Origin of the sequence: Ruegeria sp. HKCCA4008 (assembly GCF_013033125.1) — a bacterium.
GTDB lineage: Bacteria > Pseudomonadota > Alphaproteobacteria > Rhodobacterales > Rhodobacteraceae > Ruegeria.
Genome location: NZ_WQDM01000003.1, coordinates 113,445 through 336,252 on the forward strand (window position 1 = coordinate 113,445; position 222,808 = coordinate 336,252).

Sequence of the window (222,808 nt, forward strand, 5' to 3'; positions counted from 1 at the left end):
AATGCGTCACGCTGGAACAACTTGATCCCCGCACCGATCAAATACAGAAGATCACGTTGTCGCCCGAGCAGGTGCGGGATCTGGCGGCCGCGCTGGATCTGCCCGAAGGTGTTTATCAAATTCGCGAAACCGGACCTCAGGGGTCATAGGAAAAAAGCTTGATCCGTGCGGCTTGCCCCTGCTTCAGCGTCAGGGTCGAGGGCGCGACGCCAAGACATTCTGCAAGCAGCAACTGCACGGCCCTGTTGGCCTTACCGTTTTCCGGCGGGGCCGTAACGGATACCTTGATCTGCCCGTCTTCGACGCTCACCCGATCGCGGGCCGCCTTGGGCGTCACCTTCAGCTTGAACACGGCCCCGGCCTGCGCCATCGCGCTGAGATCCGGCAGATCGCGCAGTTTGGGTTTCGCCATTGTCTCCTCTTTTTTCTCAAAGTCTTGCACGAAGCACGTCGTAATGAAATTGATCCACGCAATCCATTGGCGTGCCCTTGAAACGGGCAGAATACCGACCAAGATACAGAGTCCCGATGTAAAGGAAGTTAACATATGTCCCTGAAAAACCCCGCCGCTTTGGAGTTTTTGCAGTCGCGCCGGTCCCGGCCGGCCAAGACACTGGTTGCTCCGGCCCCAACCCGGGAAGAGTTGCTGCCGTTGCTGACGGCCGCAGCCCGCAGCCCCGATCACGGCAAACTGGAGCCCTGGCGATTTATCGTTCTGGAAAAGGGCGCCATGCCACGCCTGGCGACCCTGACCGAGGCCTGCGGACAAAGGCTGAACAAAAGCCCGGAAGACATCGCCAAGGCGCGCAGCCAGTTCGATATGGGGCATCTGACCGTCGCGGTCATCGAGGTTCGCAAACAATCCGAAAAGATTCCGGCCATCGAACAATCCTACTCTGCTGGCGCGGTCTGTCTGGCGCTGCTGAATGCCGCGCTGGCTGCGGGCTGGGGCGCCAATTGGCTGTCGGGTTGGCAAACACATGATCGCGAATTCTGTGTCGATGCTTTCGGGCTTGCCGAAAACGAACGCGTGGCCGGTTTGATTCATATCGCCACCGAGGGAGCGACCCCGCCGGAACGCCCGCGGCCCGACGTGGCCGCGTTGACAGAGTGGGTTTCGGAATGATCATCCTGAACGCCTTTTTCAGCGCACTTGGCCAGACCGGAGACCCCAGGTTTCGCGCCGTATTGCTGCGCGGCGTGGGTCTGACCATTCTGCTGCTGGTTCTGGCCTGTGCAGGTGCGATCTGGTTGATCAACTGGCTGTCAGGCAGCGAAATCTCACTGCCGTTTGTGGGAGCTGTGCCGTGGCTGAACGACGTTCTGAACTATTCCGGTATCGTGCTCGTCCTGATCCTGCCCGTTTTTCTGATGGTGCCGGTCGCGTCGGCCATCACCTCGATCTTTCTGGACGAGGTGGCACAGGCGGTTGAGGACAAGCATTTTCCGGCGTTGCCGCCCGCACGGCGCATCCCGGCCTCAGAGGCGCTTAAGGACGGTCTCAGCTTCCTTGGCGTTCTGATTGTGGCAAACCTGCTGGCGCTGATCCTCTATGCGATTTTCACCCCGCTTGCGCCTTTCATCTTCTGGGCGATGAACGGATTTTTGCTGGGGCGTGAATACTTTACCCTTGCCGCGATGCGAAGGATCGGGCGCGATGGCGCGCGCAAGCTGCGGGCCAAACATTCAACGACGATCTGGGTGGCGGGCACATTGATCGCCATTCCGCTTTCAGTGCCGCTGGTGAACCTGGTGATCCCGATCATCGGGGCCGCCACGTTCACCCATATCTATCATGCCTTGTCAGGCCAAAAGGCCTGACGGGGATTACCTTGGCTCCAACTGGTTCAGCCAGTCGAAATCCCGCACCGAGATCACGCCCGACAGGATGATTCCGGCGATGATCGCCCACAGAATCACAGAGATACCGGTGGTGATCCACATCTTTCTTTTCATGTGATGCACTTCCGGCGCGCCCGCATGCGTGCCGGGAACGATGTCACCCAGATCGCCCTGGGTTTTGATGCGAATGGGCAGCACCACCAACAACGTCATGAACCAGATGACGGCAAACAACACCAGCGCGGCAGTAATGGTCATTTCAGGCCCTCCGGGGCTGGGGGTTATACCTGCTCCAGCTCGACCAGGCAGCCGTTGAAATCCTTGGGGTGCAGAAACAGAACCGGTTTACCATGCGCACCGATCTTGGGCTCACCTGATCCCAAAACACGGGCTCCGGTCGCTTTCAGATGATCACGGGCCGCGATGATATCCTCGACCTCGTAACATACATGGTGGATGCCGCCGGCCGGGTTCTTTTCCAAAAAACCGTTGATCGGGCTGTCGTCACCCAGCGGATACAGAAGTTCGATCTTGGTGTTGGGCAGTTCGATGAACACGACCGTGACACCATGATCCAGCTCGTCCTGCGGCGCGCCGACTTTGGCGCCCAGCGCGTTACGGTATTGCTCGGACGCCGCCTCAAGATCCGGTACGGCGATGGCGACGTGGTTCAGACGTCCAATCATGTCTCACTCCTGCTGTCCTGCGTTGCATGGGTTATGGGGGCTGATCCGCCAAAGGACAAGTGCGCCAAATCGCGCGTTAACGTCGTGTTAGCCAGAAGTTCCTAGCGTGAAGCATCTGCTGCATAGGAGAGCTGCCATGGACGATTCGGGCCTACTTGCCACCACCACCGCCGCGCCCACCGCGACTCGACCCTTGCTGGGTCAGACCATATTGGTTGTCGAAGACAGCCGGTACGCTTGCGATGCCATCCGCCTGATGTGCCTACACAGCGGCGCGCGCATTCGCCGTGCGGATTGCCTGAAATCGGCCCGAAGGCATCTACAGATCTATCGGCCTTCGGTCATCCTGGTCGATATGGGCCTGCCGGACGGTTCCGGCGCCGACCTGATCGCCGAATTGGCCGAGGCCACGCCCCGTATCAGTGTCATCATGGGCCTTTCGGGCGATGACGGCAGCGAAGACATGGCTCTGGCGGCCGGCGCGGATGGGTTTTTGTCCAAGCCGCTAAAATCAATGTCACATTTTCAAAAATCCATTCTGGAACGCCTGCCAGAGGACCGGCGGCCCAGCGGGCTTCATGCCGTGCGCGATGAAATCATTCGCCCGGACCCTTTGGCTTATCAGGACGACATGGCCCATATCGCCGATGTGCTCGCAGGTCCCAACGATCACAGTACATTGGACTACGCCGCACAGTTCCTGCACGGCGTCGCGCGCGAGGCAAATGACAGGCCCTTGGCGGAAGCAGCGCGAAAGCTGGCATTGTCACGCGCGAACGGGACGCCGATCATGGCGCAGGCGGCGCAGGTTGCCGGGATGGTGCAGAACCGACTGGAACAGCGAGAGGCGATTTGAAATGGTGACAGCGTATTTCATCACTGCAACCCTTTTGTGCATCTGGCTGTACCGCCAAACACGGCAGGCCGCGCGTTCCATCCGCGTCAACCGAAACAATCTGAAAGACCCGCTGGACTGACACAGGCTGCCTGCGTGAAAAATCCGCCCGCGATACGCGGGCGGTTTTTTTACTGGTCCTGAGGGATAATGCGAAGACCCAGCTCCATCAACTGATCCGAGGTCGGGTCCGAAGGTGCGTCCATCATCAGATCTTCGGCACGCTGGTTCATCGGGAACATCATGACTTCGCGGATATTGGCCTCATCTGCCAACAGCATCACGATCCGGTCGATACCAGCCGCGCATCCACCGTGTGGCGGGGCGCCGTAGTGGAAGGCATTGAACAGGGCACCAAAGCGGGATTTCACTTCATCCTCGCCATAGCCCGCCAGTTCAAAGGCCTTCAGCATGATTTCCGGCTTGTGGTTCCGGATCGCGCCTGAAACCAGCTCGTACCCGTTGCACGCCAGATCATACTGGTAGCCGCGCACATCCAGCGGGTTGCCCTGCAACGCCTCCATACCGCCCTGCGGCATCGAGAACGGGTTGTGCTCAAAGTCGATCGCGCCGGTTTCTTCGTCTTGCTCATAGATCGGGAAATCCACGATCCAGGCAAAGGCAAAACGGTCTTTTTCGGTCAGGTTCAATTCCTCACCGATCACGTCACGCGCCTTACCGGCAACCTTTTCAAAGGCTTTTGGCTTGCCGCCCAGGAAGAAGGCTGCATCGCCGACACCCAGACCCAGTTGCTGACGGATTGCCTCGGTGCGCTCGGGGCCGATGTTCTTGGCCAGCGGTCCCGCAGCCTCCATCCCTTCACCCTGATCGCGCCAGAAGATATAGCCCATGCCTGGCAGACCCTCTTTCTGGGCAAAGGCGTTCATGCGGTCGCAGAACTTGCGGCTGCCGCCGCCCGGCGCGGGGATCGCGCGGATCTCGGTGCCTTCCTGTTCAAGCAGCTTGGCGAAGATCGCGAAACCGGAACCGCGGAAATGCTCGGATACCACCTGCATCTTGATGGGGTTCCGCAGGTCCGGCTTGTCGGTGCCGTACCACAGCGCCGCGTCCTTGTAGGAAATTTGCGGCCAGTCCTGATCAACCTTGCGACCGCCGCCAAATTCTTCGAACACGCCGGTCAGAACAGGTTGAATGACGTCGAACACGTCCTGCTGCTCTACAAAGGACATCTCGAGATCCAGCTGGTAGAAGTCGGTGGGCGACCTGTCTGCCCGTGGATCTTCGTCCCGGAAACAGGGTGCAATCTGGAAATACTTGTCGAAGCCCGACACCATGATCAGCTGCTTGAACTGCTGCGGGGCTTGCGGCAACGCATAGAATTTGCCCGGATGCAGGCGCGAAGGCACCAGAAAGTCGCGCGCGCCTTCGGGTGACGAGGCGGTGATGATCGGCGTCTGATACTCGCGAAAGCCCTGATCCCACATCCGTTTGCGCATGGACGCAACCACGTCCGAGCGCAGGGTCATGTTCCGTTGCATCGCCTCGCGGCGCAGGTCCAGATAGCGATAGCGCAGGCGGGTTTCCTCGGGGTATTCCTGATCGCCGAAGACCATCAGCGGCAATTCGTCGGCGGCCCCCAGAACTTCCAGTTCGCGTACGTAAACCTCGATCTCGCCGGTGGGCAGTTTCGGGTTCACCAGGTCCGGGTCACGGGCTTTGACGGTGCCGTCGATACGGATGCACCATTCGGACCGCACCTTTTCCAGCTCGGCAAAGGCGGCGCTGTCGCCGTCGCACAGGATCTGGGTTACGCCGAAATGGTCGCGAAGATCGATGAACAGCACGCCCCCATGATCTCGAACCCGATGCACCCAACCGGACAGGCGAACGGTTTCTCCAACATTGGCGGCGGTCAAGGCGGCGCAGGTGTGGCTGCGATAGGCGTGCATGGAATATCCCTTCGGGCGCAGAATTCGTCGCGCCGATACACCCTGTCAGCCCCGGAAAGTCAAGGCGGGTTGCCCCTTCAAAACGGCCTTTGCACATTGCCCGAGTAGAAATATACGCCCAGCCCCACCGCAAAAATGATATTGCCCGCAATCGCGTGCAGCAACACCGCATAGAAGAATGACCCACGCTGTCGGTAGGCCCATGTGAACAGCAGGCCGCCGGCGAATGTCATCAGCGCGACGATCCAGCTCCAGTACATCAGGTGCGCGAACGAGAATATGGCCGCGTTCAGCAGATAGGCCGCACGTCCATCCGGCAGAATCGCGTGATAGCGGCGAAAGAATAGAGGGCGGAACAGCAGCTCTTGCGGCAGCGCTGACAAAAGTGGGTAGCCGACCCAGATGAAGGCCAGCATTTCGGGGCGGTGCACAAGCAGGAAGAACGCGGCCTCCGGGCGCGTGATCTGAATCAGACCAACACAAAAGGCAGCCACGATGGCAGAGAACAAAGCCACCTCGCGCAGGGTCCAGTTGGCCCAGTCGTAACGAAGCTCGGCCCATTGAAACCCGGGCGTCCGGTGTAGCAGCACGATACCAAGCCCGGTCAGCGCAAACAGCGCCGGAAACATCCAGTTCGGAGGGAAAAGAACAGCGATCAGCAGCGGCAAGCCAATATAGAACAGGCCAAATTCCAGCCGCAGCCGTCGCAATGCAACCGGCGGTCCGATCATCATGCTGTTTTTTGTCACCCGTCTATCAGCTCCACCTCGATCAGTCCGCGCAGTGAATTTCCGATCCGCACAGTTTGCGCATTTTTCAGGTCGGTCAAGGTCAGCACGGCTTCGGTGACCGCTTTGTTTTCCAGCAGTTCTTCGCGCAGTATCCCCGGCAAGAGCCCACAGGACAAAGCGGGCGTCAGAACCCGGCCATCAGGCATTTCCAGAAACAGGTTCGTGATGGTGCCTTCACAAAGCTCATCCAGTTCATTCAGAAACAACAGTTCGTCCAATCCCTCGGGCAGCGTTGCGCGCGCGGAATCATAGAGCGCACGGCGCGTGGTCTTGTGACGCAACCACAGGTCATTCGAAGCCAGACGCTGATCCGACAGAGCGACGCGCCAGGTTCTGGGATTGTCCACCAGTTCGCCGGTCGACAGATCGAACGAGCCCGACACATCCAGCGTAAGGCGGCAACGCAGCGTGGTGTCACAAGCAGCGCTTTTCAGTCTGGTGGTCGCTTCATCGGGGTTGAAAGGAATCTCGAACACCCGCGCAGTACGGGCCATTCGCGCAAGATGGCGGTCCAGCCTGACAAAGCCCTGATCCGGGCGGAAGGCCAGTGTTTCAATCAGGCTGAAATCAGGTTCAGCTGGCGGGCGAAGCGGGCTTTCCATAACGCCTCCTCATACTCTGACGGGGCGGTACTGTCCCAAACGACACCGCCGCCTACGTTCAGAGTGGCCTGATCATCCTCAAGCATCAAGGTGCGGATGGCCACGTTGAACTCGGACCGACCATCAGGCGCGGCCCAGCCAATCGTCCCGCAATAGATGTCGCGCGCCCATGGCTCCAGTTCCGCCAGAATTTCCATCGCGCGGATCTTGGGGGCTCCGGTGATCGACCCGCAGGGAAACAGTGCTGTCAGTATTTCACCCAACCCCACGCATTTGTGCAGCTGCGCCCGCACCAGCGAGACCATCTGATGTACGGTGGCATAGGTTTCCACCCGGAACAGGTCGGGCACATGAACGGATCCGGGCAGCGCGACGCGGCTGATGTCGTTGCGCAGCAAATCAACAATCATCAGGTTCTCGGCCTGATTCTTTTCGTCCGCGCGCAGAAAAGCCCGGCGGCGCGCATCCTCATCCGGGTCTTCACTGCGCGGTTGCGTGCCCTTCATCGGCCGGGTTTCGATCCGCCCACCCTCATCCGTGCGGAAAAACAACTCCGGCGAGCGGCTGAGCAGATCAGGCAGCCCATCCTGCTGCACCAGTGCTCCGTGGCCCACCGGTTGCCCCCCCGCCAGCGCGGCATAGAGCGTTTCGCTGTTGCCCGAGACGGTCAGATCAATCGGAAAGGTCAGGTTGGCCTGATAGATGTCGCCGGCACCGATGGCGTCATGCACGGCCCTGAAGGCCTTGCCGTATCGCTTTTCATCCCATCGCGGCCGGAATGCGCCCACTTCACCCGCAGGCGACGGAAGGGCGACCCGATCTGGTGCATCATAGACCCCAAAGCACAACAAAGGCAGGCGTCGTTCTTCCGGCAAAAGCCCATTGAGCCGGGGTTCAAGCGCATAGCCCAGCTCGTAACTGGCATACCCTGCCAGCCAGGCACCAGCTGCGCGCGCCTCGTCCAATGCCGCCAGAGCCTGGGGCACGTCCTCCGCCACATCCGCGCGGATCACCTGAGACGGACGCTGAAACCGGGTTCCTCGCCCGGCCGGTCCCTGATCGAAACGAATACGCACTTGCATCCTCATTTGCCGTGAGGGGCCATATAGAGAATACTCTGCCAAGTGAAAGAGGGGAAAGCGGCAATTTCGCCCCTGTTTCCGATACCTCTTGCACCTTTTTGCGCGGTCCCTATAACGCAGGACAATTTGGGCGCTGGGGCGGTGCCCTGACTCGCGGACAATCGAAGGAACAAGGCCATGCCGAGAAGAACCGACATCCAGTCGATCATGATCATTGGGGCGGGTCCCATTGTTATCGGTCAGGCCTGTGAATTCGACTACTCCGGTGCTCAGGCCTGCAAGGCCCTGCGCGAGGAAGGTTACCGGGTCATTCTGGTGAACTCGAACCCGGCGACGATCATGACGGACCCCGGTCTGGCCGACGCCACCTATATCGAGCCGATCACACCCGAAGTGGTCGCCAAGATCATCGAAAAAGAACGCCCCGACGCCCTGTTGCCCACCATGGGCGGACAGACCGGCCTGAACACCTCGCTGGCACTGGAAGAAATGGGCGTGCTGGAGAAATTCGGCGTCGAGATGATCGGCGCCAAGCGCGAGGCCATCGAAATGGCCGAAGACCGCGCCCTGTTCCGCGAGGCGATGGACCGGCTGGGCATCGAAAACCCCAAGGCCGAGATCGTTACCGCCCCCAAGGACGAGAGCGGCAAGAAAGACCTGGACGCCGGTGTGGCGCTGGCCCTTGAAACCCTTGAAACCGTGGGGCTTCCTGCCATCATCCGCCCGGCCTTTACACTGGGCGGCACCGGTGGCGGCGTGGCGTATAACCGCGAGGATTACATCCATATTTGCCGCTCGGGTATGGATGCCTCGCCCGTGGGTCAAATCTTGATCGACGAAAGCCTACTGGGCTGGAAAGAATACGAAATGGAGGTGGTGCGCGACACTGCCGACAACGCCATAATCGTGTGTTCCATCGAAAACGTCGATCCGATGGGCGTGCATACGGGTGACTCGATCACCGTGGCCCCTGCCCTCACGCTAACCGACAAAGAATACCAGATCATGCGCAATCACTCGATTGCAGTGCTGCGTGAAATCGGTGTCGAAACCGGCGGCTCAAACGTGCAATGGGCGATCAACCCGGTCGATGGCCGCATGGTCGTAATCGAGATGAACCCGCGCGTGTCGCGCTCGTCGGCGCTGGCGTCGAAGGCCACCGGTTTCCCGATCGCGAAGATCGCGGCAAAGCTGGCCGTGGGTTACACGCTTGACGAACTGGACAACGACATCACCAAGGTCACCCCGGCCTCGTTCGAGCCGACCATCGACTATGTCGTGACAAAAATTCCGAAATTCGCCTTCGAGAAATTCCCCGGTTCCGAACCCTATCTGACCACCGCGATGAAGTCGGTGGGCGAGGCGATGTCGATTGGCCGTACGATCCACGAATCGATGCAAAAGGCACTGGCCTCGATGGAATCGGGCCTGACCGGCTTTGATGAGGTCGAAATCCCCGGACTGAACGTGGGCCTCTGGGACGAGGCCGACGACAAAGCCGCCGTGATCAAGGCGATCAGCCAGCAGACACCTGACCGCCTGCGCACCATTGCGCAAGCGATGCGCCATGGCCTGAGCGATGACGAGATTTTCGGCGTCACCAAGTTCGACCCTTGGTTCCTGGCCCGTATCCGCGAGATCGTCGAGGCCGAGCGTCAACTCCGCAAGGACGGCCTGCCGGTCACCGAGGACGGTATCCGCAAGCTGAAAATGCTGGGATTCACCGATGCGCGTCTGGGCAAGCTGACGGGCCGTGACGAAGACAACGTCCGCCGCGCGCGCCGCAATCTGGGCGTGTCAGCGGTGTTCAAACGCATCGACACCTGCGCGGCCGAGTTCGAGGCGCAGACGCCTTACATGTACTCAACCTACGAAGCTCCGATGATGGGCGAGGTCGAATGCGAAGCGCGCCCGAGCGACAGGAAGAAGGTCGTCATTCTTGGCGGCGGCCCAAACCGCATCGGTCAGGGCATCGAGTTCGACTATTGCTGCTGCCACGCCTGCTTCGCGCTGACCGAAGCGGGCTATGAAACCATCATGATCAACTGCAACCCCGAGACGGTTTCGACCGATTATGACACTTCGGATCGCTTGTATTTCGAGCCGCTGACCTTTGAACACGTCATGGAAATCCTGACGAAGGAACAGGAAAACGGCACGCTGCATGGCGTCATTGTTCAGTTCGGTGGACAGACACCGCTGAAACTGGCCAACGCGCTCGAGGCCGAGGGCATCCCGATCCTGGGCACCACGCCCGACGCGATCGACCTGGCCGAAGACCGCGAGCGTTTTCAGGCGCTGGTCAACGAGCTGGGGCTGAAACAGCCCAAGAACGGCATCGCCTCGACCGACGCGCAGGCGTTGGAAATCGCCGAGGAAATCGGCTTTCCGCTGGTGATCCGCCCATCCTACGTTCTGGGCGGCCGCGCGATGGAGATCGTGCGCGACATGGACCAGCTGAAACGCTACATAAACGAGGCCGTGGTGGTCTCGGGCGACAGCCCCGTTCTGCTGGACAGCTATCTGGCTGGCGCGGTCGAGCTGGACGTGGACGCGCTGTGCGACGGCACCGATGTGCATGTGGCAGGCATCATGCAGCATATCGAAGAGGCCGGCGTGCACTCGGGCGATAGCGCCTGTTCGCTGCCGCCCTATTCGCTGTCGAAAGAGATCATCGCGCAGATCAAGGATCAGGCGTTCAAACTGGCCAAGGCGCTGAACGTTGTCGGCCTGATGAATGTTCAGTTCGCGATCAAGGATGACGAGATCTATCTCATCGAGGTCAACCCGCGCGCCTCGCGCACCGTGCCGTTCGTGGCAAAGGCCACCGACAGTGCGATTGCGTCCATCGCCGCGCGTGTCATGGCAGGCGAAAAGCTGGCGAGCTTCCCGCAGCGTCCGCCCTACAAGACCGTGGACGACACCAAGATCGCAGATCAGATGACGCTGGCCGACCCGGACATGCCATGGTTCTCGGTGAAAGAGGCGGTCCTGCCCTTCGCCCGTTTTCCGGGCGTCGACACCATCCTGGGTCCGGAAATGCGCTCGACCGGCGAGGTCATGGGCTGGGACCGCGATTTCCCGCGCGCCTTCCTCAAGGCGCAGATGGGCGCAGGCATGGTGCTGCCGACCTCGGGCCGGGCCTTCATTTCGATCAAGGATGCCGACAAGGGCGCGGCGATGCTCGAGGCCGCACAAGTTCTGGTCGAACAAGGCTTCACGCTGGTCGCCACCCGCGGCACGCAAAGCTGGCTGGCGGAACAGGGTGTTCCATGCGACGTGGTCAACAAGGTCTATGAAGGCCGCCCGGACGTGGTCGACATGCTGAAAGACGGTCAGGTTCAACTGCTGATGAACACCACCGAAGGCGCGCAGGCGGTCGAGGACAGCAAGGCCATCCGGTCCATCGCGCTTTATGACAAGATCCCGTATTACACCACTGCCGCCGCAAGCCATGCTGCCGCTCTGGCCATCAAGGCGCAGGCCGAAGGGGATGTCGAGGTGAAGTCGTTACAGGGCTAACCGGCCTGAGCCACAATTGGCTCATCAATGAACGAAAAGATGCGCGCCCGTTGACCTGAACTCAACGGGCGCGCATTTCGTTCAGGCATAAGGAGAATGAAACAATGCGCTCATTTCTGGTTCTCGTAATCTTCACTGCACTGGCTGCCTGTGACGTGCCGTTTGTTCCTTTGATCTAACCTGATTGGGCCCAGCTATTCAGCTGGACCCAAATGAGGCCCGTGCTCAGGCTGCCTGCGCCTCGCGTTTTTCATCCCGCGCAAAAAAGAGCAGATAGAAAACCGGCGCGGCGACCATTGTCAGGACGGTCGCAAAAGCCAGCCCGCCCATGATCGTCACCGCCATCGAGACGAAGAACGCATCGGTCAGCAGCGGCGCCATGCCCAGAATGGTCGTGATCGCAGCCAGCATCACCGGGCGCAAACGCGAGACCGAGGCTTCGACGATGGATTCGCGCAGGGGCTTGCCCGTGGCGCGAACCAGGTCGATCTCTTCCACCAGCACGATGCCGTTCTTGATCAGCATGCCCGACAGGCTGAGCAGCCCCAGAAGGGCTGTAAAGGTAAAGGGCAACCCAGTTCCCAACAGGCCGATGACCACGCCGTTGACCGACATCGGAACCAGCAGCCAGATGATGATCGGCTGACGGATCGCGTTGAACAGCAGGACCGAGATCAGAACCATGATCAGCAGGCTCAGCGGCAATTGTTTGCCCAGGCTTTCCTGCGCGTCGCGCGAGTTTTCGAATTCACCGCCCCACTCCATCTTGTAGCCCGGTGGCAGTTCGATGGCCTCGATGGCGTCGCGCACTTCGGCGTGTACCTGAGCCGCCGTCAGGTCGGGCGGGATGTCCGCGCCGACAGTGATGGTCAGTACACGATCGCGGCGATGAACCAGCGTATTGAGGGATTTGTACTCGAATCCATCGACCATCTGTTCGATTGGTACAAATTTCCCGGATTGGTCCGAATACACCACCTGATCGACGATGGAATAATCTCCGTCCGCCGGACGACGCAGAATGATGGGGATCAGGCGGTCACGTTCCCGCAGCACACCGCCCGTGATACCATCGGTCGAAAATTGCAGCGTGGCCGCAATGTCTTCGCGCGTAACACCCGCGGTCTGGGCCCGTTCCGTGGCATAGATCGGCTGCACCGCCAGTTCCTGTTCGCGCCAGTCATGATGAACGAGCAGCGCGTTGGGCGACGCCGCCGCCATGCGCTGCACGGCCTCGTCCGCAAGTTGACGCAGAACCACCGGATCACTGCCCGAGAACCGGGCCTGAATCGGATCGCCGCCGCCGGGGCCAAACACCAGGCGCTTGGTTCCGAACTCGCCTTCGGGGAACTGGACCGACCCGAACGCTTCCAGATCCGCTTGCAAGGCCGGGATGTCATCCAGACTTTCCGTGCGGATGATCATGTGACCATAGCTCGGGTTCGGTTTCTCTGCCGAATAGGTCAGCATGAACCGGGTTGCCCCCTGACCGACGAATGTCGTGACCGAAACCACGTCTTCGCGTTGGGTCAGCCAATCTTCGAAAACCGCCATGTCCTGTGCCGTGCGGGCAATCGGCGTGCCCTGAGGCAGCTTGTAATGCACAAAGAACAAAGGCGTGTTCGAGTTGGGGAAGAATTGTTGTTTCATCAACCCGAACCCGGCATAGCACGCAACGGTTACGCCGATGAGACCCGCAACAACCAGCCACCGGAAACGGAGCGCAAACCGCAGGATCGCGCCATATGTGCGGAACAGGATGCCCCCGTAGGCGTCGATCTCACCCTCCTTGCCCTGCTTGAAGAAATAGTGCCCAAGCAAAGGCGTGACCGTGATGGCAAGTATCCAGCTGAGCAGCAGCGAAATGCCGATCACCGCAAACAGGGAAAACAGAAACTCGCCCGTTGCGTCGGGGCTAAGACCGATGCCTGCAAAGGCCATGATACCGATTACGGTGGCCCCCAGCAGCGGGATCTGGGTTTTCGATGCCACATCTTCAGCGGCATCGCGCGAGGACTTGCCGCGCAACATCGCGATCTGCATCCCTTCGGCAACCACGATGGCGTTGTCCACCAACATCCCCATGGCAATAATCAGGGCCCCGAGTGAAATTCGCTCCATCTCGATCGAAAACAGCGACATGAACAGAAGCGTGCCGACTACGGTCAGCAACAGGGTCGAACCGACGACGATGGCCGCGCGCCAGCCCATGAAGATTCCCAGTACGGCGACCACGATGGCCACTGACATGGCCAGATTCACCAGAAAGTCGTTCGAGGCCTGCTCGACCACCACATGTTGCTGGTAGATCGGCAGAATATCGACACCGAAGGGGATATTCGCATCCAGCTCGGCAAATTTGGCGTCAGCCCGCTTGCCGACCTCGACGATGTTTTCCGTCGCCAGACCGGCGATGCCGAGGGTAAAGGCTTCGGTTCCGTTGTAGCGGATCATGATGTCCGGATCGTTCTGACGGGCGCGATAGACATCGGACATGTCGAACAGGTTTATCACCTGCCCTTGCGAGCCGACAGACAGGCCCGCAATGGCCGAGACACTGTCCGAACCCTCGGCCGTCAGAATGGTGGTGCGGGCATCTTCAGACCGCAAAGACCCCGAGGAATTCACCGAATCCGCATTGGCGATGGCTTCGTTGATCGCTTGGAGCGGGACGTTCTGGTTCACCGAGATCGCCAGGTCGGGCTCTACAAAAATCGCCTCGTCCGGCAAGCCCTGAACCTCGACATCGGCGACGCCGTCCACGGTCAGCAGTTCGCGACGCAGAAACGTTGCCAGTTCATGCTTTTCGGCGTCAGAAAACCCTTCGGCAGTCACCGCATAAAACAGCCCGAACACATCACCGAACCCGTCATTCACGTAGGGTTGGCTGACACCCGACGGAAGCCCGCGGGCGGCATCGCGCACCTTGGCCCGCAGGCGGGTCCAGATATCGGGCAGTTCGGTGCCGTCGTAGGTCGACTTGATCTCTACTTCGATCAGCGATTGTCCGGGTTGGTTGACCGAGGTGATGACATCCACCTCGCCCATCTGCTGGATCGCGGATTCAAGGGGTTCGGACACTTCAAGCGCCACCTGTTCCGCCGTGGCACCGGGATATTGCGTGGCGATGACCGCGTTCTTGATGGTGAAAGCCGGGTCTTCCAAACGACCAAGCGACGTGAATCCCCAGATGCCACCGAAGAGGGCAATGAGGATGATCAGCCATGTGTAAAGCGGTCGATCAATCGAGGCGCGCGCGATGTTCATCTGTCTGCCCTCAGTTCGCGAAGCCGGTGAACCGGCGCACGGGCTGGCCGTCTGTCAGCACAGCACCGCCAGCCACAACAACTTCGTCACCGTCGGACAAGCCCTTCAACACCCGAACATCGCCCGACTGCGTGGGTTCGATTGTCACCGGAACGCGGCGGACCGTGCCTTCATCCGCGCCAGCCGGAGAGAACACCATGACGCTCAGCTCACCTGTTGCATCCGCGATGACGGCCGTCGCCGGCACGATGATGCCTGTGCGCTCGTCCTGGACCTTTACGTTGACGGTAACGGACGAGCCGGGAAGAATTTGCAGCCCCTCGGGCGGGGTCAGGCCGAACTGAATGCGGAAGGTCTGCCCGACGCTGGAAGTTTCAGCGTCGAATTCACGGATTTCCAGCGGGAAGACTTCATCGCTTACGGGGAATTTGGCGGTGATGGTGATGTCGTCGTTCTGGCCCGAGCGTTGAAACAGGATCTCGGGCACATCCACCTCGATGCGTAGTTCGGACATGTCGTGGATGCGGACGATCGGCGTGCCGGCCGATACGGTGGTAAAAGCCTCGACCGCGCGGCTGGAGACCAGCGCGTCAAATGGTGCGGTCAAAGTCGCGTGTTCCAGTTCGTATTCGGCATCGCGCAGTGCGATCGCGGCCAGTTGCGCTTCGGTCTCTGCGTCATCGACCGCCACCTGGCTGGCCGTAGTGCCCCGCAAACGCGACAGGCGTGCGACGGTGCGGTCGGCCTGTTCCTTTTGCAGCTGCGCCCGTTCGAGCCGCAGTTCGAACGGCTCCTGATCCAGTCGTGCAATCAGGCCGCCTTTGGGGATGACAAACCCTTCGTTGACCGGCATTTCGACGATCTGACCGGCGACCTGAAAGGCAAGATCGACCGTCTGTCGCGCGGCAACACGACCGAAGAACTGGCGGGTGAAGCCGGGCGTCGTTTCGTGCACCTGCATCAGCTTGACCGGTTTCGGAGTATCTTGAGCGGCAATCGGAGTTGCCAGAACGGCCAGAGCAAGGCCCAGAGAGGTCAGGAGTTTCATTTCTTCAGTCCCTCGGGAATTCCCGTTTTCAAAACGTTGTCACGGATTTTGCGCGCCAGTCGCGCGAATTCGGCTGTTTCTTCGTCGTTCAGGCCCGAGGCCCTGTGAAACAGGTCTCCGGCCTCGGCCACCAGCATGTTGCGGGCTTCTTCGCCACGCTCGGTCAGCACCAGCAACCAGGCCCGGCGGTCTTCGGGGTCCCGCTCGCGCGTGAGATAGCCGGCTTTTTCCAGCGAATCCGCGGTGGCGGTGATTGTGGACGGTACGCTCAGCATATCCGCAGCCAGAACCCCCATGCGTTTCGGCTGATCCAGCTTGATCAGCATATGGCATTCGGGGTGGCTCAGGTCGGTTTCGATGCTGTCGAATGTCTCTTCCAGTTTCCAGTACAGGGCATACACCCCCATGATCGCCTGAATCTCGGGGCTGAGGCGGCCAAGTCTGGTGCTGATATCGTCGGGCATCGGGGATCTCCGCGCGTTTGGAGGGGTCATATACTTCAGTTTCTGAACTATTCAAGATATGAAGTTGCGGCTTTGCGCGCATTCCCTTGGGTCAACATACCTTGATCAAATCACACCGTGACTGCATTTTGGGCAAATCCGAAACATTCAGGGCCCGCCATGTATACCCCCGCCATCACCGGTACCGGTGTCTTCACGCCTCAGAACGTCATCACCAATGCCGAGCTTGTCGAGGCATTCAACGCTTATGCCGACAAACAGAACGCCAAGAATGCCGAAGCCATCGCCGCCGGACAGATGGAGCCGATGCAGCATTCATCGGAAGAGTTCATCGTCAAGGCATCGGGGATCGAAAACCGCTACGTGATGGACAAGAGCGGCGTGCTGGACCCGGACGTGATGCATCCACTGCTGCGGCAGCGCAGCGATGATGAACCCGGCATCATGACCGAAATGGCGGTGGATGCCTGCAACAAGGCGCTGGCACAGGCGGGGCGCACGGCGGCGGATGTTGATCTGGTAATCTGCGCGGCTTCGAACCACGAGCGCGCCTATCCGGCGATTGCGATCGAAATTCAGCAGGAACTGGGGATCAACGGGTTCGGCTTTGACATGAACGTCGCCTGTTCGTCAGCCACGTTCGGCATTCAGGCCGCGGCGGATATGGTGCGGTCGGGATCGGTGCGGGCGGCGTTGGTGGTGAACCCCGAAATCTGCTCGGGCCATTTGGAGTGGCGCGACCGCGATTGCCATTTCATCTTCGGCGATGTGGCGACGGCAACGCTGGTCGAACGGATCGAAGACGCACAAGGGCCGCATTTCGAAATCCTGTCGACGCGCTGCGCCACTGCGTTTTCCAACAATATCCGCAACAACAACGGCTTTCTGCGCCGCTCGCGCCCTGACGGGCTGACCGACCGGCGTGACATGCAGTTCATGCAGAACGGTCGGAAAGTATTCAAGGAAGTACTGCCGATGGTCAGCAAGCATATCAGCGACCACATGGAGGCCGAAGGGGTCGGAAACTCTGATCTGAAACGCCTGTGGCTGCATCAGGCCAACAAGACGATGAACGACTTCATCGGCAAGAAGGTTCTGGGCCGCGAACCCGAGCCGGGCGAGCAACCCAACATCCTTCAGGATTATGCCAACACGTCATCTGCGGGGTCGATCATCGCGTTTTCCAAGTATTCCGACGACTTGCAGGAGGGTGATCTGGGCCTGATCTGTTCCTTCGGCGCCGGGTATTCCGTCGGTTCGGTGATCGTGAAGCGCCACGCCTGACGGTTGATCTTGTCTGGCCTAGCCTGCCCCAGTCACTTGAAAGACCTGAAAGGCTGCACCTACCGTACCTTCTATCTGCCTGAGATAGGCCGGGATCTCACCCGCAATCAATCGCGACTGCAAACCACGGCCCTGTGACGCCCAGGACCAGAATTCGGCGCGCGGTGCGGACGTGCAGAGCATGATGTAATCCACGTCCAGCTCGGTCAGACGTGATCCGATCTGGTCGGCGTCCGATCGGAACAGTTCGATCTGCGCCAGAATTCCAGCCTGATTCCGGTGATAATTGCCCGCCAGAACGGAATGGTCGGTATGGCGCAGCACGTTTGCGGCAAAGTCGAAATCAACAAGGACCCTGCCGGCTGGAAGATCACGCAGGGCCGCATAGGCTTCGGGCGTTTTGCAGGATGCCCCCGAATTCTGCTGTGACTGTCGGGCCGGCATCGCGGAAGCGGCAAGGGACGGCCCGGCAAAACGCCCCAGCTGCTCATCGATGCTGGCGCCGGTTTTCGGCGAGATGCAGAGGATGAAAGCAACCATCGCAAACCCTGACAACGCGCGGCGACGGCTTGCATAAGAGCCGTACAGGACACGCAGGATCTGCGCCTGGACAGCAACCAGCGAAACACCCAGGAATGTCATCATTCTGGACTGATACAGGAACACCACCAGGCCGGTCACGATCAGGGCCAGAAACAGGGCGTATTCCAGTCTGAAAGGCGATTTGACTGCAAAAATCAGGGCGGCTGCCATGCAGAGGATCGACATCGCGATCAAGGCCAGCGCTTCGCCCCGGTGCAGTTGCAGAATGACGTTGATCTTCTGGGCTTCCGCCACCTGGCTCAGCCAAAAGTCGCGCATGTCCTGAGGCAGGGCTTCGATCGGGTTGCTGAGACAATGCGGGGCGAAGCCGTAAGCGCAGCCCAATGTCACCACGCCAATTGCAACGCATGCGCCGATGCGGCCCCACAGTGACCAGCCAGAGCCGATCCAGGCCGCAATGCAAAGCCCTGCCGCGGCAACGCTCGCCGGCAATGCCACGCTGAGAGTCAGGGCGTCACAACTTGGGAACAGAAAGGCCTCGTGTCCCGTTGTTGCAAGGCTGGTCAGCACAAGCGTCAGGACCAGCCCTATACCAAACGCCATGGTCCGGCGACGGGTCGGTTCGCCGTTTAAGATCCAGTCAATGGCAAAAAACTCGGCAACAAGTGCGATCTGCAATATCGATTCGGTGCCTATCGACACCGAAAGCGCCAGGCAGGCACCCAGCAGCCATCCGGCATATGGTTTGTCCCTGCGCAAAGCAAACAGCATGAGGGCCGTGACGAACAGAAGAATCTGAGCATTGTGGTGATCAAACGAAAAATAGTCGAACTTTCTGGAGTGTTCGAGCGCAAGCACCCCCACAACCAGCGCCGAAACAGCGCCTTCCCGCGCACCCAAAACGCTGCCCGTCACCGCAAAGGCCCACAGGGTCAGACCCACCAAAAGTGAGGGCCAGACAAATGCCGTCACCTGAAGGGCCATATCGGGCGGCAAAACCAACCCGAATGCTCCGAAAAGCAAGGCAATCGGCGCGTCGATCAATCGGGACCAATGCATCAACGTCCCGCCCTCGGGGCCCAGCCGGTACTGATGGCTGTCAAACCAGCCCTGCCCCTGCAACAGATCCTGCACGACCACCCAGCGCATCACGTCGTCAGAGCCTTCCTGATGGCCGCTCAGGGCCATCAGAACCATAAGGGCCGCATAGGCGCATACAAAAAATCGCAGCACCACCCGGTCTGCGAAAATGCTGTATGTTCCCTGCGATTTCTGCATGGTCCACTGCCCTTGACGTTCTTGCACGCGACGGACCTTACAGGACAGACGTGACTGAATTGAGGCAACAGGCACGGTCAGCGTTTGTATCTTTTCGAGCATGAAAAGAGATAGGCCGCACCGGCGAAAACTGGCCAGTCACGGGTGCAACGGTTCCCGACCTTGGCTAGCTGACGCTTTCTTCTTCCAGATGCAGCTTCATCTCGATCAGAACCTGTTGCAGCAAACTGGTTTCTTTCAGCAACCGTTTGGCTTCGTTGACGGTGATGATTCCGTCTTCGATTGCGGCCTGATACTCGGTCATCAACATCGCAAACCGCTGGCTTAGCGCAATGACATCCGAATTGACACCACCGGTGCGGGGGGTAGAGGTGTTGCGGTCGCTATAGGACAAGGTGATGTTCTTCAGATCCGCCAAAGCCGACGTCACATGCGGATAGGTCGCCGCGTTTTCAAGGCGGGCCACCGCGTCCACTGGCATGAACCTGTCCTCGTGTTCAGCATTGTCTGAATAGTATCGTCCTAAAGTGGCCTTGGATTTCCCTGTAATTTCACACGCGGCTTCGATTCCAACATCCTTGACCAGCGCTTCTGTGTGTTTTTTCAGATAGGCCCCGATATCTGCCATTGTTTTACCTTTGTTACCTGCAAACGCCTGCCCGATGTCCAAACGGGGGAAAGCGTGGGTAAATTTCCCATAACTAAGTCATAATTGAAATGTCATACATTGGCTATCCCTCAGATATGCGGGGGATTTTGTGAGTGAGTGGCGGCAGTTCAAGCCGGTAACGAGTGATTGCAGGGTGATATTGTTAAACCTTGCTGCGTTTTGGCCACATGTTGGCCGACGGCGTCGCTGTTGCAGATGTGGGGGTTCCATCCCCTAGAGCGTAGCTCGGCCTCTGCGAACGCAACGGCGACGTCGCTCCATCAAAACGATTGATATCTTGTTCCTTTTCCCCAAGCGTTTTAGACCCGCGTCATGGCAAAGCTGTATTTCAACTATTCAACCATGAACGCGGGGAAATCGACTGTGTTGCTGCAAGCCTCGCACAACTACCGCGAGCGTGGGATGCAGACATACCTGATGACCGCGGCCATTGACGGAAGGGCGGGTGCCGGACGGATCGCATCGCGCATCGGCATCTCGGAGGAGGCCGATACCTTCACGCCCGGCGACGACGTATTCGCAATGATCCGAAACCGCCTGGACGACGGCCCGGTAACCTGCGTGTTCATCGATGAGGCCCAGTTCCTCTCCGAAGCTCAGGTCTGGCAGCTGGCCCGGGCCGTCGACGATCTGGACGTACCGGTGCTGGCCTACGGGCTGCGGGTGGATTTTCAGGGCAAGCTGTTTCCCGGATCAGCCGCGCTGCTGGCCCTGGCCGACGAGATGCGCGAGGTCCGCACCATATGCAAATGCGGACGCAAGGCCACGATGGTGATACGTCAGGACGAAAACGGCAACGCCATCACCGAAGGCGCCCAGGTGCAGATCGGTGGCAACGAGACCTATGTTTCGCTTTGCCGAAAACACTGGCGCGAGGCGGTGGGCGACTAGACCGGGTTGGGCAACGCCTCGCCCGCCACAAAGGCCGCCACGTTGTCCAGCGCCATGTGCCCCATGCTGCTGCGCACTTCTTCGGTGGCCGTGCCCAGATGGGGCAGCAGGGTGACGTTTTCCATTTCACAAAGGGCCCGGGGCACTTTGGGTTCGAACTCGTAGACATCCAGCCCGGCCCCGGCAATCTGACCCGATTGCAGCGCCGCGATCAGGGCCGCTTCGTCCACGACCTCGCCCCGCGCGATATTGACCAGAATGGCCGAAGGATTCATCGCCTGAAGAACCTGCGCGTCGATCAGGTGTCGTGTTTCGGCACCGCCGGGAACGGCGAGCACAAGGAAATCGACCGAGGCGGCAAGGGCTTCAAGGTCAGGTGTGAACTCGGCCGGAAAGTCCAGTTGCTTGGCGTTGCGGGATTGATAGGCAACCTGCATTTCGAAACCGAAATGGCACCGGCGCGCGATGGCCTGCCCGATACGGCCCATACCAACGATACCGACGCGTTTGCCCGTTACATGATGGCCCAGCATCTGCGTGGGATGCCAGCCTTGCCATTGGCCCGCGCGGACCAGCCGTTCGCCTTCGCCCGCGCGTCGGGCCGTGCTCAACAGCAGGGTCATGGCGATATCCGCCGTGGCGTCGGTGACTGCGCCGGGCGTGTTGGTCACCTCGACCGAGGCTGCGCGCGCGGCATGGACATCGATGTGATTGTAGCCGACGCCGAAATTGGCCAGAAGCTTGCACCGAGGCGCGCCTGCATCCGCAAATATCCGAGCCGAAAACTGATCACCCAGCGTGGGCACGACCACGTCGAAATCCGTCAGCGCCGACAGCATTTCCTGCCGCGACATGGGCGCCGTATTGTCTCGAATCTTTACGTCAAACGCGGCGCGGGCGCGGGCCTCGACTGCCGGCGTCATCGGGCGTGTGATCAGCAGTTTCATCAATGCATCCGCCCGCCTGTCGGAACTCGGCCGTCGGGGCCGATCAGAACAATCTCGCCGTTTTCATCGGGCAGACCCAGCACCAGAACTTCGGACATGAACCTGCCGATCTGACGAGGGGGGAAATTGACCACGGCCATGACCTGTTTGCCCACCAAGGTCGACGGGTCATAATGCGCGGTGATCTGGGCCGACGTCTTGCGCTCGCCGATCTCATCACCAAAGTCGATCCACATCTTGATCGCGGGTTTGCGGGCTTCGGGATAGGGTTCAGCGCGGATCACCTCGCCCACGCGGATATCAACCTTGAGAAAATCGTCGAAAGAAATCTCACTCACGTGACAGCTCCTTGGATCGGTCGGTTGCGGCCTTGACGGCACGGTGCAGCAAGTCAGGAAAGCCGCGTTCTTCATGCATCAGCACCTCAAGCGCGGCCTGGGTCGTGCCGTTCGGCGACGTTACATTGATCCGCAGTTGAGACGGATCCTCATCAGCGGCCATCGCCAGTGCGCCGGCTCCGGCCACCGTCGATTTGGCCAGTTTCATCGCAAGGTCATGCGGCAGGCCCTGCGCCTCGCCGGCTTTGGCAAGCGTTTCAATCAGATGGAACACATAGGCAGGACCGGATCCGCTGAGGCCGGTGACCGCATCCATCTGCGCCTCATCTTCAAGACGAACCGTCTCACCCACCGCCGACAGCAGGATTTCGGCCAGAGCCAAATCCTCGGCCGAGACGTGGCTGTTGCCGATCAACGCGGTGATGCCCCGACGGATGGCGGCGGGCGTATTGGGCATGGCGCGAATGATCGGCGTATCGCTGCCCAGAACGGATTCGAACGTGGCAATCGAGGTGCCCGCCGCGACCGAAACAAACAGCGTGCTGCCACCGCCCAGCGCCTGAATGGCGGGCAAGGCCTCGCCCATCATCTGCGGCTTGACCGCGACCAAAACCACGGCAGGGGCTTCGGGCAAGGGTGTGTTGATGTTGACGCCCTGCGCCTTCAGCCAGTCGGACGGGTGCGGATCGATCACCCAAACGGACGCTGGCGGGAGGCCGTGTTCCAACCATCCCGCCAGCATTGCGGACCCCATCTTTCCGCACCCCAGAAGCACAAGCCCCTGTTCGGCCACACGCGTCATGTCCATTTGCCCCTCCCGCGTTACATGTCGGTTCGGGGCAAAGCTTTACGCCCGGCCGTAGGCCTCTGCAATGGCCACTTGCATGGCTTCTTCTGGCTCTCGATTGCCCCAGGTGACCAGTTGAATCGCCGGATAGTACCGTTCCGCGCTCATGACGGCGGCGGTGATCATCGTGTCGATCTGTTCCGCGCTGGCTGTCTGCCCCCCGGCAAGGACCAACCCGTACCGGTACACCATCAGCTTCTGGTTCGCCCAATAGGTAAAGGCACCTGCCCAGCACTGATCATTCATCTTGTTGAGCAGCTTATAGAGCTGCATTTCCCGCTCGGCCGGTGGTTCCATTTCGAACGAACAAACCATCCGCAGCGTTTCGTCATAGTTGGACCAGGCGAGGGTGATCGAATACGTCCGCCACTGGCCCTCGACAGCCATGGCGATCTGATCATCCCCAATGCGGTCAAAATCCCAGTCGTGATGTTCGGCCAGATGTTCAACAATGTCGATCGGATGAATGTCTTCTTCGAGATACTGCTCGGAAAGGGCCATAATGCCACCTCACTAATCTCTAGCATTTTGGGGCTGGCAGCGCCCCAGCGCTAGTTGCCTGCTCTACAAACCGGGCTTCCCCCATAGGCCTGTACTAAATATGGTGCGATGTGGCGTAGGTTCTGGCAACCCTATTTGTTGGGGATAACAGCAATAAGTTGTGGACAGAAGGCAACGGGGATCAAAATATTGGCTGCCGGGTCAGCTTTGTCTTGATTAAATCCCGCAATGCGTCAGAATGCACGACACCGCACAATCCCGGTCGGATTGCGCGGCGTCAGAGTTTGTCCACAACTGTGAAATCAGGGAACGCCCGCGGCGTTACTTGTCCAGTTTCGCCTCGAGCGCGGCAATGCGGGCTTCGAGTGCGGCGTTTTCTTCGCGCGCTTTCTGGGCCATGGCGCGGACGGCGTCGAATTCTTCGCGGGTGACGAAATCACGGTCGGCCAGCCAGCGGTCGATCATCGACTTCATCGCGTTCTCGGCCTCTTCCCGCGCGCCCTGCGCGACACCCATGGCGTTGGTCATCAGCTGGGACATGTCGTCCAGTATCTTGTTGCGGGTTTGCATATCTTTTCTCCGGTATCGCGGTTGATCTCTATATGGGGAAAGAATGCCGCAGGCTCAAGGTTGACTTGCCCTGCAAACCCCGGGCAATGAGACGCACATGCAGGCTGTTCTGAATTTCCCCGATCTGTCGCCCGAATTGTTCTCGATCTCGCTGTTCGGGATGGAGTTCGCGTTGAGGTGGTATGCGCTGGCCTATATCGCGGGCATCCTGATTGCGTGGCGGCTGGCAGTCGTGGCGTTGCGCCGCCCTGCCCTGTGGCCTGCGGACGGCCCGCCGATGAAACCGAACCAACTGGAGGATCTGGTCACCTGGATCATTCTGGGCGTGATCCTGGGCGGGCGGCTTGGCTTTGTGCTGTTTTACCAACCCGCCTATTACCTGTCGCATCCGCTTGAGATCGTAAAGGTCTGGCAAGGCGGTATGGCGTTTCATGGGGGACTGCTGGGCGTGATCCTGGCCTCGTACCTGTTTGCCCGCCGCCATCGGATTCCGGCCCTGTCGCTGGGTGATCTGGTCGCCTACACCGTGCCACCCGGCCTGCTGTTGGGGCGGCTTGCCAATTTCGTCAATGCCGAGCTGTGGGGCCGCCCGAGCGAGCTGCCCTGGGCCGTCATCTTTCCCGGTTTTGCCGCGCAAGACTGCCCCGGCGTGGTTGCGGGAATGTGCGCCCGGCACCCCTCGCAGCTGTATGAAGCGGCGCTGGAAGGCGTGTTGCTGGGCGCGTTGTTGCTGTGGCTGGTCTATCGCCGGGGGGCCTTTCGGAAACCCGGCCTGATCATGGGCACGTTTCTGACCGGTTACGGCGCATCGCGCTTTTTTGTTGAATTCTTCCGCCAACCTGATGCTCAATTCGTCTCGCCCGGCAATCCGCTGGGATTGGCCTGGCATGTGGGCGGATATGGCCTGACCATGGGCCAGATCCTGTCATTGCCCATGATCGCGTTTGGCCTGTGGCTTGTCTTGCGCGCAGGGCGGGCAAAATGAGCCTGACCGATCACCTGATCGCCCGCATCCGACAGGATGGACCGATGAGCGTGGCCGACTACATGGCCGAATGCCTTCTGCATCCGACGCTGGGCTATTACACGACGCGTGATCCGTTGGGGGCTGCCGGGGATTTCACCACGGCACCGGAAATCAGCCAGATGTTTGGCGAACTGATCGGGCTGTGCCTTGCGCAATGCTGGGTGGATCAGGGCCGTCCCGCGCCATTCACCCTGTGCGAATTGGGGCCCGGGCGCGGCACTCTGATGAGTGACATATTGCGTGCCACCCGGGCCGTGCAGGGATTTCACGATGCTGCCCGAATCGTGCTGGTCGAGGCCTCGCCTGCCCTGAAGCAGGTGCAGGCGGACACCCTGAAGGACTACACACCGAACTGGGCCGACAGTGTCGCAGAGTTGCCGGACCAGCCACTGCTGCTGGTGGCGAACGAGTTCTTCGACGCGCTGCCTGTCCGGCAGTTCCTGCGCGACGGTGACGGCTGGAGTGAACGCCTGGTCGGCGAGCGCGACGGCGAATTGCAGTTTGGGCGAGGGCCCAACGGGCCGCAGGTGGCGCTGGCAGACAGGCTTTCGGACACCAAGGATGGTGATCTGGTCGAGCTGTGTGCGGCAGCGATCCCCATTCTGACCGTGATTGCCGGTCGGATCGCCAGCCACGGAGGTGCCGCGCTGATTGTCGATTATGGCGACTGGCATTCGTTGGGTGATACGCTGCAAGCCCTGCAAAACCACGAGCCCGCCGATCCGCTGGCGTCACCGGGTCAGGCCGACCTGACGGCACATGTGGATTTTGAGCCTCTGGCCATCGTGACCCGCGCGTGCGGAGCCGGGCACACACGCCTGACACCGCAGGGCGTGTTTCTGGAACGGCTTGGCATAACCGCCCGGGCGCAGGCTTTGTCCCGGTCGCTGAGCGGTTCCGAGCTGGACGCCCTGGCTGCCGCGCATCGCCGGTTGACGCATCCGGCCGAAATGGGAAATCTGTTCAAGGTGATGGGCCTCTATCCGGCCTATGCTGCACCACCGCCGGGATTAGAGCCATGACACTGGAAATTCTGACTTCGGACTTGCTTTCCCCATTTCGGCACGGGTTCTTCACCCGTCGCGGCGGGGCGTCCTCTGGTATCTTCGGCGGGTTGAATTGCGGTTATGGATCGTCAGATCAAACCGAAATTGTCGCGCTGAACCGCCGGCGGGTTGCCGATGCGATGGGCGTCGCGCCCGAGGCGATGATCGGCGTGCATCAAGTTCATTCCCCAACAGTTCTGACGGTTGAACAGCCCCTGGAAGGTGAAAAACCGCGCGCGGACGCGGTCGTGACGGCGACACCCGGTCTGGCGCTGACGATTCTGACGGCAGATTGTCAGCCAGTTCTGTTTGCCGATCCCGCGGCCAATGTGATCGGAGCAGCCCATGCGGGCTGGCGCGGCGCGCTTGACGGTGTGCTGGAGGCGACGCTGGACGCCATGGAAGCGCTTGGCGCAACACGCCGGAATATCAACGCCGTCATCGGCCCCAGCATTTCGCAACGCGCCTACGAAGTGGGCCCCGAGTTTCTGGACGCATTTATCGCCGATTCTCCAGACAACACCCGGTTCTTTGCAAACGGACAGGATGACCGGCTGCAATTCGACCTGCCCGCCTTTGGCTTGCACCGATTGCGGCAGGCCGGTGTCGGGCAGGCGGAATGGACCCGGCACTGCACATATTCCGACCCGGACCGGTTCTATTCCTACCGCCGCACAACACATGCAAACGAGGCCGATTACGGGCGGTTGATCTCGGTCATAAGATTGTGATTTTGGCCCAGATTTAGGCGTCGCGCCACTTTTCCGCCACATTTGTTGTGTTTACCGGACTCAGAATCGTAACGAGTTTTGCCAGCTATCAGATGGTCTTCTGACGTCCTTGTTTCGGACGCTGGCGTGTTGAGTGGAAGGATGGACCGACTATAAATTTCTTGTCTGCAAAACATCCCGGATAAGCCTTATCCATGCCGCAAACATGCGTCACAAAAGGTTCATAACGGATGCGGGAAACAAACCCGTTCAGAGCAGGACCAGAAAATGAAAACCAAATCTCGCTTTCTCAAAGCCATGGTTGCCGCCACGCGGAGCCAGAAGCTGGAAATGCCGTGGAAGCGGGTATCAAGCCATTCTGTCAGGGTCGCCAGCCGCATCGCGGCACGACGCTGAGACAGAAACACCCTGAGGCCAAGCTGCCGGTCTCGATTGGGTGAACGCGCTTCGGGCTTGCTCCTGCCCGATGTGTGGTGCGTCGCGATCTGAGGGGGTCGAGACGGATTCAGGAGTTGTGTGTGTGCGGGCAATTTTCGCCCGTGAAGTACGAGTTTGTCTGGGGGGTCAATGTGTTGACCATTGGAAAGCGAGATTTTGTCGCAATGCGGGGTCCGACCGACCGCCGCCCAAGGGTCACCCATTTGTTTCAAGACAAAGAACCAGTTCGCCAGGTTGGCCTGTACGGGGATACGCCGCGCCTGACCGGACAATTTGAGGGGAAGGAATATTTATGACTATTCCTAGTTCACTGGCCCGTGCGGCCAGAAATGCGATCGAAACGACAGCCATGCTGCGGGAAGCACCGCGGCCGGTTGCGAAACCAAAGGCTCAGCTGCGCCGGTATGAAGTCAGCAGCCTGTTGAAAAACGGAAACGTGGTTCAGACCAGACACATCGCGCCCGCTCTGCCAATGTTCGAAGACGCCTTTTGTGCCTTCACGCGCGGATCGCTGGTTGAAACGGAACATGGGCCCATGGCCATCGAAGACCTGATGCCGGGGGATACAGTCCTGACTCAGGATGGCGCGTCGGAAACCGTGCTGTGGAAGGGATCTGTCACTCTGATCCCCGGACGCCCGGATTCGCGGGGCCGCACGCGGCCGCTTACGCGCGTCACGGCAGATACATTCGGGATGCAAAAGCCGATGTCGGGTGTAATCGCCGGGCCTGCAGCACGGATCGTGGGCACACCGACGCATTTACGGCATTTGTATGGAAATGACCCGATTCTGACACCTGTGTCCGAATTTCAGGATGGAACGGGCGTGATTGAAACAATGCCGCCGACGCCAGTTGAACTGTTTCACATTTGTCTGAAACGGCATTCCGTTATTCGGGTAGATGGTTTACAGTTCGAAACGTATCACCCAGGTGTGAACGCGGTCCGGATGATCAGCCACTCGTTGCGGTCGGTTTATCTGAACCTGTTTGCGCATATCGAGTCGCTCAACGATTTTGGTCCGCTGCTGATGCCGCGTGCCGGGGACGGAGAAATCGACGCGATGACAGCCTGAGTACGATAGCGATTACTGCATTATGGGGGGCATCATGCAGCTGTTACTAAGTTGGATTCTATCCTTGGCGGTGGCTGCCATGCTGCCACCGAACACCGCACCTGCAAAACGTCTGGGGGTTACGCCGTCCGGTTCATTCGTTCTTCCAGAACGTCGAACGGCACGCCTGGTTCGTCTTTTGCGCCGCGGATAACAAGCGAAGTCTTGACGCTGGCCACGTTTGGCGTGGTCAGCAGTTCACCGGTCAGAAACTGCTGAAAACTGCTGAGATCGGGTGCGACGCATTTCAGGATGAAGTCCACCTCGCCGTTCAGCATGTGGCATTCACGGACAAGCGGCCATTCGCGGCAGCGTTCTTCGAACGCGCGCAGCTCGGTTTCGGCCTGACTGTCAAGACCGACCATGGCGAACACCTGCACTTCGAATCCCAACTCACGGGAATTCACCTCGGCGTGGTAACCGGTGATATAGCCGGATTCTTCCAGTGTGCGCACGCGGCGCAGACAGGGCGGCGCCGAAATTCCGACCCGTTTGGCAAGTTCCACATTGGTCATACGACCGTCTGCCTGTAGTTCCGCCAGAATCTTGCGGTCGATATCATCCAGCCGAGTCGTGACCATCAAATGCTCCTGATTATTGCGGTTCTTATATCAGCCCCCCACGCGCGCGCAATAATGTTTCGTACATGCGCAATTTTCTTTGTTTTCAATTCTCTCATTTCGCCCTCACACTGCGCACGGCGGCTTGAACGGCCTTGAACAGTAAGGGGCTTTAAGCCGGGTCTGTCGGTCGCTATATCGGGGCGACGGGCAAAAAGCCCAATTCAGGCAATTCGAGCGGAGTTACCATGGCCGACACACGACACACCAAGGTTCTGATCATCGGATCGGGGCCGGCAGGATACACTGCGGGCGTTTACGCAAGCCGCGCCATGCTGGAACCCATCCTGGTGCAGGGTATCGAGCCCGGCGGCCAGCTGACGACAACGACCGAGGTCGAGAACTGGCCCGGCGACACCGAGGTACAGGGCCCAGACCTGATGGTCCGGATGCAGGATCATGCCAAGGCCATGGGTTGCGAAGTGATCGGCGACATCATCAACGATCTGGACCTCAGCCAGCGCCCCTTCACCGCCAAGGGCGACAGCGGTACTATCTACACGGCGGACGCCGTCATTCTGGCGACTGGCGCGCGCGCCAAATGGCTGGGCTTGCCGTCGGAAGAAAAGTTCAAGGGCTTTGGCGTTTCAGCCTGCGCCACCTGCGACGGGTTCTTCTATCGCGGACAAGAAATCGTGGTGATCGGCGGCGGCAACACGGCCGTGGAAGAGGCCCTGTTCCTGACTAATTTCGCCAGCAAGGTGACTCTGATCCATCGCCGCGATGAGCTGCGCGCGGAAAAGATCCTGCAAGACCGGCTGATGAAGAACGACAAAATCGAGCCTCTGTGGTTCCACGAGTTGGACGAAGTGATCGGCACCGACGCGCCGCTGGGCGTCGAGGGCGTTCGCGTCAAGCATGTCAAAACCGGAGAGATCACTGAAATCCCCTGTAAAGGCGTGTTTGTTGCCATCGGCCACGCGCCCGCGAACGAGCTGGTCAAGGACACGCTTGAAACGCATATGGGTGGCTATGTCGTTACCAAGCCGGGCAGCACGGAAACCTCGGTTCCGGGCGTGTTCGCAGCGGGCGATCTGACCGATCACGTCTATCGTCAGGCGGTCACAAGCGCCGGTATGGGCTGCATGGCGGCACTGGATGCCGAACGGTTCCTGGCGGAAAACGAATAACGCGCGTTCTGAATGTTGCGGGGCTGCCCCGGTGAGTTCAGCTCCGAAGGCCGTCAGCCTTTTCCGTACAGTGCCCCCGGGGTTTAAGGGGGCACTGCACAGCATACGCAGCGCTGCAATCACTGAACGGCAGCCGATGCCGACCGCCAATCCCTTGACCCCCAGCCGGCGGCGTATCAGGATTGCCGAGGGAAAAGCGAAAAACAGGTGAACATTTGAACAACGCTCTTTGGCGCGGCGGGTGGTCAACCCGACTCAGGATCGTCAGTGGTCTTGTGTTGTTTGTGTTCGCGTTCTTTCACTTCATAAATATTGGCTTGGGCCTGTTTCACACGGATTACCTGCACGGGATGCAGGACGGTCGAAAGGCCGTCACCCGCCACGATGTCATGAGCGTGCTTTTCTATACTGCCCTGTTCACGCATGCAGGTCTGGCCCTGACATCGATCGCGCAACGCAGAACCCTGCGCATGCCCTTCAGCACGGCGTTGCAGGTCGTTCTGGGCTTGCTGATTCCGCTGCAACTGATCTCGCACATCGTGCAGACGCGGGTCGCGCACGAGATCTATGACGTCAATGACGAGATGGGATATATCATCATTTTGATGTGGCCCAGTATCGCCGTATGGATGCAAAGCGCCTTGTTGCTGATCGTTTGGATACACGGCTGCATCGGTTTGCATATGTGGTTGCGGCTGACCCGGTGGTGGTCGCGGGTCGTGCCCTATCTGATCGGCGTTGCGGTTTTCGTGCCATTATTCGCGTTGGCCGGATTGCTGACCGAAGGTCGACGCATATGGGCCGACTTTGCTGATGAATTCCTGCGCGAGCAATATATCGAGCACTACAATTGGCCATCGCCCGAAGCCTTCCAGACCCTGTTCAGTGTAAAAGATTATGGCCTTTTGATCTTCTGGCTGGCTCTGGGGGCGACGGGTCTGGTTTACATCGGGCGCAAACTGTGGCGGCGCAGGCATTCGGTGCGCGTGAATTACGCCAAAGGGCCCGAGGTGGTCGCGGAAAAAGGCATGACGTTGCTTGAGATTTCGCAGGTGAACGGCGTGCCGCACGCCGCCTTGTGCGGTGGAAAGGGGCGCTGCACCACATGCCGTGTCATCGTAGAGGATGGCAGCGACGCCCTGCCGCCGCCCGGCGACGTCGAAGCACGCAGCCTTGCCGCTGTGGGCGCCTCGCCGCAGACGCGACTGGCCTGCCAGATACGCCCAACGGAACCCACCACCGTTTTTCGGGTTTTCAGGCCAGATGGCGGGCGCATACGCGGACATGCCAGCCAGGGTCAGGAACGTCAGTTGGCTGTATTGTTCCTGGACATGCGCAGCTTTACCGCGCGCACGACCGGCCAATTGCCTTATGACATCGTGTTCCTGCTGAACCGGTTTTTCGATGCGGTCGTGCCAGCCATCACCAAGGAAGGCGGTGTCGTGGACAAATATATGGGAGACGGGCTGCTGGCCGTTTTTGAAAAGCCGAATGCGGCAGCGTCGGCCCGTGCCGGATTGCAAGCCGCCATCGACATCAGTCACGCCCTTGATGAATTCAACGCACAGCTCGAGGCCGAAGGCAGCCCCGGCATTCGAATCGGGATGGGTCTGCATCTTGGGGATCTGGTGGTGGGTGAGATCGGCGCCGCGGGCCACGCATCGAAAACCATAATCGGCGACGCCGTCAATGTCGCCAGTCGTCTGGAAAGCGAAACCAAGGCGCTGAAGGTCGAACTGCTGGTCTCGCAAGAGTTGCTGAAGGCCGCAGGTGTCGTCGTGCCCCAGAACGATATCAGATTGTTCCAGCTGCGCGGCGTATCTGAACCGATTCCCGCCCTGCCCGTCACCCGTGCGTCCACACTTGAGCAGAACGCCACAAAACAGGAACAGAAATTCTCTGCATGAACCAATAACCTCTGATCGCAAGGATCAGATCATCGATTTGACCCGTGAATTAGAAATTCCTTCCAATTCAAAAATATTCGGCGCATATCCTCCTTTGTTACATTCACGCCTGTGGACTTCGCCTGTCAGTCGGTGCAAACGCCTCGAAACCGCCTGATATCCACTGGCAAATCAACACTGCGACAAGAGAATTCCAATGACGATGTTAAGCAATCTGGCCCCGATCCCCGAACTGTATGTGTCATACGATTCGGCGCAGAAGCTGAAAGTGGAAGCGGCCGACCTGACCAGCTGGGATCTGAGCCCGCGTCAGATCTGCGACCTGGAACTGCTGATGAATGGCGGGTTCAACCCGCTCAAGGGATTTCTGAGCGAAGCGGATTACGACAATGTGGTCGAGAATATGCGCCTGGCCGATGGAACGCTTTGGCCAATGCCCATCACATTGGATGTCAGCGAAGACTTCGCGGATCAGATCGAACTTGGGCAGGATATCGCTCTGCGTGATCAGGAAGGCGTGATGTTGGGCACCATGACCGTGACCGACCGCTGGACTCCGGACAAGTCGCGCGAGGCCGAGAAGGTCTTTGGCGCCGATGACGATGCCCACCCGGCAGTGAACTATCTGCACAACGTGGCCGGCAAGGTCTATCTGGGCGGACCGGTGGTCGGAATCCAACAACCGGTGCATTACGATTTTCGTGGGCGCCGCGACACCCCGAATGAATTGCGCGCCTATTTCCGCAAGCTGGGCTGGCGCCGCATCGTGGCCTTCCAGACCCGCAACCCGCTGCACCGCGCGCATCAGGAGCTGACCTTCCGCGCCGCCAAAGAGGCACAGGCCAACCTGCTGATCCACCCGGTCGTGGGCATGACCAAACCGGGCGACGTCGATCATTTTACCCGCGTGCGCTGTTACGAGGCGGTGCTGGATAAATACCCCGCTTCGACCACCTCTATGAGCTTGTTGAACCTGGCCATGCGCATGGCTGGCCCTCGCGAGGCCGTCTGGCACGGCCTGATCCGCGCCAACCACGGCTGCACCCACTTCATCGTTGGCCGCGACCACGCGGGCCCCGGCAAGAACAGCAAAGGTGAGGATTTCTACGGCCCCTATGACGCGCAGGATCTGTTCCGACAGTTTCAGGACGAAATCGGCGTTGAAATGGTGGACTTCAAGCACATGGTCTATGTGCAGGAACGCGCCCAGTACGAACCGAATGACGAGATTCTCGACAAGGACAACGTCACGATCCTGAACATCTCGGGCACCGAACTGCGCCGCCGCCTGCGTGAAGGGCTGGAAATCCCCGAGTGGTTCTCGTTTCCCGAGGTGGTTGAGGAACTGCGCCGCCGCTTCCCGCCGCGCTCCAAGCAGGGTTTCACCGTCTTCTTCACTGGCTTTTCGGGCTCGGGCAAGTCGACCATCGCAAACGCGCTGATGGTCAAGCTGATGGAGATGGGCGACCGCCCGGTGACGCTGCTGGATGGCGACATCGTTCGCAAGAATCTCAGCTCGGAACTGGGCTTCTCGAAGGAACACCGCGACCTGAACATCCGTCGCATCGGATATGTGGCGTCCGAGATCACCAAGAACGGCGGCATCGCCATCTGCGCCCCGATTGCGCCCTATGCCACCACACGCCGTGCCGTGCGGGAAGAGATCGAACAGTTCGGAGCCTTCTGCGAGGTGCATGTGGCCACCAGCATCGAGGAATGCGAACGCCGCGATCGCAAGGGTCTGTACAAGCTTGCGCGCGAGGGCAAGATCAAGGAGTTCACGGGCATCTCGGACCCTTACGATGTTCCGGAAAACCCCGAGCTGCGCGTCGAAACCGAAAATGTCGAGGTCGACAACTGCGCCCATCAGGTGCTGCTGAAACTGGAAAGCATGGGCCTGATCGCAGCAAACGGATAACGGTCTCATCAGACTTTGTTTGGCGGCCTCCGGTCATTCCGGGGGCCGTTCCTTTTTTTGGTCTTCGATTGACAATTGCCGCTGGTCCTGATGGTTTTCAGGACCTCAAGGCGGGTGTGAAACTGAGATGACGAACAGGTCTCCGACCATTGCCAGTTTCTGGTTTGGATCCGATCTGAGTTGGTTGGAGCAACTCTGCCTTCAGTCCTTTCTGGATCATGGCCACCGCTTCGTCCTGTATGTCGCGCACGAGGTAAAAGGCATTCCGGCAGGCGTCGAAACCCGCCCTGCCAGCGACGTTTTCTGGCCCCCGCCTTTTGTGGTCAAGGCCGAAGACAGACAGGGCGTTGCCGTCTTCTCGGATATTTTCCGGCTGCACCTGATGCGGCAAGGCGAGATGATCTGGGTCGATCTGGATGCCTATTGCGTACGGGCGTTTGAATTTTCGACGGATTTCGTGTTCGGTCGCTCCAGGCGGGGTGACTTCCCAACTGGTGTGCTGCGCCTGCCCACAAGATCGGCGACCCTGGAACAGATGCTGAAATTTGTCATGTCGTCTAACCCGTCCCAACCCTGGCGTGGACGCAGATTGCAGCGCCACAATCGGGAACGAACCGCCAGAGGGGAACGCTGGGGCATCGAAGCCCTGCCCTGGGCCAGTTCGGGGCCCAAAGCCTTTGGCCATTTCCTGCGCCAGACGGCAGAAGACCACCATGCCATGGCTGCCGAAACCTTTTATCCGCTGGCCCAGGAGGAATTGTGGAAGCTCCATGATCCGCGCATCGCGACGAACGAAATCGAAACCGAAGCCGTGCATTCGGTACACATCTACGGCCATCAGAAGAAACTGATGGCCAACCGGATGGCCGGGCTGCCGGTTTCAGGGTCATATCTGGACAGGTTGTGTAAACGACACGGGATCGAACCAAGTACGGCCCCGATTCTGCGGTTGGCCTGGATGTAGCCCGTGGCATCCGGCCAGGGTTTCGCGGGTCAGCCCTTGGTCGGCTCCCGCCTAGTTTATCGGCATTTCCGGAAGGTCGACCTGCCCGCGCATAAGGATATGCCCCTGACCAGAAACCTTGATGCCCGTCATCGCATCAGACGGGCCGACACGCGTGACGATGGCTTTCCCGGGGCGGCCCATATCGTGACCCTGCTGGGCGATGAAGCTTTCCTTTTGCATCAAGCCATGTTTCCACAAATAGGCGGCCATCGCACCGGTGGCAGACCCGGTAAACGGATCTTCGGGCGGGCTGGGCGGTGCTAAGAGAAGGCGTGAAAACGTATCCCCCTCATCGGTTGCCCCTTGCAGCGTGACAAGAAACGGCTCGGCCATGTCCGAGCCGGAATACCCCGCAGTTTCAGCCACTTTGCGCAACGGGCCTTCAACCAGTTGAGCGGCCCGCAAGGCCGCATGATCCCGCAGAACGGTGATGCAGAACGGTAAGCCGGTTGAAACCATTTGAGGCGGAGAAATGATGGCCTCCGGTGGCAGGCTGACCGCTTCCGCCACCAGTTCCGCTGGGACGCGCGTACCGAATTGCGGTGCGACCTGAGTCATTTCGATCTGATCCCCCTGCAAACGGATCGACACCAGGCCGGCACCGGTTTCCAGCGTCAGACGATCGCGCGAGATCATTCCGCGGGATCGCATCGCCGCGACGGTGGCGATAGTCGGATGCCCCGCAAAGGGAATTTCGCGGCTGGCCAGAAAGTAGCGGACGCGGATGTCGGCCACGTCGGACGGCCCGGTAAAGGTGCATTCGACCAGAGAGGTTTCGCGCACATAGGCCATGCAGACCTCTTGCGTCAGGCGCGCACCTTCATGGACGACGGCACATCCGTTGCCACCAAAGGCGCGATCACTGAAGGCGTCCACCCAGTCAAAGTCAAACCAGCCCATAATGCCACTCCTGCTTTAGCATTTGTGGCACGATCACTGCATAGGCAGAAAATGTCACGTCTTTTCAGCAGAGTTTCAGGCCGCCTAGTGAACGGCCACCGGAGACAGGTCATGTTCGCGCGCCAGCACGAAGGCCAGCTTGCGGTCGGCGACCAGCGCCAGTTGCTGCCCGTCGGAATCGTGGACGGCGTAAAGCTGATCCAGATCGCCGGCCTGTTCACGAACTTCCCGAGGCAATTCAGATACTTCAACCGTTTTGACATAGACAATACGGTTGCCTTGGGCGTTGATTTCAATCGGTGTATTCATTGCTCTTACCCCTTCCGTATGTTGATCGTCTGAACCACAGTTTCCGGCACGGCGCGGGTCAGATCCACATGCAGCAGACCGTTTTCCATGATCGCCTCGCCCACTTCGACGCCATCGGCCAGCACGAACATGCGCTGGAACTGACGCGCCGCAATGCCGCGATGCAGGAAGATGCGCCCCTCGCTGTCGTCGCGCTGACGGCCCCGGATCACCAACTGGCGATCCTCGATCGTGATTGACAGATCCTCTTCGGCAAACCCGGCCACCGCAAGAGTGATGCGATAGGAAAAATCCGAGGTCTGTTCGATGTTATAGGGCGGGTATCCCTCATTTCCGGCCTTTGCAGACCGTTCCAGAAGGCGTTCCAACTGCTCGAACCCCAAAAGATGCGGGTATGAGCCAAGAGTAAGTTTCGACACGTATTTTCGTCCTTCTTTGTAAAAGCGACGTGGTGTGCGGCCCCGTTCTGGCAACCGCCTGCAATAGAATATGGGAAGAAACCAGGATGTCCACAAGGTCTGGCGCGATAACGTCTGACACACTATCTTGTTGGCCAAGCACCACAACCAACTCGAGTCGCCAATGAACGCGCCTACCGATCTTTCGATGAAAACAGATGAAGTATTGCGTGTTGAGCTTGAGGTCTTCCGCCGACAGCACCGCGATCTGGATGAGGCGATTCAGGCATTGCATGACAAGGGAACGGCCGATCAACTGACCTTGCGGCGCCTGAAAAAAGAGAAACTGCGCCTGAAAGACATCATCCGCCTGATCGAAGACCGCCTGACGCCCGATATCATCGCCTGAACGCCCTGTACCGCATTGCCAGCCAACCGGATTTGGCTATAGTGCGCGCTCTTTCTGAGCGCGGGGACGTATGCGGATGAGCGATGTGAAAGTGGGGATCATCATGGGCAGCCAGTCGGACTGGCCCACGATGAAGGAAGCCGCGGATATTCTGGACGAACTGGGCGTAGCCTACGAAGCGCGCATCGTATCCGCGCACCGCACGCCGGACCGGCTGTGGGACTATGGCAAAACCGCTGTTTCGCGTGGGTTGCAGGTGATCATAGCAGGTGCAGGTGGGGCTGCGCATCTTCCGGGCATGATGGCGTCGAAAACGCGGGTGCCTGTGATTGGCGTCCCGGTGCAGACCCGTGCCTTGTCGGGCGTGGATTCGCTGTATTCCATCGTACAGATGCCCAAGGGATTTCCGGTGGCGACCATGGCGATCGGGTCCGCCGGCGGGGCCAATGCCGGCCTGATGGCGGCGGGCATTCTTGCATTGCAGGATGATGCTTTGGCCGAGCGGCTGGACAACTGGCGTGACGCGTTGTCAGCCTCGATCCCCCAGGAACCGCAGGGATGAGCCGGATCGGCTTTATCGGAACCGGCCATATCGCCGCGCCGATTGCGCGGCTGATGGCCGCCAAGGGGCACCAGATCAGCGTGACCGAGCGCAACGCCAAGGTTTCAGCCGCATTGAAGGCGGAACTGGGCGTAACCGTCGCTGCGCCTCAGGCCGTGATCGACAGCTCGGACATCGTGTTCCTGTGCCTGCGCCCGCATATCGCGGCCGACGTTCTGGACCCGCTGACGTTCCGCGCCGATCAGCAGATCGTGTCGGTCATGGCGGCGGTTTCGGCCGAGCATCTGGCCGCGCTTTGCGCCCCGGCGTCGCATTTCGTGCAGACCATCCCGCTGGGCTTTCTGGAAACCGGCGGCTGCCCGATGGCGGCTTTTGGCAATGATCGCCTGCTGGCGGACCTGTTTGAACCGGAAAACCCCGTGGTCAAGGTTGCGGATGAAGCCGCGCTGAACGCGCATTTCGCCATTTGTGCCATGGTTCCCGGCATTCTGGACCTGATGGCCACGGGTGCCGAATGGCTGGGTGACGCAACCGGTGATGCGGACGGGGCCGAGTTCTATACAACGCAGTTGATGGCGGGTTTTCTGGCCTCGATGGAAAAAGGCGCCGCCGGACGGTTGGCGCAGGAGCGTGACGCCCTGGCGACAGAGGGCACGCTGAGCCTGCAAATGACGGACGCCCTGAAAGACGGGGGCGCGCACGAGGCGCTGCGGTCCGCGCTTGGGGCAATTGGGAAACGTTTGGAGAGTTGAAGATGGCGGAAATGCTCGGCCAAGGTGCAGTGATCGGGATTCTGGGGGGCGGTCAGCTGGGCCGGATGCTGTCCGTGGCAGCCGCCAGGCTGGGTTTTGTCAGCCATATCTATGAGCCGGGTGCGAACCCACCGGCGGGGCAGGTTGCGGATCGCGTCACCACTGCGGCCTATGACGATGCAGATGCGCTGAAAGCCTTTGCCGATGCGGTGGATGTCATCACCTATGAGTTCGAGAACATCCCGACCGAAGCGCTGGACATTCTGGAAGCGCACCGCCCGATCCGCCCCGGGCGCGAGGCCTTGCGGGTCAGCCAGGACAGGTTGACCGAGAAGACGTTTCTGCAAGAGCTGGGCCTGAAGACAGCCCCGTTTGCGGATATCACCGACCTGAACAGCCTGAATGCGGCGATCGAACAGATCGGGACACCCGCCATCCTGAAAACCCGCCGCTTCGGCTATGACGGCAAGGGGCAGGCCCGGCTGCGCAAGCCCGAGGATGCCGAGGCTGCTCTGGCCGATATGGCCGGGGCACCAGCCATTCTGGAAGGGTTCGTGGATTTCTCGCACGAGGTGTCGATCATCGCGGCCCGTGGTCTGGACGGTCAGGTCGCCTGTTTCGATCCGGGTGAGAATGTGCACCGCGATGGCATCCTGCGCACCACCACCATCCCTGCCCGCCTGTCCCCGGCCCAGCGCACAGACGCAATCCTGCTGGCGGCGAACATCCTGAACGCTCTCGAATATGTCGGCGTGATGGGTGTTGAGCTGTTCGTGACGCCCGGTGGCCTGATCGTGAATGAAATCGCTCCGCGGGTTCACAATTCGGGGCACTGGACGCAGAATGGCTGTGCCGTGGATCAGTTCGAACAGCATATCCGCGCCGTGGCGGGCTGGCCTTTGGGGGACGGGCAACGCCATTCCGACGTCGTGATGGAGAACCTGATCGGCGACGACATGGACCGTGTACCCGAGTTGGCCCGCGAGCGGGATGTGGCGCTGCATCTCTATGGCAAGGCCGAGGTAAAGGCCGGGCGCAAGATGGGGCATTTCAACCGCATCAAACGTTGAGGGTGTCGCGCCTGCGCGCGACGCCTTCGGCGAGAGAATTTGGGAAAAGATTAAGGTTTTGCGGGGCCTAACCCAGAAACCGGGCGGCGATGTCGCCTGACATGTAACTGACGCGCCCACCGGCCAAGGTGGCTGCAACGCGATGGGTGCCCGCGTCCAGGATGACCAGATCCGCGCGTTTTCCCGGCGCGAGCGTGCCCCTGTCCTGCATGTCCAGCACCCGCGCGGGGCCGGACGAGACCAGCGCCCAGGCACCGGCCAGATCCAGCAGACCGGTTTTGGCCAGCATCAACGCCGCGCGGCGCGGGCTGGGATAGTGATAATCCGAGGCCAACGCATCACAGAGCCCCATGGCGATCAGTTCGACGGCGCTTGCGTTCCCCTTGTGTGATCCGCCCCGCACGACGTTGGGAGAGCCGAGGATAACGTAATCCCCGGCAGAACGCGCGGCTTCGGCGGCTTCAAGCGTTTCGGGGAATTCGGCAATGCGCACGCCCCGGTCGCGCCACCATGCCCTTGTCTCGGCGGTCGCGTCATCATGGCTACCCAAACGCACCCCCATTGAGACAAGTTCGGCGCTGAGTACTTCGACGGCAGCGGGAACCTCGTTCCTGCGGACATGCATATTGAGCAGCATCTCAAAATGCGCATCCGGATTGCGTCCGGCCTTCAACGCCTGCCCGGTCAGGCGCGGTGGCTTTTTGCCCTGCGCCAAACGATCATGCGGCAGGTGATCATTGAACACCACATAGGGCACCTGCCATTCGGCGATGCGATGGGCCAGACCCTCGTAATCCTCCAGCATGTTGGTCTCGAACCGCAATTGCGGGATCAGATCCGTGACGGTGCTGTTCTTGACCGCAGCGATGGCCTGAAACACCTGCGCGGCAAACTCGGGGCCGCGCACGCCACCTTCCCAGCTGTAGAACTGGGCCAGAACGGCGGTGGTGATGCCATTGGCGGCCAGTTCGGCTTCGGCTGCCAGAATGCCTTCGTTCATTTGCTTCATTGCGCCCCGACGCGGGGCGATGTGGCGTTCGAACCCGTCCCCGTGCAGATCGACGATACCGGGCAGGACAAGATAACCGGTCAAGTCAACCCTGCGCCCGGTCCGATCTTGCTGAATGACACCCTCTGCTATCGAGAGATCGCAGCGCGACAGACCATCCTCCGGCAACAGAACCTCTGCGCCGGTCAAAGTCAGATCCAGAGAGGTCATCGTGTGGGCTCCGAGTCAGGTTCCGAGCAATCCTGCCCGATGCAGATCTCGTCGATTATCTCCATCACGCCGTCCAGCCAGGTGATCTGCCGATCGAATTGGCCGAATTCGATGAAATGCAGCGCCTGTGCCATAACGCGCGGGTTGTTCATCATGAAGGTGTGGGTCACCGGCAGAACAAGATGATCCTTCATCCCTTCGACCTTGGTGGTTTCAACCGAAACCTTGCCGTCATCCGGCCCGTCGATCAGCGATGAAAACAGCGGGTTGAGCGAATTCTCACCCGCGATCACCCCCAGTTCAAAATCCACCGGCGGCAGGCGGCGCGGAATGCCTTCGGGGCCTGTGCCCAATTGCAGGCCCGCCGGGCCGTTCAGATACCCGAACACTTCCCATGCGCTCAGCTCATCGACCAACTGGCTGCCCTGATTGGGCGGGCCGAGCATGACGACACGACCCAGGTTTTCGGGCCGATGGTCCTTGAGCCAATAGCGCAACAGGATACCGCCCATGGAATGCGCAACGACATTGGCTTTGTCATCACCACACGCCGCAAGCGCGTCCGGTATGGTTTGCCTTGCCAGTTCCGGAATACCGATTTCGGTCGATGGATACCCGTGGCGCACAACGGTATAGTCATGAGCCTTGAACAGCTGCTCCATCACGGTGAACGAGGCCTCGGTGCGCGCGAGACCGTGCAGAAGGATCACGCATTTCGCACTGGCTGCGGCGGGAACGAGGCAGAAGAGCAAGGCAATCAAAAGTTTCATAACCGCCAGATAAAGCCTATCAGCCTTTGATAAAAGCCCTAGCCCCGGTGACGTCGCAGCACGGCCAGCGCGATACCGCCCAAAACAAGCGTGGCCCCGATGATCAGCCGTACTCCGTCAATCTCGCCCAGAAAGACGACACCGCCGAGAATTGCGATTACCGGCACGCTGAGTTGAACGACAGCCGCCACCGACGGGGCCAGTTGAGGCAAAACACGGTACCACAAAGCATAACCAAGCCCGGATGTTACCGCGCCGGACAGGACGGCCAGCAGATACCCCGCCCCGCTCATCTGCCAGGCGCTGCCGCCGGCAAGCATCGCCAGGGCAGTCACCGGCAAAGCGACGATGAAATTGGCGGCCGTTCCCTCCAGCGGGTTTGTTTCTGATCGGCCCGCTATCGAGTAAAGGGCCCAACCAATACCGGCGGCGGCCATCAGAGCCGCGCCAGCCAAGTCGACTTGAACGGCGCCAGTCGGCCACAGCACATAGGCAAGACCTGCAAGCGCAACCCCTGCCCCCGCCACCTGCCGGGCGGTCGGAGTCGCGCCCGTCAATGCGCCCACAGAAAACATCGTAATTTGCACCACGCCGAACAGAATCAATGCACCCAAGCCTGCATCCAGCGTCAGGTAGGCGATTGAAAATCCGATCATGTAGAGCGTCAACGACCCCGCGCCAATGATCCGCCTTCGATTGCGCAGCGGAAGGCGCCCTCCGCGTGCCAGCACAAGAGCGGCCAGGACCACGGCCCCCGCCAAAACCCGAACGATGGCAAATCCGGTTGGATCGCTGGCTCCGCTGTCGATGGCCAGCCGGTTCAGAATGGAGTTCGCCGCAAAGGCACACATGGTCAGGGCGGTGAGCAAAAACAATCTCATGCCATCCGCATAGCCGTTCGGGCGGGATTTGCACACTCACTTTCGCGAAGGTTGTGGGAACAGACATCCGGCGCCGGACAAAGCAGCGTCTAAACACGCCTTGAAAACAGAACTGTCAACACAAAACGGGGCCGCCCGAAGGCGACCCCTTTCTCAAGCTCCAAGGCTCCCCCCTCGGCAGCTTGGCGATACCGCCAAGCGCCTGTCGGGTCGCCAGAATTCGCCAGAGGCGAATTCGGCGTGCTTACATCATGCCGCCCATGCCGCCCATGTCGGGCATGCCGCCGGCAGGTGCCGCGCCTTCCTTGGCAGGCTTGTCGGCAACCATTGCTTCGGTGGTAACCAGCAGGCCAGCAACCGATGCAGCGTCTTCCAGAGCAGTCCGAACCACTTTGGCCGGGTCAATCACACCGAACGAGAACATGTCGCCATATTCTTCGGTCTGCGCGTTGAAGCCGAATGCTGCGTCCGACGATTCACGGACCTTGCCGGCCACAACCGCGCCGTCGACACCCGCGTTCTCGGCGATCTGGCGCAGCGGCGCTTCGATTGCCTTGCGAACGATGTTGATACCTGCGTCCTGATCGGCGTTTGCACCTTTCAGAGCTTCCAGTGCTTTACCGGCCTGGACCAGAGCAACACCACCGCCCACAACAACGCCTTCCTGAACGGCAGCGCGTGTTGCGTTCAGAGCATCGTCCACACGGTCCTTACGCTCTTTCACTTCGACTTCGGTCATGCCGCCGACGCGGATAACGGCAACACCGCCTGCCAGTTTGGCAACGCGCTCTTGCAGCTTCTCGCGGTCGTAGTCGCTGGTGGTTTCTTCGATCTGGGTGCGGATCTGAGCAACACGTGCTTCGATCTCGGCTTTCTCGCCAGCACCGTCGACGATGGTGGTTTCGTCTTTGGTGATTTCGATTTTTTTGGCGGTGCCCAGCATGTCCATGGTGACGGACTCGAGCTTCATGCCCAGATCTTCGCTGATGACCTGACCGCCGGTCAGGATTGCGATGTCCTGCAACATCGCCTTACGGCGATCGCCGAAGCCAGGTGCTTTGACAGCAGCAATTTTCAGGCCGCCGCGCAGTTTGTTGACAACCAGAGTTGCCAGCGCTTCGCCTTCAACGTCTTCCGCGATGATCAGCAGCGGCTTCTGCGACTGGATCACTTGTTCCAGCAGCGGAACCATCGGCTGCAGCGACGAGAGTTTCTTCTCGTGCAGCAGGATCATGCAGTCGTCGAGTTCTGCAATCATCTTGTCTGCGTTGGTGACGAAGTAAGGCGACAGGTAGCCGCGGTCGAACTGCATACCTTCGACAACGTCGGTCTCGGTTTCCAGACCTTTGTTTTCTTCGACGGTGATGACACCTTCGTTGCCAACCTTCTGCATCGCGTCTGCGATCTGTTGACCGATTTCGGCTTCGCCGTTGGCCGAGATGGTGCCAACCTGGGCAACTTCTGCCGAGTCTTTGACTTCGCGCGAGGCTTCTTTGATGCCTTCAACAACCTTGGCGGTTGCCAGGTCGATGCCGCGCTTCAGGTCCATCGGGTTCAGGCCAGCTGCAACCTGCTTCAGGCCTTCTTTTACGATCGCCTGTGCCAGAACGGTTGCGGTGGTGGTGCCGTCGCCGGCTTCGTCATTGGTGCGGCTGGCGACTTCTTTCACCATCTGCGCGCCCATGTTTTCGAACTTGTCTTCCAGTTCGATTTCCTTGGCAACCGAAACACCGTCCTTGGTGATGCGCGGTGCGCCGAAAGATTTGTCCAGAACCACGTTGCGGCCTTTGGGGCCCAGGGTCACTTTAACCGCGTCGGCCAGGATGTTCACACCCTTCAGCATACGATTGCGGGCATCGGTGTCGAATTTGACGTCCTTTGCAGCCATGTCGTTTCTCCTTGAGAAATAAGTTTGAAATGAAGATCAGAGAAAGCGCGCGCTTACTCGATGATCCCCATGATGTCGCTTTCTTTCATCATCAGCAGCTCTTCGCCGTTGACGTTGACCTCGGTGCCCGACCATTTGCCGAACAGGATCTTGTCCCCAGCTTTGACAGCCATTGCGATCAGTTCGCCGCTGTCCTTGCGCGCACCTTCGCCGGTTGCGACGACTTCGCCTTCGCTCGGCTTTTCTTTTGCGCTGTCAGGGATGATCAGGCCGCCTGCGGTTTTCTCTTCGCTCTCTACGCGGCGAACCAGCACACGGTCATGAAGCGGTTTCAATGCCATCTTTGTAGCTCCTTGGGCTCAAAGTTTATCTATCCTCCCCCCGCCTTCCGACGAGGCGTTAGCACTCGGGGTGTGTGAGTGATAACGACGCATAGCTAGGGAGTCTAAAAGTCCGAGTCAACAATTTGTGAGAGATTTTTTTGCAAAATGGATCAGTCAGCCTGTTCCCAGCTATAGGCCCAATGCTTCAACCCTTCTGCGCCCTCTGACGTAAGCCCATAGATGCCTTTTTCAACCTTCTCGAACCACCCGTAGTGGTTTTCCCGCATAAGCCGGGTGGCGACCGGGACCGCGACCGATCTGGCGACGTCCGCCCCCTTGGACGGGCCATTCTCGGCCAGATAGGCCGCACATTTCAGCGCATCCTGCCGATACGCCGTCACGATACCATGGCGCGTCGCGCCCCCGGCGTTCGGGTCGCCTTGCAGCCGGTCGAATTCGCGCAGCAACCGTACGGCCCCGGCTTTGTTCTTACGGGGCGCGTAGGGGCCGGGATCGCACTGAACCTCGACCGTGCCATCAGCCCGCACGGTGATAAGGCCCAGGCCAAGCCTACGACACAGTGCCAGATTATCCTTGAGCGCCCGCCGGGCCGTTCGGCCCGTGGGTTTGCAGACGGCAACATAAACCAGATCAGTGAGTTTCAGCCGAGTGATCGCCTGATGAAACAGGGCCAGCGTGAACCGCAGTTTCAGTTCGACAATCACCGGCGCATCCCCATCGCGCACCGCAACGATGTCGGCTACGCCGACTTCACCTTTGACGGTGTATCCCTGACGCTCCAGCAGCGCCTTGACCGGGGGATAGAGATCCTGCTCGCGGTTCATGCGGCCATGCTACGCAGATTGCCGGAGAATACCAGACGGGCGGCTTGAACATCGGCAGGTGGCGTGGCTAAGTCTGGGTTCAACTTCTTGACACCATTCAGGCTGGCCCCATGCGTTTGCTCACTTTTCTTGCGTTCCTTCTGTTTCCGATCTCGGCTCAGGCCGCGTGCGAGGGGGTGGACCTGCGCCCGCAACTGCCCGAGGAAACCCGGACCAAATTGCAAAGTGCAGTGGCCCAGATCGCTTATCCCGAAGGCAATCACTGGATTGCACGCAAGGGCGACACGGTTTTGCACATCATCGGCACGTTGCATAGTTACGACCCGCGCATGGAAGACGTGATTGACCGCCTGTCGCCCGAACTCAGCAAAGCGGACGCCTTTTATTTCGAAGTCACTCAAGACGACATGGACGCTTTCGAAAAGACCATGGCCAACGACCTGAGTGCGGTGATGATTACCTCGGGCCCTACGTTGATCGATCTGATGGCGGAAGACGACTGGGATGCGCTGTCAGCAGCCCTGGCCCAGCGCGGCGTCCCCGGCTGGATGGCTGCGAAAATGCGTCCGTGGTTCCTGACCATGATGCTGAGCATTCCGCCCTGCATGATCGAGGACCCGAATTCAACTTATGGAATGGACGCCCGCCTGAACGATCTGGCCGTTGAAAAAGGTATTCCGCAGCACTCGCTGGAACGAATCGAAGACCTGATGGCCATGTTCGACAGTTATCCGCTCGAGAAACAGGTCGAGTCGCTTGTGCGCCTGTCCGGGGCGATGCAGGGCAATGCAGACCAATTGGCCACCATGGCCAACGCGTATCTGGAAGAAAAGCACGCCGAGATCATACAGCTTGCCCGCCTACAGGGGCTTGAGCAGTCGGGCTTGAGCCCCGAAGCCTTTGATGCGGAATGGCAAAATTTCGAGCAGCAGTTGCTGGTGCAGCGAAATGCCAACTGGATGGCGCAGATTCTGGACATCAGGGATCAGACAGTTGTAATTGCGGTCGGCGCGGGACACCTGAGCGATGATTACGGCCTGCTGAACCAACTGGAAGAAGCCGGATACGTTCTGACACGCGCCGAATTCTGAACGGACCCAGCGGTTTTCAGACCAAGCGTCGCAGACAGTGCTCAGCGGCGTGACAACGGCTTTTAGCCGCCCTATAAGGCGCGCAAATTTCCATTCCGCAGGACACTGACATGACGACGCTAGTATTTGGCCACAAATCCCCCGACACAGATTCCACAGGTTCGCCGATCCTGTGGTCGTGGTACCTGAACGAGGTCAAGGGTGAGCAGACCGAACCCGTGCTGCTGGGTGAACCCAACACCGAAGCAACATTCATGCTGGAAAACTGGGACCTGCCCAAGCCGCGGATCCTTGAGGACCTGCCTGCGGAAACTCCGGTGGTCATCGTCGACACCAACAACCCCGCCGAACTGCCGGCCAACATCAACGACGCGGACATCCGCGCCATCATCGACCATCACAAGCTGGTCGGTGGCCTGGAAACCAAAGGCCCGATCGACATCACCGTTCGCCCACTGGCGTGCACCGCCACCATCATGGTTGATCTGATGGGCGAAGATGCGGCCAAGATGCCCGACGCCATCAAGGGCGCTGCGCTTACCTGCATTCTGTCGGATACTCTGGAGTTCCGCTCTCCCACCACCACGGCGCATGACCGCGAGGTTGCAGAACGTCTGGCGGCCGAGCTCGAGCTGGACATTTCGGCATATGCGGCAGACATGTTCGCGGCGAAATCGGATGTCTCGTCCTTCTCGGACGCCGAGTTGATCCGCATGGACAGCAAAGAATACGAGGTCGACGGCACCAAATTCCGGGTCTCGGTTCTGGAAACCACCGCCCCCGGCGTCGTTCTGGACCGCAAGGCCAGCCTGGCGGACTCGATGGTGGATGTTGCCAAGGAAGACGGCGTCGATCAGGTGCTGCTGTTCGTGGTTGATATCCTGAACGAAGAGGCCACGCTGCTGGTCCCCAATGATCTGGTCAAAACCGTGGCCGAGAAAAGCTTTGGCGCAACCGTGGACGGCGACGCCGTTGTTCTGCCCGGTATCATGAGCCGCAAAAAGCAGATCATTCCGAACCTGAAGGTCTGATCCTCAAACGACCCAAATCTGAAGGCGTCCAATTCGGGCGCCTTTTTTCTTTGCTGACAGCCATTTGCGGACGCGTTGTCGGTTGTTAGTCTGACCGGGGGTCAAAAGCCCATCCCAGGTCAGGTAAATGCAATGGTCGTACGAAAACTGAGCACCACCCGCAGCATTCTTCTTTTTGAAGGTGCCGACAAGGCGGCGTATTGGCGACGCTTTGCAATGCTGCTGACGCTGTCGGTCGTGATTGCCACCATGGGGTTGCTGCGCAACTCCGGCGCTGTCGTGATCGCGGCCATGCTTGTGGCGCCGCTGATGACCCCGATCCTCGGGGTGGCCGCCGCGATGGTCATGGGATGGCTGAAACGCGCGGTGACGCTGGCGTTTACGGTGTGCCTGGCTGCCATTGTCTGCGTGATGATGGCATGGTTTCTGGTCTATGTCGCCGATGTTCCCCGTGGCATTTTGATCCCCGACCAGGTCCTGGCGCGCACCGATCCCGGCACCGAAGACCTGATCGTCGCGCTCGCTGCCGGTGTGGCCGGGGCCTATGTTCAGATCAACAAATCCGAATTGAGCCTTCTACCCGGCGCGGCCATCGGCGTTTCGCTTGTTCCCCCGCTGTCGGCTTCGGGCATTCTTTTGTATTTTGACGAACCCGCCGAAGCCTATGAGGCAGGGCTGCTTTTCGCAACGAACCTTGGCGCGATCATTCTGTCAGCCTGCGCGGTATATCTTGTCTATGCCGCCCGGTCCGTGGTTTTCAGCAAGGGAAAGCGCAAGCTGAACTTTACCGCCAGCGTCTTCGTCGCGATCGCGTTTCTGATCGTCGTCGTCCTGCAACTTGGGAAGTCCACCTACAACCGTTATCTGGAGACGCGCACCGAGGCGCAACTGGCCGATGCCATTCGCGCATGGGCCGATCCGGTTTCCGTGGAAATCATCCGCATCGACGTCAACGCTCAGCGCAAGCGGGCCGAGGTTTGGCTGGTCGTCGATCTGCCGGCCGAGGCGCAGTTCAAAGTTTCTTCCATTGCCGGTTTGCTGCCACCCAAGCTGCGTGAGACCCCTCTGGTCGGGGTGCTGGAGGAGGAGCTTGGACCCGGATACCTGGCCATTATCCGGTATCAGCCGCGTATCGGGGCCCAGATCATCCTGGGAACGGAAAACGTTCAGCAGGCCCCGGACGTCACTGAAATTACCGAAGACGAGTAGCAGTTTCACCCATTCCTTCGCGCAAACGGGAATGCGGGATGGTGTTCGGGCCCAAGCTTTGCCATAGCTGTCGCCAGCGCGACATCAGACCCAGAGGCCCCCATGACCCAGATCGTTTCCTCGCTTTCCGATATCTCGGACCGTTACAAAGCATTGTTCGTCGACCTTTGGGGCTGTGTTCACAACGGCATCACGGCCTACCCCGAGGCCGTCCAAGCGCTGAAGGCCTATCGCGCCAAGGGTGGACTGGTGGTCTTGGTCACGAACTCTCCCAAACCCCGCGCCGGGGTGGCAGAGCAACTCGTGCAATTCAACGTCCCCGCCGACGCGTATGACACCATCGCCACCAGCGGGGATTCCGCGCGATCTGCGATGTTCCGCGGTGCTGTCGGGCATAAGGTTTATTTCATGGGCGAGTGGCAGCGCGATGCGGGCTTTTTCGAACCGCTGAAATTGCTGGATCACCCCATCCATATCGAGCGTGTGCCGCTGAAGGAAGCCGAGGGTATTGTCTGCTGCGGCCCGTTCGACCCGATGGCCGACCCGGATGTGAACCGGCCGGATTTCCTTTACGCCAAGCAGATGGGGATGAAACTGCTTTGTGCTAACCCTGACATTGTCGTGGACCGCGGCGAGGTGCGCGAATGGTGTGCCGGTGCTTTGGCCAGGCTGTACACCGAAATGGGCGGCGAGAGCCTGTTTTTCGGCAAACCGCATCCCCCGATCTATGATCTGGCCCGTCGCAGGTTGCAGGAACTGGGGCACGATATCCCCGACAGTGACATTCTGGTGATCGGCGATGGCCCCCACACGGACATTCTGGGCGGCATGGGAGAGGGCATTGATTCTCTGTTCATCTCGGGCGGATTGGCCGCGGCAGAAACAAAAACGTCGCATCATCCGCACCACGAATCCCTAACCGCCTATATTGAAAGGGAAAAGATCAATCCAACCTACACGATCGGGCGCTTGAGGTAGCAAGAAAAGACTTGATTTTCTGCAACTGCGAAGTAATAAAGTTGCCAACCTTGGCCAAATGATGGTTTTTTCTTTCACGGCCGACTTCGAGTGAGGGCAACATGTTGGACAATCTTCCGCGCGGAACGATCTGTATCGAAGACATCGAAATGGGCATGTCCCGCCACCTGCGCAAAGTGGTGACGGATGAAGATATCGAAATGTTCGCGCAGGTCTCGACCGACCGGAATCCGGTGCATCTGGACGACGACTATGCCCGCGATACGATCTTCGAAGGCCGTATTGCCCACGGAATGCTGACGGCGGGTCTGATCTCGGCCGTGATTGGTGAACAACTGCCGGGTCATGGCACCGTTTACATGGGTCAGTCACTGAAGTTCCTGGCGCCTGTGCGTCCGGGTGACATGGTTTATGCCGAGGTGAAGGTGATTGACATCGATTTTGCCAAGCGCCGCGTCAAGCTGGACTGCCATTGTTCGGTCGAGGGCAAGAAGGTCCTGATCGGCGAAGCCATGGTGCTTGCCCCGTCGCGCAAGTTCGACTGACTGGCAAACACAGTCTTGCAAAAGGCGCCGGACCGGCGCCTTTTTTGTTTGGGCATTCAACTGCACACAAAGTCGTCAGGAAGAACGGGTTCGTTTTCGCCCTTTCAGCGCACCTGATTCCAGAATGATTTCCGACACAACGTGTTCACGCCTGTAGGCCATCACGTGAACCCCGGAAACACCGGCGATGTCCCGGATCTGCTGGATCAGTTCGATACAGATCTTCTTGCCCTCTTCCGCGGGCTTTTCGGCCTTTTCCATCCGCTCGATGACATGATCCGGGATGTGAATTCCGGGCACATTGCTGCGCATCCAGCGTGCCGCGCGCGCCGAAGCGATGGGGCCCACACCGGCAATGATGAATACTTTTTCGTCCAGACCGGCATCCCGAACCCGATCCATGAACCTTTCAAAGAGCGGAATGTCGTAGATATAGTTGGTCTGAATAAACTCGGCCCCCGCCTCGACCTTCTTTGCAAGACGTTCCGGGCGCCAATCATAAGGTGGAATACAGGGGTTTTCCGCCGCACCCAAAAACAGTTGAGGGGGGCGCGTGATCTTGCGGCCGGAAAGAAACTTTCCCTGATCGCGCATCGTTCGGATCGTCCGCAGCAAGGTCAGGGAATCGAAGTCGAACACCGGTTTTGCCCCCGGTTGATCCCCAACTCCGACACCGTCGCCCGTCAGGCACAGCACGTTGCTGACGCCCAGCGCCGCAGCCCCCAGAACATCCCCCTGAATGGCGATCCGGTTCCGGTCTCGGCAGGAAATCTGATAGACCGGAGAATACCCCGCGCGGGTCAACAACGCACAGATCCCTATCGAAGACATGTGGCAGTTGGCACCGGACGCATCGGTTGCATTGATCGCATCCGCCACTTCACCCAGCGGCTGCGCCGCCTGAAACACATCCTCGGGGTCAGCACTGTCCGGTGGGTTCAGTTCAGCGGTCACCGCAAAACGACCCGAACGCAGAACTCTTTCCAATCGACTGTGCGAGACATAGCCTTCGGGAACAGGCACGTAGCCGATCGGCTCGACCTCGCTGCGATGGGCATCATTCATTTCTTCAGCTCCCGGTTCACCGCGTTGGGGGGTTCAGCAGCCAGAGGTGCCGCAGAGGGTTCGTTTTCGCGCGCCTCCGGGAACGCCTGCGCAAGCGTTTCGCGGGCAGCGTCCCGGGCCTCGCGTTCCTGTGCGGCGATCTCGCGGCTGACCCGCAGCCAGGATGATGATCCCTTCAACGTGTGTTCCAAAGGCGGAAGAACCTCTTTTATCTTGTCGCCCCCGTGTTGCATGCGGCTGGCCCCGTCCCAGGCCAAAGCCCAGACGCATTTCATATCGGGCTTCACCTCGCAGAACTCACCGGGACGCACGCCGCCGCATGGGCCGTTGCGCAGTTGCTTGGGGCAGTTCATTGGGCAAGACATACCCGTCGAAGACAAAACGCATTGCCCGCACATCTTGCAATCAAACAAAAGGCTTTTGACGCCTTTTTCGACCAGCGCGATGGGGCGTTCAACGCGGTTGTAGCCGATCTTTGCAAAAACCGGATCCATCGCGACCATGCCCCGCTCGACACGTTTGTAAATCCACTCGAACGCACGGGCGTTGCGAATCGCGAACAGTCGCAATCGATACATGGTCTGCCTCCTGTGCTGGGTTCATTTGAACCTGGCCGGGCCATCGCCCGCCCCCCAGCGTGGTCCGAGGGCCGGAAACCCAGTCTACACCCAGTATTTTTTTTGGATCAAGCAGTTGGTCGAATGTTGCATGGCATTCCGGGGATGCCCCGGTGTGCAATCAGGTCTGACGAATGGTTTTGGTGTGTTTCGCCAGGACGCGTGCCTTGAATTCAAACTGCCGCTTGAACAAATCGCAACGCAACGCTACGCAATCGCCTATGCACATCATCCGGGATTTCCAGTTTGTCGAGCCAGAAGACCGCGGCGCCAGCGTTGCGATCGGGAATTTTGATGGCGTCCATTTGGGGCATCAGTCGGTCATCGAACTGGCCCGCGACGCGGCCCCGGATGCGCCACTGGGTGTCATGACCTTCGAGCCGCATCCACGTGAGTACTTTGCGCCGGACTCTCCTCCGTTCCGCCTGATGCGCGGCAATGCGCGGGCGCATCGGCTTGAGAAGCTGGGTGTGAAGAAACTGTACGAGCTGCCGTTCAACGCGGCGCTGGCCGGGCTTTCCCCTGATGAATTCGCGCGCAACGTGATTTGTGACGGGCTGGGCCTGTCCCATGTCGTGGTCGGGGCCGATTTCTGTTTTGGCAAGGGCCGCAGTGGGACGGCTGACGATCTGGTTCGCTTCGGGCAAGAGATGGGATTTGGCGTGACGATTGCCCCTTTGATGCAGCGGTCGGAAAACGTGGTCTCGTCAACCGCCATCCGCACCGCATTGAGCGAGGGTCGCCCAAGGGATGCCGCTGCGATGCTGGGCCATTGGCACAGGATCGAAGGCGAGGTGATCGGGGGCGAGCAGCGCGGACGGGAACTGGGTTTCCCAACCGCGAACATGTCCATCGAAGGGCTCCACCCGCCGAAATTCGGTGTCTACGCGGTATTGGTCGACGTGCTGGATGGCCCGCATCAGGGCAGCTATCACGGCGCGGCCTCGGTTGGGGTGCGCCCGATGTTCCATGGCGAAGTGCCAAATATCGAAACTTTCCTGTTCGACTTTTCCGGCGACCTGTACGGGGCGACCTTGTCGGTGGGGCTGATCGAATTCCTGCGCCCTGAAATGACATTTGACGGGCTGGATGGTCTGATCGCGCAGATGAATGCCGATTGTGAACAGGCCCGGGGCATTCTGGCCGCCCTATGAGCGCTGATCCGATTGAACGCACCGGCCTGCCCGCCCGGTTCTGGGAACGCAAACCCCTGCGCAAGATGAACCAGCGCGAGTGGGAGGCCCTGTGTGACGGCTGCGGCAAGTGCTGCCTCAACAAGTTGGAAGATGAAGACTCGGGCGAAGTTGCCCTGACCTGCGTCGCCTGCCGCCTGCTGGACGATGAAAGCTGCCGCTGCACGCAATACGACATCCGGCATCAATTCGTCCCGGAATGTATCGTCATGACACCCGACAATATTGACGAACACGCCTATTGGTTGCCGCAAACCTGCGCCTATCGGCTGCTGTGGGAAGGCAAACCGCTTTACGACTGGCATCCATTGTTGTCTGGTACGCCGGAAACCGTGCACGCCGCAGGCGTGTCGGTCCGAGGGCGCACGGTGTCCGAGTTCGAAACCCCCATGGAAGAGTGGGAAGACTACATTATCGAGGAGCCTAGCTGATGTATTTCGCATCTGACAATTCCGGGCCGGTTCACCCGCAGGTCATGGCCAAACTGGCCGAGGCCAATCAGGGTTATCAGATGGCCTATGGCGCCGACACGATGATGAACGAGGTGCGTGACCGCATTCGCAGCATCTTTGAAGCTCCGGGGGCGGCCGTCTATCTGGTGGCGACGGGGACAGCGGCAAATTCGCTGGCCCTTGCCACATTGTCCAACCCCTGGGAAACGATCTTCTGCTCTCCGGTTGCCCATATTCACGAAGACGAGTGCAACGCGCCCGAGTTTTACACCGGGGCCAAGCTGACCCTTGTTCCCGGCGGCGATAAGATGACGCCGGACGCGCTGCGCGGGTCCATCCTGGGCGAAGAAACCCGTGGGGTTCACGGGCCGCAGCGCGGGCCGGTGTCGATCACCCAGGTTACCGAGCGCGGATCGGTCTATTCGCTCGAGGAGTTGCAGGCGCTGTGCGGGGTCGCAAAGGAATATGGCTTGCCGGTCCATCTGGATGGGGCCCGGTTCAGCAATGCCCTGGTGGCCCTGAATTGTTCTCCGGCTGACATGACATGGAAAGCCGGGGTGGATGCAGTCAGCTTCGGCGGCACCAAAAACGGCCTGATGGGCGTCGAGGCCGTGGTGTTCTTTGACGAGAGCAAGGCCTGGGAATTCGAGCTGCGGCGCAAACGCGGGGCGCATCTGTTTTCCAAGCATCGCTACCTGTCCGCTCAGATGGCGGCCTATCTTGAGGATGATCTGTGGCTGCAATTGGCGCGTCAGGCCAATGCAAACTGTGCCCGGCTGGCCGATGGCTTGCGCGCAAAAGGTGCCGAGTTCCTGCACGAACCACAGGCCAACATGATCTTTGCCTCTTTCTCGCGCGCGAAGCACAAACAGCTGCATGAGGCCGGGGCGATCTACCACCTCTGGGGGGCAGAGCTGGAAGGTGATGATGACGATGAAAGCCTTGCATGCAGACTGGTCTGCGACTGGTCGATCGGAACAGCCGAGATCGATCAGTTTCTCAGCCTGTTGTAACACCCGTCTCTTGGCCAGCTTTCCAGAGCTTTCGAAGCAGCACGCTGGTTTCAAGGGGGTGCGAAATGGGCAGCATGTGCCCCGCACCTTGTACGACCTCATGGCGTGCGTTCGGCAGACGGCGCTGTAACCCTTCACAGATTGCGGAGATCGTCGGGTGGGTCTTTGATCCGCTCAGCAACAGGGTTGGCATCGATACGCGTTTGCATCCGTCGGGGTCAAGCAACCCGGCGCGGTCATCGTACAGAACGGGATAAGACGCAGGAACAACATGAATTCCACGCACCATGCCGGCGCGCGTCCGCTCTGGCAGGTCAGGCCATTTGGGGCTGATGTCAGTGCTCCACATCCGGTTGAACAACCGCGCGGCCAGCGCTTCGTCGCCTGCTTGGAACGCTGCTTCAATCGGCTGGGACTCTCGCAGGTGCTGATCGAACAAATCGGGCGCGTCCTGTTTTGCCACGGCAAAGAACACAGGCTCGATAAGGGTCAAACTTCGTATACGGTCCGGGTGCTCGATGGCCAGTCTGAGCGCAACGATCGCCCCAAAGGAATGGCCGACAAGATCCGTGGGCTCGGTCAATTCGACCGCCGCCAGCCCTATCACAGCGTCAAAGAAATCGCTTTGACCGTCCCAGTCCGGACTGCGCCCATGAGACAGCATATCCGGCGCAACAAGACACACGCTGCCATCCAATGCCTTGGCCAGGCCGGACCACGCGCCGGAATGCGCAATGGTGCAATGAAGGGCAAGCAATTTGCGCCCACCATCGCCCAATCGTCTCACGAAACCGGATTGCATCTCCGTCGGGGCTGTCATCCATTCATCTCGGACAGATGCCGATCCAGATCGTCCAGGCGATCCTGCCCCCAGAACCTTTGACCATCCGGCGTGATGTAGAACGGCGCGCCGAACACGCCGCGATCCACGGCTTCTTCCAGATTGGCGGCATAGGTTTCGGCCCCGACCAGCAGACCGCTGTTGGCCAGTTCCGGGTCAAACCCGGCATTTGCCAGGCAGTCCCGGATCACATCATCCTGAGCGACGTCCTTTTCTTCGGCCCAGCAGGCGCGCAGGATCAACTGGCACAACTTGCCCACGTCGCCCGAACCATCCTTGATCGCGGCGATGATCGCATAGGAAGACGGCGCCATGTTGGTCGGCCAGTGCGCCGGTTGCAGGTTGAACTCCATCCCCAGTTTCTTCGATTGGCGCAGCAATTCCTGAGCGCGGTATTCGATGCGCGAGATATGACGGTCTTTTGGCGGCGTACCCCCGGTGCGTGCGAACAGGGCCATGATGTCCAGCGGCTTGTAGTTGATCGTTGCGTCGTGTTTCGCCGCAATCTCTTCCAGCCGGTTCCCCGCAAGATAGCTGTAGGGCGAAATTGTCGCAAAAAAGTAGTCAATCCGGGTCATGTTCACTTTCTCCGCTGCGTTACCTTTGCGGGACGGTAAGGCCATGCTAAGCGGTGTCAACATCACGAATCTGTCACATTGCCATTGCTGCCCGGGGACCTCAGCCGATGCCGACACTTCACGAACCCAAGCTTATCGCTGGGAACGCCAACCTTCCACTTGCCGAAACCATCGCCCGCCGCATGAGCCTGTATCGCGGTGTCGACCAGGGATTGGTCGATGCGCGCGTCGAGCGGTTCAATGACGGCGAGATCTTCGTCGAGGTTTTCGAAAACGTTCGCGGCGAGGATATGTTCATCATCCAGCCGACCTCGAACCCGGCCAACGACAACCTGATGGAGCTGCTGATCATTGCCGACGCACTGCGCCGCTCGTCGGCGCAACGGATCACGGCCGTGATCCCGTATTTCGGCTATGCCCGCCAGGATCGCCGCACCAAGGCCCGCACGCCCATCAGTGCCAAGCTGGTGGCCAATATGCTGACCGGTGCAGGGATCGAGCGGATTCTGACGATGGATCTTCATGCCGCGCAGATTCAGGGCTTTTTCGATATGCCCGTCGACAATCTGTACGCTTCGCCGATCTTTGCGCTGGATGTCAAAAACCAGTTCAAGGACAATCTGGATGAGATCATGGTGGTTTCACCCGACGTGGGCGGCGTGGCGCGCGCCCGTGAACTGGCCAAGCGCATCAACGCCCCCTTGTCGATTGTTGACAAGCGGCGCGAGAAAGCAGGCGAAGTCGCGGAAATGACCGTTATCGGGGATGTGAAGGACAAGATCTGCCTGATCGTCGACGACATGTGTGACACCGCCGGAACGCTTTGCAAGGCCGCGCAGGTCCTGTTGGACAATGGCGCCAAGGAAGTTCATTCGTACATCACGCATGGCGTCATGAGCGGCCCTGCGGTCGAGCGAGTGACGAACTCGGTCATGAAGTCGCTGGTGCTGACCGACACGATCCAGCCGACCAAAGAGATTTTGAAGGCAAAGAATATCCGCATCGTTCCGACTGCGCCGATCTTCACCCAGGCGATCCTGAACATCTGGAACGGAACCAGTGTGTCTTCGCTGTTCGAAGACAAGACACTGACCCCGATCTACGAATCCATGTATCAGATGGATTGAGCTACAGGGGCGGCCGAACATGTCGCCCCCTGATATCTGAAATACCGATTGCGCGGATATCTGACCATGGGGCGCGATCGGCGACACAAGTGGAATCACCTCCATGACTGCCAACAAACGTATTGTTCTTTCCAGCGATCACGCGGCGATCGAGCTGCGCCAGTCCGTGGCCAACCACATCGCGCAGCAAGGTTGGGACGTGGTTGATATCGGCCCGACAACCCCCGAAAGCACCCATTACCCCAAGCATGGAAAGGCCGCGGCGCAGGCCGTTGCCTCGGGCGATTGCAGCTTGGGTATCGTCCTCTGCGGCACTGGGCAGGGTATCATGATGGCTGCGAACAAAGTGCCCGGCATTCGCTGTGGCGTTTGTTCAGACGCATTCTCGGCCCGCATGATCCGCCAGCACAACAACGCCAACATGCTGTCGATTGGTGCGCGGGTTGTCGGCGAAGGTCTGGCGCTGGACATCGTTGACGCGTTTCTGGGTGCCGAATTCGAAGGCGGCCGCCACGCCACGCGCGTGGACATGATCGAAGCGCAGGACGACTGAGCCCAATCAATCGTTCAAACGCCTGAAAACATGGCGAACCCGGATCAGGAAATATTCCAATCGTCCGGGTGTGCCACCTCTCCTATCGCGGTCCAGCTTGCCCGGATGCGGGCAATCCGAGTGTCGGACCAGGTCCGGAATACTGCGTCAAAACCCTCGGCGGTGATATGTTCGGCCTGAACCTCTGCGCGCAGCGCCGAGGACGTGTCGACATCCCACAGCGAGATCCCGATCTGCACCACGGGCGGGGTCCGAAATGCTTCTTTGAATCGAATGTGTGTGCGGCGTTCACGCGGCCCCTGCCCGGTCCACATATCGCCGCCTTCAGCAAACTCCGAGAACAGGACATCTTCACCCTGCTCAATTCCAATGGGATGGGTTAGAAACTTTTTCATCTTATCATCATTATTCTTGAATTCCCGCAACTTACCCCGGCATTTCGGCAAAAGCACGACAAAAAAACGGCCCCGCAATTGCGAGGCCGCTCAAATTTTTCACCAGTGGGCCCGTTACAGGCTCATATGCGTTCCAAGCGCTTCCATGTCGGCCAGCAGCTTGGCTGCATCGTCGACAATGGTCTGTTCGCCGTTTTCCTTCGCCACCTCGTGCGAGGCGCGCGCCTCGGCGATCAGCTCATCCAGATGCGCGCGGGTTACTTCCGCCACCGGGATGGCCTTTTCGGCCAGAACCGACAGGCTGTCGCCGTTGATCTGGGCAAACCCGCCGGTGACCAGGTATTCGCTGGACCCTTCGGGTGCCTCGACCTTGAGCAGACCGGGGCGCAGCGTGGTGATGGTGGGGGCATGATCGGGCATTGCCGTCATGTCCCCGTCCGCGCCGGGAATCTGGACCGCGCTCGCCTGAAGCGAAGCAAGGCTCCGCTCGGGGCTGACGAGGTCGAATTGCATCGTGTTTGCCATCAGGGATACTCCTTAGGCGGCTTCTGCGGCCATCTTCTCCGCTTTGGCGATCACTTCGTCGATGCCGCCAACCATCAGGAAGGCCGCTTCGGGCAGGTGATCGTATTCGCCGGCCACAACGGCCTTGAACGACGCGATGGTCACATCCAGAGGAACCTGAACGCCCGGCGAACCGGTAAAGACTTCGGCCACGTCGAACGGCTGCGACAGGAAGCGCTCGATCTTACGGGCACGTGCCACGGTCAGTTTGTCCTCTTCCGACAGTTCGTCCATGCCGAGGATGGCGATGATGTCCTGCAGCGACTTGTAGCGCTGGAGGATCTGCTGAACGTCGGTCGCAACCTTGTAGTGCTCTTCACCAACGATGGCCGGGTCGAGCAGACGCGAGGTCGAGTCGAGCGGGTCAACCGCAGGGTAGATACCCTTTTCCGAGATCGCACGGTTAAGAACGGTGGTCGCGTCCAAGTGAGCGAACGAGGTTGCCGGCGCGGGGTCGGTAAGGTCGTCCGCAGGCACGTAGATCGCCTGAACCGAGGTGATCGATCCCGACTTGGTCGAGGTGATGCGTTCCTGCAAGGCGCCCATGTCGGTGGCCAGCGTCGGCTGGTAGCCCACCGCCGAAGGAATACGACCCAGCAGAGCCGACACCTCGGAACCCGCCTGCGTGAAGCGGAAGATGTTGTCGACGAAGAACAGAACGTCGGTACCGGACTGGTCGCGGAACTGTTCCGCCAGGGTCAGACCGGTCAGAGCGACACGTGCACGCGCACCCGGAGGCTCGTTCATCTGACCATAAACCAGGGCCACTTGGCTTTCCGACAGGTTGTCGGGTTTGATGACGTTCGATTCGATCATCTCGTGGTACAGGTCGTTGCCTTCACGGGTCCGTTCACCAACACCCGCGAACACCGAGAAGCCCGAGTGCACTTTTGCGATGTTGTTGATCAGTTCCATGATCAGAACGGTTTTACCAACGCCGGCACCGCCGAACAGGCCGATCTTGCCGCCTTTGGCGTAAGGGGCCAGCAGGTCAACGACCTTGATGCCGGTCACCAGGATTTCCGACTCGGTCGACTGTTCGTCGAACTCGGGCGCGGGCTGGTGGATGGCGCGGGTTTCGGTGGCTTCGACCGGGCCCTTTTCGTCGATCGGTTCGCCAACCACGTTCAGGATGCGGCCCAGGGTGGCGTTGCCGACCGGAACCGAGATCGGTGCGCCGGTGTCGGTCACGGCCTCACCGCGGACCAGACCTTCGGTCGCGTCCATCGCGATGGTGCGGACAGTGTTTTCACCCAGGTGCTGAGCAACTTCCAACACTAGGCGCTTGCCGTTGTTGGTGGTTTCCAGCGCGTTCAGAATTTCAGGCAGCTGATCTTCGAAGTGCACGTCGACGACGGCCCCGATGATCTGTGTGACTTTGCCTTTTGCATTCGCCATGTTTCGTCTCCGGTTTTCTTACAGCGCTTCGGCGCCGGAAATAATTTCAATCAGCTCGTTGGTGATCACGGCCTGACGCGAGCGGTTGAACTGGATCGTCAGCTTGTCGATCATCTCACCCGCGTTGCGTGTCGCGTTGTCCATTGCGGACATCCGTGCACCCTGTTCAGACGCCCCGTTTTCGAGCAGAGCCGAGAAGATCGCGGTCGCAACCCCCTTGGGCAGCAGATCGGCCAGAATGGCTTCTTCGCTGGGCTCGTAGTCGAAGATGGCACCGCTGTCGTCACCCGCCGCTTCGTCCTCGAACGAGGCAGGGATGATTTGCTGTGCCGTCGGGATCTGGGTCACGACGTTGACGAACTTCGAGTAGAAGATCGTAGCAACGTCGAACTCTCCCCCATCGAAACGAGACAGGATGTCTTTCGCGATGTCCTGCGCGTTGGCATAGCCAAGACGCTTGACCTCGCTTAGGTCGATATGTCCAACGAACAGATCGCCAAAATCACGCTTCAGCGCGTCGCGGCCCTTCTTGCCGACAGTCAGAACCTTGACCGTCTTGCCTTTCAGGCGCAGCTCTTCCGCCTTTTGGCGGGCCAGCTTGGCGATGTTCGAGTTGAAGCCGCCACAAAGGCCGCGTTCAGCTGTCATGACAACCAGCAGATGGACATCATCGCTGCCCGTACCACGGAGCAGCTTGGGGGCGCTGTCGCTGCCCCCGACCGAAGCCGCCAGCCCTGCCATCACGGCGTTAAACCGTTCGGCATATGGACGCGAGGCTTCGGCAGATTCCTGGGCGCGGCGCAGTTTTGCAGCCGCGACCATCTGCATGGCCTTGGTGATCTTGCGGGTCGATTTGACCGACTCGATCCTGTTTTTAAGGTCCTTAAGATTTGGCATATGCCCGCCTCTCCCTTAAGCGAAGGTTGCGGCGTATTCGTCCAGCGCAGCCTTGATCTTGTCGGAAGCGTCACCCTTGATCTTGGGATCTTCGTCCGTGATCCACTGAAGCAGATCCGCGTGCTTGCCACGCAGGTGCGCCAGCAGGCCAGCTTCGTAACGGCCAACATCGGACACGTCGATCTTGTCGAGGTAACCATTGGTACCGGCGAAGATGACGCAGACGATTTCAGCGTTGGTCAGCGGCGAGTACTGCGGCTGTTTCATCAGCTCGGTCAGACGCGCACCACGGTTCAGCAGCTGCTGGGTTGCGGCGTCGAGGTCGGAACCGAACTGCGCAAAGGCCGCCATTTCGCGGTACTGAGCCAGCTCCAGCTTAACCGGACCGGCAACCGACTTCATCGAGTTGGTCTGAGCTGACGAGCCCACACGCGAAACCGACAGACCGGTGTTCACGGCAGGACGGATGCCCTGGTAGAAAAGTTCGGTTTCCAGGAAGATCTGGCCATCGGTGATCGAGATCACGTTGGTCGGAATAAACGCCGAAACGTCACCACCCTGAGTTTCGATAACCGGCAGAGCGGTCAGCGAACCCGCGCCGAAGTCTTCGTTCAGCTTCGCCGAACGTTCCAGCAGACGGGAGTGGAGGTAGAAAACGTCGCCAGGATAGGCTTCACGTCCGGGCGGACGGCGCAGCAGCAGCGACATTTGACGATAGGACACAGCCTGTTTCGACAGGTCATCATAGATGATCAGCGCGTGGCGGCCGTTGTCGCGGAAGTATTCAGCCATCGCAGTTGCGGCGTAGGGTGCCAGGAACTGCATCGGAGCCGGGTCCGAAGCGGTCGCAGCAACAACGATCGAATATTCAATCGCACCGGATTCTTCCAGTTTCTTCACCAGCTGCGCAACGGTCGAACGCTTTTGACCGATCGCTACGTAAACGCAGTACAGTTTCTTCGACTCGTCGTCGCCTGCTGCGTCGTTGTAGGTTTTCTGGTTCAGGATTGCGTCCAGAGCAACGGCGGTTTTGCCGGTCTGACGGTCACCAATGATCAGCTCACGCTGGCCACGGCCGATCGGGATCATCGCGTCAACCGATTTCAGGCCGGTTGCCATCGGCTCGTGAACCGATTTACGCGGGATGATGCCGGGCGCTTTTACGTCTGCAACGCCACGCTTGGTTGCGTTGATCGGGCCTTTGCCGTCCAGCGGGTTGCCCAAACCGTCCACAACGCGGCCCAGCAGCTCGTCACCGATCGGAACGTCCACGATCGAGTTGGTGCGCTTGACGGTGTCACCTTCTTTGATGTCACGGTCGGAACCGAAGATAACGACACCGACGTTGTCGCTTTCCAGGTTCAGCGCCATGCCCATGATGCCGCCGGGGAATTCGACCATCTCACCGGCTTGCACATTGTCCAGACCGTATACACGGGCAATCCCGTCACCGACGCTCAGCACGCGACCGATCTCGGCCACTTCGGCTTCCTGACCAAAATTCTTGATCTGGTCCTTCAGGATTGCAGAAATCTCTGCAGCTTGGATTCCCATTTATCCGACCTCTTTCATTGCATTCTGTAGGGAGTTCAGCTTCGAACGGATCGAACTGTCGATCATTTTCGAGCCCACTTTAACGACAAGACCGCCGATGAGGCTTTCATCCACGGTCGCATTGATTGTCACCGTCTTGCCCACACGCTCGGACAGTGTCTTGGACAGTTTTTCCATCTGGGTCTTAGTCAGTGCCTTGGCTGAGGCAACCTCGGCGGTCACTTCGCCGCGCTCTTCGGCCAGCATGTCGCGCAGAACCTTCAGCAGTTGCGGCACGACGAACAGGCGGCGCTTCTGCGCCATCAGACCCAGCGTGTTGCGCAGGATGGGGTTCAGACCCATCTTGTCTGCGATCGCAGTGATCGCGCCTTCCTGTTCAGCGCGGGAAACCAGCGGCGATGCGATCAGGTCGCGCAGCTCTGCACTGTCGTCCAGCGCGGCTGCCAGATCATTGATGCCGGATTCCAGACCTGCAAGGTCGTTGTTCTCTTTTGCGATCTCGAAGATCGCGGTGGCATAGCGCTCGGCGATGCCAGTGGAAATCGAAGCTGGTTCGGACACGTCCACCCTTCCGATATTTTGGGCCCCGAATTCGCGTGCGGCAGCTACCCCGGGGGCGTGAAGAAACCCCGGCCAGACGGTCGGGGATCAAAATCACCGGGGATGTAGCAGAGCCGAACCAACCAAGCAATACGCTATAGCGGTAACAGATTTATCCACAAATTGTTATTTTTCATTAACTTACGGCAAGTGCGACGGTTTGAACACATTGGCCCAGTTGAAAAATGTTACGAATATGCAGGTTTTTGCGATTCCTGTGACTTTTTTTCCTCAATTTTTCGCGTGGAATTGCCCGGGGTCTCAGGCGGGCTTCAGCAAGCCGTCCAGCGCCTTGATCGGTTTTTTGACCGCGTCCTTGGTCACGCTGCCGCTTGGCGGGCGGATATGTTTGCTGACTTCGACCATCAGCACCCCACCGGCCATGACCGTCGGAATCCGCTGGCCGGCCTTTTCGATCAGGTTGCCGGATTTCAACCAGAATCGCCGGAACGACGGAGGCATATACAAGGCCGAGCAATGCACCTCGGGCAGGAAGTGATGCGCCTTGAGCTGGTTCTCCAGCTGAGTTGCCGAGTACGGGCGCCCGAACCCGAACGGGGTCTTGTCCGACCGTGACCACAGACCCGCCCGGTTGGGTACTATGAAGACGGCCCGGCCACCGGGGCCCAGCACGCGCCAGCATTCGTCAAGCAACTGGTTTGGCCGTTCCGACGTTTCCAGCCCATGCATCACCACAAGCTTGTCCACGTGGCCGGTCTCGATCGGCCAGAGGGTTTCTTCGGTCAGGACCGAAACGTTGGGCATGCCTGCCGGCCAGGGCATCACGCCCTGCGGTCCCGGCATCAACCCGATGACCCGGCGCGCATCCGACAGGTAAGGGCGCAGCAAAGGCACCGCGAAACCGAATCCCGCCACTGTCTGGCCTTTTGCTTCGGGCCAAAGCTCGATCAGACGCCCGCGAATGGCCGCCTGCGCCGCACGCCCCAATGTGCTGCGGTAATAGAAGTTCCTCAGATCCTGTACATCAAGATGCATTGCGGACATCCGGTCAATCGGCTTAGCTGGGCGTAGTCTAGCAATGAAAGGGCAAAAGGCCATGCCTCTTGAAATCGTTACAATCCCGTGCCTGAGCGACAATTACGCCTTTCTGGCGCATGACGCCGTCACTGGCCAGACCGCGCTGATCGACGCGCCCGAGGCCGCACCGGTCCTGAAGGCGCTGGATGACCGGGGGTGGACACTGTCACATGTGCTGTTGACCCATCATCACTGGGATCACGTGGACGGGCTGGCGGGAATTTTGGCCAAACAGCCGGCAAAGGTTATCGGGGCCGCCGCTGACGCAAATCGCCTGCCGCCGCTGGATCAGCAAGTTACCGAGGGGGACGGTTTCGAGATCGGCGGCGAACCGGTTCAGGTTCTGGACGTTTCCGGGCATACGGATGGCCATATTGCATTTTACATGCCGCAGAGTTCTGCCGTGTTCACCGCCGACAGCCTGATGGCGCTGGGTTGTGGGCGCCTGTTCGAGGGCACACCCGCGCAAATGTGGGTCTCTTTGAACAAGCTGGCCGCCCTGCCGGACGACACTTTGGTCTGTTCAGGGCACGAATATACACAATCCAACGCCAAATTCGCGATTACAGTCGATCCCGAAAACCAAGCCTTGAAAGATCGCATTGCGGATATTGACCGCGCGCGAGCGGCCGGAAAAGCCACTGTTCCTTCGACTCTGGCCCTTGAAAAGGCCACAAATCCGTTCCTGAGGGCCGCCGATCCGGCGATTCAGGCGAAATTAGGTATGGTGGGCGCTGACCCCGAGGCCGTTTTTGCCGAAATTCGGGCTAGAAAAGACCGGTTCTGATGCCTATTTGCTCCTCTTCAGGGCCACGGTCACAACAAATGTGACTGTCAAGTGAAAGAAAACCCTTGAAGCCGGGCCACGATCAACCAAACTCTAATAGTATGAGGACATGGTTGGGATGGGGTTCCGGCCAAGAAACCGCCCCCTTCTGACCCAAGACAGAGGAGCACCCGCGTGCCTTCATTCTCGAGCACATTGGAACAAGCCATCCACGCGGCCCTGGCGGCTGCGAATGAACGGCGCCATGAATTCGCAACGCTGGAGCATTTGCTGCTGGCCCTTCTGGAAGAACCCGATGCCGTGCGCGTCATGAAAGCGTGCAGTGTCGATCTGGACGAGTTGCGCAGCACTTTGGTGGAGTTCATCGACGAGGATCTTTCGAATCTGGTCACGGATATCGACGGATCCGAAGCCGTACCCACCGCGGCGTTCCAGCGCGTCATCCAACGCGCGGCGATCCACGTTCAAAGCTCGGGCCGGACCGAAGTGACCGGCGCCAACGTACTGGTCGCCATTTTCGCCGAACGCGAAAGCAATGCCGCCTATTTCCTGCAAGAGCAGGACATGACCCGTTACGACGCGGTCAATTTCATCGCGCATGGCGTCGCCAAGGATCCTGCCTATGGCGAAAGCCGCTCGGTATCCGGTGCGGATCAGGTGGAAGAAGACGCCCAGACCACATCCGGCGAAGCCGAACAGAAAGAAAGCGCGCTGGGAAAATACTGCGTGGATCTGAACGCCAAGGCTCGAGCTGGTGATGTCGATCCGCTGATCGGACGCTCGGATGAGGTGGAACGCTGCATCCAGGTGCTGTGCCGCCGCCGCAAGAACAACCCGCTGCTGGTGGGGGATCCGGGTGTGGGCAAGACCGCCATCGCAGAAGGCCTTGCGCACAAGATCGTCGGTGGCGAGGCCCCCGATGTGCTGGCCAATACCACGATCTATTCGTTGGACATGGGCGCGCTGCTGGCCGGAACCCGCTATCGCGGTGATTTCGAAGAACGTCTGAAAGCGGTTGTGACCGAACTGGAGGATCACCCCGACGCGGTGTTGTTCATCGACGAGATTCATACCGTGATCGGTGCCGGGGCGACCTCGGGCGGGGCGATGGATGCGTCGAACCTGCTGAAGCCTGCGCTTCAGGGCGGCAAACTGCGCACCATGGGCTCGACCACCTACAAAGAGTTCCGTCAGCACTTCGAAAAGGACCGTGCGCTGAGCCGCCGGTTCCAGAAGATCGACGTGAACGAGCCTTCGGTGGAGGACAGCGTAAAGATTTTGCGCGGGCTGAAGCCTTATTTCGAAGAGCATCATGACATCAAATATACCGCCGATGCGATCAAGACGGCGGTTGAGCTGTCGGCGCGCTACATCAACGATCGCAAGCTGCCCGACAAGGCCATCGATGTGATCGACGAGGCCGGCGCGGCGCAGCATCTGGTCGCGGAAAGCAAGCGGCGCAAGACCATTGGCGTCAAAGAGATCGAGGCGGTTGTCGCCAAGATCGCGCGTATTCCACCCAAGAACGTCACCAAGGATGATGCGTTGGTGCTGAAAGACCTGGAAGCATCGCTGAAACGGGTGGTGTTTGGTCAGGATCTGGCCATCGAGGCGCTGTCCAGTGCGATCAAACTGGCTCGTGCCGGGCTGCGCGAACCTGAAAAACCCATCGGCAACTATCTGTTTGCCGGTCCGACGGGGGTTGGCAAAACCGAGGTGGCGAAACAGCTGGCGGATACCCTGGGGGTTGAACTTCTGCGTTTCGACATGTCGGAATACATGGAGAAACATGCGGTTTCCCGCCTGATCGGTGCCCCTCCGGGCTATGTCGGGTTTGATCAGGGTGGTCTGCTGACCGACGGTGTTGACCAGCATCCGCATTGCGTGTTGCTGCTGGATGAGATCGAAAAGGCCCACCCGGACGTGTTCAACATCCTGTTGCAGGTGATGGACCATGGCGAGCTGACCGATCACAACGGGCGCACGGTGAATTTCCGCAACGTGGTGCTGATCATGACCTCGAACGCGGGCGCGCAGGAACAGGCCAAGGCCGCCATCGGCTTCGGTCGCGATCGGCGCGAAGGCGAAGACACGGCCGCGATCGAGCGTATGTTCACACCGGAATTCCGCAACCGTCTGGATGCCGTGATCTCCTTCGCACCGCTGCCGAAAGAGGTCATTTTGCAGGTGGTCGAGAAATTCGTCCTACAGCTTGAGGCACAACTGCTGGATCGTGGCGTGAGTATCGACCTGACCCCGAAAGCTGCCGAATGGCTGGCCGACAAGGGATATGACGACAAGATGGGTGCACGCCCGCTGGGTCGTGTCATTCAGGAGCACATCAAGAAACCCCTGGCCGAAGAACTGTTGTTCGGCAAGCTGGCCAAGGGCGGTGTGGTTCGTGTCTCGGTCAAGAAGGGCGAACTGGATCTTGAAATCCTTGGCCCGGACCAACGGCGCATTTCAGGAGACAAACCACCTCTGTTGACGGCAGACTGACCGGAAATCAGACAATTCCTTCAAAGCCCGGCGATCCCCCTCGCCGGGCTTTTTCAGTGCTGGCAGCATAAAATGCGACGGAAAAAGACGTCTGCTGCGTGTCATCTGCAATGATGAACGCAAGACAGGGATCGGCACGTGAGCAAAATTTCAATCCTCTGGGGCGCCGCCTTTGCCCTATCCGCCGTTGCCGCGGTGGCAACTGCACAGCACCGGTTTCGCTATCACGACGAAACGACCGCAGAACCGCTGAGGTTGGTGCCCGCAACCGAAAACCCCGGGAAAAGCAGCGCCTCGGTGAAAGAAAAAGGCGGAAAAATCAAAGTGGCGGGCAATGGCATTCCTGATCATCTGGTTGGCCGGTTTCCAAACCAAGGCAATCCGCACCAGATCGAACAGCAGAAGGTCAGGTTGAAATTGCCTGCAAATCCAACGGCCAAAGGTGAAATCACGCCGCTGCAAATGGGTTGGAACTTTGGCGTGTCACTCAACGGGGTTGTGTTCGACCCGCTGGCGGCCGAGTTCTGGCATGGCGACCCCAGGTCCGGGTGGTCCTACAATGCCTTGGGTGGCGCTGTTTCCTTGGGATTGGACGCCAATTATGCCCATGTACAGCCGAATGGAAAATATCACTATCACGGTGTACCGACAGGGTTGGTCAAGCTGCTGGGATGGTCACCGTCCGAGCATTCACCCTTGATCGGCTATGCCGCAGATGGTTTCCCGATATATGCCGTCACTGGCGTCGTAGGGGGCAAAGTGACCGAAATGACGTCGTCCTATCGTCTGAAACCCGGCAACCGGCCGGGTGGCGCTGCGCCGGGCGGGCGGCATGACGGCACCTTCAACGAAGACTATGTTTTTGTTCAGGGTCACGGCAACTTGGACCAATGCAACGGCGCCTTCACCGTTTCAGAAGAATACCCTTCAGGAACCTATGCGTGTTTTCTGACCGAAGATTACCCGGTGGTGCCCCGGTGCTTCATTGGCACTCCGGATCAAAGCTTTCGCTTTGGCAGACGGTAATCGGTTTGAACCCGTCACGCGGATTATCCAAGCAAGAGGCAAGAGTTTGCTATCTTTCCGTGAGTTTCAGTTCGATCCGGCGGTTCTGTGCCCGCGCCTCGGGCGTGTCAGCCGGATTGACCGGCTGGAATTCACCAAACCCGTTTGCCGCCAGACGATTGGGCGGGATGCCCAGCGCGTCGACCATATAGCGCACAACAGACAACGCGCGGCCCTGGCTGAGTTCCCAGTTGTCCCGGTATCGGCCCGAACCGGCCAGCGGAACGTTGTCGGTATGGCCGTCAACCCGGATCACCCAGTTCAGACCGGGCGGAATTTCAGCGGCGACACTGCGCAGGATGTTGGCAACTTTCGCAACCTCCTGCTGCCCTTCCGCGGACAGCACGGCTGATCCTGTCGGGAACAAAACCTCGGACGAAAAGACAAAGCGGTCGCCTTCAATCCGCACGCCTTCCTGATCGCCAAGGACATCCCGAAGACGTCCGAAAAATTCCGAACGATAGCGTTGCAGATCTTCCGCCTGCGCTGCCAGTTCCTCATTCTGACCGGCCAGTGCTTCGGCCTCGGCTTCGAGACGCAGGCGTTCGGCTTCTTCCAGCAGGCGGCGGCGGCGTTCTTCCGAAGCGGCACGGGCCAGCGCGGCATTCAGGTCCTGACCCAAAGTCTGGATTTGGATTTCGGCGGCCTCGTTGCGCTCTTCGAAATCATCCAACAGGGCCTGCAATGACCCCAACTGCCCGCGCAGGGCGGCAATCTGCTGGTTGAGAAGTGCCGCCTCACGCTGGGCCTCGGCTGAGATTTCTTTCTCTTCCGACAATGTCGATTCGGCCAGAGCCAGCAAAGCCTGCCTTTGTTCGGCCAGGGTGCGTTGCTCATCAGCATCCACCTGCGCTTGCGTTTGCGCCTCCAGGGCAGCTTCAAGCTGGGCGCGCAATTCATCAGGGTTCACGTCACCGAATTGTCGCTCAAGCTCGGCCCGCGCGGCTTGCGCAGCGGCCAGAAGGGTCAGCGTGTCTTCGGCCTCTTTGCGTTGTGCCTCCAGCGCCAGCGTCATGGCCGTCAGCTCGGCGTCCGCATCCTGAAGGCGGTTTCGCAATGCCTCGGCGGCAGCGGCTTCGACCAGGCGGGCGGCCTCTTCATCGCTCAGTTGCTGTTCAAGGGCGGCAATTTCCGCCGCGCGTTCCTTGCCACTTTGCTCCAGATCCGCAACCAATGCTTCCAGTGCCTCGCGGCGAGCGGCTGCCAATCGGGCAGCTTCCGTCTGTGCATCGATTTCCTCGCGACTTTGTGCAAGGGCAAGGTTCAGCGCCTCTTGTTCCGTCAGCAATTGCTCGCGCTCAGTCTCAAGCGCTGCGATGTCGCCCAAAGCCTGTTCCTGCTCGGCAAGCAGCGCCGCAACCTGTGCTTCGAAATTCGTGATACGGGTCTGCGCCTGATCCAGCGCGGCGGCCTGACGGTCGCGTTCGGTGGTCAGAGAGGCGATCAGCGACTGCGCTTGCGCCAGATCGTCTTCGGCCTGCGACAGCGTCGTGTTCAACGCACCCAACCTTGCCTGCAAGCGGCTGTTTTCACGCTCTTCCAAACCCAGTGCGCCCGCAAGCGCAGCAACTTCGTCTGCCAGTGTCGTCAGTTCGTCTTCCTGCCCCGAAATGGTCTCGCGCAGAACAAACTGAATCACCATGAAAATGGTCAGAACGAATGTCAGCACCATCAGCAGCCCGGTCATCGCGTCCACGAATCCGGGCCAGACCGAGCCCTGGAAGCGTTGACCGGTGCGGCGGGACAGCGCCATGGGTTACTCTCCTTCCGGCGTGGTGCGCACCGCGCCCCGCGGCAGGGTCAGGGCCTTGACCAGCAGTTCGATATCCTTGCGGAATTCGTTCAAGCTTTCCTGACGACCCGCCGAAATCTCTTCGAGAATGCGCAGCAACTGCACGTCCATCGAGCGCAGGCGCATCCGGCTTTCGGAATCGATGCCATCGCCTGCACCGTGTTCGCGCATGTGGTCAAGCAACGCATCCTGCCCCAGCGCGACACGCTCCAGAGCCGAAGTGACGCTTTCGGTATTGGCCTGGCGATTGTTCATCTCGGCAATCACATCGACCAGTTGCCCCAGCTTGGCCGAAACCTCAGCCCGCTCGCTTTCCTGAGCGGCAAACAGATCCTGCAACGCATCCATCTGTTCGGACATGGCATCCAGCACAGGTGTCAGTACGGCGATCTCTGCCCCGCCTTCTTCACCACCGGCAAATCCGACGCGGGTGATCGAGGACAGCCATTCTTCGAGCTCGCGATAAAAGCGGTTCTGCCCGTGCCCGGCAAACACTTCGAGCAGACCAACAATCAGCGATCCCGCCAAACCCAGCAGAGAGGACCCGAACGCAACACCCATCCCCTGCAACTGCGCCTCGAGCCCTGTCATCAGGCGATTGAAGACGGCCAGCCCCTCTTCGCCTTCCTGCGGGTTCAGGCTGCGGATGGTGTCGACAATGGCTGGAACGGTTGTCGCCAGGCCAAAGAATGTACCCAGCAGACCCAAATAGATAAGAACATTGGTTATATAGCGCGTGATTTCCCGTTCTTCTTCGACACGCTCGGCCACGGAGTCCAGAATGGACCGGGTTGAGGTGGAACTGATCTGTGAGCGCGCGCCTCGTTCGCGCAGCAACGAAGCCAAAGGCGCCAGCAATTGCGGTGTGCGCGCATCTTCGCGAACGACGCCCCCGACAAAGGCCTCGATCCAGCGCACGGACCCGATCAGTTGCGTAACCTGATAAAAACAAGCGAGGACGCCGATAAGAAATACGATCAGAATGAAACCATTCAGATACGGATTGGCATAGAAAACCGGCAATACGTAAGGCAGTGCCAGAAACACGCCCAGCCCGGACAAGCCGATCGCCATCAACATCAACAGAATTTGTCGAATGGGATGCGAGAAATGGGGTCTCGCGCCCTGATGTGCCTGCGCCATGCGCGTGGTTCCCGGTATTTGCCTGCTTTGTGTCGAATCTAGCGGGATTCCGCGCGTGACGCCAAGAGTTTATGCGGTGATGTCGCGCACCCGTTGCGCCAACCACTCAAGATCATGGTCACGCAGCCCGATCTCGGCCAGATGTTCAACGGTGTTGTAAAGATATTCGTCATTCGGACCGCGCCCGCCAACCGCATGGGCGATGATCCGGGCCTGTTCCTCCAACGGCATCCCGCCGCAATACTGGACGTGGTCGGCATCGATCACATAGGTAACGGCATTGACGATTTCGCCATTTTCCAGGTGCACATCCAGCATACGTTCAACATAGGCCGAGGAAATCAGCTCGCGCTCGCGCAGCTCGTGCAGCGTACGGTCTTCGTGACCCGCCTCGACCGCAAGGGCCAAACCGGTGCAACTGGCGTTCGCCTGTTCGTCCAGTGCCAGCACCAGGCCGGGTTTTTCTTCGGTCCCACGATGGTGGATCGAGCTCATGCAGAAGGACCGGGAATAACCATGAAGTGTCGCGCGTTCGCTGCGTGCCACCGGAAAGCCCGGATTCCACAGCAGCGATCCATATCCGAATACCCACATCGTCATTGCACTGGTCCTTGCCTGTTTCGGCCTATAAACATCAATTCCAAGGCGGGAAAAAGGGCCTTTCGAATGCGTCTGATACGAGTGTTGATTTTTGTTTCCCTGGCATGGAGCGCCTATTGGTTCGTGGCCGGATATGGCCTGCGCTCTGCGATCACTGGCTGGTTCGAACAGCAGGAGGCGCGCGGCTGGCAAGCGGATTTCTCGAATGTCGCGACAGCGGGCTATCCGACCCACCACATGACCCGTCTGAACAATCCGGCGCTGGCGGATCCGGTGAACGGCACGGCATGGAGCGCGGATTGGATCGAATTCAAAAGCCCCGCCATCTGGCCCGGTCGTCAGGTATTGCGGTTCGCGGACACACCGCAACGCCTGTCATATTTCGACCAGACATCAACAATTGTGGCCGACGAATTGCTTGCCGAGCTGCAATTGCAGCCCGGCGTCTCGCTCGTGCTGGAGAAAATGGCTTTGACAGCCGGAGCCTGGTCGGTGACGGAAAACTCCACCAAGCTGGCCTCGGGCGACACGCTGAGCCTGATCATGGAACAAACGCCAATTTCAGAAGCCTATTCCATCACCGCCCGCGCGGATGGGTTTACACCGGGGGAAAAACTGCGGGCCCTGATGCATTCCGCAAGTTCATTACCGCAGAGCTTTGAGACGCTGGAACTGGATATGGTCACCACTTTCGACAAGGTTTGGAGCCGGTCCGCCCTCGAAGACAGCCGTCCGCAGCCCGTGGCCATCGATCTGCGTCTGGCCGAGATCAAATGGGGTGAGCTGCGCCTGTTCGCGACAGGCGATCTGGATGTGGACGCCCAAGGTATCCCGACCGGAGAGATTGCCGTCAAAGCCGAAAACTGGCGGGATATGATCGCAATGGCAAACGCGGCAGGAGCCCTTCCTGATCAGGCCGTAGATCCCGTCACCCGAGGGCTGAACTTTCTGGCAGGGCTGGGCGGAAACCCCAACGCGCTGGATCTGCAACTGAATTTCCGCGATGGTTTCGTGGCGCTCGGGCCGCTGCCTTTGGGCCCTGCCCCGCGCCTGATCCTGCGTTAACGGCAGTAGGGTCCGCTGCGATAGCGGGCCGTATCAAGGTGGAAATGATCCTTGTGATAGCGATCGGAATTCGGCCCCAGCACGGTACCAAAGGGGCCGCACGCTCCGCGCCAGATCTTCTTGAGCTGTTTCTGAGACGGGTTCTTGCGCCACCCGTTCAGGACGGTCACCACCTCACCGTCGGCCATTTTGAAACCTGAGATATCGATCGCACGACCCTTGCCATGTTCGGATATCCGCGCGCCTTTGCGGTTGTTGCGGGTTCGGCAGGCATAATGGGCGGCGATTTGCAGCTCGACCACGGGCCCGCGGCGTTTGAAGGTGGGTTTGACGGTCTTGTCGACCCACTTGTTCAACGCAATGGCGGTGCCACAATCCATCGTCGAGGGGCGGCTGAGCATCACTCCCGAAACCGAGGTGATCTGTACCGCATCCTTGACACCACAGGCTGAATTCTTGCTGCCCACCCGGCCAACAAGTTTGCCCTGAATGGCAATATCCCCGCAAACAGACCCTTTGCGCAGCTTGCGCCTTTTGAACAACACCTGCTGCTCGACGGACTCGGGCCGCAAATAAGGCATCAAGGACGTATCCGGCCCCAGGAGTGGCAGCTCCGACGGGCGCGCCGCCGCAGCTGTGACTTGCGGCGAAACCGGACGCGAAACCGGACGCAGGTTGGCAATATCAGAAGGGGCAGGCGCGCTGACAGCCTGCTGAACAGTCAAAGGGCGCATGAGGGGCACCAAAGACTGATCAAGGGGCGCGGCCTGAACCGGCGCGGCGCTCAAAGCCACGACCCCGATCAGAATATGCCCCCAGCGCAGTCTCATGAACTTGCCTTTCCCCGCCCAAAGTCCGGCGCATCCGTATCCTGCCCGGCATCGATGATGCCGCGACGAATAGCACGGGTGCGGGTGAAGTAGTCAAACAAATGATCGCCGTCGCCGGTGCGTATGGCGCGTTGCAGGGCAAAAAGCTCTTCGGTGAACCGGCCCAGGATTTCCAGCGTCGCATCCTTGTTGGACAGGAACACATCCCGCCACATGGTCGGGTCGGACGCGGCAATCCGGGTGAAGTCGCGGAAGCCGGCGGCCGAATATTTGATGACTTCGCTGTCGGTTACCCGTCGCAGATCGTCGGCCACGCCAACCATCGTGTAGGCAATCAGGTGCGGCGCATGGGACGTTACGGCGAGAACCAGATCGTGGTGATCCGCATCCATCTCATCGACATTCGACCCCATACCCTCCCAAAGCGCGCGCAGGCGGGCAATGGCATCCGGGTCCGAACCCTCGACCGGGACCAACAGGCACCAGCGATTGTCAAACAGTTCGGCAAACCCGGATTCAGGGCCGGAATGCTCGGTCCCTGCCAAAGGATGCGCGGGAACGAAATGCACACCGTCGGGGATATGCGGTTGCACCGCCCGAATGACGCCCCGCTTGACCGAACCCACATCCGAAACGGTGGCACCGGGTTTCAGAACGGGTGCAATTTCTTCTGCAACCGCGCCCATAGCCCCCACAGGCACGCAGAGTACGACAAGATCGGCGCCTTCGACCGCCTCGCGTGCCGTGTCGCAAACACGGTCACACAATCCGATCCTGCGCGCGGCTTCACGGGACTTTTCAGACCGGGCATAACCCGTCACTTCCCCGGCCAGCCCTGCACGTTTCATCGCCCAGAACATGGACGAAGCAATCAGGCCCAGCCCAATCAGCGCAACGCGGTCGTAAATCTGGCTCATGCTGCGCCCTCTTTGAATGCAGTGATCGCCGCAACCACACGGCGGCAGGCTTCTTCGTCGCCCACGGTGATCCGCAAGGCGTTCGGCAGGTTGTAGCCTGCAACCCGGCGGACAATCAAACCCTGCGTTTTCAGGTAGTCATCGCAGGCCTCGGCCTCGGCCTGATCGGCGAAACGCGCTAGGATGAAGTTGGTGCAGGACGGGTCCGACGGCACGCCTGTCTTGGCCAATTGATCGGCCAGCCACACACGAAGGCGCGCGTTTTCGGCCTGACAGAAGGTCAGGAATTCCACATCGTTTACCGCAGCTTCAGCCGCCGCCAATGCGGTCATTGACAGGTTGAAGGGCTGGCGCACCCGGTTCAGCACGTCGATGATCGGGCGGTGCGCATAGCCCCATCCGACACGCATTCCGCCCAGCCCGTACACCTTTGAGAAGGTGCGCGTCATGATTACATTCTCATGGGCGTCAACCAGCGACGCCCCGCCATCGAACCCATCGACAAACTCCGCATAAGCGCCATCAAGAACCATCAGGCAGGCGTCGGGCAGACCCAACGCCAGACGTTCCAGTTCGTCGTTCGGGATCATGGTCGAAGTTGGATTCCCGGGGTTGGTGACAAACACGATCCGCGTCTGCCCCGTCACCGCGGCGAGAATGGCATCCACATCCACCTTGCGGTCACGTTCGGCCACCATGACCGGCGTCGCGCCGGCCATGCGGGCGATGATCGGGTACATGGAAAACCCGTGCTCGGTATAGATCACCTCGTCCCCCGGCCCCGCGTAAGCCTGGGCGACGAATTGCAATACCTCGTCGCTGCCGACACCGCAGATGATGCGCGCCGGGTCCAGCCCATGGCGTGCGCCGATGGCCGCGCGCAGGCTCGCGTGGTCGGTGCTGGGATAACGATGCAGACTGGCCGCGCTGTCGCGCACCGCCTCTATGGCCTTGGGGCTGGGTCCAAACGGGTTCTCGTTCGAGCTCAGCTTGATCACATGCTCCACTCCCGCCACGTGCGACTGACCGCCCTGATACAGCGCGATGTCCATAATGCCGGGTTGTGGGGTGATCTTGGTCATGAGAGGCTCCGTTGAATGGGCCTCTCATACCTGTCTCAAAGGGTTGAGAAAAGCGGCAATTCCCTCATGCGGCCTTGAAGCGCGCTGTTGCCGGGTCAGCGTTGTAGTAAGGCGTGAATTCTTCGGTCCGGTGCGACAGGTCATTGACGCTGTCGATGATGAACTGAACCGTCTCTTCGCTCATCAGATATGAGAAATTCAGACGCACCCAGCCGGGTTTTTTCATTTCTTCCCCGGCGGACAAAGCAGCGTGCAGCGCCTCTGACGTTGCCTGATCGATCCCCAGCAAGCGGTGGGCGTAGGGTCCGGCACAGGCACAGCCGCCCCGCGCCTGAATGCCGTATATATCGCTGAGCATCCGCGTGAATAGCTGCTGATGCACGGGCTGGCCCGCAGTGTCGCGCACCAGGAAGGAAAAGATCGGCAGACGGTGCGCTTTCTCGACCCCAAGCAGGGTCAGGTTCGGGTTGTTCTTCCAGCCGTCCAGCGCCATTTGATTGTACTGCGCCTCACGCTGGGCGATTTCGTCCGTTCCGACGACATCCTTGACGATGAAGGCCAGCGCCGCACGAATGTCTCCGATCACGTTGGGCGTCCCGGCCTCTTCCCGGGTGGACAGATCGATGCTGTAGTCGTGCCGCCACGGTGACACGAAACTGACGGTTCCACCGCCGGGCCAGCTGGGGCAGGTCCGTTTCACGGCCGATTGGCTCACAACCAAAACGCCTGACGCGCCCGGGCCACCGGGAAACTTGTGCGGCGAAACCACAATCGCATCCTTTCGGGCCCCTTCCGGCCCCATGTCCATCGGCAGGTAGGGCCCACCACCGGCATAGTCCCAAACGGCCAAGGCACCATACGCCTTGAGCATCCGTGTGACCGGATCAGGATCGGTGACAATGCCCGTTACGTTGGACGCGGCAGAAAAGGATCCGACCACCAAATCGGCATCCACATGGGCCTCCAGTGCGGCTTTAAGCGCATGCAGGTCCACACCACCGCCCTCGGCCTCGGGGATTTCGATGACACGTGCCTTGCTTTCGCGCCACGGCAGAATGTTTGAGTGATGCTCGTACGGGCCGATCAAGACAATCGGCTGGTCAGCCTCTGCCACCCCTAGCAGGCTGACCAACCGATTGAGCCCCGCAGTGGCGCCGGACCCGGTAAAGATCACCGCGTCCTCTTCCCGAGCACCAACAATGCGGGCTATTTCCGCCCGCGCTTCGCGGCGCAGACGTGTCATGTAGGACCCACAGTAGGAGGCCTCGGTGTGACTGTTTGCGTAAAACGGCAATACATCTTGCGCCACAAAATCCTCGACCTGACGCAACGCGCGGCCCGAAGCGACGTAATCCGCATAGACAAGCGGCACGTCTCCAAGCAGACCCGGGATCAGAACGTTCTCGCCGATCAGCCCATCGCGCAGATTTGAATTGTGAGCGGTGGAACAGAGTTCCGCACGAAATTTGGACAGGGTCATGACATTGGCTCCTTACTGCTATACCAATGTGATATTTCTGGCCCGAGGAAACTTCACATATCTTTGCGTGGATTTTAAAAAATTTGTGTCATATGATCAGTTATGACATCAAAAATAGATCAAATTGATACACGCATTCTGAAAGAGCTGCAAAAGGACGCCACCCTGTCACAGCGGGAATTGGCGGATCGGGTTGGCCTGTCCCAGAATGCCTGCTGGCGGCGCTTGAAGGCCCTGAACGAAAACGGTGTGCTGATCGGATCCACGGCCCGCATCGCACGAGAAGAACTGGGGTTGAGCCTTGTGGTCTTCGTCATGCTCCGCACCCGACACCACTCTGCCCAGTGGCTTCAGGCGTTTCGGAGCCATGTTCTGACAATCCCGGAAGTGGTGGATTTTCATCGGATCGGAGGGGATTACGACTATCAGCTGAAAGTCGTAACGCAGGACATGTCGTCATATGACAAGGTCTATCAACGATTGATCGAAAAGGTCGAACTGGACAGCGTGACCTCGTATTTCGCGATGGAAGCGATCGCCGAAGGCAGGCCCCTGCCGATCTGACCGGCACTTCATTTGCCCAAAAACACCAGTGGAAGCGCGGGAAACGTCGCGATGACGGCAGCGCCATGGTCAAACCATAAAAAAGACCGCGCAAAAGCGCGGCCTTTCAGAATACGATTGCGGCGAAGATCAGTTCTTCGCGTAGAATTCGACGACCAGGTTCGGTTCCATGACGACCGGGTAAGGCACATCGCTGAGGCCCGGCGCGCGCACGAACGTCGCGGTCATTTTCGAGTGGTCGGCGTCGATGTAGTCAGGAACGTCACGCTCGGCCAGCGCAACGGCTTCCAAGACAACAGCCAGTTGTTTGGATTTGTCACGTACCTCAATCACGTCACCTTCTTTGACGCGGTAGGACGGGATGTTGACACGCTTGCCGTTCACTTTGACGTGGCCGTGGTTCACGAACTGGCGTGCAGCAAAAACAGTTGCGACAAACTTGGCACGGTAGACCACAGCGTCCAAACGGCGCTCCAGCAGGCCGATCAGGTTTTCACCAGTGTCGCCCTTCACACGCTCGGCTTCGGCGTAGATGCGGCGGAACTGCTTCTCGGTCAGGTCGCCGTAGTAGCCTTTCAGCTTCTGCTTGGCCCGCAGCTGCAGACCGAAGTCCGACAGTTTGCCCTTGCGGCGCTGGCCATGCTGGCCGGGGCCGTATTCGCGACGGTTGACCGGGGATTTCGGACGACCCCAGATGTTTTCGCCCATCCGGCGGTCGATTTTGTACTTGGCAGACGTGCGTTTGGTCACGGCTGATCTCCTTCGTTAGGTCGAAGCCCCGACGGGCCACTATGAAGGGCGTTGTCCTCTTGAGGTCTCCCCCATGACAGGCATCCCCTTGCGGGGGCCACCAACACCAATGAAGCCGCGCTTATATCCGCAATGCTGGCGGAGTCAACACAGCATTCCGCAAAGTTCAGAAAAACGATCAGGGCAGACAGCCACCGGACCCGGCAGCGCGCCGAAACCGTCTGGCGGCGCCTTGAAATCCTAGTTTGAGACCGGGAAAGAAACTACCGTCGCGCCGCTTTTCGCGGCGGGGTTTGGAATCATCGCAAGCTCGGTCACTTCGACAATCCAGAACTCTTCGTCCCGTGGGGGGCAAACGCCTTCGAACACGAGAGCCCTCGACGTATCGTTGCCATCGGCAACAAGCTTGGCAGAGAACTTCTGCGCACCGTTGGTAAGGGTAAGGGTTCCGGCCACGTGGCCTGGAATGTCACGGACAATTGGAAAGTGGCTGTTCACCTGGCTGGCAGCGCCCCCGACATTTCCTATTCTTCCGATTCTTTGCTCGGCAGCCTCGCTCATGACGATTGCTTGACCACGCCATGACCATGCCGATCCGATCGCCAAACAGGAAAGAGGAGCGTCTTCAAGCCCGTCAATTTCCGTCTGACACCAGGAAATAGCTATTTGACCGTTTGTTCCGGCTCTCATCTGCCCACTCGCACTTACAACACCCCAACACTTAATTTTATCCTTATCAGCACAAATTCCGGCGGAAAAGAGACAGAACTGCAGCAATCACAAGATTGTTGTTAATGTGACTCAATATTTGGCGCCATCCGTCAGGGGTGACGGCCCGTCGATGACGGTTGTGGTCAGCGATGGCTGAAACCGATGCCAGATATCAATTCCAATTCATCGGAGAACGTGTGGAACGCTGTCCCGACAACTGCGGGTACAACGCTCAGAGCAACGGGGGCAGTGTTCCGGATTTCCGTCAGCCGCGCGCCCAAGAACGGTTTCCTGAGATAAGGCTCTCATCAAATCAGGCCGCAAAAGCACGCGGGTCCTGAGCGTCAACGGGCTGAAGGGCCTTTGTTTGAGTCAATTTTCAAATGGCGCAGGAAATTCATCCATGTCACCCTCGGGTTGCCGGGATCACCGGTACGCTATTGCCAACGGAAGCCTGACTCCGACAGTTGTCTTTGAACCCGCCCGGGATAGTCGGATACGATTGCGTCCACGCCCAGATCGATCATCCTGCCGATATCTTCGTGTTCGTTGACTGTCCACACGACGACGCACAGGCCCAGCTCTTTTGCGCGCGTGACGTTTTCGGGTGTTACATCCGCAAAGTACGGGCACCACAGCGAACCGCCAGCCTGCTTTACCAAGTTTGGAATTTCGTCGCGATGGCCACGAAAGTCCGGGCAAACGGATTTTGAGGAATCCTCGCCAACATCGTCGGCATTGTCCGGAAGTTGCGTCAGGTAGGATGAAGGCATATCCGGAGCTTGCCTCTGACACTCCGCCAACAGGTTCCAATCAAAACTGTGAAGCACCGCGCGCGAAGATAAACCCTTGCCGCGAACATCCCGAAGTACTCGGCGGACAAAGTTCTCTCGGTACAGCGCATCATGGGCCAGGTCGGGGTCCGACTTCAGCTCGAGCATCAGATGGGCATCACGGTATTTCGGGTCATCGACCAAATCCAGCAGATCCAACAGCCTTGGAACACGAACATCGTCTATTTGCGCCTGATCCGGGAAACGTTGGCCATAGGCGGAATGCCCGTCCAGACGCCCGATATCGAATTGTCGGATCTGTTCGTAAGTCAGCGAGGATACTTTCGGCTCTTCCCCGGCCAGAAACAGGCCATTGCCATCGCGGAAACTGGCCGAATGCAGGCGATGATTGTGCGTAATGACCGGCACTTCGTCGGCTGTCAGGACAACGTCAAACTCAAGAAGCGGGACGCCGATGGAAAGTGAAAAGTCAAAGCCGATCATGCTGTTTTCAGGCAACACGCCCCGTGCCCCACGATGCCCCACGACCCGAATCAGGTTCTCCCCACCGCGAAAGGCCTCAACCTGTTGAAACGCCATCAGCCTTCCAGCCTTTTGCCTGTCGCGTGGTCAAACAAATGCATGTTCTCCGGTGCCACCGAGAACCGCATAATCGGATGGCGACCTTCGATCGGGTGAACACCGGGAAGGCTTGCCGTGATCGCGCTTTCAGAGCCCGACAGGTGACCGTGCAGCAACGTGTTGGCCCCAAGCGGTTCAGCCATCTGAATCGCGGCTTCAAGCGGGCCATTGTCATCCAACAACAGGTGCTCTGGTCTTATTCCAAGCTTCACGGCGCAGTCCGAACCCCCAGAGGGGCCGACTTCGACTTCTCCGATCTTGACCGCCCCGTTTTCGCGCCGTGCTGCGAATATGTTCATTGCCGGGCTGCCGATGAACTGCGCGGCGAACAGCGTCTGCGGAGATTCATAGACCTCGAGCGGCGTGCCGATCTGTTCGGCGATGCCGCCGTTCATCACGATCATCCTGTCCGCCATCGTCATTGCTTCGACCTGGTCATGCGTGACGTAAAGTGACGTGATCCCAAGTTTTTCCTGAAGTTCGCGTATTTCCAGACGCATCTGAACACGAAGCTTGGCATCGAGGTTCGAGAGCGGCTCGTCAAACAGGAAAACAGCGGGCTCGCGGACAATAGCCCGGCCCATCGCGACCCTCTGGCGCTGACCGCCGGACAACTGCCTGGGCTTGCGATCCAGCAAAGGTTCAAGCTGCAACAGCTTAGCCGCCTGGGTCACCTTTTGATCGATCTGAGCCTTGGGCAGCCCCGCGATCTTGAGGCCATACCCCATGTTCTGACGCACGGACATATGTGGGTAGAGCGCGTAGTTCTGGAACACCATGGCGATGTCGCGATCCATGGGCTCTTTGTCATTGGCGCGTTCACCGCCGATCCGGATTTCCCCGGACGTGACCGTTTCCAGCCCCGCCACCATCCGCAGCAATGTGGACTTGCCGCAGCCTGACGGGCCGACGATCACGATGAACTCTCCATCGGCGATATCGACATCAACGCCGTGGATCACATCCGTCGGGCCAAAGCTCTTTTTGACATTCTCTAGAGTAACTGTTGCCATTTCTTACTTCTCGCTATCGACAAGGCCACGGACAAAGAGCTTTTGCATCGACACCACCACGATGACCGGCGGGATCATCGCCAGAATGGACGTCGCCATGATCGTCGGCCAATGCGCAAAGTCGTCACCGGACGGGAACATCTGCTTGATACCCATCACGATGGTATTCATTTCGGGATCGGTCGTGATCAGCAGCGGCCAAAGGTACTGGTTCCACCCATAGATGAACAGGATCACGAACAGTGCGGCGATGTTGGTCCGGCTCATGGGGACGACGATATCGATGAAGAACCGCATCGGTCGCGCGCCGTCGACCCGGGCTGCCTCGGCAAGCTCATCCGGGATGGTCAGAAAGAACTGGCGGAACAGGAAGGTTGCCGTGGCCGAGGCGATCAGGGGAAAGATCAACCCGTAATAGCTGTTGAGCATGCCGAACCCGGCGACAACTTCGAACGTCGGAACGATGCGGACTTCGACCGGCAGCATCAGGGTCAGGAAGATCAGCCAGAAGAACGCCGTTCGTCCGGGAAAGCGGAAATAGACGATCGCGAAAGCCGACAGCAAAGAGATGATGATTTTGCCGACTGCAATTCCGATTGCCATCACCAGGCTGTTGAACAGCATCGTGGCAACGGGCACATTTACCCCCGAGAACAGCGCCGCCTTGTAGTTCACCCAGAACTGATCGCCGGGCACGACAGGCATCGGTGGCGAAACGATCTCGGCCTGGGTCACGGTCGAAGCCACGAAGGCAAGCCATATCGGGAAAAATATGATCAGGACACCGAGGATCATGAGGGCATGGGACAACCAGATGCCCGCGCCGCGTTTTTCGACCATTCCGTGCTGTTGGGCCGCCATCAGTAATGCACCCTCTTTTCCACGTATTTGAACTGGATGACCGTCAACAGACCCACGACGATCAGCAAGATGACCGATTGCGCCGAAGACGAGCCGAGGTCCTGCCCCACAAACCCGTCCGAGAATACCTTGTAGACAAGGATTGTCGTCGACTGTTGCGGCCCGCCGCCGGTGATCGTGTGGATCACGCCAAAGGTTTCGAAAAAGGCATAAACGACGTTCACCACCAGCAAGAAGAACGCCGTCGGCGACAGCAGCGGCAGCACGATCGTGAAGAACCGGCGCCAGAAATGCGCGCCGTCAATCGCCGCCGCCTCGATCACGGATCTTGGAACGGATTGCAGGGCAGCGAAAAAGAACAGGAAGTTATAGCTTATGCGCCCCCAGGCCGAAGCAACGACCACCAGCCCCATGGCTTCGGTGCCGTTCAGAACGTGGTTCCAGTCATATCCAAGTTGGCCAAGATACCATGACACGACGCCGACGCGCGTGTTGAACATGAAAAGCCACAGAACGCCCGCGACCGCAGGGGCAACAGCGTAGGGCCAGATCAGCAACGTCCGATAGACCCCGGACCCTTTGATCAATCGATCCGCAATGACTGCAAGAAACAAGGCCGGGATCATCGAGCACAACGTGACCAACGTGGAAAACACCGCCGTTGTTACGAAAGAGGCGCGATAAAACTTGTCACTCAGCAGAAATTCAAAGTTGCCGAGCCCCACGAACTGGGACGACAGCCCGAACGGGTCAGGTATGAACAGCGACTGCCAGATGGCCTGACCGGCGGGGTAGAAAAAGAAAACAGCGGAAATGATGACCTGAGGGGCGATCAACGCCAATGGCAACAGCCAGCCGCGAAAGGTGACGCGTTTTTCCATCCTGAAAACCCACCGAAGAAAGAAAATGCGGGCCCTGAAAAGGCCCGCATGACGTTACGACTTATTGATTGGCGGATTCGAACCGGCGCAGCAACGCATCACCGCGTTCCTTCGCGCTGTCCATCGCTTCCTGAGCGGTCTTCTCTCCGGACCAGATCGCCTCAAGCTCTTCGTCGATGATGCCCCGGATCTGGTCGAACGATCCCAACCGCAAGCCTTTCGAATTTGCGGTCGGCTCTTTCGCGGTCATCTGGATCACTGCGACGTCGGTGCCCGGGTTTTCGTCATAAAAACCAGCGGCACGCGTAACCTCACCCGCTTCTGTGGTGATCGGAAGATAACCGGTGTTCTGGTGCCAGGCCGCTTGTACGTCAGGTGATGACAGGAAGCTCAGGAACTCTCCGACGCCTTTGTACTCTTCGGGCTCGTGACCCTCCATTACCCAAAGAGACGCGCCACCGATGATGGTGTTTTGCGGTTCACTGGTGACGGATTCCCAATAGGGCAGCGGACGCACGTCAAAATCGAACTCGGCCTCGGCCTTGATGCCGGCGTATCCGGCCGAACTTTCGGTGAACAATGCGCACTCGCCTGACCGGAAGTTCGCACCGCCTTCGTTTCTGCGACCGGTATAGATGAACTTGCCGTCCTTGGCCCAGTCACCCATTGCGGTCAGATGTGCAACCTGCACCGGACCGTTCAGCATCAGCTCGGTATCCAGACCGGCAAATCCGTTGTCACGTGAGGCAAAGGGAACGTCGTGATAGGCTGAAAGGTTTTCAAGGTGAATCCAGCTTTGCCATGCCGTCACCAGCGGGCAATCCTCGCCACCCGCCTTCAGCTGTTCAAGGACTTCGCCGACTTTTTCCCAAGTGGACAGATCCGTGTCCGGATCAACGCCCGCCGCTTGCATGGCATCGCGGTTGACCCACAGGACCGGCGTCGAGGAGTTGAAGGGAAGCGACAGCATCTCTCCGTCAGTGGTTGTGTAGTAGCCTTTGACGGCGCCAATATACGCGTCGGGATAAAAAGACGCGCCGCTTTCGGCCATCACTTCATAGACCGGCTTGATTGCCCCTTTGGCTGACATCATTGTCGCCGTGCCGACTTCGAACACCATCAGGATATGCGGCTGCTCACCGGCCCGGAATGCAGCAATCCCGGCATTCAGGGTTTCCGAGTAGTTGCCTTTGTGGCTTTCGACCACGACGAACTCATCCTGACTGGCGTTGAATTCTTCAACCTGTCCTTTGACAAGTTCCCCAAGGCGACCGGTGAAGGCATGCCAGAACTGGACTTCGGTTTGCGCCATTGCCGCCAAGGGGGACAAGGCCGTGGTGATGGCAAGAGCGCCAAGCAAATTCTTTTTCATGATTCCTCCCATGCATCAGGGTTGATGCTTCGTTGAATACCGACCGCAACGCGTAAACGGCACACATGACGATTTCACGACGTTAACGTCACAAAAATATAATTCAAGGCCTATCTACTTGGTGAAAAAATAACATAGTGTTATGAAATGGCGCAGCAGATCGGGATCAGCAATGAGTCAAATTCTGAGAGTTCGGCAGTTGGAGGCCCTGATGGCCGTGACCACCAACGGGTCTGTCACGGCCGCGGCGGCTGATCTGGGCGTGACCCAGCCAGCTGTCAGCAGATTGCTGTCCGATCTGGAAAAGTCGCTTGGGTTTCAGCTTTTTGACCGCCGGGAAGGCCGATTGGTGCCAACGCAGGAGGTTCGCTATCTCTTGCCAAGTGTCGAGCGCGTTCTCGAATTGATGAGACAAATTTCGGATGTCAGTCAGGATATCACACAACGCAAAGCAGGGCACATCCGTGTCGCTTGCCTGCCGGGATTTGCCACCAGCCATTTGCCCAAAGTCGTCGCCGGTTTCCTGAAAGATCGGCCCGGTGTCACCCTGACGATCGAACCAGACAGACCTGAACGCATTCTGGAATGGATGATCGGCGAGCAGTATGATTTCGGAATCACCGACAGCTTTCACGGTCATCCGGCGGTAGAAAGCAGGGACATCGACGTTCGCACGGTGTGCGTGTTCCCCACCGGGCACGAGTTGGAAGGCCTGTCCGAAATTACTCCGGCGGATCTTGCACACAGCAAAATCATCCACACTCGACGCGACAGCGATTTTTTCGGGCGGCTTTCGAAAGTGTTTCAACATGCCAATGTCGAATTGAACTCGCATATCGAGGTCAGGCAGTTCACGGCAGCATGTGAATTGGCGCTGGAAGGTGTCGGTGTCTCGGTCGTTAGCGAGCTGGATGCTGTCCAATACACGTCGAGGGGATTGAGTTATCGGCCATTTAAGCCATTTTTGACGCATACCCTTTCGTTGGTGCGTCCAATTCTGAAGCAACCGTCATTGGTAACGCTGGAATTCATTGAGCAGTTTCAGGAAAGCCTGAGCCCTTTCAAGGTCGGGTAGCCCCGCCTTCAACGATATTCCTGTGACAAAGCAGGAATTGGTCCGACAACAAGACCGGTGTCCCGACGGGAAGTCGCATGTGATCTGCTCATTCTCGGCGGGATCTACAGCGAAACTCCCTGCCCTGCCCCGGGGTCCGACTGAGGTTGGCACGGCGCCGCAGGAACCTGCTGCAACGCCGTCCAACGTGGTGGTTCTTCAGATCGCGGCCTTTCGGCTTTCATCCAGGTAAATTTCACGAAGGCGTTTGGCAATCGGACCGGGTGTACCATCACCCAGCGTGACTCCGTCAATTTCCACCACCGGCATCACGAAAGCACTGGCCGAGGTCGTGAACGCCTCGTCAGCCTCTTTGGCTTCGTCGATGGTAAACAGCCGCTCTTCAACTTCCATCTGTGCTTCGGCTGCCATGCGCAGCACGGCCTTGCGAGTGATCCCGTGCAGGATGTCGTTGGACAGCGGGCGGGTCACGATCTTGCCGTTCTTGACGAAATATGCGTTGTTGCTGGTGCCCTCGGTCACAAAGCCGTCCTCGACCAGCCATGCATCGTCGCAGCCCGCTTTCTTGGCCATCATCTTGCCCATCGAAGGGTAAAGCAGTTGCACGGTCTTTATGTCGCGGCGACCCCAACGGATGTCCTCGATCGAGATGATCTTGGCACCTTTCCGTGCCGCCGGGCTGTCAGCCAGCCCGGGCTTGTTCTGGGTGAACAGAACCAGGCTTGGCTTGGTATCGGCCGAAGGGAAGACAAAATCCCGGTCACCGTCACTGCCGCGCGAAACCTGAAGGTAGACCAGCCCCTCTTCGATGCCATTCAGATCAACCAGCTTGCGGTGGATTTCCAGCAGCTCTTCGTTGGTGCAGGGCTCGGCCATCTCCAGCTCGTCCAGAGACCGCTTCAGGCGCACCGCATGGCCCTCGAAATCGATCAGCTTGCCATCCAGTACACTGGTCACTTCGTAAACCGCGTCTGCAAACAGGAAGCCACGGTCAAAGATGGATACCTTGGCCTCGGTCTCGGGCAGGTATTCGCCATTTACATAAACGGTTCGGGTCATGTTTGTCTCCTCAGCCCCAGAACACCGCTTCGGGCGGGTGAACTCCGGCGTCGTCAAAAATCAGCGGGGTGTCGCGGTCTTCGGCCAACAGAAGCGGTCCGTCAAGGTCCGTCACCATCGCACCCTGCGCCAACAGTGTCGCGGGCGCCATGGCAAGCGAACTGCCGACCATGCAGCCAACCATGATGCCATACCCTTCCGCGATTGCGGCTTTGCGCAGTTCAAGCGCCTCGGTCAGGCCACCGGTCTTGTCGAGTTTGATGTTGATGACATCGTATTTCCCCTTCAGCCCGGGCAGGCTGGCGCGATCATGGCAGGACTCGTCGGCGCAGACGGGCACCGGGCGATCCATTCCGATCAAAGCGTCGTCGTCACCAGCCGGCAACGGCTGCTCGACCAGTGTTACGCCCAAACGCACCAGATGCGGGGCGAGGTCGGCGTAAACCTCGGCCGACCAGCCTTCGTTCGCATCCACGATGATCCTGGCGTTCGGCGCACCGGCGCGCACGGCCTCGAGCCGGGGCATGTCATCTGGCGTGCCCAGCTTGATCTTCAGAAGCGGGCGGTGCGCGTTTTCGGCCGCCTGAGCCTGCATTGCCTCCGGAGTATCCAGCGACAGAGTATAGGCCGTGATCTCGGGTCCGGGCACCGGCAGGCCCGCCAAATCCCAGGCGCGCTTACCCGCGCGCTTGCTTTCCAGATCCCACAAAGCACAATCCACGGCGTTTCGGGCGGCACCGGCAGGCAGCAGATCCATCAGCGACCGGCGGCTGAACTCAGCAGGCAGACCGGCGATCTCGGCCTCGACCGACTCGAGCGTTTCGTCATACCGCGCATAAGGAACGCATTCGCCCCAGCCCTGATGCGTTCCGTCCGACACCCGCACCGTCAGCACCTTTGCTTCGGTCCGTGACCCGCGCGAAATGGTAAACACCTGCGCCAACTGAAACACATCGCGAGAGACTTCTATCTGCACGCACCTGCTCCTTCATCTTTTCCCAAATACTCCCGCCAGAGGCGGAACCGGCCCGCCACCGGCGGGCCGGTTGGATCACATCGCGGCCAACGCGTCCACCAACTTGCCCGAGCCGAACCGGAACGGATCGGTCGCCGGCAGCCCCATATCTGCTTCGATCTTGGCCAGATATACTGTCGCGTCCTCTTCGGACATGTGCTGCGTGTTGACCGAAACGCCGACGACCTGACAATCCGGGTTCGCCACTTTGGCCAGCGCCAGCGCAGTGTCGCGCAGGGTTTCGAGCGTCGGCAGCTGATAGGTCGGCAGACCACGCATATGCGCGCGGGTCGGTTCATGGCTCAGGATCAGCGCGTCCGGCTGGCCGCCGTGGATCAGCGCCATAGTCACGCCGGAATAGGACACATGGAACAGCGATCCCTGACCTTCGATCAGATCCCAGTGGTCGTCATCGTTGTCCGGTGTCAGCCATTCGATCGAGCCAGCCATGAAATCCGCAACAACGGCGTCCAGTGGCACGCCATCGCCGGTGATCAGAATGCCCGTCTGGCCGGTCGCGCGGAAGGTCGACTTCATACCACGCTTGCGCATTTCGGCATCCATCGCCATTGCAGTGTACATCTTGCCCACAGAGCAGTCGGTGCCGACGGCCAGACAACGTTTGCCCCTGCGCTTGATCCCGTTGGCGATCGGGTAATCAACCTCGGGTACACGCACGTCGTGCAGCTTTCGCCCCGTTGCTTCGGCCACCGCCACCAGATCGGGCTCGTCGCGCAACAGGTTGTGCAGCCCAGAGGCTAGGTCAAACCCTTCCTCAAGCGCCATGACCAGAACCTTTTTCCATTCCTGACTGATGACGCCGCCACGGTTGGCGACACCGATAACCAGCGTTTTGGCGCCGGCCGCTTTGGCCTCGGTCAGAGTCATATCCTTCAGACCCAGATCAGCCTTGCAGCCGTCCATACGATATTGGCCGACGGCGTTTTCCGGGCGCCAATCCTTGATGCCCACAGCCACTTTGGCCGCCAATTGGTCGGGCGCATCGCCCAAAAACAGCAGGTACGGTGTCTCGATCATTGCGGTCACTCCTTTGATTCCGGCCCAAGCTAGAGAAGCGTTTAAACGAGCGTTTCGCGTTTTGATCCGCCCAACACGGCGGGTACGCGAGTTTCTTGCACCATTGACACAAAAGGCGCAAAATTATTCGAAGTTTCCAAAGTGATTAAACTTTAATCACCACTTCCCAGCCGCTGGCACGCGGCATTCTGCAACCGCATTGCCGCAGATGCACAATCTCCCTTGCGCCAGGTTGCGCAATTTAATACCTCATTGGGCGAGAAAATCGCAATTTCATTACCCACACGAGGTCCAGATGAGCTTTCGCATCCAACCCGCCGCGCCTGCACGACCCAATCGCTGCCAACTGTTTGGTCCGGGATCGAATACCAAACTGTTCCCGAAAATGGCAGCTTCTGCTGCGGATGTGATCAACCTTGACCTCGAGGATTCGGTTGCGCCTTCGGACAAGAACATCGCCCGCGCCAACGTCATCGAAGCCCTGAACACTGTTGATTGGGGCAACAAATACATGTCCGTTCGCATCAACGGATTGGATACCCCCTATTGGTATCGTGACGTTGTCGACGTGTTGGAGCAGGCAGGCGACCGTCTGGACCAGATCATGATTCCCAAAGTCGGCTGCGCATCGGATGTCTATGCCGTGGATGCCCTTGTCACCGCCATTGAACGCGCCAAGGGCCGAACCAAACCCATCAGCTTCGAGGTCATTATCGAATCCGCTGCCGGTATCGCGCATGTGGAAGAGATCGCAGCCTCCTCTCCCCGTTTGCAGGCCATGAGCCTTGGAGCCGCAGATTTTGCTGCCTCGATGGGAATGCAGACCACGGGCATCGGCGGCACACAGGAAAACTACTACATGCTGCGCGAGGGTGAAAAACACTGGTCCGATCCGTGGCACTGGGCCCAAGCCGCCATCGTTGCCGCCTGCCGCACCCATGGGGTGCTGCCAGTGGATGGGCCATTCGGGGATTTCAGCGATGATGAAGGGTACATCGCTCAGGCGAAACGCTCGGCGACGCTGGGCATGGTCGGCAAATGGGCGATCCATCCCAAGCAGATTGCACTGGCCAATCAGGTCTTTACCCCGTCGGATGAGGCCGTTTCCGAGGCCCGCGAAATCCTGGCCGCAATGGAACAGGCCAAAGCAAACGGTGAGGGCGCAACCGTCTATAAAGGCCGTCTTGTCGACATCGCCTCAATCAAGCAGGCCGAAGTCATCGTGGCGCAGGCCGAACTGATTGCGGCGGGCAGCTAAGCCATAAAAAAGGGCGCTCCTTCGAGCGCCCTTTCATGAATTCTTCAACGGCCAAAAACGTCATTGGGCGTCCATGTGAAGCGTTCCCCCTTCTTTCCTGACTTCATCATCAGGCAAGAGGTTCCCAGTTTCTGGAAATAGACGATCTTCAATGGATACCAGCCCGCCTTGGGCACTTCCACTTCGGTGCGTTGATTGGCTTCACAGCCCTGAATGCCATTTACCCGGCCAATCTGCTGACCGCCAACCCAAGCCTCTATCCCGTCATTCGACCACGTTTCCAGCTCGTAAACGCCCGGCGAGTCAAACCGCATATACCCTGTGACCTCGGCGGCAACGTTGTAGGCCTGGTCGAAGGTCAAGACATCCTCACCCTTGCTGGTGTCCCGGTAATCCAACCCGCGCAACGGCTTTCCGGGCTTCGCCTTAGACAGCATGCTTTTTGCCTGACTCAGATCCCGGATCTTCTTGTGTTGATTGCCTGTACCGAAGTATTTGACATTCAAACCCGCCTTCGGAGACGGCTGTGGATTGGCGGGTTGCAGTTTCAGCGGGGCAGACAAAGCGGCCCCGGCAATGACCGACATGGCAACTGCGGTCGCCACTGTTCGAACGAGTTTCATCGTAATCTCCCTGTTTGCGTGCCGTTTTGGCTGGGCGTATCCTCTGGCAACGTCATTGCAATGACACTAGGCCCTGAAAATTTGCGCTGCAAGAGAGTGTGGCTTCACATTTCCAGTGGCTACGCACGCAGATCCTTGGGTGACCCCATGACCACATAGGATGTGATCGACGTGACATGAGGCAGCGTTCCCAGCACCTCGGTATGGAAGGTCTTGTAGGACGGCAGATCAGCGCATTCGACGCGCAGCAGGTATTCGATCGTACCGGTGATGTTGTGGCATTCGACCACTTCGGGGGCTTGTTGCAGGGCCCGCTCAAACCCCTCTTGCGCCGCTTTCGTGTGTTCACCAAGACCGACCCCGATATAGGCGACAAAGCCGACACCCATCGCGGCCGGGTTCAGAACCGCTCGATAGCCGGTGATCACGCCGGCCTTTTCCAACTCTTGAACGCGACGCAGGCAGGCGGACGGAGACAGCCCGACCCGTTCGGCCAATTCCAGATTGCTGATGCGCCCATCATGCGTCAGTTCCTGCAATATCTGGCGATTTATCCGATCATTCTTCATCATAAGTTGCAGAAATAGCGGAAACGCGCACGAAAAAGCAATTTCATTTGCTGCCGGTCAGACGATACTTCGCAGCATGACTTACGACATCCTTCTGGCCCTCATCGCTTTTGCCTTCGTGACATCCATTACGCCCGGGCCGAACAATCTGATGCTGATGGCATCGGGTGCGAATTTCGGCTTTCGGCGTTCGATCCCGCATATGCTGGGCATTGGCCTTGGCTTCACGCTCATGGTGCTGCTGGTCGGTGCCGGGCTGGTTCAGGTCTTTGACCGGTACCCGGTCAGCTATTCCGTGCTGAAGGTCGTGTCGGTGATCTATCTGCTTTATCTGGCATGGAAGATCGCGCATGCCGCGCCAGCCGCAGGCGATTTGGCAGCGGGGACACCCATGACGTTTCTGCAAGCCGCTGCCTTTCAGTGGGTGAATCCCAAAGCCTGGGCCATGGCCCTGACCGCCACAACCGCTTACACGCCCAGTCAGACCCTGCATGCGATTGCGCTTGTGGCGTTGGTTTTCGGGGCGGTCAATCTGCCATCGGTGAGCACATGGACCTTTCTGGGGCAGCAGATGTCGCGGGTGCTGACGAACCCGCGCAGGCTGGTTGCGTTTAACTGGACAATGGCGGTGCTGCTTGTGGCCTCGCTCTATCCCGTTCTCTGGCCCAGTTGACCCAGACAGGTTTCGGCCAACACATCCTCGGGCGCGGTGTCGGGTGGGTACAGGGTCAGACGCCGCGTTAGATTGTCGTGGGTGCAGGCCAGAACGCGCAGCGCGGGGTCTTTCTTGGCGGCGGCCATCAGTATCCGTTTTTTTTAATTCGCCCATCTGAAATCGAACATCTTCACCACTCGGATCTTGCCGAGTTGCATCCGGAGCACCGTCAGGCCATATAGCAGGGAACTTTCGCGTTGAGAGGCGTCATGACCCAGTATCTGGATTTCGAAAAACCGCTGGCTGAAATTGAAGGCAAGGCTGAAGAGCTGCGTGCGTTGGCCCGAACCAACGAAGAGATGGACGTAACCGAAGAAGCCGCCGCGTTGGACGCCAAAGCCGCCAAGCTTCTGGATGAGCTTTATGCCGACCTGACCCCATGGCGGAAATGCCAGGTCGCCCGCCATCCGGAACGCCCGCATTGCAGCGATTACGTCGATGCCCTGTTCACCGAATTCACCCCTTTGGCCGGAGATCGCAATTTTGCCGATGATCTGGCCGTGATCGGCGGGCTTGCACGTTTCAACGATCAACCCGTTATGGTGATCGGCCATGAAAAAGGCAGCGACACCAAATCGCGGATCGAACGCAATTTCGGCATGGCCCGCCCCGAAGGCTATCGCAAGGCGGTCCGCCTGATGGAGATGGCCGGTCGGTTCGGCCTGCCGGTGATCACCCTGATCGATACCGCCGGCGCCTATCCCGGCAAAGGCGCCGAGGAACGCGGTCAGTCCGAAGCGATTGCCCGATCGACCCAGATGTGTCTGAAGATCGGCGTGCCCCTGGTGTCGGTCATCATCGGCGAAGGCGGCTCGGGCGGGGCCGTGGCCTTTGCTACCGCCAACCGCGTGGCAATGCTGGAACACTCGGTCTATTCGGTGATCTCGCCGGAAGGTTGCGCATCGATCCTTTGGAAAGATGCAGAAAAGATGCGTGAAGCGGCCGAGGCGCTGCGTCTGACCGCTCAGGATCTTCACAAGCTTGGCGTTTGCGACCGGATCATCCCTGAACCCAAGGGCGGCGCGCATCGCGATCGTCCGGCCGCTGTCGAGGCTGTACGCGCGGCTCTCACCGATATGCTGGCGGAACTGGACGGCAAAGACGCGGCGACCCTGATACAGGACCGCCGTCAAAAATTCCTCGACATCGGCTCTAAAGGGTTGGCGGCGTAACCGTCAGCCGCCCAACCTGCGCAACAATGCAACCGAAGGCTCTCCGGTGACCGCCATGCCGTTGGCGCTTTGATACGCGCTGATGGCAGACGTCGTGTTTTTGCCGATCACCCCGTCCGCGCCTTTCGTATCATACCCTTGGGATGTCAGCCGACGTTGCAATTCCTTGCGGTCGTCCAGTGTCAGACCGTTTGCATCTGGCCCGAACGAGGCCTGAAACGGCGCGCCACCGGCGATTCTGTCCGCCAGATGACCGACCCCGATCGCGTAACTGTCCGAATTGTTATAGCGCTTGATGACCTGAAAATTGCGGAAGACGGCAATGCGCGGCCCGGGTTTCTGTGGTTGCAGCACGGCGACCGGTGTACCGGAAACGGTTCCGACCTCGCCCCCCCAGGGCTGCCCCCGCACCCAGCCTGAGCGTGACAGGTAAGCAGCGGTCGAAGCCAGAGAATCCGTCGGATCGTCCGACCAGATATCGCGCCGCCCGTCGCCGGTGAAATCCACGGCATAGGCCAGGTAAGAGGTTGGAATGAACTGCGTGTGCCCCATCGCACCGGCCCAGCTGCCGGTCATCTTGTCAGGCGTGGTGTCACCATTCTGAAGAATCTTGAGCGCCGCGATCAACTGGCTTTCAAAGAACTGACCACGCCGCCCGTCATAGGCCAGCGTCGACAGAGCTGATACAACGGGCACATCGCCCCGACGCGCGCCATAGCGACTTTCCAGCCCCCACACTGCAACGACGATTTCCTTGTCCACCCCGTACTGCGCCTCGATCTGCGACAGCGTCCCGTTGTGTTGCCGCAGCATCTTCTGGCCGGTGCTGATCCGCTCGTCCGAGGCGGCAATGGCCAGGTAGTCTTCGAGCGAACGCTTGAACTCTACCTGATTGCGGTCGCGCTCGATCACATCGGGCAGATACCCTGCACCCTGAAAGGCGCGGTCAATCGTGGATTGTGAAATTCCCTGCGATGCCGCCCTGCCCTTGAACCCGGCAACCCAGGCGTCCCAACCCGCGTTGGGAACAGCTCGCATACGCGATGCAGGCGCGCTGGATGGCGCACCGCTACCCGTGCAGGCGGCCAACAATGTTGATCCAAGGCAAATGGAAAAAGTCCGTCGAGTGATCATGGCTGTGGTCTGCTCTTGTTTGTGATTTGCCACAAGAGTAACCCAGTCGGGCTGAACAGGCCAGAACGGTGAAACCTTGCGCAGTGGGCGCGGGAATGTCGGCAGGATGCCGCTTAGCTCACCAGCAAGCGCAATCCCTGCGTCACGTCCGAACGGACCGCCAGGCGCAAGCCCGGTTCGTCCCCGGCCTTGAGGGCAGCAATGATCAGCTTGTGATAATGCGGTGGCTCAGTGCGCCTGAGACGCCCGTAAAGCGCCCTCATCGTCGGCCCGAGTTGCAGCCAGACCGTTTCGGCAATGGCCAGCATCGCGGGCGCCTGAGCCCGCAGGTAAAGTGTGCGATGAAATTCCAGATTTGAACGGATGTACCCAACCGCGTCCCGCTTGGTCACCATCTCGGCAACGGTCATGTTGATGGTCTGCAACCGGTCGATAAGCGCAATATGCGCCCGGGGCAAAGCCCGGCTGGCCAGCTCGACTTCCAGCAACGCGCGCAACGCCGCCAATTCCTCAATCCGGTCGTTGGTCAATTCAGGTGTCGAGACCCGGCCGGAATTGGAAAGGAACAATGCCCCCTCGGCGGCCAGACGGCGCACGGCCTCTCGCGCCGGGGTCATCGAGACGCCGAATTCCTTGCCGATGCCACGCAAGGTCAGCGCCTGTCCCGGCGCCATCTCACCATGCATGATTCGAGACCTCAGGGCCCGATAAACCCGGTCATGAGTGGCAGTTTGGGTGTCAGACGGGCGTGTGCTCAACATCCGCTTATGTGATCACAAAACAGCGCAAGGTCAACTCGGCTTTGCGTCAAACCTGTAACGATGCAACTCAGCCCCATTGTCTCGCAACCAGCGGCGGGGTTGCTGACAGGGGCCGAAAATGCGTTCCACCTGTTCCCAGAACGCGGGCGAGTGGTTCATCTCGACAAGATGCGCCACTTCATGCGCGGCCACATAGTGCAGCACCTCGGACGGCGCGAGAATGAGCCGCCACGAGAACATCAATCCACCCTGCGAACTGCATGATCCCCAGCGTGACCGCGTGTCGCGCAGGCTGAGCGTGCTGTACGACCGCCCCAGCATTGCCGCGTAATCATCACACGCGCCAATCAATCGGTCTCGCGCCAATTCCTTCAGAAATCGGGCCAATCTGCGCGCCTCGGCCCCTTCTGGCACTGCGACCTCGTCCGCCATCAACTGAACGCGCCGACCCTTGGCGGGCACGATTCGCCGGACAACGCCTTCAATCGGTATCTTCTGTCCGAACTGCACCACGGCCGTTTCCGGCCTGTCCTGCAAATGCTGACGAATCCACTCTTCCTTGGTACGTGCGAAACTCAGCGCCTCGGATTCAGGCACACCGACCGGATAGGTCAGCGTAACCCGGCCGTCCAGCTGAGAAATTCGCAAACTTATGCGCCGCGCCTGGGCGGATTTGCGCAGCCTCAGTGGCACCGGCGGTGTCCCTGGCAATGCGTGCTCTCCCATATCGCGACCTCTCTTGCGCAAAGACTTTGACAGTGCCCTCTGCCTGTGGCAGGTGAGCTGAATCATTTAGACGACTCACCTGATATCAAGGGGATTTGACATGCCCAAGGAAGAATGGGGCGTAAAGCGCGTTTGCCCGACCACCGGTAAGCGATTCTACGACCTGAACAAGGACCCGATCATCAGCCCCTACACTGGCGAGATCGTGGAGCTTGAAACATCCAAAAGCCGCATGATCGCGGCGGATGCAGAAGATGCCGCCTCGGTCAAAGCGCGTGAAAACGCGTCGGATGAGGAGCTGGTACTGGATGACGACGACTCTGTCGACGTTGAACTGGACGATGATCTGCTGGATGACGATGATGACACCAGTGATGACGTTTCGCTGGATGATATCACCGACATGTCTTCGGAAGACGAAAACTGATCATGTCAAAGGCGACCACAGGGTCGCCTTTTTCGTTCCACGGACAGCTTAGTGCGGAAATTCGCGTTCGATTCCATTTTTGGACTTGCACTCGTCGTCACTGTCTCCTAAACGTCCGTCCACCGCATCAGCGGTACCTAGATGGGGCCTTAGCTCAGTTGGGAGAGCGCTTGCATGGCATGCAAGAGGTCAGGGGTTCGACTCCCCTAGGCTCCACCAAAACCTAACAGAACAACTAGATAGCAAGCATTAGAGCGGTGTGACACACAGGTGTGACACAAAATGAAGCTGTATGCGTATCTCTCACTGTCCAGACATGGCATCTACTACTTCCGTTGGCCACTGCCCGACACAAGACCAAAACCCCACACTAGACCAAGCACCACACGTCGGACCCTTCGGGTGTCTTTGCGTACAAGATGCCCTAAAGAGGCTGGTACACTGGCACGGCGTCTTGCAGTGTGCGGCGACACAATAACAAAGCACATAGAAGCATCGGGCATGAACCACGGCGAACTGCGCACAAAGGTGCATGAGCACTTCACAGAAGTACTAAAGAAGGCAAAGGCGCGTAGAGATGAACTCGGTCCCTATACCGAACTAGAGAAAGAACGCATCGCTGACACCATCCGACTTCATAAGGCGGACAACGAAGACTTCTGGGACATAATGAAGAAGGGCTATGCCACTCAGCAGTACCAGGCCTTTTGTAACGCATCTGGCATTCCCCAGAAGCAACCAATCCAAACCAAATGGGCGATTCTTGATGAAATTCGGAAGGCTTGGATTTGCTTTCACGAAGCAATGCTTGAACACGATAAGGCCTTCGAGACATACGATTTCAGCACGTCGCCCTGCGCGCCTGAGAGCGCCACAGAGAGCCCAAAACCTACTTTCGGCAGCAGTTCCACCAAAGTCTCAAAGAAGCCCTCAGAGACGCCTTCTAGCCCGCTCCTGTCCGCCCTATTTTCCGAGAGAAAAGCCGAGGCGGAACAGACAGGTCAATGGTCGGCCAAGCTGCTGAACGATTATCAGGCTTGGACAGACCTCTTCATAGAATTGCAAGGCGACCGTCCGGTTCTAGACTACAAAAAACCGGACGCACGCGACTTTAAAAATGTCCTGATTGAGCTTCCAAGCAACAGGAATAAACTACCGCAAACGATAGGCCTGACGCCTAGAGAAGCCGTACAAGCAGCTAAAGACCACGGTCTACCAACGCTATCTGTAAGTACAGTCAACAAGGCCTTGGGAAGGCTGCAAGGGATATGGAAGTGGGCAGACAAACAGTTGGACGAAGAGGTTACCGACATCTTTGGGCCGATGAAGATTGCTGATAACAACAACGCCAGAAACCAACACAACCCTTTCAGCAAAGAGCAACTGCAGACCATTTTCAACAGCCCCCTGTACACAGGGTGCAAATCAAGGCGGTTCCGCACAGTGTCGGGAGATACAGACTTGAGCAATACCAGTTGGTATTGGCTTCCACTGCTCGGCCTATGGACTGGCGCACGTCTAAACGAGTTGTGCCAGTTGAACGTTGAAGACATCGACCATGAAGAGGGTATACCCCTAATTCGGGTCCAAGAGAGCGACAAAGGCCAGCGCGTCAAGTTCGGCAAAAGCAGACTTGTTCCCATACACCCAGAGTTAGTCCGGCTTGGCTTTCTCCACTTCGTACAGGCTCAGCGACAGGCAGGCCACAAGCGAGTATTCCCTGAACTAAAGCTGGGAGCGACAGGGTACCACTCAGATCAGGCCAGCAAAGACTTCAACCGCTACATCGACAGAATTGGTGTAAAGACGGTTAAGACCTCGTTCCACTCTTTCCGCCATAACTTCAAAGATGCTTGCCGTCACGCCGGGGTTCCGCCTGACATCAATGACATCTTACTGGGTCATTCTTTGCCCGGTATGGCCGGACGCTATGGTGACGGAAACGTGCCATTGCCAGTGCTATATGAGGCAATCTGCAAGGTCATGTACAAGAGAACGTCCTTTAAACACGTCAAAGGCTATCCGTAGAATGAGGTCACAAACTGGCCTGCAGTCCGAAAACTAATTTATGTAGCCTGGCTGCTTATCGAAATGGAAGACAAGCTACTCGTCGCCTCCCGTGATGTCTTCTAGAAGCAATGTCTCGGCCTTTATCAACCTTATCTCGGAGACCAATTCTCGCAACTCGTTTACGAGCAAGTCCTGATGTTCCTGTGGCTCGCCATCTTGGTCATCTTCTTGCAATTCCGGTTCGGGTGGCTGCAAGTAGTCCATCTCACCACCTTTCTTACTAAAGGCGAGGTATTTTTTGACAGCCGTTTCAAGGTGCGCATCGTGTTCTGGCTTATAGGCGTCTCCAGCGCGCTCCTTTAGGCCCTCAATAATTTCCGCTACCAGATCGCCCTCCCGTTTCTTTAGATCGTCCCTCATAGATTTCTCAATCGTCTCGTTCGAGAGGCGCTTATGCCTTAAATCTTCGATCGCGTTTTGAACCCGCAGGACATCTAGAACGATCCCAGAAACCTTTTTCGACATAAATGCGAACGCAGAAATGAGCATCAAGCTGCCCGTCACGCAAACAACTATTGAACCATTTGTTGCACCCACGACTTTCAAGTCATGCGGTGTCTGCCCAACCAAGTGACCAACGCCTCTTGCGATGTCGTTCCAGTCGCTGGACCACTTCTTCATATCCGCGATATCTCGGATTGAAGCATCCTGCTTAAACTGGATGCGCGCCGAGGCCATGTCGCCGTTCGGATCATCCGGTACAGCATCTGGCTCGAAGCCATTGTTTTTCAACTCCGTAACGAGCGAATTGAGTGTTTGGACAGCGTTTCTAACGCTTGTCAATGCTTGACTGATTTCAGATGCTGAAGTTGCAGGATCATAGCTCGACCGGGTTACAACACGCTCAACGAACTCAGCACCTCTGTTCCCGAGATACGGCGCAACACCCATATCGTCGAGATGTGCAACCTGCTGGAAGTTAAGCTCCGTCATTGGCATCGACTTTAGGACCAAAATCAGGTCCTCCAACGGTTCTCGGACTGGTTGCTTCTGGTTCGGTGACGCATTGTGGTTGAGGACGGTTTGGAGCTTTTGGTATTGGTCGCCCAGACTTGGACCCACCTCATCATACCAACGAGCCAGTTCGAACACTTCTGCTACTTCCATTCTCTAAATATCCCCTTTTGATGCAAATGCATTTATTGAATGATCCGGCTCATCTTTCGGGAATTCTTCGGTGATATTCAACTCTTGTCTCGCAAAGATGTAACCGCAAAATTTTCCGACAGAATTTTTCGGCATATTTTTTCGCGCCCTTATCTATAGGTATCTGAGGACGTGCTTCCCCCATACCCCCTAAAACCCCGAGACCATCGCTGGATAGCAGAAGTCAAAAGGCAAAGGTTACACGCAAATGGTGGGTTAAATCCCTGACTGCATGATCGCGCAGGTTACAGATATTGTGCCACCAAAGAACGATACCAACGACGTCGCTGCCATGATTATTGCCAACCAATGCACGACGTTTCTAATCTTCTGTCGCCTGTCTGCTTCTTTCTTACGTACAACGTACGGATGCTCCCATATCAACGTCACCAAAGAAGCGATACCGTGGTCCATCAGATTGACTAAGTAAGCTAGAACGGCGGTAAAGGCTCCTGAACCCACTCCGAGCGCAAACCATAGTATTGGCCATACGAGGTATGTGGATTTGAACGCGGCTGCACCGGCACTTGCTTCAACTGCTCCCAAAAAAGCCAGTAGAGAGATAACGGCTGCGCCGTTTACAAGAATTAGGGATCGTATTGCCAGCGCAGAGGTGTCTAACGCCGCCTTTAAATAGTCGTTTTGTTCCGTCGCATTTCGATCATGTGCTCGAAGGGCGTGATCTCGGTTAATCTCTTCAAAGTACTTTGCACGCTCAAAGTCGTTATTGTCATCTGTCATACCTTATCATGTAGAAAGCCTGCACCCAGAACGCAAGATGCTGAGACTGCAGCACCTTAGGACATCAGCCTGTAATTGGGCGCGTGCTATGGCTGGTTGCCGGTACAGCGTTAAAAGAGATTGACGCTAAAGTCTCTCGCATTAACTGGGTTCGACCGGGTATTTGTTGAGGTCCCCAAAGCCGCTTTTTGTGCTCGGTGTTTCACTAGACCCTGCCCCAGCGACACAACAGGCTCACACGCAAATTGCGTCTCACAGATATTGACTTTGCCTTTTGGGACAGTATGTATCTCAATATCATAGACTTTGAGAGACGGAACAGATCATGCTTGTTGGCTATGCTAGGACTTCCACTTTGGATCAAACGGCTGGGCTTGATGCTCAACTACGGGAACTAGAAAAGGCCGGGTGCGAGAAGGTATTCACCGAACAGGTATCCTCAGTGGATGTGAAAGCGCGTGAGAAGCTCACAGAGGCGCTCAACTTCATCCGAGAGGGTGATCACCTAGTAGTCACCAAACTGGACCGTCTGGCGCGCTCAATGGCCCACCTGATGGAAATCCGCAGCCAGCTTGACGCCGTTGGGGCCCACCTAACGATCTTGGGATTAAGTCTCGACACTTCCACTGCCCAAGGCAAGCTGATGTTGAACCTACTGGGAAGCGTGGCCGAGTTTGAGCGTGAGATCATGCTTGAGCGGCAACGAGAGGGCATCGCCAAGGCTAAAGCTGCCGGTAAGTACAAAGGACGCAAGCCAACTGCATTGGCAAAGTCGGACGAAGTGCTTTCTCTGGCAGGTAAAGGCGTCGGCGCTACCAAGATCGCTAAAGACCTCGAAATCAGCCGCGCATCGGTATACCGGATACTCAATTCAGGTCAAAGCTGACCGCTGCTACCCCATTTGTTGGCGGACTGGAGAGGTGAAATCTGTACCTGAACAGATGTACGCTCCTACCGGATCATCTATCTTCTTTGCAATTCGTGCTCATATCTTCTGGTATCTGCTTAGCCCTCCCTCACTTGAGCAAAACAAACGCGGACAGATGTATTTAGCTGAATATGAATTGTGGCGGCTACTTCATCTGTCTGCCGCTGCACGGTTATGTATTGGATTGAATACCAGTATGTACCAATGCGGTATGATATAACTGATATGAACATTTAGTATGTGACCATAGATCACTATAATAGATAACAAAAATAGTATGCCTACCGGATGTTTATACTGATACTATTCACCCTGGATAATAACTTGATAGTATACTATATATATGAAAAAATGTATATACATAGTATATCCATATTGTATGATACGCAGTGTATGAACACTGGTTGTATATACCTAGTACAGTAGATCAATACCTGTACATAGCACCATGGTGCAAATCACCTGTATAGTTAGCCATGGTGACCCACCTAATTGACATACGTAGCACATACATTAGATGTGCAAACAGCTTAAGCTCCATTTAGTTAGATTTTTTTACGAAAGCAGCGGCTGGCCAAACTATTGTGTGTGATAGGTTACTCCGAAAATGAGCTGACTATGTTTCCATTCCAATTCTTAGAGTCGAACCTGCCATTGTCTTCGATTGCGATAAGCGCTTTCATCAAATCACCTGATGCCCACTCCTTTGGATCGCTAACGTCTAACTTTTGTCGATTAACATCGTTAGTAAGTATTATGCTGGGACCGGTATAACTGGACGCAATATTGAATCCTATTTTGGCAAAGCTCTGGATTGGATAGCCGTCGGATGTTTTAACCTCCTGAAACTCATTTGACTCAACAATGTCTGCATAGGCAGCTATGGCCTCATCCATTCGGCCGTCTATCCAGTACATTTCGGCAGCCTTGAATTTAGCTTCAGCGCGGACGTTAGCTGGCAGCCCTTCAACGCTCCCAACAAAACGCCAATTGTCTGCTGTCGGGTTCTTTGCAGCAAAGTTGCGAACGTCCCAAACGGTGTCAAATGACCCCTTGAGAGTTTCTTGGAAGGCGCTGGGCTTTGTGCCCATACTTAAGGAGGCTTCTTCGTGATCCAACAGTTTTCCAAAAAAAACTTCCGATGAACTCTTGTATTCCACTACTTTAAAGAGTCCGTCTTCAGTAATCCAATCTGTCAAAAGAGGAAGCTCATCTTGGGTCGAAGTGCCTCCGTCCACTGCCAACGCCATATCAATTCGATCGACTTCGTCCGGCAAGTTACCTGGTCTTGGAAGAACGCGGATATCGGTTGACGAGTTCCAGGAAAACTCGAAGTTAGATGCTTGATCGACGACCTGATGCAGTTCTAAGGATGTCAGGACACCTAAATGATCTGAGTTCGCGCGTCGGGTTCTATTCACTACACGGTTAAACTTGTCTGAATCAGATAAATTGGTCGCTATATCGAATGGAACAGTTTCGTCGCCGTCTTGAATGATCTCATAGAGATACAAGGGGTAACCCGAAACTGGATCTTGGAACTCTAGCTTGACGCGTCGGCGTCTGTCTTCGACGTTGGTGAGCCAGATTTCTGAAACAGTCGTTTCCAGGCCAACTGAGCGTTTGTCAACAATTCTACCTGCAAGGTAAATTACACGGTCATTGAGCTCCTCCGGCAACCTAAATCTTGCCATGCTGCATGCAATTTTTTCAGCAGATTTTAGTTTCCTTTCAAGGTACTCTCTAGGGTTGCCAATTTCTTCAGGGAAATCCTCGGCTAGGTTCTCTATTTTTTCCAGTATTCCAAGAGACTCCATAAACGTAATGCTAAAGGGATCCATGGCGTCGGGTTCTGAGGCGGTTCCTTTTAAGTAATAAATTCTCAAACGCTTCGGGCCGCTCTCCATTTCTTCTTTAGTATAACAGTATCCTTCTTCATCTTGCGCTGTTCCAAAGGGCAGCAACTCATAAATGCTGTCGAAGGTATAGCCGTACTTATTCACAGCATACATAGCCACTCGATCGATGGCCTCAATTCCGAATAGATCAGTCCCGTCCATCAGTGAAATCAGAGATTTAGGTGAGCCGGTATGAGGCGTTGCGACAAAAACAATTGCACCGATTTCAACGCGTTTTCCATTTTTACATGTCTTGTCAAATTCATTCATTATCCAATGTTTGACTACGAGACCACCCATGCTATGAGCGATAAGAATAATTGGACGCTTGGAGTCATTCGAAACATTGCAAAGGAAATTTCCAAGCTTTCTTGAGCTTACAACGTTGGAAGACCTCCAATCGTAACTGAAAGGAAAGAAATACTCTCTGGAACCTGGATCACTTGCTTGTTCAGAGAAGAATGGCCCGTATGCAACTTCCATAATTTCTCTATCAAATGCGTTGAGTGATGTTAGCACACTGGTTTTGACGTTTTGGTCAGGTGAGAAAAAAAAGTCTTTAGCCAGAACATTGGCGCTGACCCAAATATCCTTATCATCCACCGCCAAACGCGAACCCAATATCCCGGGAACGAAAACAATCTTGTTTTTACTTCCGGGTAAGTTGAAACCACCGCCCCTCGCGGCATCAATCCCTTGAGCTCTTGTTGGATTGCTGGAAAGGCTTGTCGCTATTGAAATAGCGACGACAAAAACCAATTTATGGAACATGATGACCTCAAGTCGTTTCTGTTTGAAGCAAATTTGACGGTTGTGAAAAAATATTCCTTTCCCCCAAGCCTAGCACAAAATGCGCTCAAACCGTGCAAAAACAACAAAGACAACAGGTTCATTGAACCTTGATTTGCTTAAACTAAACTATGCCCATGGTGGATTCAGTGACGATCGGTCTCGCATAGCCCGCTACGGAGTATGGCTCTCATGCCTGAACACCTGACAGATGCAGGTGAACTAGGGCATAGGTTTGGCCAAGCTGCTACGTTGGTTGTACCGACTTTAATCGTGGCAGGTCTCTGGATGGCTTGGTTGCTTGTTGGCAATCTCCAAGGGCTCTTGCTCACTGGCTACGGGCAGGCATTGTTGTTCAAGGTGTTCCTTGTGGCGCTGATGTTAATCCTCGCCTCTGCGAACAAGCTCCGATTTGTTCCTGCCATGCAGGGTAGAGTGGCTAAGGCTGCGCAGCACCTAGCCCGATCTATAGAGGTTGAAGCAATAGCCGTATTGGTGGTGCTTTCGACAACGGCGACACTCACGAGCGTACTAACGCTTCCGAGTTAAGGTAGTTAGAGATGAACAAACACCTTTGTGTACTGGCTGTATGCAGTATTGGTACAAGCGTCGCTGCAGAGCATGAGCTTATAGACAGAGACTTAGCAAATGGGCAGGAACTCTACGTAGTGCACTGTGCCTCATGCCATGGAGCTAATCTGGAAGACCAACCCAACTGGCAAACACCCGATGATGACGGAGTGTTACCTGCACCACCACACGACGTGAAAGGGCACACATGGCACCATGATAACCAGCTACTGTTCGAGTACACCAAACTAGGTGGTGCAAACGCATTGGCAGCACGCGCTATTGAAGACTTCAACAGTGGCATGCCGGGCTTTGAGGACACTCTGACTAATGAAGACATATGGGACGTGCTGGCCTACATACGCTCCAGTTGGCCCGACGATGTTCAGCAAATGCAGGCCAGTCGCAACCTTCCGCACCAGTAGAAAATAGTAGTCTGCTGTAGGTTTGGATATACACAGTTCAACGTAGCAGGTTGTGCACTTCTAAGTGTGGCACTATGGTGAGACACACTGCAAACCAACACACTACAATAGTGTTTACTATCAGTGCATTAGGCGTTCGGCGGCGTTTCCCCTAGGCTCCACCAAAACCTAACAATACAACTAGATAGCAAGCATTAGAGCGGTGTGACACACAGGTGTGACACAAAATTAAGCTGCATGCGTATCTCTCACTGTCCCGACACGGCATCTACTACTTCCGTTGGCCACTGCCCGAGACAACTCCAAAACCCCGCACTAGACCAAGCACCACACGTGGGACCCTTCGTATGTCTTTACGTACACGACGCCCTAAAGAGGCTGGTACTCTGGCAAGGCGTCTTGCAGTGTGCGGCGACACAATAATAAAGCACAAATAACAGTCGGGCATGAACTACGCACTAAGATGCCCGGGGTCTCAAGAGTGCTTTGGCAAGGACAAAGGCGCACGGGATAAACTCAGCCCTTTCAGTGAGTCTCATAGGGAGCGCACGATTGATACCATCCGATACTGCGAATTGGGCCACGAAGACTATGGTGAGAATGCAGCGCACAAAACCGCATCGCAGTCACGGTTTGCTTTTTTTGCATCGCAGACCACAATTGAGCGACCCTGTTTCGGGGCGATGAATTGTGTGGCGTTGTATCGTGCGCTTGCGTGCAGTAACGTCCGGCACCATGGTCATCCGGCGATATTCACTTGTTCTATTGGTTGGCGTTCTGGTCATCCTGACCGGCATTGGCGGTGTTGCGCACGCGCTGTCGAAGGGCTGCGTGGGCCTTCACTGTGAGCACCATACGCAACCTTCCGAACACTCAGCATTGGCAACCAGCGGTGACGTCTCGGCTTCAGGTCATCATCATGACCCGGAGAGTTCCGAAACCGGAAAGTGCAATCCCTTTATCTGCCAAGCCGTTGCATTGCCGTTCCAAGTCAGTGAAGTTGCCAAGGGTCGGCGTGATACTGACCCGGAGCTCCATGTTGGAACCCAAGTCAAGCTGAGTGAACCAGACGTCCTTTACAGGCCCCCTGACCTTTGAAGCAGCACGAATCCCTGCGGATGTAAGCGACCAGCACGTGCGGCTGTTCGCGATGTGCCGCAGCGTTGCCAGCTTCCAAAATGTCAGGACCAATCCATGAAAAAAAGTCACTTGCTAATCGGCGCATGCGCTGTCGCTGCCGTCGCCGCCTTCGTAACTCTTCGCCCCGGCGCAATTGAAGAGACCACATCGCATGAAACACGCAAAGGCGACGCCATGGTCGCAATTCGGATGCCGGCCATCGCAGGCAATGCCGCAATCGGCCAGCGTGTCTTTGAGGTCTCGTGCGCGTCATGCCACGGCGCCAACGCGGTCGGCGTAGAGGGCGCCGGGCCGCCTTTGATCCACAAAATATATGAACCCAGCCACCACGCTGATGAAGCCTTTCACAGGGCGGTTTCACAAGGTGTAAGAAGCCACCATTGGCAGTTTGGCGACATGCCCCCCGTGGAGGGCCTGACACGAGGTGACGTTGCCATGGTGATCGCCTACATTCGCGAAATCCAGCGCGCCAACGGAATAAACTGAGGGTAACCCAATGAAGAAGATCATGACATTCGCGCTTATGGTTGCGCTTGCCAACGGCGCACTGGCGCATTCCAAAATTGAAGAAACAACCCCTGCCAACGGCGCCACGATAACCACTGTGCCCGCTGAAATTGGTCTCAACTTCTCAAAAAACATCCGGCTGACACGGATAGAGATGGCCCATGAAGAACACTCGGCGGTAAGCTTGGATTTGGGCGACCAGACAAGTTTCGGTCAGGCGTTCACGATCCCGCTGCCGAGCAATGGAACGGGCACCTATGTCATCGAATGGCGGGGTTTGGGTGAAGACGGCCATGCGATGCAGGGCGCGTTTTCCTTTACCGTGGAATGAGCATGCCAGACATCTGGGCGATTGCTGCGATCCTCGCAAAGCTGGTGCTCTACATCGGCTTTGCGGGCTCTGCCGGGCTTGTGATTGTTGGATGCCTCTATTCCGGCCTTGTCGCACCGGTGAACCTTGCAATGGCGCGTCAGGCAAGGGCCTTGGCATGGCTTGCTCTTGTCGCGACAGCAGTTGGCTTCTTACTTCGTGGGGCCGCCTTGACAGGCGGGGTTGACGGCATGGTCGATCCGCAGATGCTTGGCCTGCTGTGGCAGACATCCGTGGGCGACGCACTTGTTTACCGCCTTGCAGGCGCAGCGTTGATCCTTGTGGGGCTGTCCGTTCCTCGCTTTGGTCAGTGGATCGCGCTGTTGGGTGGCTCGATCGCTCTGTGGTCGTTTGCGCAGATCGGGCACGTGCCGGAACTGGAGAGCTTTGGTATCCAGCTCCTGCTCCTGCTGCACCTGTTATGTGTAGCTTTCTGGGTGGGCATCTTCAGCCCGCTGCGGAATATGGCCCTTGCTCCTGAACACCTGAAGGATGCTGCTGAGCTCGGTCATGTCTTTGGGCAAGCTGCCACTTGGCTTGTGCCGGCGTTGATCGTGGCGGGCCTTTGGATGGCCTGGTTGCTTGTCGGCAATCTCCAAGGGCTGCTGTTCACTGGCTACGGGCAGGCGTTGTTGCTCAAAGTGCTTTTTGTGGCTCTGCTGTTGTTTCTTGCCGCCGCAAACAAGCTCCGATTTGTTCCGGCCATGCAAGGTGGAGAGGTCAAGGCAGCGCGACGCCTCGCCCGCTCCATCGAGGTTGAGGCATTGATGGTATTGATGGTGCTGGCGACAACAGCGACGCTCACGAGCGTTCTGACGCTTCCGAATTCGGGCCATTAGAGATGGGTCAGACACCGGTGCGCGCGCAGTGTGCAGCAATGGCAGCGGCGGTGCACGATCCGATGCGAACAAGGAAGACAATCCCGCTCAGGGCCCGCCGACCCTTGCCGCGGGGCCCAGCCATTGGGCTTTGGCAAACAGGGTTCAAACAGTGCCACCTGCGCGCCGGTCAACCGTAAGAAATCAAGCTTGTTCACCGCCTGTCTTTCGAACCATCAACACGCGACCTGCCGAATTCACTGGGGTCTGAACCCGGCAGCTGCCCCTCAGAACCTTAATGAAAGACAGGACATGCCACCATCAAGCTTTGCACAATCGGTATTGTCAATTTCAATGACCTCATAGCCTTCGCGGTCCAGCATCTCTGCGGTGCGCGGGAAACCAGCGGCCATCAGCACCAGATTGTTGAACCGGATCGCGTTTGCCGCCGCCTCCTCTCCGTCAGCAACATGCAGCACCCGGTAGCCTTCGAAGCAGCCCGAAGCGTCCAATCGCCGGGTCGCAAGGATTGTCTCGGCGTCCATCAGCGAACAATCCGTTTTGAAGTGCAAAACGCCCTCGGGCGTGAACACTTCCCGCAGTTTGTGGCCCCATTCCGAGGTGATTTTCGCCAGTTCCTCAACGCCTTCCGCGTCAGTGCGGTCTGACCGGCCCACAAGAATTTCGCGGCCGGTTACAAGGATGTCTCCACCCTCGATATGGCCGGGACCATTGATCTGTGTGACCGTTTCATAGCAGGCCCGCAGTGCTGGGGCGATCTCGGCCACTTCCCCCATTCGCGAAGGCGCGCCCGGCCGCATCAGCACAGCACCCTGCGGCAGGCACAGGGCGGTATCTTCCACGAACTGCGCGTCAGGGAACGCATCCAGGGGATCAAGCTCGATCACCTCGGCCCCGGTGCTTTTCAGTGCTGCCACGTAAGCCCCATGCGCGGCCGTCATCCCATTGAAATCCGGGTTTCCGAAGTCTTCTGCGCGCAATCCGTCAGCGATGGTCGGTGCCGGGCGGCGGGTGATGGCGCGGGAAAACTCAAAAGTCGGGTCTGACATGTTTCAATCTCTCTGAGGTTCGAATTTTCGGGCGGTGACTTCGATCATCGCGGGCCCGCCCATGGACGCGGTTTCGCGTAACGCGTGCGCGATGGCCTGCGGCTTGTCGGGAACCCTGGTGTGCGGAATGCCAAAGGATCTGGCCGTTGCTGCAAAATCGGGGGGTGTCGGGTCACATCCAATGACCGTCACGCCTGCATCCTGCATCGATGTGGCGATTTCCCGGTACCCGTGATTGTTCCAGATCACGAACGTGACCGGCAGGTTTTCGTCTACCGCGGCCATTGCTTCCGGCATTGAAAACTGCGCCCCGCCATCGCCGGTGATGCATATTACCCGCGCCGTTGGATCGGCAATCGACGCACCGATGGCTGCGGGTATGCCATAGCCAAGCGCACCATACCCCGTTGCCGCATTGAACCAGCCACCAGCCCGGTCGTGGTCATAGTAAAGATTGCCGGCATAAATGGGCTGGGTGGAATCCCCGACCATCAGAGCATCCGGAGACGCCGAGCGCATCGCATTCAGTATCTCCACCTGTTGGCGATAATCCGGACCAATCTCCTGCCAGGCCGCATCGCGCGTTTTTCTGGCACGGTCCGCACCGTCGCTTTGCCGTGCCCTCTGCGGCAGGGCCTGACACAGCGCTGGCAAAATCAACCCAACGTCACCTTTAATGGCAATCGCTGCGTCATGCCGCGAAAGCTGATCGCGGCACCGATCAACCCGTATCAGGTTTGGCAGTTTCGCAAACTGACCGGTGGCATACATGTCATAATCGGTTGGCCCCAGCTCGGTTCCCAAGGCCAGTACGCAATCGGCGCTTTCCAACAATGCGCGCACCGCGTTCAGGCTGGGGCTGGCCGGAACGGTCAGGGCATGTCCGTGCATCAGGCCGCGCGCGTTGACGGTTTGCACAACCGGAGCATCCAGAGCTTCGGCCAGTGCCTGCAATCCCGCCTCGGTACGTTTCGCGCCGCCGCCCGCCAGAATGACGACTTTCTTTGCCTCAGCCAGTTGCCCTGCGGCCCGCCTGATCAATGCCGGGCTGACCAGAGGATCAGGTTCAGGCGTCTCTACTGCTGTTTCCTGATAGTCCGCCGCTGCGACATCCAACGGAACCTCGATATGCGCCGGCCCGCAGCGACCATTGCTGAGGCCGTGAAAAACGCGATCCAAAACCGGGGCCAGAGCGCTGGGGCCGGTGACCTGTTCGGACACCAACGCAACCGTTTTCGCCAACCCGATTTGGTCTGGCAATTCGTGCAGATGCCCCAAACCCCTGCCAAGCGATCCGGTTTTGTTGACGCCGGACACCACCAGCATCGGTATTGAATCGGCCCGCGCCTGCGCCATCGGCGTCAGCGTGTTGGTTAATCCGGGGCCGGTGATCACAAAGGCAACACCCGGTTTACCCGACACACGGGCATAACCATCGGCCATGAAACCCGCCCCCTGTTCGTGTCTGGGCGTCACATGTCGTATGCCCGAAGCGGCAAGCCCTCGGTACAGTTCCACCGTGTGAACGCCCGGAATTCCGAAGACGCAGGTCACATCCCGCTGGCGCAGCCCGGCAACCAGAGCTTCGCCAATTGTCATACCGCTCATGCAACCTCGCGTGATTTGCTGTTGGCGTGTTCGATGATACGGGAAACCGCGGTACCAAAGTCCGTGTCATTGATCGTCAAAGCGACCCGCACCCAGTCCTTCAGGCTGTCACCAAAGGCGGATCCCGGCATGACGGCCACCCCGGCCTGTAGCAGATCCCAGGCATAGGCTTCGCCATCCAGCCCGGTGGCAGAGACATTGATGAGTGCGAACATTCCCGCCTCGGGCCGGTGAACTTTCAGATCCGTTTCGGCTTCAAGACGATCGGCCAACAGGGTCGCGCGGCCAGCAAAGCGGGCGGCCATCCCGGGCGCAACCTCGGACCCGTCACGGATCGCCTTTTCGGTCATGTCCGCGATGAACGGTTGATTGCCAAAAAGCATGGTCTCGGAATAGGGCAGCAGCGCTTCGCAAAACGCGGCGGGCCCGACACACCAGCCACTGCGGAACCCCGGAGCGGCATGAGATTTCGAGATGGATGATACGCCAATGACACGATCCGCCAGTTCCGGATCTGCCAATGGTGAAACAAATCGGGCACCGTCAAAGATCAATTCTTCATAGACCTCATCCGAGATGATCCACAAATCACGCGCAATCGCCAGCTGCCCGATCTCGGCAATGTCCGCGGCGGTCAGGATCGCGCCCGTTGGGTTGTGCGGCGTTGTCAGAAGAATGGCGCGGCTGCGCCGCGTGATGCGCGCCGCGATATCTGCGGCCTGCATGCGAAACCCTTTCTCGGGCCGCAGCGGTACGGGCACCATCTCGGCCCCGGATGCACGAATGACACCTTCATAGGTCGCGTACATCGGATCGCCGACCAGAACTTCGTCGCCCGCCTCGGCAACCCCGGCCATGGCTGCGAAAAGGGCAGTTTGCGTGCCGGGAAAGCACAGAAAATTCCCGGGCTCGAAAGCCCGCCCGCGAGAAGCAGAATAGCGCGCAGCCAGCGCGTCAAGCAGCCCTGCTTCACCGCGCCCGTTGGAGTACCCTGTCCGCTGCGCCCGCAATGATGCAACGGTGGCTTCGACCAGCGCGTCCGGCACCGGCACGTCCGGTTCTCCTATCGTCATTTCGACGATGTCCGCTCCGGCCTTGATCAGGTCGCGGGCTTTCAGATGTACGCCCCATTTGGCGCCACCCAAGCCCGCCAACCGTTCTGTCACCGATGTGGTCTTCATGGCTGCTCCACCTCTTTGGTCAATGGAATCCCGACGATGGCGCTGACGGAATCCAAACCGATCCGCGCCAGTTGGCCTTCGGAAAACGCATCCGGAAGCGCGCCCCCTTCAAGCCACAGGCCGTCGATCACCGCGTTGCAGGCGATGGCCAGTTGCATTGCCTCTGACGCGTCAACCGAACGCCCGGTTTCCCGCAAAGCGGCGACGATCAGCTTTTCGAGGTGATCCCGGAAATAGTCATAGGTTCGCTGGTGAATGCGCTGCATTTTCGGGTCATGCTGCACTTTGTTCAGGAAACCCGCCCACAACGCCACGGCGCTTGGATCGACGATCGGCGGTCGCAGTGACGCGTCCACGAAGTTGGTCAACTGAGAAACCGCGCTTCCGGTTCCTGACGACGCCGCTGTCTGGTCCGTCAGCGTATTCATGTGGTGCTCATAGGCCGCCTGAACCAGTTCGTCCTTGGATGAGAAATAGTGCCGGATCAAACCTTGGGTCACATTCGCGCGGGCTGCGATCTCGCGCACCGTGGCACCCCGAACGCCCATCTCGGCGATCAGGTCCAAAGTCGCCAGAATCAGCGCCTCGCGGCGAAACTCGGCAGACTCACGTTTGAATTTGCGGCTGTCGTCCTGCACGTCAGTGTCATCCATGGCACGAATTTATTATACACTTGCATAATTGCGAGATTCGGGGCTTACTGCAAGCTGAAATCAGAAGATTCTTGGATATGGACACAGCCAAAGCAGTTTCACCCGCACCCGAAACAACCACGTCTGACGAGGCGATCAAGGTTGAGGATCTGCACAAATCCTTTGGCACGCTGGAGGTTTTGAAAGGCGTATCCCTGACCGCAAACAAGGGTGATGTTGTCGCCATTATCGGGGGGTCAGGCTCGGGCAAATCCACCATGCTGCGCTGCATCAACTTTCTGGAAACGCCGAGTTCCGGAAAGATAACCATCGGCGGGGAACCGGTTGAAATGCACGCCGATGGCAGCCCGTCCAACCGCCGCCAGATCGAACGTATCCGCACGCGTCTGGCCATGGTTTTCCAGCAGTTCAATCTGTGGACACACCGCACGCTTCTTGAGAATGTGATCGAAGTGCCGGTGCATGTGCTCAAGGTGCCAAAAGCCCAGGCGATCGCACGCGCGCATGAGCTGCTGACGCGGGTGGGCCTTGGCGACAAGGCCGACACCTATCCGGCCTATCTTTCGGGTGGTCAGCAACAGCGCGCCGCCATTGCCCGGGCGCTTGCGGTCGATCCTTCGGTGATGCTTTTCGATGAACCCACGTCAGCGCTTGATCCCGAGCTTGTTGGCGAAGTTCTGACCGTGATCCGCGATCTTGCCGCCGAAGGGCGCACAATGCTGCTTGTCACCCATGAAATGAAATTCGCACGCGAAGTCGCAGACCACGTTGTCTATCTCTTCGAGGGCCGCATCGAAGAGCAGGGCCCACCTGCCGAGGTCTTCGGAAACTCGAAATCAGAGCGCCTGAAGCAGTTCCTCAGCTCGGTCGCCTGAACCAAAAAAGCAAAACAAAATGAACCAAAAGGGAGTATCAAAATGAACGTCAAGAAACTGCTCGCGTCCGGCCTTGCCGCCGCTGTCCTTTCGGCTGGTATCGCCAGTGCAGAAGAGGTCAAGATCGGCATCGCGGCCGAACCGTATCCGCCATTCGCGTCTCTGGACAGTTCAGGCAATTGGGTCGGCTGGGAAGTCGATGTCATCAATGCGGTCTGCGCCGCAGCGGAACTTGACTGTATCATCACGCCGGTCGCCTGGGATGGTATCATCCCGTCGCTGACAGGACAGCAGATCGACGCCATCATGGCGTCTATGTCGATCACCGAAGAGCGGCTGAAAACCATTGATTTCAGCGATCCTTACTACAACACACCTGCCGTCATCGTCGCGGACAAATCGATGGATATCGAAGCGACCCCCGAGTCGCTGGCCGGTAAGGTTGTCGGCGTTCAGGCGTCGACCATCCACCAGGCTTATGCGCAGGAATATTTCAAGGATTCCGAACTGAAGGTTTATCAAACTCAGGATGAGGCCAACCAGGACCTGTTCGCAGGTCGTATTGACGCCACTCAGGCCGACAGTATCGCCATGGCGGACTTTGTGAATTCGGATGCCGGGGCATGCTGTGAAATCAAAGGCGCCGTCGCAGATGATCCGGCCATCCTGGGCCGGGGCGTTGGTGCGGGTGTTCGCAAGGGCGACGATGACCTGCTTGCAGCGCTGAACAAAGGCATCGCGGCAATTCTTGCCGATGGAACGCACGAGAAGATCACTTCGAACTATTTCTCGGCCAGCATCTACTAAGCGACTGCCGTGACCGGACTGTTGGAATCGCTTGGATTGGCGCAGAGCGCAGAGCTTCTGTCGCTGTCGCCACCGGGTTGGGGGGGCAATCTGCTGCGCGGATTGTCCCACTCATTGCAGATCGCTTTTGGTGCATATGCGCTCGGCCTCGTGATCGGATTGTTCGGAGCCTATGGCAAGCTTTACGGCGGGAAGGTCACGCGCGATCTTCTTGCCATCTACACGACCGTGATCCGGGCCGTGCCGGAACTGGTCCTGATCCTGATCCTCTATTATGTGGGATCTGACATCATCAACAAAATCTCTGCTGCAATGGGCGGAGGACGGGTCGAGGTCAATGGCGTCGCCGCGGGCATCTGGGTTCTGGGCGTCGTTCAGGGCGCATATGCAACCGAGATTCTACGCGGAGCCATACAGGCGGTTCCACCCGGACAGATCGAGGCCGCCAAATCCTACGGGATGCCCGCCTTCATGACCATGCGCCGCGTGACGATCCCCGCCATGATGAGCTTTGCCGTACCCGGTCTGGCCAACTTGTGGCTGATCGCCACCAAGGACACCGCCCTGCTCGCGGTCGTGGGATTCAACGAACTGACACTGGAAACCCGGCAGGCCGCCAGCAGCACACGCGCCTATTTCACCTTCTTTCTGGCGGCGGGTTTTCTCTATCTCATGGTCACCCTGTTTTCGGGCGCCATCTTCGCGCGGATCGAAAAATGGGCGCGTCGCGGTCAACCTTCTCTGAAAGGAGGCGGCAGATGATCGATCTCAGGTCCTTGATGCAACCCCATCGCATCGTGATGATGCTGATCTTTGCCGGGATCGTGATCTGGTGTGCCATGTCTTTGCGATGGGATTGGTTGCCAAAATACGCACCGCTTGCGTTGCAGGGAATCTGGACCACGCTCTGGCTGCTTGTTGTCACCGTCGTTCTCGGGTTTCTGCTGGCCGTACCACTCGGGTTGGCCCAGGCCGTTGGGCCCTGGTTCCTTGCGGCCCCCGCCAAGGCGTTTTGCACCATCATTCGGGGCACACCCCTGCTTTTGCAGCTTTGGTTGCTGTATTATGGCCTCGGCTCATTGTTCCCTCAATTCCCATGGATACGATCGTCCGAGCTTTGGCCGTATCTGCGTCAGGCCTGGCCTTATGCGGTGCTGGCTTTGACGCTTTCTTATGCCGGCTATGAAGGTGAGGTCATGCGCGGAGCCTTCAAAGGCGTCGCCAAGGGCCAGCTGGAGGCCGCCAAATCGTTCGGCATGCCTAGGCTGACGATGTTCCGCCGCATCTGGCTGCCACAGGCAATCCGCAACGTTCTGCCCACCCTGGGCGGTGAAACCATCCTCCAGTTGAAGGCGACGCCCTTGGTCGCCACGATTACGGTGGTGGATATCTATGCCGTGTCATCCCGGGTGCGGTCTGACACGTTCATCATCTACGAGCCGCTCATCCTGCTGGCCGTATTCTACATTCTCGTTGCCGGTATTATTGCCCTGATGTTCCACTGGCTGGAAGTGAAGGTGCTGGGAACCGGACGCAGAAATGGGCCAGCCGAATAGTACAAGCCGGAAGTAAAGCGAGATCCACGGCCCCACTCCGGGCACAGGTTTCGTCGGCGCGTTTTCAGGCCGATTGAAACCATGGGCACACGATCAAGACGGTTGCCCGAAATGATTTAGGGAAGGTTCGGCTTGCAGGCCCCTGCGGCGAAGGCACTGGCAGCCCAGGGCCAGAGCCTGACTTTCTTATCCATTGCACAACGACCTGGAACACCGCGGCGCAATCGTCTGGTTGGCGCAGTGGCGGATGTCACGAAGCATTGCAAACTTGCCCCCCTCGTCCTTTGGGGCCCGTTGCACAAGACGTGCATTCGGCACAGCCCCGACAGAACCTAATGTCGCAAACCCGTATTCAGATTTGAACCGACGACCATCATTTTTTGGGGTGAAACACCTTTGATCGCGCGAATGGGCAGTATCTGCACTGAACGCAGGTCGTGGTGAGCCACGAACTGGTCATACCCATCGGGTCTGTTTGCCAATCAGAATAACGCTCAGATCGCCAGATACTCCTCACGAAGACCGGTGTCCTCAAGCACTTCTTTTGCCGTTCCGTCGAACACGATGGTACCGGTGTCAAGAATGATCGCGCGATCCGCCAGTTCCAAAGCGCGCACAGCGTTCTGTTCAACGATGATCGTGGTCATGCCCTGCTGCTTGACATGTATGAGGGTTTTTTCGATTTCGTCGACGATAACAGGCGCCAAACCTTCATACGGCTCATCCAAAAGCAGCACCTTGATGTCCCTGGCAAGCGCTCTGGCGATTGACAGCATCTGCTGTTCGCCACCTGACAATGTAATCCCCTCCTGCTTCCTGCGCTCACCGAGACGCGGAAACAGCTCGTAAAGCCGTTCAAGGGACCATCCGATCGGAGGCGCAATCTGTGCAAGTTGCAGGTTTTCTTCGACTGTCAGGCCGGGAATAATGCGCCTGTCTTCCGGTACAAGACCAAGGCCAGCCGCTGCTGCTTCATAGCTTGTCATGTTGTGCAGCGGTTTGTGGTCCAACCAGATTTCGCCATGTCTTACTTCGGGTTCTCCAACCCTTGCAATCGAGCGCAGTGTCGAGGTTTTGCCCGCACCGTTGCGCCCAAGAAGAGCAAGGATCTCGCCTTCATGCACATTGAAGCTGACACCCTGCACGATATAGCTTTCTCCATAATAGGAGTGCATATCCCAAACGGAAAGAAACGCAGGGGCGGTGCTGGCCATATTGGCGTTTTTCGAAAAGTCAGGTTTCTCGTTCATAGCTTTTCCTTACGCAGCCTCGCCCAGATAGGCTTCGCGAACCTTTGGGTTTCCGCGGATGTTTTCAGGAGTATCTTCAACCAGGGGTGTCCCCTGGGCCAGAACAGTGATGCGTTCGGCAAGGCTGAAGACAACATGCATGTCATGCTCGATGATCGCGATGGTGATGTCGCGTTCTTCCTTGATCTGTTTCAGCAGGTCGATCGTGTTGTTGGTATCCGCCCGCGCCATCCCCGCCGTCGGTTCGTCCAGCAGCAACAGCCTCGGATTCTGGCTGAGGCACATGCCGATCTCGAGCCGGCGCTTGTCGCCGCGCGACAGCGAGGCCGCGTGCATCTCGCGCTTGTCGGCCATGTTCATCTCTTCCAGCATGGCTTCGGCCTGTTCAACAACAGCCTTTTCGTTGGCGATGGTCTCATAAGCGTGCATCCGGAACGCCCCATCCCGCATGGCGAAGATCGGAATCAACATGTTCTCCATCACCGTCAATTCACCAAAAATCTCGGGTGTCTGAAACACGCGGCTTATGCCCATCTGGTTGATCTGGAAGGGTTCAAGCCCCAAGACCGATGCGTTGTCGAACAATACGGACCCGGTATCTGGCATGAGCTTGCCGACCAGACAATTCAGCAAGGTCGACTTGCCCGCACCGTTGGGCCCGATGATTGCGTGAACCGAATTCTCCTCGACGCTGAGATTCACGTCCGTGAGCGCCTTGAGACCGCCGAAACGCTTGCTGACGTCTTTGACTCTTAGAATTGCCATGGCTCGCCCCTTATTCCGCCGGTTCCGTTTTGCCCGACGTCGCGTCGTCGGATTTTGATTTCTTGCGCTTGAGCCGGTTCAGCAAACGCTGACCACCTTCGACAAGACCACCCGGCAAGTAGATAACGACAAGCATGAAAAGAATGCCCAGCGTCAGATGCCAGCCCTTGCCGATGAACGGATGGATCAAGAAAACCACCGCGTCCTCCAGCCCGTCAGGCAGGAATGCAAACCAGCTGTGCAACACGTTGTCGTTGATCTTCGAGAAGATATTTTCGAAGTACTTGATGAAGCCCGCACCCAGCACCGGCCCGATCAGTGTGCCGGTGCCGCCCAGGATCGTCATCAGAACGACCTCGCCCGATGCGGTCCACTGCATACGTTCGGCACCTGCCAGCGGGTCCATTGCGGCCATCAGCCCACCAGCCAGGCCGGCATACATGCCAGAGATGACAAATGCCGCCAGCGTGTAGGGTTTCGAGTTCAGGCCGGTATAGTTCATCCGCTGCTGGTTTGATTTGACGGCCCGCAGCATCATCCCGAAAGGTGAACGGAAAATTCGGATGGACAGATAGAACACCACCATCATGATCACTGCACACAGATAGTATCCCGCGTTGAAATCAAAACTCCACGCACCCACGTCTAATGTGTAGGTTGCGCGCATCGGCAACCCGAACAAATGCGGCAGGTCCGGCGAATTCGCCCCTTGCAGAATCTGTGGATCATCCGCGTAAACCTGCAATCCCGTTTCCCCGTTCGTCAGGTTGAATTTGGGGTTGGACAACACCGAATAAGCCAACGCAAAGCTCATCTGGGCGAAAGCCAGCGTGAGGATCGAAAAATAGATGCCCGACCGGCGCAGGCTGACGAACCCGATCAGCAATGAGAACACCCCGGCGACCACAACGCTGAGTGCGATGGCCGGGATGATGTTGTAACTCAGCAGCTTGAACATCCATACGGCGGAATAGGATCCAACGCCCAGAAAGGCCGCGTGTCCGAATGACAGGTATCCGGTAAGGCCGAACAGGATGTTGAAGCCGATGGCAAAGATGCCAAAGATGACAAAGCGCTGCATCAGATCCGGATAGCCCGCGTTGAACTGCGCCATGGCGCTGCCTTCCGGGAACGGATTCAGGATGAAGGGTGCCAGCATCGTAAGGATGCCGACGATGATCAGCAGGCTGGTATCTTTTTTGTTCAGTCCCAACATCGATTATTCCTCCATCACGCCTTTGCGTCCCATCAAACCGCGCGGGCGTGTGAGCAGCACAATAATGGCAACAAGGTAGATGATGATTTGGTTGATGCCCGGGATCGTCGTCGTGGCCCAGGTCGTAGAGGCGAAGCTTTCGAGAATGCCCAGCAGAAAGCCAGCCAGCACCGCGCCGGGAAGAGACCCCATGCCACCAACAACAACCACAACGAAGCTGAGGACCAGAAAATCCATCCCCATGTGATAGTTTGGTGGGTTGAGCGGCCCGTACATGACGCCCGCCAAACCGGCCACCGCGGCAGCGATCCCGAACATGATCGTAAAGCGCCGGTCGATGTTGATCCCCAGCAAGCCCACAGTTTCGCGATCCGCCATGCCGGCGCGCACAACCATGCCGAAGGTGGTGAATTGCAGGAATGAGAAGACGGCACCGATAATGGCAACTGCAAAGCCAAAATAGACGAGGCGCCAGATCGGGTAGATGATCGCGTTGGGATCAAACCCGATCATGGTGCCAAGATCGATAGAGCCACTCAGCGCGTCGGGCGGCGGGGTCTGGATGGGGTTGGCACCAAAGAAATACTTTACGATTTCCTGCAACACGATCGCCAGGCCGAACGTGACAAGGATCTGGTCCGCGTGGGGGCGTTTGTAGAAATGCTTGATAAGCCCGCGTTCCATCACATAGCCAACCGCCAGCATGATCGGGATCGCAAACAGGATTGCCAATGGAACGGACCAGTCGATGATCGTCGCCCCGAACTCCGGGCCGAACCATGCCTCGACATAAGGTGTTTCCACCTTCAGCGGGTTGCCAAGAAAGTCGGTTTGGCTCTCGTCGATGGTTACAAAGCTCAGGTTCATGAGCTTTTGCAAAGTGACGGCACAGAACGCACCGATCATGAACAGGGCCCCGTGGGCAAAGTTCACAACGCCGAGCGTCCCAAAAATAAGCGTCAGCCCCAGCGCAATCAGCGCATAAGCCGACCCTTTGTCCAGACCGTTCAGAATTTGCAATAGGATGGCGTCCATTGGCCCACCTCAGGGTTGGTCAGTGTGAATTGAGTGGCACAACAGGATCACCCCTGCTGTAAGTGTCTGGCCACCATTTTGGCAGCCAGACTTTGATACGCGGTCTTATGCGCCCGGGTTACACTCACCCAGTGCGCCACCGGCGAACATCGGATGCTCCGGATCGTATTCAACCTGCGCGCGTGGGGTGATCTCGACGATCTCCAGCGTGTCATAGGCGTTGGTCGGGTTCATGTTGCCACGCACGACCAGTACGTCCTTGAAGCACTGGTGATCCGCGCCGCGATACCAGGTCGGGCCGTTGCCCAGGCCGTCGAACTCGAAGTCTTCCAGCGCTTCAACAACACCGCATGGGTTGAACGTACCGGCACGCTCGCAAGCATCAGCATATAGCAGAACCTGGGCATAGCAGGTTTGCGCCGAATTGGACGGCGGCTTGCCGTATTTTTCGCCGAAGGATTTCACGAAGGCTTTGGTGCCTTCATCCTGCAACTGCCAGTTCCAGTTCATCGAACCCAGCACGCCCTTGATGTTCTCGCCAGCACCGGCGGCCATCAGTTCCGAGTACAGCGGCACGACGATCTTGAAGTCCTTGCCGTTGGCGACTTTGTCGAGCAGGCCGAACTGAATCGCGTTGGTCAGCGAGTTCACCATGTTGCCGCCATAGTGGTTCAGAACCAAAACGTCCGCGCCCGAGTTCAGAACCGGAGTGATGTAGGACGAGAAGTCTGTTGACGCGAGTGGCGTTTTGACGGTGTTGACCGTTTCCCATCCCAGGGCTTCGGTCGAGGCGACGATCGACTCTTCCTGGGTCCAGCCCCAGTTGTAGTCCGCTGTCAGGTGATAGGCGCGGCGGTCATTGCCCATCTCGGCAGCCAGCACCGGCGCAAGCGCAGCGCCCGACATGTAGGCGTTGAAGAAATGGCGGAAACCATTGGCTTTCTTGTCCTTGCCGGTCGTGTCGTTGGCGTGGGTCAGACCCGCCATAAAGATCACACCCGCTTCCTGACACAGGCCCTGAACCGCAACGGCCACGCCCGAGGACGACCCGCCGTTGATCATGATCGCACCGTCTTTTTCGATCATCGACTTTGCAGACGCACGTGCGGCGTCTGACTTGGTCTGGGTGTCACCTGTGACGAACTCGACCTTCTTGCCGAGAATGCCATTGCCCTTCAGCGCCTTGGACGTGAAGGTGTTCAGGCAACCGCCGTCACCCTCTCCGTTCAGGTGTTCCACCGCCAGCTGTTGCGCCAGCAGCTCGTCATTGCCCTCTTCCGCATACGGACCGGTCTGGGGAACATTGAAGCCCAGGGTCACGGACCCTCCGGTTGGTTCGTTGGTGTAAGCGGCCGCCGACGAAGCCGTGAAGATCGTAGGCAGGGCCAGACCGGTGCCTGCAACGGCACCAGACTTCAACACGCCGCGGCGTGTGACAGATTTGTTGGTCATTAATTCCTCCCATTTCCCTTTCTCTCGTCGTCTGGCTCCTCTTCCAGCAGACGAAAGCGCACTTATGTGCATTTCAATAATGGAAAGGCGGTGGAAAATTTCACAACAAATTACTGGATTTGAAACAAAATTTTGTAAACGTCTTGACGAAAATGAAGATCGTTTGAAAAGCTTTTTCGTTTTCTTACGTTTAAACATATATTTTTCATATATTTAAATGTAAATATCGGTGACACATTTGTCGGGCATGACACCAATATTCGTTGTCTGCGGCACCAAAAGCCGATTTGCAATACAAAGCCAGCATTTTCAGCACGCTGAATGGAAACAAGCTCTTCGCTCATCTGACGGTCCAGTTTGATTGTTGGCGCATGATCGTCCACGGGTTTGCCGGTATGATCGTGCCCGGCACGGGTGGGCGGCATCCCAGTGCGCCGAGCGGTCTTTCGTGCTCCGGTGTTCCGTCCGTTCCTCGATCAGGATCCGTTTGCCTAAGCCACCACCCTAATTTCGGATGCTGACGTCCGCTGTGACTTGTCAAGCCGGTGCGGGGCGCGACAGACCATTGGTCAGGGAACCAAAACCGCTGCACCTTGCAATCGTCCGGCGCCCAGATCCGCGAGGGCTGTGTTGGCGTCTTTCAGTGAATATCTTTGGGTCCGTGTCTGGATGCCTGCGGCTTGAGCCATTGCAAAAAACTCCTCACCATCCTGACGCGTCAGGTTTGCGACAGACAGGATTTGACGTTCCCCCCAAAGATCTCTGTAGGGAAAGGAAGGAATATCGCTCATGTGAATTCCGCCGCAAACCACGCGGCCGCCCTTGCGGACAGCTTGCAGCGCTTTGGGCACAAGGGCTCCGACAGGTGCGAATATGATTGCAGCATCCAGTTCCGCCGGTGGTCGTTCGTCGGATCCACCAGACCATACCGCGCCAAGCTCACGCGCAAACTCCTGCGCCTCAATATCGCCGGGCCGGGTCAGTGCATATACTTTCCGGTCCTGCCAGACGGCCAGTTGTGCAAGGATATGCGCGGCAGCTCCGAAGCCATAAAAGCCGATTTCCTTGGCATCCTGGGCCATTCGCAGACAGCGAAACCCGATAAGCCCGGCACATAACAACGGCGCCAGTGCAACCGGATCGGCAATCTCTGGCAAGGCAAAGACATACCGTGCATCCGCAAGGCAGGCTTCGGCAAATCCACCGTTTCGCGTGTATCCCGTGAACACCGGCGCGTCACACAGGTTTTCCTGTGCGCGGCGGCAATACGGACATTTACCACAAGTGGACCCAAGCCAAGGCACGCCCACGCTCTGACCGGCATCCAGCCCTGTTACGGCATCCCCCTTTCGAACGATCCGCCCAACGATTTCGTGGCCCGGAATCAGTGGAAGTTCAGGATGTTTGAGGTCACCGTCGACGATGTGCAGATCCGTTCGGCAGACACCACAAGCCTCGATCTGGATCTCGATGTCATGAGGGCCCGGCGCCGGAAGTTCGATGTCTTCCAGTCTCAGCGCGCGGCCGGGCTCGTTCAAAACCATTGCACGTGTCATGGTCCAACTCTCCAGATACATCCGCCCGAAATCATCTGTGTATTGCCTCTTTTCGTTGCAAATTGCGGGCTCAGCCTTCGACAAAACCGCAAATGTGGCGCTGGGTTCCGACGACCTGAACGATAACACACGTGCGCCGCGGCAAGGCTTGATCCATCGCAAAGTCCCAGATCTGACCGAGCGACCAAAATCTCAACTGCACCAGAAGGGCTTGCGCAGGATGTCCAAAAAAGATCGACCGGGCACTGACGGGTCTGACCCTCGCCACCGGTTTCAGGTCTGATGAATGTAGCTGCCCGGCGCTTTGGGCAGGTTTTCAGCCCCCCTTCGTTTTCCGCCCATCGGCGGCGGCGCAGTTTCGCCCGATGAACGGTCTTTGATCCAATCCACCATCGCTGGCCACCAGGAACCTTGCTTTTCTTCGGCCGACTCGAACCACTCATCCGGCGAGGTATACAGCGCGTCGGCCGGCCTGTGGCCCAACCGATAGTGGCGGTGCTTGTGCCCCGGCTCGCTCAGGATGCCGCCATTGTGACCACCGTTGGTCAGCACGAATGTAAGATCTCCGTCGGTAAACAGCCGAATTTTGTACACTGATCGCCACGGGGCAATGTGGTCGGATTCCGTTCCGACCACAAACATGGGTACGCGTATATCCTTGAGCGCAACAACCCGACCTTCGACTGAAAAGCGCCCAGCGCTCAGCCGGTTTTCCAGGAACAGACCGCGCAAATACTCGGAATGCATTCGCGCCGGCATCCGGGTCGTGTCATTGTTCCAGACGGTCAGATCCGTAGGCAGGTCGTCTTCACCCAGAAAATAGCGACGGACAGCCCGGGCATAGATCAGATCCTCGGCGCGGATTGTCGTGAAAGTTCGCGTCATCTGCGGGCGGTCCAGATAGCCCTGCAACCACATCAGGTCTTCGACAAAAGCGACCTGGCTGTCATCGATAAACAGCAAAAGCTCACCGGCTTCGGCGAAATCAACCTGCGCCGCCATCAGCGTAACGCTTGCAAGCCGGTCATCGCCATCGCGTTGCATAACCGCAGCTGCAATCGCCAGAAGTGTGCCGCCAAGGCAATACCCATTGGCGTGAATCTTTTGACCTGGAACGATTTTCTCGATGGCCTCGATCGCGGCCATGACACCGTTCAGGCGATAATCCTCGAGGCTGAGATCAGCCTGATCAGCCATGGGATTGACCCAGGAGATCATGAAAACGGTAAAGCCCTGCTCGACCAGATAACGCACCATGGAGTTTTCCGGAGAAAGGTCGAGCACATAGTATTTCATGATCCATGCAGGCACGAAAAGGACCGGTTCGGCCTGTACGCGCTTGGTGCGCGGTGTGTATTGAATCAGCTCGAACAGCGCGTTGCGATAAACGACCCCGCCGGGGGTTGCGGCAATGTCTCTACCGATTTCATACCCCTGAGGGGCAGGTTCATGCTGTTGCGTTATGGTATGGGCAACATCCTCAAGAAAGTGGGCGGCGCCCTCTATCAAATTGCGACCGCCGGTCTGAAAGGTGCGATTGATGATTTCCGGGTTTGACCACAGGAAGTTCGAAGGAGAGACAAGATCAAGTGCCTGGCGAATCTGAAATTGCGCGCGTTCGGCGTCGCGGGGGGCGATGCCCGGCATTTCGTCCGTTGCGGCCTGCCACCAATCCTGTGCGCTCAGAAAAGCCTGCTGCCAAACGGAAAATGGCGCCTTCTGCCAGCCGGGCGCATTGAAACGGTGATCCTGCTTGCGTGGCTGAAAAGGCGGAGTGGCCTTCGCGCCGGTCGCCATCTCGCTGGCATAGACCCAAAGTTTGGCCGCATCGCGTGCCGCGCGTTCTGTCAGTTCAAGCTGGCGTCCGGGTGAACGACCCAGGTGCAGGGCCCAATCCATCCAGGTGGCCATTATCGAATGCGGGGAAACACCGGCGGTGGCACGGGCAAGGGCCGCGCGCGTTGCGCGATCAAGTTTCTCATAGGGGTGTGGCGGGCCATTCTTGCCGGTATCTGCCGCACAAACCCCGGCCTCGGCAGACAGCTTGTCAGGTGAGAGTTCGGTCATCTGGGTTCTCCGATCCGGGCAGAATGCTTAAATGCTGCAAGCCTAAATCCATCTGTCCACCAAGCCCCGGACCGACCAGTCAACCGCCCATTTTGACTGGACGTACTTGATGCAGCGCCGGACCTGGCGAGGCTTCCTGAAATGGACGCAAGCGCTTGGGAACCCGTGTTGCCGGGCGCCGTTCGCTATTTTGGCAACATAAAGAACTCTTCGAGTACAATCTTGCCATCCTCAACGGAATAAATGGCAATCTCGCTAAGGTTCATTCTTTGTCCGGTGTCTTTCTGCACGACCTCGGCATTGAAACGCACGCCAAAGCGATTGGGCGGATGAACAAAAGGACCATCTGCCGTAAGCGTTTGGATTTCATGCGTTTTCAGCCAGTCTTCCCGCTTTGCTTTGATGGCGTCGCGACCCTTTGTAATCCGAAATTGCCGCACCGGAGGCACAACCGCCTCTATGGATTGAGCGTTTTCCGCGTACATCTCGTCAACACTTGCCAAGCCATTGCGATCACGCATCGCCTGAACAAATGTCCGCCCAATTTCGACCAGTCTTTCCATGCAAGACCTCCTGATACATTGGTGACTGTATCTCGTCGGGCCGCATCCAACTTTGACAAAGATCAAAATGAGACGGTTCTGCAAAGATTGGCCACCGGGCTTGCTTCGGAACAGGTAGAACTGCACCTTATAAATTTGGACGCAACAAGTAGCCGCCATTCGTTGGGCAAGATGTGATCCTACGGGTCTTGGCGCATCTCAACTCTGTACCGGACGACACCATACTGCTCGAAACTGGCAACAACACTCCTGCCGATATGCGCTTGACGCCAGCTCAGGGCAGGAAGGTGCTGGCCCCTGCCCCTGATACTTCCGGGTGCTGAAGAGCGGAATTGGTATGGGAAACCTATTTCTGCACGCCCCTTGTTTCAGACGGCAGCTCTCGGAAAAACAGCCTGTAGTCGCGCGCGAACTGGCCCATATGCCAAAATCCGAGCCGGTTTGCAGCATCGGTTATTCTTCCGCTGAAAGACCCTGAAAGAAGGTCCTCGCGAACACGGTTCAACCTGAGACGCATATAATACGACTTGGGGCTTTGTCCGAACTGTTCCTTGAACGCGCGATCCAGAGTTCGCCAAGACGCCCCGCTTTCTTTACAAATCTCTTCAATTGAAATCGGATCTTCCAGATTGGCAACCATAAGATCGGTTGCGCGTTCCAGGGCACGCCGCCTGGTGCCCGCCTGACTCCTGTCAAAATGCGCTTCGTTGTCGGTCAGAATAATCAGGGCTTCCAGCATCAGGGCTTGCTCAGCCGCCTCAGACCACTGCGCATCACCATTGTTGAGAAGCCCGGCTACGCGACCCTCCAGTTTCGCCATGCTGGCCAAGCCCGCTTTGGACCTCAGCCTGTGGGCGTCCGGGGTGTCGCGCGCCAGGTGAAATCCGCAGGACTCTGCAAAATTCTCCAATCTGCGCGTCTGGAAGGAAATGACATTTCCCGAGAAACCGGCCGTCGAAACACCGTCAAACCCATCACTGTCACCGAAGGACAGGAATGCGTTATCGGTTACGTCCTTTGCCTGCCATTTGTCGACCGCACCATTTGACGGAATCCCGAACGTCATCCAGTCCTTGGGCGAAACACCACGTTGATGAACGCGTTGGTTCATCGCGATGCTGAGAGCGGAGACCGAACGCCCTGAGCGCACCCTGATGGACGTCGACAATCGACCGGGATCGAGCTGGCGGAAGTCTATCTCCCACGGCGTGATTTCCCCGATTTTGTTGGGATGTTCGAATTTCAGAACGGCTGCGGGCGTCACCCCGCCCGATACGGAAGGGACACCCTTTTGCGAATTTGGCGAATTCTTGATGCGGTCCATTCCCAGAGCCTGACACTTTACCGGTAATGTAGCGAATTCGAACGGCAGGGAGTCAAGTGTCAGCAAAAACTCCAAACCTCGCCACCATGGGCCGACCACGGCTTCCTGAGGCCGATGCCCGATCAGAGCGCGTGGTGACGTTTCTAACGCCACCAGAACACCAGCGGTTATCTGAGCTGGCGCATCAGTCAAACCAATCTCTTTCAGCAAAATGTCGCGACCTGATTGTTCAGGCGATGAACTTCAGGAGCACCAAAGGGGGAACGAAGAATGACTAATGTTGTCCAAAGGACTGGCATCGCAGCCTGTTTGCTAGCAGCGTTGAGCACCACACAATCGGCCGCACAACAAGACGCGATTGTGCATGACGGTGAATTTGCGTTCCTGCGCGCCCAATTTGGCGAGCAATGGGATGCGCAGGACGTCGAGATTGATGCGAGGCTGGCTGAACTTCGGGAAGCCAACGGCGGCAAACCCCCAAATTTCCTGTACATCCTCATCGATGACATCAGCTTTGGCCAGATGGGCGAACGCAAACTCAACTATGTGATGGGCATTGAAACCCCGAATATCAATGACTTTGCCAGCGAAGGCATGTCGTTGATGCGGATGTACACCGAGCCCTCATGTACACCCACTCGTACGGCCATGCTGACCGGGCGCCACCCGATCCGGGCCGGCGTGGAAGAGGTGAAAGTGGCTTTGGTGGGGGAAGGGCTTCCTGCCAGCGAAGTGACGCTGCCGGAAATCCTGAAACAGGCGGGCTACAACACCTCGCATGTCGGCAAATGGCATCAAGGCGATATCGAAGAGGCCTATCCGCACAATCAGGGCTTTGACTGGGCGGCCTTCCCGCTGCATCAGCAGGTTCAGCTGAGCCTGATGACCCGCGAGGCGATGCAGGCGAACAACATGTTGGGGTACCACGCGTCGGGACAGAACAATGCCCTTCTGCTGGATGAGCGTTTCAAGCCCTATGGTTTGGTGACAGGTGTCGAAGCCGAGGCCGGAGGGCAAGCCCGCGAAGTCGAAATGGCCGCAGGTGAAGAATGGACCCAAGCCAAATACGAAGAGATGAACGAGCGCTACCAGACGCAGGCAATTGAACAGCTCGAGCGTGTCGCAGCCTTGGATGAGCCGTTTTTCCTGCAATACTGGCCGCTTTATCCGCTGAACTTTGTCTATCCCGATCAGGCACTGTCACGTAACGGCGGCTTCCACGCGGACAAGTTGCAGCTTCTGGACGGTTGGATCGGCGAAATTCTCGACGCGCTGGAGAAGACCGGCGAGGCGGACAACACCATCGTCATGATCATGGCCGACAACGGGTTGATGTACCATTACGAAGGAACATCCGGGCTGAACCAACTGATCTATCGCGGCGGCAAGACCCAACATCTCGAAGGGGGTGTGCGCACTGATGCATTCATTCGCTGGCCCGGTGTGATCGAGGCTGACAGCGCCGCCGGTGACATTTTTCATGTATCGGATATCTACACGACGATGGCGCGTATCGCTGGCGCCACTGACTATATCCCGCGTGATCGGGTGATCGATGGGATCGATCAGACGGCGCTGCTGCTGGAAGGCGAAGGCAATGGGCGACGCGACTACGTCTACGTGTACGAGGGCCCGGTTCTGCGCTCGGTCGTGAAACAGGAGTTCAAGATGCACCTGCCTGCTCCGGGCGCGCCCGGAGCCGCCGCGCCAACGTACAACATCTATCGCGACCCGCGCGAACTGCATCCGCTGGTCGGGTACTCCCTCTGGGCCGGCGCATCGTTCCAGGACATGATCAAGCGACATCAGAAGATGATCGCCAAGTATCCGAACTCGGAAATCGGTAAAGACGTCCCCTATGGCGGCATCGAGAACCTGCGCCCCGAAAGCGAAAAGGCGCGGCAGGTTTTCATGAGCTGGCAAGAGTGAAGCCTTGTTGGCGCGCGGAACCTGCCCGCGCGCCAACGACAACCTATGCAGTCAAGACAACACTGGGCCACTCCCCTAGGCTTGGACAAGATTCCGCGTGGCCCAAGCCAATGGAATGCCGAGGAAGGTAATGTTCTAAGGCAATCTTTGAACGCATCGGCGCCAGTGTTTGCCCTGATATTGTTCAATCTGGTAGCAACTGGCTTTTTAGGCTTTCACCGGGTGTGTTATTTTTGCGGATCGTTTGACCGATGTGCCAACCGTATTCCAACCCAGCTGGACAAATCACCGTGCCCCAAAAAACCTCTGCTTTGAATACTGACCAACTCAGCCGCCGAAGCTTTTTGAAAGCCTCCATGAGCGTGGCCGCATCGCCTGCGATGCTGGGCGCTGCCGGGAACAACGTCACAACCAAGGTTGAGGCCCGACAGTCCGAACCGGGGCTTGAATGAACTTTGATCGGGTACTCCTCACGGTTCTGCTGCCGCCGAGGAGACGGGATCGAAATCAAGGTCAGCGCTTTCAACAAAGATATTGATCCGAACGCGGCCCGTATCACATCGCCAGCATCGGTGCCACGGTGGCCGAGCAATACATCGTATCGCGCTAGGACACGGTTTCGCAAACAGGTTGGGCGCAGCTGATCGAAGGCCAGGGCGAGGTCTTCTGCGCGGGCACCATCTATTGGTTCCTGGGTCTCAAGTGGAAGGACCGCACCACTCAGCAAATCACGCATAACATTCTCAGCCGTTTTACAGCCTGAACCTAAGCAATTGCAGATAGGCTGGCTTGGCTGATCCTTCCCAGCCGGAAAGAGCCCGCCGACGCCATCTTGGCAAAGCTACAGCCTGTACGACATTCCATTCAACACTCTGACCTGCGCAGAGACCCTGCCATTGTTTCGAATCCTGCTTTTCCGCGTTGCAGGCCTCTGACAATTTCGCCGCAGAGCCATCGTACCGAATATCTGCCACGAAGAGCTGCCCTGCCGCATACCGGAGGGTGGCTCAACGGCGGTCACGAGAAGACCAACACCTGATTGCAACACCCGTTCCACGCAACTTGCAGTTTGCAAATCTGTTCATCCTCTCTGCAATCGGACCGTGATTTCGGACAGCCGGGACCAGGATTGGAACGTGATCGGCAAAGCAAGTGCGGCTTCAGCAAATTCCCATGAGTAGCTGACAATCGAAAAGATCATTCCGGGTGTCGCATCCAGATTTTGCGTCGCGAACCACAGGTTGAACAGGATCAGACCTATCAGCAGAACGAAGATCACACCGTACAGGTAGGCTTCGGTATCCGAGAGCTTCACTTCGAAACGACGCAGTTTCATCAGGTGGACAAGCACCGGGCGGACGCGGCGTTGCTCCAGAATGCTGACCTGATGTTCCATCTGCTCATTCAGGGCCCGGTTCCATTGCCAGAACGTCGAATGAAACAGGGCGTAGATGCATATCATTCCCACAAGCACCCCGCAGGCTGACAGAGCCAGCACCGGCGAGAAGTAAAACAGCAATATTGCTGAGACGACGAACTGCATGATTCCTGAAATGGCCGAAGGCAGGATCTCTTCCAGAAAGTCGGCCAGTTCGCGCCCCATTCCGATCCGGGCGTTCAACAAAGAAATCGGCAGGTTTGAAAAACGCGCAGCAAGCGCCTTGCCCAGTTCGACGCGGATCGTTCCGTAGACACGCGTATCGTATATCCGCCGGATCACGCCGATCAGCGTGAGGGCGACCATAAGAGCGCCCAAATGCACAAAGGGCTGAAACTGTCCGCTCAGCAATCCATCTATGGCAAAGCCGATAAACAGCGGGATCAACACGGTTAATGCAGTTTCCGACAGTATCAGAAACCATGTGATCCCGACACGCCACCGAAACACGCTCAGCAACGTACCGATAGTCAGTTTTCTGTCCCTCAGCATGCGGCATCACTGATCATAGTGGACACGAACGCGGACATCGCCCGGCCAGACCGAGGCGGCCTCGAAATCAGGCATGTCCTGAGGGTTCGGGGCGCCGGTTGAACCCAGCCCCTCCAAAAGCTTCGTCTCGGTCATGTTCAGGTCTTCGTCCTTGTTTTCGTCGTGAAACAGCAGCACCGCATAGGGGCCGGCCGTCAGGTCGGGAAACTCATGGCTGACACTGCCTTTGCGGGACGGAACCTGGGCGTAGTCAATCGCGCTCTGGACATCCAAACCGTCAAAGGCGCGCGCGTCGTCGAAAACAAGGATCACAATGTTTCCCTTGGCGTTGCGGATACCCTCCACAATCACGTTCAGACCATCAGATGCGGCAGGCGTTGCAAGCGCCATCAGGGCGAATGCGGGGGCCAGAATGCTACGTGTCATAAATATGTCCTTTCTCCGGAAGGGTGCGGCGGGGCTGGCTTGAAGACGACAAGGACATCTTCGGCAATGGCGATCAGCACGGGCACCAGCAGCAGCATGAGGGCGGTGCCGAACAGTTCGCCAAAAGCCAGAGAAATGGCGGCAGGGATCAGATACTGCGCCTGTTCCGAGGTTTCCGTCAGCAAGGGCAGCAAGCCGATCACCGTCGTTGCGGTGGTCAGAAAGATCGCCTTGAAACGTCCGATGCCGGCGCTTTTCAGCGCCAGGTTCACGGGCTGACCTTCCTGGCGCGCCTGATTGTATCGGGTGATCATGACCAGACTGTCGTTCACGATCACGCCGGTCAGCGCCAGCATGCCGAAGAACGAAAACAGCGACAGCGACACATCCATGATCAGGTGCCCGACCGCAGCCGCGATAAAACCAAAGGGCACGATGGCCAGAATGACGAAAGGTTGCCAATAGCTTTTCAACGGCACGGCCATCAACACATAGATCAGAACCGCCGCCAGCAGCAGCGCACGTTTCAAGCCACCGCTGATATCGGCCATCTCTTCCAGTTCACCGGCGGGCAAAACTGTGACGCTCGGGTACTTTTCGCGGAGTTTCGGGACCAGCTGATCGAACACTGCCTGACCAACCTCTTCGGGGGCAACACGGTCACGGTCGATGGACGCGGCCACGATGTTCATGCGCTTGCCATCGCGGCGATCGACGGTGCCAGAGGTGTAGGTGCCTTCGATTTCGGCAACCGTCTCAAGCGGCACCCAGGCACCGGATGCACTGCGCAACTGGGTCTGCATCAGATCGGCCAGCGTATCGCGGTTTTCCCGCGCGTTCTGCACGACCACGCGAATTTCGGACCCGTCGCGCCGAACCTTGGTCACCTCGGCCCCGCCAAACCCATAGCCAATCTGTCTGGCCAAAGCCTCGGCATTGAAGCCAAGGTGCCGCGCGTCCGGACGCAGGCGGAGCTTCAGTTCGGGCTGGCCGCCCGCCAGCCCATCCCGAACATTCGCCACGCCCTCGATGTTCGATAGGAAGTCTTTCATCTCGGTGCTCGCCTGTCGCAGCAGGTCTTCGTCTCTTGACGCCAACCAGATGCGGAATCCTCCGGCGAGCGTTTCCGATCCGGTGAACTCCAGTTCGGTTGCGCCTTCGACCGCTCCGACCCGGTCGCGCCATACGCGAACCACGGAAAGGATCGGAACATCCGGTCGTTCGGCCACCGGGATCATCTCGGCGTATATTTGTGCGCTGCCCGCGCTGTTGATGATGCTGAACACGGTCTGAACGGGCGGCGCGGCCATACTTGCGTCTTCGGCAAGCTCGGCGTTCAGATCGCTCAACACAGTTTCGATCCGATCCACGTTCGCGCGGGTCAGTGCAAAGGGCGCGCGGGCGTCCATTTCCAGGTTCATCGTGATGATCTGACCGGGCACTTCGGGAAAGAACACCATTCTGACCTTGCCCTTGTACATCAGGCCAAGCCCCAGCGTCGCGGCGGCGACGAACAGGATCAGCACGGCATAGCGCTGCCGCACTGCCGCAACGAGCAGCGGCTGATAGATGCGATCCCGCCCCCAGTCCAGGCCGCCCTGCGCGGTATCCTGTACGCGGCCCCAGAGGCGGGACAGCAGGTACCTTCGCTCTTGCCTCATCGAAACCTGCGCCAGATGGGCGGGCAGGATGAACTTGCTTTCGATGAGCGAAAAGACCAGCGTCAGGATCACGATCCCCGCGAACCCGGCCAGCACCTTGCCCAACGGGTTGTCGATCAGCAGCATCGGGAAGAACGCCGCGATTGTCGTCAGCACGCCGAAGACTGTTGCGACCGCCACGCGGTGCACGCCGCGTTCAGTGTCCTGTATCGGGTCCGTGCCCTTTCGACGTTCATCGTAAACGCTTTCTCCGACCACAACGGCATCATCGACCAGAATGCCCAGGGCGATGATCAGACCAAAGGTGGTGACATCGTTGAGCGAATAGTCCACCCATTTTGAACCCGAAACGGCTATGGCCCCCATGACCGAAACCGGAATGCCCATGGCGACCCAGAAGGCCAGGCGCACGTTCAGAAACACCGACAGCATCAAAGTCACAAGGATCAGCCCCTGCACCCCGTTGGACCGCAACAGCGCCAGCCGGTCCGAGATATAGCCGGCGCTGTCGCCCCAGACATCGACCTGAACCTGCGACGGCAACTGGCGGCTGAACTCATCCACCGTGCGGCGCACAACGTCACTGATCGTCAGCAGGTTCTCTTTCTGCCCGACCAGAACCTCCATCCCGACGGTTGGTTTGCCGTTCAGCCGAAACAGGTACTCGCCGTCCTGAAACCCGTCTTCGATCTTGGCGATATCACCCAAGGGCACAAAAGACCCGTCGTCACGTTCGATGATCGGCAGGGCCGCGTACTCAGGAGCGTATTTTGCGCGATCATCGGCCCGCAGATAGATCGTGCCGCCCTCGGTCCGCAAACGGCCTGCCTGAAATGTCACCGAGTTTTCCTCGATTGCGCGGGTCACATCCGCCACGGTCAGGCCATAGTGGCGCAACAGCGCAGGGTCGATTTCGATGCGTAGTTCCCGCGGGATCAGACCCCAGATTTGCAGCCGGGACAATTCCGGTTGCGCCAGTAGCTCTTCCTTCAGGCGCTGCGCCAGGCTCTGCAATGTGGCCGGGTCTGTTTCGCCGTAGAGGTTCAGATAGAGCGCTGGAAAATCGAAACCCGACGCTTCGATCACAGGGCGGCGCGCGGTATCGGGCAGATCGGTCAACCCATCGATGCGAATGCGGACACGATCCAGAACGGCTTGCAGTTTCTGGCCACCCGCGCGGCGGACGGTCACGACACTCAGATCGTTTTGGGATCGCGAAGTCACACTGCGCACGCCCTCCAACCCTTCCAGCGCCTGCTCAACTTTCCGGGTCACCAATTCATCGACCTGTTCGGAAGTGGCGTCCGGGAACTCGATCGAAATCGTAACGCTTTCCGCAGGTATGCGAGGGAAGCCCTCGATCCGAATATTCAGCAGCGTCTGCACCCCAAGAAAGAGGATCAGCGCCATCATCAGATTGGCGGCGACAGGGTTGCGGATAAACCAGGATGTCAGTGCGTGCATGGCTCAACCCCCATCCGACAGCGACGTGACGCGTTGACCCGGCAGAAACGAGGCCAAAGGTGTCTTGGCCACGCGCCATGGGCCGTTCCCGTCGGGGGCCTGTATCGTGACAGCACCTTCGCTGCGGAACAGGATGTTCGGGCTGAATCTCTGAAGGTGGTCGTTTTCATCCACTATCCAAATGTACCCCGCGCGCGTCAGGGCGCTTTCCGGCAGGGTCACGGTGTCAGCAATTCGCCGTCCGGGAATGTGCACTTTCAGAAAGTCTCCGGCGAGTATGCCGTCACCGGGGTTTGCGACATCCAAAAAGACGCGCACCTGTCGTGTGTCCTGATCCAGAAAACCGCCTCCACGCCGGACGCGTGCCTGACCCAGGTTTTCGCCCGAACGGTGCGTCAGGTCAGCAGCAACGCCAGAGATCGGATGATCGAACAACGCCCAATCCGCTTGGCTGAACCCGGCAACCAGTTCGAATTGCCGGTTGTCCGACAGGTGTATCAGGGGATCGCCCGGGTTGACCGTCTGGCCAAGGCTGGCAAAACGACGGGTGACAAAGCCTGAAAACGGGGCAACAATTTCTGCTTCCTTCAGGTCATTTCTCGCCGCATTCAGGCGTGCCTGCGCCGCTGCAACGGTTTTTTCGGCGACGCGCAATTGCGGCAGGTTCACGGCCAGTTCGTTTGGAGGTTCCACCCCATCCCGTTCGAACTGCCGTTTCGCGACGGTTACGTTGTTGTGCGCGCGCAACAGCGCAAGCTCCGCTCGCTCAAGCTCCATCTCGGCGGCTGCAACGGCGCTTTGATAGGGGGCATTTTCGATTGAAAACAAGGGGTCGCCCCCTTCCACCTGTGTCCCGGCCAAAGCACCGGCATGGACTGCGGTGATGCGCCCGGACACAGCAGATCGCAGCTCGGCATCCCAACGAGGCCGAACTTCGGCAAATGCAGAAACTCGCGCCTGCACGGTTTCCGGAACAACAGTTACGACAGAGACGGTCGGTGGCGGAGGTGAGATGTTTGTTGCCTGAACATCAACCGTATCTTCCGCGTCAAATAACAAGATGACGATCGCCACAAACAGCATCAGCGACAATCCAATCCAGAGCCATCGTCGGGCTGGTCTTCGCTGAGCTTCTGAGGTTTTGTCTGTCATTGTCCTGTTTTTCCTGAGCCGCCTGAACCATTGCGCCTTGTGGTGCACGATTGGATGTCATATACTATGAACGATCGTTCGTTCAATATGAAAAAGCAAAAATGTCTGAAGACACCAAAAAACCAGGGTCAACCCGGGAAAAGGCTACAGCCAAGCGCCGCAACCAGATTTTGGAAGCCGCCGTCATGTGTTTTCTCGAGCGCGGCTATCATCAGACCGGCGTCCGCGATATCGCAGCGCGGGCGGGCGTCAGCCTTGGAAACCTCTACAACCATTTTCGCGGCAAGCATGATGTGCTTGTGGAAATCGCAATGCTCGAACGCCGCGAACTGGAGCCGTTTCTGAAAGTCCTGAATTCAAATGCACCCGCACCCAAAGTGTTGAAAAAGTTCATCCGGGCCTACGCCAACTATCTGGCTGCGCCGGAAAACGTCATCCTCACCTTGGAGATTTCGAGCGAAGCCGTTCGTCAACAGGATATCGCGCGACTGTTCGTCGAAAACCGAGCCAGACTGACGGAGGCGCTTGAAGAAGTAGTGAGACGCGGCGTGGAGGCAGGAGATCTGCGCGCTGTTCCGGATCCTCTACAGGCGTCGCAATTGGTGATAGAGGTTCTGGAAGGAAGCGCGTATCGCAGCGTTCTGTCGGAAACGCCCATGAGCAAAATCGCTGGAAGCATGGAGGATTTCATTCTGAGCTCTCTGCTGGCGCGTCGATGAAGCCTGTGTCACTTGTCTATTCGAGGCTGATGAAAGCCTGCGAACGGGAAGACGCACTGTGGCAATCGTGCGGATAGCTGAGTTCAGCTTTCCGCCCATCCTTCAGGAAAACGAAGCCTCCCCAAGTTACCTTTAACCCAATTTGGGAAATCGGCGAGATGCGCATATTTTTTCATCCAAGCCAATGGTTGCTGTCTAAAATTTAATCACATGATGTGAAATTAAGCAGATTCCGACGCTGCAGGTTAGTGTTCCGATACTTCAACAGAGAAACAGGTGGCAGCAAAACGAAGCGCTGTAGGTGCCCTATTACACAAGTTGCAACCATATTACCCGCGCACAGCGCAGTACCACCGCGCGCAGCAGGCACCGTCAGCTTAAGCACCAAGCAATTGGGCAACAGGACCGTGCTGAACAAGTTTCGCCAATCTGGGTCTTTCAAATGCCTATTCCCCAGAACCACGACACCTGAACTTGATGCGGTTCTGCTAAACTCGGCTGGCGGAGTGACCGGAGGAGATTCATTTCGGTTTTCTTGCAAGGCAGCAAAAGGCACGGCGCTGACCTTGACTACGCAAGCTTGCGAGCGCGCTTACAAGGCCCAGCCCAAAGAATGGGGCCAGGTTACAAATCATTTGACGGTAGAGGCTGGAGCCCGGCTGAACTGGTTGCCGCAAGAGACTATTCTGTACAATGGCAGTGCGTTGGACCGGCGCCTCAGGATCGACCTGTCACCGGATGCCGAAATGCTGATGGTGGAACCGCTTGTTTTTGGACGCGTCGCCATGGGTGAAACGTTGACTGAAATCCGCTTGCGCGATCAGATCGAGATTTGGCGCGAAGGAACGCCGGTGTTTCTCGATGCGATTAGGTTCGCTGGTGATTGGCACACTCACTTGGCTAAGCGGCATATTGCAAACGGCGCAGGGGCGATGGCCCTGATCGTCTTAATGTCGAGTTCCGCCGAAGGTCATCTGGAACCTGTCAGGGAATTGCTACCGGACGCCGCCGGGGCAACTCTGATCCGGAAAGACCTACTGGTCATTCGCATTCTGGCCGGCGACAGCTTTGCACTGCGCCGCACAATGATGCCGGTTCTGCGCCGGCTGAACAAAGACACATTACCCCGATGCTGGATGCTCTGACATGAACCTGACCCCTCGTGAAAAAGACAAACTGCTGGTCGCTATGGCCGCCGAGGTCGCTCGCAAACGGCTGGCGCGTGGCGTCAAGCTGAATCACCCCGAGGCCATTGCGTTGATTACCGATGCCGTGGTCGAAGGCGCGCGCGATGGCCGTTCGGTCGCCGACATGATGCAAGCTGGGGCTGAAGTGATCTCTCGGGAACACTGCATGGAGGGCGTGCCCGAGATGATCCACGAGGTGCAGGTCGAAGCCACTTTCCCGGATGGCACAAAACTTGTGACTGTCCACAACCCCATTCGCTAATTTCCAAAGGAGCCACCCATGATCCGCATGCTGTTTCCCGCTCTCATTCTGGCTGGCCCGGCCACGGCCCATTCGGATACCCATATTCACGCCCATGGCAGCGATTACGCCGCGCTTGCAGCTGGGTTGGCTTTGATCGGGGTCATCGCCATAACCGTGATTTTGAAGCTGCCGAAATGATTCCGGGTGAGATCATTCCTGCCGAAGGCTCACTGACGCTGAACGCGGGACGCAGCAGCCGTCTTGTTATTGTCGCCAATACAGGCGATCGACCCATACAGGTCGGCAGCCACTACCATTTTTCCGAAGCAAACTCGGCCCTGGATTTTGATCGGTATGCAGCTTTGGGTATGCGGCTGGACATCCCGGCGGGTACCGCGGTGCGATTTGAGCCAGGCCAAACTCGCGAAGTTATACTGGTGCCATTTGAAGGGCGCCGGCACATTTACGGTTTCAATATGCATATCATGGGGGCTCTGAAAGATGCCGGGCAAGATCAGTCGGAGTGACTATGCCTCCATGTTCGGCCCCACGGTCGGCGACAAAGTACGATTGGCAGATACCGATCTGATCATCGAGGTAGAAAAAGACCTTATCGTGGAGCGCGCAACAACTGCGCGTTTTAGTGAAACCGGCCACCGCGAAGATGTCTATGGTGAAGAGGTCAAGTTCGGTGGCGGCAAAGTCATTCGAGATGGGATGGGGCAGTCTCAGGCCACGCGTGCCGAAGGTGCCGTGGACACTGTGATCACCAATGCTCTGATCGTGGATCACTCGGGTATCTACAAGGCGGATGTCGGTCTGAAGAACGGGCGCATCGGCAAGATCGGCAAAGCCGGAAATCCAGATACGCAACCCGGAGTAGACATCATCATCGGTCCCGGCACAGAAGCCATCGCGGGCGAAGGTCGCATCCTGACGGCTGGCGGGTTCGACAGCCATATTCACTTCATCTGCCCGCAACAGATCGAGGACGCGCTGCATTCTGGCCTGACGACCATGCTTGGCGGTGGCACCGGCCCGGCACATGGAACTCTGGCGACCACATGTACCCCGGGCCCGTGGCATATTGGCCGGATGTTGCAGGCGGCGGATGCTTTTCCCATGAATCTTGCTTTTGCAGGCAAGGGAAATGCTTCGCTTCCAGCTGCTTTGGAGGAGCAGGTCAAAGCCGGGGCTTGTGCCCTGAAACTGCACGAGGATTGGGGTACGACCCCGGCGGCCATTGATTGCTGCCTTTCGGTCGCTGACGCGATGGACGTTCAGGTGATGATCCACACTGACACGCTCAACGAATCCGGGTTTGTTGAAAACACGGTTGCCGCGATAAAGGGTCGTACTATCCACGCTTTCCACACTGAAGGCGCGGGCGGCGGCCACGCACCAGATATCATCAAAATCTGCGGAGAGGACCATGTCCTGCCCTCCTCTACCAACCCCACGCGGCCTTTTACGGTAAACACGGTCGAGGAACATCTGGACATGCTGATGGTCTGCCATCACCTCGACAAATCCATCCCCGAGGACGTGGCTTTTGCTGAAAGCCGCATCCGGCGTGAGACCATCGCGGCTGAAGATATCCTGCACGACATGGGCGCGTTCAGCATCATTGCGTCCGACAGTCAGGCTATGGGCCGCGTGGGCGAAGTGTTGATCCGGACGTGGCAAACCGCTGACAAAATGAAGAAACAGCGCGGGCGCCTTCCCGAGGAAACAGGCGAAAACGACAACCTGCGCGTCAGACGCTATATCGCCAAATACACGATCAACCCGGCCATTGCCCATGGCCTGAGCCACGAGATTGGCAGTATCGAAGAAGGCAAACGTGCCGATCTCGTTTTATGGAACCCTGCCTTTTTTGGTGTGAAACCCGAGATGGTTTTGCTGGGCGGTACGATTGCCTGTGCCCAGATGGGTGACCCCAACGCCTCGATCCCGACACCGCAACCAGTCTATAGCCGCCCGATGTTCGGGGCCTATGGCCGCTCGGTCGAGCATTCGGCAATCACATTTGTCTCTGAGGCCGCACAGGCCGACAGGATTGGCGATACACTGGGCTTGGCGAAGCAGACCGTCGCTGTCCAAAACACACGAGAGATTGGCAAACAGGATCTTTTGCTCAACAACGCGACGCCGCATGTCGAGGTTGATCCGGAAACCTATGAGGTCCGGGCAGACGGTGAATTGCTGACCTGCCAACCGGCCGAAGTGCTGCCTATGGCACAGCGATACTTTATGTTCTGACTAAAAATTATGCTGCATTGCACCGTACGCAAGGCAGAAATGACCAAACACCCACTTCAACGTGAGGCCGATATGACAGATATTAATGCTCAAGGGAGGACCAACGTTTACGAGGGTCCAAATGGCACACTCAGCAACACAATCACACGCAGGCTTTTCGCTGCCCGGTCTGATCGCGTCCATCGGATCATCAATTTACGGGGCTCTGATCAGTGTGGCCGAAGCTCAATCGCGCGTGCGGCAAGTCGAATTCCTGCAATCGCTCAGCGACGAAGAGTTGAAAAAACGCGGCCTATCACGCGAACGGATCGTGCATCGGGTGTTTTCGGATTCGATCTGGCTCTGACCATTTCTGCTCCAGAGGAGGCGACGGTATGACCGCCCTGCTCTGCACCGCCCGCCGTTACTCGGATCACATGCACGACGACACTGCCGATTGCCTGTCGTTGACCTATGACGATCGGTTTTTGCGTCGAAAGGTTTTAACATGCGAAAGCGGCGAACAGATTCTGGTCGACCTGGCTCAGACAACCTCACTGGATCACGGTGGCGCGCTGATCCTGGACGATGGGCGCGCGGTTGAAATCCAAGCCGCGCCCGAAGCCTTGCTGGAAGTCTCGGCTCCGGATCTGACACGTATCGCATGGCATATCGGCAATCGCCACACGCCCTGCCAGATCGAAAAGGATCGTCTGTTGATCCAGGTCGATCATGTGATCCGAGACATGCTGTTGAAAATCGGGGCCACAGTACGTGAGGTGCACGAACCGTTCACCCCTGAAGGCGGGGCCTACGGCCACGGCAGGACACATGGCCACGCCCACTGAAGCTGATATCCTGACGCTGACCCAGTGGTTGTCTCCGGCATATCCTGTGGGAGGCTTTGCATATTCTCATGGGCTGGAAGCCGCAATTGACGAGGGGGCTGTCGCCAGTTCACAAGACGCCGAAGCCTGGATTTCTGATGTGCTGGAACATGGGTCGGGATGGAATGACGCTCTGTTCGTAGTGTCCGCTTACGACGCGCAGGATAGTGATGAGCTTATCAGCGTTGATACCAAGGCACGGGCGATCTGCGCATCATCGGAAAGAAAAATGGAAACCGAATTGCTGGGGCAGGCATTCGGGACCGTCACAGGAGATGTCTGGGATTTAGACATCCAACTGCTTTCCTATCCAGTGTCGGTGGGCTATGCCGCGCATCTGCAGAGCCTTCCCATACTGTTAACGACAAAGCTGTATCTACAAGCATTTGCAAGCAACTTGGTCGCGTGCGCAACGCGCCTTGTACCGCTGGGGCAAACCGACGCTCAAAAGCTGATCCGTAATTTAACACCGCTATGTGCTCATATCGCTGAACAAGCGCAAATGGCAGGCTTGGACGAATTGAGTTCGACTGCGTTCCTGACGGACATCGCGTCGATGAGACACGAAACACAGTATTCAAGGATATTCCGAACATGAGCAGTATGAACGGCCCTCTTCGCGTCGGCATCGGTGGTCCGGTTGGAGCCGGAAAGACCACCTTGACGGCTGCCCTATCTGAAACCCTGCGCGATGTTTGTTCAGTGGGCGTTATCACCAATGATATTTACACTCAGGAAGACGCCGAGGCGCTGATGCGCTTGCAGGTCTTGCCAAGAGACAGGATCATCGGTGTCGAAACGGGGGGTTGCCCACATACAGCTATCCGTGAGGATGCATCGATAAACCTTGCAGCGGTTGCTGAAATGCGAAACCGGCATCCCGATCTTGACATCGTTCTGATCGAAAGTGGCGGCGACAACCTGTCGGCTACATTCAGTCCAGAACTCGCAGACCTTACAATCTATGTGATCGACGTCGCAGCAGGAGAGGAAATCCCGCGAAAAGGCGGACCGGCAATAACGAAATCCGACATCCTGGTCATAAACAAGACCGATCTGGCGCCGCATGTTGGCGCTTCACTGGAGGTCATGGATAGAGATGCAGCCAGAATGCGCAAAGGGCGGCCCTTTTTGTTCACGTCCCTTCGTCACAAAAAAGGAGTCGGCGCAATTGTCGACCTTTTAGTGAAGAAGGGGGGGTTAATGATTCCAGAAAGGAATTAACGCTCAGAGCAAAGATGCCAATCTGTCGACACCTGTCATCGGCTCTGCCGTTCAGAGGCACCTAATCCATAGATTTTTCGTCATTCTATTTTCGATTGGCGCACAGATTTTACCACGCGCGACTCCAAGCTTTTCCATCAATTCCGCACCTTTCGTGGCGGTATCTTTCAGTGCCGCTGAGAAATATTCACGCGAACCCTTTGGGACGTTGACTGCCACCCGCGACACAGCGTCCTTCGATTTTAAATGCGTTTTCCTTTGCCTCACTCAGGAAATGCGGGCTGCTAGCGGACCACCGACACATCTCTTTTTCGTTGCGCATCCCTGACAAGGGCAGCAACCCGATAGAAACCGTGCGCCATTTTTGTGTAAGGCGTAAGAAGGAAGAACGCGAGAACCGACCCCAGATGGACGGCAAGCAGCGCAGGCATTACTGCGGATAAACCGAAAGCGTAAAGAACAAGCCCGCTCAACGCTACAAACCCAAGCAGTAATATAAATCCGATTTCTCCGCCCCAAGCTGAAACATCGCCGAGATTGCGGTCTGACTTCTGTTTCAGCCGGACCATCATGTAGCAGCCAACAGTGAGCAAAACGCCCCCTGTGACTCCAAACAGCTTCGGCAATGACCAAAACCCGTAAGGTGCGTGCAGATCGAACCCGTAATGCATGATCGTCGCCACCGAAGTCGAAGCAAAACACAGCAGAAACCCGTACATGATCGCATGATGCACGTGGCGGCGGGCCTGGCTAAAACGGTCTTCGTCCTCGAAATTGCAACCCTCCCCGTGGCCAGCAGCCAGGTCCTGCATTTTGGCCGTTCGACTTAGCGCGGCTTTCAAGTCGCCCGGTTGGATCGGCTGGCCTCCAACTGCGTGCCAATAGCGCCGCAAGCTGATGCCAATGCTGAACAACGGCAGAAGGAATGCCGGAGCAAAAATCAACACCATCGCATTGTGAGAGAGGACAGAGTAGAAGCCTTCGCCTCCGGTCGAGCCGATCGCGCGAATGGCCCAAAAAATAAGCGCGAAGCCGACGACCAGAGCCAGGGCGATCGCTCCACCATGGCTATGGAAGCAGCGCGCCACTGGTTGCGGCCAGGCGAAGCTTTCCCAACTGTCGCGCCGGACCTCGGCCAGAGCCTTCGGCAGGTTGAGGTCGAACTCATGCGGCGCCGTATATTGGCAAGCATAGTAACATCCTCTGCAGTTATGGCAGAGATTGGCCAATTGCGTGATATCGCCGTCCGAGAATGCGCGTTCAGCGTGAAGCGACGGAAAGACCGAGCAATAGCCTTCGCAATACCGGCAGGCATTGCAGATCTCAGCCTGACGGCGGGCTTCCTGTATCAGTTCAGTTCGCATAAGAAGCGGCCTCTCGTCCTGCAATGCGTCCGAAGACGGTTCCGATGGTCATGCCGAACCCGGCCAGATAACCCTGCCCCAAAATCGACCCAGCCATGGTTTCGCCTGCCGCCCAGAGGTTCTGGATTTTGCCGTTTGACAATGAACATTGCGCAGATTCATCCACCTTGAGCCCCAGATATGTGAAGGTCACACCGGTGCGCAGCGAGTAGCCATAGTAAGGAGGTTCGGTGATCGGGCGCGCCCAATTGGTTTTGGGTGGCGTCAGGCCGGTAGTTGAAACTCCGTCCAATTCTGTTGGATGAAAGCCACTTATGTCACCGCAGGCGGCATTGAATTCTGCGACGGTCGTGGTCAGTTTATCGGCGGGCAGACCCATCGCTTTGGCCAGTTCCTCGAGCGTGTCCGCCTTTAACGGCGGAAAAACCGACGGCATGAACAGGTTCAGCGATTTGGCATCAATGATCACATAGCCCACCTGATCCGGCTGGGCTGCGACCAGGCGACCCCAGATCGCGTAACGCTTTGGCCAGACGTCCTCGCCCTCGTCATAGAACCGCTCGGCATCTTTGTTGACAACAATTGAGAATGGAACGCAGTCCAGACGGGTGACGATTCCGCCATCGAATTTCGGAGCACGCCCGTCGACGGCAACGGCGTGGCATTGGGTCGGGTCTCCAACGCTCTCAACGCCTTGATCCAGAAGATCGGCCAGCACGACACCCCGGTTATAGGGCGTGCCCCGGATCAGGAAGTTGCGTGCCGCAGGTCCCCACGCACGCGTCAGCCAATCGGTGTCAGCCTGAAAACCGCCGGAAGCGACGATGACTGCTTTGGGTGTTATGCGATGGGATTGGCCTTCGCAGGTGAAGTCTACCCACTCAATCCGGTCTCCGTTCAATTCGAGATGCGTGACGGCGGCTTCGTACAGGACTTCGACGCCCAGCTTCGCTGCTGTCCGGTAATAGGCATTTACCAGCGATTTACCGCCGCCCATAAAGAACGCATTCGTCCGCGCCAGCGATAGCGTCCCCGACAAAGAGGGCTGGAACCGAACTCCGTGCTCCTCCATCCAGGGAAGACATTCCTCAGACGTGCGAATTGCGAGGCGCGCCAGATCTTTGTCGGTTTTGCCCCCGGTAACCTTGAGCAGATCTGACAGGTATTCGTCTTCGCTGTATTCTTCGACCAGCGGGCCCAACGGGCTGGAATGCATACAGCGAAAGTTTCGCGTGTGGCGCGAGTTTCCGCCACGATAGGGTTTTGGCGCCGCTTCGAGGATAAGAACGCGCGCGCCTGCTTCAGCGGCGGTCATCGCAGCGCACAAGGCGGCGTTACCTCCGCCAATCACAGCGATATCGTAGGCTTCCTTTTGGGTGGCCATGTGGTTTCCGCCTATTGAGTTTGGTCCGTTGTTCGGTCGCGCTCCTGCAAGGCGCGAATGCGCATGCGTTGTGCTGCGTGGATATGAGCGCGCATCTCATTTTCAGCCGCCGCGCCATCCCGGGCTTTCAAGGCGGCCATGATAAGGCGGTGTTCGGCTACTGCGGCCTCGGCTCGGTCGCCGTCCAGCAATTGCGACGGGCCCAGGATCAGCAACGCCTTTTGTAAAGACAACATGGATTTAGCCAGAAACCGATTCTTGGCCGCATCCAGAAGCGTCGCATGGAAAATCCGATTGATCCGCGCGGCCTCCGGACCGGTGCCTGCCTCGGCCAGCCGGTCATTCAGCACATCCAGCTCATCCAGTTCGACATCGGACGCCGCCCTTGCCGCCAAACGGGCCGCAGTGCCCTCGAGCACAGCGCGCATCTCATAGAGCTCCATCACTTCGGCGTAATCCAGGCTGCGTACCGTCGCGCCTTGACGGGGGATATGTGTTACCAAGCCATCCGCTTCCAGCTGTCGGATCGCTTCGCGCACAGGCGTGCGGCTAACTCCCAACCTCTCGGACAACTCTATCTCGCGCAGGCGTTCGCCGGGCGGCAGGCTACCTTCGCGAATCTCATCCAGCAGGCGCTGATAGGCGGAATTGCCTTGCGGGCCTGGCTGTAACGGGTCGTCCTGCAGGGTCATCACGCGCTCACTTGTGTTATTGCGTCCATTTGCATACATTTGGATACACACTAAGTCAACCGCACCGGAATCTACATTTTGTCCACCCAGATCAACGCACCCTCCTCAGCGAAAAAACGTGCAGTGACCTTCGCGCTTGCAGTGTTGGGCACCGGAGCATTCTGGTTAATGAATTTGCCCCTGCCCTTCCTGTTCGGCCCAATGAGCGCCTGTCTGATTGCAGCCCTGGCGCATGCGCCGATGGAGGGATTCGGGCAGGTCTCGGTGGCGGCACGCACTATCCTGGGCGTTGCCGTGGGAGCATCGATCACTCCGGCCCTGTTTGCCGAATTGCCGAAAATGGCCGCGTCGATTGCGCTGGTTCCGTTCTTTATCCTGCTGATCGCACTGGTCGGAGTGCCATTCTTCCGCAAGGTTTGGGGCTTCGATACTACAACCGCTTTTTATGCTGCCATGCCGGGCGGGTTGCAGGACATGATCATCTTCGGATCCGAGGCGGGTGCCAATCCGCGCACGTTGTCGCTGATCCACGGCACACGCGTGCTGATCATAGTGACGTTGGCCCCGCTATTTCTGACTGTTTTCTATGGCGCTGAATTGACCAACCCAATCGGTGAACCCGCACACGCCCTGCCGGTTCACGAACTGGCCCTGATGGTGTTGGCCGCCTTTATCGGCTGGAAGGGCGGCGAGCGCATCGGTCTCTTCGGCGCGTCGATCCTGGGACCGATGATCCTGACAGCTGCTTTGTCACTTGGGGACTTCATCCATACCCGCCCCCCGCGCGAGGCCATCCTGGCCGCGCAATTCTTCATCGGTTGCGGAATCGGAGTGAAGTTTGTCGGTGTCACCTGGGTGGAAATGCGCAAGGTCGTGGCAGCGGGTTGCGCCTATGTGGTTGTCCTGGCCGTGTTGGCGGCGGCCTTCACTGCTGTTGTCACCACGTTAGGGCTTGGCAAGCCGGTCGAGGCGTTTCTGGCCTTCGCGCCCGGCGGGCAGGCCGAGATGACAGTTCTGGCCATCGTTTCAGGCGCGGACCTGGGCTTTGTGATCACTCACCATCTGACAAGGATTGTGCTGGTGATCATCGGTGCGCCCATCGCCGCCAATCTTATTCTACGGTGGTCCAAACCTCGGGGTTGATCATGTGGATCGGCGCGCCGTCTGCGTAAGCATTTACCTGATCGAAGATATCGGCAAATTGCAGGTCGAACTCATCCTCGGTCACAAAACCAATATGCGGCGTCGCGAGCAGGTTGGGATGTGCCAGCAAAGGATCGGTCGCGTCAGTCAGTGGCTCGGAATCGAATACATCAATCGCGGCTTTGCCGGGGCGACCGGCGTTGAGCGCTTCAAGCAAAGCGCCCGGAGCAATCAGCCCGGCCCGTGAAGTGTTCACGAAGATCGCCCCGGGCTGCATCTGCGCAAAATCCGATGCGGTAATGATCGCACGCGTGTCCGGTTTCAGGCGCACATGGATCGAAACAACATCACTATCGGCAAAAAACGCCTCGCGGCTCGGCGCGACCCTAGCGCCATCCGCTTGCGCACGCGACCGACCTTCATCGGACGACCACCAAACGACATTCATTCCGAACGCCTCGGCATAACCCGCAACCGCACGCGCGATACGGCCGTAACCATAGAGCCCCAATTGACGACCGCGTAGCGTCTTGCCTACCCCTGCCTGCCAGTGCCCTGCCTTGACCGAGGCCATCTGAGCGGGCAAATCCCGCATCCCAGCCATGATCAGCGCCCAAGTGAGTTCCGCCGCAGCATAAGACGGCGTGCCGCTATGCATATTCGAACACAGTAAAACACCCTGATCTGTACAGGCCGGCACATCAACATGGGGATAGACGCTGCGCTGGCTGATCAGCTGTAAATTCGGCAGCTTTTCCAGCAAGGCGCGAGTGACTTTGGTCCGCTCTCGGAACAGCACCAGCACTTGAGCCTCCTGCAAACGCTTGGCCAAGATGTCAAGATCCTCGACATGATCCGTCCACACCGTCACTTCATGAGCGTTGAGTCTCTCAAAACATGGCAGCCCACGCAGTGTGTCGAACCAATCGTCCAGAATGTGTACTTTCATCGGCTTTCTATACTCTGCCCGGTGGTCAGTTTTCTGGGTGTCGGCACAAAATGCTGCACGTCAAGTGCTGCCAGCGCGTTTCGGACGCGTTCGCTTTGGTCCAACAGATGATTAAATTGCTCGTCGCATCCCGCGATTGGCGTGGGGTATTCGGCCATATCCCGCCGCAAGGCAGCTTGCGCCAACCGGAGCTCCTGACGCGCGATATCGAGGCATTCCGAGTAGTCGTCCATCGTAACCTCTCTCGTTTGTATACAAAGGTATACCAATTTAGAAATGCCCAATCAACTCCCTTTCCACACGGATTGTGGAACGTACACATGGCCGTCTGCCAACTTGCGCGCGGTACGAACCAAGCCTGCTGCGTTTACAGTGAACCCATTCTCAGTGGTGAAATCCACCAATACGTCGATCGTGCCCGAGGCATGTTCCAATATGACTTCAGCCGGGCTTGTCGTCGGGCGATCCAGCAAACCGTCCGCGACCGTGCCGGGCGTCAAAGCGCAGGACGCCATGCACTGCGCACCGGTAACCGCCATGGTCGGGTGGGTCTTCCACGGCATAAAATACCGCACCGCAAGCGTTCCGCCCGCTTTGGCAGGAGCTACAAGGCCGAATTTGGGGGTCACGGATTTGGACACATCTCCCATCCCCATCCGTTCCCCGGCTTCGATCCGAACGGCTTCCATCCGGTCAAAAAAGGCGCGGTTGGCGTCGAGATCCTCGGCGCTTTCATAACCCGTCAGTCCGAAATCGGCGGCGCAGGCAATGGCCATTGGCATGGCGACGTCCATGCAAGTCAGTTCGATCCCCTGTACTGTGTCACGCAGGTTGCCGGTGGGCAGGAAAGCACCGGTTGCTGACCCAACCACCCCCATGAAACTCAGCTGCACCGGTGCAGACTGGCCGGGCACCCCGGCAATACCTGTATCACCCTCATAGGTCAGCCTTCCCCCGGGTGTCTGAATCCGGGCCACTACACGGGCCCCGGTGTTGACCGCCCGGATACGGATTTCGGTTTCATCGCCTTGGGGCTCAAACAACCCCATTTCGATTGCAGCGGGGGCGACACCTGACAGGATGTTGCCGCAAGTTGGTTTGAAGTCGACCAACTTATCCTCGACCGCAACCTGCGCGAAGAAATAGTCGATATCGGCCCAGTCATCCTCGCTGACCGACAGCATCGCGACCTTGGTCGTGACCGCCGCGCCACCGCCGATACCATCAATGTTCAGCGACTGCCCGGCCCCGAGGGCAGCGATCAGCACTTTGGCCGAAGTGTCCAGATCCTCGGGCAGATCCGAGCGGCGGAAATACGGGCCCCGAGAGGTTCCGCCCCGCATGAATACATATGGGATTGCTGTTTGGGTCATCGGGTCCCCCCTGGCCAAGACTGAGTGGTGTTTCTTCTGCCCGGCCCGGTACACAGGCCGAGCGATGTCATCGGGCTGCTCATTTCAATGGCCAGGGCAAGCTGACCATGTCCTGCAACAGTCCAGGTGGGAAATCGCGGTTCAGAGCACCCGCCATCAGGCACATGAAGCCAATACCGCAGGCGGTCAGGATCAGCGCCATCTGCCAGCTGGCCCCCGCCCGAATACGGAAAAACGCGATCAGGAAACCCAGCAATGCAAGGATGAACCCCACCACCCATGTCGCCGCGATGAGACCGGCGAACCACGCCAGCGTGGACCACAAACCATGGGGGGCACTGGCGTCCTCACCCGCAATTTCCTTGTCTGCAAAGATCGCGTCGCCCTCGGGCCGCCGCATCATCTGGATCAGCAGGATCACGCAGCAGAACAAAGAGATGCAGCCGATCACCAGGGGGATGATTTTGTCGGTCATGTTGTAGTCAGGGATCATGTTAGCATTGACCAAAGCCACGATCAGATAGGCCATGATCACCAGTAGAAAGACCAATGGCGCACGCTTTGTACCTGCCTGGACCTCACCCTCGGCCATGATCATCTTGGCTTGCCGGATGCCCAGAATAACCGAGGCAACCGTGACGACGATCAAGACAATGACGATGGGGCTGAAGACATATTCCATCCCTTCGCCAAAGCTCTTTCGGAAACGGAACGATGCAATCTGGAAGGCCTGATTGGTGAACTTTTCAACCGGGTTCGACAGAACAAAGCCGATCAGGAAAGCCGGGCGCGACCAGTCGAACCGTCGCAGGAAGATGCCGATCAAACCAATCACAAACAAGGCCAGCAGGTCTTCGAAGTTCTGACCGGATTGGAAGGCTGCAAAGCTGATCAACATGAACAGGAACGGCGCCAGATAGGTAAAGCGGATCGTGGTCAGCTTGGCGATCCCGCCCGAGGCCGCGATGCACAGGATGGTGCCCACCACGTTGGCCAGCGCCAGCAGCCAGACGATCGAATAGGTGATGTCGAGATTGTCCTGAAGCATGCTCGGACCGACTTCGATATCCCCCGACCCCAGCAACGCAACCGCACCAATGAAGATTGCCATCGAGCCCGAGCCTGGAATTCCGAACAGAAGCGTCGGCACCAGACCGCCGCCTTCCTTAGCGTTGTTCGAGCTTTCCGGGCCGATGACCCCGCGCACTTCGCCTTTGCCGAAATTACTTTTGTCCTTGGTGGTTTGAACCGAATGACCATAAGCGATCCAGTCAACGACCGAACCGCCGAGGCCCGGAATGACGCCGACGACGACCCCGATGATCGAACAGCGGACCGACAGCCAGATATTCGCAAACCAGTCTTTGACGCCGTCCAGCCATCCAGCACCTATCGAGGCGCCTTTCGCAATCGACCGATCCTGCCGCAGCAGCGAGACGATTTCGGGCACCGCAAAAATACCCAAACCGACAATGACAAGTTTCAAGCCATCGGTAAGATAGGGAATGTCATAGGTCGCCATCCGAAGCGATCCACCGGCATCGGCCTCGCCAATTGTGCCGACCATCAGGCCTAATCCAGCGGCGGCGACGCCTTTCAGTGGGATACGTCCTGCCAAAATGGCGACCATCGACAGGCCGAGAATAGTGATCATCAACATCTCGGGCAGTCCAAAGGCCAGAACGATTGGGCGCGCGATCAGAATGAACATGGTCAGAAAGGTCGCGCCGACCAGCCCTCCGAACAGGGACGAGGAAAAGGCCGCCGACAGCGCACGCGCGGCCTCGCCCTTTTTGGCCATGGGGAAGCCATCCAGCACTGTGGCCTGCGATGCCGAACTGCCGGGGATGCCCATAAGGACCGATGCGAAAGTGTCAGAGGTCGGAACCACCGCCACCATCCCGATCATCAGGGCCAGACCCAGGATCGGGTCCATGCCGAACATGAAAGGGAGCAAGAGCGACAGGCCGGCAATGCCTCCAAGCCCCGGGAAAACACCCACGGCCAGCCCCATAACGACGCCGAGCACGAGATAGCCCAGAACGATGGGTTGCAGGATCAGACCCCACGCATCACCAAGCGCAGGTAGAGCGGTGGCGAAAACCTCCATAGCGGCCGCCTTTCATAAATTGTCTTGTATGTAGAAAAGCGCGCGCCCTTCGGTGGGCGCGCGACGACGTGTCGGCTTAGTTCAGCTCGACACCATAGGCTTCCTTCAGCCAGTTCAGGACATATTGCTTGGCATTGTCATCCACATTGGTCGCGGTTTGCAGCGCAGCTTTTGAGCCGTCGCCGACGAACACCGGATACTTGCCTACGCGTTTGGACGAAATGTCTGCAAAGTCACCACGCTCTGTTACAGCTTGGAACGCCGCGGTGTAGGCATCGACGACCTCTGGTGGCGTGTCACCGGGCAGGAAGGCCAGTTTCTGAACTGGGAAGCCCGCCACGAAGAAGGCTTTCCATGCGTCCCATGCTTCACCGCTGGTTTCACAGCCATCGGTGGCCTCGCAGACCTCTTTGAAAGTCGGGATATCCGGGAAAGTCGGATCGCGCACGATGTTGCCGTCTGCATCCAAGGCACCCCATGTCATCATCGGCACGGCCTGACCAGCCTCGACCAGCGGCGCCGAACCGCCCAGATAGCCCGAGGAGGTTTGATAATCGATGTTGGCCTCTCCACGTTCGAACATCAGGCGTCCGTCTCCACGGCCTTTGATGCCAAAGACAGGCTCAACGTTCATGCCTAGCATCTGCCATGCAAGCAACGGCACAAGGTCCAGACGGGTTGCGCCTTGAGAGCCATAGATGAAATTGGTGTCTTTCAGTGCATTTGCCGATCCATCAAACTTGGCACCATCTTCTGCGTTCAGATAGGCGACGCCACCGGTTCCCGATGCCATGACCGGAATCCAGTCGTTATATTCATAACGCACGCGCGGATCGTTCAGCAGATACGGGAATTGAGTTGAACCCGAGGTACCGAACAGCAGCGTACCGTCATCATGGCTTTGCTCCTGAAACCAGTTCGCACCCTTAGTCGAACCCGCGCCCGGCATAAATTTCACCACCACGGTCGGTTGACCCGGCAGCGCCTCGGACAGAAGCGGCGCAAAGAAGTTGGCCCATTTGGCAGACCCGCCGGTTTCCGAAAACGGGATGACCCATTCGATGGTCTTGCCCGAGAAATCGACCTCGGCTGCGGCGGGTGTTGCGATACAGGCGGCGGCGATCAGCCCCACGACGGCGCGACGGGTGAAGTTGGAAATGGCCATTGGTTCCTCCCTGTTGACCAGACAACCACGTCGGCGCCCTCCGCGCCACCGTGATCGCAAATAGAACTGTGGGGTTGATTCCCCCTCCCATCTGGCAATCATGGAGCGCCAACCTTGCGCGAAACTTGCAGGAGCCCGAATGCGGATCGTCATCGTCGAGGATAATGAGACCCTCGCCAACGCCATTGCCTATCGCCTGCGGGATCGGGGCCATGCTGCTGATGTACTGACAGACGGCGATGCAGCCGATCTGTATCTAGAGCAGGAAGGCGCGGACCTGATCGTTCTGGACATCAACCTTCCGGGTCGGTCAGGGCTTGAAATCTTGCGGTCGTTGCGCAACCGGGGTGACAGCGCCCCGGTTATTCTGCTGACCGCGCGCACCGAGACCAGTGACCGAGTGTCTGGTCTGGATATGGGCGCTGACGACTACTTGGTCAAACCTTTCGAGATGGACGAGCTCGAGGCGCGCATCCGCGCCCTGTCTCGTCGCAAGCAACTGGATTACGGCTCGCAAGAGACCATCGGAGAACTGGAATTTGACCGCACCGCGCGGCAGGTCAGCGTAAAGGGACAGGTGCTTGACGTGCCACGCCGAGAAATGGCTGTGCTTGAATGCCTGCTGGAACGGCGCGGCAGAATTGTCCCCAAGGGCCAGCTGACTGACTATGTCTATGGCGTGGGTGCGGATGTCGAAGACTCTGCCGTTGAACCTCATGTATCGCGATTGCGCAAACGCCTTCAGAACCTTGGCATTAGGATCAAAACCGCCCGCGGTCTTGGGTATCTGCTTGAGGTGCAGAAGTGATCAGGCATGGTTCGCTCCGGCTTAGGCTGTTCATTCTGATCCTGACGCCCTTGGTGTTGCTCGCGATCCTGCTTGGATATTGGCGCTACACGGTTGCCCGGGAAACGGCGCAAGAGCTTTTTGACGACAGCCTGTTATCTGCTGGTCTGGCGATCTCGCGCGATGTGGCGGTGTCAGACGGCGATGCTTTATCGCCCTCCACCCGCAGCTTAATCCGCGATGCATCGGGGGGAGAGATTTTTTACCACGTGACCGGACCCGGCGGTATCTACGTGACCGGTTACGCATATCCACCTGCCTCGGCAAACCCGACAGAACAGGACGTTTACCAACCCCAGTTTTTCGAAGCTGTCTATCGTAACGAGCCGGTGCGCGTATTGAAAATGACCGAACGGGTCACTCTGGATAACCTGGTAGGAGATGCGACGGTCACCGCATGGCAACGCATCGCGGATCGCAACGCGTTTGCCAATGAATTGTCGATCCGAGCAGCTATACTGATGGGCATCCTAATGGCCACCCTTGGCTTTGTCGTCTGGTTCGGCGTAGCGCGCGGCCTGCGACCGTTGCTAGACTTGCAGGACGCCATTGACCTGCGTTCGCCCGACGACCTCAGCAAGATAAAACGCCCGGTCCCGACCGAAGTCCATGGCATTGTTCAGACCCTGAACCGGCTGTTTGGGCAGGTCGAAGACAGTATAAACGCCCATCAAGTGTTTATCTCAGAAGCCGCACATCAACTGCGAAATCCAGCAGCCGCAGTCCAGTCCATGGCCGAGGCGCTGCGAGATGCAAAAACGGATGAAGACAGGGACGAACGCATTGTCGAGCTTGTGGCAGCAGCAAAGAACTCGGCCACTGTGGCGGAACAGCTGTTATCACTGGAACGGCTGCGGCAACCTACGCATCAGGATCAGATGGAAAAGATTGATTTCCGCTTGGTCGTTGAAGAAGCTTGTGCAGAGATGGGCGTACAAATTCTGGCAAATGGGATCGATTTTGAGGTCACGATGCCTGGGTCTGCAATCATGGTAACAGGGGATCGGGTATTTTTGACCGAAGCCATCAAAAACCTGCTGGACAATGCAGTTAAACATGGTGGCGCTAAGTTGAGCCGAATATCAATTGTGCTGCTCTGTGACGGAGGAAATGTCAAACTTACTGTGGCCGATGACGGAACTGGTCTTTCACCCGCCCAAAGCGAAGCAGCATTTAGTCGGTTTTCACAGCTAGAGTACTCGGAAGGCAGCGGCCTTGGATTGTCAATTGTCTCAGCGGTGGCAAAACGCCATGGAGGAGTGGTTGAAATCAACCAAGTGGAAAAAGGAGCGAGCGTTACACTTGAGCTTCCCATAGCCCTGTAAGTCGTTTCCAGCATTTAGAAGCCCGAAACTCTTCAATATCAAAGGGTACTCTTTGCGGTTGCAGCGAACTGGTGCTTCGTTGCGCATTGCGGTTGTTGCCGGACTATGTTCTGAACGGCTGGCCTCGCAACCATCGGCTAAATTTCCGCGTCATAACAAACCGCCCACGTCGATAAGACCGATGTTGGGTCAAGCGATCTATGGTTGAGTTGTGGCCGTTCGATGGAGCGCGTACGAGAGACTGCCTGGCGGAACAAAGCAAGCGCTCTTCTGAGACGCCTGTGTTCTGCTTTCCGACATAAAGCCGTTCCTGACGACCACTAGAGTCTCACACCCGTTTTTTTATGTATGTCCCCCGTCAGTGCAGATCAATGATGTCGCGTAGGCTGTTCAACGACCACATATTACGCCAGCAAGGTGTTTGATCCTGTACCAGTTGGCCCAACTTATCGAATGTTGTCCACGATGCGGATACCTGCAAATCTATCTATGTTGCCAGCCGGAGACATTCATTGCCTTTGAGATACGCTGATATCTATCCGTCAGAACCGCTTTTGAACAGCGATGCGATGCAGCGCCCTTCGGCGGCTGGTTTGATGTCAGTGCGGTATTTTCGGGCCGAACCTGATCGGATGCCCGAGGAAGTTTTTGCAGAACATCATGTCCTTCTGAACCTTCAGGAAAATGGGCATCGTGTTCAGAACTGGCGGGACGGCACGCTACGGGATTTCACCTTTTGCAAAGATGAAGTCATCGTGACCCCGGCAGGCATGCGGTCGGGGTGGCGATGGTACGGGCAGTCCGACGTGATCGTGATCACCTTGCATCCAGACAAGGTTCAGCGCTTTGCGCAGTCGGAACTCGGTATGCTGTTGGCGCCGGAGCAGTTTCACGACCAGCCGCAGTTTTACGACCCTGACCTATGTGCTGCAGGCGTCATTTTGCGCGACGCGCTTGAAGCCGACGATATGTCATCTGCGGTAATGTTCGAAGCCATGAGCCGGGTATTTCTGGTCAAGCTGCTGCGGAAATACGGCAAACGCCGCGCTGAAGAGGTCGAGCTGTCCGCGCGCTTTACCTCTCAGCACTATCAACGGGTGCTGGCCTACGTTCAGGACCGTTTGGATCAGACGATCACCGTCGATCAGATGGCGTCCGAGGCGGGCATGAGCCCCTCGCATTTCGCGCGGGTTTTCAAGGAGACGCTGGGCTCGACTCCCATGCAATATGTCATGGCCTACCGGGTCGAGCAGGCGATGAAGATGATGGAAGACCCGGCGCGCCCTCTGGGGGATATCGCCATGGCCTGTGGGTTCTCAGATCAGGCGCATTTCACGCGCAGTTTCAAACAGGTAGTAGGGCAGACCCCCCGCGCATTTCGTGCGGCAAATGCTGTCTGAAGCAGAATCTTTCAAAAACGCGGCAGTCCGGTACAAGTATGCCTGCCGTCGACAGCGTATCTCAGGTGTCATCGGGCTTATGCCCATCCAGAAAGACTTTGGGAGATATCGCTATGAACACCCTCGCTTTGAACACCGCCGCAGCACTTATGGCGTCGACGGCCGCCGTCGCGCAGGTTGAAACCCGCACCGTCACATTCGAGAACGAAGGCGCCACCCTGTCCGGCACGCTGTACCTGCCGGAAGAGCGCGGATCTGAACCGCTGCCGACGGTCGTCGTGACCGGGGCCTGGACCTCGGTTCAGGAACAGATGCCCGCCAACTATGCCCGCGAGATGGCCGAGCGCGGCTTTGCTGCCTTCACCTTTGATTTCCGCGGTTGGGGCAAATCGGGCGATCTGCCGAACAACGTGCGCTTCATCGAAAGCCCCGAGGCCAAGACATCGGACATCAAAGCTGCCATCGCATTCGTCGCGACCCTTCCCGAAGTGGACGCCGATCACATCAACGGTCTGGGGATCTGCGCCTCGGCTGGCTACATGGTCGATGCGGTCTCCGGCAACCCGCTGGTTCAGCGGCTGGGCTTGGTTGCACCATGGTTGCAGAATGAAGAGATCGTCGAGGCGGTCTATGGCGGCGCAGACGGTGTCGCCGGGCTGATCGAGGTATCCCACGCCGCCGAGGCCGCAGGGGGTCAGATCATTCCTGCAGCAGGCCCCGAAGGTGCCGAGGGCGTTCTGATGCCAATCGGCGGGTACTACTATGAGGCCGACCGTGGCGCGATCCCGGAGTATGACGACAAGTGGAACAATGCGGGCTGGGAAGGCTGGTTGACCTATCACCCAGCCGACAATCCGCAGCGTTTGGATAAGCCACTGGCCATTGTGCACTCGGAAAGCGCGGCGATCCCACAAGGCGTACAGACTTTTCTTGCCGGTTTCGCAGGCGATGCGACCGCGCAATGGCTGGAGGATGTCACGCAGTTCGATTTCTACGACAACCCCGAGGATGTCACCCGGGCGGCCGATACCGTCGCTGACCACTTCCGCGCCGGTTCGAGCAACTAAGCCCTGTCTGGACACCGAGCAGTCGTTCGGCGTCCACCCTCATCTATTCGGAGCATCCCCATGCGTAGAAAACTCAAATCGACTCTTGCTGCCGTCTCCATGATCGGAACCGCAGCTTTCGCCGAACCACAGGCAGGCATCTCGACCGCAATCACCGATATCGCGGCAGGCGCAGACCGCCACGACTGGGCCCGCGTGCGCGACGCGTTTGCCGATACCGTCACGACGGATTACACCAGCCTCTGGGGCGGAGACCCGGTTACACAACCCGCTGATGAGCTTGTGGCGGGATGGTCCGCCTTTCTGCCCGGTTTCGACGCGACGCATCATATGGTGACCAATCACACGATCACCTCTCTGTCCGATACATCCGCCATGGCACAGGCTGATTTCACAGCAACCCATCGCCTTGATAAAGACTTGTGGGTGCTGGGTGGTCGCTATGACTATATCTTGGAGACATCAGACGACCGTTGGGTCGTTACTGCGATGACAATGACGGCACTTTGGGAAACCGGAGATCGTGGGCTTGTGGCTCTTGCCGGCCAGCGCGCTGCCGAGGCGAATTGAGGGAAGCAACATGACCAGTCAGCGCATCGCACTCGTGACGGGAGCCAATCGCGGCATTGGTAAAGAAGTGTCCCGGCAATTGGCCCGAGACCACGGGATGAAGGTTTTGATGGGTGCACGCGATCTGGCAAAAGGGCAGGCTGCTGCGGATGAAATCGGATATGCGGCGGAAGCCTTGGAATTGGATGTCTCAAGTCCGGACTCTGTCGCTGCCGCCTTCTTTTTGATGGTTGAACCTATCTACGGTCGTCTCGATGTTCTGGTGAACAATGCGGGTGTGGACTATGACACCGACCAACAGGTCCACCTCGCCGATCTGGATCGGGTTCGCCGCGCTTTTGATACGAACCTTTTCGGCCCTTGGGATACCACGATTGCGGCGGTGCCACTGTTGCAACGCGGCACGGATGCTCGGATCGTCAACGTCTCATCTGGCGCGGGGTCGCTGAACAGCATGTCCGCCGGCACACCCGGTTACGGCGTTTCCAAAGCGGCTTTGAATGCGCTAACCCTCAAGACCGCTGCCGCGTTGAAACCCCTGGGCATTCTCGTTAACGCCGTGTGCCCCGGTTGGGTTGCAACAGATATGGATATGGGCGGCGGAGGACGTCCGATTTCTGAGGGTGCCAAGGGCGTTGTCTGGGCCGCGACCTTGCCGAAAGGCGGCCCAACCGGAGGGTTCTTTCGCGACGGCGTTGCAATTGATTGGTAGGTTTATCCGGGCGCCATAAAATCAATCAGCTTCCTGACCCGAGCGGGCAAAAGGCGACGACTGGGATAGACTGCGAACATATCCCGCGTCAAAGGGATAGTGTCCGTGACCTCAAGCCGTTGCAGGTCTCCGTCCACCATATCCAAAGGCAGCATCGCGACACCCAGGTTGCGGCGGGCCGCCTGAGCAATGACATCAAGGTCCGTTAAACTGTGCGCGGTGTGCTTCGGTTGCAGAGTTTCCCCGCTCTCAAGCACCCAGGGCTGACCAGCTGTCAGAGCGGGCAAAGCAAGAAAGTCCGGTCTGTATATCGGCCCGTCCAACGCACGCTCCCGAATGAAGCCCTGTCCCGCACAAAAGCAATAGGGAACCGACCAGAGCCGTTTCGCGACAAGGCTGGAATCTGTCAACGGGCCGACCCGAAAGGCCAGGTCGATATTGTCGCGAAAGAAATCCAACATGATGTTGGCCGTGGTCACCTCAAGTGCCACATCCGGATTCTGCTCCGCAAAATCCAACAGCCGAGGGCCAATGGTCGTGCGCGCGGCCAACGGAGGCGCCGTGATGCGGATGCTCTGGCGTCTGGTATCGTCGGTAAAGCCCGCGATACCCTGCAACGACTCAATCGGGTCCTGGCATCGATCCAGAAGGCGGCGGCCCTCTTCCGTCAGGCGAACCTGGCGGGTTGTCCGCTCGAACAGTTTGGTGCCCAGATGGCCTTCCAACTCTGCAATCCTTCGGCTGACCCGGCTGAGGGGTATACCCAGGCGGTCCGCAGCCCTGGAAAAGCTGAGATGGTTGGCGACGACAGTAAACAGGGCAAGGTCGTTGTAGATCATTATTCTAATTTTGGGATTATATCTTCCAATATCAACTATTATCTTCCGATGACGTGACCTCTACCTTCTGCGCAACAGAAGGAGACAGCTCATGCCTTTCGCCATTGAAATCACCCAGACCGGCAAACCGGACGTTTTATGCAAAGCCAACAGGGCGACGCCGACCCTCGGCGCCGGGGAAATCCTGATCCGCAACAAAGCCGGAGCGGTCAACTTTATCGACACGATCATCCGTCGCGGTGAGATGCCTGAGGGGATGATGCCCGATCTGCCTCATGTACCCGGTATCGAGGGGGGCGGAATTGTAGAGGAGCTGGGTGAGGGTGTCGAAGGCTTCTGTGTAGGGGACCGCGTGGCATGGATGGGGACGATTGGTGCCGGTGGGTACGGGACCCATTCAGTGATCGCTGCGCCCTATGTCACCCGGCTGGCTGAAACGGCGGACTTCGAAACCGCGGCTGCTATCCCTGTCAACGGGATGACCGCCTATCACTTGCTGGTCAATTTGGGTGGCGCAATGGCAGGCAAATCCGTGCTGGTTCACGCGGCAGCCGGGGGTGTTGGGACCATGGCACTGCACATCGCAAAGCATCTGGGCATGACAGTGATCGCTTCGACCAGCACGGACAAGGTTGGGTATGCCAAAGATCAAGGTGCCGATCACGTCGTCGACTATCGCACCGAGGACGTTACTGCGCGGGTGATGGAACTTACCGACGGGCGCGGCGTGGATCTAACGCTGAACCCGGTTTCCGGAGAGTCTCTGAAATCAGATCTCGATGTGCTGGCGCCTCTGGGCACCGCAGTTCTGTTCGGATTTCTTGCCGGTCCGCCCGCAGGCAGTTTTGCCGAGGACTTGGCGAAGCACTTCCGGAAATCCGTCTCGGTCCGTGTCAGCGAAATATACACCTATCTCGTCAATCGCCCCGATCAGTTTAGCGCGGATATGGCCACAGTGTTTGATCTGCTTGAGACGGGAATTCTGCGCCCGCAGGTCACCGCCCTGCCCATTGCCCAAGCCGCCGAGGCGCACCGCCGACTGGAAGCCGGTGAAACCACCGGCAAGCTGGTGCTGAGTATCGACTGATCAATCCAACAAAAAAGGAGCCATAGAAATGAGCACGGTTTTCGAAACCGCCCTGAAAGGCAAGCACATTGTGATTGTCGGCGGTAGCAGCGGTATGGGGAAGGCAACTGCAAAGATGGCCACCGCCCTCGGGGCAAAGATCACAATCGCAAGCCGCAGTGCTGCCAAGCTGCATGCGGCGGCAGACGAGATCGGCGGCGGGGTGCAGATTGCACCGGTCGATACAACCGATGAGACCGGCGTGAAATCATGGGCCGGTGTATTGGGCCCGGTGGATCACCTGGTGATCTCAGCCTCAAGTGCTGCGCATGGTGCGTTCACCGATCTGCCAACAGACGATCTGCGCGCCATGTTCGAGGCCAAGTTTATCGGCCCCTATTTGGCTGCGCGCGAAGTGTTGCCTGTCTTGGTCAAAGGCGGCTCCATCACATTCTTTTCCGGTGTGCTCAGCCGCCGCCCATCCGCCGGGGCCACGGGCCTCGGTGCCGTGAATGCCGCGGTTGAGGCGTTGGCGAAGGGGTTGGCGCTGGAGCTGTCCGGACGGGCGCGAGTGAATTGCATCAGCCCCGGCATGGTCGCAACCGAAGCCTATGCCGCAATGTCGGAAGAAGCACGTGAAGGCATGTTTGCGCAGGTTGGTGGCAGCCTGCCTGTGGGACGCGTCGGAGAGGCCGAGGACATCGCGCAAGCCGTGATCATGGCGATGACAAACAGGTTTTTAACCGGCTCCGTTCTGGATGTGGATGGCGGCCATCTTGTACGTGATTGACGCCTGACCCAAGTCTGGCGTTAAGAACACAGCCTGCCCAAAACAGCCTTTGGTCTGGCTTTGGTCAAAGCTGGCAAATCGTTTGAAGGCGGTGCGCAAGTTGGGCCGAACGCAAGCGCAGGCGCAATTTCTTAGGCTCCCGGCTCATTGATTTACAGCTAAGACAGAACGGTTGCCGCGAGAGCGCTTGCTGAGGGGGAGATCTTCGGGCGTCTGTCATACCGAGTGGCGACACGGCACCAGTCCTTCAGGCGTCCGAACATGATTTCAATCCTATTTCGTCGTTTGTAGCGGCGCTTGTCCTACCGGGCAGGCTTGCCGCGTGATTTGCGGCCTGGGATGCACGGTGTTAGTCCCTTGTCTACCATGGCTTCTCTGAACCCGTCGGCATCGTATCCGCGATATCCCAACAGCCAGTCAGCCGATGGTATACTGTTCACCAGAGCCCTGGCGACCTTGTAATCGCTCATATGGCCAGCGGAGATAAAGAACCGAAGAAGGCGACCGACGCTGTCAGTGGTGGCATGCAGTTTGGTGTTCATGCCGCCCTTGGTGCGACCGATCAGTCTTGCACGCCCCTTTTTTCAGCCGCAGGCTGGAGGACGTGCGGTGTGCTTTGAGGCAGGTTGCATCCACTGCCCGGCAGGGCATTGCGCAGCAATGTCCCGAGAGGGGATCATGAGGGTCTTATGATCGGCTCCCTCCGCAGCGAGCCCCATCATGATCCGAGCGAACACACCCATATCGCTCCACCGCTTCCAACGGTTGTACAGCGTCTTTGGCGGCTCATATTCGCGAAATGCATCAGACCACCGCAACCCATTACGATTGATAAAAATAATCCCGCTCAGCAAACGTCGGTCATCCACTCGCGGCTTGCCATGGCTTTTCGGAAAGTAGGGCCGTAAACGCGCCATCTGTTCGTCAGTCAGCCAGAATAGGTTGCTCATGATACATCTCTGAAACTCAGCAGCTTGAAGCACGCAGCCAAGGCGACGGCAACCAAATCAATGAGTCCTGACCTTAGAGTGCGCCCGTAAGGCATCGTTTTTAACAATCCGACGGGAGTTCGAGTCTCTCATCACCCACTATCATTCCCCAAAATTTCCTGCGCTGTTCCGCATCCGGGGCCAATCATCATTGATGCGGGTCCTGAACGTCTATCGCGAATAAAACCCTTCTCGCAGTTCCTGTCTGAGAAGCAGACGCTCGGGATATTCTTTCAGAAATTGTTCGGGGGGCTTGCCTTCCCAGACTTGCGCGTAAACCCGCATCTTGTTGCCGCCATAGATCTTTTCGAGGTCTTCATCGGAATAACCCCTGGCCCAGAGATCATCGGTGATTGCCGCAAGGATTTTGGCCAGCTCACCGTTGCCGGTCGCCCCTTTATTGAACGCGTCGATCATATAGCCGCCATCATCATACATGCTTGCGTTTGCAGTCGCGAACTGCACAACCAATTCAGTCGAGAACATGTCGTCGGTTGCGATCCCAACGTGGTCGACCCCAACAAGTTGGACATAGTAGTCGATCATGTCGGCGGCTTGCTTGGGTGAGATATCTTCAGGCCAAACGCCGTCCATCATCCATTCAGTGAATGTCGGAGAAACATAGCCGCCCGATTTGGCCGCTCGCAGGGCCTCGTCGTCGGGAATGGCCCGATAACACCCGCGTGGCGTCGCACCGGGTTCGTTTGCGTAAAGGCCGGCAGGAACCGAATGCGTGTAAACATAAGGCACGCCGGGATAGTTTTCGTCCATGTAGTCCATGGCGTCGTTGGCCGTTTTGGAACCCGTGTGGCTCAGGTCCAGAAGGATGCCGAAACGCACCATTTCATCGATCACCGACTTGCCCCAAGGGGTCAGGCCGATATCGCGCCCGTTATAGGCCGCCAACTGCCCCGACCCGGTGCGGAAGATATCGTTGTAGGCCAGGATCATACTCTTGATCCCCATATCCTTAAGCAACGCCATCTTCCTCAGGTCGCCATCCAGAATCGTCGCCGTCTGGCTGTTCCAGATGACCGCCGTCTTGCCTTGAATATGGGCAGCTTCGATATCGCGGGTTTCATTCACGATCAGGTAATTCTCTGGCTGTTGCGCCATCGCCGACCGGAAGTGGTAGTGCTGATCAAGAAAGGTCTCAAAAGACATATCCGCTGCGGCCAGCGTCATCTCATGACCTGTTATTCCGTTGTCCCGAGCCCGCGCGAAGTAAGTGTGCAGCTGTTCGTCTTCAGTCCAGCCGGTGCCGTAGGGGCTGGCCAACATGCCAAGAACGATTGTGTCCTTCACAAACTGCTTCGCCTCATCCGACGCGTCCCATGTCTTGCTTTCCTCGCTCGCGTGCAGCGCGGCACCGGATACGATTGCAATGGCGCTTGCGGCCAACAAAGTTTTCATGACTGAGCCTCCCAAATTGGTTTCGTGTGAATTGCTGCTTTCGAGCCGCATCAAAAAACGATCCGGGTGCGCAGGCTGAACAACGTGATGCTATCCTGATTGGCGTTCAGCAGCGGATTGGAAATGAACTGTAGTGACGGCGTGATTTGCAGACCGGGTGAGATTGAAAAGCGATAGAATGCTTCCAGCGTGAACTGATCGCCGTCGATGTTTCTTGCTTCGGCCCAGTTCAAACCCAAACCGGCCAGATCGGTGTTTCGGCCGTAATAGCCCAGCCCGGCAGAAACCGAACGATCATACAGCGCTGCCGTGCCTTTCGACGCCCCTGCCCGAAAGAACGGCATCCATTTGTTTTCGACAAACCAAGCCGCGGAAAACACGGCGCCATAATCTTCTGCACGGCTGCCATCGTCGGCCGCATCTGCATGCCAAAGGGTCAGGTGGACATTGTCGAAATAGATGCGATCAAAGCCCGAAGTGTAACCAATCTCAAACGATTTGAAGAGATTGCCATCGCTGAACACGTCAAAACTTGGATCAGACGGATCGGCGTTTGCGTCAGCAACGCTGGCAACGGCGTAGAAGTTTTCGCTCAGCTTTATCCCACCGGCAATGCCAATTCCCTGGTTGGGCGTGTTGATTGTCGGATTGGTGTTGAACGACAGGTTTTGGAACCCGCTGTAGGGGCTGACCAATCCATAGATATCCACAAAGTCCGTCACATCAATCTGGCCGACTTGCAGCGTCCACGCGCCGTTCTCGGCCCTTTGGGTCCAGAACAGGTTGGTCAGCAACAAACCATTGTCGTTGAAGGCTGTCCCGGTGATCGACAATGCGCCTCCGTCCAGCCCAAGGAATTGCGGGGCAACATCGGTGTATCCGTGCCGATCTTCGATTTTGAATGTCAATGAACCCCGCTCGGTTGCCTGCCAACTGCCGTAGACGCGAGCGATTCCACCTGCGGCTTCACCGGTTCCCAAATCGGCGTTCGTGGATTGACCCAACGCCAGGTAATCCACGTTGAACCGAAATCCGCTCTCGGCCAGCCGGTCTTTCCACCGAAACCAACCCGGCGCGATGTTGCGCGGAAATCCGGAACGGTATTGCGGATCGGTCAGGCCATCGCCAGGTTTCAGCTCGGCCTCGACCGAAGAAGGCCCGGACAACCCCTGCGCAGACGCCGTACCCGCGCAGGCAATACTCAATGCGGCAACAAGGCGCCTTATCATTCCGACGCCTTTGCGCCGCCAGTTTTACGATTGCCAGCAGCTCGGACGCGATCGGCTACACGCTGTCTCCATTCCAGACCGTCGGCCTTCGTTACCAGCGTTTCAACGCTGTCCGTCTCCAATTTGAAGGTTGCATTCATCGGCACAAGCCCATCCACGACCATCATGTTCTGAACCGAGGGTTCAATCGTCAGCCTACCTGTGAGCCGAACGGGTTCATGGAAGTAACTGGGGGCCCAGTCGCCGTTCAACCGCACCCGGATCATCTGATTGGGCGGAGGCGGGGGCATGTGGCTGCACATCCCGCGTTCTGGCACCAAATATGCAACCGCTCGCCCGTCCGGATCATTCGGCGCGGGAATGGCAAAGCCTGTCAGCGTAACACTCTGGCCATCAAGTTGCGGATTTCCGTTTGTTCCTGCCTTTCTTCGCCGCTCTTTCACATCCTCTCGCTGATCGAGCAGCCAGTCGACATCAACGCCACCCTCGGCCAAGGCGTCTTCAGTCTCGGTCAGAAGCTCTTGCCATTTCTGTCTTTCCTCAACGCTGCCGACATCCTGCTGCAACCTGCCGCGCAAGCGCACGACGAATAGGACATCGTCAAACTGTTCAGGGCTCAGATCACGATAAGGGTCATCGAACACCTGCACCGACGGATCCGGAAGGTCAGACCAGTCAAGCGTCGCATGGGGCGTTGCCATTGCGGAATGACCGCTCAGGACCAAGCCAGCGAAAACTGCGGCGCGAAACCAAGGGAACATCAAATCTCTCCAACCGTTTTTTTGGGTCAGTCCAGTGTGTTCTTGTATATCACACCGTCCTTCATAATCAGTCGGATCGTTTCCGGGCTTTCCGGCCTCGGGTCGGCGCCAAACCATTGATCCCCGGTTCCAACGACGGAAAAGTCTTCAAGTGGGTTTCCGTCGATCAGCAGGATATCCGCATAAGCCCCTTCCTCGATCACACCCAGTTTTCCGGCCGTATACGGGTTCATGAAATCGCCGGACAGCGCCACGATCTCGCCACCGATCGACGTCAAAGTGACCATCGACTGATAGGGCCCAAAAAATTCATTGTTCAGGTGCTTCTCGTAGGCAATCTGGATATTGCACGCCTCGACCGAACCAACACAATCGGTCTGGAACCCCCGCTTTACCGGGCATTCCTTCATATTGTCGATATAGCCCGCAAAAGTGGCGGATGCGGATTTTGCCTTGGCCAGGCTCGACGGCACGTTTGCCACAGCCGGAATGTCCAGCAATCCGGGGTCGAAGGCCGTCAGGTTGGTGGTGATGTAGGCCCCTTTTTCGTTCATGACCTGGGCAATGTCACAGTCGAACGAGAAACCATGTTCAATCGACATCACACCCGCGTCCAGCGCACTAAGGATTGCCTCCTTACGATAGGAATGCGCCATGACATAGCTGCCATATTCATTGGCGACCTGTACCGCGGCTCGAATTTCCTCGGGCGATCCAGCAAGCAATTGCCATGGATCGAAGGCTGAAACGACACCGCCGGATTGCATGAATTTCAACTGCGTTGCGCCCATGCGGAAATTGTTACGCGCGAATTTATAAACGTCATCGACGCCGCTAACCTCTTGCGCCAAGTTTAGGCGGCTCATGTTGGTCTCTGAACCCGGCGGCGCGGTGAAATTCGCAAAGTCAGCGTGACCACCTCGCGTTCCTATAAATGCGCCAGACGGGTAATAACGGGGGCCATCGATTTGCCCCGAGTCAATTGCCCTGCGCAACCCACCATTGGCCCCCCCGGCGTCTCTGACCGTGGTAAAACCTTGCATGAGATACATCTCAGCCATTCGTGCACCGTGAATGGCGAAGTCCTCCCATGTTGTGTTGGCTTCCATCGCTGGCAGCGTAGGCCCCATCAACATCAAATGGGCATGGTTCTCGACAAAGCCCGGGCTCAACGTCCGCCCCCCGCCGTCAATCACAACGGCGTTGGGCGCGTCCACCGCTTCGGTTGAAACAGTCTTGATCAGGTTGCCCTCGACCAGAACATTTGCATTCTCGATACGTTGCTCATTCACGCCATCAAAGACGTGCACATTGGTAAACAGCGTTTGAGGATCTTCTTGATCCTGAGCCTGCGCAGCCGCCGAAAAACCAAAAACTGCCGCGACCACTACCGCCGGGCAAATGGACATTCGCATGTTGGTCATAGGTCTTCCCTTCACATTCACGTTTTACCAAACGTAGCCCGAAAACTCTTGGGCGGGTTGCCACTTTTGGACTAACATGTGCGAATGTGACCGCAAAAAAGGCCACTGAACGAAACCATCGGTTTTAACAAGGGTGACGGGCGTGCCACTCAGCTCCACTTCTGAAGCGCATAGCGAAGGCTTTATCCGCCTCGCGCTGGCCGCCCCGTTTCTGCAATATCTCACCGACCGCGGGATCAATCCGCAACCGGCCTTGGATCAGGTCGGCTTGAAGGCCGACCTGCTGTCCGACCCATCTGTCTATGTCCACTCAGAACTGGTCTATGGTCTGTTGAATGCCTTCTCAGAGTTGTCAGGGGATCGATACCTTGGCCTGAATGTAGGAGAGACATTTGACCTGCAAGGATGGCCGCCATTCGCCCGGTCGCTGCAATCCTCGAACACTCTGTTCGAGTTTTTTGCCCGGTTCGTAAGGCTTGTTCCACAAGAGTCCAACGCCGTCCGGCACAGTCTTGTCGTGGAAGCAGACAAAGCGATCTATCGGATCGCACGGCAACAAGAACCAACCGTTCCGCCCGTTCAGGTTACCGGGTTTGGAGCTGCCATCTATGTGCGCCTGTTGCAAAGCGTGGTCGGAAACGCGTGGGATCCGTCCCGGGTGCGATGGGAAAGCAGATACATCCTTGGCTTGCCACGCGGTTACAAAGGTATCGAAGTCGGCCTTGGACCCAACCCCGGAATGCAGATCAGTTTTCCCGTGGAATGGTTGTTTCTACAACATGCGGCAGAGGAGTCCGAAACGCCGACAGCCACGATTCGGCACAATGAAGACGTCACCGTAGTGGCCGCTTTGCGGTCTGTCCTGCGCGGAAAACTGGATGAGTCAGAGCTGGGGCCGGAGGTTGTGGCCGGATTGCTGGGTATCCAGCCCGAGCGGTTCCTGAAAGCACTTCAGAAACATCAGACAACACTTCCCCGAGAGGTAAGGCGTCTGCGGGTCGATGTCGCCAAGGAGCACCTCAGAGAAAGCAAAATGACAGTTGCCGAGATCGGCCTCATGCTTGGCTATTCCGACAAGTCCCACTTCACTCGGTTTTTTCGAAGCCAGACCGGTGTGACGCCAACAAAATTCCGTCTTGGATAGCAACTGCGCTGCGAATGGGCGGGTTGGCGTTCCACTGCCTCTCTCATGTATGTCCACCAAGGGATGGCCATGATTTGCGCCACGTTCATGGATCAATACCAAAGGTTGAAAAAGCAATTGCCCGATGGCCCTTTTGGCAACGCATGCGACGTCACGCATGCCTGTTGCGGCTCGATCGGATGTGATCTTGAAAGCGGCAGGAAAGGATATGCCCTTGAACCGCTCCGCAGTTTGTGCAACTTCAAATCGCTGACAACACCGGGTGTCTCTGGGAACCTGTGCCCTTGGCGGCAGTGCAAGACGGCGCTTGGGTGCATCTGCGGATTGGAAAATGCGCTTCTGTTTTGCTGAAGATGTCAGGAGTTCGAGTGTCTCATCACCCGCCTTTTTGCCTGCAAAGTTTCGACGCTCAAACACGGTTGAATCTTCGTGGTAGGGTTGCAACCGGTTGCAAGTTCAGGTCGATGATGCATAATGCTGGGGCAATGCCAAACTTACCTGCCTTCCTGCCTCGCTTTAATCGGAGTCCCGCAGCGTGAGTGTGACCCTGAAAGACGTGGCCGCCTTGGCTGGCGTTTCACGGTCCGCCGTTTCGCGCACCTTTACAGAAGGTGCCTCGGTTTCCGCAAAAACTCGCAGCAAGGTTGAAAAGGCGGCCCGTGAGCTGGGCTACAGCCCCAATGCTCTGGCTTCGTCTCTGACGACCGGGCGCACCAAACTGATCGGGTTGATTTCGAACAACTTTCACAACCCGATCTTTCTGGAAGTCTTCGACCAGTTTACACGCGCCTTGCAGGAACGCGGCCTGCGCCCGCTGATCGTGAACCTGACGGACGAGACCGAGCCCGCCAATTCCGTACGCATGCTGCGGCAATACTCAGTGGATGCGGTGATCGTCGCCTCGTCGACCTTGCCGCCCAGCTTTGCCAAGGCGTTCCACGATGCGGGCGTACCGGTGGTGCACACGTTCGGCCGGTCTGCCACCTCGCCCGAGGTGCATGTGGTCGGGATCGACAATGTGGAATGCGGGCGCATGGCCGCGCGCGAGCTGGTCGCGCGGGGTTATGCCAGCGTGGGCTATCTGGGCGGGCCGCAGGATGCGACCTCGTCCCTGGACCGACAGCGGGGCTTTATCGAAGAAATGGCCAACCATGCGCAGATTCCGGTCAACCACTCCTTCGCCGGGGCTTATTCCTTCGAGGCCGGCCGGGCCGAGATGCTGCGCCTGCTGGCCGGTGACCCGGCGCAGGCCTATTTCTGCGGCGACGACATCCTGTCGATCGGGGCGCTGTCGGCGCTGGCCGATCACGGGCTGAAACCGGGTACCGATATCGGGATCATCGGCCTGAACGACATGGAAATGTCGCGCTGGGAATACATCAAACTGACCACCATCCATCAGCCGATCAAGCAGATCATCACCTCGTCGGTCGATCTGGTCGAAGAGATGCTGAAAACGCCCGACCGCTACCCCGAAGCGCGTATCTTCCCCTGCCGGGTGGTCGAGCGGGGCACGTTGCGGCCCCACCCCTGATCAGCGGAACATCGGCGGGCGGGCGTCCTGCCAGGCACCATCTGCCTTGCCCGACGCAACGGCCGCGTGCACCGCTGCGATCGATCGCACGCCATCCGCCGCGTTGGGCAGGCCATCCCGGCTTTCACCGCGGATCGCATCCGCCAGATCGCAATAGATATTGGCAACGGCCAGCGGGAAGCCTTCGGGGTGCGCGATGGCGACCCGAGACAGGCGCTGCACTTCATCATGCAGACCCCCCTCGCCCTTTTCGATGATCTGGGTGCGCCCTCCTACCGGGGTGTAGATCAACTGGTTGGGTTGCTCTGACGCCCAGCGCAACCCGCCGGTTTCGCCAAAGACCTGTATGTCAAAGCCATGCTGGCGCCCGATCGCCACGGAAGATGTCCAAAGACGCCCGACCGTGCCGCCTTCCATACGGAAGTTGATCATTGCATCGTCTTCCAGTTCCCGGCTTGCGATCGTTGAGGCCATATCAGCCGAAAGCGTCTTCACCTCGTCATCACAGATAAAACTGGCCATATGCAGGGCGTGGATACCGCAATCGGCGAACTGCCCGGAAACCCCTGCCATCGCAGGGTCATAGCGCCAGCGCACGCGCGGATTGTCCGCATCGGTGGCATCCCCGTGGTGGCCATGGCTGAAATTGGTCACCACAAGACGCACCTGTCCGATTTCGCCCGAGCGCACCATAGCGCGGGCCTGCCGCACCATCGGATAGGCGGAATAGCAGTAGTTCACCGCGCAGATCTTTCCCGATGCTTCGGCGACGCGGACAATTTCCTCACCCTCTTCCACAGTCATGGTCATCGGCTTTTCACACAGGACATTGAAGCCCGCCTCAAGATACGCCTTGGCGATCTCGAAATGTGTCGAATTCGGCGTGGCGATTGTCACCAGATCAATCCGGTCTTCACGGTCCTTCTCACCGGCCAGCATTTCTTGCCAGTCGCCATAGGCGCGATCGGCGGCAACGCCCAATCGCTGCGCGTATTCCCGGCCCGCTTCGGGCCGGTGATCCAGCGCACCAGCGGCAAATTCAAACAGCCCGTCAGCCTGTGCCCCCAAGCGGTGCGCGGGGCCAATCTGGCTGCCTTCACCACCACCGATCATGCCCCATCTCAACTTAGCCATGGTCATTGTCTCTCATTGGAAGTTTTTTGTTTGAGCGATCAGAAATCGCGGATGTCTTTCCACTGCCGCTGCTCGGACGATGCCAAGGCGGCGGCAAGCACCCGGTTGACCTCATGCCCGTCGCGAAAGGTCGGCCAAGCGGCTTTTCCGGTGTGGATGGCCTGAAGAAAATCTTTGGCCTCGATAATGATCTGGTCCTGATAGCCTGTTCCGTGGCCCGGACCCTGGCAGAAGGGCTCGTAATCCGGATGCGCCGGGCCGGTCAGAATTTTTGTGAACCCACGGGACGCTTCGGGCCCTTCCCGCTTATACAGCCACAGCGCGTTCTGGTCCTCCTGATCGAACCGGATGGCGCCCTTTGTTCCCGATATTTCATAAGCATAGCCCATTTTTCGCCCCGTCGCGACGCGGCTGAAATACAGGTTGCCCATAACACCGTTTTCAAAACGGCACATCATCTGGGCATGGTCGTCATTTGTCACCTCACCGCCCGGTCGGGTTCTGTGAACCGTTTCAACATCCGCCATAACCTGCGCGATCGGACCAACCAGCGCCAATGCACCGTTGACCATATGCGGTGCCAGATCTCCGATGGTGCCATTGGCCATACCCGTCGTACGCCAGGAGGCAGGAGCGTGCGGGTCGGCATAGAAATCCTCGGTGTGCTCCCCCCGGAACCAGGTGATATCCCCGATATCACCATTGGCAATAAGCTGGCGGGCGTATTGGGTCGCAGGTGTACGAACATAGTTGAACCCCACCATGTTGACCGCGCCAGACGCTTCGGCAGCAGCAACCATGGCCAGACTGTCGTCAAGGGATGCGCCCAGTGGTTTTTCACACAAGACCGGTTTACCCAATTCAAACGCCGCTTCGGCAATCTGACGATGTGTCGATTGAGGCGAGGCGATGACGATTGCCTGAACCCTGGGATCCTCAACCAATATCCGCCAATCATCGGTTGCTTTGTCAAATCCATAGGCCGTCCTGTAACGTTCGGCGCTTTCGGGGCTGGACGCACAAATGACCTCGAGCCGGGGTCGCAATGCCGTGTTGAACACCGCGCCGACCGCTGACATGGCCACGGAATGGGCCTTGCCCATATAGCCGCCGCCGACGATTCCAATTCCGATTTCAGGCATCTGCAACGGCTCCGAACATATCATTTGCAACCGGTTGCAAAATCAGTATCGTGTGAATCGATTCAACGCAAGGTCCAAACTTTGCCGACCCATTCTGCCGGAGGACAAAACTTGAGCGCTTTGATGGATGGTATCAAAGGAAACCGCTTCGCCGTTCTGGGTCGCGCAGGCATGGACCTGTACGCCGACCCAATCGGCGTCAAAAGCGAGGATGCCAGCACGTTTCATGCCGACCTGGGTGGTTCTTCCGCCAATATTTGTGCCGGGCTGGTCAAGTTGGGCAGCGAGGCGTCGCTGATTACGTCCGTCTCGGACGATGCGATTGGGCGGTTCTGTCTGAACCGGTTGCGGCATTACGGTGTGGACACATCCTATATCCGCGTTCTGGGCGGCGAATACCGCATGTCTCTGGCCGTGTACGAAAGCCGGATCGAGGACTTTCAGAATGTGATCTATCGCAACGGGGCCGTTGATTTCCAGGTCACCAAAGAGGATATGGACAGGGTCGATTATTCATCTTTCTCGGCAATCATCTCGGCAGGAACGGTCTTTGCGTCCGAACCGTCGCGCAGCGCCACATTCCGGGCCTTCGAGAACGCCCAAAGCGCAGGGCTGCCGATCATTTTCGACATCGATTACCGCCCATACAGCTGGCCCTCGGCCGAGGTGGCTGCCGAAGTTCTGTCCCGGGCTGGCGAAGCCAGCAACCTGATCGTCGGCAACGACGAAGAGTTCGGATTCATGGCCGGCGGCATCGAAAAGGGTTTTGCCAAGGCGCAGGAACTTGCCCAAAAACCGGGTCGGATCGTCATCTACAAGATGGGCGAAAAAGGTGCTGTCACCTTTGTGGACGGGCAAGAGCTGCGAACCGGTATTTACCCGGTTACGGCCGTCAAACCCAACGGGGCTGGCGACAGTTTCATGGCCGGGCTGCTGGCCTCGATCGCGGCCGGGCACGATCTGAAAGACGCGGTCATGCGCGGTTCGGCCTGCGCGTCGATCGTGGTGTCGCATCCCGGTTGCGCACCCGCCATGCCAACGACACCAGAACTGGACGCGTTTCTCGCTTCGCATCCCGGCCCGACCACATAGGAGAGTACCATGCATATCGCACCCTATGACAATCAGAACAAACCCATCGTAGACGCCGATGATCCAACGGTTCCGCTGAACTATTTCAACATCGTCAAACTGAAAAAGGGCGAGGCCTTCGAGTACCAGATCCCGGGTTACGAAACCTGCATCGTGCCCGCCACCGGCAGCGTCGACGTGGATGTCGAAGGCGTGCGCTTTGCCCATCTAGGCAACCGGGGCGAAGATGTCTGGGATGGCGAGCCCGAGGGCGCCTATGTCCCGTCGGGGGCACCGGCGCAGATGGTCTGCGTGTCAGAGACGGCCGAGGTGTTCGTGGCCGGCGCAAAGTATGACAAAGTGCTGGATCCCTTCGACGTGCGCGAGCATGACCTGGTGCAATATGGCAGCGACGACACCAAGACCCATCGCAAGATCAAGCACATCCTGGGCCAGAAGCAGCATGACAAGGTCGGCCGCCTGCTGGTCAGCGAGTTGTTCACCGTGGGTCAGGGCGGCTGGTCGGGCTTTCCCAGCCACAAGCACGACACCAACCGCCTGCCGGACGAGACCCGACATGACGAAACCTACAATTTCCGCTTCAAACCCAATTGGGGCTCGGGCCTGCAGATGCTGCAGCGCGAGGACAACGAACCAGGCGATGCCTATCACATCGTCGATGGCTCCACGATCTGCATCGACAAGGGCTATCACCCCTGCTGCGTGCTGCCGGGATACGAGATGTATTACTTCACCATCCTCGGCGGGCTGACCCAGCGGTCGCTGGTGCAGTATTTCCAACCCACCCATGCCTATCAGATCGAAACGATCCCGGGCATCAAAGACATGATCGCCAAATTCAAATGACCCTCGCTACGCTCAAAGACGTCCTGCAACCGGCCTATGAACAGGGCTATGCCGTCGGCGGCCTGGTGACGCTGGGCTGGGAGGACATGCGCGCCTATGTCGCCGCCGCCGAGGCCGAGAACGCCCCGGTGATCCTACAAGCCGGACCCAGCTGCCGCGAGCACACCCCGCTGCCGATCCTGGGCAAGATGTTCCGGTATCTGGCCGAAAACGCCTCGGTGCCCTTGGTGGCGCATCTGGATCACGGCTATACTTTCGAGGATTGCAAGATCGCGTTGGACAGCGGGTTCACCTCGCTGATGTTCGACGGGTCGCGCAAGCCCTTGCAGCAGAACATCGATGAAACCGCCGCGATTGCCGAAATGGCCCACGCCGCCGGGATCTCGTGCGAGGGCGAGATCGGCTTCGTCGGCTATTCCGGCGGTGAAGGCTCAAACGGCACGGATCCCGAGGAAGCCGCGAAGTTTGCCCGCGACAGCGGCGTCGACGCTATGGCAATCTCGGTCGGAAACGTCCACCTTCAGCAGAACAAGGAAGGCGGTCTGGACGAGGACCGCATACACCAAATCGACTCCATGACCGAGGTTCCACTGGTCATCCATGGCGGTTCGGGTGTGCCGGTCGAACAGCGCGCGCGGCTGGCGCGCGAGACCTCCATCTGCAAATTCAACATCGGGACCGAACTGCGCATGGCCTTCGGCACCGCCCTGCGCGAGGCCGTGAACCGCGACCCCGACCGGTTCGACCGGGTGACGATCCTGAAGGAAACACACGATCCGGTCATGGCTGCCGCCCGCACGGTGATCCGCGCCTTTGGTGCGCCGCCGCAGCGGTGACGCTCAGAGCGTGAATGCCGACCGGAAGGCGACCAGCGCGTCTTCCGGGTCGCCTGCGGCGAAGGCTTCCATCCCGACCGGGCCGCGATAGCCCAGATCGTTCAACGCACGCGCCACGGCGGCATAGTTGATCTCACCGGTTCCGGGCTCGCACCGACCGGGATTGTCGGCCACCTGCACCTCTCCGATCCAGGGCAGACATTTTTCACACCAGCGGATCAGATCCCCCTCGCCGATCTGGGTATGGTAGAGGTCGAGATTGATCCGCAACTGCGAACGATCAACCGACGAAACCAAGGAAAGCACGTCCGCCGTTGACCCAAATGGACAGCCGGGATGGTCCAGCAGGTTCAGGTTTTCAAGCGTGAACACTACATCTTCGGCCTGGGCCAGATCACAGATCCGGTTCAGGGTATCCCTGGCCTTGAGCCACATCGGCCCTGTGACCTCGTCATGTTGCCAGATCGGTATACCACCGTCACCCAACCCGGTGCCGTGCAGATTCAGTCGCGCAACGCCCAGACGCTTGCCGACCTGAATTGTTTCGGCCGCCGAGGCCAGCAGCATCTCGGCCCCGTCATCGTCGGCCAGCCGCCCCTGAAGATAGCCGTTCATGATGGTGAAACTGGCACCGGTCGCGACCAGCCTGGGAATATCGAGCTCCGGCCAGTTCCACAGCCCGACGCCGAACCCCATCTCGGCCAGCCGGGCGGCACGCCAATCCATCGGCCTGTCCAGCCACAGCATCTCGGCGCAAGCTGCCAGTTCGAACGGTTGAGTCATCGAACCACCTTTCGGAATGTGTGGGCTCAGATCGACCCGCCTTCGACCATGAAGTTTCCGGCACTGCACATGGCTGCATCGTCCGAGGCCAGAAACAGCACCATCCGCGCCACATAGACCGGGTCGATCGGGTCGGGCAGACACTGACGATCCACTTGCTTGGCCAGAGCCTCGGGGGTGACCCACAGATCTTTCTGGCGCTGGGTCATGATCCAGCCGGGCACGACCGTGTTGACGCGGATGCGGTGATCACCCAGCTCGCGCGCCATGGTGCGGGTCAGTCCATGCACAGCGGATTTGGCGGTGGCATATGCAGGGAAACCCGCCCCGGCCTCCCACCACGAATTCGACCCGATATTGATGATCGAACCTGCACCCTTGGCGATCATTCCGGGTGCCACCGACTGAATGGCAAAGAACATGTGGCGGATATTGGTCGCCATGCGCTCATCCCAATAGTCAGGCGTGACCTCGCGCCAGTCGTGCCGGTCATCCCGGGCCGCGTTGTTCACCAGAACATCCGCCGCGCCCAGTTCTTCCACCAATTGCCCTATTGCGGCGTTCATCTCGTCAATGTCTCGCAGATCGCATTGGGCGAATGCATGCTCTCCGTCCAGTTCGGAAAGCAAAGCAAGCCCGGCATCAGCGTTGAGGTCCAAAAACCCAACCTTTGCCCCCTGTTCGGCAAAGGCCCGAACGGTTTCCGCGCCAATTCCGCCGGCGCCTCCGGTGATGAAAACCGTCTTACCTGCAAGGCTTGGGTAATTGGCGAAAGTATGGCTCATCCGTCACGCTCCATGATCCATTCGACCTCGGGGGCCGGAACAAACCGCCATTTCCGCAGCGGTCCGGCCATGACGTTCAGATAGTACATCTCGAACCCATAGGGCGCACCGCAAGGGTGATGGCCACGCGGGACGATCACAACGTCGCCATCGGATACCGCCATCGTCTTATCCAACTGGCCGTCATCGGTGTAAACCCGCTGGATCCCAAACCCGTTCGACGGGTTCAGGCGGTGGTAGTAGGTCTCTTCCAGATAGGTGATGCGGGGATAGTCATCCTCGTCGTGGCGGTGGCTGGGATAGGAGGACCAGTGGCCGTTCGGGGTGAACACCTCGGTCACCAGCAGGCTGTCGGCGTAATCCTCGGCCTCCATCGCGATGTTGTTGATATAGCGTGTGTTTACGCCCTTTCCACGTTCAGTCAGCGTGATCCCGTCCGGGCCGATCCGCCGCGCCGGGTGCCCGCCCTTGCCCGGGGCAGAGCAGACGGCGATAACGCAGTCGGTTTCGGCCACGGCCTCCCATTCGGTTCCGTTGGGCAGATACAGGCAATGAGGCGGGGTCTTTTCAAAGACGTTCATCCGCTCGCCCAACACGCCCCAGTCCTGACCTGCCCCGGTGATCCGCGCCTTGCCTTCAACCATCACAAGGATGACTTCGCGATCCGCGGTCACTTCGTTTGCGCGATCCCCGGCCTTTAGATGATAAAGCCCAAAGCCCACATAATTCCATCCAGCGCTTGACGGAGTGATGTCATGTACCTTGCCGTGGGTTCCGATCGGTTTCTTCAGCAGGTCTGCCATTCTTGTTCTCCTTCTTGGGCGGCCCCCGAGTGCCCGCCTGTGTTGAATTCAGGCAGCTTGCCTTTGGTTCCGGGCCGATAGGGACTGGGCCAGCCGCGCCTCGGTCCATCCTTCCGCAACCGCGCGACGCAGAATATCTGCCTGGCTTTCCGGCGCATTGCCCCCGACCGGGGGGTCCGTGTCCAGATTGGTCGGGAAGGGATAGCCCTCAGCCGTCGCCGCAATTGCGGCCTCCACCTGCGCTGCGTCCAGCGCCCCGCGCTGTTTCAAGGCGATCAGAGACGGGAACGCCGCCAAGGACATCGCCTGCCGGTCCACCGACTCCATCGCGCGCCCGAAGGCGGAAGAGATTTGCAGCAGGTTTGCCATGCGATTGATGTCGGCGCTGCTGTTCGCGCCCGCCGCATGGAACAGCGCCGGATTGAAGAACACCGCATCACCCTTCTCCAGCGGCAACTGGATACAGCTGTCTTCGAAATGCGCCCGGTGTGCCTCATCGTGGAACGCCAGATAGCCCGGCGGGTAAAGCTGCGAGAACGGCAACAACTTGGTCGGCCCGCTTTCCACCGGCATGTCACAATGAGCCACGGCCCCCTGCAATGTCAGCGAGGCCGTCACCAGATGGGCGTGAACCGGATAGCGCACCGCGTTATCAGCGTTTTGGAATCCCAAATGGTAGTCTCGATGCGCCTGCTGGGCCTTGCCTCTGGGGCGCACCTGATTGATTTGCGCGGTCACCTGATAGTTCGGGCCAAGCCATGCTTCACATGCCGCCGCAATCGCCGTGTTCCCGAAATAGAGCGCAAAGCCCTCGGGGTCGCGCAGGCATTGCTTTTGCAGCGCGTTCCACACCCGGTCATTCGCGCCCGAGGCGGCAAAATGATCGCCCTCACCGGCGCCACCCTGGCGTTCTTCTTCGATGATTTCACGAAACACATCCGTCGCCCGATCAATGATCGACGTGTCGGGATACGCCCCTTTCAGGGCGATCACACCGGCGGATTTGCCCAGTACCCGGCCCCATTCCGCCAGCAAGGCCCTGCGCGTATCAGGCCGTTCCAAACCGGGACTCAGTGCCTGCATATCATAGACGGGCACGTTCTTTTCGACCGAGGCGGCAAAAGGCACCGTCTCGGCGGAAAGAGTCTGAGAGGTCAACACCTTGAATTCATCCAGATCACAGGATTCCCGGTCGAAATAGCCGACATATCCAAGGTCCTGTTGTACCATGACGTGCTCCTCTCTGATGGCTTCGGTGTTGCCCCGTTGTGGTGGTGATCTATGAGGTGATCTTCAGCCCGGCCTTGCCGCAGACCTCGACGATGTGGTCATAGCCCATTTTCGAGTACTCATAGGGCGGCGCCTTAACCGGGTCCTGCTCTGCCTCGACCACGATCCAGCCGTTGTAATCCATTGCTTTCAGTGCATCGGCCACGGCCTGAAAGTCGATGCAACCGTCACCCGGCACGGTGAACGCGCCCGCGATCACCGCATCCAGAAAACTGCGATTGTTCTCACGCCTGTCCTGTACGATTTCAGGGCGGATATCCTTGAAATGCACGTGATGCACCCGATCGCCCCAACGGTTCAGCGTGGCCATCACATCGCCGCCACCAAACAGCAGATGGCCCGTATCGAAACACAGGCTCAATTCGGGGCCTGACCCCTCCATCAGCCAGTTCACCTCATCTTCGCTTTCGATGATCGTGCCCATGTGATGGTGATAGGCCATGGGCATGCCCTGATCCGCCATCCACTTGGCAAGTTCGGTCAGCTTGCCCGCATAGGCCAGAACCTCGTCCCGCGACAGTCTGGGGCGATCATTTACAGGCGTTCCGATCTGTCCCTGGACGGTATTGGAGCATTCGGCATAGACGATGCACGGGCTGTTCAGCGCAACGAATTGTTCGACCTGGTCGCGCACGACGGCGATCTCGGCGTGCAAGTCGTTGACCAGCGTGCTGCCCGAGCACCACCCCCCACACAACGCGATGTCATTTGCATCCAGATAGGCCCGCAACCCTTCGGTGTCGGCGGGCATCCTCTGGCCCCGTTCGACACCTGTATAGCCAATCTCGCGCGCTTCTTTCAGCGCCTGCTCCATCGTGTAAGCTGCGGTCAGGTCCGGCAGATCGTCATTCTGCCAAGCAATCGGAGAGATGCCGATCTTAACGCTCATTTCGTGTTTCTTTCCTTGATGGCGGCTTCATAGGCCGCGCGTTTTTCATTCACTTCGGGGCGGGTGCTGACCTCGGGCACCGCCACTTCCCACCAGGTTCCGCCATATTCGGTCGATGGATAGGGATCGGTGTCGATCACCACGACATAGGGGCCTTTGACCTCATCGCGTTTGGCCAGCGCGTCTTCGAGCTCGGCAATCGAACTGACCTTGACCGAAGTCGCCCCCATCGCTGCCGCATGGGCGGCAAAATCGATGGCTGATTTTGTCTCGTGCACAGTGTGGTCGAGAAGGTTGTTGAACTCGGCCCCGCCTGTCCCCATTTGCAGACGGTTGATGCACCCAAACCCGCGGTTGTCCGTGACGACAACGGTGAACGAAATCCCCATCATCGCCGCCGTCGCCATTTCCGAGTTGGCCATCATATAAGTGCCATCACCGGTAAAGCAGATCACGTCGCGGTCGGGCTGGGCCATCTTGATGCCCATGGCACCAGCGATCTCGTACCCCATGCAGCTGAAACCATATTCCATGTGATAGGCACCGGGGCGTGGTGCCTTCCAAAGCTTGTGCAGCTCACCCGGCATCGTGCCGGCAGCGCACATCGCAACAGTGTTTTCCTTGGCGGCCCGCTGCACGGCGCCGATCACCTGCATATCCGTGGGCAGCGCATTGCTGTCCGTCGGGGCATCCGTCAGCGCATCAACTTTGCCGAACCAATCAGATTTCAATGCCGCGGGCAGATCCGGCGCGCGATGGCCGCCCAGCGCTTCGCTGAGTTCATCCAAACCAACCCGAGCGTCGGCCTGCAACGGCATCGCTCCGTGCTTTTCGGCGTCGTAGGCAGCGGTGTTCAGGCTGATCAACTCACGCCCGGGGTTCGCGAACAAACCCCATGACCCGGTGGTGAAGTCCTGAAACCGGGTGCCGACGCCCAGCACAAGATCCGCCTTTGCGCAAATGTCGTTGGCGGGTTCGCCCCCGGTCACACCAACAGGACCAAGGTTGAGCGGATGATCCCAGGCCAATGCGGACTTGCCGGCCTGTGTCTCGGCCACGGGGACATTGTGTGCCTCGGCAAAACGCTGCAACGTGGCGGTTGCGTCCGAATAATGCACACCTCCGCCGGCAACGACAACGGGGCGCTTGGCGGCCTTGATCGCGGCAACGGCACGCGCCAGTTCCCCCTCATCCGGGCGAATGCGGCGCTGATACCAGACGCGGGGCTCAAAGAAGCTTTCGGGATAGTCATATGCTTCGGCCTGCACGTCCTGACAAAAGGCCAGCGTCGCCGGGCCGCAATCCGCCGGGTCCGTCATCGTGCGGAAGGCGCGTGGCAGAGCCGTCAGCAGGTGTTCCGGGCGGGTGATGCGGTCGAAATACCGGCTGACCGGTCTGAAACAATCATTTGCACTGATGGTTCCATCCGAGAACACTTCGGGTTGCTGCAAAACCGGATCGGGGCCACGCGTCGCAAATACATCGCCTGGCAGAAACAAAACAGGCAGACGGTTCACGTGGGCCAGAGCAGCGGCCGTAACCATGTTGGTGGCCCCCGGTCCGATCGATGACGTCACCGCCATGGCGCGCCGCCGGCCCAACTGCTTAGCATAAGCAATCGCGCTGTGTGCCATGGTCTGTTCGTTGTGACCGCGATAGGTGGGAAGACTGTCTTTCACCCCATGCAGCGCCTCGCCCAAACTTGCCACGTTGCCATGGCCGAAGATCGCCCACACACCTGCGATGAACGGCTCTCCGGCCTCGTTCATCTGCGCCCCGAGATAGCGCACCAGAGCCTGCGCCGCGGTCAATCGGACTGTTTTGCTCATCATGATCCCTTTCAACTCGGAGCCGCCATCGGCGGTCCGCGGGTTTTCTCATTTTCGAAGGTGTCAGGCCTTTTGTCAGAGCCTGAAATCAGAGTGGCGTCAGGTGCCACCGCCCGATGGATGCCCCCGTGAGGGCATCCGAGCGTTTTGCTTTAGACAGTACCGCCCAGCGATCCCTCAAGCTCAGCCATTTCCTGACCGCCGGCCATCAGGTCCTGCAACTCTTCGGGTGTGATTTCACCGCGTTTGGCAGTGCCCAGAGTTTTGCCGCGGTTCAGTACGGTAAAACGATCACCCACCGCCAGCGCATGGCGCACGTTGTGGCTGATGAAAACCACGCCGACACCCTGGCTGCGCACCCGGTCGATCGTGGCAAGAACATTCGACGTCTGACGCACACCAAGCGCCGAGGTCGGTTCGTCGAGGATCAGGATCTTGGCGCCGAAATACACCGCCCGCGCGATGGCCACCGTCTGACGTTCGCCGCCGGACAATGTCCCAACCGCCTGATCCGGTGCGCGCAGATTGATGCCCATCTTGCGCATCTCTTCCATGCAGACTTCGTTTGCATGATCCACATCGAACCGCTTGAGCAGCCCTTTGCCCTTGGTGGGTTCGCGCCCCATGAAGAAATTGCGCGTCACGCTCATCAGCGGGATCATCGCAAGATCCTGAAACACGGTCGCGATGCCCGCTTCCATCGCGTCACGCGGCGTGTCGAAATGCAACGGCTGACCTTCGAACAGAATCTCGCCCTTGGTGGGTTTGTGTACCCCGGACATGGTCTTGATGAAGGTAGACTTGCCCGCGCCGTTGTCGCCCAGCAGGCAATGGCATTCCCCGGGCTTGACGTCAAAGCTGACGCCAGCAAGCGCGATGATATTGCCAAAGTGCTTTTCGATGTCTTTCATCTGAACGATGGGCGCCTGGTCATCGACGGCATCGCCATGGTGGAATTTGGTGTCTTCGGTCATATCAGCGCTCCCCGGTTACGCGTTTGCGGATCGCGTTGTTGAACAGAACGGCAATCAACAGCATGGCACCCAGGAAGACCTGGAACCAATCCTGATCAAAGTCGGTATAGGTCAGTCCGATGACGACCATTCCAAAGATGATCGAGCCGAAGAAAGCCCCGATGGCCGAGCCGTATCCACCGGTCAGCAGGCAGCCACCGATGACCGCAGCAATGATCGCCTCGAATTCTTTCTGGAACCCCCGCCGCGCATCGGTCGAGCCCGCGTCCATGACGGTAATGATCGCCACAAGGGCGGCACAGCACGCCGTCAGCATGAACAGTGAAACCTTGACGCGGTTCACCGGTACACCCGAATTGGATGCAGCCGTGCTGTCACCACCCGAGGCGAAAATCCAGTTCCCCACCGGGGTACGCAGCAGCACGTAGGTCGCTGCCAGTGTAATGACGATGAACCACAGGATTTCGACCGGAATACCCGGGACCTTGGGCGCACCGCTTTTGAATGTATCGATCATGCCGTTGGCGGCCAGCCATGCGAACAGGCTGCCGAATGCTTCGCCCGAAAAGAAGGGGGCCAGCCAGTCGTTTTCGACCGCGTCGCGCACGCCGCGCAGCTGGGTCGAACCGCCTGTCGCCATTTTCAGACCCACCAGTGACAGGCCACGAAGGATGAACAGAAACGCCAGCGTTACAATGAACGAAGGCAGGCCCGAACGGATCACGATATTGCCGTTGACCGCACCGACACAGGCCGCAAATACGAATGTCATCGGGATGGCAAAGATCAGCGGCAATTGCCAGGTCACGACGCAGACGCCGAAAAACAGCCCCGAGAACGCGACCATCGATCCGATCGACAGGTCGAACTCTCCACCGATCATCAGCAGTGCCGCACCGATCGCCAGGATACCCAACTGTGCCGCGGGGGTCATGAAGTTCATGACACCGGCCAGAGTGAACATCGATTCATCTGCGGTGATCGCAAAGAACACGAATACCAGAACCGCACCTGCAATGGCGCCCAGCTCGGGTCTTTTCATCAGTTTGGTCAGGAACGGTTCTTTCTTGACCCTTTCGTCCGACAGGACGGGCGCTGATTCACTCATGGTTTCCTCCCAATTCGGTGAGACCGGCGCGTTGGCGCCGATCCTGTTGTTTGTCGAGCCGCGCCGAAATCAGCGGATACCTTGCGCGGACAGTTCGATGACCTGTGCGGCCTTGTCCTGAGTGATCAGGTTCGGACCCGAAGGCACGTCGCCACCCGGCATCAGGCCGTATTTGGCGTGCAGACCCATGAAGTTCACCGACAGGTAGCCCTGAAGGTACTGCTGCTGGTCGATGGCAAAGGCCGCGTCACCATCCACGATTGACTGGAGGAAGTTGGCCGAAAGGTCGAACGAGGCAACATTCAAATCCCGCCCCGAGGCTTTGGCCGCGGCGACCGAAGGCTCGCCGGCCGAGCTTGCGCCCAGAGCCATAACGGTATCAACGCTTTCGTCAGCGGCCAACGCGGCGGCAACTTTGGACTCGATCTCGGACGGATCGTTCGAGGTCGGCAGAACGGTTACTTTACCGCCGAACCCTTCGGTGAAGCCTTCGCAGCGCAGGTCAAGTGACACGTTGCCGACCTCGTGGTTGACACAGATCGCATTGGTTCCACCCATCGAGGCCAGTTTTTCACCAGCCGCCTTGCCCGCATCATATTCGTCCTGACCCACATGCAGCAAAGCACCCAGTTCCTTGGCCACTTCCGCACCCGAGTTGATCGAGATCACCGGGATACCGGCGGCAACCGCACGTTCGATCGAGGGGCCAAGCGCATCGGCATCCGGGATCGAGACGATCAGCCCGTCGGGCTCCTGGTTCACGGCTGCGTCGATCAGCTGCGACATGGCAACCATGTCAAAGGTCTCAGGTGCACGATATTCCACGTTGACACCGACATCTTTTCCGGCCTGCTCAACACCGTTCTTCACAACGTTCCAGAATGCGTCATTGGCCTGGCCATGCGACACGACCACGATTTCCTGCGCAAGTGCAGGTGTGGCCAAGGCCAGTGCCCCCGCAGCAAGCGCGCCTTTAACGAATTTCTTCATTTCAGTTTCCTCCCAATGGTTCAGTCTGATCTTCTGTCGGGGTACCAGCCCCGATCATCCGGCTGTGCCGAATCTCAGTGGCTGCGGCGCTGGGCCGAGCTGCCGTTAGTTTGAAGTATTTCAATCATTTTGCAACCGGTTTCAAAATTTCTTCCATCCGTACCGGTTTTCCTGCCCGCGCCGACAGGGTTGCGGCCTCGGCCATCGCCAGCGCTGCAACACCGTCCTTCAGCGTGACCGGAACTTCGGATCCACTTTCAACAGCGTCGACAAATGCGGCCCATTCCACGCGGTATGCAGGCATGTAGCGTTCCAGGAAGAAATAGGTAGGCTTGGCACCCACGACACCGTCCGCCGTTGACTTGACGACAGTGTTTTCCAGCATGTTCTGAGCCTGTAGCAACCCCTCGGAGCCCAGCAGTTCGACCCGCTGGTCATAGCCATAGGCCGCGCGCCGCGAATTCTTGATGACCGCGATGCGGCCATCCGCGTAAGTCATTGTAACTGCCGCTGTATCCACATCCCCCGCGGCGCCGATTTCAGCATCCACAAGCGAAGACCCAACCGCCGAGATTGTTTCGGGAACGTCCCCCATCAGGAAGTTCGCCATGTCAAAATCATGAATCATCATGTCCCGAAACAAACCGCCAGACACCTTTACGTAGCTGACCGGTGGTGGCGCCGGGTCAAAAGATGTGATCGACAGGAGCTCTGCCTTGCCAATCTCACCCGCATCCAACCCCGCCTTCAAGGTCGCAAAATTGGGATCAAATCGCCGATTGAACCCTATCATGACCGGCTTGCCGCGTTCCGAGACCGAATTGAGACATTCCGTGGCGCGCTTCAGGTCCAAATCAACGGGCTTTTCACACAGGACGGTTTTTCCTGCGCCTGTCGCTGCTTCAATCAGGTCAGAATGCGTATCTGTCGGAGTTGCAATCAGAACCGCGCAGATTTCCGGATCCGCAATGATCTCTTCGGAGCTGCGCGCCTTGGCCCCATGATCGCTGGCAAGGCTGGCCGCAGCCTCGGGCAAGGCATCGGAAACAGCAATGAGTTTGCTGCCCGGATGCGATGCAATCGCCTGCGCATGAACACGCCCGATGCGCCCGGCACCCAACAATCCGACGTTCAACATACAGATCTCCCGAATCTTGTTGTTGCGCGCAACAATGATTCTATTTGCAACCGGTTGCAATATTTTTTTCACAACCTTGGTGCTTTTACGGCCCAGGCCCCAAATCATCCTGAAGAATTCGCGTTATGACCCCGGATCCCGATCCGCCAGCTGCAACTCACACGCTGAAATCCACGCATTCGCCGTCCTACGGGAATCCCCCAATTTCGGAACATGGTGAATCAGGTTAATGTTTGGTTAAGGAACACACACTACCACTCTGTGACCCCTTAGAAGGGCTGGCATGACCCCCTCGTCCAGCCCTTCATACCTCACCCAACAACCGCGAAGAAACAGCCCGCATTGCGGCCTGACGTGTTCATCGAAATCGAAATTCGAGAATGGCGATCCCTGAAGGACTCGAACCCTCAACCTGCTGATTAGAAGTCAGCTGCTCTATCCAGTTGAGCTAAGGGACCGCTGCACCCTTCTTGCGGTTTTTACGAGCGGGGTTCAAGAGCCAAGCGCATGAATGCGCTGTTCGGATCGTCACTGTACCCAAAGATCGGTCCGCAATAGGAATAGCCCAACGCTTCGTAGAGTTTGCGGGCGGCATCATACTCTGGAAGATGCTCTGCCCCGGTTTCCAAAACCAAAGCTTCGACGCCTTCTGCGCGCGCCAGATCGGCCAGATGAGTCATTATGACACGCGCCAGTCCGCGCCCCCGTGCCTGTGCGAGGATATGCACCGACTTCACCTCGGCCGTGCCATCGGGCAACAGCTTCAAGGCGCCGCAGCCCAACGCCTGCTGATCGTCGTAAATCGCACAGAATCGAATGCCCGGTCCGGCCAATGTTTCTGCGCTCATCGTATGGTTGCTTTCCGCAGGACCGGCCGATTCGCTGTGAGCGAAATGAGCTTCCACAATCGGGCGCAACACGTCCGAGGTCGGGTCGGCCTCGCGAATTTCGATCATTCAGTGAGTCCAGGGGCCACGGCGGTCAGTGGCGAAGTTTTCTCCGTAGCCGCGTGCGCGCAGGTTGGGTTTGCGCTTGTGCGGCTCGCTGACTTGCGCATCGATGCCATTGTCCCTGGCATAATCCATCGCCTCTTTCTTGGTGTCGAATTTCAGGCGTATCTGGGTTTGCGTATCATTGGATGATGTCCAGCCCATCAGCGGATCAACCTCACGTGCCGAAGCGGGAGCATATTCCAGAACCCACTTGCGTGTCTTGGCCATCCCTGAAGTCATCGCATTCCTTGCAGGCTGGTAAATCCGTGCGCGCATGTCGCCTCTCCGTACTCACTTGGCTGGACCTGTTTATGCGTCAGAGCGCAGCCCGGGACAAGATAACAATTGTCGCGGATTGTCGACGCAAGCCAATGACAGAAACTGTCATCAGGGCCAACTATGATCTTCGACAAATCAGCCGAAGGATAAGCGGATGATCCATCGTGAGTGCATTCTGGGCGTCGACGCGAACCCCGGACACAACCGGGCGATGCCCTCGACCGAAGCCCATGCCGTGATCGCCGGCCAACCGATGATGACGAAGGCTCTCGAAGGCGAGCTTGCCGCGTTGGCCGGCAAGGTTGGCTCGGATCACAATCCGGATGCGTATCTGCCCAGTGTTGAAACTTGGGGATTTGTACCGGATCAGCCCTTGCAGTTGGACAAAATAAGAACAAATGTAAGGGCCTGATCCGGAGCCTGCCCATGCCATACGCCCATTCCGACAAGACCCAAATGACAACCGAAGATGTTCGGGCCCGCCTGAAACTGGAAGGCGGCAAACGGTTTGTCATGCATACGGAGTTCGCCCCCGCAGGAGACCAGCCAACCGCGATCAAGGAACTTGCGGGCGGAATTCTGGATGGAGAGCGCGATCAGGTTCTGTTGGGGGCGACCGGAACGGGCAAAACCTTCACCATGGCCAAGGTGATCGAGGAAACTCAGCGCCCGGCCATCATCCTGGCCCCCAACAAGACATTGGCGGCGCAGCTATATGGCGAGTTCAAAGGCTTCTTCCCGGAAAACGCGGTCGAATACTTCGTCTCCTACTACGACTACTACCAGCCAGAAGCCTATGTCGCGCGATCAGACACGTATATCGAGAAGGAATCGCAGATCAACGAACAGATCGACCGGATGCGCCACTCGGCCACGCGGGCGCTGCTGGAACGAGACGACGTGATAATCGTGGCCTCGGTCTCGTGCATCTATGGCATCGGCTCGGTCGAGACCTACGGGGCGATGACGCAGGATCTGAAGGTCGGACACGAATACGACCAGCGGCAGGTGATGGCCGATCTGGTGGCCCAGCAATACCGCCGCAACGATCAGGCATTTCAGCGCGGGTCATTCCGGGTGCGGGGCGACAGCCTTGAAATCTGGCCCGCCCACCTTGAGGATCGCGCCTGGAAATTCTCGTTCTTCGGTGAGGAACTGGAAAGCATCACCGAATTCGACCCGCTGACCGGCGAGCGCGCCGCGACAATGGAACAGGTGCGCGTCTATGCGAACTCGCACTATGTCACGCCGAAACCGACGATGCAGCAGGCCATCATCGGCATCAAAAAGGAACTGCGCCAGCGGCTGGATCAGCTGGTGGGCGAGGGCAAGCTGCTCGAGGCGCAGCGGCTGGAACAGCGCACCAATTTCGATCTGGAGATGCTCGAGGCCACCGGCGTCTGCAACGGGATCGAGAACTACTCGCGCTATCTGACCGGTCGTGCGCCGGGCGAACCGCCCCCGACCCTGTTCGAATTCATCCCCGACAACGCCATCGTTTTCGCCGATGAATCCCACGTCAGCGTGCCGCAGATCGGCGGCATGTATCGGGGCGACTATCGCCGCAAGTTCACGCTGGCCGAACACGGGTTCCGTCTGCCGTCCTGCATGGACAACCGCCCGCTGAAGTTCGAGGAATGGGACGCCATGCGCCCGCAATCCGTCTTCGTCTCGGCCACTCCGGCGAAGTGGGAGATCGAACAGACCGGCGGCGTCTTCACCGAACAGGTGATTCGCCCCACGGGCCTTTTGGACCCCGAGGTCGAAATTCGCCCCGTCGAGATGCAAGTGGACGACCTGCTGGACGAGGTGCGCAAAGTTGCCGCCAATGGCTTCCGCACGCTGGTGACGACGCTGACCAAACGCATGGCCGAGGACCTGACCGAATACCTGCATGAACAGGGCATCAAGGTCCGCTACATGCACTCGGACATCGACACGCTGGAACGCATCGAGATCCTGCGCGACCTGCGGCTGGGGGCGTTCGACGTGCTGGTGGGCATCAACCTGCTGCGCGAGGGGCTCGACATCCCCGAATGCGGGCTGGTCGCCATTCTGGACGCGGATAAAGAGGGCTTCCTGCGGTCCGAGACCTCGCTGATCCAGACCATCGGCCGCGCCGCGCGGAATGCCGATGGCCGCGTGATCATGTATGCCGACAAGATCACTGGCAGCATGGAGCGCGCGCTGGAGGAAACCAACCGCCGCCGCGCCAAGCAGATCGCCTATAACGAGGAACACGGCATCACGCCCGAGACGGTTAAGAAGAATGTCGAGGACGTTCTGGCCGGTCTCTACGAGGGCGACGTCGACATGAACCGCGTCACAGCCACCATCGACAAACCGATGCACGGCGCGAATTTGGAGGCGCATCTGGACGGGTTGCGCGAGAAGATGCGCAAAGCCGCCGAGAACCTGGAATTCGAAGAGGCCGCCAACATCCGGGATGAGATCAAACGTCTGGAAGCGGTCGACCTCGCCGTCGCCGACGACCCCATGGCGCGGCAATGGGCGGTCGAGAAAGCCTCGGAAGACGCGGTGCGGTCGCAGGGGCGGTCAACGGCTGGACGGCCGGGGCAGCGGGGTGGAAATGTGAAGCGGCGGAAGCGATAGAACTTTCTACAGCCCGATCACGGATGCCAAGTAGGCAGTAATTAACCCGATCATCACAGTACTCAATGTTGAGAGACCTACCCGCCCGATTGTTTTCCCTGTTGTGTGCGCGTTTTTCGCGACTAGTTCGGCATCGGCTTGTGTTAACTGAATCAGTGACAAAGGCATAAGCCTTGCAATTTGGTTTTCGGCATAGAAACCGATTCTACGCGATACGGCTATAGTCAGGATTACGCAAAACAAACTTACAACCCCTGCGCGAAATAGAGACTGCAAGTCAAAGGGGTAATCATTGAAATGCATCAGTAGAACGGAGCAAACAGCGAATGCGCCTAAGCCTTGAATGACAATGGAAGTTGCCTTCTCCGCCTTCTTAATTACAGAATGCACTCTTCCTGCGCACTGTTTCCTGAGTCCGGAATACCAGTCTTCTACTTGAGCTTCGATACTTCTAGCAACTGCGAGATCTACATACTCTATGGCCATCCGCCCAGTTAACCTCATCGAATCAAAAGATAGCCTTCTTTGAATATCGGAAGCTTGCAGGTCTTCCATTTTCTTTGGAAGCGCCATGGTGTTTCTAAGGCCTATTTCGAGCGAGTAAGGTTTTGCCTCGCTTGTTTTGGGAAGCAAAATCAAAAAATTATATTCAATTTCAATTTGCTCAATACACTCGTTTCTTGTTGCACCTTGGGCAGCAAATTTTTGGAAGCTACTTACTCGCTCCGTTTTTTCATCGATGTATCGAATTGTGATTGAGCAGTTGGAACCAACGCAATGGTACTGTTCCATTAGGGCTTGAATTGAGCGGTGTAAGTTTTCAATATCTGAGAATTCTATTTGGTGGGCGTCAAAGAAATATCGACTTAACCGCTCAGTTCTGCCGGTAATGTCGTTATAAACATCCTGAACAACCTGAAGTGACACTTCACCACCAGTCGATATTTTGACTTTGTCGAGCAACTCTAGATTCCCTGTAAATAGCTAATCTTTTGGATGTTTTTCCACTAGCAGAGCTGTCACTAGAGGATCAACCCGGCAATCTTAGGGTGAGTTAAATTATCACTGCACACCTCGGGTCTTTCTATCTCGTCGTGATCATTTCTAACGCGACCAACTCACAAAAGGTCATTACATTTGGGCACATTGAGATGTCACTCAGACCCACACTCCACCCTTGCACCCCACCCCTCCGTCCTCCACGTTTGAAATCACAAATTGTGATTCCAAACGGGTGCCATGACAAACGCCAAGAACCTGCCCTCCACGCATGAGGTCCAAAGCGCCATTCACCGGGTGCGCGGCACCCGCGTGGTGCTGGCCGAGGATCTGGCGCAGTTCTACGGAAAATCCGTCAGCGCCTTCAATCAGGCCGTCTCGCGCAACAAGGACCTGTTCGAGGGCTACCGCTTTCAGCTGACCGATGCCGAGGTGGCCGATTTGATATCACAGAATGTGATCTCAAAACCCAAAGGCCGCGGCGGGCGGCGGGTCAACCCGTGGGTCTACACCGACTACGGCGTGGCCATCGCCTCGACCCTGTTCAAGGACCCGCGCGCGATCAAGATCACCCGCATGATCACCGAGGCATTCGTCGATGGCGCCAACGCCCTGGCTGAAACCCCGCGCAGCGCGCCCGAGATCCTGCCGCCCGAAAGCACCCCCGCCCCGTTGCTGCCCAATGGAGATCAGTTGCGGGCGCTGGCCGAAAACATCCTCGATTCCGGGCAGCAGAGCCTTGTCGATTATATCGCCAACCCCACCACCAAGCGCCAACAGGCCGTGGCCGTGATCATGAAGACGCTGGCGGAAACCGCCGGCGAAGAGGTGCGCACCCAGCACGAGCGTCTGCGCCTGCGCATCGCCGAACGGTTGGCCGCCGGCGATTATGCCGATGATGACGACCGCAAGGGGTTGCTGGAACTGCTGAATGCGATGAAAGGCTGACGCAGCCCTTGCCCCGGACCTTTCGGCCGCTAGACTCCGCCCAATGCGCATTGTCCTGTTATCACTGATCCTCGGCACACCCGCCGCCGCGTGGGAAGCAACGGTGGGCCAGATCTGCACCCTGTCACACGTGACGGACACGGCAGAGATATTCCTGACCTATGACCCGGCAAAGCCGCTCTATACCCTGTCCGTGACCCGCAAGACCGAAGGTTGGACCAATACCCCATGGTTCGCGATGCGGTTCGAGGGGCCGAACCCGATCGAAATCGCCACTCCGCATCATGTTCTGTCCGACGGTGCATCGATGCTGACGGTTACCGATACCGGATTTGGAAACGTGCTGGACGGGCTGGAATACAACCTGACCGCCTATGCGTTTACGCAGGACAGGGTGAGTGAATTTCCCCTGGACGGTGCAGCGCCCCAGGTTCGCATTTTCCGCGAATGTGCCGGGGCTCAGCTGTCCTGACCGGGTCAGAAATCGAACAGATCTTCCAGAAAGCCGCCACGCTTCTTTTTCTTGCGATAGCCGTGATCCGCCCGGTCATCGTAGCCGGGTTGTGGCGGAGAATACGCTGTTGACCGCTCGATGATCTTGTCCAGTTCGCCCCGATCCAGCCAGACACCTCGGCATTGCGGACAATAGTCGATTTCTACCCCGTTTCTGTCCGTGATGACCAGTTGAGTTCCGTCAATCGGGCATTGCATCATACGATCTCCTGTTTTGCCATCTAATCTATATGAGATGGGGTTGATCCGCTGCATTGCCATCCCTCTGTGACATGACGCCCGTTCGCTTGGGTCAAGCGGTATGACACAGGCAACTGGCCCCGGCCCAGGCAGAATTTCTGGACTTCGCGATTACAACCGTCAGGGGCGCACGAACTTGGCCGTTCCAAGAGACCGCTGTTGCGGTTCGGGACTGTTGTGAACTTGCGGCGCAGTTGCCCGGGACGGGCTGGCAGCGCCACAGGCGACCCCGTCGCCATCCGGGTCATTGCGCTTGTGATAACCCGCCTGCCCCTCGTAAAACGGCCCCACCCCCAGCGACTGCGTCGCATCACAACCTGCCAATGCGATCAGGTGGATCACCGCCTCTTCCCGCTCAAATTCGGACAGGCGCAGAAAAACACCCGTGGCGATCAGCACGGTGGTCAGCGGCAACAACAGAACCATGACCAGTATGCGTAGCGGAGACAGCGCGTGCCTGCGCGTCGCCTCTGCGCGCCGGTGTCGTCTGGACGGCCGTGGCTTCGGATCAGGCGTATCCTGCGAGGGTTTCTTGAACAGCATTGCCTGATCTGTAACGTCGATTTGTGGCAAAGCCGAGGCAATCCCATAACGCTGAGGTAAAACAAATGGCGCAATCCATTTCAGGCACTTAAGATGACAGGGAACCGTCATCTGCCCGATTTTTTGCTGCCGAACCGATATCGTGACCCTATCCGATCCTTATCACACGCCCGACGCAGCGGCGCGCTTGCAAGCACAAGACCTTCTCGTTCAGGCCAAATTTGCCGCACTGGCCTTTCTGCGCCCTGACACCGGGTTGCCGTCTGTCTCACGGATCGCGTTGGCCACGGATGAAGCAGGTTGCCCTGTCTCGCTGATTTCAACCCTTGCGGAACATACGCGCGCGCTGAGCACTTGCCCCAACTGCGCCCTTCTGATCGGAGAGCCCGCAGACAAGGGCGAACCGCTGACCCATCCGCGCCTGACATTGCACGTGATCGCTCAGCCAGTTCACCGGGACTTGGCAGGCTATGGTGACTTGCGCGACCGGTACTTGGCGCGACGGCCCAAAGCGAAACTCTATATCGATTTCGCCGATTTCGGACTGGTCCGGTTCGCCATTCAGGACGGTCTTTTGAACGCCGGATTTGGCAAGGCCTATCGCCTTACCGCACAGGATTTCTAGCCATCAGCGGACCACATGCACGGCACATCCCGCATGACGAACGACATGAGACGCGGTAGAGCCCAGAAGCAGGTCCTGCATCCCCGGCCGGTGGGACGCAATTATGATCAGATCGGGCTTGTTCGCCTCGGCCCAATCCAGAATGGTCCGGCCGGAATGTCCCTCGATCACCAAACCCTTGGCATTCGGCAGCTGCGATGCCAGTTCATCCAGTTCTGTCTGAATCGCCTTACGCGCCTCTGTCAGATATTCGGACGGCATATACGAGATTGCATAGTTTGGAATATGCTCGACCACATGCAACAATGTCACCTGCGCGTCTGGCGTGGCCAGAATCTGGGCCAGCTTCAAAGGCCCGGATGTATCTCTTTCAGCATCGAACGAGATGGGGACCAGAATGTTGTGATACATGATGTGAGCCTCCAATTTTGCAGGCTAACTTTGAAACAGATATGAATTGCAGGCTTTGATTCAGGTCAGGAACTGCCGAATGTCTCAGCGACGTCATACATGACCGGCTCAAAGCTTTTGCAGAGTTCGTTGATCTTGCGGTTGCGATCGCGCATTTCCGGCGTGCGCAGCATGGCAAGGAAATCTTCGCGGCGCTCCCATTGCGAATAGTTTGCTATTCGGGTTTGTGCGTCATTGACGTGCAGCCCGGCGGAAACGAAACCTGGCTGCTTTGAAATGAACTCGGCATAGGCATCCGTCAAAGCTTCCAGAAGGTCCTGACAGGTGCCGGGCGTCATTTCAAAGGTCGTGATAACTGTTTGAACACTGGCGTTTTTGGCGATTTTCAGCATCGGGATTCTCCACTTTCTGTCCCAAGCCTAACACATCAAAATGAAACGTCGCCTATTTCCTGCCGACCTTGCAAACCGGGTCAGTCATTTACGGTCAGATCAGAGTGAAATGGCCACCCTTTTCGGGGTGGCCAGACAGCCTTTTAACGTTCCATGCGCATCAGAACCGAGGCCGTACCTTTCACATGCTCTGGCCAACGCAACAGAAAAATGTCGCCTGTCGCCCCCTGTTCGACCTCAACATGAGGCGCACTGAAGACATGGTTGTTGAACACCCCTGAAAGCACACCGATCGTCGCAACCCCATCGCAGCCTCGTGCCTTGCCGTCGAAAGGCAACTGCCCGTTTGCCGAAACAGGCCAAAGATTGGACACCGAGTGCTGCGTATAGCGAACCCTCAACGGGTTTGCGGATTTCCTGGTTACGCCATGATACGTATTGTTCTGGAAAGTCACGTTCGTGTGCCTGTCTTTGTTCAAGTCGGCGAAGGTTGTATCTACACGTTCCGCTCGAAAGATCCCACCGCTCGTGGCACGAAACTTGTTGCCGGTCACGACCAGGCCATTGAGAAAATGCCCGGGCCCATAGGGGCGAACGACGATGAAACTAAACCAGGACGGGGCCTGACTGGAATAAAAGATGTTGTCCGTGATGCTCATCGCACTGAACGAAAAACCACTCGTGTATGTCGGCGACGGGTCGCGTTCATTCGTCCATTCGATGAAACAGTTGTCGACATAATTCTCGGCGATAGTGGAACTGTTGTAGGTGCCGATCATGATCAAACCGGCCGTACGCACACCTTGCGGGATGCTATCGCCCTGAAAGACATGGTTGCCCAGAATCATGTTGTTGTCACCGCCCAGAACAGCGAAATGTCTGAAGCGCACGGCTCGGTTGTGGCGCAGCTTCACATCGTTTGAATTAGTATTCAACGCAATGGAATACCGGTCCGTTACGACAAGCGCTTCTTCTGCTGACAGGAACTGGCAATTGTCGATCAGCATGCCCTTGCAACCCGTTCCGGTCGACGTGATCCCCCGGTCTTTCGGGCGGCTGATAAAACAGTCGTTCAACGAAAATGTACTGCCGGCGGCCGCCAAACGAATTCCGCTGCATCGGCTGTTGCACTGAAATTCGATCTGCTCCATGCCGAATTTTCGAAGCGTGCTGAAGCCGCTGAAATCCAGCAGGTACTTGAAGGAATAGAATGTGAAAGACTGGGTCCCCGACGCCCCCACAAGAGGCGCGCTCAGTGTGATCTCACCCGCACCGACATTCTTTGACCGTACATAGATTTCACGCCCAACCCCGCTGCCGGCAACGTAGGACCCGACGGGAATGTTTGCGACATTCGCGACATTGGTCAGACGCGTTTTGTCCGACGGATCATAGGTCGCAGTCGAGGTGAACGTTTCCGTATCCCAAGCCGAACTGCTTTTGACGTCAAACTGACCATTCCGGATCACGCGACGGGTTGAAAAACCACTCTGCTTGTTGGGAACCGCTGCGGCCATGTCGATCGGCGCGGTGACGGAAATCTTGCGACCACCCAAATCCAGCGAGTCATGATCCGAATTGTTCAGAAGGGCCTGAAACGCTTTTTTGAACGCCAGTTCTTCGTCTCCGAAAGCCGAAATGTAAGCCGGCAGATGGAAATCCTTTGTCAGCAACAGCATCTTGTCATCCGGCATGGTGACTGTGCCTTCAAAGTCCATTTCGGACGTCATACTGGTGTTTTCGGCCAGATGATAAGTCCCTTGCGGAACGTAAACCCGACGGCCACCCGCCGCCTGATCGGCCGCTTCAAACGCAGCTGAATCATCCGTCACACCGTCGCCGATGGCCCCATAGTCGCGCACATCCACAACACTGATCATCTCACGCAGGAAAACACCGGTGACATCCGTGATCTCCAGGTCGTCGACACGCACCAGCGCCCCATTCGCGCCCTCAATATCCAGACCGAAATGGCCATACAAGGCGGCCAGCCCCCAAGGCATGTCCACGCCGGGGCGTTTGCCGGTTCCGACAATCGCAGTTATTTCGTGCACGCTTCCATAGCCCGACAGCTGTGTTGCGGGCCCCTGCTCCACGACACTTGCCACATGCGTGTCACCAGCACCCCCGGCCCAGGCCGCTATGCGCACCGACGGCAAGGGGCCGCTGATCGCCTTGACCCGCGCTTTGATCTGCAAATAGCAACCGGGCAAAATCGGCGTCTGGCCCATATACCGAAGCTGTTGGGTGGTTTGGACTTTCAGGATCTCCAGACAGCCACCAAAATCGGCATCCGCAGGCACGAAAACCCCGGTGCCGGATCCGCCATATGTGGGTGAGCCGGGCGTACCGTCCCCCGCAGACCAAACGGTCAGGCCATTCGCGAATTGAGGCGGCATGAAGACGATGCCGTCAGTGATTGCCTTGTTCATTGAAAACCCTTTCTAAATCGCGCCGCACCAATCTGGCGACGCGTCCAAACCCCGTGTCCAGGTCCGCCCCGAACGCGTCAGTCTGAATACTGAAAGAGAGTTAACCACGGCTCATATCACCGTGACGGTGGTGTTGCCTCAGGCCGCAGGATCAGCGTTGCCCAACAATTGGACGCCGTTGATTTTCCAACCGTCCTCCAGAGGGATCATCTGATAGTCCAGTATGTGCACACGCCCGTTTGCGTCGGTGATCATCACCTTCTGCCACAGGGCTCCTGCAATTTCACGCAACTCCAGAAAACGTATGTCGGAAGGACGCCAGACCATCGGATACCCATTGCGTACCATTGCTCCGAAATTGTCGGGGTTCTGAAAAAGGCGCTGGATGCTGGGGCTGGCAAAGGTGAAGGCCGTGGCAAAATCATCCGCCTTGAAGGCCTGTATCTGCGCCGAAATGTTTGCTTCTATCTCTGCGTTTTGCGCAAATGCGCCCGACCCCAGCCCAACACTCAGGGATACAACAAGCAAAAATCGACGCATGGGGCCACCTCCTGCAAAAAAGAGTAGCCCCATACGGGATCACGTCAAATCAGACCAGCTCTCCGGCCAGCGCCTTGTCGATCAGGGCAATTGTTTCAGGCACACCGTACAGCGCGATAAAGCCGCCAAAACGCGGGCCCTGCGATGCACCCAGAAGCACTTCGTACAACGCCGTGAACCAACTGCGCATGGGGTCGAACCGCTCCCGCCCGATGGAATAGACAACTGATTGCAGCGCCTCGTCCTCGGTCGGGCCATCATATGCTTCAAGCGCGGCTTTCAGCGCTTCCAGCGCCTCGCGCTCCTGATCCGTGGGGGCGCGATGTTTGCGCGTCGGTTTGACGAAATCGTTGAAGTAGCGAACCGCAAAGCCCGCAGCCTGATCCAGATCGGGATGGCTTTCAGCTGTTGCTTCCGGCGCATAGCGGCGAATAAAGCCCCACAGCGTCTCCTTGTCTTCCGCGCCCGAGACCGACGCCAGGTTCAGCAACATCGCAAACGGTACGATCAGGGTCGATTCGGGAACGTCGCCACCATGAATGTGCCAGACCGGATTGTTCAGCTGAGCTTTCAGGTCCTGCCCCGGATAGGCGCGCAACTGTTGATGATATTCGTCATAAGCCTTCGGGATCACGTCGAAATGCATCCGCTTGGCTGTCTTGGGCTTTTGATACATGAAATACGCCAGGCTTTCGGTTGGCGCGTAGGTCAGCCATTCGTCGATCGACACGCCATTGCCGGACGATTTCGAGATCTTCTGGCCATTCTCATCCAGGAACAATTCATAAGAAAAATGCTCGGGCGCGCGGCCGCCCAATGCACGGCAGATCGCGTCATAGATTTTTTCGTTGGTAGCATGTTCCTTGCCGTACATCTCGAAATCGACGCCCAGCGCTGCCCAGCGCGCCCCGAAATCAGGCTTCCATTGCAATTTCACGTTGCCGCCAGTGACGGGCAAGGTCCATTCCTTGCCGTCCTCGTCATCGAATGTGACGGTATAGGTCTCTGCACACACTTTCTTCATCGGCACATACAAAACCCGCCCGGTTTCCGGATGGATCGGCAGGAAAATCGAATAGGTCTGTTGGCGCTCTTCCCGAAGGCTTTTGAGCATGATGGCCATGATGTCGTCATAGCGCTCGACCGCGCGCTTCAGGATCTCGTCGAACTGGCCTGACCGATAGAAATCGCGTGCAGAATAGAACTCATAGTCGAATCCGAAAGTATCGAGGAACCGGCGCAACATCGCGTTGTTGTGCTCGCCGAAGCTGGGGTATTCGCCAAATGGATCGGGAACCGAAGTCAACGGGCGCTGCAAATGTTCTTCAAGCGCCTCCGGGTTGGGCACGTTGCTGGGCACTTTGCGCATCCCGTCCAGATCGTCCGAAAAACAGATCAACTTGGTCGGTATGTCCGAAAGCGCCTCGAACGCGCGCTTGACCATCGTGGTCCGCGCGACCTCGCCGAATGTTCCGATATGCGGCAAGCCAGACGGGCCGTAACCGGTTTCGAACAGCACGTACCCCTTTTCCGGAGCGCCCTTCTGATAGCGTTTGAGCAACCGGCGCGCCTCTTCAAAAGGCCAGGCCTTGGACGACATCGCGGTTTCACGCAGTTCAGACATTTCAATGTGCTCCATCGGGGAAAGTGTCGCGGTCACCCCATGCAACCGGACCGGCCCCTCCTATTGTGCCAGTGCAGCATGAGTCAATAAAGCAGTGGCGCAATTCGCGACACACTGCGCCAAAAAACAGTCGCCCTCGGGCAGGTAGGGAAACGTTCCTTGGCCCGCAAACACTCTGCCCGGGATATCTGCGCTGCATTTTCACCGGCCAGCCTTGCTCAGGCTACAATGGTGGGCCGATTGTTCCCCCGAAACAAAAAAGACACGGGCGCGGGCGCAAACTTGACCCGGTTGTTTCGCACGCTCACCGGGCAGTGTTAGACAAAGGCGACACGGGGGAGGTCCCCGGACCAGAGGAAACGGGATGCGACGCGAAACCACCAACCGTATACGCTTTGTACTCGAAGATATCGTGCCGCCTATCCTGCGTGACAGCGCCGCGTTTCATTGGCTGGCATGCAGGGTTTGGGGCGACCATATCACGCGCCTTGCCGAATTCCGTGAACGCGCAACCTATCTGACGGATGACGAATACGAAAAGCTCTACCGCGATCATCCGCGCGTGCATCAGGGCACCGACAATTCCGAAGCCTGCATCAAGCGGATTGCCACGGATATCGTCGGGCAGAGCATCTGCGATATCGGCTGCGGCACCGGAGTTCTTTTGCAACGCATAAAGGCCGCCCGGCCCGACATCACGCAACTGACAGGGGTGGATTTCGTCGTCGATGATGCGGCTGCCATCGACAATATCGACTATGTTGCAGCTCGGATCGAAGAACTGCCGTTTGAAGACAACAGCTTTGACACCGTAATCTGTACCCACGTGATCGAGCATCTTCTGGAATACCGTCAAGCAATCGCTGAACTGCGTCGTGTCGCGCGAAAACGCGTCATTATCGTCGTCCCGCGTGAACGCGAAAGCAGGTACACCTTCAATCCGCATTTCAACTTTTTCCCCTACACCCACAGCTTTCTGCGCGCGGTGCATCCCAGCCCGGACATCCATGTCTGCGAAGATCTGGGGCGCGACATCTACTATTGCGAAGACCGCCCCGAGGAAAAACCGGAACCGGAGCACCAAGGATGACTCCGCCCGCCCCAACGACACTGGTCTGGGCTGGTTTGCTGTTCACACCAGTTATGATCTCGGCCGGGCAGATTCTGTTCAAACTGGCAGGAAACCGGATTGATGGGCGCGAAGCCACCGGATTGGCGGGCCTCATCCAGACGCTGTTCGATCCTTTCCTTCTGACAGCCTTTGCCATCTATGGCTCGGCTACGGTGCTGTGGGTGTATGTCCTGCGGTATCTGACCCTGTCCCAGGCCTACCCTTTCATGGCCCTCAGCTTCGTTCTTGTGCCACTGGCCTCGCACGTCTTCTTCGGCGAAACACTTGGGCTGCGCTACTGGCTGGGGGCCGCGCTTTTGATTTCCGGAATGATGGTCATGAATACCTGATCGCGCGGGATGGATGAAACAAGGTGTTGAACCTGACCCGCTGCGCTCATATCGTGCGTCCTCGAACGACCCCAATCAGGACCATCCCATGACCGAGCAAGTGCCCCACCCGATGTCCCCGCAGGATTGCCTTGTGGCGATCATGGTTGCAGTCTCGGCCTCTGACGAAAACATCCGAACCGCCGAGCTGGTCAAGATCGAGGTTGCCGTGAACATGCTGCCGGTCTTTGCCGGGTATGACATCGATCGGACCCGTCGTGTATCACAGATTGTTTTTGACCTGTTCGAACAGGAAGACGGTTTGGATGCGCTGTTTGGCCTGATCCGCGAAAACCTGCCCGAGCGTCTGAACGAAACGGCCTATGCGCTGGCTTGCGATGTTGCAGCCGCCGACGGTTCGCTGGCTGAAACGGAACTGCGCCTGCTGGAAGAAATCCGGTACGAACTGAATATCGACCGCCTGCATGCTGCCGCAATCGAACGCGGGGCGCGCGCGCGCCACACGGTCTGATCCGGGCACTCTGCGGGTTTCAGCTTCCGTAGAGCGAACCCCAACGTTCCAGCAAGGCCCGTTGCAGTTTCCGCGACCTGCGGTTCCAGCTGCGCGCGCCTTCAGGCCGTTCGCGTTGTGCGCGAGGAATCTTGGCGCGGTGGGCCACGTCCGCCGTAAAAATGGCAAAGGCCAGATCGACCCCGTCCGCCGTTGTCAGGAAACCGCCCAACCCGGATACGAAGTTCAATGTGCCTGTCTTGGCATCGACCTTGATCGGGTGGTTCTTGACCGGCCGCCCATTTCGATCCGTCAAGGCAAAAGGCTTCATCAATGGGCGCAATACGCCCATTCTCCGGGCCGCGACAAGGGCCGCGACCAGATCCGCCGGCACCATACGCGAGGCATCGCCAAGACCGGAATGATCGACCATCGCGATCCCGTTCACGCCAAAGCTCTGAGATGCCCAACGGTTCATCTCGGCCGCCGACTCCGCCAGGTTGCGCGGGTCAACGCCCCGCGCTTTGGTTGCGGCCAGCCCGACCATCTCGGCCGTCAGGTTCGTCGAGTATTTCAGCATCCCCCGCAAAATACTGTTCAATGGATCGCTGCGATGCACCACAAGGTCGACGCCTTTTGGCGCCTCTCGTGTCACCTGCACGTGGTTCAGAACGATTCCGTTGGATCGGGCCAAAGTACGGAACACATCACCGGCGTATAAGGCTGGTTTGCGCACAGGCAGCCAGCGCGCCCCGCCATTGCCCAGCGCGCCCTTGGCCACGGTCCAGCGGTCCTGCCGCGCACTTGGCTGATAGGTATAGATAGGCAAGCTGCGGTTCTCGACCCGCATGGCTGCCACATCAACTGCCGGCACATATCGCGCGCTGCGGGCATCCATGGTCACATCGTACCCCTTACCGGCACGCTTCCACTCGAAATGGACCCGATTGAAATTCAACGATATCCCGCTTACCGCCGGGCTGTACCCCACATGATCCGGCTGACCGGGATCAATGCTGAACACGAAGGGCAGCGCCCCGTCATAGACCTTGAAGGCTCCTCGAACCTCGGTGATTCCGGCTTCGCGCAGGTTGGCCGCCATCGTGGCCAGCGCATCCGTATCCAACAGCGGGTCACCCCCGCCTGCCAATATCAGATCGCCATGCAAAATCCCGTTTTCAATTGGCCCATCTGCGATCAAACGGGTTTCGAACCGGTGGTCGGGCCCCAGAACGTCCAGCGCATAAAGCGCTGTCATCGCCTTGCCGACACTGGCCGGGGGCAAGCCCGCACCTTCACCAAAAACCTCCAGCGGCTTTCCGGTCGCCACATCCGCGACGGCGAAAACAACTTCGCCCGTCAACCCTGCGGCCGCAACCAAACGCTCGGCGCCACTCAACAGCGCCGCACGCGCGCGCGGCCTGAGCGAGACCAGCGGCGCCTGTGCCAGACCAGCTGCCGGGATCAGAGACGCCCCCAATCCTCCCAGAAACTCACGACGTGAAAAACGACCAGCCATAGTTGGAATAAAATCCCACAGATCAAATGCGCGCAACCACTCGCTGCGATTATGCGCCGGGCAAGGCTATTCCGGCAACACTTCCGCGCGCCATTCGCCGCGCGTCCGAATTTCCGTGGAACTGACATCAACCATCGGCACATTCACGAAACACCAAGCCGGAGCTTGCGCCCGCCCCAAAAGATGCCGCGCCTGCCCGTCGATCCTGTACTTGGCATAGACCCGTGCCGCCCTGGACATCCGGGCGGATATCCGGTCGCCGGGCCGTGCGACTACACCAACAGGGACACAGTCCATGATCACCCGCCAGTCTTTCCAGCGGTGAAACTGCGCCAGATTGTCCGCCCCCATCAGCCAGACAAATCGCACCTGTGGATACAATCGCTGCAACGCTGTCAGAGTATCCGCAGTCGCGCGTGTACCTGTCAGCGCCTCGATGTCCGTCACCTCGACACGCGGATGCTGCATCACATTCCGCGCTGCCGCCATTCGCCTGTCCATGGGCGCGGGCCCGCGTTCCTTCAACGGATTGCCCGGCGATACCAGCCACCAAACCCGATCCAGCCCGAACGCCTTCATCGCCTCAAGCGTGACATGCACATGGCCCTGATGCGGTGGATCAAACGACCCGCCGAACAGACCGACGACCTGCCCAGGTCGCGCATAGGGTATGCCGTACCGCTCCATACCCTGCTGATGTTCAGAACTGTCGGGCGTTGTCAATCAGCAGGTTGCACCACATCACCCAGCCGAACCCACCCGGGTCGCACGACTTCGGCGCACCATCCTCCGTGCCCACGCACGGCGGAATAGCCACCCTTGCCCAGCGCTTCTTCCATCCGGCTGCATGGCGCACAAATCACGGTGGGGCGCAAAATTGCCTCGCCCACCAGCACCTCGCGCCCCTTGAGCGCCGCCAGATTGATCCCCGAAACCACCAGGTTGCGCCGAAGGATCACAGGCGCAACCGGCCCCTGCCCCAGGTACGACCCAATCGCCGCCAGATGCTCCTGCTGGATCAGGGTAACCGCGCGTTTGCCTGCCCGGCTGCGGTCACCTTCGAGGCCATCTGCGGAGATCATACTCACCTCCACTGACTGCATCTCTGCGCGCCGATCAGGCCGCAATCCAATCCACCCAACACGACCGGGTTGCGCAAGTGCAGCAATCAAAGCCGCCAAATTCGCCACGGCAGTCCCCACCAGCCTTTTCATCGCAGATTATCTGATGCAACCTGAGATGGTACTTCAAGGTCTCAATCATAACATGCAATCAAAACTGTTACCACGCAGCCTCTTGGTCCCCTCAACTATCGCCATCCTCATCACAGCCAAATCTCTGCTTGCAGGCACAGATGTCTACGCTCCGGCATCTGCGGATCACAGTCAGGCTTGGTGCGAAGGGGAATCTGTCCAATCACACAGAGATGCCATCGCTTACCGAGATGGAGGCGTTGTGCAGATTGGGTCACACTATTTTCGTGTCTGCCGTGAGCTTCTGTCGCCCAAACCCGATGGGAAACGCGTCATGCGGTTCTATTATAATCCACGACGTGTCGAAGACCTGAGTTTCGATAAGTCCATGATTGGCTTGATGGTTAATGGATCAATACCTTGGGAAAGAAGCCTAGTTTCACAGTTTACCAACAGCAAGACTACAGATAAAAGACAGTTTGGCGACGCGACCTATGTAGTTTACCGAAGTATTGTTGGTGGTGATCCGTATCGTGAAGGTGCGAAATTCCTAGTCTACAACCCTATCTACAATAGACATGATTTAGATACCCCCTTGCACATTGTCACATGTACCAAAGACTTTGAGTTGCAACCGGAGCAAAGTGTGTTTTGCTCATTGAAGGTTGGTTACAACCAAATTTGGGCCAGCCTGTTGTTCCTGGGTGGTGGGCCTGATGTGGAACCTATCCCAATGGAGTTGTTCCCTGCTTTTGCGCAAGATATTGTTCGCATTCTTCAAACTGCCGATGTGACCGAAGAAGTCACGGCTGGGACAATCAACCTGCCAAGGTTGGACAAGTAATTTCACAAAACCACCAGCTTGCCCCGCCCGTCCCGCTCGGATATCCAGCGTTTCAACCAAATTTCCCGACCCAGAGGACGCGACATGGCCGCCTATCAATATGTCTACCACATGCAGGGTGTCTCCAAGACCTATCCCGGTGGCAAGAAGTGCTTTGAAAACATCCACCTCAGCTTTCTGCCCGGCGTGAAAATCGGTGTCGTCGGCGTCAACGGCGCCGGTAAATCGACGCTGATGAAGATCATGGCCGGTCTAGACACCGACTTCACCGGTGAGGCATGGGCGGCCGAGGGCGCCAAGGTCGGCTATCTGCCGCAGGAACCGCAACTGGATGAATCCCTGACCGTTCGCGAAAACGTCATGCTGGGCGTGGCCGGGAAAAAGGCCAAGGTCGATCGCTTCAACGAGATCGCGATGGAGATCGCCGAGAACTACTCGGACGAGCTGATGGAGGAAATGACCACCCTTCAGGACGCGATCGACGCGGAAAACCTGTGGGATCTGGACAGCCAGATCGATGTGTCGATGGAGGCGCTGCGCTGCCCGCCGGATGACGCCGACATCGCCAACCTCTCGGGTGGTGAGAAACGCCGCGTGGCGCTGTGCAAGCTGCTGCTGGAAGCGCCCGACATGCTGCTCTTGGACGAACCGACCAACCACCTGGACGCGGAAACCATCGCCTGGCTGCAACAGCACCTGATCGACTACAAAGGCACCATCCTGATCGTCACCCACGACCGTTATTTCCTGGATGACATCACCGGCTGGATTCTCGAATTGGACCGCGGCCGTGGCATTCCGTACGAGGGCAACTATTCCTCGTGGCTGGAGCAGAAAGCTAAGCGGCTTGAGCAAGAGGCCCGCGAGGACAAATCCAAGCAGAAGACGCTTCAGCGCGAACTGGAATGGATGCGTCAGGGTCAAAAGGCGCGTCAGGCCAAATCCAAAGCCCGGATCAACGCCTATAACGAGTTGGCGGAACAGTCCGAACGCGAAAAGCTGACCCGCGCCCAGATCGTCATCCCCAACGGCCCGCGCCTTGGCAGCAAGGTGATCGAGGTCAACGGGCTGGCCAAGCACATGGGCGACAAGCAACTGATCGAGGATCTCTCGTTCAGCCTGCCGCCCGGTGGCATCGTCGGCGTGATCGGCCCCAACGGCGCCGGTAAATCGACCCTGTTCAAAATGCTCACCGGCCATGAAAAGCCGGATGCCGGCACCATCGAATACGGCGACACGGTGCAGCTGTCCTATGTCGATCAGTCGCGCGACGACCTCAACGACAACGACACCGTGTGGGAGGCGATCACCGGCGGCGCCGAGATCATCCAGCTGGGCGACGCGCAGGTCAATTCCCGCGCCTATTGCTCGTCCTTCAACTTCAAGGGCGGCGACCAGCAGAAAAAGGTCTCTCTGCTGTCAGGGGGTGAGCGTAACCGCGTCCACATGGCCCGCCTGCTGAAAGAGGGCGGCAACGTCCTGCTGCTGGACGAACCGACCAACGATCTGGACGTCGAAACCCTGCGCGCGCTGGAAGATGCGCTTGTCGATTTCGCCGGCTGCGCCGTGGTGATCTCGCACGACCGTTTCTTCCTCGACCGGATCTGTACGCACATCCTGGCCTTTGAAGGTGATGCCCATGTGGAATGGTTCGAGGGTAACTTCGAGGACTATGAAGAGGACAAAAAGCGCCGCCTCGGACCGGATGCGCTGGAGCCGAAGCGGTTGAAGCATAAAAAGTTTGCGCGGTAGACGCCCCAGAGCAATAAATTGATGACCAGAACAGGCCGCTCTTGGAATACCAAGCGGCCTGTTTTTTTACCGTTATTCTCAAAGCCAGGCAAATTTGATACTCTAATTGCAATTCTTTTGTTTGAGTATTGTTATGGCAGAACCCATCACCGCACTTGCTGCACCCCTGATGCCATTTCTGGACTATCTGCGGCCAAACAAATCACCCTATGTGCTGGTATCTGTCGCAATTCTGACGTGCTTGCTGTTACCTCAGAACAACCTGTTTGAGAGCCCATTTGGATGGATGTACCATATTCCAATTTACTGCGTGATTGCCTGTACGGTCGTGCTGTCCTTTTTGTACCGCCCACCCGAGGTTGTACGGCACAACGCCAAAGCATCCGGGCACTTGGCCACGACGACAAACCTGACCGAGGTGTCCGATGACAGCATGGTCGACATGGATCATCAGCTAAAGTTCTCTCGGTCGTTCTGTCTAATATGTGGGCTCGTCTCTCTCTACATTTTGTTCAAGTCCGAAAGCAGACCATTTTTCGAAATATTCACCGTGCTTTATTTTGTTATCGTTTTTCATATTGCGGTGTTCATGGGTTATCTTCTGTTTCGATCCCTGCGAGAAGAAAGCATAAACAAATTTGCGGTTTTTCAGATTGGTTTCATTACAGGAATAAGCCTACTCGGAACCGCACTGTCTTACGACCAAATCAACAAGAATGATTATTCCATTCTGTCGAATTGCACTCAAAACTCGCTACTCATTCTGGACAACAACGAAAATATCGCAAGGTTCGAGGAAGAAAGGGGAATATTTCTGGACGGAATGCCTATTCCACCGGAAGACCAAGGCTTTCCCCCAGCCGAGACGGCATATACCAAATGCGATACACCGGAAACGGTCGTTTTTTCCGGTTACTTGTATGAGATTGACCCCAAGGACATCACCAAAAGAATCGATTGGAAAGCAACAAACACCATTATCTTCGCGATAGCCTGGCTTGCATTTATGTTGTTTTGGGTTCTTCGTTTGAAGAAATTCATTCGCGTGGTGTTCGTAGATTAAAAGGCGAAGAGGAATAACCTTCCAACCAATCTCTCGCAACGCTCAGGGCTGAAAACCTTTGGATGAACGCAACGGCGCGGCCTTCTTCGCCGACTGAAACCATCGCAAGATACCTGACAAAATCGACAAATGCAGATACAAGCGGCAAAACCACGTCAAGATTACGTGTGGTTTCCATGGCCACAGAAGAAGTTTGACACTCTCTCTTGTCACCCGGCCCCAACACTGCTAAACGCACCCAATCTTGCGGCCTCGGATTCGTTCCGGGGCCTTAGATATTTTGAACCGGGGACCTTCGGGGCCCTATACCCTTGGCACCTACGGGGGCCTCTCACATAGCGGGGAACCCCCTCGCACTTGCTAAACGGAAGACAGAAAGCATGGCACTCAAGTCGTACAAGCCGACGACGCCGGGCCAGCGCGGGCTGGTGCTGATCGACCGTTCGGAGCTTTGGAAAGGACGTCCGGTCAAATCTCTCACTGAGGGTTTGACCAAATCGGGCGGCCGGAACAACACCGGACGGATCACTTCACGCCGCCGCGGCGGTGGCGCAAAGCGTCTCTACCGGATCGTTGACTTCAAACGGAACAAATTTGATGTCGCGGCAACCGTCGAGCGGATCGAATACGACCCGAACCGGACCGCATTCATCGCACTGGTAAAATACGAAGACGGCGAGCAGGCCTATATCCTGGCTCCGCAGCGTCTGGCTGTTGGTGACAAGGTCATCGCGTCGGCAAAAGCTGACATCAAGCCGGGCAACGCAATGCCGTTCTCGGGCATGCCCATTGGTACCATCGTCCACAATATCGAGATGAAGCCTGGCAAAGGCGGTCAGATCGCACGTGCGGCCGGTACTTACGCTCAGTTCGTTGGTCGCGATGGCGGCTACGCTCAGATCCGTCTGAGCTCGGGCGAGCTGCGCATGGTCCGTCAGGAATGCATGGCCACCGTTGGTGCCGTGTCCAACCCCGACAACTCGAACCAGAACCTCGGTAAAGCCGGTCGTATGCGCCACAAAGGCGTTCGTCCGTCGGTTCGTGGTGTTGCAATGAACCCGATCGATCACCCGCACGGTGGTGGTGAAGGTCGTACCTCGGGTGGCCGTACACCGGTTACACCGTGGGGTAAGGACACCAAGGGTAAGCGTACCCGCAACAAGAACAAAGCGTCCCAGAAGCTGATCATCCGCTCGCGGCACGCCAAGAAGAAGGGACGTTAATCTATGTCTCGCTCTGTTTGGAAGGGTCCTTTCGTCGATGCTTATGTGCTTAAAAAAGCCGAAGCAGCGCGCGAGTCGGGCCGCAACGAAGTCATCAAGATCTGGTCGCGTCGTTCCACCATTCTGCCCCAATTCGTGGGTCTGACCTTTGGTGTGTACAATGGCCAGAAGCATATCCCGGTAAACGTCACGGAAGACATGATTGGTCAGAAGTTCGGTGAATACTCGCCAACTCGTACCTACTATGGTCACGCCGCAGACAAAAAAGCGAAGCGGAAGTAAGTCATGGGCAAGGAAAAGAACCCCCGCCGCGTGGCTGAAAACGAAGCAATGGCGAAAACTCGCATGCTTCGCACCAGCCCGCAGAAACTGAACCTGGTTGCGCAAATGATCCGCGGCAAGAAAGTCGAGAAGGCTCTGACCGACCTGACTTTCTCGAACAAGCGTGTCGCGCAGGACGTCAAGAAGTGCCTGCAGTCCGCAATCGCGAATGCCGAAAACAACCACAACCTGGACGTTGACGAACTGATCGTCGCCGAAGCTTGGGTTGGCAAGAACCTGGTCATGAAGCGCGGTCGTCCGCGTGCCCGTGGCCGTTTCGGCAAGATCATGAAGCCGTTCTCGGAGATCACCATCAAGGTGCGTCAAGTTGAGGAGCAAGCCTAATGGGACATAAAGTCAATCCGATCGGCATGCGCCTGCAGGTCAACCGCACCTGGGACAGCCGCTGGTACGCTGACACCAAGGATTACGGTGATCTTCTTCTGGAAGACATCAAGATCCGTGAGTTCATCCAGAAAGAGTGCAAGCAGGCCGGTGTTGCACGTGTGATCATCGAACGTCCGCACAAGAAGTGCCGCGTCACGATCCACACCGCACGTCCGGGTGTTATCATCGGCAAGAAAGGTGCAGACATCGAAGTTCTGCGCAAGAAGCTGGCCCAGATGACCGACAGCGAACTGCACCTGAACATCGTCGAAGTGCGCAAGCCCGAGCTTGACGCGCAGCTGGTTGCCGAGTCGATCGCTCAGCAGCTGGAACGTCGTGTTTCGTTCCGTCGCGCAATGAAGCGCTCGGTTCAGAACGCCATGCGCATGGGCGCCCTGGGTATCCGGGTGAACGTCGCTGGCCGTCTGGGCGGTGCCGAAATCGCACGGACCGAGTGGTACCGCGAAGGCCGCGTGCCTCTGCACACCCTGCGTGCCGACATCGATTACGCACATGCCGAAGCGATGACCCCGTACGGGATTATCGGGATCAAGGTCTGGATCTTCAAAGGTGAGATCATGGAGCACGATCCGCAGGCACGTGACCGTAAAGCACAGGAACTCCAGGATGGTCCGGCACCTCGCGGTGCAGGCGGCCGTCGCTAAGGAGGATTTGAGATGCTTCAACCAAAGCGTACGAAATTCCGCAAGATGCACAAAGGCCGGATCAAGGGAGAAGCCAAGGGCGGCTCTGATCTGAACTTTGGCACCTACGGTCTGAAAGCCCTGCAGCCCGAGCGCGTCACCGCACGTCAGATCGAAGCTGCACGTCGTGCCATGACCCGTCACATGAAACGTCAGGGTCGTGTCTGGATCCGTATCTTCCCCGACACTCCGGTCACTGCAAAGCCGATCGAAGTTCGTATGGGTAAAGGTAAGGGTTCGGTGGACCGCTGGGTTTGCAAGGTCAAGCCCGGCCGCGTGATGTTCGAGATCGACGGCGTCAATGACGACATCGCCCGCGAGGCCCTGCGCCTGGCCGCGATGAAGCTGCCGATCAAGACCCGCGTCGTGGTTCGCGAAGACTGGTAAGCGATCCGGGGTTTCCCCGTTCGTGGCAAAATTGACCCCCGTCGGGAAACCGGCGGGGGTTATCATTTGGGGGCGCTGCCCCCGCCTCGGCAAGCCGCGACTCCCCCGGGATTTTTGTGGCCAGATGAAGCAGGGGATCCGGATTTCATCTGGCAAAAAATATCCCGGAGCGCGAGGCAGAGCCTCGCAAAAGAGCCATCGCAATCGCGATGAGGCTGGGTTAAGAGGGCGCTATGGCACAGATTGAATCACTATTCGTAACCCGTCTCTATCGCGCAGCTTTGTCCGAGTTCGGTCCCGGGATCGATGCGGAAGAGCTGGAAAACTCGTGCCTTGTCATCGCCGAAGATGACGAGGCCGGGCAACAATGGTGTGAGGAAAACGGCTATCCCGGCTATACCAGCTATGCCTCGCTGACCGACCTGCCGTGGCGGTTCCCGATCTTTGCCGATCTGGTGAAAGTACTGGATCAGCACGTGGCGGCCTTTGCCAAGGATCTGGAATTCGATCTGGGCGAAGGCGAGCTAAAGCTCGAGGACCTCTGGATCAACATCCTGCCCGAGGGTGGCATGCATTCCAGCCACCTACACCCGCACAGCGTGATCTCGGGCACGACCTATGTGGCCATGCCCGAAGGGGCGAGTGCATTGAAACTGGAAGACCCCCGCTCAGGCCGCATGATGGCCGCGCCGACGCGTCTGAAAGGTGGGCGACGCGATTTGCAGCCGTTCATCTATATGAAACCGCAGGTGGGCGACGTGCTGCTCTGGGAAAGCTGGCTGCGCCACGAGGTGCCGATGAACATGGCCGAGGAAGAGCGGATATCGGTCAGTTTTAACTATCGGTGGGACTGAACGCTCCCACCGAATAACGGCATCTTGAATGCAGGCGAACACCGTTGGCACTCCGCCCAGAATGAACGAAAGCCCTGTCAGGCGGCAGGTGAAGGCCACGAAAATTCTGGACGGAACGCTTCATATACCGGTCGTCCGTCATCAGGCTTGGGGTACCCTTTGCTGTCATCGTAAAACGCGTGGTAAGTCGCTGCAGGAAACTTGCTGTCATCATACCCCATCACGTTGGGTACAGCCACGCGTATGCGCTTTTGCTTATCATCCAGCATCAGCGCGGCGCCGCACTCAGAACAGGTGCAAAGCTCTAAAGGGCCATCGGGATTGTTGGCGTTGAATGGTTGACGGTTCATCTTATCTTCGGGGTCTGCTGACAGGTCTGAGTAGTTAAAGAACGCAACATGGGTTGTGTGCTGTCCGGTCACGGACTTACAGACATCACAGTGGCATTCATGGTTGTCTATCGGTTCTGCCGTCGCGACTATCTTGACGTGTTCACATCCTCCTGAATAAGGGCTGGTCATTTTCTTACCTCCTCTGTGAACTTCAGGCTTTTGGGCCTTCTCTATTGGGCGCCGAACGCGGCCCGTTGGCAATACAGACCTTGGCCTGAGTTTGGATGAGGAATACTTCGCGGAAGTTTCGTGATTGGTAACCCGTTCGGCGACCGAGAGCATCCAATTCCCTCGCCATCAAGAAGACGTCAAACTTTCCCTTGCCACCCAACCCCCAAACCCTTATACGGCGGCATCCTGCGGTCTCCCGGCGTTGTCGGGCGATTCGCATGTCTATCATTCATCCACCAGGTCCAAGGTGACCCGTGTACGGGGCCTTCTGGTGTTTTGAGCAAAGGAAAAAGGCGATGAACGCCCAAGAACTGCGTGAAAAGACCCCGGACCAGCTCCGCGAGGAACTGGCCAACCTGAAGAAAGAAAGCTTTAATCTGCGCTTTCAACAGGCAACCGGTCAGCTGGAAAATACGGCTGGTATCAAAGCGGCCCGCCGCAATGCTGCCCGCGTCAAAACCATTCTGAACGAAAAGGCCGCTGCCGCGGCATCGGAGGAGTAATCCCATGCCCAAGCGTATCCTGTCCGGAGTAGTAACCAGCGACGCCAACGAGCAGACCGTGACTGTTTCGGTTGAACGCCGTTTCAAGCACCCGCTGCTGCACAAAACCGTTCGTAAGTCCAAGAAATACCGGGCTCATGACGAAAAGAACGCCTTCAAGGTCGGCGACACCGTACGCATCATCGAATGCGCGCCGAAATCGAAGACGAAACGTTGGGAGGTTCTGGAGGCGTAAGCCCCCAGACCTTTCCATTTGTCGAAACCCTGGGGGAATTAACAAGACCAGCCCCCACAGGTCGGGAGAAACCACATGATCCAGATGCAGACCAATCTGGATGTCGCTGACAACTCCGGCGCTCGCCGAGTTCAGTGCATCAAGGTCCTGGGTGGTTCCAAGCGTAAATACGCCTCCGTCGGCGACATCATTGTCGTCTCGGTGAAGGAAGCCATCCCGCGCGGCCGCGTGAAGAAAGGTGACGTCCGCAAGGCCGTCGTCGTGCGCACCGCCAAGGAAGTCCGTCGCGAAGACGGCACCGCGATCCGTTTCGATCGCAACGCCGCCGTCATCCTGAACAACAACAACGAGCCGATCGGTACCCGTATCTTTGGCCCCGTTGTTCGTGAACTGCGCGGCAAGAACTTCATGAAAATCATCTCGCTGGCTCCGGAGGTGCTGTAATCATGGCTGCTAAACTCCGCAAAGGCGACAAGGTCGTCGTGCTGGCCGGCAAGGACAAGGGCAAAGAGGGCACCATTTCCTCGGTTGACCCCAAAGCCGGAAAAGCTGTTGTTGATGGCATCAACATCGCCATCCGTCACACCCGCCAGTCGCAAAACTCGCAAGGTGGTCGTCTGCCTCAGGCAAACCCGATCGACCTGTCGAACCTGGCACTGCTGGACAAGAACGGCAAAGCGACCCGCGTTGGCTTCCGCATGGAAGGTGACAAGAAGGTCCGCTTTGCCAAGACCACAGGGGACGTGATCGATGCTTGATAACGCAACCTACACCCCGCGTCTGAAAACTCAGTACGTTGAAACCATCCGCGCCGCTCTGAAAGAAGAGTTCGGTTACAAGAACGACATGCAGCTGCCCAAGCTGGAGAAGATCGTTCTGAACATCGGCTGTGGTGCCGAGGCCGTCAAAGACTCGAAGAAAGCGAAAGCTGCGGTCGAGGATCTGACTGCGATTGCCGGTCAAAAGGCCGTTGCAACCAAGGCGAAGAAGTCGATCGCGGGCTTCCGCGTCCGTGAGGACATGCCGCTGGGCGCGAAAGTGACCCTGCGTGGTGACCGGATGTACGAATTCCTGGATCGTCTGATCACCATCGCGCTGCCGCGCGTTCGTGACTTCCGCGGTGTAAAGCCTTCTTTCGATGGTCAGGGCAACTTTGCCATGGGCATGAAAGAGCACATCGTTTTCCCGGAAATCGATTTCGACAAGGTCGACGAGGTCTGGGGCATGGATATCGTAATTGCCACCACAGCGAAAACCGACGCTGAAGCAAAGGCACTGTTGAAAGCGTTCAACATGCCGTTCAACGCATAAGCGCCGGGAGGATTGAGACATGGCTAAAAAAGCAATGATCGAACGCGAAAAGAAGCGCGAACGCCTGGTGGCCAAATATGCCGCGAAGCGTGCCGAGCTGAAAGAAATCGCGAATGACGAGAGCAAGCCGATGGAAGAGCGCTTCAAAGCGCGTCTGAAACTGGCGAAGCTGCCGCGCAACAGCTCGGCCACACGTCTGCACAACCGCTGTCAGCTGACAGGTCGTCCCCACGCTTACTACCGTAAGCTGAAGGTCAGCCGTATCGCGCTGCGCGAGCTGGGTTCTGCTGGTCAGATCCCCGGCATGGTGAAATCGAGCTGGTAAGGGAGACATAGATATGAATGATCCTATCGGCGATATGCTCACCCGTATCCGCAACGCGCAAATGCGCGGCAAGTCCACCGTTTCCACCCCGGCTTCCAAGCTGCGCGGTTGGGTTCTGGACGTGCTGGCGGACGAAGGCTACATCCGTGGCTATGAAAAGACGACCGGTGAAAACGGTCATCCGGCCATCGAAATCAGCCTGAAGTACTACGAAGGCACCCCTGTCATTCGCGAACTGAAGCGGGTCTCGAAGCCTGGCCGTCGCGTATACATGGGCGTCAATGACATCCCGCAGGTCCGTCAGGGTCTGGGTGTGTCGATTGTCAGCACTCCGAAAGGTGTGATGTCGGACGCAAACGCTCGCTCCAACAATGTTGGCGGCGAAGTGCTCTGCACCGTCTTCTAAGGAGGTCTGCAATGTCTCGTATTGGTAAAAAACCGGTCGAGCTGCCCAGCGGCGTTACCGCCTCTGTGTCCGGCCAGACCATCGAAGTCAAAGGTCCGAAAGGCACCCGCAGCTTCACCGCCACCGACGACGTGACGCTGTCGGTTGAAGACAACGTGGTCAAGATCGACCCCCGTGGCATGTCCAAGCGTGCCCGCCAGCAGTGGGGCATGAGCCGCACCATGGTTGCCAACCTGGTAACCGGTGTGACGACCGGCTTCAAAAAAGAGCTGGAGATCCAGGGTGTTGGTTACCGGGCTCAGATGCAGGGCAACACCCTGAAACTGAACCTGGGCTACAGCCACGATGTTGATTTCACTGCTCCGGAAGGTGTCACCATCACCGCGCCGAAGCAGACCGAAATCGTTGTGGAAGGTATCGACCAGCAGCTGGTGGGCGAAACCGCGGCGAAAATCCGCGAGTGGCGCCGCCCCGAGCCTTACAAAGGCAAAGGCATCCGCTACAAGGGCGAGTTCATCTTCCGCAAGGAAGGCAAGAAGAAGTAAGGACGAACACAATGGCAAACAGCAAAAGAACCCTGTTTCTGAAGCGCCGCCTGCGCGTTCGGAACAAACTTCGCAAGGTCAACGCGGGTCGTCCGCGTCTGTCCGTACACCGTTCGAACAAGAACATCTCTGTTCAGTTGATCGACGACGTACGTGGCGTGACCCTGGCCTCGGCCTCGACCCTGGAAAAGGATCTGGGCGTTGTTGGCAAAAACAACATCGATGCGGCGACCAAAGTCGGCGCGGCCATCGCAGAGCGTGCCAAGAAGGCAGGCGTCGAAGAGGCCTATTTCGATCGTGGTGGCTTCCTGTTCCACGGCAAGGTGAAGGCTCTGGCCGACGCCGCGCGTGAAGGTGGTCTGAAGATCTAAGACCTGCGGGCGGGTTTCGATCCGCCCCGATGATCCGGGGGCCTCGGCAACAGTCGGGGCTCACTTGGATTGAAGAAACGGCGCCGTATGCGCCACATGAGAAAAGGGATGCCAAATGGCAGAACGTGAAAACCGTCGGGGCCGTGGCCGCGACCGTGAGGAAGCACCGGAATTTGCAGATCGTCTGGTTGCGATCAACCGCGTGTCGAAAACCGTAAAAGGTGGTAAGCGCTTTGGCTTCGCCGCTCTGGTGGTTGTCGGCGATCAGAAAGGCCGCGTGGGCTTTGGCAAGGGTAAAGCGAAAGAAGTACCCGAGGCCATCCGCAAGGCGACCGAACAAGCCAAGCGTCAGATGATCCGCGTGCAACTGCGCGAAGGTCGGACCCTGCACCACGACATCGAGGGCCGTCACGGCGCCGGTAAAGTGGTTATGCGCACCGCACCTGAAGGTACTGGTATCATCGCCGGTGGTCCGATGCGTGCCGTGTTCGAAATGCTGGGCGTCAAGGACGTTGTGTCCAAGTCGCTGGGCTCGCAGAACCCGTACAACATGATCCGCGCCACCATCAACGGCCTGCAAAAAGAGCAGAGCCCGCGTTCGGTTGCCGCACGTCGTGGCAAAAAGGTTGCCGACATCCTGCCCAAGCGGGACGAAGCACCGGCTGCTGCTGAAGCAGAAGCATAAGGAGAGCGACCCATGGCAAAAACCATCGTCGTCAAGCAGATCGGTTCCCCGATCCGCCGCCCCGCCGAACAGCGCGCAACCCTGATCGGCCTGGGCCTGAACAAGATGCACAAAACCCGTGAGCTGGAAGATACTCCTTCGGTCCGCGGCATGATCCGCAAGATCCCGCATCTGGTAGAGATCGTCGAAGAGCGCGGCTAAGCGCTAAATCTTCGCAGAGTTTGAAACGCCCCTGATATTTTTCAGGGGCGTTTTTTCTTGCGTTTAACTGCGCCTGACGTATCGTTTTGATCCATTTTGATTAAAGAGTGAGAAAAGATGAAACTGTTCCTATCCGCGCTTTGCGCGACGGCCATTGGTGTCTCAGCGCACGCAGCCTGCCCCAACAAGGCTCCAAAACTTTCGAAAAGCTATTTCTCAGACGGCGACCAGAAAGTGAATGCAGCCTGGCTCCAAAACAACCTTGCGGGACGCAAAGTCGTTTACACTGGCAAAGACACAGAAACATATTTTTCCGACGGAACCTATTCCTACAAAAGGGATGGCCAAACATGGAAAGCAAACTCATACAAATTCTATGACAACGGGATGCGTTGCATTGGATATCAAAACCCTCGTTTTGATCTTTACGTCGTGAACAACGGCAAACTGATTTTGGTTAATGAACAAAAAGAGCGATACGAGGGGCAGATAAGGAAATAGTCGGTTTTAGGGCATTTCCTACAACTTTGTCGCAAGGCGTCAGCACTGCCACACGGCCTGCGTTCAATAGGAGAAGCGCCCTTACGGCAGTTTCTGAGTGTTTCCGACGCAAGTACATAGCATTCCGAATGTCTTGCGCGATCCGTAGTGCGCTGGGGTCAACCTTTGTCATACCGAAAACGCATAGCGGCTAGACCGAAACCTATATTGTTAGCGATAACTATTAGCCCTATCTCAGCCTTGTCCAAACAAGGAACACAAAAGGTAACGTCAGGGAATTCGCCCTGATTTGAGAAAGGAACACAGAAATGACAACCGCAACACTGACAAATACCGGCTTCAACTTCGGCACCCGGATCATGGACATGATCGAACGGATCAAAACCGCACGCAAACGGGCCGCTGAATATCAGCGCACATACCGCGAACTGCAAAGCCTGACCAACCGCGAACTGGATGACATCGGCATCCGCCGCTGCGACATCGCAGATATTGCGCACAAACATGTTTACTGCTCTTGATCGCGGATAATCCGCAGCAAGACACAAAGGCGCCGAATGGCGCCTTTTTTGTATCACGCGTTGGCTCACAGCACGACCAGTAGACGCGTAACAGCAGGATAGCCCACTGAAGATCACGATGCCGCTGTACGGAGCTAAAATCCGGCTCTACGGCGGTTTCCAACCGTGGGCTCCCGCAACATACGTTTCCCTGACCCCTGGCCTTCTGACGCCCTACCCCAACGACCGCCTGCGGCAGAGTGGTTCAGACTCCACTGCAATCCGCTGTTTGAGCTTGATATGGCCGAGAACTTCTCGAAAGGCACGGTGCTTGGGTTTGCCTTCCAGATAATCCGCCAGCTTTAGCAGGTTGATTGGGTGCTTCTCAACAAGCGCTTCGATCCGCTGCACGGCTTCGTCCAACACATAATGATCGATGAACTGGCAAGCCACCTGTGTGGGGGTCAGCAGGCAATAGTCCTGAGCGCGCTTGTCTGTGTAGCGCGTAATGTCAAAGGGCGACGCGCCGAGGGCGTGGAACTTTGGAATATGTACACGCATGTCGGCTTTCACATGCTCCAGCACCGTGCCGGAAATCTGCCGAAACCCCAATGGACCAAGCTTGCTGACAACATGCTTACGCATCGCCGGAGAGATCATGTCTACATCCGCCCGATCGTATTTCAGATCATCAAATACCGACAAGAGCCCCAGCTTTTCATCGGCTATCTGGAAATACGGCTCACCTTTAAACGCGCGCATTTTCTCCAGCACCAGCTCACGTTCCGCTGTTGGATCAGAGACGAAAGCGACCTCCTCGGTTTGAACCGCCGAGGTCGCGAAACCACCCAGCAAGCGTCGTAGCAATGTGTGCTGCTTTTTTCCCTGCTGCTGTGTGTTCTTTGAATCAGCCATAGCATTCAATGTAGCGCCAGCGGGCTGACTTACCATTCTTACCCGTCAGCCTTCATCTCGGTGTCGATGAGGATGGTGATCGGCCCGGTCGAGAATGGTCCGACGCCAAACTCCGTATGGTCAATCTCAGCTTCGGCCGAGAACGCCACCCAGTCGCCTTGATAGTATTCAATGGCACCGCCCAGCGGGTGCGGGCCTTGGTGAGTCAACGTGGCCGTCAGAGTCACGGGTTTGGTAACTCCATGTATGGTCAGGTCGCCGGTCACACCCGCCGTGGTGTCGCCCGTCCGTTCAATTTCAGTGCTGACGAAAGTGATTTCCGGATAGGTTTCGACCTCGAGAAAATCCGCCGACTTCAGATGATCGTCCAAAGGCCCAAACCCCGAGGACAAGCTGTTTGTGTCGATCGTCACGTTCAGTGTCGATGCCTCGACATCATCCGCGTTCAGATCCAGTACACCTTCGACTTTGGTGAATTCGCCATGCTGGGTGGACACCCCTGCATGGCTCCAGCTGAAGCGGACTTCTGTATGCCCCTGGTCAGTCTTGTAGGTCTGCGCATAGACAGGTGCCACGGCAACGGTCAGGGCGACGGCAGCGATCATAGAGTTAAAGCTCATGGCTGAGTTCTTTTCATCCGGTAGGGGCTGGATATTAGATGAATTTTCATCTAATTGAACGCGCAGGAAATCGCAATCGGAATCAAGGAGAACACGAAGTTGTGAAGAGTGATCTGCCAACATCGCTGGAAACCGACATCTGGGTTGCAATGAACCGGACGACACGGCTCATCCAGTTTGAAATCAGTGCCGCCCTGAAAGACGCTGGCCTTCCGCCTTTGAAATGGTACGACATCCTTTGGTCCCTCGAGCGGCACGGCGGCCAACTGCGCCCCTACGAGCTGGCGCAGGACACCATATTCGAGCAATCGAACCTGTCCCATTTGAGCAGGCGCCTGGTTGCAGAAGGACTGATCACTTATGTGTCCTTTGACGGTGACCGGCGAGGGAAAGTCCTGAAGATTACCGACAAGGGGAAAGAGCTGCGAAAACGTATGTGGGAAATCTACGGCCCCTTGCTGCACGAAAAGATGCGCGCCTTTGGCAAGTCGGATGGCTGGCAGGCCTTCATCGAAACCGCGCGCAAGCAAGCTGAATAGGAAGCCGCTAAGGGCGCAGAGCACACAGTCTGTGCCAAACAAAAAAACCCCCGCTCGCGCGGGGGTTCTGATTTTCTAAACGACGGGTCCGATCAGAGACCGGTGGTCACGTCGATGGTGTTCCCCTCTTCCAGGGTCACATATGCTTTTTTGACGTCTTTCCGACGGCCCAACTGGCCGCGGAACCGCTTGACCTTGCCTTTGGTCACGGTGGTGTTCACCGCTTTGACCTTCACACCAAACAGTGCCTCAACGGCCTCTTTGATCTGCGGCTTGTTGCTGTCGATCGCCACTTCAAAGACAACCGCGCCGTTTTCGGACGCCATGGTCGACTTTTCAGTGATGATCGGCTTGCGGATCACGTCGTAGTGTTCTGCCTTCGCGCTCATTTCAGACGAGCCTCCAGTGCTTCGACAGCCGCTTTGGTGAGCACCAGGGTGTCACGCTTGAGGATGTCATAAACGTTTGCACCCATCGACGGCAGGATATCCAGACCTTCGATGTTGCGCGACGCCTTCAGGAAACCTTCGTTCACGGTCGCACCGTCGATGACCAGAGCGCGTTTCCAACCCAGGTTTGCAACCTGTTTGGCCAGAGCAGCGGTCTTGCCTTCGGCTTCGGCGCTCTCGATCACAACCAGTTCACCTGCTTTGGCTTTTGCCGACAGAGCGTGGCGCAGGCCAAGCTTGCGGAACTTCTTCGGCAGGTCGTGGCCGTGCGAACGAGGGGTCGGGCCCTTGTAGATACCACCCTTGCGGAAGATCGGCGCGTTGCGGTCACCATGGCGTGCGCCACCGGTACCCTTCTGGCGATAGATCTTCTTGGTCGAGTAGCTGGTTTCCGAGCGGGTCTTGACCTTGTGGGTGCCGGCCTGCGCGTTGTTGCGCTGCCAACGGACCACACGGTGCAGGATGTCTGCACGCGGCTCGAGACCGAACAGATCGGCGTTCAGCTCGATGTCGCCGGCTTTGCCGCCGTCCAGTTTGATTACATCAAGTTTCATGCTTCACCACCTTCCGCGGGAGCTTCTTCCGCAGGTGCATCAGATGCAGCCGATTTCACAGCAGCCGGGAAAGGCAGGCCTTCCGGTGCTTTCTTCTTCACGGCGTCCTTGACGGTGACCCAGCCCGATTTCGGTCCGGGAACGGCGCCTTTGATGAAGACCAGACCACGCTCGGCGTCGGTTTTGACGACTTCCAGGTTCTGGGTCGTTACACGGGCAGCACCCATGTGACCGGCCATCTTCTTGCCTTTGAACACCTTGCCCGGGTCCTGACACTGACCGGTCGAACCGTGCGAACGGTGGCTGATCGAAACACCGTGCGAGGCGCGCAGACCACCGAAGTTGTGGCGCTTCATCGCACCGGCAAAGCCTTTACCGATCGAGGTGCCCGAAACGTCAACCTTCTGACCTTCCAGGAAGTGTTCTGCCGAAATCTCGGCACCCACTTCGATCAGGCCATCTTCGGAGACGCGGAACTCGGCCAGCTTACGCTTGGGCTCGACCTTGGCAGCGGCATAGTGACCGCGCATGGCTTTCGAGGTGCGTTTTGCCTTGGCAGCACCGGCGCCCAGCTGAACGGCAGTGTAGCCATCTTTGTCAGCGGTCCGCTGTGCAACGACCTGCAGGTTGTCCAGGTGAAGAACGGTCACAGGGATCTGCTTGCCGTCTTCCATGAACAGGCGGGTCATGCCAACTTTTTTTGCGATAATACCAGAGCGCATTCTCATACCCTCCGATTACGACTGCAACTTGATCTCGACGTCCACACCAGCAGCGAGGTCGAGCTTCATCAGCGCGTCAACGGTCTGGGGGGTCGGATCAACGATGTCGAGAAGACGCTTGTGCGTGCGGATCTCGAACTGGTCGCGGGATTTCTTGTCAACGTGAGGGCCACGGAGAACCGTGAACTTCTCGATCTTGTTCGGCAGCGGGATCGGTCCGCGCACGTTCGCGCCGGTCCGCTTGGCAGTGTTGACGATCTCTTGCGTGCTGGCATCCAGAACGCGATAGTCAAATGCCTTCAGCCGAATACGGATGTTTTGGCTTTGCATATTAACAGCCTTTTATTCAGGCGTTGGAGTTGAGAGGAGGACAGACGCGCATCGCCAACCCTCATCGAACCCAAAAGGCGGGAATCACCCCGCCTTGATGTTCTTATTGAGAACCCGCGCGTACTATAGCGACCTGAGCGTTTTTGCAAGAGGCAAATGCCAGAATGAAAACCTTCTATTCACCTCCAGAAACGCCATTGGTTAACCATGGACTTTCGACCTTCATTCCTTGGTAAACCGCGTGCAAAAAAAGATGCGCAATAACTGGGTCACTGGAAAATGGAGAAAAACGCATCTTTCCCTCTCTGACACCTTCTTCAGCTTCGTAAACAACCTCATCACCTTTGACGGTTACAAGCACTTTGAGCTCGGCTAGGGTCTCTGGATCGACCGTCGTAGGATCGTCAGACAAGATCACAAAGTCTGCAACTTTTCCAACTTCGATCGACCCCTTCTCGTTTTCCTCAAAATGCTGCCACGCAGGCCAAATAGTCATGGCCTTAAGTGCAGTCATGACGTCCACCCTTTGATGCGGCCCCAATATGTCGCCCGAACGGGTGCGGCGAGTGACCGTCGCGGCAAGAACCCGCATACTGTCGGGAAACGCGACCGGGGCATCGTGATGTGTGCCGAACATCATGTCCCTTTCTCGCAGCCATCCCGTGGGTGAGATGTTGTCGGCATTGACCGGTCCCACAGTATGATCCCGGTGCCAATCGCCCCAATAGAACGTGTGCATCGGGAAAAGCGACGGGAACACGCCAAGCCGTTTGAAACTGGCAACCTGATCCTCCCTCAGAAACTGGCCGTGTATCAGAACGGGGCGGTTGCCCGGGTCGCCATACTTGATCTGCGCTTCTTCAAGGGCCGCAATCAGCATATCGGATGCTCCTTCGCCGTTGGAATGCACAAGGATCTGGAAGCCGTTCTCATAACACCAGTTCACCGCGTCCTGAAGCTGCTCCATCGTTATGGCCGCATATCCGGCATACCCGGCGGCATAATTTCCAACCGGATTGTAATAGGGTCGATCCCGCAAGGCTGTGAAACCCTGCGGTGAACCGTCGATTGTCAGCTTGCAACCCCCAACCCGGACCCGGTTCTCGTAGTCTGCGGATGTGTTTTCTCTGATGAACTCCCGAGCTTCCAAAACGTCCGGAAACGCGACCACGTCGATGGGCAGCCCTTTTTCGGCAGCAACTTTCCTGAGAACCTCGACAATCTCGCCGGACGATCGGCCTTCTTGTCCGGTTGTATATCCAAACTTAGCCCAAAGCTCTGTTCCGGCCTTCGCGAATGCCGCCAAGCCTTTCTCACCCAGATTTCCAAGCATAGGAACAAGAACCGAAAAGAACGCGTATTCTTCCAGAACGCCGTTAGGCTCACCAGCTTCATCGCGCTGAATCACACCGCCCGGAGGTGCTTCTGAGGTGGCGGTGATACCTGCCAACTCCAGAGCTTTTGAATTTGCGACCCCCAAATGCCCGGATTGATGAATGATGATGACCGGCAAGTCTTGGGACACCATATCCAGTTCTTGCCGTGTCGGGTGACGCAGCTCTTTCAGCTGCGCGTTGTCGTAACCAAAGCCAACGATCATTTTCACCTGCTCAACGGCTTCCGCATTCTCAGCGGCCCAGTTGGACAGTGTTGATTGCAGGCTTGCGATATCAACGACATCTCCATCCGGCGGCGCGAGAAGGTTGGCTGACAGTGCCTGCAAACCTCCCATGACAACATGCCCGTGGCTGTCCACAAAGCCCGGCAGCATCGCGCGTCCGTTCAGATCGAAGGTTTCCGTTCCATCACCTTGATACGCAGATAGATCAGACAGCGATCCGACGGCCAGAATACGCCCGTCTTTGACTGCAACCGCTTCGGCGGAGGGGCCTTCGTCATTCATCGTGACGATTGGACCGCCAAGATAAATGCGATCCGCGATTTGTTGGGACGATGCCGAGGTGGATGAAAACGCGATTGCTGCGGCAAGACAGAGTGAACGTGCCGTTACGTGCATCTTATAACCTCTTTCGAATTGCAATGTTTCAATACGGAAAAGGGTAACATCTCGGTGTGCGTTTCCGAAACTGAAAAAGGGCGCCCCGCGGGGCGCCCTTTCCGTCTGATCATTCGCTTGCGCGAATTACTCGATGATTTTCGACACGACGCCGGCACCGACGGTGCGGCCGCCTTCGCGGATCGCGAAACGCAGGCCGTTTTCCATCGCGATCGGCGCGATCAGCTCAACGCCGAACGACACGTTGTCGCCGGGCATGACCATCTCGGTGCCTTCGGCCAGGGTCACGGTGCCGGTCACGTCCGTCGTACGGAAGTAGAACTGCGGACGGTAGTTCGCGAAGAACGGGGTGTGACGGCCGCCTTCTTCCTTGGTCAGGATATAGGCTTCGGCTTCGAACTTGGTGTGCGGTGTA

The 222,808-nt window shown here is 57.9% G+C and carries 236 protein-coding genes, 2 tRNA genes and 1 pseudogene (2 of these 239 only partly in view); 109 read left to right on the plus strand and 130 right to left on the minus strand.

Annotation, left to right across the window (positions count from 1 at the left end; all coding sequences use genetic code 11):
- Window positions 1-149: the 3' portion of a hypothetical protein gene (locus GOW60_RS08535; RefSeq protein WP_170346090.1), read on the plus strand. 100 nt of this gene lie to the left of the window's left edge; 149 of the gene's 249 nt are visible here — the last part of the coding sequence; its start codon lies beyond the left edge, outside the window; it ends in the stop codon at window positions 147-149.
- On the opposite strand, the gene GOW60_RS08540 is transcribed toward GOW60_RS08535, so the two are convergent.
- Window positions 137-412, minus strand: coding sequence for a DUF167 domain-containing protein (locus tag GOW60_RS08540; protein ID WP_171228976.1), 276 nt, complete (start codon window positions 410-412; stop codon window positions 137-139). The genes GOW60_RS08535 and GOW60_RS08540 overlap by 13 nt on opposite strands.
- 135 nt (window positions 413-547) lie before the next feature.
- Here GOW60_RS08540 and GOW60_RS08545 point away from each other — a divergent pair, with 135 nt between their 5' ends.
- Together GOW60_RS08545 and GOW60_RS08550 are read left to right on the plus strand one after the other, a co-directional pair.
- The gene (locus GOW60_RS08545; RefSeq protein ID WP_171228977.1) at window positions 548-1,126 is read left to right on the plus strand and encodes a nitroreductase family protein; all 579 of its coding nucleotides are present in this window, start codon (window positions 548-550) and stop codon (window positions 1,124-1,126) included.
- Entirely contained in the window at window positions 1,123-1,821 is a 699-nt protein-coding gene (locus tag GOW60_RS08550) for an EI24 domain-containing protein (protein WP_171228978.1), read from the plus strand. The genes GOW60_RS08545 and GOW60_RS08550 overlap by 4 nt, the downstream gene beginning before the upstream one ends.
- Before the next feature lie 6 nt (window positions 1,822-1,827).
- Here the strand turns inward: GOW60_RS08550 and GOW60_RS08555 are convergent, their stop codons facing one another.
- Together GOW60_RS08555 and mce are read right to left on the minus strand one after the other, a co-directional pair.
- On the minus strand, window positions 1,828-2,100 hold the full coding sequence (locus GOW60_RS08555; RefSeq protein ID WP_171228979.1) for a DUF1467 family protein: 273 nt from the start codon (window positions 2,098-2,100) through the stop codon (window positions 1,828-1,830).
- Between the two features lie 23 nt (window positions 2,101-2,123).
- Window positions 2,124-2,528 carry a methylmalonyl-CoA epimerase gene (gene mce / locus GOW60_RS08560; RefSeq protein WP_152458958.1) on the minus strand — a complete coding sequence of 135 codons (405 nt, stop codon included), beginning with the start codon at window positions 2,526-2,528 and terminating at the stop codon, window positions 2,124-2,126.
- A gap of 136 nt (window positions 2,529-2,664) precedes the next feature.
- Between mce and GOW60_RS08565 the strand changes: the two genes are divergently transcribed.
- A complete protein-coding gene (locus GOW60_RS08565) occupies window positions 2,665-3,384 on the plus strand; it encodes a response regulator (protein WP_152458959.1) in 720 nt (239 codons plus the stop codon).
- A 170-nt stretch (window positions 3,385-3,554) separates the two neighbouring features.
- On the opposite strand, the gene aspS is transcribed toward GOW60_RS08565, so the two are convergent.
- From aspS to GOW60_RS08585, 4 genes are all read right to left on the minus strand, one after another.
- Window positions 3,555-5,333: an aspartate--tRNA ligase gene (gene aspS / locus GOW60_RS08570; RefSeq protein ID WP_170346084.1), complete on the minus strand. Its 1,779-nt coding sequence runs from the start codon at window positions 5,331-5,333 to the stop codon at window positions 3,555-3,557.
- Window positions 5,334-5,410: 77 nt separating this feature from the next.
- Window positions 5,411-6,064: a CPBP family intramembrane glutamic endopeptidase gene (locus GOW60_RS08575; RefSeq protein WP_254443865.1), complete on the minus strand. Its 654-nt coding sequence runs from the start codon at window positions 6,062-6,064 to the stop codon at window positions 5,411-5,413.
- A gap of 14 nt (window positions 6,065-6,078) precedes the next feature.
- Complete coding sequence (locus GOW60_RS08580) at window positions 6,079-6,726, minus strand: aminotransferase class IV family protein (RefSeq protein ID WP_152458961.1); 648 nt, start codon at window positions 6,724-6,726, stop codon at window positions 6,079-6,081.
- A complete protein-coding gene (locus tag GOW60_RS08585) occupies window positions 6,681-7,808 on the minus strand; it encodes an aminodeoxychorismate synthase component I (RefSeq protein ID WP_171229209.1) in 1,128 nt (375 codons plus the stop codon). Before GOW60_RS08585 ends, GOW60_RS08580 begins: the two co-directional genes overlap by 46 nt.
- A gap of 177 nt (window positions 7,809-7,985) precedes the next feature.
- On the opposite strand from GOW60_RS08585, the gene carB reads away from it, so the two are divergent.
- On the plus strand, window positions 7,986-11,330 hold the full coding sequence (gene carB, locus GOW60_RS08590; RefSeq protein WP_171228981.1) for a carbamoyl-phosphate synthase large subunit: 3,345 nt from the start codon (window positions 7,986-7,988) through the stop codon (window positions 11,328-11,330).
- Between the two features lie 225 nt (window positions 11,331-11,555).
- Here the strand turns inward: carB and GOW60_RS08595 are convergent, their stop codons facing one another.
- From GOW60_RS08595 to GOW60_RS08605, 3 genes are read right to left on the minus strand one after another with little or no spacing between them, the layout of a single operon-like run.
- Window positions 11,556-14,597 carry an efflux RND transporter permease subunit gene (locus GOW60_RS08595; RefSeq protein ID WP_171228982.1) on the minus strand — a complete coding sequence of 1,014 codons (3,042 nt, stop codon included), beginning with the start codon at window positions 14,595-14,597 and terminating at the stop codon, window positions 11,556-11,558.
- A 10-nt stretch (window positions 14,598-14,607) separates the two neighbouring features.
- Window positions 14,608-15,645, minus strand: a complete 1,038-nt coding sequence (locus tag GOW60_RS08600; protein WP_171168889.1) for an efflux RND transporter periplasmic adaptor subunit — start codon at window positions 15,643-15,645, stop codon at window positions 14,608-14,610.
- Window positions 15,642-16,109, minus strand: a complete 468-nt coding sequence (locus tag GOW60_RS08605) for a MarR family winged helix-turn-helix transcriptional regulator (RefSeq protein ID WP_152458966.1) — start codon at window positions 16,107-16,109, stop codon at window positions 15,642-15,644. Before GOW60_RS08605 ends, GOW60_RS08600 begins: the two co-directional genes overlap by 4 nt.
- Before the next feature lie 159 nt (window positions 16,110-16,268).
- On the opposite strand from GOW60_RS08605, the gene GOW60_RS08610 reads away from it, so the two are divergent.
- On the plus strand, window positions 16,269-17,393 hold the full coding sequence (locus GOW60_RS08610) for a beta-ketoacyl-ACP synthase III (protein ID WP_171228983.1): 1,125 nt from the start codon (window positions 16,269-16,271) through the stop codon (window positions 17,391-17,393).
- Between the two features lie 18 nt (window positions 17,394-17,411).
- Here GOW60_RS08610 and GOW60_RS08615 read toward each other — a convergent pair whose 3' ends face one another.
- Window positions 17,412-19,214 carry a hypothetical protein gene (locus GOW60_RS08615; protein ID WP_171228984.1) on the minus strand — a complete coding sequence of 601 codons (1,803 nt, stop codon included), beginning with the start codon at window positions 19,212-19,214 and terminating at the stop codon, window positions 17,412-17,414.
- A gap of 166 nt (window positions 19,215-19,380) precedes the next feature.
- Window positions 19,381-19,842, minus strand: coding sequence for a hypothetical protein (locus GOW60_RS08620; RefSeq protein WP_152458969.1), 462 nt, complete (start codon window positions 19,840-19,842; stop codon window positions 19,381-19,383).
- A 354-nt stretch (window positions 19,843-20,196) separates the two neighbouring features.
- On the opposite strand from GOW60_RS08620, the gene GOW60_RS08625 reads away from it, so the two are divergent.
- Window positions 20,197-20,775 (plus strand): thymidine kinase, encoded by a 579-nt coding sequence (locus GOW60_RS08625; protein WP_152458970.1) that lies wholly within the window; start codon window positions 20,197-20,199, stop codon window positions 20,773-20,775.
- Here the strand turns inward: GOW60_RS08625 and GOW60_RS08630 are convergent.
- From GOW60_RS08630 to GOW60_RS08650, 5 genes are all read right to left on the minus strand, one after another.
- Complete coding sequence (locus GOW60_RS08630) at window positions 20,772-21,722, minus strand: D-glycerate dehydrogenase (protein WP_171228985.1); 951 nt, start codon at window positions 21,720-21,722, stop codon at window positions 20,772-20,774. The genes GOW60_RS08625 and GOW60_RS08630 overlap by 4 nt on opposite strands.
- A complete protein-coding gene (locus tag GOW60_RS08635) occupies window positions 21,722-22,060 on the minus strand; it encodes a tRNA-binding protein (protein ID WP_117867910.1) in 339 nt (112 codons plus the stop codon). Before GOW60_RS08635 ends, GOW60_RS08630 begins: the two co-directional genes overlap by 1 nt.
- Window positions 22,053-22,868, minus strand: coding sequence for a pyrroline-5-carboxylate reductase (proC, locus tag GOW60_RS08640; RefSeq protein WP_171228986.1), 816 nt, complete (start codon window positions 22,866-22,868; stop codon window positions 22,053-22,055). Before proC ends, GOW60_RS08635 begins: the two co-directional genes overlap by 8 nt.
- A 39-nt stretch (window positions 22,869-22,907) precedes the next feature.
- Window positions 22,908-23,408, minus strand: a complete 501-nt coding sequence (locus GOW60_RS08645; RefSeq protein ID WP_171228987.1) for a YbjN domain-containing protein — start codon at window positions 23,406-23,408, stop codon at window positions 22,908-22,910.
- 321 nt (window positions 23,409-23,729) lie between these two features.
- Complete coding sequence (locus tag GOW60_RS08650; RefSeq protein WP_152458974.1) at window positions 23,730-23,978, minus strand: accessory factor UbiK family protein; 249 nt, start codon at window positions 23,976-23,978, stop codon at window positions 23,730-23,732.
- A 97-nt stretch (window positions 23,979-24,075) separates the two neighbouring features.
- Between GOW60_RS08650 and lgt the strand changes: the two genes are divergently transcribed.
- From lgt to GOW60_RS08670, 5 genes are all read left to right on the plus strand, one after another.
- Window positions 24,076-24,963: a prolipoprotein diacylglyceryl transferase gene (lgt, locus tag GOW60_RS08655; protein ID WP_171228988.1), complete on the plus strand. Its 888-nt coding sequence runs from the start codon at window positions 24,076-24,078 to the stop codon at window positions 24,961-24,963.
- Window positions 24,960-26,027 carry a class I SAM-dependent methyltransferase gene (locus GOW60_RS08660; protein WP_171228989.1) on the plus strand — a complete coding sequence of 356 codons (1,068 nt, stop codon included), beginning with the start codon at window positions 24,960-24,962 and terminating at the stop codon, window positions 26,025-26,027. The genes lgt and GOW60_RS08660 overlap by 4 nt, the downstream gene beginning before the upstream one ends.
- Window positions 26,024-26,782 (plus strand): peptidoglycan editing factor PgeF, encoded by a 759-nt coding sequence (gene pgeF / locus GOW60_RS08665; protein WP_171228990.1) that lies wholly within the window; start codon window positions 26,024-26,026, stop codon window positions 26,780-26,782. Before GOW60_RS08660 ends, pgeF begins: the two co-directional genes overlap by 4 nt.
- 267 nt (window positions 26,783-27,049) lie before the next feature.
- Window positions 27,050-27,178 carry a hypothetical protein gene (locus GOW60_RS21320; protein ID WP_256367481.1) on the plus strand — a complete coding sequence of 43 codons (129 nt, stop codon included), beginning with the start codon at window positions 27,050-27,052 and terminating at the stop codon, window positions 27,176-27,178.
- A gap of 334 nt (window positions 27,179-27,512) precedes the next feature.
- Entirely contained in the window at window positions 27,513-28,295 is a 783-nt protein-coding gene (locus tag GOW60_RS08670; RefSeq protein WP_171168906.1) for a Hint domain-containing protein, read from the plus strand.
- A 119-nt stretch (window positions 28,296-28,414) separates the two neighbouring features.
- Here the strand turns inward: GOW60_RS08670 and GOW60_RS08675 are convergent, their stop codons facing one another.
- On the minus strand, window positions 28,415-28,915 hold the full coding sequence (locus GOW60_RS08675) for an Lrp/AsnC family transcriptional regulator (protein ID WP_152458979.1): 501 nt from the start codon (window positions 28,913-28,915) through the stop codon (window positions 28,415-28,417).
- Between the two features lie 227 nt (window positions 28,916-29,142).
- Here GOW60_RS08675 and trxB point away from each other — a divergent pair, with 227 nt between their 5' ends.
- The 4 genes from trxB (at window position 29,143) to GOW60_RS08695 (ending at window position 34,873) form a co-directional block, all read left to right on the plus strand.
- Entirely contained in the window at window positions 29,143-30,084 is a 942-nt protein-coding gene (gene trxB, locus GOW60_RS08680) for a thioredoxin-disulfide reductase (protein ID WP_171228991.1), read from the plus strand.
- 215 nt (window positions 30,085-30,299) lie between these two features.
- Window positions 30,300-31,991: an adenylate/guanylate cyclase domain-containing protein gene (locus tag GOW60_RS08685; RefSeq protein WP_171228992.1), complete on the plus strand. Its 1,692-nt coding sequence runs from the start codon at window positions 30,300-30,302 to the stop codon at window positions 31,989-31,991.
- 196 nt (window positions 31,992-32,187) lie between these two features.
- Entirely contained in the window at window positions 32,188-33,909 is a 1,722-nt protein-coding gene (locus GOW60_RS08690) for a bifunctional sulfate adenylyltransferase/adenylylsulfate kinase (protein ID WP_171228993.1), read from the plus strand.
- Between the two features lie 127 nt (window positions 33,910-34,036).
- Entirely contained in the window at window positions 34,037-34,873 is an 837-nt protein-coding gene (locus GOW60_RS08695; protein ID WP_171228994.1) for a hypothetical protein, read from the plus strand.
- A gap of 51 nt (window positions 34,874-34,924) precedes the next feature.
- Here the strand turns inward: GOW60_RS08695 and GOW60_RS08700 are convergent, their stop codons facing one another.
- The 3 genes from GOW60_RS08700 to GOW60_RS08710 form a co-directional block, all read right to left on the minus strand.
- Window positions 34,925-35,815, minus strand: a complete 891-nt coding sequence (locus GOW60_RS08700) for a PhzF family phenazine biosynthesis protein (protein ID WP_171228995.1) — start codon at window positions 35,813-35,815, stop codon at window positions 34,925-34,927.
- Between the two features lie 84 nt (window positions 35,816-35,899).
- The gene (locus GOW60_RS08705) at window positions 35,900-36,124 is read right to left on the minus strand and encodes a DUF1150 family protein (RefSeq protein ID WP_171168916.1); all 225 of its coding nucleotides are present in this window, start codon (window positions 36,122-36,124) and stop codon (window positions 35,900-35,902) included.
- 5 nt (window positions 36,125-36,129) lie between these two features.
- A complete protein-coding gene (locus GOW60_RS08710; RefSeq protein ID WP_058275530.1) occupies window positions 36,130-36,543 on the minus strand; it encodes an Hsp20 family protein in 414 nt (137 codons plus the stop codon).
- A 163-nt stretch (window positions 36,544-36,706) separates the two neighbouring features.
- On the opposite strand from GOW60_RS08710, the gene GOW60_RS08715 reads away from it, so the two are divergent.
- The 4 genes from GOW60_RS08715 to GOW60_RS08730 all read left to right on the plus strand — a co-directional run bounded on the left by GOW60_RS08715 (window position 36,707) and on the right by GOW60_RS08730 (window position 39,315).
- Window positions 36,707-36,931: a YdcH family protein gene (locus GOW60_RS08715; protein WP_152458986.1), complete on the plus strand. Its 225-nt coding sequence runs from the start codon at window positions 36,707-36,709 to the stop codon at window positions 36,929-36,931.
- Window positions 36,932-37,007: 76 nt separating this feature from the next.
- A complete protein-coding gene (gene purE, locus GOW60_RS08720) occupies window positions 37,008-37,493 on the plus strand; it encodes a 5-(carboxyamino)imidazole ribonucleotide mutase (protein ID WP_117872985.1) in 486 nt (161 codons plus the stop codon).
- Entirely contained in the window at window positions 37,490-38,245 is a 756-nt protein-coding gene (locus GOW60_RS08725) for an NAD(P)-binding domain-containing protein (RefSeq protein ID WP_171228996.1), read from the plus strand. The genes purE and GOW60_RS08725 overlap by 4 nt, the downstream gene beginning before the upstream one ends.
- A 2-nt stretch (window positions 38,246-38,247) precedes the next feature.
- Complete coding sequence (locus GOW60_RS08730) at window positions 38,248-39,315, plus strand: 5-(carboxyamino)imidazole ribonucleotide synthase (protein ID WP_171228997.1); 1,068 nt, start codon at window positions 38,248-38,250, stop codon at window positions 39,313-39,315.
- A 67-nt stretch (window positions 39,316-39,382) separates the two neighbouring features.
- Here GOW60_RS08730 and GOW60_RS08735 read toward each other — a convergent pair whose 3' ends face one another.
- The 6 genes from GOW60_RS08735 to GOW60_RS08760 form a co-directional block, all read right to left on the minus strand.
- Window positions 39,383-40,534, minus strand: coding sequence for an alpha-D-ribose 1-methylphosphonate 5-triphosphate diphosphatase (locus GOW60_RS08735; protein ID WP_171228998.1), 1,152 nt, complete (start codon window positions 40,532-40,534; stop codon window positions 39,383-39,385).
- Window positions 40,531-41,304: an alpha/beta fold hydrolase gene (locus tag GOW60_RS08740; RefSeq protein WP_171206261.1), complete on the minus strand. Its 774-nt coding sequence runs from the start codon at window positions 41,302-41,304 to the stop codon at window positions 40,531-40,533. The genes GOW60_RS08735 and GOW60_RS08740 overlap by 4 nt, the downstream gene beginning before the upstream one ends.
- Before the next feature lie 38 nt (window positions 41,305-41,342).
- Window positions 41,343-42,185 carry a DMT family transporter gene (locus GOW60_RS08745; RefSeq protein ID WP_171228999.1) on the minus strand — a complete coding sequence of 281 codons (843 nt, stop codon included), beginning with the start codon at window positions 42,183-42,185 and terminating at the stop codon, window positions 41,343-41,345.
- 244 nt (window positions 42,186-42,429) lie between these two features.
- Window positions 42,430-44,073 carry a chaperonin GroEL gene (gene groL / locus GOW60_RS08750; protein WP_152458993.1) on the minus strand — a complete coding sequence of 548 codons (1,644 nt, stop codon included), beginning with the start codon at window positions 44,071-44,073 and terminating at the stop codon, window positions 42,430-42,432.
- Between the two features lie 53 nt (window positions 44,074-44,126).
- Entirely contained in the window at window positions 44,127-44,414 is a 288-nt protein-coding gene (groES, locus tag GOW60_RS08755; RefSeq protein WP_152458994.1) for a co-chaperone GroES, read from the minus strand.
- Window positions 44,415-44,566: 152 nt separating this feature from the next.
- A complete protein-coding gene (locus GOW60_RS08760; protein ID WP_171229000.1) occupies window positions 44,567-45,241 on the minus strand; it encodes a DUF2161 domain-containing phosphodiesterase in 675 nt (224 codons plus the stop codon).
- A 110-nt stretch (window positions 45,242-45,351) separates the two neighbouring features.
- Here GOW60_RS08760 and GOW60_RS08765 point away from each other — a divergent pair, with 110 nt between their 5' ends.
- From GOW60_RS08765 to GOW60_RS08785, 5 genes are all read left to right on the plus strand, one after another.
- Window positions 45,352-46,332, plus strand: a complete 981-nt coding sequence (locus GOW60_RS08765) for a TraB/GumN family protein (RefSeq protein ID WP_171229001.1) — start codon at window positions 45,352-45,354, stop codon at window positions 46,330-46,332.
- 110 nt (window positions 46,333-46,442) lie between these two features.
- Entirely contained in the window at window positions 46,443-47,363 is a 921-nt protein-coding gene (locus GOW60_RS08770) for a manganese-dependent inorganic pyrophosphatase (protein ID WP_171229002.1), read from the plus strand.
- A gap of 132 nt (window positions 47,364-47,495) precedes the next feature.
- The gene (locus GOW60_RS08775; RefSeq protein WP_171229003.1) at window positions 47,496-48,572 is read left to right on the plus strand and encodes a DUF389 domain-containing protein; all 1,077 of its coding nucleotides are present in this window, start codon (window positions 47,496-47,498) and stop codon (window positions 48,570-48,572) included.
- Window positions 48,573-48,674: 102 nt separating this feature from the next.
- Window positions 48,675-49,550, plus strand: a complete 876-nt coding sequence (locus tag GOW60_RS08780; protein WP_171229004.1) for a TIGR01459 family HAD-type hydrolase — start codon at window positions 48,675-48,677, stop codon at window positions 49,548-49,550.
- Window positions 49,551-49,651: 101 nt separating this feature from the next.
- The gene (locus GOW60_RS08785; RefSeq protein ID WP_117872517.1) at window positions 49,652-50,095 is read left to right on the plus strand and encodes a MaoC family dehydratase; all 444 of its coding nucleotides are present in this window, start codon (window positions 49,652-49,654) and stop codon (window positions 50,093-50,095) included.
- 75 nt (window positions 50,096-50,170) lie between these two features.
- On the opposite strand, the gene GOW60_RS08790 is transcribed toward GOW60_RS08785, so the two are convergent.
- Together GOW60_RS08790 and GOW60_RS08795 are read right to left on the minus strand one after the other, a co-directional pair.
- Entirely contained in the window at window positions 50,171-51,160 is a 990-nt protein-coding gene (locus GOW60_RS08790; RefSeq protein ID WP_152459000.1) for a methylenetetrahydrofolate reductase, read from the minus strand.
- Window positions 51,157-51,738 carry a methylenetetrahydrofolate reductase C-terminal domain-containing protein gene (locus GOW60_RS08795; RefSeq protein WP_171229005.1) on the minus strand — a complete coding sequence of 194 codons (582 nt, stop codon included), beginning with the start codon at window positions 51,736-51,738 and terminating at the stop codon, window positions 51,157-51,159. The genes GOW60_RS08790 and GOW60_RS08795 overlap by 4 nt, the downstream gene beginning before the upstream one ends.
- 260 nt (window positions 51,739-51,998) lie before the next feature.
- Here GOW60_RS08795 and GOW60_RS08800 point away from each other — a divergent pair, with 260 nt between their 5' ends.
- From GOW60_RS08800 to GOW60_RS08810, 3 genes are read left to right on the plus strand one after another with little or no spacing between them, the layout of a single operon-like run.
- Window positions 51,999-52,931 (plus strand): bifunctional riboflavin kinase/FAD synthetase, encoded by a 933-nt coding sequence (locus tag GOW60_RS08800; protein ID WP_171229006.1) that lies wholly within the window; start codon window positions 51,999-52,001, stop codon window positions 52,929-52,931.
- Window positions 52,928-53,401, plus strand: coding sequence for a YcgN family cysteine cluster protein (locus GOW60_RS08805; protein ID WP_171206268.1), 474 nt, complete (start codon window positions 52,928-52,930; stop codon window positions 53,399-53,401). The genes GOW60_RS08800 and GOW60_RS08805 overlap by 4 nt, the downstream gene beginning before the upstream one ends.
- Window positions 53,401-54,435: a low specificity L-threonine aldolase gene (locus GOW60_RS08810; RefSeq protein ID WP_171229007.1), complete on the plus strand. Its 1,035-nt coding sequence runs from the start codon at window positions 53,401-53,403 to the stop codon at window positions 54,433-54,435. Before GOW60_RS08805 ends, GOW60_RS08810 begins: the two co-directional genes overlap by 1 nt.
- Here GOW60_RS08810 and GOW60_RS08815 read toward each other — a convergent pair.
- A complete protein-coding gene (locus GOW60_RS08815) occupies window positions 54,422-55,255 on the minus strand; it encodes an alpha/beta fold hydrolase (protein ID WP_254443866.1) in 834 nt (277 codons plus the stop codon). The genes GOW60_RS08810 and GOW60_RS08815 overlap by 14 nt on opposite strands.
- Window positions 55,252-55,854 (minus strand): 2-hydroxychromene-2-carboxylate isomerase, encoded by a 603-nt coding sequence (locus tag GOW60_RS08820; protein ID WP_171229008.1) that lies wholly within the window; start codon window positions 55,852-55,854, stop codon window positions 55,252-55,254. Before GOW60_RS08820 ends, GOW60_RS08815 begins: the two co-directional genes overlap by 4 nt.
- Window positions 55,855-55,961: 107 nt before the next feature.
- Here GOW60_RS08820 and GOW60_RS08825 point away from each other — a divergent pair, with 107 nt between their 5' ends.
- On the plus strand, window positions 55,962-56,981 hold the full coding sequence (locus GOW60_RS08825; RefSeq protein ID WP_152459007.1) for a ribose-phosphate pyrophosphokinase: 1,020 nt from the start codon (window positions 55,962-55,964) through the stop codon (window positions 56,979-56,981).
- Between the two features lie 103 nt (window positions 56,982-57,084).
- Window positions 57,085-57,534 (plus strand): ribose 5-phosphate isomerase B, encoded by a 450-nt coding sequence (gene rpiB, locus GOW60_RS08830; RefSeq protein ID WP_152459008.1) that lies wholly within the window; start codon window positions 57,085-57,087, stop codon window positions 57,532-57,534.
- 44 nt (window positions 57,535-57,578) lie between these two features.
- Here rpiB and GOW60_RS08835 read toward each other — a convergent pair whose 3' ends face one another.
- The 7 genes from GOW60_RS08835 to GOW60_RS08865 all read right to left on the minus strand — a co-directional run bounded on the left by GOW60_RS08835 (window position 57,579) and on the right by GOW60_RS08865 (window position 63,938).
- On the minus strand, window positions 57,579-57,929 hold the full coding sequence (locus GOW60_RS08835; RefSeq protein ID WP_152459009.1) for an H-type lectin domain-containing protein: 351 nt from the start codon (window positions 57,927-57,929) through the stop codon (window positions 57,579-57,581).
- Window positions 57,930-58,043: 114 nt separating this feature from the next.
- Window positions 58,044-58,454, minus strand: coding sequence for a F0F1 ATP synthase subunit epsilon (locus GOW60_RS08840; protein ID WP_171168948.1), 411 nt, complete (start codon window positions 58,452-58,454; stop codon window positions 58,044-58,046).
- 12 nt (window positions 58,455-58,466) lie between these two features.
- The gene (gene atpD / locus GOW60_RS08845) at window positions 58,467-59,891 is read right to left on the minus strand and encodes a F0F1 ATP synthase subunit beta (protein ID WP_152459011.1); all 1,425 of its coding nucleotides are present in this window, start codon (window positions 59,889-59,891) and stop codon (window positions 58,467-58,469) included.
- An 18-nt stretch (window positions 59,892-59,909) separates the two neighbouring features.
- Window positions 59,910-60,788: a F0F1 ATP synthase subunit gamma gene (locus GOW60_RS08850; RefSeq protein ID WP_171118815.1), complete on the minus strand. Its 879-nt coding sequence runs from the start codon at window positions 60,786-60,788 to the stop codon at window positions 59,910-59,912.
- A 15-nt stretch (window positions 60,789-60,803) separates the two neighbouring features.
- Window positions 60,804-62,342, minus strand: a complete 1,539-nt coding sequence (atpA, locus tag GOW60_RS08855; protein ID WP_152459013.1) for a F0F1 ATP synthase subunit alpha — start codon at window positions 62,340-62,342, stop codon at window positions 60,804-60,806.
- On the minus strand, window positions 62,343-62,903 hold the full coding sequence (locus tag GOW60_RS08860) for a F0F1 ATP synthase subunit delta (RefSeq protein WP_171118817.1): 561 nt from the start codon (window positions 62,901-62,903) through the stop codon (window positions 62,343-62,345).
- 300 nt (window positions 62,904-63,203) lie between these two features.
- Window positions 63,204-63,938, minus strand: a complete 735-nt coding sequence (locus GOW60_RS08865) for a class I SAM-dependent methyltransferase (protein ID WP_171229009.1) — start codon at window positions 63,936-63,938, stop codon at window positions 63,204-63,206.
- A gap of 61 nt (window positions 63,939-63,999) precedes the next feature.
- Between GOW60_RS08865 and gloB the strand changes: the two genes are divergently transcribed.
- The 3 genes from gloB to GOW60_RS21115 all read left to right on the plus strand — a co-directional run bounded on the left by gloB (window position 64,000) and on the right by GOW60_RS21115 (window position 68,292).
- Entirely contained in the window at window positions 64,000-64,767 is a 768-nt protein-coding gene (gloB, locus tag GOW60_RS08870) for a hydroxyacylglutathione hydrolase (protein ID WP_171229010.1), read from the plus strand.
- A gap of 174 nt (window positions 64,768-64,941) precedes the next feature.
- The gene (clpA, locus tag GOW60_RS08875) at window positions 64,942-67,266 is read left to right on the plus strand and encodes an ATP-dependent Clp protease ATP-binding subunit ClpA (protein ID WP_170346036.1); all 2,325 of its coding nucleotides are present in this window, start codon (window positions 64,942-64,944) and stop codon (window positions 67,264-67,266) included.
- Window positions 67,267-67,404: 138 nt separating this feature from the next.
- Window positions 67,405-68,292, plus strand: a complete 888-nt coding sequence (locus tag GOW60_RS21115) for a YHYH protein (protein WP_171229011.1) — start codon at window positions 67,405-67,407, stop codon at window positions 68,290-68,292.
- Between the two features lie 49 nt (window positions 68,293-68,341).
- Here GOW60_RS21115 and GOW60_RS08885 read toward each other — a convergent pair whose 3' ends face one another.
- From GOW60_RS08885 to GOW60_RS08895, 3 genes are all read right to left on the minus strand, one after another.
- Entirely contained in the window at window positions 68,342-70,084 is a 1,743-nt protein-coding gene (locus GOW60_RS08885; protein ID WP_171229012.1) for a peptidoglycan -binding protein, read from the minus strand.
- Between the two features lie 3 nt (window positions 70,085-70,087).
- Window positions 70,088-71,266, minus strand: coding sequence for a biopolymer transporter ExbB (locus tag GOW60_RS08890; protein WP_171229013.1), 1,179 nt, complete (start codon window positions 71,264-71,266; stop codon window positions 70,088-70,090).
- Between the two features lie 69 nt (window positions 71,267-71,335).
- Window positions 71,336-71,866 (minus strand): gamma-glutamylcyclotransferase, encoded by a 531-nt coding sequence (locus tag GOW60_RS08895; RefSeq protein ID WP_171229014.1) that lies wholly within the window; start codon window positions 71,864-71,866, stop codon window positions 71,336-71,338.
- 66 nt (window positions 71,867-71,932) lie between these two features.
- On the opposite strand from GOW60_RS08895, the gene GOW60_RS08900 reads away from it, so the two are divergent.
- Window positions 71,933-72,931, plus strand: a complete 999-nt coding sequence (locus GOW60_RS08900; RefSeq protein ID WP_171229015.1) for a DUF2125 domain-containing protein — start codon at window positions 71,933-71,935, stop codon at window positions 72,929-72,931.
- On the opposite strand, the gene GOW60_RS08905 is transcribed toward GOW60_RS08900, so the two are convergent.
- The 4 genes from GOW60_RS08905 to GOW60_RS08920 all read right to left on the minus strand — a co-directional run bounded on the left by GOW60_RS08905 (window position 72,928) and on the right by GOW60_RS08920 (window position 77,240).
- A complete protein-coding gene (locus GOW60_RS08905) occupies window positions 72,928-73,761 on the minus strand; it encodes an extensin family protein (protein ID WP_171229016.1) in 834 nt (277 codons plus the stop codon). The two genes, GOW60_RS08900 and GOW60_RS08905, sit on opposite strands and share 4 nt — an antisense overlap.
- Complete coding sequence (locus tag GOW60_RS08910; RefSeq protein WP_171229017.1) at window positions 73,758-74,678, minus strand: prephenate/arogenate dehydrogenase family protein; 921 nt, start codon at window positions 74,676-74,678, stop codon at window positions 73,758-73,760. The genes GOW60_RS08905 and GOW60_RS08910 overlap by 4 nt, the downstream gene beginning before the upstream one ends.
- The gene (gene hisC / locus GOW60_RS08915) at window positions 74,675-75,760 is read right to left on the minus strand and encodes a histidinol-phosphate transaminase (protein ID WP_171229018.1); all 1,086 of its coding nucleotides are present in this window, start codon (window positions 75,758-75,760) and stop codon (window positions 74,675-74,677) included. Before hisC ends, GOW60_RS08910 begins: the two co-directional genes overlap by 4 nt.
- A 64-nt stretch (window positions 75,761-75,824) precedes the next feature.
- The gene (locus GOW60_RS08920) at window positions 75,825-77,240 is read right to left on the minus strand and encodes an aminotransferase class V-fold PLP-dependent enzyme (protein ID WP_171229019.1); all 1,416 of its coding nucleotides are present in this window, start codon (window positions 77,238-77,240) and stop codon (window positions 75,825-75,827) included.
- Between the two features lie 102 nt (window positions 77,241-77,342).
- Here GOW60_RS08920 and GOW60_RS08925 point away from each other — a divergent pair, with 102 nt between their 5' ends.
- Window positions 77,343-77,804 carry an Lrp/AsnC family transcriptional regulator gene (locus GOW60_RS08925; protein ID WP_152459027.1) on the plus strand — a complete coding sequence of 154 codons (462 nt, stop codon included), beginning with the start codon at window positions 77,343-77,345 and terminating at the stop codon, window positions 77,802-77,804.
- A 129-nt stretch (window positions 77,805-77,933) separates the two neighbouring features.
- Here GOW60_RS08925 and rpsD read toward each other — a convergent pair whose 3' ends face one another.
- From rpsD to ugpB, 7 genes are all read right to left on the minus strand, one after another.
- Entirely contained in the window at window positions 77,934-78,554 is a 621-nt protein-coding gene (gene rpsD, locus GOW60_RS08930; protein ID WP_152459028.1) for a 30S ribosomal protein S4, read from the minus strand.
- A gap of 240 nt (window positions 78,555-78,794) precedes the next feature.
- Complete coding sequence (locus GOW60_RS08935; RefSeq protein WP_171229020.1) at window positions 78,795-79,331, minus strand: hypothetical protein; 537 nt, start codon at window positions 79,329-79,331, stop codon at window positions 78,795-78,797.
- Between the two features lie 371 nt (window positions 79,332-79,702).
- On the minus strand, window positions 79,703-80,638 hold the full coding sequence (locus GOW60_RS08940) for a glycerophosphodiester phosphodiesterase family protein (RefSeq protein ID WP_254443867.1): 936 nt from the start codon (window positions 80,636-80,638) through the stop codon (window positions 79,703-79,705).
- A complete protein-coding gene (locus GOW60_RS08945; protein WP_171229021.1) occupies window positions 80,638-81,693 on the minus strand; it encodes a sn-glycerol-3-phosphate import ATP-binding protein UgpC in 1,056 nt (351 codons plus the stop codon). Before GOW60_RS08945 ends, GOW60_RS08940 begins: the two co-directional genes overlap by 1 nt.
- 3 nt (window positions 81,694-81,696) lie before the next feature.
- Complete coding sequence (gene ugpE / locus GOW60_RS08950; RefSeq protein ID WP_171229212.1) at window positions 81,697-82,533, minus strand: sn-glycerol-3-phosphate ABC transporter permease UgpE; 837 nt, start codon at window positions 82,531-82,533, stop codon at window positions 81,697-81,699.
- 20 nt (window positions 82,534-82,553) lie between these two features.
- Window positions 82,554-83,435, minus strand: coding sequence for a sn-glycerol-3-phosphate ABC transporter permease UgpA (ugpA, locus tag GOW60_RS08955; RefSeq protein ID WP_152459032.1), 882 nt, complete (start codon window positions 83,433-83,435; stop codon window positions 82,554-82,556).
- A gap of 61 nt (window positions 83,436-83,496) precedes the next feature.
- Window positions 83,497-84,807 carry a sn-glycerol-3-phosphate ABC transporter substrate-binding protein UgpB gene (ugpB, locus tag GOW60_RS08960; protein ID WP_171229022.1) on the minus strand — a complete coding sequence of 437 codons (1,311 nt, stop codon included), beginning with the start codon at window positions 84,805-84,807 and terminating at the stop codon, window positions 83,497-83,499.
- Window positions 84,808-84,979: 172 nt separating this feature from the next.
- On the opposite strand from ugpB, the gene GOW60_RS08965 reads away from it, so the two are divergent.
- Entirely contained in the window at window positions 84,980-85,882 is a 903-nt protein-coding gene (locus GOW60_RS08965; protein WP_171229023.1) for a LysR substrate-binding domain-containing protein, read from the plus strand.
- 198 nt (window positions 85,883-86,080) lie between these two features.
- Here the strand turns inward: GOW60_RS08965 and GOW60_RS08970 are convergent, their stop codons facing one another.
- From GOW60_RS08970 to dgcN, 3 genes are all read right to left on the minus strand, one after another.
- Entirely contained in the window at window positions 86,081-86,941 is an 861-nt protein-coding gene (locus tag GOW60_RS08970; protein ID WP_171229024.1) for a D-amino-acid transaminase, read from the minus strand.
- Window positions 86,942-86,951: 10 nt separating this feature from the next.
- Window positions 86,952-87,917 carry an N-acetyl-D-Glu racemase DgcA gene (gene dgcA / locus GOW60_RS08975; RefSeq protein ID WP_171229025.1) on the minus strand — a complete coding sequence of 322 codons (966 nt, stop codon included), beginning with the start codon at window positions 87,915-87,917 and terminating at the stop codon, window positions 86,952-86,954.
- A gap of 75 nt (window positions 87,918-87,992) precedes the next feature.
- Entirely contained in the window at window positions 87,993-88,994 is a 1,002-nt protein-coding gene (dgcN, locus tag GOW60_RS08980; RefSeq protein WP_171229026.1) for an N-acetyltransferase DgcN, read from the minus strand.
- Between the two features lie 295 nt (window positions 88,995-89,289).
- On the opposite strand from dgcN, the gene GOW60_RS08985 reads away from it, so the two are divergent.
- Entirely contained in the window at window positions 89,290-90,252 is a 963-nt protein-coding gene (locus tag GOW60_RS08985; protein WP_171229027.1) for an L-malyl-CoA/beta-methylmalyl-CoA lyase, read from the plus strand.
- Window positions 90,253-90,296: 44 nt separating this feature from the next.
- Here the strand turns inward: GOW60_RS08985 and GOW60_RS08990 are convergent, their stop codons facing one another.
- Both GOW60_RS08990 and GOW60_RS08995 read right to left on the minus strand, forming a co-directional pair.
- Complete coding sequence (locus GOW60_RS08990) at window positions 90,297-90,875, minus strand: PA14 domain-containing protein (RefSeq protein ID WP_171229028.1); 579 nt, start codon at window positions 90,873-90,875, stop codon at window positions 90,297-90,299.
- Between the two features lie 119 nt (window positions 90,876-90,994).
- Window positions 90,995-91,447: an Lrp/AsnC family transcriptional regulator gene (locus GOW60_RS08995; RefSeq protein WP_171229029.1), complete on the minus strand. Its 453-nt coding sequence runs from the start codon at window positions 91,445-91,447 to the stop codon at window positions 90,995-90,997.
- Window positions 91,448-91,520: 73 nt separating this feature from the next.
- On the opposite strand from GOW60_RS08995, the gene GOW60_RS09000 reads away from it, so the two are divergent.
- Window positions 91,521-92,117 carry a LysE family translocator gene (locus GOW60_RS09000; RefSeq protein ID WP_171118858.1) on the plus strand — a complete coding sequence of 199 codons (597 nt, stop codon included), beginning with the start codon at window positions 91,521-91,523 and terminating at the stop codon, window positions 92,115-92,117.
- Here GOW60_RS09000 and GOW60_RS09005 read toward each other — a convergent pair.
- Window positions 92,093-92,245: a hypothetical protein gene (locus GOW60_RS09005; RefSeq protein ID WP_171229030.1), complete on the minus strand. Its 153-nt coding sequence runs from the start codon at window positions 92,243-92,245 to the stop codon at window positions 92,093-92,095. The two genes, GOW60_RS09000 and GOW60_RS09005, sit on opposite strands and share 25 nt — an antisense overlap.
- A 123-nt stretch (window positions 92,246-92,368) precedes the next feature.
- On the opposite strand from GOW60_RS09005, the gene GOW60_RS09010 reads away from it, so the two are divergent.
- Window positions 92,369-93,331 (plus strand): acetyl-CoA carboxylase carboxyltransferase subunit alpha, encoded by a 963-nt coding sequence (locus GOW60_RS09010; protein WP_152459042.1) that lies wholly within the window; start codon window positions 92,369-92,371, stop codon window positions 93,329-93,331.
- Between the two features lie 3 nt (window positions 93,332-93,334).
- Here the strand turns inward: GOW60_RS09010 and GOW60_RS09015 are convergent, their stop codons facing one another.
- The 3 genes from GOW60_RS09015 to GOW60_RS09025 all read right to left on the minus strand — a co-directional run bounded on the left by GOW60_RS09015 (window position 93,335) and on the right by GOW60_RS09025 (window position 95,952).
- Complete coding sequence (locus GOW60_RS09015; RefSeq protein ID WP_171229031.1) at window positions 93,335-94,465, minus strand: lytic murein transglycosylase; 1,131 nt, start codon at window positions 94,463-94,465, stop codon at window positions 93,335-93,337.
- 113 nt (window positions 94,466-94,578) lie between these two features.
- Window positions 94,579-95,226 carry a GntR family transcriptional regulator gene (locus tag GOW60_RS09020; protein WP_170346010.1) on the minus strand — a complete coding sequence of 216 codons (648 nt, stop codon included), beginning with the start codon at window positions 95,224-95,226 and terminating at the stop codon, window positions 94,579-94,581.
- Between the two features lie 30 nt (window positions 95,227-95,256).
- Complete coding sequence (locus GOW60_RS09025; RefSeq protein WP_253283469.1) at window positions 95,257-95,952, minus strand: M48 family metallopeptidase; 696 nt, start codon at window positions 95,950-95,952, stop codon at window positions 95,257-95,259.
- A 100-nt stretch (window positions 95,953-96,052) separates the two neighbouring features.
- Here GOW60_RS09025 and GOW60_RS09030 point away from each other — a divergent pair, with 100 nt between their 5' ends.
- The 3 genes from GOW60_RS09030 to GOW60_RS09040 all read left to right on the plus strand — a co-directional run bounded on the left by GOW60_RS09030 (window position 96,053) and on the right by GOW60_RS09040 (window position 98,407).
- Window positions 96,053-96,379 (plus strand): TIGR02300 family protein, encoded by a 327-nt coding sequence (locus GOW60_RS09030; RefSeq protein ID WP_152459046.1) that lies wholly within the window; start codon window positions 96,053-96,055, stop codon window positions 96,377-96,379.
- A 143-nt stretch (window positions 96,380-96,522) separates the two neighbouring features.
- A tRNA-Ala gene (locus GOW60_RS09035) sits at window positions 96,523-96,598 on the plus strand.
- A 282-nt stretch (window positions 96,599-96,880) separates the two neighbouring features.
- On the plus strand, window positions 96,881-98,407 hold the full coding sequence (locus GOW60_RS09040) for a site-specific integrase (RefSeq protein ID WP_171229033.1): 1,527 nt from the start codon (window positions 96,881-96,883) through the stop codon (window positions 98,405-98,407).
- Window positions 98,408-98,482: 75 nt separating this feature from the next.
- On the opposite strand, the gene GOW60_RS09045 is transcribed toward GOW60_RS09040, so the two are convergent.
- Together GOW60_RS09045 and GOW60_RS09050 are read right to left on the minus strand one after the other, a co-directional pair.
- Window positions 98,483-99,556, minus strand: coding sequence for a hypothetical protein (locus GOW60_RS09045; RefSeq protein WP_171229034.1), 1,074 nt, complete (start codon window positions 99,554-99,556; stop codon window positions 98,483-98,485).
- A 255-nt stretch (window positions 99,557-99,811) separates the two neighbouring features.
- Window positions 99,812-100,336, minus strand: a complete 525-nt coding sequence (locus tag GOW60_RS09050) for a hypothetical protein (RefSeq protein ID WP_171229035.1) — start codon at window positions 100,334-100,336, stop codon at window positions 99,812-99,814.
- 325 nt (window positions 100,337-100,661) lie between these two features.
- On the opposite strand from GOW60_RS09050, the gene GOW60_RS09055 reads away from it, so the two are divergent.
- A complete protein-coding gene (locus GOW60_RS09055; RefSeq protein WP_171229036.1) occupies window positions 100,662-101,222 on the plus strand; it encodes a recombinase family protein in 561 nt (186 codons plus the stop codon).
- A gap of 638 nt (window positions 101,223-101,860) precedes the next feature.
- Here the strand turns inward: GOW60_RS09055 and GOW60_RS09060 are convergent.
- Window positions 101,861-103,933, minus strand: coding sequence for a hypothetical protein (locus GOW60_RS09060; protein ID WP_171229037.1), 2,073 nt, complete (start codon window positions 103,931-103,933; stop codon window positions 101,861-101,863).
- Between the two features lie 210 nt (window positions 103,934-104,143).
- On the opposite strand from GOW60_RS09060, the gene GOW60_RS09065 reads away from it, so the two are divergent.
- The 5 genes from GOW60_RS09065 to GOW60_RS09085 all read left to right on the plus strand — a co-directional run bounded on the left by GOW60_RS09065 (window position 104,144) and on the right by GOW60_RS09085 (window position 107,802).
- On the plus strand, window positions 104,144-104,500 hold the full coding sequence (locus tag GOW60_RS09065; RefSeq protein WP_254443871.1) for a CopD family protein: 357 nt from the start codon (window positions 104,144-104,146) through the stop codon (window positions 104,498-104,500).
- Between the two features lie 11 nt (window positions 104,501-104,511).
- Window positions 104,512-104,946 carry a cytochrome c gene (locus tag GOW60_RS09070; protein ID WP_171229039.1) on the plus strand — a complete coding sequence of 145 codons (435 nt, stop codon included), beginning with the start codon at window positions 104,512-104,514 and terminating at the stop codon, window positions 104,944-104,946.
- Between the two features lie 1,194 nt (window positions 104,947-106,140).
- A complete protein-coding gene (locus GOW60_RS09075; RefSeq protein WP_171229040.1) occupies window positions 106,141-106,572 on the plus strand; it encodes a cytochrome c in 432 nt (143 codons plus the stop codon).
- Between the two features lie 10 nt (window positions 106,573-106,582).
- On the plus strand, window positions 106,583-106,924 hold the full coding sequence (locus GOW60_RS09080) for a copper resistance CopC family protein (protein ID WP_171206774.1): 342 nt from the start codon (window positions 106,583-106,585) through the stop codon (window positions 106,922-106,924).
- A gap of 2 nt (window positions 106,925-106,926) precedes the next feature.
- Window positions 106,927-107,802 (plus strand): copper resistance D family protein, encoded by an 876-nt coding sequence (locus GOW60_RS09085; protein WP_171229041.1) that lies wholly within the window; start codon window positions 106,927-106,929, stop codon window positions 107,800-107,802.
- A gap of 266 nt (window positions 107,803-108,068) precedes the next feature.
- Here the strand turns inward: GOW60_RS09085 and GOW60_RS09090 are convergent, their stop codons facing one another.
- The 4 genes from GOW60_RS09090 to GOW60_RS09105 are packed head-to-tail and all read right to left on the minus strand — an operon-like array spanning window position 108,069 to window position 112,293.
- Entirely contained in the window at window positions 108,069-108,851 is a 783-nt protein-coding gene (locus GOW60_RS09090) for a dimethylarginine dimethylaminohydrolase family protein (RefSeq protein ID WP_171229042.1), read from the minus strand.
- A 3-nt stretch (window positions 108,852-108,854) separates the two neighbouring features.
- The gene (locus GOW60_RS09095; RefSeq protein WP_171229043.1) at window positions 108,855-110,459 is read right to left on the minus strand and encodes a 5-guanidino-2-oxopentanoate decarboxylase; all 1,605 of its coding nucleotides are present in this window, start codon (window positions 110,457-110,459) and stop codon (window positions 108,855-108,857) included.
- Entirely contained in the window at window positions 110,456-111,640 is a 1,185-nt protein-coding gene (locus GOW60_RS09100; RefSeq protein WP_171229044.1) for a pyridoxal phosphate-dependent aminotransferase, read from the minus strand. The genes GOW60_RS09095 and GOW60_RS09100 overlap by 4 nt, the downstream gene beginning before the upstream one ends.
- Entirely contained in the window at window positions 111,637-112,293 is a 657-nt protein-coding gene (locus GOW60_RS09105) for a TetR/AcrR family transcriptional regulator (protein ID WP_171229045.1), read from the minus strand. The genes GOW60_RS09100 and GOW60_RS09105 overlap by 4 nt, the downstream gene beginning before the upstream one ends.
- A 77-nt stretch (window positions 112,294-112,370) precedes the next feature.
- On the opposite strand from GOW60_RS09105, the gene GOW60_RS09110 reads away from it, so the two are divergent.
- From GOW60_RS09110 to GOW60_RS09125, 4 genes are read left to right on the plus strand one after another with little or no spacing between them, the layout of a single operon-like run.
- Complete coding sequence (locus GOW60_RS09110; protein ID WP_171229046.1) at window positions 112,371-113,168, plus strand: ABC transporter ATP-binding protein; 798 nt, start codon at window positions 112,371-112,373, stop codon at window positions 113,166-113,168.
- A gap of 42 nt (window positions 113,169-113,210) precedes the next feature.
- On the plus strand, window positions 113,211-113,975 hold the full coding sequence (locus tag GOW60_RS09115) for a transporter substrate-binding domain-containing protein (protein ID WP_171229047.1): 765 nt from the start codon (window positions 113,211-113,213) through the stop codon (window positions 113,973-113,975).
- 9 nt (window positions 113,976-113,984) lie between these two features.
- Entirely contained in the window at window positions 113,985-114,737 is a 753-nt protein-coding gene (locus tag GOW60_RS09120) for an ABC transporter permease (RefSeq protein WP_152459071.1), read from the plus strand.
- Window positions 114,734-115,531, plus strand: coding sequence for an ABC transporter permease (locus GOW60_RS09125; protein WP_171229048.1), 798 nt, complete (start codon window positions 114,734-114,736; stop codon window positions 115,529-115,531). The genes GOW60_RS09120 and GOW60_RS09125 overlap by 4 nt, the downstream gene beginning before the upstream one ends.
- A 494-nt stretch (window positions 115,532-116,025) precedes the next feature.
- On the opposite strand, the gene GOW60_RS09130 is transcribed toward GOW60_RS09125, so the two are convergent.
- The 9 genes from GOW60_RS09130 to GOW60_RS09175 all read right to left on the minus strand — a co-directional run bounded on the left by GOW60_RS09130 (window position 116,026) and on the right by GOW60_RS09175 (window position 126,951).
- The gene (locus GOW60_RS09130) at window positions 116,026-116,781 is read right to left on the minus strand and encodes an ABC transporter ATP-binding protein (RefSeq protein WP_152459073.1); all 756 of its coding nucleotides are present in this window, start codon (window positions 116,779-116,781) and stop codon (window positions 116,026-116,028) included.
- A gap of 9 nt (window positions 116,782-116,790) precedes the next feature.
- Window positions 116,791-117,546, minus strand: coding sequence for an ABC transporter ATP-binding protein (locus tag GOW60_RS09135; RefSeq protein WP_152459074.1), 756 nt, complete (start codon window positions 117,544-117,546; stop codon window positions 116,791-116,793).
- Between the two features lie 10 nt (window positions 117,547-117,556).
- Entirely contained in the window at window positions 117,557-118,762 is a 1,206-nt protein-coding gene (locus GOW60_RS09140; RefSeq protein ID WP_171118889.1) for a branched-chain amino acid ABC transporter permease, read from the minus strand.
- Window positions 118,763-118,765: 3 nt separating this feature from the next.
- The gene (locus GOW60_RS09145; RefSeq protein WP_171118891.1) at window positions 118,766-119,797 is read right to left on the minus strand and encodes a branched-chain amino acid ABC transporter permease; all 1,032 of its coding nucleotides are present in this window, start codon (window positions 119,795-119,797) and stop codon (window positions 118,766-118,768) included.
- A 105-nt stretch (window positions 119,798-119,902) separates the two neighbouring features.
- Window positions 119,903-121,249, minus strand: coding sequence for a substrate-binding protein (locus tag GOW60_RS09150; protein WP_152459077.1), 1,347 nt, complete (start codon window positions 121,247-121,249; stop codon window positions 119,903-119,905).
- Between the two features lie 569 nt (window positions 121,250-121,818).
- Window positions 121,819-122,805 carry a zinc-dependent alcohol dehydrogenase family protein gene (locus GOW60_RS09160; protein ID WP_171229050.1) on the minus strand — a complete coding sequence of 329 codons (987 nt, stop codon included), beginning with the start codon at window positions 122,803-122,805 and terminating at the stop codon, window positions 121,819-121,821.
- Window positions 122,806-123,078: 273 nt separating this feature from the next.
- Complete coding sequence (locus tag GOW60_RS09165; protein WP_171229051.1) at window positions 123,079-124,872, minus strand: alpha/beta hydrolase; 1,794 nt, start codon at window positions 124,870-124,872, stop codon at window positions 123,079-123,081.
- Between the two features lie 185 nt (window positions 124,873-125,057).
- Window positions 125,058-125,435, minus strand: coding sequence for a nuclear transport factor 2 family protein (locus GOW60_RS09170; RefSeq protein ID WP_171118898.1), 378 nt, complete (start codon window positions 125,433-125,435; stop codon window positions 125,058-125,060).
- 346 nt (window positions 125,436-125,781) lie between these two features.
- Entirely contained in the window at window positions 125,782-126,951 is a 1,170-nt protein-coding gene (locus GOW60_RS09175) for an AraC family transcriptional regulator (protein WP_171229052.1), read from the minus strand.
- 78 nt (window positions 126,952-127,029) lie between these two features.
- Between GOW60_RS09175 and GOW60_RS09180 the strand changes: the two genes are divergently transcribed.
- Window positions 127,030-128,688 (plus strand): sulfatase-like hydrolase/transferase, encoded by a 1,659-nt coding sequence (locus tag GOW60_RS09180; RefSeq protein WP_171229053.1) that lies wholly within the window; start codon window positions 127,030-127,032, stop codon window positions 128,686-128,688.
- Window positions 128,689-128,939: 251 nt separating this feature from the next.
- Window positions 128,940-129,140 (plus strand): twin-arginine translocation signal domain-containing protein, encoded by a 201-nt coding sequence (locus GOW60_RS21405; protein WP_371813337.1) that lies wholly within the window; start codon window positions 128,940-128,942, stop codon window positions 129,138-129,140.
- Window positions 129,141-129,769: 629 nt separating this feature from the next.
- On the opposite strand, the gene GOW60_RS09190 is transcribed toward GOW60_RS21405, so the two are convergent.
- From GOW60_RS09190 to GOW60_RS09205, 4 genes are read right to left on the minus strand one after another with little or no spacing between them, the layout of a single operon-like run.
- On the minus strand, window positions 129,770-130,618 hold the full coding sequence (locus GOW60_RS09190; RefSeq protein WP_171229055.1) for an ABC transporter six-transmembrane domain-containing protein: 849 nt from the start codon (window positions 130,616-130,618) through the stop codon (window positions 129,770-129,772).
- A 6-nt stretch (window positions 130,619-130,624) separates the two neighbouring features.
- On the minus strand, window positions 130,625-131,044 hold the full coding sequence (locus GOW60_RS09195) for a DUF2141 domain-containing protein (protein WP_171229056.1): 420 nt from the start codon (window positions 131,042-131,044) through the stop codon (window positions 130,625-130,627).
- On the minus strand, window positions 131,041-134,169 hold the full coding sequence (locus GOW60_RS09200; RefSeq protein WP_171229057.1) for an efflux RND transporter permease subunit: 3,129 nt from the start codon (window positions 134,167-134,169) through the stop codon (window positions 131,041-131,043). Before GOW60_RS09200 ends, GOW60_RS09195 begins: the two co-directional genes overlap by 4 nt.
- A 3-nt stretch (window positions 134,170-134,172) precedes the next feature.
- The gene (locus GOW60_RS09205) at window positions 134,173-135,321 is read right to left on the minus strand and encodes an efflux RND transporter periplasmic adaptor subunit (protein ID WP_171229058.1); all 1,149 of its coding nucleotides are present in this window, start codon (window positions 135,319-135,321) and stop codon (window positions 134,173-134,175) included.
- A gap of 101 nt (window positions 135,322-135,422) precedes the next feature.
- Here GOW60_RS09205 and GOW60_RS09210 point away from each other — a divergent pair, with 101 nt between their 5' ends.
- The 10 genes from GOW60_RS09210 to ureG all read left to right on the plus strand — a co-directional run bounded on the left by GOW60_RS09210 (window position 135,423) and on the right by ureG (window position 141,823).
- Window positions 135,423-136,040, plus strand: coding sequence for a TetR/AcrR family transcriptional regulator (locus GOW60_RS09210; RefSeq protein WP_152459089.1), 618 nt, complete (start codon window positions 135,423-135,425; stop codon window positions 136,038-136,040).
- Window positions 136,041-136,447: 407 nt separating this feature from the next.
- A complete protein-coding gene (locus tag GOW60_RS09215) occupies window positions 136,448-137,185 on the plus strand; it encodes an urease accessory protein UreD (protein WP_371813338.1) in 738 nt (245 codons plus the stop codon).
- 1 nt (window position 137,186) lies between these two features.
- Window positions 137,187-137,489: an urease subunit gamma gene (locus GOW60_RS09220; protein WP_152459090.1), complete on the plus strand. Its 303-nt coding sequence runs from the start codon at window positions 137,187-137,189 to the stop codon at window positions 137,487-137,489.
- An 18-nt stretch (window positions 137,490-137,507) separates the two neighbouring features.
- Entirely contained in the window at window positions 137,508-137,669 is a 162-nt protein-coding gene (locus GOW60_RS09225) for a hypothetical protein (protein WP_171229059.1), read from the plus strand.
- Window positions 137,666-137,998, plus strand: coding sequence for an urease subunit beta (locus tag GOW60_RS09230; protein ID WP_171229060.1), 333 nt, complete (start codon window positions 137,666-137,668; stop codon window positions 137,996-137,998). Before GOW60_RS09225 ends, GOW60_RS09230 begins: the two co-directional genes overlap by 4 nt.
- Window positions 137,973-139,733 carry an urease subunit alpha gene (gene ureC, locus GOW60_RS09235; protein ID WP_171229061.1) on the plus strand — a complete coding sequence of 587 codons (1,761 nt, stop codon included), beginning with the start codon at window positions 137,973-137,975 and terminating at the stop codon, window positions 139,731-139,733. The genes GOW60_RS09230 and ureC overlap by 26 nt, the downstream gene beginning before the upstream one ends.
- Before the next feature lie 121 nt (window positions 139,734-139,854).
- Window positions 139,855-140,079, plus strand: coding sequence for a DUF1127 domain-containing protein (locus GOW60_RS09240; protein ID WP_171118922.1), 225 nt, complete (start codon window positions 139,855-139,857; stop codon window positions 140,077-140,079).
- 28 nt (window positions 140,080-140,107) lie between these two features.
- On the plus strand, window positions 140,108-140,560 hold the full coding sequence (ureE, locus tag GOW60_RS09245) for an urease accessory protein UreE (protein ID WP_171229062.1): 453 nt from the start codon (window positions 140,108-140,110) through the stop codon (window positions 140,558-140,560).
- On the plus strand, window positions 140,544-141,197 hold the full coding sequence (locus GOW60_RS09250) for an urease accessory protein UreF (RefSeq protein WP_171206792.1): 654 nt from the start codon (window positions 140,544-140,546) through the stop codon (window positions 141,195-141,197). Before ureE ends, GOW60_RS09250 begins: the two co-directional genes overlap by 17 nt.
- Window positions 141,194-141,823: an urease accessory protein UreG gene (gene ureG, locus GOW60_RS09255; protein WP_152459096.1), complete on the plus strand. Its 630-nt coding sequence runs from the start codon at window positions 141,194-141,196 to the stop codon at window positions 141,821-141,823. Before GOW60_RS09250 ends, ureG begins: the two co-directional genes overlap by 4 nt.
- A gap of 284 nt (window positions 141,824-142,107) precedes the next feature.
- Here the strand turns inward: ureG and tcuB are convergent, their stop codons facing one another.
- The 3 genes from tcuB to GOW60_RS09270 are packed head-to-tail and all read right to left on the minus strand — an operon-like array spanning window position 142,108 to window position 145,263.
- Complete coding sequence (tcuB, locus tag GOW60_RS09260; protein ID WP_371813339.1) at window positions 142,108-143,211, minus strand: tricarballylate utilization 4Fe-4S protein TcuB; 1,104 nt, start codon at window positions 143,209-143,211, stop codon at window positions 142,108-142,110.
- Window positions 143,177-144,571 carry an FAD-dependent tricarballylate dehydrogenase TcuA gene (tcuA, locus tag GOW60_RS09265; protein WP_171229063.1) on the minus strand — a complete coding sequence of 465 codons (1,395 nt, stop codon included), beginning with the start codon at window positions 144,569-144,571 and terminating at the stop codon, window positions 143,177-143,179. The genes tcuB and tcuA overlap by 35 nt, the downstream gene beginning before the upstream one ends.
- 11 nt (window positions 144,572-144,582) lie before the next feature.
- The gene (locus GOW60_RS09270; RefSeq protein ID WP_152459099.1) at window positions 144,583-145,263 is read right to left on the minus strand and encodes a GntR family transcriptional regulator; all 681 of its coding nucleotides are present in this window, start codon (window positions 145,261-145,263) and stop codon (window positions 144,583-144,585) included.
- A 168-nt stretch (window positions 145,264-145,431) separates the two neighbouring features.
- On the opposite strand from GOW60_RS09270, the gene GOW60_RS09275 reads away from it, so the two are divergent.
- Window positions 145,432-146,406 carry an AbrB family transcriptional regulator gene (locus GOW60_RS09275; RefSeq protein WP_254443874.1) on the plus strand — a complete coding sequence of 325 codons (975 nt, stop codon included), beginning with the start codon at window positions 145,432-145,434 and terminating at the stop codon, window positions 146,404-146,406.
- On the opposite strand, the gene GOW60_RS09280 is transcribed toward GOW60_RS09275, so the two are convergent.
- The 5 genes from GOW60_RS09280 to GOW60_RS09300 form a co-directional block, all read right to left on the minus strand.
- A complete protein-coding gene (locus GOW60_RS09280) occupies window positions 146,375-147,355 on the minus strand; it encodes a D-2-hydroxyacid dehydrogenase family protein (protein ID WP_171229064.1) in 981 nt (326 codons plus the stop codon). The genes GOW60_RS09275 and GOW60_RS09280 overlap by 32 nt on opposite strands.
- Window positions 147,352-147,588: a hypothetical protein gene (locus tag GOW60_RS09285; RefSeq protein ID WP_152459102.1), complete on the minus strand. Its 237-nt coding sequence runs from the start codon at window positions 147,586-147,588 to the stop codon at window positions 147,352-147,354. Before GOW60_RS09285 ends, GOW60_RS09280 begins: the two co-directional genes overlap by 4 nt.
- Before the next feature lie 51 nt (window positions 147,589-147,639).
- Window positions 147,640-148,728 carry a 4-oxalomesaconate tautomerase gene (locus tag GOW60_RS09290; protein ID WP_171229065.1) on the minus strand — a complete coding sequence of 363 codons (1,089 nt, stop codon included), beginning with the start codon at window positions 148,726-148,728 and terminating at the stop codon, window positions 147,640-147,642.
- 79 nt (window positions 148,729-148,807) lie between these two features.
- Window positions 148,808-150,838, minus strand: coding sequence for a tripartite tricarboxylate transporter permease (locus GOW60_RS09295; RefSeq protein WP_171229066.1), 2,031 nt, complete (start codon window positions 150,836-150,838; stop codon window positions 148,808-148,810).
- 76 nt (window positions 150,839-150,914) lie between these two features.
- Window positions 150,915-152,003, minus strand: a complete 1,089-nt coding sequence (locus GOW60_RS09300; protein ID WP_171229067.1) for a tricarboxylate transporter — start codon at window positions 152,001-152,003, stop codon at window positions 150,915-150,917.
- A gap of 139 nt (window positions 152,004-152,142) precedes the next feature.
- Here GOW60_RS09300 and GOW60_RS09305 point away from each other — a divergent pair, with 139 nt between their 5' ends.
- The 6 genes from GOW60_RS09305 (at window position 152,143) to GOW60_RS09330 (ending at window position 157,924) form a co-directional block, all read left to right on the plus strand.
- The gene (locus GOW60_RS09305; protein ID WP_171118947.1) at window positions 152,143-152,811 is read left to right on the plus strand and encodes a response regulator transcription factor; all 669 of its coding nucleotides are present in this window, start codon (window positions 152,143-152,145) and stop codon (window positions 152,809-152,811) included.
- Window positions 152,808-154,175: a sensor histidine kinase gene (locus tag GOW60_RS09310; protein ID WP_371813340.1), complete on the plus strand. Its 1,368-nt coding sequence runs from the start codon at window positions 152,808-152,810 to the stop codon at window positions 154,173-154,175. The genes GOW60_RS09305 and GOW60_RS09310 overlap by 4 nt, the downstream gene beginning before the upstream one ends.
- Before the next feature lie 512 nt (window positions 154,176-154,687).
- Window positions 154,688-155,575, plus strand: a complete 888-nt coding sequence (locus GOW60_RS09315) for an AraC family transcriptional regulator (protein WP_171229068.1) — start codon at window positions 154,688-154,690, stop codon at window positions 155,573-155,575.
- A 113-nt stretch (window positions 155,576-155,688) separates the two neighbouring features.
- Window positions 155,689-156,642 carry an alpha/beta hydrolase gene (locus GOW60_RS09320; RefSeq protein ID WP_171229069.1) on the plus strand — a complete coding sequence of 318 codons (954 nt, stop codon included), beginning with the start codon at window positions 155,689-155,691 and terminating at the stop codon, window positions 156,640-156,642.
- A 60-nt stretch (window positions 156,643-156,702) separates the two neighbouring features.
- On the plus strand, window positions 156,703-157,212 hold the full coding sequence (locus tag GOW60_RS09325) for a nuclear transport factor 2 family protein (RefSeq protein WP_171229070.1): 510 nt from the start codon (window positions 156,703-156,705) through the stop codon (window positions 157,210-157,212).
- 10 nt (window positions 157,213-157,222) lie between these two features.
- Window positions 157,223-157,924, plus strand: coding sequence for an SDR family oxidoreductase (locus tag GOW60_RS09330; RefSeq protein ID WP_171229071.1), 702 nt, complete (start codon window positions 157,223-157,225; stop codon window positions 157,922-157,924).
- A 2-nt stretch (window positions 157,925-157,926) separates the two neighbouring features.
- Here GOW60_RS09330 and GOW60_RS09335 read toward each other — a convergent pair whose 3' ends face one another.
- On the minus strand, window positions 157,927-158,763 hold the full coding sequence (locus tag GOW60_RS09335) for a LysR family transcriptional regulator (RefSeq protein WP_171229072.1): 837 nt from the start codon (window positions 158,761-158,763) through the stop codon (window positions 157,927-157,929).
- Between the two features lie 91 nt (window positions 158,764-158,854).
- Here GOW60_RS09335 and GOW60_RS09340 point away from each other — a divergent pair, with 91 nt between their 5' ends.
- On the plus strand, window positions 158,855-159,850 hold the full coding sequence (locus tag GOW60_RS09340) for a zinc-binding dehydrogenase (protein WP_171229073.1): 996 nt from the start codon (window positions 158,855-158,857) through the stop codon (window positions 159,848-159,850).
- A 28-nt stretch (window positions 159,851-159,878) separates the two neighbouring features.
- Entirely contained in the window at window positions 159,879-160,619 is a 741-nt protein-coding gene (locus GOW60_RS09345; protein ID WP_171229074.1) for an SDR family oxidoreductase, read from the plus strand.
- Between the two features lie 158 nt (window positions 160,620-160,777).
- On the opposite strand, the pseudogene GOW60_RS09350 reads toward GOW60_RS09345, so the two are convergent.
- The 5 genes and pseudogenes from GOW60_RS09350 to GOW60_RS09370 form a co-directional block, all read right to left on the minus strand.
- Window positions 160,778-161,569 (minus strand): annotated as a pseudogene (locus GOW60_RS09350) (IS5 family transposase).
- A gap of 210 nt (window positions 161,570-161,779) precedes the next feature.
- A complete protein-coding gene (locus GOW60_RS09355) occupies window positions 161,780-163,021 on the minus strand; it encodes a membrane dipeptidase (protein WP_171229075.1) in 1,242 nt (413 codons plus the stop codon).
- A 50-nt stretch (window positions 163,022-163,071) separates the two neighbouring features.
- Window positions 163,072-164,250, minus strand: coding sequence for a carbohydrate porin (locus tag GOW60_RS09360; RefSeq protein WP_171229076.1), 1,179 nt, complete (start codon window positions 164,248-164,250; stop codon window positions 163,072-163,074).
- Window positions 164,247-165,011 (minus strand): DUF3299 domain-containing protein, encoded by a 765-nt coding sequence (locus GOW60_RS09365; protein ID WP_171229077.1) that lies wholly within the window; start codon window positions 165,009-165,011, stop codon window positions 164,247-164,249. The genes GOW60_RS09360 and GOW60_RS09365 overlap by 4 nt, the downstream gene beginning before the upstream one ends.
- 26 nt (window positions 165,012-165,037) lie before the next feature.
- On the minus strand, window positions 165,038-166,435 hold the full coding sequence (locus GOW60_RS09370) for an amidohydrolase family protein (RefSeq protein WP_171229078.1): 1,398 nt from the start codon (window positions 166,433-166,435) through the stop codon (window positions 165,038-165,040).
- A 142-nt stretch (window positions 166,436-166,577) separates the two neighbouring features.
- On the opposite strand from GOW60_RS09370, the gene GOW60_RS09375 reads away from it, so the two are divergent.
- Window positions 166,578-167,579 carry an AraC family transcriptional regulator gene (locus GOW60_RS09375; RefSeq protein WP_171229079.1) on the plus strand — a complete coding sequence of 334 codons (1,002 nt, stop codon included), beginning with the start codon at window positions 166,578-166,580 and terminating at the stop codon, window positions 167,577-167,579.
- Window positions 167,580-168,114: 535 nt separating this feature from the next.
- Entirely contained in the window at window positions 168,115-169,113 is a 999-nt protein-coding gene (locus tag GOW60_RS09380) for a LacI family DNA-binding transcriptional regulator (protein WP_171229080.1), read from the plus strand.
- On the opposite strand, the gene GOW60_RS09385 is transcribed toward GOW60_RS09380, so the two are convergent.
- Together GOW60_RS09385 and GOW60_RS09390 are read right to left on the minus strand one after the other, a co-directional pair.
- Complete coding sequence (locus tag GOW60_RS09385; RefSeq protein ID WP_171229081.1) at window positions 169,114-170,247, minus strand: Gfo/Idh/MocA family protein; 1,134 nt, start codon at window positions 170,245-170,247, stop codon at window positions 169,114-169,116. It abuts the gene before it with no gap.
- Between the two features lie 38 nt (window positions 170,248-170,285).
- Window positions 170,286-171,389 (minus strand): Gfo/Idh/MocA family protein, encoded by a 1,104-nt coding sequence (locus tag GOW60_RS09390; protein WP_171229082.1) that lies wholly within the window; start codon window positions 171,387-171,389, stop codon window positions 170,286-170,288.
- A 123-nt stretch (window positions 171,390-171,512) separates the two neighbouring features.
- On the opposite strand from GOW60_RS09390, the gene iolC reads away from it, so the two are divergent.
- The 3 genes from iolC to GOW60_RS09405 are packed head-to-tail and all read left to right on the plus strand — an operon-like array spanning window position 171,513 to window position 174,163.
- Window positions 171,513-172,481 (plus strand): 5-dehydro-2-deoxygluconokinase, encoded by a 969-nt coding sequence (gene iolC / locus GOW60_RS09395; protein WP_171229083.1) that lies wholly within the window; start codon window positions 171,513-171,515, stop codon window positions 172,479-172,481.
- 9 nt (window positions 172,482-172,490) lie between these two features.
- Window positions 172,491-173,327, plus strand: coding sequence for a 5-deoxy-glucuronate isomerase (locus GOW60_RS09400; RefSeq protein WP_171229084.1), 837 nt, complete (start codon window positions 172,491-172,493; stop codon window positions 173,325-173,327).
- Window positions 173,324-174,163, plus strand: a complete 840-nt coding sequence (locus tag GOW60_RS09405; protein WP_171229085.1) for a class II fructose-bisphosphate aldolase — start codon at window positions 173,324-173,326, stop codon at window positions 174,161-174,163. The genes GOW60_RS09400 and GOW60_RS09405 overlap by 4 nt, the downstream gene beginning before the upstream one ends.
- A 3-nt stretch (window positions 174,164-174,166) precedes the next feature.
- Here GOW60_RS09405 and GOW60_RS09410 read toward each other — a convergent pair whose 3' ends face one another.
- The 13 genes from GOW60_RS09410 to GOW60_RS09470 form a co-directional block, all read right to left on the minus strand.
- Window positions 174,167-174,946, minus strand: a complete 780-nt coding sequence (locus tag GOW60_RS09410) for a TIM barrel protein (RefSeq protein ID WP_171229086.1) — start codon at window positions 174,944-174,946, stop codon at window positions 174,167-174,169.
- Window positions 174,947-174,972: 26 nt separating this feature from the next.
- Complete coding sequence (locus GOW60_RS09415) at window positions 174,973-175,731, minus strand: SDR family NAD(P)-dependent oxidoreductase (RefSeq protein ID WP_171229087.1); 759 nt, start codon at window positions 175,729-175,731, stop codon at window positions 174,973-174,975.
- Entirely contained in the window at window positions 175,728-176,534 is an 807-nt protein-coding gene (gene iolB, locus GOW60_RS09420; protein ID WP_171229088.1) for a 5-deoxy-glucuronate isomerase, read from the minus strand. The genes GOW60_RS09415 and iolB overlap by 4 nt, the downstream gene beginning before the upstream one ends.
- A 48-nt stretch (window positions 176,535-176,582) precedes the next feature.
- Window positions 176,583-177,764 (minus strand): phytanoyl-CoA dioxygenase family protein, encoded by a 1,182-nt coding sequence (locus GOW60_RS09425; RefSeq protein ID WP_171229089.1) that lies wholly within the window; start codon window positions 177,762-177,764, stop codon window positions 176,583-176,585.
- Between the two features lie 49 nt (window positions 177,765-177,813).
- Complete coding sequence (iolE, locus tag GOW60_RS09430) at window positions 177,814-178,713, minus strand: myo-inosose-2 dehydratase (protein WP_171229090.1); 900 nt, start codon at window positions 178,711-178,713, stop codon at window positions 177,814-177,816.
- Window positions 178,710-180,542 (minus strand): 3D-(3,5/4)-trihydroxycyclohexane-1,2-dione acylhydrolase (decyclizing), encoded by a 1,833-nt coding sequence (gene iolD / locus GOW60_RS09435; protein ID WP_171229091.1) that lies wholly within the window; start codon window positions 180,540-180,542, stop codon window positions 178,710-178,712. Before iolD ends, iolE begins: the two co-directional genes overlap by 4 nt.
- A 152-nt stretch (window positions 180,543-180,694) precedes the next feature.
- Window positions 180,695-181,516 (minus strand): ATP-binding cassette domain-containing protein, encoded by an 822-nt coding sequence (locus GOW60_RS09440; protein WP_152459131.1) that lies wholly within the window; start codon window positions 181,514-181,516, stop codon window positions 180,695-180,697.
- 1 nt (window position 181,517) lies between these two features.
- Complete coding sequence (locus GOW60_RS09445) at window positions 181,518-182,624, minus strand: ABC transporter permease (RefSeq protein WP_171118992.1); 1,107 nt, start codon at window positions 182,622-182,624, stop codon at window positions 181,518-181,520.
- Between the two features lie 69 nt (window positions 182,625-182,693).
- On the minus strand, window positions 182,694-183,614 hold the full coding sequence (locus GOW60_RS09450; protein ID WP_171229092.1) for a sugar ABC transporter substrate-binding protein: 921 nt from the start codon (window positions 183,612-183,614) through the stop codon (window positions 182,694-182,696).
- Between the two features lie 124 nt (window positions 183,615-183,738).
- A complete protein-coding gene (iolG, locus tag GOW60_RS09455; protein WP_171229093.1) occupies window positions 183,739-184,752 on the minus strand; it encodes an inositol 2-dehydrogenase in 1,014 nt (337 codons plus the stop codon).
- A gap of 381 nt (window positions 184,753-185,133) precedes the next feature.
- Window positions 185,134-185,210 (minus strand) — tRNA-Arg (locus GOW60_RS09460).
- Between the two features lie 21 nt (window positions 185,211-185,231).
- The gene (locus GOW60_RS09465) at window positions 185,232-185,708 is read right to left on the minus strand and encodes a GNAT family N-acetyltransferase (protein ID WP_171229094.1); all 477 of its coding nucleotides are present in this window, start codon (window positions 185,706-185,708) and stop codon (window positions 185,232-185,234) included.
- Window positions 185,709-186,020 (minus strand): ETC complex I subunit, encoded by a 312-nt coding sequence (locus GOW60_RS09470; protein ID WP_152459136.1) that lies wholly within the window; start codon window positions 186,018-186,020, stop codon window positions 185,709-185,711. It abuts the gene before it with no gap.
- A 157-nt stretch (window positions 186,021-186,177) separates the two neighbouring features.
- Here GOW60_RS09470 and GOW60_RS09475 point away from each other — a divergent pair, with 157 nt between their 5' ends.
- Window positions 186,178-186,435: a hypothetical protein gene (locus tag GOW60_RS09475; RefSeq protein ID WP_171229095.1), complete on the plus strand. Its 258-nt coding sequence runs from the start codon at window positions 186,178-186,180 to the stop codon at window positions 186,433-186,435.
- A 14-nt stretch (window positions 186,436-186,449) separates the two neighbouring features.
- Window positions 186,450-188,636, plus strand: coding sequence for an excinuclease ABC subunit UvrB (gene uvrB / locus GOW60_RS09480; RefSeq protein ID WP_305848961.1), 2,187 nt, complete (start codon window positions 186,450-186,452; stop codon window positions 188,634-188,636).
- 6 nt (window positions 188,637-188,642) lie between these two features.
- Here uvrB and GOW60_RS09485 read toward each other — a convergent pair whose 3' ends face one another.
- On the minus strand, window positions 188,643-189,599 hold the full coding sequence (locus GOW60_RS09485) for a hypothetical protein (RefSeq protein ID WP_171229097.1): 957 nt from the start codon (window positions 189,597-189,599) through the stop codon (window positions 188,643-188,645).
- A gap of 276 nt (window positions 189,600-189,875) precedes the next feature.
- On the opposite strand from GOW60_RS09485, the gene GOW60_RS09490 reads away from it, so the two are divergent.
- Together GOW60_RS09490 and GOW60_RS09495 are read left to right on the plus strand one after the other, a co-directional pair.
- A complete protein-coding gene (locus GOW60_RS09490; RefSeq protein WP_171229098.1) occupies window positions 189,876-190,583 on the plus strand; it encodes an ORF6N domain-containing protein in 708 nt (235 codons plus the stop codon).
- 43 nt (window positions 190,584-190,626) lie between these two features.
- Complete coding sequence (locus GOW60_RS09495; RefSeq protein ID WP_171229099.1) at window positions 190,627-191,055, plus strand: hypothetical protein; 429 nt, start codon at window positions 190,627-190,629, stop codon at window positions 191,053-191,055.
- 5 nt (window positions 191,056-191,060) lie between these two features.
- Here GOW60_RS09495 and GOW60_RS09500 read toward each other — a convergent pair whose 3' ends face one another.
- Window positions 191,061-191,294, minus strand: coding sequence for a zf-TFIIB domain-containing protein (locus GOW60_RS09500; protein WP_171169092.1), 234 nt, complete (start codon window positions 191,292-191,294; stop codon window positions 191,061-191,063).
- A 162-nt stretch (window positions 191,295-191,456) separates the two neighbouring features.
- On the minus strand, window positions 191,457-191,990 hold the full coding sequence (locus GOW60_RS09505) for an excalibur calcium-binding domain-containing protein (protein ID WP_254443875.1): 534 nt from the start codon (window positions 191,988-191,990) through the stop codon (window positions 191,457-191,459).
- A gap of 31 nt (window positions 191,991-192,021) precedes the next feature.
- On the opposite strand from GOW60_RS09505, the gene GOW60_RS09510 reads away from it, so the two are divergent.
- Window positions 192,022-192,504 (plus strand): pyridoxamine 5-phosphate oxidase, encoded by a 483-nt coding sequence (locus GOW60_RS09510; protein ID WP_171229100.1) that lies wholly within the window; start codon window positions 192,022-192,024, stop codon window positions 192,502-192,504.
- 3 nt (window positions 192,505-192,507) lie between these two features.
- Here GOW60_RS09510 and GOW60_RS09515 read toward each other — a convergent pair whose 3' ends face one another.
- From GOW60_RS09515 to GOW60_RS09535, 5 genes are all read right to left on the minus strand, one after another.
- Window positions 192,508-192,915, minus strand: coding sequence for a universal stress protein (locus GOW60_RS09515; RefSeq protein ID WP_152459144.1), 408 nt, complete (start codon window positions 192,913-192,915; stop codon window positions 192,508-192,510).
- A gap of 65 nt (window positions 192,916-192,980) precedes the next feature.
- Window positions 192,981-193,307, minus strand: coding sequence for an antibiotic biosynthesis monooxygenase (locus GOW60_RS09520; protein ID WP_152459145.1), 327 nt, complete (start codon window positions 193,305-193,307; stop codon window positions 192,981-192,983).
- A gap of 143 nt (window positions 193,308-193,450) precedes the next feature.
- Window positions 193,451-195,739 carry a glycosyl hydrolase family 28-related protein gene (locus tag GOW60_RS09525; RefSeq protein ID WP_171229101.1) on the minus strand — a complete coding sequence of 763 codons (2,289 nt, stop codon included), beginning with the start codon at window positions 195,737-195,739 and terminating at the stop codon, window positions 193,451-193,453.
- Between the two features lie 138 nt (window positions 195,740-195,877).
- Window positions 195,878-196,279, minus strand: coding sequence for a DUF4864 domain-containing protein (locus GOW60_RS09530; RefSeq protein ID WP_171229102.1), 402 nt, complete (start codon window positions 196,277-196,279; stop codon window positions 195,878-195,880).
- Between the two features lie 49 nt (window positions 196,280-196,328).
- Complete coding sequence (locus GOW60_RS09535; protein ID WP_171229103.1) at window positions 196,329-197,903, minus strand: lysine--tRNA ligase; 1,575 nt, start codon at window positions 197,901-197,903, stop codon at window positions 196,329-196,331.
- A gap of 364 nt (window positions 197,904-198,267) precedes the next feature.
- Here GOW60_RS09535 and GOW60_RS09540 point away from each other — a divergent pair, with 364 nt between their 5' ends.
- The 3 genes from GOW60_RS09540 (at window position 198,268) to GOW60_RS09550 (ending at window position 199,875) form a co-directional block, all read left to right on the plus strand.
- Window positions 198,268-198,993 (plus strand): bifunctional 2-polyprenyl-6-hydroxyphenol methylase/3-demethylubiquinol 3-O-methyltransferase UbiG, encoded by a 726-nt coding sequence (locus GOW60_RS09540; RefSeq protein WP_171229104.1) that lies wholly within the window; start codon window positions 198,268-198,270, stop codon window positions 198,991-198,993.
- Entirely contained in the window at window positions 198,990-199,364 is a 375-nt protein-coding gene (locus GOW60_RS09545) for an EamA family transporter (RefSeq protein ID WP_216597870.1), read from the plus strand. The genes GOW60_RS09540 and GOW60_RS09545 overlap by 4 nt, the downstream gene beginning before the upstream one ends.
- 88 nt (window positions 199,365-199,452) lie before the next feature.
- On the plus strand, window positions 199,453-199,875 hold the full coding sequence (locus GOW60_RS09550) for a tellurite resistance TerB family protein (protein WP_152459150.1): 423 nt from the start codon (window positions 199,453-199,455) through the stop codon (window positions 199,873-199,875).
- A gap of 19 nt (window positions 199,876-199,894) precedes the next feature.
- Here the strand turns inward: GOW60_RS09550 and dacB are convergent, their stop codons facing one another.
- The 3 genes from dacB to GOW60_RS09565 all read right to left on the minus strand — a co-directional run bounded on the left by dacB (window position 199,895) and on the right by GOW60_RS09565 (window position 202,455).
- The gene (gene dacB / locus GOW60_RS09555; RefSeq protein ID WP_171229105.1) at window positions 199,895-201,373 is read right to left on the minus strand and encodes a D-alanyl-D-alanine carboxypeptidase/D-alanyl-D-alanine-endopeptidase; all 1,479 of its coding nucleotides are present in this window, start codon (window positions 201,371-201,373) and stop codon (window positions 199,895-199,897) included.
- A gap of 66 nt (window positions 201,374-201,439) precedes the next feature.
- Window positions 201,440-202,060 (minus strand): nicotinate-nucleotide adenylyltransferase, encoded by a 621-nt coding sequence (locus GOW60_RS09560; protein ID WP_171229106.1) that lies wholly within the window; start codon window positions 202,058-202,060, stop codon window positions 201,440-201,442.
- Between the two features lie 32 nt (window positions 202,061-202,092).
- A complete protein-coding gene (locus GOW60_RS09565; protein WP_371813341.1) occupies window positions 202,093-202,455 on the minus strand; it encodes an MOSC domain-containing protein in 363 nt (120 codons plus the stop codon).
- Window positions 202,456-202,600: 145 nt separating this feature from the next.
- On the opposite strand from GOW60_RS09565, the gene GOW60_RS09570 reads away from it, so the two are divergent.
- The 9 genes from GOW60_RS09570 to GOW60_RS09610 all read left to right on the plus strand — a co-directional run bounded on the left by GOW60_RS09570 (window position 202,601) and on the right by GOW60_RS09610 (window position 210,101).
- On the plus strand, window positions 202,601-203,410 hold the full coding sequence (locus GOW60_RS09570) for a hypothetical protein (RefSeq protein WP_217355523.1): 810 nt from the start codon (window positions 202,601-202,603) through the stop codon (window positions 203,408-203,410).
- An 84-nt stretch (window positions 203,411-203,494) separates the two neighbouring features.
- Window positions 203,495-205,162, plus strand: a complete 1,668-nt coding sequence (gene ettA / locus GOW60_RS09575; RefSeq protein WP_171229109.1) for an energy-dependent translational throttle protein EttA — start codon at window positions 203,495-203,497, stop codon at window positions 205,160-205,162.
- Window positions 205,163-205,295: 133 nt separating this feature from the next.
- Complete coding sequence (locus GOW60_RS09580; protein WP_171169119.1) at window positions 205,296-206,225, plus strand: hypothetical protein; 930 nt, start codon at window positions 205,296-205,298, stop codon at window positions 206,223-206,225.
- Window positions 206,226-206,605: 380 nt separating this feature from the next.
- Window positions 206,606-207,448, plus strand: a complete 843-nt coding sequence (gene rplB / locus GOW60_RS09585; RefSeq protein ID WP_170356688.1) for a 50S ribosomal protein L2 — start codon at window positions 206,606-206,608, stop codon at window positions 207,446-207,448.
- Between the two features lie 3 nt (window positions 207,449-207,451).
- Complete coding sequence (gene rpsS, locus GOW60_RS09590) at window positions 207,452-207,730, plus strand: 30S ribosomal protein S19 (RefSeq protein ID WP_068348022.1); 279 nt, start codon at window positions 207,452-207,454, stop codon at window positions 207,728-207,730.
- Window positions 207,731-207,733: 3 nt separating this feature from the next.
- Window positions 207,734-208,114 (plus strand): 50S ribosomal protein L22, encoded by a 381-nt coding sequence (gene rplV / locus GOW60_RS09595; protein WP_039538267.1) that lies wholly within the window; start codon window positions 207,734-207,736, stop codon window positions 208,112-208,114.
- Window positions 208,114-208,821, plus strand: a complete 708-nt coding sequence (rpsC, locus tag GOW60_RS09600; protein WP_171229110.1) for a 30S ribosomal protein S3 — start codon at window positions 208,114-208,116, stop codon at window positions 208,819-208,821. The genes rplV and rpsC overlap by 1 nt, the downstream gene beginning before the upstream one ends.
- A gap of 12 nt (window positions 208,822-208,833) precedes the next feature.
- Window positions 208,834-209,247 carry a 50S ribosomal protein L16 gene (rplP, locus tag GOW60_RS09605; RefSeq protein ID WP_117872242.1) on the plus strand — a complete coding sequence of 138 codons (414 nt, stop codon included), beginning with the start codon at window positions 208,834-208,836 and terminating at the stop codon, window positions 209,245-209,247.
- Window positions 209,248-209,480: 233 nt separating this feature from the next.
- Complete coding sequence (locus GOW60_RS09610) at window positions 209,481-210,101, plus strand: 2OG-Fe(II) oxygenase family protein (protein ID WP_171229111.1); 621 nt, start codon at window positions 209,481-209,483, stop codon at window positions 210,099-210,101.
- Between the two features lie 77 nt (window positions 210,102-210,178).
- On the opposite strand, the gene GOW60_RS09615 is transcribed toward GOW60_RS09610, so the two are convergent.
- A complete protein-coding gene (locus GOW60_RS09615) occupies window positions 210,179-210,622 on the minus strand; it encodes a GFA family protein (RefSeq protein WP_171229112.1) in 444 nt (147 codons plus the stop codon).
- 338 nt (window positions 210,623-210,960) lie between these two features.
- Here GOW60_RS09615 and rpmC point away from each other — a divergent pair, with 338 nt between their 5' ends.
- The 13 genes from rpmC to GOW60_RS09680 all read left to right on the plus strand — a co-directional run bounded on the left by rpmC (window position 210,961) and on the right by GOW60_RS09680 (window position 216,268).
- Window positions 210,961-211,167 (plus strand): 50S ribosomal protein L29, encoded by a 207-nt coding sequence (rpmC, locus tag GOW60_RS09620; RefSeq protein ID WP_093965352.1) that lies wholly within the window; start codon window positions 210,961-210,963, stop codon window positions 211,165-211,167.
- Between the two features lie 4 nt (window positions 211,168-211,171).
- Complete coding sequence (rpsQ, locus tag GOW60_RS09625; RefSeq protein ID WP_152459158.1) at window positions 211,172-211,402, plus strand: 30S ribosomal protein S17; 231 nt, start codon at window positions 211,172-211,174, stop codon at window positions 211,400-211,402.
- Window positions 211,403-211,477: 75 nt separating this feature from the next.
- Window positions 211,478-211,846 carry a 50S ribosomal protein L14 gene (gene rplN / locus GOW60_RS09630; protein ID WP_039523372.1) on the plus strand — a complete coding sequence of 123 codons (369 nt, stop codon included), beginning with the start codon at window positions 211,478-211,480 and terminating at the stop codon, window positions 211,844-211,846.
- A gap of 2 nt (window positions 211,847-211,848) precedes the next feature.
- Complete coding sequence (rplX, locus tag GOW60_RS09635; RefSeq protein ID WP_152459159.1) at window positions 211,849-212,160, plus strand: 50S ribosomal protein L24; 312 nt, start codon at window positions 211,849-211,851, stop codon at window positions 212,158-212,160.
- The gene (rplE, locus tag GOW60_RS09640; RefSeq protein ID WP_152459160.1) at window positions 212,153-212,713 is read left to right on the plus strand and encodes a 50S ribosomal protein L5; all 561 of its coding nucleotides are present in this window, start codon (window positions 212,153-212,155) and stop codon (window positions 212,711-212,713) included. Before rplX ends, rplE begins: the two co-directional genes overlap by 8 nt.
- Before the next feature lie 19 nt (window positions 212,714-212,732).
- Window positions 212,733-213,038, plus strand: coding sequence for a 30S ribosomal protein S14 (gene rpsN, locus GOW60_RS09645; protein ID WP_010437098.1), 306 nt, complete (start codon window positions 212,733-212,735; stop codon window positions 213,036-213,038).
- Window positions 213,039-213,051: 13 nt separating this feature from the next.
- On the plus strand, window positions 213,052-213,444 hold the full coding sequence (gene rpsH, locus GOW60_RS09650; protein WP_068340741.1) for a 30S ribosomal protein S8: 393 nt from the start codon (window positions 213,052-213,054) through the stop codon (window positions 213,442-213,444).
- An 11-nt stretch (window positions 213,445-213,455) separates the two neighbouring features.
- Window positions 213,456-213,989: a 50S ribosomal protein L6 gene (gene rplF, locus GOW60_RS09655; protein WP_170467582.1), complete on the plus strand. Its 534-nt coding sequence runs from the start codon at window positions 213,456-213,458 to the stop codon at window positions 213,987-213,989.
- An 11-nt stretch (window positions 213,990-214,000) separates the two neighbouring features.
- Entirely contained in the window at window positions 214,001-214,360 is a 360-nt protein-coding gene (gene rplR / locus GOW60_RS09660) for a 50S ribosomal protein L18 (RefSeq protein WP_152459162.1), read from the plus strand.
- 115 nt (window positions 214,361-214,475) lie between these two features.
- A complete protein-coding gene (rpsE, locus tag GOW60_RS09665; protein WP_155148691.1) occupies window positions 214,476-215,045 on the plus strand; it encodes a 30S ribosomal protein S5 in 570 nt (189 codons plus the stop codon).
- Between the two features lie 12 nt (window positions 215,046-215,057).
- Window positions 215,058-215,246 carry a 50S ribosomal protein L30 gene (gene rpmD, locus GOW60_RS09670; RefSeq protein ID WP_050605831.1) on the plus strand — a complete coding sequence of 63 codons (189 nt, stop codon included), beginning with the start codon at window positions 215,058-215,060 and terminating at the stop codon, window positions 215,244-215,246.
- 117 nt (window positions 215,247-215,363) lie between these two features.
- Entirely contained in the window at window positions 215,364-215,747 is a 384-nt protein-coding gene (locus GOW60_RS09675) for a hypothetical protein (RefSeq protein WP_171229113.1), read from the plus strand.
- Window positions 215,748-216,106: 359 nt separating this feature from the next.
- A complete protein-coding gene (locus tag GOW60_RS09680) occupies window positions 216,107-216,268 on the plus strand; it encodes a DUF1127 domain-containing protein (protein ID WP_224859333.1) in 162 nt (53 codons plus the stop codon).
- A 213-nt stretch (window positions 216,269-216,481) separates the two neighbouring features.
- Here the strand turns inward: GOW60_RS09680 and GOW60_RS09685 are convergent, their stop codons facing one another.
- Entirely contained in the window at window positions 216,482-217,198 is a 717-nt protein-coding gene (locus GOW60_RS09685) for a hypothetical protein (RefSeq protein ID WP_171229114.1), read from the minus strand.
- Window positions 217,199-217,200: 2 nt separating this feature from the next.
- Window positions 217,201-217,782 (minus strand): YceI family protein, encoded by a 582-nt coding sequence (locus GOW60_RS09690; protein ID WP_171229115.1) that lies wholly within the window; start codon window positions 217,780-217,782, stop codon window positions 217,201-217,203.
- Between the two features lie 101 nt (window positions 217,783-217,883).
- On the opposite strand from GOW60_RS09690, the gene GOW60_RS09695 reads away from it, so the two are divergent.
- Window positions 217,884-218,321, plus strand: coding sequence for a MarR family winged helix-turn-helix transcriptional regulator (locus GOW60_RS09695; RefSeq protein ID WP_371813342.1), 438 nt, complete (start codon window positions 217,884-217,886; stop codon window positions 218,319-218,321).
- Window positions 218,322-218,413: 92 nt separating this feature from the next.
- Here the strand turns inward: GOW60_RS09695 and GOW60_RS09700 are convergent, their stop codons facing one another.
- The 6 genes from GOW60_RS09700 to tuf all read right to left on the minus strand — a co-directional run.
- On the minus strand, window positions 218,414-218,710 hold the full coding sequence (locus GOW60_RS09700; RefSeq protein ID WP_170347256.1) for a 50S ribosomal protein L23: 297 nt from the start codon (window positions 218,708-218,710) through the stop codon (window positions 218,414-218,416).
- Window positions 218,707-219,324 (minus strand): 50S ribosomal protein L4, encoded by a 618-nt coding sequence (gene rplD, locus GOW60_RS09705; protein ID WP_152459169.1) that lies wholly within the window; start codon window positions 219,322-219,324, stop codon window positions 218,707-218,709. The genes GOW60_RS09700 and rplD overlap by 4 nt, the downstream gene beginning before the upstream one ends.
- Complete coding sequence (gene rplC / locus GOW60_RS09710) at window positions 219,321-220,046, minus strand: 50S ribosomal protein L3 (RefSeq protein WP_152459170.1); 726 nt, start codon at window positions 220,044-220,046, stop codon at window positions 219,321-219,323. Before rplC ends, rplD begins: the two co-directional genes overlap by 4 nt.
- 15 nt (window positions 220,047-220,061) lie before the next feature.
- Complete coding sequence (rpsJ, locus tag GOW60_RS09715) at window positions 220,062-220,376, minus strand: 30S ribosomal protein S10 (protein ID WP_008756422.1); 315 nt, start codon at window positions 220,374-220,376, stop codon at window positions 220,062-220,064.
- A 175-nt stretch (window positions 220,377-220,551) separates the two neighbouring features.
- Window positions 220,552-222,393, minus strand: coding sequence for an amidohydrolase (locus GOW60_RS09720; protein ID WP_171229117.1), 1,842 nt, complete (start codon window positions 222,391-222,393; stop codon window positions 220,552-220,554).
- Between the two features lie 126 nt (window positions 222,394-222,519).
- Window positions 222,520-222,808 carry the end of an elongation factor Tu gene (gene tuf, locus GOW60_RS09725; protein WP_152457114.1) on the minus strand. It continues 887 nt past the right edge of the window, so the window shows 289 of its 1,176 coding nt (coding positions 888-1,176); its start codon lies off the right edge, out of view; it ends in the stop codon at window positions 222,520-222,522.

What these genes read in the sequence shown, in the direction of transcription:
- GOW60_RS08540 (WP_171228976.1), bottom strand. Translation starts at nt 412, where the DNA reads ATGGCGAAACCCAAACTGCGCGATCTGCCGGATCTCAGCGCGATGGCG.
- GOW60_RS08545 (WP_171228977.1), top strand. Translation starts at nt 548, where the DNA reads ATGTCCCTGAAAAACCCCGCCGCTTTGGAGTTTTTGCAGTCGCGCCGG.
- GOW60_RS08550 (WP_171228978.1), top strand. Translation starts at nt 1,123, where the DNA reads ATGATCATCCTGAACGCCTTTTTCAGCGCACTTGGCCAGACCGGAGAC.
- GOW60_RS08555 (WP_171228979.1), bottom strand. Translation starts at nt 2,100, where the DNA reads ATGACCATTACTGCCGCGCTGGTGTTGTTTGCCGTCATCTGGTTCATG.
- mce (WP_152458958.1), bottom strand. Translation starts at nt 2,528, where the DNA reads ATGATTGGACGTCTGAACCACGTCGCCATCGCCGTACCGGATCTTGAG.
- GOW60_RS08565 (WP_152458959.1), top strand. Translation starts at nt 2,665, where the DNA reads ATGGACGATTCGGGCCTACTTGCCACCACCACCGCCGCGCCCACCGCG.
- aspS (WP_170346084.1), bottom strand. Translation starts at nt 5,333, where the DNA reads ATGCACGCCTATCGCAGCCACACCTGCGCCGCCTTGACCGCCGCCAAT.
- GOW60_RS08575 (WP_254443865.1), bottom strand. Translation starts at nt 6,064, where the DNA reads ATGATCGGACCGCCGGTTGCATTGCGACGGCTGCGGCTGGAATTTGGC.
- GOW60_RS08580 (WP_152458961.1), bottom strand. Translation starts at nt 6,726, where the DNA reads ATGGAAAGCCCGCTTCGCCCGCCAGCTGAACCTGATTTCAGCCTGATT.
- GOW60_RS08585 (WP_171229209.1), bottom strand. Translation starts at nt 7,808, where the DNA reads ATGCAAGTGCGTATTCGTTTCGATCAGGGACCGGCCGGGCGAGGAACC.
- carB (WP_171228981.1), top strand. Translation starts at nt 7,986, where the DNA reads ATGCCGAGAAGAACCGACATCCAGTCGATCATGATCATTGGGGCGGGT.
- GOW60_RS08595 (WP_171228982.1), bottom strand. Translation starts at nt 14,597, where the DNA reads ATGAACATCGCGCGCGCCTCGATTGATCGACCGCTTTACACATGGCTG.
- GOW60_RS08600 (WP_171168889.1), bottom strand. Translation starts at nt 15,645, where the DNA reads ATGAAACTCCTGACCTCTCTGGGCCTTGCTCTGGCCGTTCTGGCAACT.
- GOW60_RS08605 (WP_152458966.1), bottom strand. Translation starts at nt 16,109, where the DNA reads ATGCCCGACGATATCAGCACCAGACTTGGCCGCCTCAGCCCCGAGATT.
- GOW60_RS08610 (WP_171228983.1), top strand. Translation starts at nt 16,269, where the DNA reads ATGTATACCCCCGCCATCACCGGTACCGGTGTCTTCACGCCTCAGAAC.
- GOW60_RS08615 (WP_171228984.1), bottom strand. Translation starts at nt 19,214, where the DNA reads ATGCAGAAATCGCAGGGAACATACAGCATTTTCGCAGACCGGGTGGTG.
- GOW60_RS08620 (WP_152458969.1), bottom strand. Translation starts at nt 19,842, where the DNA reads ATGGCAGATATCGGGGCCTATCTGAAAAAACACACAGAAGCGCTGGTC.
- GOW60_RS08625 (WP_152458970.1), top strand. Translation starts at nt 20,197, where the DNA reads ATGGCAAAGCTGTATTTCAACTATTCAACCATGAACGCGGGGAAATCG.
- GOW60_RS08630 (WP_171228985.1), bottom strand. Translation starts at nt 21,722, where the DNA reads ATGAAACTGCTGATCACACGCCCGATGACGCCGGCAGTCGAGGCCCGC.
- proC (WP_171228986.1), bottom strand. Translation starts at nt 22,868, where the DNA reads ATGGACATGACGCGTGTGGCCGAACAGGGGCTTGTGCTTCTGGGGTGC.
- GOW60_RS08645 (WP_171228987.1), bottom strand. Translation starts at nt 23,408, where the DNA reads ATGGCCCTTTCCGAGCAGTATCTCGAAGAAGACATTCATCCGATCGAC.
- GOW60_RS08650 (WP_152458974.1), bottom strand. Translation starts at nt 23,978, where the DNA reads ATGCAAACCCGCAACAAGATACTGGACGACATGTCCCAGCTGATGACC.
- lgt (WP_171228988.1), top strand. Translation starts at nt 24,076, where the DNA reads ATGCAGGCTGTTCTGAATTTCCCCGATCTGTCGCCCGAATTGTTCTCG.
- GOW60_RS08660 (WP_171228989.1), top strand. Translation starts at nt 24,960, where the DNA reads ATGAGCCTGACCGATCACCTGATCGCCCGCATCCGACAGGATGGACCG.
- pgeF (WP_171228990.1), top strand. Translation starts at nt 26,024, where the DNA reads ATGACACTGGAAATTCTGACTTCGGACTTGCTTTCCCCATTTCGGCAC.
- GOW60_RS21320 (WP_256367481.1), top strand. Translation starts at nt 27,050, where the DNA reads ATGAAAACCAAATCTCGCTTTCTCAAAGCCATGGTTGCCGCCACGCGG.
- GOW60_RS08670 (WP_171168906.1), top strand. Translation starts at nt 27,513, where the DNA reads ATGACTATTCCTAGTTCACTGGCCCGTGCGGCCAGAAATGCGATCGAA.
- GOW60_RS08675 (WP_152458979.1), bottom strand. Translation starts at nt 28,915, where the DNA reads ATGGTCACGACTCGGCTGGATGATATCGACCGCAAGATTCTGGCGGAA.
- trxB (WP_171228991.1), top strand. Translation starts at nt 29,143, where the DNA reads ATGGCCGACACACGACACACCAAGGTTCTGATCATCGGATCGGGGCCG.
- GOW60_RS08690 (WP_171228993.1), top strand. Translation starts at nt 32,188, where the DNA reads ATGACGATGTTAAGCAATCTGGCCCCGATCCCCGAACTGTATGTGTCA.
- GOW60_RS08695 (WP_171228994.1), top strand. Translation starts at nt 34,037, where the DNA reads ATGACGAACAGGTCTCCGACCATTGCCAGTTTCTGGTTTGGATCCGAT.
- GOW60_RS08700 (WP_171228995.1), bottom strand. Translation starts at nt 35,815, where the DNA reads ATGGGCTGGTTTGACTTTGACTGGGTGGACGCCTTCAGTGATCGCGCC.
- GOW60_RS08705 (WP_171168916.1), bottom strand. Translation starts at nt 36,124, where the DNA reads ATGAATACACCGATTGAAATCAACGCCCAAGGCAACCGTATTGTCTAT.
- GOW60_RS08715 (WP_152458986.1), top strand. Translation starts at nt 36,707, where the DNA reads ATGAACGCGCCTACCGATCTTTCGATGAAAACAGATGAAGTATTGCGT.
- purE (WP_117872985.1), top strand. Translation starts at nt 37,008, where the DNA reads ATGAGCGATGTGAAAGTGGGGATCATCATGGGCAGCCAGTCGGACTGG.
- GOW60_RS08725 (WP_171228996.1), top strand. Translation starts at nt 37,490, where the DNA reads ATGAGCCGGATCGGCTTTATCGGAACCGGCCATATCGCCGCGCCGATT.
- GOW60_RS08730 (WP_171228997.1), top strand. Translation starts at nt 38,248, where the DNA reads ATGGCGGAAATGCTCGGCCAAGGTGCAGTGATCGGGATTCTGGGGGGC.
- GOW60_RS08735 (WP_171228998.1), bottom strand. Translation starts at nt 40,534, where the DNA reads ATGACCTCTCTGGATCTGACTTTGACCGGCGCAGAGGTTCTGTTGCCG.
- GOW60_RS08740 (WP_171206261.1), bottom strand. Translation starts at nt 41,304, where the DNA reads ATGAAACTTTTGATTGCCTTGCTCTTCTGCCTCGTTCCCGCCGCAGCC.
- GOW60_RS08745 (WP_171228999.1), bottom strand. Translation starts at nt 42,185, where the DNA reads ATGAGATTGTTTTTGCTCACCGCCCTGACCATGTGTGCCTTTGCGGCG.
- groL (WP_152458993.1), bottom strand. Translation starts at nt 44,073, where the DNA reads ATGGCTGCAAAGGACGTCAAATTCGACACCGATGCCCGCAATCGTATG.
- groES (WP_152458994.1), bottom strand. Translation starts at nt 44,414, where the DNA reads ATGGCATTGAAACCGCTTCATGACCGTGTGCTGGTTCGCCGCGTAGAG.
- GOW60_RS08760 (WP_171229000.1), bottom strand. Translation starts at nt 45,241, where the DNA reads ATGAACCGCGAGCAGGATCTCTATCCCCCGGTCAAGGCGCTGCTGGAG.
- GOW60_RS08765 (WP_171229001.1), top strand. Translation starts at nt 45,352, where the DNA reads ATGCGTTTGCTCACTTTTCTTGCGTTCCTTCTGTTTCCGATCTCGGCT.
- GOW60_RS08770 (WP_171229002.1), top strand. Translation starts at nt 46,443, where the DNA reads ATGACGACGCTAGTATTTGGCCACAAATCCCCCGACACAGATTCCACA.
- GOW60_RS08775 (WP_171229003.1), top strand. Translation starts at nt 47,496, where the DNA reads ATGGTCGTACGAAAACTGAGCACCACCCGCAGCATTCTTCTTTTTGAA.
- GOW60_RS08780 (WP_171229004.1), top strand. Translation starts at nt 48,675, where the DNA reads ATGACCCAGATCGTTTCCTCGCTTTCCGATATCTCGGACCGTTACAAA.
- GOW60_RS08785 (WP_117872517.1), top strand. Translation starts at nt 49,652, where the DNA reads ATGTTGGACAATCTTCCGCGCGGAACGATCTGTATCGAAGACATCGAA.
- GOW60_RS08790 (WP_152459000.1), bottom strand. Translation starts at nt 51,160, where the DNA reads ATGAATGATGCCCATCGCAGCGAGGTCGAGCCGATCGGCTACGTGCCT.
- GOW60_RS08795 (WP_171229005.1), bottom strand. Translation starts at nt 51,738, where the DNA reads ATGTATCGATTGCGACTGTTCGCGATTCGCAACGCCCGTGCGTTCGAG.
- GOW60_RS08800 (WP_171229006.1), top strand. Translation starts at nt 51,999, where the DNA reads ATGCACATCATCCGGGATTTCCAGTTTGTCGAGCCAGAAGACCGCGGC.
- GOW60_RS08805 (WP_171206268.1), top strand. Translation starts at nt 52,928, where the DNA reads ATGAGCGCTGATCCGATTGAACGCACCGGCCTGCCCGCCCGGTTCTGG.
- GOW60_RS08810 (WP_171229007.1), top strand. Translation starts at nt 53,401, where the DNA reads ATGTATTTCGCATCTGACAATTCCGGGCCGGTTCACCCGCAGGTCATG.
- GOW60_RS08815 (WP_254443866.1), bottom strand. Translation starts at nt 55,255, where the DNA reads ATGACAGCCCCGACGGAGATGCAATCCGGTTTCGTGAGACGATTGGGC.
- GOW60_RS08820 (WP_171229008.1), bottom strand. Translation starts at nt 55,854, where the DNA reads ATGACCCGGATTGACTACTTTTTTGCGACAATTTCGCCCTACAGCTAT.
- GOW60_RS08825 (WP_152459007.1), top strand. Translation starts at nt 55,962, where the DNA reads ATGCCGACACTTCACGAACCCAAGCTTATCGCTGGGAACGCCAACCTT.
- rpiB (WP_152459008.1), top strand. Translation starts at nt 57,085, where the DNA reads ATGACTGCCAACAAACGTATTGTTCTTTCCAGCGATCACGCGGCGATC.
- GOW60_RS08835 (WP_152459009.1), bottom strand. Translation starts at nt 57,929, where the DNA reads ATGAAAAAGTTTCTAACCCATCCCATTGGAATTGAGCAGGGTGAAGAT.
- GOW60_RS08840 (WP_171168948.1), bottom strand. Translation starts at nt 58,454, where the DNA reads ATGGCAAACACGATGCAATTCGACCTCGTCAGCCCCGAGCGGAGCCTT.
- atpD (WP_152459011.1), bottom strand. Translation starts at nt 59,891, where the DNA reads ATGGCGAATGCAAAAGGCAAAGTCACACAGATCATCGGGGCCGTCGTC.
- GOW60_RS08850 (WP_171118815.1), bottom strand. Translation starts at nt 60,788, where the DNA reads ATGCCAAATCTTAAGGACCTTAAAAACAGGATCGAGTCGGTCAAATCG.
- atpA (WP_152459013.1), bottom strand. Translation starts at nt 62,342, where the DNA reads ATGGGAATCCAAGCTGCAGAGATTTCTGCAATCCTGAAGGACCAGATC.
- GOW60_RS08865 (WP_171229009.1), bottom strand. Translation starts at nt 63,938, where the DNA reads ATGCATCTTGATGTACAGGATCTGAGGAACTTCTATTACCGCAGCACA.
- gloB (WP_171229010.1), top strand. Translation starts at nt 64,000, where the DNA reads ATGCCTCTTGAAATCGTTACAATCCCGTGCCTGAGCGACAATTACGCC.
- GOW60_RS08885 (WP_171229012.1), bottom strand. Translation starts at nt 70,084, where the DNA reads ATGGCGCTGTCCCGCCGCACCGGTCAACGCTTCCAGGGCTCGGTCTGG.
- GOW60_RS08890 (WP_171229013.1), bottom strand. Translation starts at nt 71,266, where the DNA reads ATGGCGCAGGCACATCAGGGCGCGAGACCCCATTTCTCGCATCCCATT.
- GOW60_RS08895 (WP_171229014.1), bottom strand. Translation starts at nt 71,866, where the DNA reads ATGACGATGTGGGTATTCGGATATGGATCGCTGCTGTGGAATCCGGGC.
- GOW60_RS08900 (WP_171229015.1), top strand. Translation starts at nt 71,933, where the DNA reads ATGCGTCTGATACGAGTGTTGATTTTTGTTTCCCTGGCATGGAGCGCC.
- GOW60_RS08905 (WP_171229016.1), bottom strand. Translation starts at nt 73,761, where the DNA reads ATGAGACTGCGCTGGGGGCATATTCTGATCGGGGTCGTGGCTTTGAGC.
- GOW60_RS08910 (WP_171229017.1), bottom strand. Translation starts at nt 74,678, where the DNA reads ATGAGCCAGATTTACGACCGCGTTGCGCTGATTGGGCTGGGCCTGATT.
- hisC (WP_171229018.1), bottom strand. Translation starts at nt 75,760, where the DNA reads ATGACCAAGATCACCCCACAACCCGGCATTATGGACATCGCGCTGTAT.
- GOW60_RS08920 (WP_171229019.1), bottom strand. Translation starts at nt 77,240, where the DNA reads ATGACCCTGTCCAAATTTCGTGCGGAACTCTGTTCCACCGCTCACAAT.
- GOW60_RS08925 (WP_152459027.1), top strand. Translation starts at nt 77,343, where the DNA reads ATGACATCAAAAATAGATCAAATTGATACACGCATTCTGAAAGAGCTG.
- GOW60_RS08940 (WP_254443867.1), bottom strand. Translation starts at nt 80,638, where the DNA reads ATGGCGTTTCAACAGGTTGAGGCCTTTCGCGGTGGGGAGAACCTGATT.
- GOW60_RS08945 (WP_171229021.1), bottom strand. Translation starts at nt 81,693, where the DNA reads ATGGCAACAGTTACTCTAGAGAATGTCAAAAAGAGCTTTGGCCCGACG.
- ugpE (WP_171229212.1), bottom strand. Translation starts at nt 82,533, where the DNA reads ATGGTCGAAAAACGCGGCGCGGGCATCTGGTTGTCCCATGCCCTCATG.
- ugpA (WP_152459032.1), bottom strand. Translation starts at nt 83,435, where the DNA reads ATGGAAAAACGCGTCACCTTTCGCGGCTGGCTGTTGCCATTGGCGTTG.
- ugpB (WP_171229022.1), bottom strand. Translation starts at nt 84,807, where the DNA reads ATGAAAAAGAATTTGCTTGGCGCTCTTGCCATCACCACGGCCTTGTCC.
- GOW60_RS08965 (WP_171229023.1), top strand. Translation starts at nt 84,980, where the DNA reads ATGAGTCAAATTCTGAGAGTTCGGCAGTTGGAGGCCCTGATGGCCGTG.
- GOW60_RS08970 (WP_171229024.1), bottom strand. Translation starts at nt 86,941, where the DNA reads ATGACCCGAACCGTTTATGTAAATGGCGAATACCTGCCCGAGACCGAG.
- dgcN (WP_171229026.1), bottom strand. Translation starts at nt 88,994, where the DNA reads ATGATCGAGACACCGTACCTGCTGTTTTTGGGCGATGCGCCCGACCAA.
- GOW60_RS08985 (WP_171229027.1), top strand. Translation starts at nt 89,290, where the DNA reads ATGAGCTTTCGCATCCAACCCGCCGCGCCTGCACGACCCAATCGCTGC.
- GOW60_RS08990 (WP_171229028.1), bottom strand. Translation starts at nt 90,875, where the DNA reads ATGAAACTCGTTCGAACAGTGGCGACCGCAGTTGCCATGTCGGTCATT.
- GOW60_RS08995 (WP_171229029.1), bottom strand. Translation starts at nt 91,447, where the DNA reads ATGATGAAGAATGATCGGATAAATCGCCAGATATTGCAGGAACTGACG.
- GOW60_RS09000 (WP_171118858.1), top strand. Translation starts at nt 91,521, where the DNA reads ATGACTTACGACATCCTTCTGGCCCTCATCGCTTTTGCCTTCGTGACA.
- GOW60_RS09005 (WP_171229030.1), bottom strand. Translation starts at nt 92,245, where the DNA reads ATGGCCGCCGCCAAGAAAGACCCCGCGCTGCGCGTTCTGGCCTGCACC.
- GOW60_RS09010 (WP_152459042.1), top strand. Translation starts at nt 92,369, where the DNA reads ATGACCCAGTATCTGGATTTCGAAAAACCGCTGGCTGAAATTGAAGGC.
- GOW60_RS09015 (WP_171229031.1), bottom strand. Translation starts at nt 94,465, where the DNA reads ATGATCACTCGACGGACTTTTTCCATTTGCCTTGGATCAACATTGTTG.
- GOW60_RS09020 (WP_170346010.1), bottom strand. Translation starts at nt 95,226, where the DNA reads ATGTTGAGCACACGCCCGTCTGACACCCAAACTGCCACTCATGACCGG.
- GOW60_RS09025 (WP_253283469.1), bottom strand. Translation starts at nt 95,952, where the DNA reads ATGGGAGAGCACGCATTGCCAGGGACACCGCCGGTGCCACTGAGGCTG.
- GOW60_RS09030 (WP_152459046.1), top strand. Translation starts at nt 96,053, where the DNA reads ATGCCCAAGGAAGAATGGGGCGTAAAGCGCGTTTGCCCGACCACCGGT.
- GOW60_RS09040 (WP_171229033.1), top strand. Translation starts at nt 96,881, where the DNA reads ATGAACCACGGCGAACTGCGCACAAAGGTGCATGAGCACTTCACAGAA.
- GOW60_RS09045 (WP_171229034.1), bottom strand. Translation starts at nt 99,556, where the DNA reads ATGGAAGTAGCAGAAGTGTTCGAACTGGCTCGTTGGTATGATGAGGTG.
- GOW60_RS09050 (WP_171229035.1), bottom strand. Translation starts at nt 100,336, where the DNA reads ATGACAGATGACAATAACGACTTTGAGCGTGCAAAGTACTTTGAAGAG.
- GOW60_RS09055 (WP_171229036.1), top strand. Translation starts at nt 100,662, where the DNA reads ATGCTTGTTGGCTATGCTAGGACTTCCACTTTGGATCAAACGGCTGGG.
- GOW60_RS09060 (WP_171229037.1), bottom strand. Translation starts at nt 103,933, where the DNA reads ATGTTCCATAAATTGGTTTTTGTCGTCGCTATTTCAATAGCGACAAGC.
- GOW60_RS09065 (WP_254443871.1), top strand. Translation starts at nt 104,144, where the DNA reads ATGCCTGAACACCTGACAGATGCAGGTGAACTAGGGCATAGGTTTGGC.
- GOW60_RS09070 (WP_171229039.1), top strand. Translation starts at nt 104,512, where the DNA reads ATGAACAAACACCTTTGTGTACTGGCTGTATGCAGTATTGGTACAAGC.
- GOW60_RS09075 (WP_171229040.1), top strand. Translation starts at nt 106,141, where the DNA reads ATGAAAAAAAGTCACTTGCTAATCGGCGCATGCGCTGTCGCTGCCGTC.
- GOW60_RS09080 (WP_171206774.1), top strand. Translation starts at nt 106,583, where the DNA reads ATGAAGAAGATCATGACATTCGCGCTTATGGTTGCGCTTGCCAACGGC.
- GOW60_RS09085 (WP_171229041.1), top strand. Translation starts at nt 106,927, where the DNA reads ATGCCAGACATCTGGGCGATTGCTGCGATCCTCGCAAAGCTGGTGCTC.
- GOW60_RS09090 (WP_171229042.1), bottom strand. Translation starts at nt 108,851, where the DNA reads ATGTCAGACCCGACTTTTGAGTTTTCCCGCGCCATCACCCGCCGCCCG.
- GOW60_RS09095 (WP_171229043.1), bottom strand. Translation starts at nt 110,459, where the DNA reads ATGAGCGGTATGACAATTGGCGAAGCTCTGGTTGCCGGGCTGCGCCAG.
- GOW60_RS09100 (WP_171229044.1), bottom strand. Translation starts at nt 111,640, where the DNA reads ATGAAGACCACATCGGTGACAGAACGGTTGGCGGGCTTGGGTGGCGCC.
- GOW60_RS09105 (WP_171229045.1), bottom strand. Translation starts at nt 112,293, where the DNA reads ATGGATGACACTGACGTGCAGGACGACAGCCGCAAATTCAAACGTGAG.
- GOW60_RS09110 (WP_171229046.1), top strand. Translation starts at nt 112,371, where the DNA reads ATGGACACAGCCAAAGCAGTTTCACCCGCACCCGAAACAACCACGTCT.
- GOW60_RS09115 (WP_171229047.1), top strand. Translation starts at nt 113,211, where the DNA reads ATGAACGTCAAGAAACTGCTCGCGTCCGGCCTTGCCGCCGCTGTCCTT.
- GOW60_RS09125 (WP_171229048.1), top strand. Translation starts at nt 114,734, where the DNA reads ATGATCGATCTCAGGTCCTTGATGCAACCCCATCGCATCGTGATGATG.
- GOW60_RS09130 (WP_152459073.1), bottom strand. Translation starts at nt 116,781, where the DNA reads ATGAACGAGAAACCTGACTTTTCGAAAAACGCCAATATGGCCAGCACC.
- GOW60_RS09135 (WP_152459074.1), bottom strand. Translation starts at nt 117,546, where the DNA reads ATGGCAATTCTAAGAGTCAAAGACGTCAGCAAGCGTTTCGGCGGTCTC.
- GOW60_RS09140 (WP_171118889.1), bottom strand. Translation starts at nt 118,762, where the DNA reads ATGTTGGGACTGAACAAAAAAGATACCAGCCTGCTGATCATCGTCGGC.
- GOW60_RS09145 (WP_171118891.1), bottom strand. Translation starts at nt 119,797, where the DNA reads ATGGACGCCATCCTATTGCAAATTCTGAACGGTCTGGACAAAGGGTCG.
- GOW60_RS09150 (WP_152459077.1), bottom strand. Translation starts at nt 121,249, where the DNA reads ATGACCAACAAATCTGTCACACGCCGCGGCGTGTTGAAGTCTGGTGCC.
- GOW60_RS09160 (WP_171229050.1), bottom strand. Translation starts at nt 122,805, where the DNA reads ATGACACGTGCAATGGTTTTGAACGAGCCCGGCCGCGCGCTGAGACTG.
- GOW60_RS09165 (WP_171229051.1), bottom strand. Translation starts at nt 124,872, where the DNA reads ATGACCGAACTCTCACCTGACAAGCTGTCTGCCGAGGCCGGGGTTTGT.
- GOW60_RS09170 (WP_171118898.1), bottom strand. Translation starts at nt 125,435, where the DNA reads ATGGAAAGACTGGTCGAAATTGGGCGGACATTTGTTCAGGCGATGCGT.
- GOW60_RS09180 (WP_171229053.1), top strand. Translation starts at nt 127,030, where the DNA reads ATGACTAATGTTGTCCAAAGGACTGGCATCGCAGCCTGTTTGCTAGCA.
- GOW60_RS21405 (WP_371813337.1), top strand. Translation starts at nt 128,940, where the DNA reads ATGTGCCAACCGTATTCCAACCCAGCTGGACAAATCACCGTGCCCCAA.
- GOW60_RS09190 (WP_171229055.1), bottom strand. Translation starts at nt 130,618, where the DNA reads ATGCTGAGGGACAGAAAACTGACTATCGGTACGTTGCTGAGCGTGTTT.
- GOW60_RS09195 (WP_171229056.1), bottom strand. Translation starts at nt 131,044, where the DNA reads ATGACACGTAGCATTCTGGCCCCCGCATTCGCCCTGATGGCGCTTGCA.
- GOW60_RS09200 (WP_171229057.1), bottom strand. Translation starts at nt 134,169, where the DNA reads ATGCACGCACTGACATCCTGGTTTATCCGCAACCCTGTCGCCGCCAAT.
- GOW60_RS09205 (WP_171229058.1), bottom strand. Translation starts at nt 135,321, where the DNA reads ATGACAGACAAAACCTCAGAAGCTCAGCGAAGACCAGCCCGACGATGG.
- GOW60_RS09210 (WP_152459089.1), top strand. Translation starts at nt 135,423, where the DNA reads ATGTCTGAAGACACCAAAAAACCAGGGTCAACCCGGGAAAAGGCTACA.
- GOW60_RS09220 (WP_152459090.1), top strand. Translation starts at nt 137,187, where the DNA reads ATGAACCTGACCCCTCGTGAAAAAGACAAACTGCTGGTCGCTATGGCC.
- GOW60_RS09225 (WP_171229059.1), top strand. Translation starts at nt 137,508, where the DNA reads ATGATCCGCATGCTGTTTCCCGCTCTCATTCTGGCTGGCCCGGCCACG.
- GOW60_RS09230 (WP_171229060.1), top strand. Translation starts at nt 137,666, where the DNA reads ATGATTCCGGGTGAGATCATTCCTGCCGAAGGCTCACTGACGCTGAAC.
- ureC (WP_171229061.1), top strand. Translation starts at nt 137,973, where the DNA reads ATGCCGGGCAAGATCAGTCGGAGTGACTATGCCTCCATGTTCGGCCCC.
- GOW60_RS09240 (WP_171118922.1), top strand. Translation starts at nt 139,855, where the DNA reads ATGGCACACTCAGCAACACAATCACACGCAGGCTTTTCGCTGCCCGGT.
- ureE (WP_171229062.1), top strand. Translation starts at nt 140,108, where the DNA reads ATGACCGCCCTGCTCTGCACCGCCCGCCGTTACTCGGATCACATGCAC.
- GOW60_RS09250 (WP_171206792.1), top strand. Translation starts at nt 140,544, where the DNA reads ATGGCCACGCCCACTGAAGCTGATATCCTGACGCTGACCCAGTGGTTG.
- ureG (WP_152459096.1), top strand. Translation starts at nt 141,194, where the DNA reads ATGAGCAGTATGAACGGCCCTCTTCGCGTCGGCATCGGTGGTCCGGTT.
- tcuA (WP_171229063.1), bottom strand. Translation starts at nt 144,571, where the DNA reads ATGGCCACCCAAAAGGAAGCCTACGATATCGCTGTGATTGGCGGAGGT.
- GOW60_RS09270 (WP_152459099.1), bottom strand. Translation starts at nt 145,263, where the DNA reads ATGACCCTGCAGGACGACCCGTTACAGCCAGGCCCGCAAGGCAATTCC.
- GOW60_RS09275 (WP_254443874.1), top strand. Translation starts at nt 145,432, where the DNA reads ATGAATTTGCCCCTGCCCTTCCTGTTCGGCCCAATGAGCGCCTGTCTG.
- GOW60_RS09280 (WP_171229064.1), bottom strand. Translation starts at nt 147,355, where the DNA reads ATGAAAGTACACATTCTGGACGATTGGTTCGACACACTGCGTGGGCTG.
- GOW60_RS09285 (WP_152459102.1), bottom strand. Translation starts at nt 147,588, where the DNA reads ATGGACGACTACTCGGAATGCCTCGATATCGCGCGTCAGGAGCTCCGG.
- GOW60_RS09290 (WP_171229065.1), bottom strand. Translation starts at nt 148,728, where the DNA reads ATGACCCAAACAGCAATCCCATATGTATTCATGCGGGGCGGAACCTCT.
- GOW60_RS09295 (WP_171229066.1), bottom strand. Translation starts at nt 150,838, where the DNA reads ATGGAGGTTTTCGCCACCGCTCTACCTGCGCTTGGTGATGCGTGGGGT.
- GOW60_RS09300 (WP_171229067.1), bottom strand. Translation starts at nt 152,003, where the DNA reads ATGGCCATTTCCAACTTCACCCGTCGCGCCGTCGTGGGGCTGATCGCC.
- GOW60_RS09305 (WP_171118947.1), top strand. Translation starts at nt 152,143, where the DNA reads ATGCGGATCGTCATCGTCGAGGATAATGAGACCCTCGCCAACGCCATT.
- GOW60_RS09320 (WP_171229069.1), top strand. Translation starts at nt 155,689, where the DNA reads ATGAACACCCTCGCTTTGAACACCGCCGCAGCACTTATGGCGTCGACG.
- GOW60_RS09325 (WP_171229070.1), top strand. Translation starts at nt 156,703, where the DNA reads ATGCGTAGAAAACTCAAATCGACTCTTGCTGCCGTCTCCATGATCGGA.
- GOW60_RS09330 (WP_171229071.1), top strand. Translation starts at nt 157,223, where the DNA reads ATGACCAGTCAGCGCATCGCACTCGTGACGGGAGCCAATCGCGGCATT.
- GOW60_RS09335 (WP_171229072.1), bottom strand. Translation starts at nt 158,763, where the DNA reads ATGATCTACAACGACCTTGCCCTGTTTACTGTCGTCGCCAACCATCTC.
- GOW60_RS09340 (WP_171229073.1), top strand. Translation starts at nt 158,855, where the DNA reads ATGCCTTTCGCCATTGAAATCACCCAGACCGGCAAACCGGACGTTTTA.
- GOW60_RS09345 (WP_171229074.1), top strand. Translation starts at nt 159,879, where the DNA reads ATGAGCACGGTTTTCGAAACCGCCCTGAAAGGCAAGCACATTGTGATT.
- GOW60_RS09355 (WP_171229075.1), bottom strand. Translation starts at nt 163,021, where the DNA reads ATGAAAACTTTGTTGGCCGCAAGCGCCATTGCAATCGTATCCGGTGCC.
- GOW60_RS09360 (WP_171229076.1), bottom strand. Translation starts at nt 164,250, where the DNA reads ATGATAAGGCGCCTTGTTGCCGCATTGAGTATTGCCTGCGCGGGTACG.
- GOW60_RS09365 (WP_171229077.1), bottom strand. Translation starts at nt 165,011, where the DNA reads ATGTTCCCTTGGTTTCGCGCCGCAGTTTTCGCTGGCTTGGTCCTGAGC.
- GOW60_RS09370 (WP_171229078.1), bottom strand. Translation starts at nt 166,435, where the DNA reads ATGACCAACATGCGAATGTCCATTTGCCCGGCGGTAGTGGTCGCGGCA.
- GOW60_RS09385 (WP_171229081.1), bottom strand. Translation starts at nt 170,247, where the DNA reads ATGGCTAAGTTGAGATGGGGCATGATCGGTGGTGGTGAAGGCAGCCAG.
- GOW60_RS09390 (WP_171229082.1), bottom strand. Translation starts at nt 171,389, where the DNA reads ATGCCTGAAATCGGAATTGGAATCGTCGGCGGCGGCTATATGGGCAAG.
- iolC (WP_171229083.1), top strand. Translation starts at nt 171,513, where the DNA reads ATGGATGGTATCAAAGGAAACCGCTTCGCCGTTCTGGGTCGCGCAGGC.
- GOW60_RS09400 (WP_171229084.1), top strand. Translation starts at nt 172,491, where the DNA reads ATGCATATCGCACCCTATGACAATCAGAACAAACCCATCGTAGACGCC.
- GOW60_RS09405 (WP_171229085.1), top strand. Translation starts at nt 173,324, where the DNA reads ATGACCCTCGCTACGCTCAAAGACGTCCTGCAACCGGCCTATGAACAG.
- GOW60_RS09410 (WP_171229086.1), bottom strand. Translation starts at nt 174,946, where the DNA reads ATGACTCAACCGTTCGAACTGGCAGCTTGCGCCGAGATGCTGTGGCTG.
- GOW60_RS09415 (WP_171229087.1), bottom strand. Translation starts at nt 175,731, where the DNA reads ATGAGCCATACTTTCGCCAATTACCCAAGCCTTGCAGGTAAGACGGTT.
- iolB (WP_171229088.1), bottom strand. Translation starts at nt 176,534, where the DNA reads ATGGCAGACCTGCTGAAGAAACCGATCGGAACCCACGGCAAGGTACAT.
- GOW60_RS09425 (WP_171229089.1), bottom strand. Translation starts at nt 177,764, where the DNA reads ATGGTACAACAGGACCTTGGATATGTCGGCTATTTCGACCGGGAATCC.
- iolE (WP_171229090.1), bottom strand. Translation starts at nt 178,713, where the DNA reads ATGAGCGTTAAGATCGGCATCTCTCCGATTGCTTGGCAGAATGACGAT.
- iolD (WP_171229091.1), bottom strand. Translation starts at nt 180,542, where the DNA reads ATGAGCAAAACAGTCCGATTGACCGCGGCGCAGGCTCTGGTGCGCTAT.
- GOW60_RS09440 (WP_152459131.1), bottom strand. Translation starts at nt 181,516, where the DNA reads ATGACCGAAGACACCAAATTCCACCATGGCGATGCCGTCGATGACCAG.
- GOW60_RS09445 (WP_171118992.1), bottom strand. Translation starts at nt 182,624, where the DNA reads ATGAGTGAATCAGCGCCCGTCCTGTCGGACGAAAGGGTCAAGAAAGAA.
- GOW60_RS09450 (WP_171229092.1), bottom strand. Translation starts at nt 183,614, where the DNA reads ATGAAGAAATTCGTTAAAGGCGCGCTTGCTGCGGGGGCACTGGCCTTG.
- iolG (WP_171229093.1), bottom strand. Translation starts at nt 184,752, where the DNA reads ATGTTGAACGTCGGATTGTTGGGTGCCGGGCGCATCGGGCGTGTTCAT.
- GOW60_RS09465 (WP_171229094.1), bottom strand. Translation starts at nt 185,708, where the DNA reads ATGATCGAAATTCGCGAGGCCGACCCGACCTCGGACGTGTTGCGCCCG.
- GOW60_RS09470 (WP_152459136.1), bottom strand. Translation starts at nt 186,020, where the DNA reads ATGCGCGCACGGATTTACCAGCCTGCAAGGAATGCGATGACTTCAGGG.
- GOW60_RS09475 (WP_171229095.1), top strand. Translation starts at nt 186,178, where the DNA reads ATGATCCATCGTGAGTGCATTCTGGGCGTCGACGCGAACCCCGGACAC.
- uvrB (WP_305848961.1), top strand. Translation starts at nt 186,450, where the DNA reads ATGCCATACGCCCATTCCGACAAGACCCAAATGACAACCGAAGATGTT.
- GOW60_RS09490 (WP_171229098.1), top strand. Translation starts at nt 189,876, where the DNA reads ATGACAAACGCCAAGAACCTGCCCTCCACGCATGAGGTCCAAAGCGCC.
- GOW60_RS09495 (WP_171229099.1), top strand. Translation starts at nt 190,627, where the DNA reads ATGCGCATTGTCCTGTTATCACTGATCCTCGGCACACCCGCCGCCGCG.
- GOW60_RS09500 (WP_171169092.1), bottom strand. Translation starts at nt 191,294, where the DNA reads ATGCAATGCCCGATTGACGGAACTCAACTGGTCATCACGGACAGAAAC.
- GOW60_RS09505 (WP_254443875.1), bottom strand. Translation starts at nt 191,990, where the DNA reads ATGACGGTTCCCTGTCATCTTAAGTGCCTGAAATGGATTGCGCCATTT.
- GOW60_RS09515 (WP_152459144.1), bottom strand. Translation starts at nt 192,915, where the DNA reads ATGTATCACAACATTCTGGTCCCCATCTCGTTCGATGCTGAAAGAGAT.
- GOW60_RS09520 (WP_152459145.1), bottom strand. Translation starts at nt 193,307, where the DNA reads ATGCTGAAAATCGCCAAAAACGCCAGTGTTCAAACAGTTATCACGACC.
- GOW60_RS09525 (WP_171229101.1), bottom strand. Translation starts at nt 195,739, where the DNA reads ATGAACAAGGCAATCACTGACGGCATCGTCTTCATGCCGCCTCAATTC.
- GOW60_RS09530 (WP_171229102.1), bottom strand. Translation starts at nt 196,279, where the DNA reads ATGCGTCGATTTTTGCTTGTTGTATCCCTGAGTGTTGGGCTGGGGTCG.
- GOW60_RS09535 (WP_171229103.1), bottom strand. Translation starts at nt 197,903, where the DNA reads ATGTCTGAACTGCGTGAAACCGCGATGTCGTCCAAGGCCTGGCCTTTT.
- GOW60_RS09540 (WP_171229104.1), top strand. Translation starts at nt 198,268, where the DNA reads ATGCGACGCGAAACCACCAACCGTATACGCTTTGTACTCGAAGATATC.
- GOW60_RS09545 (WP_216597870.1), top strand. Translation starts at nt 198,990, where the DNA reads ATGACTCCGCCCGCCCCAACGACACTGGTCTGGGCTGGTTTGCTGTTC.
- GOW60_RS09550 (WP_152459150.1), top strand. Translation starts at nt 199,453, where the DNA reads ATGACCGAGCAAGTGCCCCACCCGATGTCCCCGCAGGATTGCCTTGTG.
- dacB (WP_171229105.1), bottom strand. Translation starts at nt 201,373, where the DNA reads ATGGCTGGTCGTTTTTCACGTCGTGAGTTTCTGGGAGGATTGGGGGCG.
- GOW60_RS09560 (WP_171229106.1), bottom strand. Translation starts at nt 202,060, where the DNA reads ATGGAGCGGTACGGCATACCCTATGCGCGACCTGGGCAGGTCGTCGGT.
- GOW60_RS09565 (WP_371813341.1), bottom strand. Translation starts at nt 202,455, where the DNA reads ATGATCTCCGCAGATGGCCTCGAAGGTGACCGCAGCCGGGCAGGCAAA.
- GOW60_RS09570 (WP_217355523.1), top strand. Translation starts at nt 202,601, where the DNA reads ATGCAACCTGAGATGGTACTTCAAGGTCTCAATCATAACATGCAATCA.
- ettA (WP_171229109.1), top strand. Translation starts at nt 203,495, where the DNA reads ATGGCCGCCTATCAATATGTCTACCACATGCAGGGTGTCTCCAAGACC.
- GOW60_RS09580 (WP_171169119.1), top strand. Translation starts at nt 205,296, where the DNA reads ATGGCAGAACCCATCACCGCACTTGCTGCACCCCTGATGCCATTTCTG.
- rplB (WP_170356688.1), top strand. Translation starts at nt 206,606, where the DNA reads ATGGCACTCAAGTCGTACAAGCCGACGACGCCGGGCCAGCGCGGGCTG.
- rpsS (WP_068348022.1), top strand. Translation starts at nt 207,452, where the DNA reads ATGTCTCGCTCTGTTTGGAAGGGTCCTTTCGTCGATGCTTATGTGCTT.
- rplV (WP_039538267.1), top strand. Translation starts at nt 207,734, where the DNA reads ATGGGCAAGGAAAAGAACCCCCGCCGCGTGGCTGAAAACGAAGCAATG.
- rpsC (WP_171229110.1), top strand. Translation starts at nt 208,114, where the DNA reads ATGGGACATAAAGTCAATCCGATCGGCATGCGCCTGCAGGTCAACCGC.
- rplP (WP_117872242.1), top strand. Translation starts at nt 208,834, where the DNA reads ATGCTTCAACCAAAGCGTACGAAATTCCGCAAGATGCACAAAGGCCGG.
- GOW60_RS09610 (WP_171229111.1), top strand. Translation starts at nt 209,481, where the DNA reads ATGGCACAGATTGAATCACTATTCGTAACCCGTCTCTATCGCGCAGCT.
- GOW60_RS09615 (WP_171229112.1), bottom strand. Translation starts at nt 210,622, where the DNA reads ATGACCAGCCCTTATTCAGGAGGATGTGAACACGTCAAGATAGTCGCG.
- rpmC (WP_093965352.1), top strand. Translation starts at nt 210,961, where the DNA reads ATGAACGCCCAAGAACTGCGTGAAAAGACCCCGGACCAGCTCCGCGAG.
- rpsQ (WP_152459158.1), top strand. Translation starts at nt 211,172, where the DNA reads ATGCCCAAGCGTATCCTGTCCGGAGTAGTAACCAGCGACGCCAACGAG.
- rplN (WP_039523372.1), top strand. Translation starts at nt 211,478, where the DNA reads ATGATCCAGATGCAGACCAATCTGGATGTCGCTGACAACTCCGGCGCT.
- rplX (WP_152459159.1), top strand. Translation starts at nt 211,849, where the DNA reads ATGGCTGCTAAACTCCGCAAAGGCGACAAGGTCGTCGTGCTGGCCGGC.
- rplE (WP_152459160.1), top strand. Translation starts at nt 212,153, where the DNA reads ATGCTTGATAACGCAACCTACACCCCGCGTCTGAAAACTCAGTACGTT.
- rpsN (WP_010437098.1), top strand. Translation starts at nt 212,733, where the DNA reads ATGGCTAAAAAAGCAATGATCGAACGCGAAAAGAAGCGCGAACGCCTG.
- rpsH (WP_068340741.1), top strand. Translation starts at nt 213,052, where the DNA reads ATGAATGATCCTATCGGCGATATGCTCACCCGTATCCGCAACGCGCAA.
- rplF (WP_170467582.1), top strand. Translation starts at nt 213,456, where the DNA reads ATGTCTCGTATTGGTAAAAAACCGGTCGAGCTGCCCAGCGGCGTTACC.
- rplR (WP_152459162.1), top strand. Translation starts at nt 214,001, where the DNA reads ATGGCAAACAGCAAAAGAACCCTGTTTCTGAAGCGCCGCCTGCGCGTT.
- rpsE (WP_155148691.1), top strand. Translation starts at nt 214,476, where the DNA reads ATGGCAGAACGTGAAAACCGTCGGGGCCGTGGCCGCGACCGTGAGGAA.
- rpmD (WP_050605831.1), top strand. Translation starts at nt 215,058, where the DNA reads ATGGCAAAAACCATCGTCGTCAAGCAGATCGGTTCCCCGATCCGCCGC.
- GOW60_RS09675 (WP_171229113.1), top strand. Translation starts at nt 215,364, where the DNA reads ATGAAACTGTTCCTATCCGCGCTTTGCGCGACGGCCATTGGTGTCTCA.
- GOW60_RS09680 (WP_224859333.1), top strand. Translation starts at nt 216,107, where the DNA reads ATGGACATGATCGAACGGATCAAAACCGCACGCAAACGGGCCGCTGAA.
- GOW60_RS09685 (WP_171229114.1), bottom strand. Translation starts at nt 217,198, where the DNA reads ATGGTAAGTCAGCCCGCTGGCGCTACATTGAATGCTATGGCTGATTCA.
- GOW60_RS09690 (WP_171229115.1), bottom strand. Translation starts at nt 217,782, where the DNA reads ATGAGCTTTAACTCTATGATCGCTGCCGTCGCCCTGACCGTTGCCGTG.
- GOW60_RS09700 (WP_170347256.1), bottom strand. Translation starts at nt 218,710, where the DNA reads ATGAGCGCGAAGGCAGAACACTACGACGTGATCCGCAAGCCGATCATC.
- rplD (WP_152459169.1), bottom strand. Translation starts at nt 219,324, where the DNA reads ATGAAACTTGATGTAATCAAACTGGACGGCGGCAAAGCCGGCGACATC.
- rplC (WP_152459170.1), bottom strand. Translation starts at nt 220,046, where the DNA reads ATGCGCTCTGGTATTATCGCAAAAAAAGTTGGCATGACCCGCCTGTTC.
- rpsJ (WP_008756422.1), bottom strand. Translation starts at nt 220,376, where the DNA reads ATGCAAAGCCAAAACATCCGTATTCGGCTGAAGGCATTTGACTATCGC.
- GOW60_RS09720 (WP_171229117.1), bottom strand. Translation starts at nt 222,393, where the DNA reads ATGCACGTAACGGCACGTTCACTCTGTCTTGCCGCAGCAATCGCGTTT.